Raw genomic sequence first — 230,686 nt, forward strand, 5'->3', positions numbered from 1 at the left:
GGCGGTATCCCGGGTTCGATTCCCGGACGGGTCACCACATGGACGATTAGCTCAGCTGGGAGAGCGCCTGCCTTACAAGCAGGATGTCGGCAGTTCGATTCTGTCATCGTCCACCAGACCAAAGGAGCAAGCATACTGCTTGCTTCTTTTTTTTGTATATGTGATATAATAGTACCAGTTGTTTTGTTTGTAATTTTAAATTGTGATTTTAAAAGAGTTTTATTAAGAGGAGGAATTATGTTTCGTAACTTCGGACTCTGTAAACGTCCCCTACTTGCAGTACTAGGTGTACTACTTGCATCTACATTAGCATCAGCTAATGCTGCTACAATTGATATGAGTCAATTAACTTCTAACGGAGCTAAACCTGTCGTAATTAGTTCTACGGCAGCCAACCAAAATAGTGCTGCACCTATCGTAAATATCGAAACCAATACTCAGCCAACTACAAAGGTGGCAAATACACCTGTATCTACACCAATTTCTGTCACTCCAGAAAAGGCGACTATTAATCCGTCTAACGCTAATTATGATGGCCATTTAGAGAACTTCCCTAGCCGTAAAGTAACGATCGTTGTACCAGCTAAATTACGCAATGAAAATACAGCGCAATTTGGTCATTATATGACAGATCGCTTGTCTAATACGCTTAAATATCCGTATTATGATACGGCTATTGTAAGTACTAATACACCAACTGCACAAATCAGAGCTGTTGACCTTGCTCAAATTGCAGCGGCACAAAATTCTGAAATTGTTATTATGCCAGTACCATTACAAGACATCTATGTACAAGTTAATGGTATTAATAGTCCATATGCATATAACGATGAAGATCGTGAAATCTACATTACTGCAAAAGTGAATGCATTATTGTACTACTACGATGTAAACGACAAGGTTGTTCACACTGTTCGTACAGGCTTCAACCAAACTGATGATTCTTTGACTATGCCAACACATAAGGCTGTTTGGAACAAAGTTATGACAGTATTACTTGATAAATTGCCATATAAACGCATTCCGACAGACCGTGACCGTTACCAAGCACCTGGTATTAACTCTGAAACACCAGTTGTACTTGATTTCCAAGTAGAACAACCTAGAAATACAGCGTACTCCTTAAAAGGCGTTAGCGTATTATAATGAACAAATAATTTAATAACACCTAAATACGCACTAACACGTAAAATACGTACAAGAAAAGGCTAGCCCCTCGGCTAGCCTTTTGTCTTATAGTTGTTTAGTTACATGCAAACGCAATAAAGCACGTTGCAATGCCGCTTCTGCTCGCTCTACATCAATATCAGGTGTAGGATTAGCCAAACGGCCTTCAGCACGCTCTTTGGCACGCTGAGCACGATCCACATCAATAGATTCTGGATCTTGGCAATCTGGTGTTACAATACTCACCTTATTATGTTCGATTTCACAGAAACCACCAAATACAGCAAGTTCACGAGATGTTCCATCTGGTTGATCAATGCGTAAAGGCGCTAAGTCTAATGCAATAATCATAGGTGCATGATTTGGCAAGATACCAAAAGCACCGTCGATAGCCTTGCCTACGAAAAAAGTAGACTGACCTTCGAATACGACTGCATCAGGTGTGATGATCTGTAGGGACATAGGTTCCGCCATGGATTATTCCCCCTTCTCTTGCATTTCCTTTGCTTTTTGAACGGCTTCATCAATGGTACCAACCATGTAGAATGCGCCTTCTGGCAAATCATCATGTTTACCATCAAGGATTTCTCTAAAGCCTCTCAATGTTTCGGACAATGGTACGTATTTACCAGGAGAACCAGTAAATACTTCAGCTACGAAGAACGGTTGACTCAAGAAACGTTGAATCTTACGTGCACGAGATACAGTCAATTTATCTTCGTCAGACAATTCTTCCATACCAAGGATTGCGATAATATCTTGAAGATCTTTATATTTTTGCAATACTTCTTGCACGCCACGCGCTACTTCATAGTGTTCTTCACCAAGTACATGTGGGTCCAAAATACGGCTTGTAGAATCTAACGGATCTACCGCTGGATAGATACCAAGTTCCGCAATGGAACGAGACAATACTGTTGTCGCATCCAAGTGAGCAAATGTCGCCGCTGGAGCAGGGTCAGTTAAGTCATCGGCAGGTACGTATACAGCTTGTACAGAAGTAATAGAACCTTCTTTTGTAGATGTAATACGTTCTTGTAATGCCCCTACGTCATTAGCCAATGTAGGTTGGTAACCTACGGCGGATGGCATACGACCTAAGAGGGCAGATACTTCAGAGCCTGCTTGGATAAAGCGGAAAATGTTATCGATGAACAAGAGCACGTCTTGTTTCTTCACATCACGGAAGTATTCAGCCATTGTAAGGCCTGTAAGACCTACGCGCATACGAGCCCCTGGTGGCTCATTCATTTGGCCATATACGAGGGCTGTTTTATTGATAACGCCGGACTCTTTCATTTCGTTCCACAAGTCATTACCTTCACGAGTCCGTTCGCCTACACCGGAGAATACGGAATAACCACCGTGCTCTGTAGCAACATTGTGAATCAATTCCATGATTAATACGGTTTTACCTACACCGGCACCACCGAAAAGACCGATTTTACCACCTTTTACGTATGGAGCAATTAGGTCAACGACCTTAATACCTGTTTCCAAGATTTGTGTATCTGGAGAAAGGTCATCAAATTTAGGTGCTGGACGGTGAATCGGCCATTTTTCATCAGCTGCAACTGGAGCTGGATCATGGTCTACAGTTTCACCAAGTACGTTAAAGATACGGCCCAATACGCCTTCCCCTACAGGGACGGAAATAGGATTGCCAGTATCTTCCGCTTCCATATTACGTGTCATACCGTCAGTAGAGCTCATCGCAACGCAACGAACTGTGTCGTCACCTAAATGTTGCATAACCTCTACTACGATTTTTTGTCTATCGTGTGCTTTATGGTCATGGTAGATGTGGATGGCGTTGTAGATGGCTGGCAAATGACCAGCATCGAAGCGCACGTCTACAACTGGGCCGATGACCTGCACAACTTTACCAATATTATTACTCATCGACAGATGTCTCCTTATTTATTGCAAGGCATTAGCGCCACCAACGATTTCAGAAATTTCGTTTGTAATACTAGATTGACGCAACTTGTTATATTCAAGGCCTAAGGACTCAATGAGTTCCCCTGCATTATCTGTAGCAGATGTCATGGCAGTCATACGAGCACCTAATTCACTAGCTGCAGATTGCAACAATCCATTATAAACAGTAATTTCTAAATATTTTGGTAGCAACGCCTCCAAGACAGATACAGCAGATGGCATGAAATCATACTCTTCGCCCTTTACCTCATCTTGTGGTTGCTCTATCGGCAACAAGCGCTCAGCCTGTGCAATTTGCGTCATAGAATTTACAAAACGTGTATAGATCATGATGACTTCGTCAACTTCATGACGTTCATATAATGAAAGTGCTTCATGCATGATGGCACGAGCATGTTCATAGGAAGGTTTATCGGAGAAGCCCGCATAAGACTTATCGATATGAATACCTCTGGATTTCATACTGTCTCTAGGTTTTCTACCCGCCGTAATTACACGGTATGTACTAGGATCTTTGCCTTTTAATTCTTCCATAGCAAACTTAAGTACATTAGACGAGAATGCCCCAGCAAGACCTTTATCCGCACCAACTACAATATAGCAAGTACGTTCAACAGGTCGAACATCTAAAAGAGGACTTTCAAAGCCTTCTAAATCACTATTAGACATATGACGCAAGATTTGCCCAATCTTTTCTGCGTAAGGACGCGTAGCTTCCGCTTTTGTTTGTGCCCTACGAAGACGAGCAGAGGCTACCATCTTCATCGCTTTAGTAATTTGTTGCGTATTGGTAACACTTTTTATGCGTTTTCGCAAATCTTGTGCACTAGCCATACATTACGCCTCCTTACGAGACACTAATGTATGAGTAGAACCAAATGCTTCTACACATTCTGGGATTGCTTGTTTCAATAGATTTTCAGTTTCGTCCTCGATTTTCTTGGACGTTTCAATATTTGTGATAATTTCAGGATAGTTAGCTTTCACATAACGCAACAATTCCGCTTCGAATGCCAATACATCCTCAACTTGAATGTCTGCTAAATAGCCTTTTGTACCAGCATAGAGGTTAATAACCATTTCAGCTACGCTCATTGGCTCATATTGACCTTGTTTCAACATTTCAGTTAAACGTTGACCACGATCAAGTTGAGCACGTGTAGCCGCATCAAGGTCGGAACCGAACTGAGCAAAGGCAGCCAACTCACGATATTGAGCAAGGTCCAAACGCAATTGGCCCGCTACTTGTTTCATCGCTTTCGTTTGCGCACTACCACCTACACGGGATACGGACAAGCCTACGTCAACAGCTGGACGAATACCAGAGTAGAACATATCTGTACCCAAGAAAATTTGACCATCCGTGATGGAGATTACGTTTGTTGGGATGTATGCAGATACGTCACCCGCTTGTGTTTCGATAATAGGCAACGCTGTAATGGAACCGCCACCAAGTTCAGGTGAAAGTTTCGCAGCGCGCTCTAATAGACGGCTGTGTAAGTAGAATACGTCGCCTGGATACGCTTCACGCCCTGGTGGACGGCGTAACAATAGGGACATAGCACGGTATGCAGCCGCTTGTTTTGTTAAGTCATCATATACGCATAATACGTGTTTGCCTTGGTACATGAAGTATTCACCCATGGCAACACCAGCGTAAGGAGCGATATATTGAAGAGGTGCACCAGTAGATGCACTAGCAGATACTACGATTGTATACTCCATAGCGCCTGCTTCTTCAAGCTTTTGTACTACACGAGCAACAGTAGATTCTTTTTGACCAATGGCTACATAAATACAAATAACATCTTTGCCTTTTTGGTTCAAAATAGTATCTAATGCAATCGCAGTTTTACCAGTACCACGGTCACCAATGATAAGTTCACGTTGACCACGGCCGATTGGTACCATCGCATCAATCGCTTTAAGACCTGTTTGTAAAGGTTCGTTTACAGATTGACGATCCGCAATACCAGGTGCTGGATGTTCCACAGGACGGCGTTCTGTAGCTTGGATAGCACCCTTACCATCAAGAGGTTGCCCAAGAGGGTTTACTACGCGGCCAATCAAGGCATCCCCTGCAGGAACGTCCATAATTTTGCCAGTACGGCGTACTTGGTCGCCTTCTTTAATCAAGAAGTCATCACCTAATAGTACGGCACCAACATTATCTAATTCTAAGTTCAAAACCAAGCCATATACGCCGTGAGGCAATTCTAACAACTCACCTGCCATGGCTCTTTCAAGACCATAAATATGGGCGATGCCATCCCCTACGTCGAGAACAGTACCCACGTCATCGACATTGAGGTCAACATCATAGTCCTGAATCTGCTGTTTGATTATAGCAGTGATTTCTTCAGGCTTCATTTTCATATATACCCATTCACCCCTATCTAATAGAGTTCGTTCTTAATAAAGATTTTTCTAATTCTTCTAAACGGCGAGCTACAGAGCCATCAATGCGTTTATCCCCTACTTGGATAATAATACCACCCATAATGGATGGATCTTGACGCACGGATAAGATGACATCTTTTCCTGTAACCTCTCTTAGTTTAGCTTGTACAGATGCTTCTACATCAGCTGTGATTGGTTCTGCCACAGTTACAGTAGCTTCCAAAATACCACGAGCTTCACGTGATTTTTGAATAAACGCTGCAATAGCTTCCGCTATATAGCGATGACGTCCACGTTTAATCATCACATAGATAAAGTGTAGAGCCACTTTGTCGATACTAGATTCAAAGATTCTACCAACAAGTTTAATCTTCGCATCTTCAGTAACGATTGGATTTTCAAGGAATGAACGAAGTTCAGGCTGTTCTGCCATAACGGAAGCTACATAGCCTAATTGCTCCTCCATGAGTTCCAAATTATTTTGTTCTTGAGCTAATTCAAACATAGCCGAACCATATTTATCTGCTACAATTTCTATGCTCATCGTATCACAACCCTATCGTTTTACTATCAAGTTGACGAATAGCGTCTTCGATCAATTTTGTATTAGTTTCGCTGTTCATATCTTTAGCAACAACTTTACCAGCCATAGCTACAGATAAGGAAACAACTTCATTGCGCAAGCTGTTCATAGCGCGATCGCGTTCAATAGCGATATCTTGACGAGCACGATTTTTTTCTTGTTCAATTTGTTCACGTGCTGTCGCTAATTGTTCGCGTGTTGTATGTTCTGCTTCTTGAACTGCTTTTTCAACAATTTGTTGTGCTTCTTGACGTGCTTTAGCAATTTGAGCAGCATAATCAGCTTTAAAGCCCTCTGCCTCTACACGAGCTTTTTCTGCAGCTTCTAAGTCTTTAGCAATTCGTTCTTTACGTTCTGTCATCATAGCCAATAATGGTTTATATGCAAAACGAGCTAATAGCCAAACTAATATAAAAAAGTTCAACATTTGAGCAAGAATCGTTCCAAGGCTTAAGTCAACCAAGGTTATTCCTCCTCGTTATTATCTGAATAACAAAATAAATGCTACTACTACACCGATGATAGGCATCGCTTCAATCAAACCAATCGCTACGAACATAGTAGACATCAATTGACCACGCAATTCAGGTTGACGCGTAATACCTTCAATTACTTTGCTAGATACAAGACCGTCACCGATACCTGCACCAATGGCACCACAACCTACTGCGATTGCTGCTGCTAATGCGAATAAACCTTGAGCTTCCATAATATACCCTCCGTAAAAAATTAATGTTCCTCACTAAGAGCCATCCCCAAGTAGGAGGCAGTAAGAACGGTAAAAATAAAGGCTTGAATAATGCCGATAAACAAACTAAAAGCAATCCATACCCATGGTACCGGCACAAACCAAGGCAAATTGTACAATACTTCTAAGAGAATTTCACCAGCTACGATATTGCCGAATAGACGGAAAGCAAGTGTAACTGGTTTTGCAATTTCTTCAAAGATATTAAGGATTAACAAAGCCTTATATGGTTGAACAAAATGATTGAAATAGGATAAGCCTTTAACTTTAATCCCCATAACCCATACCACTAATGTGCTACATAGAGCTAATGCAATTGTAGTATTAATATCGGATGTTGGTGATGTTAAAGCCTTAAACGTTGGCATTAAGCCCAGTTCGTTTCCTACAAAAATAAATAAGAAAAACGTAAATAACAAGGAACTCACCATCGGCCAATGACGACCTAAGTTCGGAGCTAATTGCCCCTCTAAGCCTTCCAATATAGATTCAACTATATTTTGCAAGCCTACAGGCACCAATTTTCGTCCCCGGGTGGCTAGTACTGTTATCAGTATTACAATAGCCATAGTAACCCATGTAGCAATTAAAGTATCCAAATTAAATGTCAACCCTAACCACTGCACGACTTCATGGTGTCCCGCATGTAATTCCACGTTCTCAACCCCTTCCATAGACATAATAAAGAACTAATATATTTACAATAAATATAAATATAATATATATGTATCATCATACATCGTTATAGATATATAATCAACAGTTGAAAGGTAAACAATTCTAATTACTCATAAATGTATTGTGTATAATGCATTATTGGAATATATCTATAATTTAACACATCATTAGATTAGAAATGTCGACTAAGCCACCAGTAAACAACATATAATGCGGGCTGAATAAGTGCCACACCAACAAACATGCTAATAGCCTCTATACCGGGAATCTTTAATCCTAAGACTACTAATGAACCTACTAACATAAGACGCCATATCATCTGTCTACGAGCTTTACGAACGGCTTTGTAAGGATCCCCGGATACAATGGATTGACCATGCAAAGCTAAACTTAGCAAGTAGAGTACCATTATAAAAATCCCCCAAAACCATCCCCATAGATACTGTTCTAGGCCACATAAAACTTGTATTATACCGCCTAAAAAGGCAATAAAAAAACAAGTCAGCAGCACACGCACTATGAATTTTACATATTGATTCATATATACCTCACTACTTAACTTGTTTGTATAACATATAAAAACCTGTTATAGCTCCAATAAGACCAAATACAATCATACATAACGGTTCAGTTCTAAACCAACTATCCAGTGTATATCCAATCCAAATGAAACCACCTATACAGAAAGCGAGTGTGAGCCCCGCTGATGTTGCCATAGCGAGGGCTTTCACAAGATCCTTATCCATATTATTTACCAAATCGTTCAGGACGATTAGGATCGCCTAAGAACTCATGGCGCAACGCTTGGATGATGCGTTCAGATGCTTTGCCGTCACCGTAAGGGTTAACGGAGTTAGACATCAATTTATAAGCTGCTGTATTGCTCAACAATTCATGAGCCGCTGCATGTACTGCATCTTTATCAGTACCTACTAGGCGAACTGTACCAGCTTCAACAGCTTCAGGGCGTTCTGTTGTATCGCGCAATACGAGAACCGGTTTACCAAGGGCTGGCGCTTCCTCTTGAATCCCACCAGAATCAGTAAGAATCAAATAAGATTTAGCCATTAAGTTCGCAAATGGTTCATAATCAAGTGGATCGATTAAGGTAACACGTTCTACAGAACCGAGTTCCTCTTGCACCACTTGGCGAACCTTAGGATTCTTATGTACAGGGAACACAACTTGAATATCTTCAAATTCATTAATTAAATCGCGAATAGCTTGATATACGTGGCGCATAGGCTCACCCAAGTTTTCACGGCGATGTGTAGTAACAAGAACTGTACGTTTTTCAGGATCCAGGCCATTAATAGCCGCATCGTCGAATACATAATTATCTTGTACCGTTGTATCAAGTGCATCTATAACAGTATTGCCTGTTACATATAAATGTTCTGTATTGATATTTTCTTTTTTAAGATTGCTTTCAGAGCTAGAAGTCGGTGCAAAATGATAGGTCGCAATAGAACCAGTCAATTTACGGTTCATTTCTTCTGGGAACGGAGAGTAAATATCACCGGTACGAAGGCCCGCTTCTACATGGCCTACAGGAATCTCTTGATAGAAAGACGCCAAAGCACCTGCAAAGGTAGTTGTAGTATCACCATGAACGAGTACTACATCAGGTTTTGCTTCTTCTAGTACATCCTTAAGACCTAACAAGGCACGATTTGTCACATCGTACAAGGTTTGGCCTTGGCTCATAATATTTAAGTCGTAATCTGGGGTAATATTAAACAAGTTTAGTACTTGGTCGAGCATATCGCGATGTTGCGCCGTAACGGTTACAATCGGTTCCATATCTGGTGCTGCTTCTAATGCTTTCACAAGAGGAGCCATCTTGATAGCCTCAGGTCTTGTACCAAAGATTGTCATAACTTTTAACATAGTTGCCTCCAACATAGTAGGATAGAAAAAATGGGGCGCCAAGCGCCCCACATATGGTTATTCCTTATGGGAACCCTCTGATTCCTCTAAAGCTTTTGCCAATTCTTCACGATCAAAGGAAATAGTTTCATCTGAATCGCTGCGTTCAATTGTAGGACGCGGTAGTGGATGTCCAGCCGCATCACTATGAGTAATAACCCCAAGACGACGAGCCACAAAAATACTACCTAAGAAAATAACGAGTACCAATGCGATGCCAATCCATGCATTGACCTCAGCTACGATGACGGATACGCCACCGAAAAGAGCTGTTACAGCATACATCATCAGTACAGCTTGCTTTTGAGTTAAACCTTGCGCTAATAAACGATGATGCACATGGCCTTTATCAGGTTTGAAAATTGGACGACCGCTAATTTTACGGCGTACAATAGCAAATAATGTATCCAGAATTGGTAGACCTAATACGATAGCTGGCACTACTAATGCAATGGTAGCGGCCGTTTTAACGGCGCCCATAACAGAAATAGCCGCCAAGGTATAGCCAAGGAGCATAGAGCCCGTATCACCCATGAAAATTTTCGCTGGGTTAAAGTTATACCGCAAGAACCCTACTGTTGCACCTGCAAGTGCAAGAGATATACATGCTAAGTCAGTTTGGCCAAGTTGTAATGTCATAGCGCAAACAGCAATACAAGCAATGAAGGAAATCCCTGCTGCCAACCCATCAAGGCCATCAATAAGGTTTACGATATTCGTAAAGCCTACAATCCAGAAGATCGTCAATGGAGCTGCCCAATATTTAAGGTATACTACACCACCCCAAGGAAGGTTGATAAAATCTACACGAATATCATAAGCTACCAAAATAGCGGCTGCTATGATTTGGCCCATTAACTTAGTTTTTGGCTCAATCTGTTTAATATCATCCCAAATGCCTACAAGCACCAGAATAACAGTACCAAGTACAAAGCCAAATAGTTTATGATCATGCGGAATAGATCCATTAAAGAGGACCGATCCTACATAACCGAGAAAGATTGCTAACCCACCAAGTCGTGGAATAGCACCATGATGCACCTTTCGGGCATCAGGTTTATCTATTGCCCCTACAGCAACGGCAAAGCGTTTTACCAAAGGGGTTAGTGCAAAGGTTATGATGAGCGCTAGAGCAAAGGCCCATACATAATCGAGCACATAATCACTCATAAGATACCTCCAACAACTAGGTTGAAAAACGAGATTAGTTCGTTAAGCTACGAATAGGTGCAGGAATACGACCACCGCGAGCGATGAACTCAGCTGCACTATACGGACTCACTTCAATAATTGGGGCATAACCTAATAGCCCACCAAACTCAACAACTTCTCCAACAGTTTTACCTGGTACAGGAATTACCCGAACTGCAGTTGTCTTATTATTAATCATACCGATAGCTGATTCATCTGCAATAATGGCAGAAATTGTATCAGCCGTTGTATCGCCAGGAATCGCGATCATATCAAGGCCTACAGAACATACACATGTCATAGCCTCTAATTTATCAAGTGTTAAACTACCACAAGATACGGCATCAATCATGCCCGCATCTTCAGATACAGGGATAAATGCACCACTGAGACCACCAACGTGAGAGGATGCCATAAGGCCGCCCTTTTTCACTGCATCATTCAATAATGCAAGTGCTGCCGTAGTACCGTGACAACCACAAGAGGACAAGCCCATTTCTTCAAGAACATGAGCTACCGAGTCGCCTACAGCTGGCGTTGGAGCCAAAGATAAATCAATAATACCAAATGGTTTATCAAGACGGCGAGATGCCTCTTGTGCTACCAATTGGCCTACACGAGTAATTTTGAAAGCAGTGCGTTTAATAGTTTCTGCTACAACGTCAAAGGATTGACCACGAACGGATTCAAGGGCATGTTTAACAACACCTGGGCCAGATACGCCTACAGAAATGGCGCTATCCCCTTCAGTGACACCGAAGAAGGCACCCGCCATAAATGGATTATCCTCAACAGGATTACAGAAAATAACTAGCTTAGCACAGCCAAGAGCATCATTATCCTTTGTTAGCTCAGCAGTTTTCTTAACGATGATACCCATGTCGCGCACTGCATCCATGTTGATACCAGTTTTAGTTGAACCTACTGCAACAGAGCTACATACGATATCCGTAGTTGCCAATGCTTCAGGAATAGAGTCAATTAAAATCCGGTCAGCTCGTGTAGCTCCCTTTGTTACAAGGGCAGAGAACCCGCCGATAAAGTTAACCCCTACGGCCTTTGCAGCGCGATCCATAGCTTCTGCTACAGGTACATAAGATGTTAAATCACTACCACCAGCCACTAGAGAAATTGGCGTTACAGAAATACGCTTGTTGATGATAGGAATACCGAACTCGCGCTCAATATCTTCACCTGTAGATACAAGGTGTTCTGCTTCTTTTGTAATGCGATCATAAATGCGATCACATAGCTCTTTACCAGAGCTAGATGCGCATTCTAACAAGCTAATCCCCATCGTAATAGTACGAACATCAAGCTTGTTATCATGAATCATCTGATTAGTTTCCAAAATATTGTCGATAGATAACATAGTGCCTCCTATCCTACACGGTGCATGCTCAAGAAAATATCTGCATGCTGTGCACGGATTTCAACACCAAGTTCTTTACCTTGTGCATTCAAAGCCTCTTGGATAGATGTAAGATTTTTCATATCTTCAGACTTTGTTTCACACATCATAATCATATTGAAAACGCCATCAAGAATGGTTTGATTAATAGACATAATATTTACACCGTGGTCAGCAAGTACTGTACTGACCCCAGCTATGATACCAACGCGGTCAACGCCGACAACGGTAACAACTAATTTCATAACATCACCTTTTCTAAGCACTACAAACTATATAGCCAATATAGGGTATTCAATAAACTATATTAATATATTATATCACATTTATTACTTTTAGACGGTGAAATCTTTATGAGGTTACACTTCGTCAGACAATGCGGCTGTAACAATTTCTTCACCCGCCGTTAAGAGTGCGATAAGACCTTTATCCCCTTTATAGCTTTCACCATAAATTTTATATAAGTCTTCAGTGCCAGAAGGACGAGCCACAAACCAACCGGTTTCGGTTTCTACACGAACGCCATCAATAGGCATATCCTTGTACAAGGACGTAGTGCGTACATTCGTAATAGCATCTCCATCGACCTCTGTAGCCGTAATAGAACTTGCATTTAACTGTTTCAACTTAGCCTTAGCTGCCTTCGTACAAGCCGCATCAATACGACCAAAACGAGGGTCTCCACAACCTTCGACAATATTGTTATACAATCTATCTACAGTAGCGCCCATGACAGCGTACATTTCCATGGCCAATAGAGCCATTACCATACCATCTTTATCGGTAGTCCATACGGTTCCGTCTTTTTTGAGGAATGATGCACCAGCAGATTCTTCGCCACCGATTCCAATTTCGCCATCAAATAATAAAGAGCTGAAATATTTAAAACCTACAGGTACTTCATAAACAGGAACATCTTTTACGACCGCCCATTTATCGATCATTGTGGTACAAACAACGGTTTTACCTACCCCTTTATCCTTCCAACCACGCGTTGTAAATAGATAATCTGCCGCAGTTACAAGGAATGCATTTGGAGAGGTAAGACCATCCGCACTAACGATACCATAGCGGTCATAGTCAGGATCATTACCTACGGCTAAATCATAGTTACCGATTTGCTTGATAACGTCGGCCATGGCATATTCAGAGGAGCAATCCATGCGAACCTTGCCATCATGGTCATACGTCATAAAGCTAAAGGTTGGATCGTACTCATCATTGATAATATCCATATTGAGATTATAACGCTCTTTAATAGCGCGCCAATAACCAAGACCACTACCGCCAAGAGCGTTTACAAGAACCTTCGGTTTAGCACATTGAATAGCTTCCATATTGATGATAGAAGATAATTCTTCAACATATAAACCTTTATAATCATATGGAACTTGTCGGTCTGGTTCAATATTATCGATACTAATCCGTTTGAACCCTTCTAATTCATAGTATGCACGCACATACTCATTAGCACGAGTTTCAATCCACTTTGTAACAAGGGTATCCGCAGGACCACCATTCGTCGCATTGTACTTGATGCCACCATTATCTGGAGGATTATGGGATGGTGTAATCACAATGCCATCCGCCTTATGATCGTGGCTTTCATTATAGCGAATAATCGCGCGAGACACAGATGGTGTGGGTACGAAATCCATATCCGCATCAACCATAGCCATCACGCCATTACCAGCGAGCACCTCTAGCACAGTTATTAGGGCAGGCTGAGACAATGCATGTGTATCTTGCCCAACAAAGAGCGGACCAGTAGCGCCAAATTGCCCACGGCCATCACAGATGGCCTGCGTAATAGCCGCTACATGTAAATCTGTGAAAGTACCATTTAAGGATGTACCACGATGGCCAGATGTACCAAAGGATACTAGTTGTGTCGGATCTGTAATATCCGGTGCATTATCAAAATAAGCATCCACAAGGGTTTGCACATCAATAATATCTTGTTCTTGTACAGGCGTACCTGCTAATTTGTGAGCCATAGGAACCTCCTAACCTCATCATGAGAGAATCTCTCTCGAATTATTAATTTTATATTTTTACAATCAGATACGAGTAATCTACAAAATGTATATAACATTCACCAAAACATTATATTTACACATAATTAATATAAGATGACAAAGAACAACAATTTCAATAAAATATTATTTATATTTGTTATTTTTTACTTCTTATAGCTGTTTTATTTATTATCAGTTACAGCAGCAGTAGCATCTTGAGCTATTGTGCCTTGTGCTTTCAACTGATTGGTTACCTCAGTTGGCAAAATAGGACGAGTAAAACCTTGACCGATAACCTCTTGAGCATCGGTAATCAAGATAAATACATTTGGATCTGCTTCTTCAATAACCTCTTTCAATTTGTTAACTTGTAACAGGTTAACCGCTACCATAACAATATTTTTTGGCGTTCGAGTATAGGCCCCAACACCTTCAATGATCGTTGCGCCACGACCTACCTTGTTGATGATACATTCGCAAACATCATCAGTACGATAGGTGATGATGAAAGCAACCTTTCGTTGGTTGAAACCGATTACAACCTTATTGGTAATAATAGTGTATACATACACACTAATAAGTGTTACCGCTACTGCTTCAAGACCGACAACGCCTACAGCAGCTAATAGAATGGCACAGTTGATGGCACTATTAATAGATCCCATTTGAAGGCCATAATATTTTCGAACGATAAGAGCAATTGGATCAAGACCACCTGTATTACCGCCTACACGGTAGACAATACCAAGACCTACACCAGTCGTAATACCGGCCATCATGGAACTCAGCAAGGGATCCTTAATAATCATGTCATACTGCAGGAAATCAAAGAGATCGATCATCCAAGATAACATGAGTGTCCCGTATAGCGTCTTTACTACGACACGCGTTCCAAGCCATTTCCAAGCAGCCCAGAATATAGGAATATTTAAAATCATATTCCAAGAACCCACGGATAATCCCGTTACATAATATAAAATCAAACCGACCCCACTAATACCAGTACTAACTAGTTTATGGGGCAATACAAAAGCATCAATACCGGCACCAAATATGGCACATCCAACGACGACCATAAGGCATTGATACACAACATCTTTATACTTGGCGAACATAGCTCCCTCCAAATTGCCATTTCACTATAAATATTCTATAATGAACTAACTAAACTATACGCTATTTACAATACTGTTAAGAATTGAACAACATGTGTATACAAAATCATCATAAACCACTTAATGGTTATTTTCAATCACTTTATAACAGTATAAAATAAACATATAAACTGCATATATTATGTACATTATGAACGAGGCTATTATGAGTAAAAGTTTTGAGCAACTCGGTTGCAGTAAAATCAACATCGGTCTGGCTATTACAGGTAAGCGTGACGACGGCTACCACGATATCGATTCCATTTTCCAATCCATTCGTCTTAGCGACTCTATTTATTTTGCTAAACACCATTCCGTAGTGTTTTCTGGAGGTGCTCCAGAGTTGCCAGACTATATGCAAAAACTGGTAACCTACGACGAAGACAATTTAGCGCTCAAAGCGTTGCGCGCAGTACAAGCCTATACAGGTTGTAAGGCAGGTGCTGCCATTCATTTATTAAAACGCATTCCTATTCAAGCAGGTCTCGGCGGTGGCAGTGCAGATGCAGCAGCCATGCTATTAGGACTCAATCGCTTCTGGGACTTACGCCTCACTCAAGAGGAGCTGTTAAAAATCGGTGCCACCCTCGGCTCTGACGTACCATTTCTATTGCAAGGTGGTACAGCACGCGGCACAGGTCGCGGCGAAATACTAACCTATAAACAATCGCCAGACCCGCACTGGTTATTACTCGTTAAACCAAAGGTATCTGTTTCTACAGCAGCTGCTTATGGTCGCTTTAACGGTAAATCAGAAGCCACTAAGGAAACAATTGATACTGTATTAAGACACGTTGAAAACAACGACTTGACATCTGCTTTCACTAGTAGCGCCAATACCTTTGAAGAACTATTATTCCCAGATCACGAAGAACTTGTAATCTGTAAAGAGTTCTTTACAAGCCGTGGATACCCAACCATCATGACTGGCAGCGGTCCTACGATGGTAGTATTACTTAATAAACCAATGGAGGCATTGCAGCTCCAAGAGGAAATTAAAGTAGCTGGCCACGATTGGCTTTCCCTCATTACTAAAACATGTACACAGGAGGACTTACCATGACAAAACGTTTACAACCTATACGACTCGATGCGTATAAACCACTGAGAGAAGTTGTAAGTGAAACATTGCGTCAAGCCATCCAAGATGGAATATTAAAGCCTGGTGAACGTCTCATGGAAATCCCTCTCGCTGAAGAGTTGGGCGTGAGCCGCACACCGATTCGCGAAGCCATTCGTAAATTAGAACTAGAAGGCTTTGTCGTTATGATTCCTCGTCGTGGTACTTACGTTGCCAATATTTCTTTAAAAGATATTACCCAAGTATTTGAAATTCGATCAGCCCTCGAAGAATTAGCCGCAGGTCTTGCAGCAGAACGCATCACCGAAGAAGAAATTGAAACCTTGGAAAGAATGCTCGTGGAAATCGGCGACCACATGGAAAATAAAGACATGGATTCCGTCGTAGCTGCGGATGTAGAGTTCCACGAAGTGCTATACCGCGCATCTCGTAACGAACGATTAGCGGACATCGTCCACAACTTACGTGAACAAACCTACCGCTTCCGTAGTTTCTCTATGAACCAACCTGGTCGACTTAGAAAAACTTGGGAAGAACATCGTCAACTCGTAGAGGCTATCGCTTCTCATAATGCTACTCAAGCTCGCAAGTTAGCTAGACTACATATGGAGTATTCAGAACAAACCCTATTACAAGGTATGGAAGAGTCCCAAGAATTCGGCCATTCACAGAAGTAATACACAACTACATACGAAAAAACATAAAATCACAGCTCTTTGGGCTGTGATTTTGTTTTTTGTATTCAGTATTATGCATTTCTCTCATATCCTTTTAATCCTTATGTTAATTGAACTTTTAAAGTTTTCCTGCCTAAGTTATAAATTTTTTTACGAAACCTAGTACTGAATTAGCATAGCTTTTAGTCATAATACCATGTCTTTTTTACATACATTCGTTGTATAATTTATTCTAAAGGCGTGCGATTTATATGGCTTTATTTAGAGAAAGGACTGATACTCAATGCAAGCCCAGTTAAACGCTGCAATATCTATGATCAATGGATATTTGTGGGATTATCTTATTATCTTCATCCTCATCGGTGCAGGTCTTTATTTCACATTTACAACTAAATTCGTACAAATTCGATACTTAGGTGAAATGATTCGACTCATTGCAAGTAGTGCAGGTGAAAAAACCGAAAAAAATCATATTTCTTCATTCCAAGCATTCTGCGTAACGACTGCATCTCGTGTAGGTGTTGGTAACATCGCAGGTATCGCGATTGCCGTAGTAATAGGTGGCCCTGGTGCTATCTTCTGGATGTGGGTTATCGCTCTTCTTGGCGCCTCCACAGGCTTCGTAGAATGTACATTGGCCCAAATCTACAAAAAACCTCTAGCTAATGGTGGTTTCTATGGCGGCCCTGCATACTACATCAAACAAGGTCTTAACAGCCCTGGTTTCTCCGTTTTATTTGCCGTACTTATTACAATTACTTTTGGTTGGATTTACAACTCCGTACAAGCTAATACATTAGCAGCATCCTTGGTAACTCTTGATGTACCTGCTCATATTACTGGCGGTGTAGTAGCTGCTTTAATCTTAGTTATCGTATTCGGTGGCTTAAGCGCAGTTGCAAAAGTTGCAGAAATTCTCGTTCCAGTAATGGCATTTGCTTACATCGGCACAGCATTATACGTTATGATTACTAACATTACACAATTGCCGCATGTATTCTATTCTATCTTCTCTAACGCTTTCACACTTGATGCAGCTGGTGGCGGTCTCTTTGGCACCGTTATGATGACTGGTATCAAACGGGGTCTATTCTCCAACGAAGCTGGTCAAGGTTCCGTTCCTAATGCGGCGGCTACAGCTACTGCAAACCACCCAGTTGAACAAGGTTTAATCCAAGCGTTCGGCGTATACTTAACAACATTCATCATCTGTACAGCATCCGCGTTCATCGTTCTTATTATTGGCGATTACACAACTACAGGTCTTACAGGCGTTGCATTGGTACAATATAACTTAGCTCAAGAGCTTGGTCCATGGGCTCCATATGCAATGGCATTGTTCATCGTTATGTTCTCCTTCAGTTCCCTAGTTGGTAACTACTACTATGGCGAGATCAACATTACTCACCTTACAGATAAAAAGATTTATCTTAACCTCTTCCGTATTGGTGTAGTAGCAATGGCTTACATTGGTTCCGTTGCATCCCTTGAACTTGTATGGAATGCTGCCGATTTATTCATGGCTTTCCTTATTCTTACTAACATAACAGCTATCGTATTGCTTAACAAACAAGCAGTTGCTGCACTTGCTGACTACGTAGATCAAAAACGCCGTGGCATCAAAGTCCCTGTATTCAACAAAAAAGTACTACCTACTCAAGAAGGTTTAGTATGGTGGGGCGATGGCCAAACTACAGACAGCACTGCTGCTGAAAAACATTAATCAATCGATTAATTAAATCATTACACACATAAGGGTCCTTATTCCTCCGAATAAGGGCTCTTATTTTTTTGTGAAAGCTTTTAATTTACATACTAATCTCGGTCAACTAAAAGAAATTTATACACTATGCCAAAACTACTAAAGCAAATTTATACATTAAATCGAAACAACTGAGCAATTTTATACACTAGCCGCAGAAGGCTAAAGCAATTTTTTCTCATTTAATAGCAGTGAGTAAAATCACAGTATTTATCTATATTTTTACTTACTTTTAAAGATTCAAAACTATAGAATATATTTATAAAAACGAAAAGGGTATTATGTATACAACGTCGAATACATAAGTATGTGAAAATTTAGCACAATTAATAAATTTACTCTGATATTCAGGAGGCAATTATGAGCGGTTACAACCCATATGAAAACATGCTAAACACTTTAGACGTAGCAGCTGAGAAACTCGGCTATTCTCGTAGCGATTACGAAGTATTACGTCATCCAGAACGCGAATTAAAGGTAGCAGTACCTCTTCAACTAGACAATGGTGAAGTTCGCGTATACGAAGGCTATCGTTGCCAACACTCCACATTACGCGGCAGTGCTAAAGGTGGTCTTCGCTTCCATCCAGATTCTGATGAAAACGAAGTTCGTGCATTGGCAGCTTGGATGACTATTAAAAACGCGATTGCTAACATCCCTTACGGTGGTGGTAAAGGCGGTATCAAAGTTGATCCTAAAACTTTAAACCCTCGCGAATTAGAACGCTTAACTCGTAACTTCGTACGTCGTATTGCGCCAATCATCGGCGTTAATACTGACGTTCCAGCTCCAGACGTAAATACAAACTCTCAAATCATGAGCTGGATTGCTGATGAATATAGCACATTAAAAGGCGAATGGAGCCCTGGTATCGTTACTGGTAAACCTATCGAAGTAGGCGGTTCCTTAGGTCGTAATGAAGCGACTGGTCGCGGCTGTCTCATCGCATTACAAAGTTACTTAGCTAAGAAAAACTTAGACATCAAAAACCTTACTGTAGCAGTTCAAGGCTTCGGTAACGTAGGTTCCGTAGGTGCTCGTCTTATCGCTCAAGCAGGCGCTAAAGTTGTTGCTATCGGCGACGTAAGCGTTAACATCTACAACCCTAACGGTATTGATGTGGAAAAAGCATACGAATATGCTAACTCCCATGGTCGTTCCCTTGAAGGTTACAGCGAACCAGGTATGACTACAATTGGCGCTCAAGAATTATTGGCTCAACCAGTTGATGTATTGTACATGGCAGCTCTTGAAAACCAATTAAACAAAGACAACATGGAAAACATCCAAGCTAAAATCATCTTGGAAGGTGCTAATGGCCCTACTACTAATGATGCAGATAAATACTTCTATGAAAAAGGTATCGACATCATCCCTGACGTTCTTGCTAACGGCGGCGGCGTAGTTGTATCCTACTATGAATGGGTACAAAACAAAGCAAGCTTCTACTGGACTGAAGAAGAAGTTAACGAAAGATTAACTAAAAACATGCAAAATAGCTTCGAAGCTGTTTGGGAAATGCAACATAAATACAATGTACCACCTCGTCAAGCAGCGTACATGGTTGCTCTTGAACGCCTCGTAGTTGAAACTAGATGGCGCGGTTATAACTGCTAATCCTTTCTACCTCCATAACATTTAGCCATAAAAAAGGCGTAAGCTCATTTGAGCTTACGCCTTTTTATTTGTTTATAAACCTTTTTATTTACCTATTTTACTTGAAAGCGCCTACCAAAGCTGCCACACTAGGACGGCTGATCAATGCTTTCACTAAAATAGAGCCAAGAACGGCTGGGATTGTTTGACCTACGATAAGGTTCAATACTAATGGCCAGTATGGAAGGCCAAGCAACGGGCTGAGCCATAACGGTACGCATAATGCAGGTACAAAGATAATCGGCAATATCGCCCACCAAGCGCTGAGACCAAGCTTACGCATACCTACGATAATACCTGTTGTTAAAATACCAACGCCAAAGCCGCCTACCATATCGAGGATACCAAGACCCCCGAACAGGAAGTTAGAAATGAGGTTGCCAATCCCCATTGGAATTACCAAGAACGGAAAGGCATAAGCAAGTGCATATAATGATGTTGCTATACGAATTTGATACGCCCCGAAGGAAACGCTTTGCGTTACATACAATACAACGATGTACAATGCCACAACCATGGCAGAAATAGTCAATTTACGTGTAGTAATCATAACACTCACCTCCTCAAATAAAAAAAGCATGGCAAAACTACCATGCTAAAATGCTTATGAATTTCCGTAGTTTTGTTTAGAGACAGGATGGTTTCAAACTGTCTTATTTAGTTGTCGCCTTTAGGCAATACTAATATTAGCATATATCTAATATTTTCGCAATCAATTTGGTTGTAGGCGGACTTATATGTAAATCTACTATTAGTGTTAAGTTGGTAAGGACGGGGTGGCGGAAGATACCTTTCCTCATCGCTCCACTGGCTATACGGTCATCGGCCCAGGGCCTCGACCTGCCAAAGTCGCTCTTTGAAAAGGTATCTCCTGCCACTGCGAATTTAGTTAATCAACAAATAAACTAATATTAGCGACGTAGAAGTCCTCCTCAAGGCAAAAATAGTATCTTATCTATTAGTTTATATGCAAAGTAGCCGCCTAAATGGCGGCTACTAATAAAATCCAGTTTTAGTGGATGTAGAGAAGTTCTATTATAGTGCTGGGTCTTCGACGCCGTTGGCTTGGAAGGCGGCTTGTCTGTCGATGCAGGTACCGCAGTGGCCGCATGGTTTGTCGCCGCCTTCGTAGCAGGACCAGGTTAGGTGGTACGGAACGCCTAGGCGTAGGCCTTCTTTTACGATGTCTGCTTTGTTAGCATTGATAAATGGTGCTTCTAGGGAGCATTCTTTACCAGATCCTTCGAAGATGGCGTCGCCCATGGATTTGTAGAAGTGTTCTGTACAGTCTGGATATGCATTACCAGCCGCATCATCGCTATGGGCACCGTAGTAGATATATCCGCAGTCTAGAGATAAGGCTAAGGAAGCCGCCGCAGATAGGAATAGACCATTTCTAAATGGCACATAGGTGCTAACTGTGCCTTCTCCTTCTGCCTCTTGTTGTTCTTTATAGGAACCTTGAGGAATTTCTTCACTAGATTGTGTTAATAGTGAACAGTTACTGAAAGCAAATAGTTTGGTAACGTCCATCGTTTTACCTTCAATACCATAGTGTTCTAAAATAGCTACGGCCGCTTCTAGTTCTTTGCTATGCTTTTGACCGTATTGAATGGATAAAGGTACTACATTGTCTTTGCCAAATCTTTCAATAGCTAGCGCTAAACATGTAGTACTATCTACACCGCCGCTAAATAGAACGATAGCCTTTTGTTTTTGAGCCATAAGGTCTCCTTTCACCTATTACAACAGCCCCATCCTAAGATGAGGCTGTAGATTATACTTTCAATATATTATAAATCGATATCTAATTCTACTGGGCAGTGATCAGAGCCAAAGATTTGTTGGTGAATTTTAGCTTCTTGAATTTTGTCGTCAAGACGTTTAGAGGTGATGAAGTAGTCAATTCTCCATCCTGTATTCCGCTCACGAGCTTTGCCCATGTAGGACCACCAACTATATTGCTCAATTGCATCTGGATAGAGGTGACGGAATGTATCTGTGAAACCAGCACCTAACAGTTCTGTCATTTTTGCACGCTCTTCATCGGAGAAGCCCGCATTTTTACGGTTTGTCTTAGGATTTTTAAGGTCGATTTCTTGATGCGCTACATTGAGGTCACCACAGAGAATGACTGGTTTTTTCTTATCTAATTCAAGCAAATAGTTGCGGAATGCATCTTCCCAAGCCATTCGGTACTCAAGACGAGCCAATTCACGCTGGCTATTCGGTGTATAGCAGCATACTAAATAGAAATTATCATATTCAGCAGTAATAACACGGCCCTCTTGATCGTGTTCTTCAATGCCAATACCATTAGTTACGGACAACGGTTTAATACGCGTAAATACAGCGGTACCACTGTAGCCTTTTTTCACAGCGCTATTCCAATATTGCTCATAGCCTGGCAATTCCAAAGAAATTTGTTCTGGTTGCAATTTCGTTTCTTGCAAACAGAAAATATCTGCATCTAATTCATTAAAGGATTCCATAAACCCCTTTGTGACAGCGGCGCGTAGGCCGTTTACATTCCAAGAAATTAATTTCAATTTTTACTCCTTTGCGATACTTCGCATCAATCTAATGTTATTACCGTATTTAACTTGGTGAAAGTCTCTTTCACATAAAATATAAGCAAAGTTTTTGCTTAATATAAGCTAATCTAAAAATTATATTTTAGCCATATTACTACTTTTTATGTTTTTTTGCATGTCTAGCTTCAGCGCGAGCCTTGCGCGCATTTTCGTTAGCCTTAAGGTCGCTTTCACGTTTCTCACGGAAATAATTAGCCACTGTAGACAAAATAAGAACTACTAACACAGTAACATTAAACATACCTGGGCCAAAGTTATAAATGTGATAACACATATAGGCAAAGGCAACAACCGTTAACAATTGCTTTAAAAGATTCATTTGACCTCCTATGTTAGTTTAATGTTTCTACACCTGTATTAAGTGGGAACCCATCATACGTTACCCAATCACTAGAACTACCAACATATAATGCTGATTCCAAGCCAACTTCGCTCATAGTTAACAATGCATTACAAGCTGTAACACCAGAACCGCAATAGGTTACAACAGGTCTATTTTGATAAATTTCATTGTAATACTCAGCCTCTAAGTCTTTTACAGACTTCGGCCCATCGATTGTATAGCCACTTTCATAGAAATGATTAACAGCACCAGGAATATGTCCTGTCATACCATCCATCGTATCTACTTGTGATCCATCGTAACGGAAAGGCGCACGAGCATCAATGATAACATGGTCACCACTTTCACTAGCCTTAAGTACCTCATCACGACTCATAACCATATGCGTTTGCAATTCATAGTTAAAAACAGACGGTTCATCTGGTAACGGAGTTGGTTCTTTAGTTAGACCATGACCTTCCTTAACCCAACGTTCAACACCACCAGACAATACGCGCACATCCGTTAAGCCCATGTAACGCAACATCCACCAAAGGCGTCCCGCCAAGAAGAGCCAAGAGTCATACACAACAACCTTGGAATCACGAGTGATCCCGTAAGACTCAAATGTATGAGCCAAACGCTCCATATCTGGCAATGGATGACGACCACCATGCTCGCCCAAAGGACCTGTTAAATCCTTGTTTAAATCCACCGCGTAAGAACCTTTAATATGGCCTTTTTTATAATCTTGATAGCCTCGAGCATCTAAAATAATGACCTCATCGAGACAAGCTAACAATTCATTAGGAGTGATAAAATTTGACATAGGTACTCCTTTCATATAATTATATCGAAAAATACAAATCTGATAATATTATTATATACGAGTACAAGAGGATATACAATTTATTTTGGTATAGTGAAAGTTACAATTGCTAAAAGATATACATATAAAAAGAACTATATGGCATATATCAGCCATATAGCTCTTTTTCCCATATACTCTTTTTTATTTTATCTAGGTTACATTTCACAACAACGTCTGTATTGTACTTGTCGTTTGTTATTTTAACTTAATAATCTAATCGGAATTTATTACCACAACGCAAGCAAATATAAGTACGTTCCCAATCTCTTCGCTATTGTGGATAAACCGTTCTATTCCAAACAGTACGACGATGTATAGCATATATTAAAATAGCATACGCCCCAATATAAAGAAGTAGAGACCAATTACTCTTACTTAAACCTGAGACCAAAAGCACAAGTCCAAGACCAAAATAAATTCCCAAGGTCCCCATTATAAAAAGACTTGTTGTAGATTTTTTCTTTGGAGGGGTCGCCATCATAGAAAGTACTGTTTGTTGAGTGCCTACGGTATTCCCAACACCAACACCTACTCGGCCACTCATACCAACACCTACACCAGTAGTAACCCCACTTACATTAGAAAATCCACTTGCGTAAGCAATATTATAGCTTTGAATATTTTCCGATTGACAATATGGACATTCAAACACATTCTCACTCATAAGGCTCTCCTATTTAATCTCAAATTATTGTAATCGGACTGATCCTACTAATCCTTAATGAGATATTAATGAGAGTCACAATAGTTTTTAATTCTATTATAGTTATAAGGCAATATATAAAATAATCTCAATGCCTATTCCCAATTAACACTAATCGTAGTACAATATTCTGATTGGTTTTTATATTAGGAGGCGATTAGCATGGTCAAATTTAATACTAGCAAAAAAGAAATAACATTAGAAGAAATTCAAAATATTACTACGCCACTATTCAAAAAATATGGTTTTAAATCAGCTTATTTATTTGGTTATTATTCCTCTAACACAACAATTATCGATATTGATATAGAATTTATGGTAGAAGACTCTGATAAAACTGAAGAGTTAGATATGTTAGACTGGTATGATATGATTGATGATTTTGAACATAAGCTTCAACTACCTTGTCAAATCACAGATATGGATATTCTAAAATCTGATAATCATAACTACCTAAAGAAAAAATATTACGATAAATCTATTTTAATTTATAAGGAAAATTGAAGTAGCTCAACAAAGGGCCTGTAACAAAAGCTATATCTGGCCCAACTAACTTTTGCAATTTAACAAAATTAGGATGGTATCGTCTAAACTGATCACCATCAATAGTCATTAAATTATTATTTAATCTTTTATTGGCTAACTTTACAAAAACAGATTTACCAGCACCAGGAGTACCACCAGTAATAATTCCTTCTGGATTTGTTACTGGTGTTAAATTCTTGTTAGTAGATAATATATGCTTCCATATTTTTTCTGTTATCCTAACAGAATCAGCTTCTGTAAATTTTTTTAATCTCTCTATTTCCGCTAATTTATCATCCATTTTAAATACCTTCTAATATAGCTTGTTTTTGCTTAATAAATTCGCCTTCTTTTTCGTAATCAATTTCTTCTGGATCCATGCAATACAATTTATGTTTTAATTCTAATAATTCAATAACATCTGGGTTATCAACATCAACATCACGAGCTGTTACAGCAACTACATGACTAATAAACTCAATTAATACATCTTTCTCCATCCAAGTAGCCATAATAATACCTCTTTTCACTAACAAAAACAAATATTATCCACAAAAGTTATATTAGTTACTAATACTTTCTAATATAGCTTTTTTATCTTTAATAAATGCTAGTTCTTTTTCGTAATCTACTTCTTCTGGACTCATTCCATATAATTTATCTTGTAAACGAAGCAACGAAACAAGATCTGAATTATCGACATCAACTGTATATGCAACAGAAGCTACAACATTTCCGATAATTTCAATTAAAGCTTCTTTTTCTACTAATGTAGCCATAATAATACCTCTTTTCACTAACGAAGCAAATATTATCCACAAAAGTTATATTAGTTACTAATACTTTCTAATATAGCTTTTTTATCTTTAATAAATGACAATTCTTCTTTATAGTTTATTTCTTCTGGCTCCATACCATATAATTTATTTCTTAATTCTAGTAACTCTATTCTTGCAGGATGATCTAAATTATTATTATACGCAGTTAATCCTAGTGCAGTTGAAATACACTCAATTAAAACATCTTTTTCCATAAATGTAGCCATAATCAATTACTCCTATTTATTCATTTTATCCATGTAATCACGTAACAACATACGAATTGTTTTAATTGTTTCTCAACATTACCATCAATCATTATTTTAGCCTTTATATGTTTCAATAACTCGTTTAATATATTGACTCATCTCATTAAAGTCCAATTCTTCTGGAGCAGAGCAATATATTTTTTCTTTCAAATCTAATAAAACTTCTCTATCTTTACTATTAGGATTTTTATTAATAACATATCCTAAAGCTTGAAATACACCTTCTAATAAAACATCTTTTTGCATTAAAGTAGCCATATTCTTCCTCCTATATACATTATTTCTATAACTATATTATATAGTATAGTTTTATATAAAAATATTATTTTACATAAAATAGAAGGGGCTGTAATAAAACAGCCCCTTTCATATATACTTATAAGTTTTTACTTATCAATTTTTTGTAGTTCATCACCAATACGTTTTACGATACCGGTTACCAATGCATTCCCCATAAAGAACATACGCATACGATCAGAAACCTCTACTACTTCACCTTTCACATTGCGTTTATAGCGTGTCCAATCATCAGGAAAGTCTTGCAAGCGCTCAGCTTCAATTGGAGTAATGAGACGATATTTACCATTAATTTTCAAAAGATGTGTAGAGCGATTTACACTACCTTCAGAAGTAAGCATTGTACGCCCTGGCAGATCAAGAGAGTCATATTCACTCATACCACCTTCAGAGAAAGTATAAGTATGTCCATTAGCTGCAGTCCGTGTAATTTTCTTAGGCCCCCGAAGATATTTAAACTTCTCTAATTTTTCACCATCAATATAATACTCTTCTGGCACTTGATCAGGTGAAACCACAATCTCTTTCATTGGTATTGGTTCTTCATCACCTTTAGGTTCAGTTTCAATCGTATAATAGTACCCGTTTGTCATGAGTCCAGAGTTCCACATTTTACCATCTGAAAAGTTTGCAGAAACTTCAGCTATATCATCATCAAGCTTATTTGCATTAATACGTTTCTTAACTGCTTCACCTTTAACAGGGAATTGACGAGCAAAAAGCCCATCTTGAAAGATATAAGGTGTATAACAAGCTAAACGAGTATCTAAATCGACATCAGTAGGTAATGTGGCTTCGTATTTAGTATGTAGTCGTTTTCCCCACTTTGTATCATTTCTAAATACAAAGAAGAACACACGACGTCTCCGTTGTGCACGACCATAGTCAGCAGCATTGATAACACGCCACTCCACAGAATAACCTAATTGATTAAAAGCAGCCAACATAATCGCAAAGTCACGACCACGTTGGTTGGAAGGAGCCTTCAATAAACGGTCAACATTTTCTAAAACCAAATACTTAGGTCTAATTACCTCAGTAGCACGGATAATTTCCCAGAAAAGAACGCCTTTTTTCCCTTCAATACCAAGCTCATTCTTTTTGCTACGTGCAACAGAATAGTCTTGGCAAGGAAAGCCTCCAACAATCATATCTACGCCATTAGCTTTCATTTCCTCAAACTTTTCATTTGGAATTAAAGCTACATCGGTTGGAATATGTTCCATATCAGGAAATCTATACAAACCTACTTCATAAGCATCTTGAGTCTTACGAGATGGCTCATACTGGTTAGAATATAGCGTTTGGAAAACTTCTTTAGACGAATTCTCTAACCCTACTATAAACCCACCTACACCATCAAACATGGAGAATATTTTCATTACTTTACCCCTTAATTTATCAACTTCATAGATCCTTATTATAGCAGAAATACTAAAAAAGATCAAGATCAAATTTAGACATTATTTTTTAGATACAGATTTTTTTACCTCTACACCTTCAGGAGTAACAATCCAATAACTGTTAGCCAAGTTGATTAAATCTTCACGTTTAATAACTATATTTAAAGGCTGTTCATAGAGCTTCTCAGGTAAGGTTAAAACCCACTGAGGATATTTTCTTGCAACCAATAAATCAGTATCAAATTGTAAATGTGCCTTATTATAGTCAGGTCTATCGTCTAAAGCATTAATTAAAGAATCCAATTGATGTTCCAATTCTAAACGATATACTCCACGCTCTTTCATTTTTTTACGTAATATATCCGCTTTAGACTCAAATGTTTTAACCTCTTTACTGCCCATAGCACGCATTATAAGTTTATCTCTTGTCTTTACTTTAGGAATTGACAATACTTCGATTTTTAGAATATCCTCACAGACTAAATTATATTTATTAGCATCAGGTTTAATCCAAAGCCAGCAAAGAAAATAAGCATGTGTCTCCTTATACTTTTCATTTGTAAGCCAGCCTCGCTTTAGTTCTCCATCTTTTAAATAAGAAACTTCAAAAGCAAACGTTGATAAAGGCTCAGCCCCCAAATTGTTTCTAGCATAGTGTATAGCTGCCTTTTCATCAATATTAATACATCTTGCTTCTTCTTCAGTCTCATCATTAATTATATACATAATTGTATCAATACCTTTGTGTTGTTGATCCATAGTAGTATTAGAATTAAAAGAATCAATTATCCCATCATCAACTAAATAACTATATAAATACTTTTGTAAAAATTCATTTACTGCTCTTTCACTTTTTAAATCGCCTTTAAAGGTAGATTTTTTCTCTGCCATAACACCCTCATTTTAAATCTTTTACTATTTCCGCTATATACTCTCTATTTAACCAATAACATTGTTTTGTTATCTCTTGACCGTCTGGTAGCATAACCTTATCGTTTCCATCTCTCCCTTTAGGACGTATATGGCAAACACCATTAAATTTAGCACCTGGCAAATTATTAGATATACCATTACATACAGGCTTAAGTTCAACGCCAGTTTCTAAAATTGCTTTTGTAGTTTTCCAAAGGTCTTTTAATTCATGTTCAATGACAACTTCTGGCATATTCCAAAGCATAATACCTTTTAAGTAAGGCTCTCTATCTTTATTTTGTGTCTCTGTTTCATCGTATTGAAATACCACAAATAGATATTTTGTGTACTCAAAATTCTCATAAATTTGAGACTCTTCCCAGTCATCTCTAATCCAACGATTAAAATCAATTTGTTCAAAGGACATATGTTCACGAGGATTTCCATTGGGCTCAAGTCTTATAGTTTTAAATTTAATATTTGCTTTATTAAACTCTCTAAGGGATTCTAACTTAGTTCCTTTTACGCCTAATATAGCACTTATAAGATTCGCATTAAAGGCTTTATTTTTGGTAATGGAAATATCCATAAGTCTAGCAAGCTCAGACACTCTCTTACCAATATATGGAGCAAAGCGTTCTTGTAATAGCTGTAATGTAGTCTTACTCTTAAGTTCATCAATATTAAAGAGTGATGGAATTGACTGCCTTTCAATAACTCGTCGAGCAAACGCAGTCATATAAGAACTTTTAAGAGAAAAGGCACGTTGTTTGGCAGGTATAGCTGAAAAAGGTTGTTTTCTCACTGAATTAGCATTAACACCCTTAGTACATGCAGCTAGATACATCGTGTCACTTTCAGAAATATTATGGGCTTCCCCTTGCTTAATTTTATTTATAATAGTTTGCCAGTCTTGTTTTATGATTTCCAAATCTGCAGGATCAAATTCGTGTAAAACAGATTTAACTATTGGAAACTCCTTTTTATCTAAGTCATCCTTATATAAGTAGAATACAATTAATAGATTCTTATTTTTCTGCCAAAAAGCAGAATTATCAAAAGAAGCCTTATAATCTTCTTCGTAATTGATTATGTTAAGAACTAACCGTTCTTTGGCTGAGAACTCTTTCTTTTTATTCTCCTTAATAGCCGTCACCTTTAGTTCTAATCCCAAATTCACGAAGTCGGCTTCGGCACGACTATTCACCGCAATTTTAAAAAGACCTTCTTCTAAAATCTGACCTATACCACCCTTATTCCCTTTACTTTCTAATCGATTATTTATATCGAATTCGCCTACCGTTTTCCCTTCGGCAGATTGCGCTACATCTAATACATCTTCAATAGAGTTATACACCTTATCTAAATTCATTAGAACCGCCTCCCATCGTATATATATAAATTATATCAAAGGTGTAAAAGAATATACTAATTCAACTTTCACCAGTATTTTTATCTATAAATCGCAATATATAAATATTAATATATGTTCACATCGAATAATTTCATCAATCCCTTATGATTATTACTGGTATACGTCTTTTTTGTCGCTTAGAGTTGTGATATAATGTAACTAATTACTCTTAGGGGCGTAGTGCGCCCAAATGGATCCAAAAGAGTTAGTGTGTTTGCAAGGAGCGTACGCAGTTGAAAAAGGGGTACATCAAGTTAATAGCGGCCATCGTACTCGGTGCGGCTATTATCGGTGGTGGGATTTATGGAGTGTATACACTTCTGTCATCCAATACAACGACAATTTTATATCGATCAACGGTTGACGATAAGATCAACGCAATTCGTCCTTATATTGTTGCATTAGACACATATAACTCGTACAGCGTAGCTTATGCTAACCAATTACAACCAACTCTTGAAGAGTTGCGTAATAGTTCCCATAACACGACGATTACCTTGCCTAAATATAAGGAGCTCAAAACCGCTTTAGAAGCAGCAAAACAAGATAGTTCTACTCCATATGAAGACGTAAATCAAGCAACAAATGACGTACTCGCCGTACTTGATCAAATTATTCCGATTGCAGATCAGTTGCAAGCTTACTATGTAGAACGTCGATTTGAAAAAGATAATTTTAAAGGCAGCGATGAACTAGCTGCACAATATGTACCATTAGCTGAACAATTCTATGCTACGTATAATGCATTAGATTTAGCTTTAGATAATCGTAACAATGAACTCTACACTGAGCGTATGAACGAGTATCAAGGCGAAAAACGCGAAAATGCGGTTAATTTTATTGAATTAAACCTCATGACAGCACAAACTATCGACCTTATTGATCCAGATGGAAATACGGATACGCAAAAGGTTGAAGCTAACTTACAGCAAATTTCACAACGTATTAACAAATTACAACCTGGTACTACTTCAGAAACACAAAATGCTGTGAGAGAGTATCAAGATGCTGTAAAAGAGTTTGTTGCAGAAGCCCGCAACTATATTATTATTAACTCATCTTATGGCGAAGCCTATACGCAATTATTTATTAAGTATAATAAGATGATTAATAAGGCTAATTCTGTAAATATGGCAGACTTAGATGTAACAGAGAAAAATAAAAAATAAAGATATACAAAAAGAGGACCAAATGGTCCTCTTCTATTTTGTCTATTTAAGTTTAAGGTCTTTTGTAATGATGTAGTATTCAGACGGTGTCATCTTAATACCATCAATCTTCTTATTACCTACGATATTGACTTTAGGATAGCCTAAGAATAATGCTACAGCGTTATCTAGCATGAGTTGTTGTGCGTTGATAACAGCATTACGGCGTGCCACAGGATCGTTAGCGCTTTCACCAAGGGCTAACAATTCATCAAAACGTGGATCGGAGAAGCCTGAGCCATTAGTTTCAACGCCTGTACCCCAATATTGTTTCAAGAACCATACTGGTTCACCTGTATTAGCAGTTACTACACTAGAGATAATCATGTCATAATCCCCAGATTGAGATAAGGTGTCAATCACAGCATAGTCAACGATTTTAATTTGTAAATCTACACCGATTTTTTTGTAGTCTGCTTGTAATGCTTCTGCATATAATGGCAATTCAGGACGAGATGTATAAGCATAGAAATCGAGTACTAGGTTTTCACCATCTTTATCTACAATGCCGTCGCCATTCGTATCTTCATAGCCTGCACGTTTAAGTAATTCTTTAGCACGTTCTACATTGTATTTATTAGGATCGCGCAATTGGTCAAAGCCATAATCAATGGATGGTGGCAATGGAGCCTTACCTGCTACAAATGTGTCCTTCATGAGATTCTTCGCATAAGACTCACGGTCGGCTGCAGCAATAAGGGCCGCACGCAAATCAGAATTTTGAAGCTTACCTTTTTGCCCCATACGAACAAATACGTCACGCAAGGAAGCTACTTCATAGATAGTAAAGTTCTTATCATTTTGGAATATACCATATTCGCCAGGACCAATGCTAACGGCCATATCTACATCGCCCGCTTGTAATGCCAAGGCACGTGTGTTGGCATCGTTAATAGATGGAATTTCAACCTTAGCAAAGCCTACCTTACCATCCCAGTAATTATCGTTACGTTTGAGTTCTGCACGCTCTTTTGTGAAAGAGGATACTACATATGGACCCGTACCGATAGGACCTTCCTTAGCAATATCACGACCATCAGCCTCTGCGGTGACATCCATAATTAGGAACAATGGATCTCCAAGCAAGTTTGGCAAGTTATAGTATTCCTTTTCAGTCTTAATCGTAAGCTCCTGCCCCTTAGCGGTGATTTCTGTATAGTTAAAGAACGTTTTTGCTCGTTTACTCTTCGCAAAGGTTCTTTCTAGAGATGCTTTTACAGCCTCTGCTGTCAAACTTTTACCATTTGAGAATTTTACTTTATCGTTGATGGTGAAAGTCCAAGTCAGCTTATCATCACTTTGTTTCCAAGAGGATGCTAACCAGGGTTTAGCATTCATGTGATCATCAAATTTTATTAGTGTTTCCCCTACACCATATCGTACAACAGCCCAGCTAAAATAGTTTTCTGTTGGTTCTAATGTACCTGCAAAGCTAATGGCCCCTACCTTTAATACATCATTAGACGGAGCAGCGTTTTGATTCATACAACCAACAGTGCCTAGCACAGTCATACCTAAGGTCATACCAATTAATAAAGCCTTGCGTAAACCTTTCATTTACACACCTAACCTTTCTACATTCATTAACTATTATGTATGCTCAGACACTCACTATGTTGTGCGTTAACATAACCTAGTAATCCTAACTCAATTTTACAACAGTTAATATAGAGAGAATCTATGTATATCACTTCATATGAGCATATTTTGTTATACCCATAGGGGTATATTTCATATAGTCAACTATACTATATATTCGGTGTTAATACAATAAATATTTACGAAAGATTTCGATATATCTATTTTAGAACGCTTATATCTATATTTCATAAAAAATAGCAGTTAGCTTACAAGCTAACTGCTATTGTAATGTACCTACAGGATTTAAAATTCTATATTTTAAATCTATACACTCAAATTTTAATTTTTAAAATCTATATACGCTTAAATGTATTTCTTATACTATGCTTCTAATGCAGCCTCTTCCAGTGTAAGTGGCTTATGATCTTGGCCAATTTCAAAGATGGAGCTCAATAGAACCTTTGTATAAGGATGCTTCGCATCAGCTAAGTGGAGTGCATCTAGCTCTTCAACGATAGCACCTTTGTACATTACGACCACCTTATGGCACATGGTACGAATGAAAGCAATATCATGAGCAATAAATAGGTATGTTAAATTTTTCTTTTTTTGTAAACGCGCTAATAAATGGGCAATGGAGTCTTGTACGGATACGTCTAGAGCACTAGTAGCCTCGTCTAATACGAGAATTTCAGGCTCTAACACGATAGCACGGGCAATGGCCACACGTTGACGTTGACCACCAGACATTTCATGAGGGTAGCGATGCATAAACTCGCGAGGTAAATCTACCATTTCAAGATAATCACCAGCAATTTGCTCTTCTTTTCCTTTTTCTAGAAGGCCAAAGTTGTATAGTGGCTCAAGGATGATATCCTTTACCTTCATACGCGGATTAAACGCTGCCGATGGATCTTGGAATACCATTTGAATTTTCTTGCGGTATTCTTTTGTTTGCTCAGAGTTCATATGCTGAATCTCTACGCCATCTACGTAAATCTCGCCTTCCGTAATAGGCAGCATCTTCATGATCATACGAACCAATGTTGTTTTACCAGAGCCAGATTCCCCTACAATCCCAAGGGACTGACCTTTTTCTAAGGTAATATTGATATCCTTACATGCTTCGAGCTCACCACCAGTAGGAAGCGGGAATCGTTTATATACATTTTTTAATTCTACAGCGTAGTTAGTCAATGTAACGACCTCCTCCCAATGTTGGTACCGCATTTTTTAATTGTTTCGTATATTCATTAGATGGATTTTCCAAAATATCTTGTGGTGTACCCGCATCGACTACACGGCCTTTTTTCATAACGACGATATAGTCAGACATATAGGCTGCTACACCAAGGTTATGAGTTACCATAACAATAGCAGAATTATGCTGTTTAGATAATTCAAGCATTTGCATTACCACTTGCGATTGTGTCGTAACGTCTAACGCAGAAGTTGGTTCATCACCAATTAGTAAAACTGGATCTAATGCCAAAGCCATAGCAATACCTACGCGTTGGCGTTGACCACCAGATAACTCATGAGGGTAACGACGAAGCATGTCAGCCCCATTTGGTAGAGATACAGATTCTAGCAATTCAATAGCACGACGATCACATTCTTCATTAGAGATTTCAATATGAGACTTAAATAATTCTCTGAACTGCTTACCGATACGTACGATTGGATCTAATGCACTACCACTATCTTGGAAAATCATGGCCATATCTTTGCCGCGCAAAGATCTCCATTCAGATTTAGACAAGTTGCGAAGGTCATGACCATTAAAAATCATGGAACCCTCTGTAACTTCACCACCTACAGGTAGTAAACCCATGAGGGCCCGGATCACGGTAGTTTTACCGGATCCAGACTCTCCTACGATGGTTAACACCTTGCCGCGTTCCAAGGTAAAATTCACATCCATAACAGCAGGCACACCTTGGTACGCGATGTTAAGGTTTTCTACAGTTAGTATGTTTTCTGCCATTATAGCTCCTTACTATTTTGTAATTTTGTTAGTAATCCAGTAGTAGTCACTTGGGTACATTACTGCACCTTTCAAGTAAGAACCAGTAACGATATTAGTTTTAGGGTAACCTAAGAACAATGCAGCACCATCATTCATCAATATTTGTTGAATTTGAATTGCATATTCACGACGTTTTGCAGGATCGAATTCAGTTTCAGCTGCGTCGAGTAATTGGTCAACTTGTGGGTTGGAGTAACCAGAACCGTTTTGAGGGTTGGAACCATCCACATTAGTATGCCAGTAGTTAGCTAAGAACCAGATTGGATCGCCTGTATTAGCAGTTACGATGTTGGAGATAAGCATATCATAGTCGCCATCTTGACCCATTTTATCAATCAAGTTATAGTCAACTGTTTTGATTTTCATGTCGATGCCCACTTTTTTGAGGTCAGCTTGTACTGCTTCTGCATAAAGTGGCAATTCTGCACGAGAGTTATATACTACGAAGTCAAATGTTAATGGTTTACCATCTTTATCTAGGATGCCGTCACCATCAGTATCTTTCCAACCATCTTCAGCTAACAATTGTTTAGAGCGTTCAGGATTATACGCATTAGGATCTTTCAAGTCCTTGAAACCGTAGTCCATGGATGGCGGAATTGGAGCAGAACCAGGAATAAATGTACCTTTTAACAATACATCGGCATAGCTCTTACGGTCTGCTGCAGAAATAACAGCAGCGCGAACCTTGTCGTCACCAAGAATACCTTTTTGGTTAATACGAGCCAACACTACACGAAGAGATGCAATTTCATCTACTTTAAATTTATTGTTGCCTTGGAATAAACCAATTTCACCAGGACCGATGTTAACGGCCATATCTACGTCGCCAGATTGCAAGCTCAATGCACGCGTATTAGGATCATCGATGGAAGGAATCTCAACAGTTTTGAATGGTACTGCACCATCCCAGTATTTTTCGTTCGCTGCCATTTCAGCGCGTTCTTTAGTGAAGGATTTAACTACATATGGGCCTGTACCGATAGGGCCTTCTTTAGCGAAGTTACGACCATCTTTTTCAGATTGTACGTCAACGATGAGGAACAGTGGATCCGCCAAAAGACCTGGCATATTAGGATATTCTTTTGTTGTATGAATAACTAATTGTTGACCATTAGCTTCAATGGAGTCATATTCGAAGAATGTTTTCGCACGGTTAGACTTTTCAAATGCACGTTCAATAGATGCTTTTACAGCAGCTGCATCAACTTTTTTACCATTAGAGAATGTTACTTTATCGTTAATTGTGAAAGTCCACGTTTTATGGTCTGGGGATACTTCCCATTTAGATGCGATCCAAGGTTGCGGTTTCATTTGCTCGTCGAATTTAGCCAATGTTTCGCCTACACCATAGCGCATTACAACCCAAGCGAAGAAGTTTTCCGTAGGTTCTAAAGTAGAAGCGAAGTTAGTTACGCCTACTTTCAATACGTCTTTATTTGCAGAGCCGTTGTTATCGGAGCCACAACCTGCGATGAAGGAACCCATCATTACAATGCTAAGACCTGCTAAGAGGGCTTTTTTCCAAGATTTTTTCATGTAAAATCTCCTTGTACCACTACATACAAAACATAAAAACATTTAACATCATGACTATGACAATCCTACATAATCAGTGATGGAAAAAACATACATTATAATCTATCCACCTAGACACTTTCATAAAAGACAGTTCTAGAAAATGAATACATCTCATAGATTACCCTTGGTTCTTCGGATCCACTACGTCACGTAAAGAGTCAGACCAAAGGTTAAAGATTGCTACTACGATAAGGATAGATATACCAGGGAATGCCATGAGCCAAGGACTCGTCTGCAAGTACTGACGACCTTCATTGAGCATAAGGCCCCATTCTGGTGTTGGCGGCTGAGCACCAAAACCTAGGAAGGATAGACCTGCTACTTCAATCATGATGGCCCCAATATCTAAAGCCCCTGTGGTAATAACGAGAGGCATGATATTAGGAATAATATGACGTCTAAGAATTGTAGATGTATTAGCACCCATCATGACAGCTGCCGTTACATACTCCTCACCACGCACCTTAAGCGTCATAGAACGTACAATACGAGCATATTTTGCCCAACCAACAACAGATAAGGCTAAAATCGTATTCACGATACTACCACCCAAAATACCCGCTATGGCAATTGCCAATACGATACCAGGGAAGGATAGCATAATGTCAGTGATACGCATGAGTACCATTTCAACTTTACCGCCAAAATAGCCTGCTGCTGCACCAATGATAGTGCCTACGCTAACCATAATGACAACAATGGTAACACCCATGAACAAGGATAATTGAGTACCATAAATGATGCGAGACAATACATCACGGCCTAGTTTATCTGTACCAAACCAATGTTGACTACTTGGCGCTTGTAATGCTTGACTCAGATTTGAGGAAAAAGCATCGCCAGGTGCAAGCCAAGGCGCAAAGATAGCAATGAGTACCACAAGAAGCATTAAGGTGCTATAGAAAGAGAACAGTTTATGTTTTTGAATGAATTCTGCCATTATGCTCTCTCCCGTTTCAATCTAGGGTCTAATAGTACATATGACGCATCAATTAATGCATTGATACACATATAGGCTAAGGCAACCCACAATACAAAGCCTTCAATCAATGGATAGTCGCGCATGGTAATAGCGTAAACTGCCATGTTCCCTAGGCCAGGCCAAGAGAATACCATTTCTACAACTGCTACACCACCTAATAGCCAGCCCATGACAACACCAAGAATAGTGATGAGCGGCAAGACGGCATTTGGCAAAATATGACCAAATAAAATCTTCATCTCACTGACACCACGAGCACGAGCACCGATAACGTAATCCTTTTCCATTTCTTCAAGGATAACAAGACGAACTTGGCGCATATACTTAGAACCAATTACGACAGCTAATGTAGCAGCTGGCAAAATTACACCTATTGGCGTTATACGAGATGTAGCAATTGGTACAAGACCTAGTTTAAGACCGAAGATATAAATAAGTACAAGACCTAACCAAAATGATGGCATAGATACGCCTACAAAGGATAAAGATCTCAACACATAGTCTACCCATTTATTACGATTTAAGGCGCTTATAATCCCTGCTGGCAATGCATAAAGCAGAGTAAATACTAAAGCAGTACCTGCTAACATTACTGTCCCTGGTAAAGCCTCCAACATACGATCTACTACTGGCTTTTTAGCAGAGTAACTCATCCCTAAATCACCTTGTGCAGCATTCACAACCCAGTTTGCATATTGCACTATAAACGGTTTATCTAACCCAAGCTGAGCCCGAGTCTCATCGATGAGCTCCTGAGACACGATAGTGTCTGCCGTTTCTAGTAGCATCGTTACTGGATCGCCTGGTGCTAAATAGGTGAGACAAAATGTTAAAAATGTGATGCCAAACAAGGTTACAATAAATTGCCCCAACTGTTTGACAAAGCGTTTGCCCATAGGCGCCTCCTAAACTCTCTAAACACTAACAACAAATCAAACGAACAACTAATGTTACCCTCTGCTTAACGCAGCAGTAATACGCCAAAACAAAGGAAAATAAGTCACCTGAGAAACTCAAAAAGGTTAGTCGCCTGACTAACCTAAATTAAGCACAGTATATGCTACCATGCATTTAGAGCAGGCTTTCTGACTCAGATTCATCGCAACATTTCGGCCTTCCCAGTTTCCCAGTGACCCTATAATGAAACCTTGCTCCTCATTACAGCTATTTGCATAGTATGAGATTTACACCCATTTTCCTCTTTTACGCTCGGTAAATACCGACACTCATTAGTTCATTCATTTTTATCGATTATAAATATACTATATTAATATCCTATTTACAATACGCATACCCCTTATGGGTATATGTACATCGTAGATTTTCAATATAATTTTTATACTAATAAAAATTATCGATTACTGATTAAGTCTCTATTTATGTATAAACCTATACAAATCACTTTATATATGTGACTTTTTACCGTATTAACTGTATGCAACTGTATATATATTAATTATTATTATAATGGTAATTTTCTCATGAATTTTTTTTATACATACCGAAAAAACTTTTAATCACTTTAGCAACTATCAATTATTTATAATTAATAAAACCATAATTAATAAGTTTGATTAATATACCAAAAAGAGGCTGTTACTAAGTAACAGCCTCTTATAAGACGAGAGATATTCAGTTAATCGATACTTTGTTGTAAGCGGTGCGCTCTGCGTGTATCCCACGCTTTACGCAAAACATAGATCACGAAACCGATGCTTACCGCTACTGCACTACCTACCATAGCATCAAAGCCACATGCGTAGATTGCATATAAACAGTAGATAACACCTGCGCCGAATACGTAGTTGGAACGTTTAATGCGGCTTTCAGCTACACCAGCCATACGCATCATTGTAGGTACTGCCAAGATGCACAATACATACGGTACTACGTTAGTTACAACAGCTAAGTTTACTAAGATTTCAAATTGCTCACGCAAGGAGTCGCTTGCAGTGAACAAAGTAAGTAATGTTTCAACAGCGAGTAAAATGAATACGCCACGAACAGGAGCGTCTTTGCTATTTACACGAGCGAATACTTTAGGGAAGTAACCGTGTTCCGCTGCGCTTTTGAATACGCGAGACAATGTGAATTGCCAGCAAAGTAAAGCGCCAAAGCAAGAAATAACCATAGCAGCCATAACGATGTTTGCAATTGTATCATTGAACATGTATACGAATGTCAAACCGAATGGTGCGTTAGAATTTAATAAGTCAACGTTAGGAACGATACCGGCCATAACGTTTGTGGACAAGATGTAAACCACCGCCACTGCTAATGTACCTGCTACAGTTGCAATAGGTACGTTTCTCTTTGGATTCTCAACAGCATCAGCATTAGCCGCTGCGGATTCAAACCCTAGGAAGCCCCATAATGTTAGGGAAATAGATTGTTTTACCGCATCATAAAGCGGAAGATCATTTGGGTTCCATGCCGCCCAATAGATAGACGGATCAAACCAATACCAGCCGATTGTACCGATTAAAAGAACCGGAACGATAGAGCCCCAAATAGTCATGTTGCTGAGTCGACCTGTGAAGCGATTGCCTCGGAAGTTCAAAATCGCTGCAAACCACAAGAGCACAATTGTTACTTGGCTTGTTTGTGTAGCATTAAGGTCAACACCAAAGAAAGCTGCGCCATAACCTACGGCAGAAACCGCGATGGCGATATTAGCAATGATGAGAGATATGCTGTAAGCATAGCTCGCCATAAAATGTCCAGTTTTACCGAAGCGGTGTTCTGCATAACCGCCCATGCCCCCTTTATTTTGGGAGAACATACCCGCTTGAGCAAAAATATACGCTAGTAAAAGCGCACCCACAGCTGTCACGAGCCAAGATAAAACTGAAATAGTACCAACTTGAGCCAAATTAGTTGGTAACATAATGATCCCAGCTCCTAGCATATTGGCTGCTACCATTGTGGTTAGCTGGAATACAGACATTTTTTTAGCGGTCGTTTTCATGTATCAATCCCCTTTCATAAGGTGAATTTTTTCTCGTCCATAATTCACTTAAATATAATATACCGCTAAGTAAATCCAGTTCGTGCTGTGATGGGCTTGAATGTGGATTTACCGTTGTTATTCTTATTACGAATTACATAATAACACCTATGAAACCAAAATGAAAGTACTTTATTGGCGGACAAGCCATATTACACGAATTGAATAAATTATAGTTAATTTATCATCTAAAACGAACAGAACTCATTTTAACAATGACAAGGTATATTTTTACCCTATTTTATTCTGTGTATATATGTAATTTTTCCTATCTATCACGGTTATAGTGTCCTAGTACAAGACTATTATTTTCTCACAGTCCACTGTATACGTACGCAAATTTATATTTTTTTAATAGTACATTATCAATTAGAAAAGCCTTTTTATAGGTATTACCTGGCTTTTAAACGAAAAAAATCGATATACACATGAGCTTTGAGCTCTATATAGAGCTTCTAAAACAGACTTATATGTATATCGATCTTAAGTTTTCAATAGAAAGTTAAAATGTAAAACACTTATTCTTGTGCAGATTCAACAATTGCTTTCCATTCTGCAATTTGTTTTTCTTCTTCGGAGATAAGGGCTTTACCATTGTTACGTTGTCTTTCAACACATTCTGGAGCGGTACCAGAGTAGTTGTTACGACCTGCTACGCAAGCTTCGATGGAGATAGCATCAAGGATATCTGCATCAAAATGATGTGAGATAGCTTTGAAATCCTCAACGGATAAATCAAGCAATACGCAACCTTTTTCAATACAATGATGTACAGCATTACCTACGATTTCGTGAGCTTCACGGAATGGAACGCCTTTTTTCGCAAGGTAATCTGCCATGTCCGTAGCATTAGAGAAGTCATCATCGAGGACAGCTTTCATATGCGCCCCATTGACCTTCATACCGCGAATCATTGCCGCATTGATGGACAAGGCAAAGTGTACTGTATCGATAGCATCAAAAATACCCTCTTTATCCTCTTGCATATCTTTATTGTAGGTAAGTGGCAAGCCTTTTAAGGTAGTTAAAAGACCCAGTAAGTGACCATAGGTGCGACCAGTTTTACCACGAACGAGTTCACATACGTCAGGATTTTTCTTTTGTGGCATAATGCTAGAGCCTGTGCAATGAGCATCATCAAGTTCAATAAAATTAAACTCATTGGTAGACCACAAAATCAATTCTTCACTAAGACGGCTCAAATGCATCATCACAAGAGATGCAAAGGATAAGAACTCAACCACGTAGTCACGATCGGATACAGCATCCATACTATTTTCGTAAATACGAGAGAAGCCGAGTAGCTTTTGTGTATAGGTTTGATCAATACCGTACGTAGAACCAGCTAATGCACCTGCACCAAGTGGCATAATATCTGCATGCTTAAATACCATCAACAAACGATCAAAGTCGCGTTCCAACATAGAGAAGTATGCCATCATATGATGACCAAACAATACAGGTTGTGCCCGTTGTAAATGCGTATAGCCGGGCATGATAACATCGCTGTATTTTTCAGCAGTTTCAATGAGGGCTTTTTGCATATCTACGATGAGCTCGCCCATTTCTACAACGGCTTTACGCACGTACATATGTAAATCTACTGCACATTGGTCATTACGGCTACGACCTGTATGTAATCGGCCACCTGCTTCGCCAATATCATCGGTTAAGCGCTTTTCAATATTCATATGAATATCTTCAAGAGCCACGGAGAATGGGAACTCACCTTTATCGATTTGGTCTTTAATCTTTGTTAAGCCCTCAACTATAGCGTCCCGATCTGCGTCGGAGATAATATTTTGTTTTGCCAGCATTGTTGCATGTGCTTTACTACCTGCAATATCTTCGGCGTACATCCGCGCATCAAAAGCGATAGAGGATGTAAAATCCTCTACCGCTTTATCAGTGCCTTTTGTGAAACGCCCGCCCCACAATTTAGCCATTATTTACCTGCCTTTTCTTTCATCAATGCATTAATTTTGAGAGGTAAACCGAACAAGTTGATGAAACCAGCCGCATCAGCTTGGTTGTATACATCATCTTCTTCGAATGTTACGAAATCTTCGCTGTACAAGGAGTATGGAGATGTAGCACCAGCAGAAATGATGTTGCCTTTGTACAATTTAAGTTTTACATCGCCAGTTACAGTTTTTTGAGTTTCATCAACGAACGCTTGCAAAGCATACATCAATGGTGCAAACCACATGCCATCGTATACGAGTTCAGCATATTTGTTAGCAATAAGTTCTTTGTAGTGGTATGTAGCTCTGTCGAGGCAAAGGTATTCAAGTTCTCTGTGAGCATACATGATGATGGATCCACCTGGGTTTTCATAAACGCCACGGGATTTCATGCCTACTAATCTATTTTCAACGATATCTACAACGCCTACGCCATGGTGTGCACCGATTTCGTTGAGTTTTTCTAACAATTGTAAGGGAGTACCTTCTTGGCCATCTACCGCTACAGGTACGCCATCTTTGAAGGATACAGTTACATAACCAGCTTCATCTGGAGCTTGCTCAGGAGTATGTGTTACCAAGTACACATCATCTTTAGGAGCATTTGCTGGATTTTCAAGATCGCCGCCTTCATGGGACAAATGCCATACGTTTTGATCCATGGAGTACGGATGTTTTTTAGTAGCTACTACTGGAATGTCGTGCTTAGCAGCATACTCCATGCAGTCAGTTCTAGATTTCAAATCCCACTCTCTCCAAGGAGCGATAATTTTCATATTAGGAGCCAATGCTTTGATGGCGAGTTCAAAACGAACTTGGTCATTACCTTTACCTGTCGCACCGTGAGCAATAGCATCAGCACCTTCTTTTTCGGCAATATCTACGAGGATTTTACCAATCAAAGGTCTAGCGAAGGATGTACCTAATAAATATTTACCTTCGTAAACGGCACCCGCTTTTACTGTAGGCCACACATAGTCTTTTACGAACTCTTCTTTAGCATCCACGATGTACGCTTTAGACGCACCAGATTTGATCGCTTTTTTCTCAACTGCATCATAATCCTCAGGTTGGCCCAAGTCTACGCATACGGCGATAACTTCAGAACCATAATTTTCTTTTAACCAAGGAATGATAACGGATGTGTCCAAACCGCCAGAATATGCGAGTACTACTTTATTTGCTTTACCCATGATAACACCTCATAAACTACTATCTATTTATACTCATATAATCAATATTATATCAGATCATTGTGAAAGCACCGTGGTTGTATCTGCTACCAACGGTTACCTTCTCCTTCTGACAAAAAATAGTATACACCTGTATAATTATAAATGCAAGCATTATTTTTATTCAATTTAATTATATTTTTCGGAACGTAATTATTTAAATATAAAATAAGCTATATTATGTATTCGCCTACACAATATAGCTTATTTGGGGATGTTATTTAGGTATGTATTGGTTATATATTATTAAATACTTTAATTATATACCAAGTTTATATTACATTACTCTTCCACAAGCCCTAATTCTTGTTGGTATGCATAGTCTGCCTCGGCTTGTGTAATCATGCCTTGGTCTACCATTTGTTCTAAGACGAGTTTTTGTCTCGCCTTTGCCCCTTTATAGTTCGTATACGGATCCAAGTAGGATGGTGCATTTGGTAATGCTGCGAGGAGTGCACTTTGGGCCAAGGTCAATCGACTCGGGCTCGTTCCAAAATAGCCATGGGATGCCTCATAGATCCCGTAGTAGTTATGACCATAATATACAGTATTCAAATACATCGTTAGGATTTCTTCTTTTGAGTAATAATGTTCCATTTCACTGGCGAGAATGGCCTCTTCCACTTTACGACTCATAATTCGTTTGGATGAAAGGAAGAGATTTTTCACGAGTTGTTGTGTAATGGTACTGCCACCTTCGACGGTTTCACCAGCGATGGTATTCGTATAAAAGGCACGTATAATGCCGAGCACATCAATGGCGCCATGGTTATAATATCGCTTGTCCTCAATGGCAATAAGGGCATTTTTAGTATACTCAGGAATCACGTCACCCTTAACCCAGTGATCTTTTTTAATACGTTGATTCAGTGCTATTTCTACCTTTTCCTTAAAGGTAAATAGGCGGATAATCCGGTCCGTACGACTGAGAGTATCTTCACTTTCCTCTATTCGTTTTTCAACAGTTGTATGAGCGTTACTTTCACGATCTGAACCTTGATAACTATGGTATCCGTCGTATATAAACATAGCCAATATAATGACTACCACAAACACCAGTAAGTTTCGAAGGTAATGAAACACTTTCATTGCTTTCACCTATTTCATAAAGGCCTGTAGCTGAACACATATAATATAGAGATAATTATGTAACAATAGTTCTACAGCGCCTAATACATATACAAACACAATGTGTATTAAAAGTATTGTATCATATCAATCAAGAAGAAGATATGAATCATACTAGGTTTTAATGGGCGCCCATCGTGCAAAATATATTTGATAATTTAGATACTGTATGTAAAAGCCTACCTAAAAATATACGTTCCATACAATCGTAAATCTATATATGTAGATTTAATGCATATTAGGTTTACTTATTAAGTTGTATTACAGTCTTTAGATAGAGTATAATTAATGAGATGATAAAAACATGCCCATTGGAGGAGTAATATGAAACAGTGTATGGATTCAGAAAATCTGCATCGCCGATTGCGTAAAATCTTAGGTCAAGTGCAAGCTATTGATCGAATGATTGAAGAAGACATTCCTTGCGAAGATGTGTTGAGCCAAATTAATGCAGCTAAGTCTGCACTACACAAGGTAGGACAAGTAGTTCTTGAAGGTCACATCAACCACTGCGTACGTGATGGTATCGAGCATGGCGACGTAGACAAAACTATTAGCGACTTTACAAAAGCTGTAGAACGTTTTGCTAATATGGGAAAATAAAGAAGAGGCTAAATCGCCTCTTCTTTTTTGCATAAAAAAAGACTCTACCGTAGTAGAGTCCTTTTTATTTCCCTCACAAATTAGTCGTGATTAGTTGTTAAGAATTCGCTCAATGCAGCGAGTGCGTCGTCTTCGTCAGCACCGTCAGCTGTTAATGTAACGGATGTACCTTTTGTAGCGCCCAAAGTCAATACTGTTAAGATAGATTTAGCATCAGCTGTTTTGCCGTTAGCAGCGATTGTCACTTTGGAAGCGTATTTAGCCGCCAATTGTGTGAAAGCTGTAGCAGGACGAGCGTGTAAACCAGATTCGTTTGTAATTTCTACTGTTAATTCTTTCATGGTAACCTCTTTCTATCTCGATAGGCAGAGCCTATCCCTTACGTTCTAATAGATATATTGTATCAATTATAAGCGTATCAATTCAAGTATATTACATATGATTATGATGAAGCTTTACCAATTATAGTAAGCCTTTTTCTATTAATACGGATTTAGCATACCCTGTAATTTCTTCAGCCGTGTCCATAGTAAGAGCTTTATTGGCCACCTCTTCACATTCTGCTTTAGAAACAGAACGCAAGATATTTTTGATAAGTGGAATAGAAGATGCTGTCATGGAGAACTCGTCTAGGCCTAGACCTAACAAAATCATTGTAGCCACAGGATCGCCAGCAAGCTCACCGCACATGCCTGTAAATTTACCTTGTTCATGGCTCGCATCGATAACATGCTTGATAAGACGTAATACACCTGGATGCAATGGTTGATATAGAGAACCAATAGACTCGTTCATACGGTCTACAGCCAAGGTGTATTGGCATAAATCGTTGGTACCGATACTGAAGAAGTCTACATATTTAGCCAATATTGGAGAAATAACAGCAGCTGCAGGCACTTCGATCATAATACCAACCTTGATATCCTTGTTGAATTCTTTGCCTTCTGCTGTAAGTTCAGCCTTACATTCTTCGAGCATAGCATTCGCTTGTTTTACTTCTTCTACGGAAGCAATCATAGGGTACATGATGTGAATATCGCCAAAGGCACTAGCACGCAATAACGCACGCAATTGTACTTTAAAGATATCCGGACGGTTCAAGGAAATACGAATCGCACGATAACCAAGGAAAGGATTCATTTCACTTGGCAAATCTAGGCATTTCAATTCTTTATCGCCACCGATATCCATGGTACGGATAATAACAGGTTGACCCTGCATATCTTCTGCAACCTTTTTATATTCTTCAAACTGTACATCTTCTGTTGGCAACTCGTCGTTTTCCATGTACAAGAATTCTGTACGATATAAGCCAATACCTTGTGCGCCCATTGTAAGAGCGTGTTTAGCATCTTTAGACTTACCGATGTTACCGAATAATTCTACATGATGACCATCAGTAGTCTTAGCTTCAAGATTGGCAGATTCGCGCAAGCGTTTTAATTCCTCTTGGAACGCCGCAGCTTGGTTTGTGTATTCATCCCAATCCGCATTAGATGGATTCATTTCTACGATACCATCTGTGCCAAGAACCACTGCTTTATTTCCATCTACGAAGCTTTCAATGTCACCAACACCCATAACAGCAGGGATTTCCAAGGTGCGAGCCATGATAGCCGCATGAGAAGTAGGACCACCGGCCGCTGTTACAATGCCTTTTACAACATTTTTATCGAGGGAAGCCGTATCGGATGGTGCCAAATCTTGAGCCACCAAAATAACTTCGCCAGAAATATGAGATAAACCACGAGGGTTCATACCTAACATGTTGCGCATCAAACGATCACCGATGTCTTTAATATCCGCACCGCGTTCGCGCATATATGCATCTTCCATACCGAGGAAGATATTCGCAAAGGTTTCAATAGTTTGAGCTGTAGCCGCTACGACATTAGTATGGCTAGACTCAACGAGGGATTTAATACCATCAGACAAGGATGGGTCTTGTGCGATTTGCATATGCGCCTCAAAAATGGCTGCCTCTTCTGGGCCCATTTCGTCTAACGCTTTTTGACGAATCGTATCTAATTGTTTTAGAGTAGCCGCCATAGCAGCTGCAAACTTGCCAATCTCCTCTTCTACCTTGTCGTCAGCCACGGTGTAATCAGGAATGACAATTTCCTCTTGAATATATCTATATACATTGCCTACTGCAACGCCACGAGATCCAGAAATCCCTTGAATTCGCATATGTGTTCCTCTTTCTATTACGATAAACTACATTACTCTTTATTTTATCATTTCTCCGTTAAACAATAAAGTAATTAGACAACATCTATCAGCCTTAAAGGGCATCCCACATGGGTTGTTTTTGACGCATCAATCAATTTAGCTCGACACTAAAAGAAGGTTAATTTTTCGTCTATTTCGCCATAATTTTATAAGATTTCTTCTCATAATCAAGTATCATTTATGATATAATATAGAATATATAAACATATACATCTGGGACTTTCACGGGCTTCATGGTGAAAGTCTTACTTGTTGATAGGAGACTTTATGAAATTAACTAAAATGCATGGTCTCGGCAATGATTTTATCCTCTTTGCTGACCCAAAAGGAACTGAGAAAGATTACACAGATCTCGCTATTCGCCTTTGCGATCGCCGCACAGGCATTGGCGCCGACGGTCTTGCCATTCTAGTTCCTTCTGAAACATGCGATGTACGCATGCGCATCATCAACTCCGATGGTAGTGAAGCAGAAATGTGCGGCAACGCCATTCGTTGCTTTGCCAAATACGCTTACGAACACGGTGAAACTACGAAAGAGACTTTCACCATTGAAACATTAGCAGGTGTAATGAAACCTACCTTGACCATCGAAAATGGCATCGTAACACAAGTTACAGTAGACATGGGCAAACCATTCTTTAAATCTCAAGACATTCCTATGAATGTAGATATGGATAAGGTTATCGACGTAGACCTCGACGTAAACGGCGAAACCGTAACGGTCAGCTCCGTATTGCTCGGTGTGCCGCACACAGAGGTGTTCATCGACGATATTACAAAAGCACCTGTAACAACACAAGGGCCTATCCTTGAAAAACACGATGCGTTCCCATCCAATACAAATGTTAACTATATCGAAGTAATAAACGACAAGCATATCAAGGTGCGCACTTGGGAACGTGGCGCAGGTGCTACATTAGCATGTGGCACAGGCTCTTGCGCCTCTGCCGTTATGTCCTTCGAAAAAGGCTTAACAGGCCGCGAAGTAGATGTAGAGCTCTATTTAGGAACATTACATATTTCATACTTGGAGGATGGCACGGTGCTCATGACTGGCCCTGCTGAGGAAGTCTTCGAAACAGAACTTCCTATCGATTAAGATGAAGTGGTTACAACTCATATTAAATGCGTTTCTAAAGTATCAACAAGGCCGTTCTCTAATGCCGAAAAATACGGAGTCGCTCATAGGTTTACTCATATCTATCCTCGTCATTATCATCGCCGTAGCTAACGGTATTGCTATTGGTTACGCCTTGATAGTGGTATGGTGCATCATGGCCTATGTATTCTATCGCAAAGGATACCAACCAAAAGAACTGCTAACCCTATCATGGACAGGTGCTAAAACCTCGATTGTGGTAATGCAAATATTCTTGCTTATCGGTTGGCTCATCGCTATGTGGCAAGCAGCAGGCATCATCCCAATGATTATCGCCACCGGCATCGACTTGATTAATCCGTCCCTCTTTATTGCTTGTGCCTTCTTATTAACAGCGATTGTTAGCATGGTATTAGGTACAGCTTTCGGTACTGTAGGCACCATGGGTATCGTGCTCATCACGATGGCAAGGGCTGGTAATATTCCAGAGGATATCGTAGCAGGCGCCATTATAGCAGGTGCGTACTTTGGCGATCGCAATGGTCCTTTATCATCTAGCGCCTCTCTCGTAGCGGCTTTAACACATACAAAGGTACCAACCAATATCCCTATTATGTTTAAGGATGGTCTGCTAGCACTTGTGATTTCCACAGTGCTTTATCTATTACTATCTCAGTGGTTCCCACTCAACTATACTAATAGCTTGCTGCCCGATACAATCCACTTTGTATTCAACATCGATTGGATCTTATGGATTCCAGTGATTATCGTCATCGGTCTATTGCCTTTGAAAGTATCGATTCGATGGCCTATCGGCCTCAGCGCATTAGCCGCAGCCATTCTTGCTTATACTAATCAAGGGGCTACCCTTTCCGAATTGGGATGGTATACCTTAACAGGCTTTGAACTACCACATTATAATCCACTAGCAGATATCATTCACGGCGGTGGGCTGCAAACAATGTTCATTCCTACATTATCCATCTTTATGGCCACTGCCATTTCTGGCATGCTCGAAGGGGTTGGCTTCTGGAATGATGTTAGACAACTATTAGAGCGAGCTAAAACGCGGAGCGATGTATTTGCTGCCAATGTAGGTCTCGCACTCTTAACCGGCGCTGTAGGTTGTAGCCAAGCTATTGCGGTTGTGATGACACATTCTATTATGCGTATAACCTACGCTCAACGGGGTATTCAAGATGAAGATGTGATGCTCGACTTTGAAAACAGCGGCATCGTCATTGCCGCCTTACTACCATGGAACATCGCTGCTTATGTACCTGTAGTTATGATGGGTACTAGCACAGCCGGCTATGTACCATTCGCCTTCTTCCTATATCTCGTACCGCTCCTTTACTGGTTACGACTACGGAAGCAAGATCAACCAATCATAGGCTAATTACAAAATCAACAAATCATAGGCTAATTAATCTTAAAAGGGGAATTTGTATGATTTACACTATTACCTTTAACCCAGCCCTCGATTATATCGTGCGCCTAGATCACCTCAAGACGGGCACCATTAATCGTACAACTCAAGAATACGTTCTTGGTGGTGGCAAGGGTATCAACGTATCTATCGTGCTTAACAACTTGGGCATGGATACAACGGCACTCGGTTTCATCGCCGGCTTTACAGGTGAAGAAATCGTAACACAGCTCAATAGTTTCGGCGTAAAAGAAGATTTTATTCGCCTCCGCGAAGGATTAACCCGCATCAATGTTAAGGTGAAAGCCTCTGATGAGGAAACAGAGATCAACGGCCGTGGACCAATTATCTCGGACGACGAATTAGAAGCACTCTACAAGCAGCTCGATGCATTGACAGAAAAGGATACACTAATCCTTGCAGGCAGTATTCCTTCTAGCTTACCTAGCGATATGTACGAGCTCATTATGGAGCGCTTGCAACATAAAAACATTCGCATCGTCGTAGATGCTACAAAGGATTTACTTACACGAGTATTGCCATATAAACCGTTCTTGATTAAACCTAACAATCATGAACTTAGCGAAATCTTCGGACGCCCTCTTTCTACAAAAGAGGACCTCGTAGAAGCTGCCAAAGCATTGCAAGAGAAAGGCGCACAGCATGTGCTTATCTCTATGGCTGGTGATGGAGCTATCTTGGTCGCAGCTAATGGCACTGTATATACGAGCCCTGCCCCAAAGGGGACGCTCGTAAATTCTGTAGGCGCTGGCGATTCCATGGTAGCAGGCTTTATTACAGGCTTTGAAAAGACAGGGGATCTACAAGAGGCACTTTACTGGGGTATCTCCAGTGGCTCGGCCTCTGCTTACTCTGAAAACCTCGCTACACTACAAGAAGTAGAAGCATTACTTTCACAAGTACGAGTTAACTAGTTTTACATTTTATTTGCATCAAGGAGTACACATATGCAAATCACTGATTTATTAAAACCTCAATCCGTCCTGCTAAATGCAGACCCTGTTACAAAGGCTGACGCTATTTATACCTTAGGCGAGTTAATGGAAAAAGGTGGCAACCTCATCGACAAAGGTGAGTACTTAGCAGCCGTTTTTGCTCGTGAAGAATCTGGCTCTACCGGACTTGGTGACGGCATCGCTACACCACATGCTAAATCCACAGGCGTAAAAGAAGCAGGCCTAGCAGCTATGGTTGTGCCTCACGGCGTAGACTTCGAAGCACTCGACGGTCAACCATCTCGTTTATTCTTCATGATCGCTGCACCAGAAGGCGCAGCTGACACTCATGTAGAGGTATTGAGCCAATTAGCTATGATGGTTATCGACCCTGATTTCAAAGAAGCCCTCATCGCTGCTCCTACTGTAGAACGTTTCTTGGAACTCATAACAGCTAAAGAGCAAGGTAACTTTGATCCATCCGTTGAAGGATATATCAAACAGCCAGAATCTCAAGAGACTCCAAGTATTACCGATGCTATCGAAGCTAAAGCTACGGAAGCTATCGAAAAAGTGGCTCCTAAGATTTCTGTAGATAAACCGCACTACGATGTATTGGCTGTAACTGGTTGCCCTACTGGTATTGCTCATACCTACATGGCTGCTGAATCTTTAGAACGAAAAGCCAAAGAAATGGGCATTTCCTTAAAGGTTGAGAAAAATGGTGCTTCTGGTGTTAAAGATGCTCTTACAGCAGAAGAAATCGCTCATGCTAAATGCATCATCGTCGCTTCTGATCGTCAAGTAGAAATGGCGCGCTTTAACGGCAAACCTATGATTCAAACGAAGGTTGCGAACGGTATCAATAAAGCAGAAGAGCTTTTGACAGAAGCCATGGCCGGCACAGCAGCTGTATACCAAGCATCAGCAGCAGACCGCGAAGCTGCTGAAATCGCTGCTAGCGCATCTGACAGCGTAGGTCGTCAAATCTACAAACACTTGATGAACGGTGTATCTCACATGTTGCCATTCGTTATTGGTGGCGGTATCTTGATTGCCCTTGCATTCCTATTCGATATATTCGATCCTGCAAATCCTAAAAACTTCGGTTCTGGTACACCTTTATCTGCGTTCTTAATGCAAATCGGTGGTGCATCCTTTGGCTTCATGTTGCCAGTATTAGCTGGTTACATTGCTATGAGTATTGCTGACCGCCCAGGTCTTGTAGCTGGTTTCGTTGGTGGCTTATTGGCTAACCAAGGTGGCTCTGGTTTCCTTGGCGCATTGATCGCCGGCTTTGCAGCAGGTTATTTAGTATTATTAGTTAAGAAATTAGTCTCTGGTTTGCCTCAAGCATTGGAAGGTACAAAACCAGTTCTCTTCTATCCTGTACTTGGTGTATTGTTCATAGGTCTTGCCATTACCTTCGTAATCAACCCTCCTGTATCTGCACTTAACCAATGGTTAATGGACTCCTTGCAATCCATGGGCACTACTAGCCGCGTATTGTTAGGCCTCATCTTTGGCGCTATGATGTCCGTTGATATGGGTGGTCCTGTAAATAAGGCGGCTTACGTTATCGGTACAGGTGCTCTTGCGACTGGTGAATATGGTATCATGGCGGCTGTAATGGCAGGCGGTATGGTTCCTCCGTTGGCAATCGCTCTTTGTACTACATTCTTCCCTAGCCGCTTCACAGAAGCAGAACGCAAATCGGGTATTACAAACTATATTATGGGCCTTTCCTTCATCACAGAAGGTGCTATCCCATTTGCAGCGGCTGATCCAGTTCGCGTATTGCCTGCTTGCATCATCGGTGCTGGTACAGCTGGTGCGTTGTCCATGTTCTTCGAATGTACACTACGCGCTCCACACGGCGGTATCTTCGTAGTACCAACAATCGGTAACCCACTTCTATACCTTGCATCCATCGCAATCGGTTCCGTTGTGGCTTGCTTCATCTTGGCACTTGTAAAACCAAGCCTAAAAAAATAATTGTAAAAGCTAGTTTAATACTAGTACATATGACAAAAACGTACATATGCTAAATAAGTACATATAGCAAAAGGACTAGAACAAAATGTTCTAGTCCTTTTCTTATGTAAACTATCGACTTACATCATCATAAAATATGCCAAATACTTTCTTGAAAACTCGATTTGCTACATGATAGCTTTCAAAATCAAAGTCAGTCGGTGTTAAGAAAGTAACATGCTCATACCCTTTATAACCTGGTTGTGTAGGTTTACTTTCCCCATTAAGAGTATAATCCTGTTGCGCCTTAACAGTCCCTACAATACCAGAATCATCCATTTTTATATTCCATATATCATTTAAACTAAAATCAGGAAATCGTTGTGTAAACTCCGGCATTCTTGCTACTAAATTAACAAAGGAATACGTTAGATTATAGTCATACCGAATTGTATATTCCCGAATCAAATCAGAAGACGGTAATACAACGTATATCTTAGTCTCTATACTTTTTGTACGTGCATCGGTAGATATATCTCGAAGTGTGCTCAACTCAATATATTTACCATCTCCACCACCAGTATCACCTTTAGATATAATGTGTTCGAAACGACTTGTATCCTGCAATTCAGCATTCGAAACGGCTTTTACAGAATTAAAAGAACTACACAAAACACATAATAGTGCCATAAAAAATAAGAAACGTTTCATAAGGCACCTCATTTCACCACAATATCATCAAAATGCTGCTTATATGCAACGACAAACATGGCATCTGCTATAGCAAAGAGATTTTGATCGGAACGACTACGATCTAAAGGTCGTAATTGGTGCACTAAAGGAACTGTACTACTAACCTCAGTACCATCCCCATTAAATCGCTTCACCTCTCGTAAGTCAATTTGTATGCCAGAATCATCTTGTGCTGCCTTTATAACCGCATACATAGATGGGGATGGCTGTACTATTTGACTGGCGTGAATTAAAGAACCTAGTGAATAATTAGTATTATATGTGGCCGTTACTTCATATTCAGTAATAAACGTACCACGAGTATATTTATAAACGGTATAAAAAGTACCTTTTAATTTATAATGTGGCGCTGCGTATTCTAGTGCTTCTACAGAGTAAGTGTTTAAATAGTTTATTAGCCTATCCTTTGGATAAGTTCCTTGATAGGAATCGGTTTTTTGATATACATTTTTAAACTGTGGTGATCCATTTAATTCATTAATCGATATAGCCTGTGTCTGTACGGTGAAAGCACTTAGCACCATACAGGCTAATAAGAATTTTCTAAACATATTCTCTCCTTTATCAACAAAACTCAGCTAAATTACCAAAAGCATATCATATTTTATGGAAAGATGTATACATAAGAAAACGCCTATTCTAATTATTAAAGACAAAGTTTAATATTCCATGTACTTTAAAATTAATTATACTTTTCTAATTACATCTTCTTTACATCCATCTATTATTCATCTATATTTTCACAAATTGTACAAATATATCGATTTATGTTAAAATGTATAAATAAATTTTAAAATTATTAATTATTTTTTCAATTCTAGTTCGGAGAGTAATTCATGAAATCATCTAGGAAACGTAAGGTCACTGCCGCATTTTTTGCAGCAGCAGCGTTGGGTGGTGTTGCCCACGCAGCCCCTACCCTCAACATGAATGATTTAGTAGGTTCGAATACTACCACTGAATCAACGACGCAAGCCACTACGAATGTAGCGGCACCAGTCGTACGACCTGTAGTAACCCAACCTACCCCACCAATTACACAAACAACGGTTGTTACTCAACAACAAGCACCCGTAAGACCTACACAGGTACAACAAACTGTGCCAATGCAAACACAACCGGTGATGCAAGCACAAACAGTTAGACAACAAACTGTAACAACGCAAGCGCTGCCAAAGGTAACACCTTTGATTCCTCGTGTACGTCCAGTACCAGTAACAGATACTGCGAAAGCTTTATCTCAACAACATATGGCGGTTTCTCAACCACAATACGTTGTTAATAAACAAACTAACACTGTTATGGAGCCAACATTGGCTATGCATAGCTTGATGAATGTACAACGGAAAACAGAACCTGTTACTGTACAAAAACAAGTGGATGGCAAGCAACAAATTCAAACTACACAAGTACAACGTACGCCTGTAGTTGTACAAGAGCAATCTACTATGCCGTTAACAGTTGCAAATACAACAACTACTAAACCCGTGGTAGCTAAACAAAAATTGACTATCCGCGATATTCAACGTGCTGAACGTGAAAGAATCGCTCAATTAGAAGCAGAAGAAGCAGCTAAACAAAGTGGCGTGGTCCAAGTTGATCAACAAATGGCTGCCCAAAAGCAAGCCGAGGCTCAACGTCAAGCAGCAATTCTCGGTGAGCAACAACGTCAAATGGCGTTGCAAGCTGAGCAACAACGTATTGCCCAACAGCAAGCCGAAGCTCAACGTCAAGCAGCAATTCTTGCTGAACAACAACGTCAAATGGCGTTACAAGCTGAGCAACAACGTATTGCCCAACAGCAAGCCGAGGCTCAACGTCAAACAGCAATTCTTGCTGAACAACAACGTCTTGCGGCTGAGCAAGCTGAAGCGCAACGCCAAGCGGCTCTAAGAGCGGAGCAAGAGCGTATTGCAGCTCAACAAGCAGAGCAAGCACGTATTGCAGAAGCACAGCGTCAAGCGGCTGAACAAGAACGCCTTCGTATCCAAGAAGAGCAACGTCGTATCGCTTTACAACAAGCAGAGCAACAACGTCTTGCGGCTGAGCAAGCTGAGGCACAACGCCAAGCAGCTTTAAAAGCGGAGCAAGAGCGTATTGCAGCTCAACAAGCGGAACAACAACGTATTGCAGCTGAGCAAGCCGAGGCTCAACGCCAAGCAGCTCTAAAAGCTGAACAAGAGCGTATTGCAGCTCAACAAGCAGAGCAACAACGTCTTGCGGCTGAGCAAGCTGAAGCGCAGCGCCAAGCGGCTTTAAAAGCGGAGCAAGAGCGTATTGCAGCTCAACAAGCAGAACAACAACGTATCGCTGTGGAACAAGCTGAGGCTCAACGCCAAGCGGCTTTAAAAGCGGAACAAGAACGTATTGCAGCTCAACAAGCGGAACAACAACGTATCGCGGCCGAGCAAGCTGAGGCTCAACGCCAAGCGGCTTTAAAAGCGGAGCAAGAGCGTATTGCAGCTCAACAAGCAGAACAACAACGTATTGCTGCTGAGCAAGCTGAAGCTCAACGCCAAGCAGCTCTAAAAGCTGAACAAGAGCGTATTGCGGCTCAACAAGCAGAACAACAACGTATTGCTGCTGAGCAAGCTGAGGCTCAACGCCAAGCTGCTTTAAAAGCAGAACGTGAACGTATCCTTGCTCAACAAGCTGAGGAAGAACGTTTAGCTGCTGAAGAAGCTGCGCGTCAACGTGCAGAAGCTGCCGCTAAAGCTGAAGCAGAACGCCAAGCAGCTCTAAAAGTAGAACAAGAACGAATCGCGGCTGAGCAAGCTGAAGCGCAACGCCAAGCGGCCCTAAAAGCAGAACAAGAGCGTATCGCGGCTGAGCAAGCCGAAGCTCAACGCCAAGCAGCTCTAAAAGCAGAACAAGAGCGTATCGCGGCTGAGCAAGCTAAAGCTGAACGTGAAGCTGCTATAAAAGCAGAACAAGAACATATCGCAGCCCAACAAGCAGAAATTGCAAGACAAACTGCGATCAAAGAAGAACAAGAACGTTTAGCTGCTGAGCAATTAGCAAAAGAAGAAGCGGAAGCTGCTGCTAAGGCTCAAGCTGAAGCTGAAGCAAAAGCTAAAGCCGAGGCAGAAGCTAAGGCTAAAGCACAAGCTGAGGCTGAAGCAAAAGCTAAAGCTGAAGCTGAGGCCGCTGCTAAAGCTCAAGCTGAGGCTGAAGCAAAAGCTAAAGCTGAAGCTAATGTTCAGGAAAGCAAATTGCCTCAATCCTATGTAGATGCTCGTAATGAGGCATCCACTAAAGGATCTGTTGTAATAGAAGAGAAAGATATTCTTTCCCAACCAATGGAACCGCCATTGCAAGCCGATGCATCTTCAAAGATTAGTCTTGCCTTCGACGTGAAAAATTACGAATCTATGTCTACAACAGTAGATAATAAGGAAATCAAATATCGCGCCTTCGAATATATCCCTTACGTGGCTAATCCTATCGATATCGATCAACAATACATGAACATTTATGTACCAGAAGAATACTTCAACAACGGTACTGTAAATGGTTACAATACACAAACAGCCCCTATCTTCATGCCAAATGCTGTAGGTGGTTACATGCCAAGCCAAGCTATGACTCCAAAAGTTGAAAATAGCAAACCTAACAGTGTTGTATATGCATTATCCCGTGGTTACGTAGTAGCCTCCCCAGCTACACGTGGCCGTACAAACAAAGCATCCGATGGTAACTTCATCGGTAAAGCACCAGCAGTAATCGTTGACTTACAAGCAGCTACGGCATACTTGCATGCAAATGATTCCACTATGCCAGGTAATGCAAATCGCATTATCACCAATGGTACAAGTGCTGGCGGTGCGGTATCCTTGTTACAAGGCGCTGCAGGCAACAGCTCCGACTTCCAACCATATTTACAAGCATTAGGTGCGGCTACAGCGGCAACGAATGTATATGCAGTTTCTGCGTACGCCCCTATCACTAACCTTGATGCGGCAGATATGGCTTATGAATGGAGCTATAATGGTATTACCTCCTCCAACAAAGTATCCATGAGTCCTGATGATGTGGCTTACTCCAATCTGCTTAACGAACACTTCCCTGATTACGTAAATAACTTACAATTACATGACTCTGTAGGTCGTGTGTTGAAATTAGATAAGAATGGTAACGGTACTTTCAAAAACTATGTGAAAGAATTTATCGTTGCAGCCGCTAACAAGGCACAAGCTAAAGGTAGTGATCTATCTAAACATACATATCTTGTACGTGATAACAAAACCGGTACAATCAAAGATATTAACTGGGAAGCTTATAACCGCTTTGTAAGTCGTTCTAAAGCTCCAGGTGCATTCGATTCCCGTTCTAATGACTCTGGCGAGAACAACTTATTCGGTACAAGTACAATAGATAACAATCACTTTACAATTACTGCAGCTTTACACGATACAACCTCTAATCCAGAGGCATATGTACAAAATGCTAAGGTCGTTACTATGATGAACCCAATGAACTATCTCGGTTCTCCAGCAGCGACAAATGCACAGTTCTATCGTATCCGCTATGGTACAGCTGATAGCAATACATCTGTAGCAATTCCATTGATTGTTGGTACCCGTGCTCAAAACCTTGGGTATAAAGTAGATATGGCTACACCATTTAATGTAGACCATTCTGGTGACTACGATCTAGATGAATTATTCAACTGGATGGACAATATCGTTAAGAACGGTAGATAATTACAATTAAATACATACCATAACATGAAAGGAGCTACCTAGTAGCTCCTTTTTCTTTATGTTAAATTAAATATCCCTAACATAAACTTCCACTATGTTAAGCACGAAAAAGCCCCTCAAAACGAGGGGCCTTGATATATTAGGAAAGCATATTCACTGCTTTCACCAATCATATTCTATTACACTTCAGGGAATAAAGCTGTAGACAAGTAGCGTTCGCCTGTATCAGGAAGAATTACTACGATGTTTTTACCTTTATTTTCAGGGCGTTTTGCCAATTCTTGAGCGGCCCAAAGAGCTGCACCAGAGGAAATGCCTACCAATACGCCTTCTGTATGACCAAATGCTTGAGATGTAGCGAAAGCATCTTCGTTAGTTACTTGGATTACTTCATCGTAAATATTAGTATCCAAAGTATCAGGAATGAAGCCAGCGCCTAAGCCTTGGATTTTATGAGGGCCTGGTTTGCCGTTAGACAATACTGGGGAATCAGTTGGTTCCACAGCTACTACTTTAACATCTGGGTTTTGTTCTTTTAAATAACGACCTGCACCTGTTAGAGTACCACCTGTACCAACACCTGCTACATAGATATCTACTGCACCATCTGTATCTTGCCAGATTTCAGGACCAGTTGTTTTATAGTGAATTGCTGGGTTTGCTTGATTTACGAATTGACCCGCCTCGATGGCACCAGCTGTAGCTGTTACAATTTCTTTAGCCTTTGCAATAGCACCTTTCATACCAAGAGAGCCATCAGTCAATACAAGTTGAGCACCATAGCCAAGCATCAATTTACGACGTTCAATGGACATTGTTTCAGGCATTACGATAACTACTTTATAGCCAAGCGCTGCACCAACAGCAGATAAGCCAATACCTGTGTTACCAGATGTAGCTTCTACGATTGTACCACCTGGTTGTAATTCACCAGACTCAACAGCTGCTTGAATGATCGCTGCTGCAATACGGTCTTTTACAGAACCACCTGGATTAAAGTATTCCAATTTAGCGAAGATATTAGCGTCTGCACCAAATTTAGCACCAAAACGTGTAGCCGCTAATAGCGGTGTTTTACCAATCAATTCAACAAAAGATTTTGCAATTTTAGACATAGTAGTTACTCCTTATTAAATAGAACCATCCCAATTATCATATTTTGTATCAAGTTTAGCGTAAGTTCCGTCAATTACATCTTGAAGAGTTACGTTTTCTAAATAATCATGAATATAGTTTTGTAATCCTGCCCAGAAACCAACAGTGCGTTCGTTGATTACCGTATCAGTACTCACCCCTTCATCAAGGGTGGAAATGATAGCCATAGATTCCTCTGTAGCAAGCAAAATTTCAATAATTGTGTACTCTTTAGGGCTTTTAGACAATCGATAGCCGCCGTATTTACCACGAATGCTATCCACTAGGTTTGCAGCACCCAAACGAGCTACGATACCTTCTAGGTATTTTTCAGAAATGCCTTGTCGCTCTGCCACAGATCGCAAAGATACTGGTTTATCTTGACCTTGCTCTGCTAAATCGATGAGAACCATCAATGCATAACGACCCTTTGTGGAAATCCTCATATATGTTGCCTCTCTTTGTAAAAGTTAGTGCGCTAACACACCCCATGTTATAAAGCACTTGTTATACTATTTTTATAAAACCTTGTATATTACTAGGAATTAATTTCATTATAGACCACTCATGACAAAAAAGCAAGAACTTATTTCCTACTTTTACAAAGGGATATAGATAACACAAAAGGACCAGCCCGAAGGCCAGTCCTTTTGCGTATAGTTTGTAGTTTGTTATATGAGGTTTACCATGATGAATTGGAGAGGGTTCATCTGGTATTGGGACTTACCGTATCGTCAGGAAAACGATGCGCGCCCGTGTTCTTGTCATTTGAGGAGTTGTCTAGATTACTCTAGCACTTAAGTATAGGTTTCTAAATTAGATTTTACCTACAAGATCAAGACCTGGTTTTAAAGTGTCTTTACCTGGTTTCCAACGTGCAGGGCACACTTGGTCACCATGTTTTGCTACGAATTGAGCAGCTTGTACTTTACGAACCAATTCTTCAGCGGAACGACCGATACCCATGTCATGGATTTCAGCTGTACGTACGAAGCCTTCTGGATCTACTACGAAAGTACCACGGTATGCCATAGCGGATTCTTCTTGGAATACATCGAAGAAGTCAGCTAATTCATGTTTTTTGTCAGCTAACATGTAGTACTCGATTTTATTGATAGTTGGAGAAGCATCAGACCATGCTTTGTGAACGAATTCGGAGTCACAAGATACGGAGTAAACTTCGCAACCCAATTCTTTCAACTCTGCATAGGAGTTTTGTACGTCTTCCAATTCAGTAGGGCACACAAATGTGAAATCTGCTGGATAGAATACGAATACAGACCATTTACCCAACACGTCTGCAGTGCTTACTTTTACCAATTCAGGTTTTTTGAAAGCATCAAGTGTAAATTCAGGAAGTTGTTTACCAATAATAGACATGTTATGTCCTCCTTGTGTGAGTTTCAAATTGTAATGATTATATTTGTATTGGTGCACTTAACACCATCGGTATATCTATCTTTGTCTATATAATAACAAATATCATTCAATATTGCAAGTGTTATTTTTAAATTTATCGATATATTTTTTCAATATTTTTCGATGTAAATAAAAAAGAAGAAAGATGCTCATTTCTGAGCATCTTTCTTCTTTTTACGTACTACAATAGATTTACTACTTATAGTAGAATGATCAAAAGCGATTAAACCCGCTATATTAGCAAGCCCTCTCCGTGCTATGTGACCAGTTGTAGATTGTTCTTTTCCCGATTTACCATATACAAACTGCTCTAGTTTGAGTGCAGCTAATATAAATATACCTATAATAGATAAAAGAGATCCCATGGCTCTACTCTATTTTTTTAGTTCTAAGATCGCATCTACTAAACCGCGGAATAATGGATGTGCATTATTTGGACGGGATTTAAGTTCTGGATGCGCTTGTGTACCGATGAAGAATGGATGATTTTTCACTTCTACACTTTCCACAAGTCGACCATCTGGAGATGTACCAGAGATAACAAGACCAGCATCAGTCAATTGTTGACGGTATTCGTTATTGAACTCATAACGGTGACGATGACGTTCATAGATAAGGTCTTCCCCATACACTTCGCGAGTTTTTGTACCCGCTTCTACTTTACATGGGTAAACACCAAGGCGCATTGTGCCACCTTTTTTATCTACATCAACTTGGTCACTCATCAAATCGATCACTTTATATTTAGCGTTTTCATCGAATTCGCTAGAAGTGGCACCTTCCATACCGCATACGTTACGAGCAAATTCCATTACTGCAGTTTGCATGCCAAGGCATAGACCAAGATATGGAATATTGTTTTCACGAGCGTATTGGATTGTGCGGATTTTACCTTCTACACCACGAGAACCAAATCCACCAGGTACGATGATACCTTCAACACCATCAAATATCTCTTTAGGATCTATAGATGTATCATCAAGTTCTTCGGAGTCAATCCAACGAATATTCACTTTAGTACCCGTAGCAATACCAGCATGATCTAGAGCTTCAACTACGGATAAATACGCATCATGTAATGCTACGTATTTACCAACGATAGCCACTGTAATATCTTTGCTTGGATTCAAGATTTTGTGAACCATTTCTTTCCATGCAGTCATATCGCAAGGACGTTCTTCAAGACCTAATTTTTTGATAACGATGTCATCAAGACCTTGGTCTTGCATCATCAATGGTACTTCATAGATGGAGCTGCAAGTTTTGTTTTCAATAACTGCTTCTGGTTCTACGTCGCAGAACAAAGCAAGTTTTTCTTTCATTTCATCAGAAATATGTTTTTCACTACGGCATACCAAGATATCTGGTTGAATACCGATGCTGCGCAATTCTTTTACGCTATGTTGTGTAGGTTTTGTTTTCAACTCGCCTGCTGCATTGATGTATGGTACCAATGTAACGTGAATGTACAGTACGTCGTTACGACCTACTTCTTTTTTTACTTGGCGAATAGCTTCCATGAACGGCAAGCTTTCAATATCGCCTACTGTACCGCCGATTTCAGTGATAACTACATCAGCGTTATCCTCTTTACCTACGCGGTATACATTTTGTTTAATTTCATTTGTAATATGTGGAATTACTTGTACAGTGCTACCCAAGTAGTCACCTTTACGTTCTTTATTAATTACAGACCAGTACACTTTACCAGCTGTAATATTAGAACGTTTACTAAGGTTAATATCGATGAAGCGTTCATAATGGCCTAAATCAAGGTCAGTTTCAGCGCCGTCATCTGTTACGAATACTTCACCATGTTGGTAAGGGCTCATCGTACCAGGGTCAATATTAATGTATGGGTCAAATTTTTGAATCGTTACATTGAAACCGCGGTTTTTAAGCAAGCGACCCAAGGATGCTGCTGTAATCCCTTTACCAAGAGAAGAAACAACGCCGCCAGTTACGAAAATATACTTAGTTGCCATGATGCCTCCCACCTATTACATTTTTTCCGGAGCGGAAATACCTAAAATACCCAAGCCTTGACGAAGTACGAGGGCAATTGCTGTGATTAATCCTAGACGAGCTTGTTGCAACGCTGGATCTACGCCAATGATACGACCTTGACGATAGAAGGAGTGGAACATGCTTGCTAAATCGTATAAGTAACGAGCAATACGATGAGGCGCGCGATGTTCAGCAGATTGAACTACCTCTTCTGGATATTCAGCTAATTTCTTAATTAATTCTAATTCCATTTCGCTTGTAAGCGTTGTGAAATCAGTTTCACTATAATCGCCAAATGCGATGCCAGCTTCACGCACTTGGTTGTAAATGCTGTGAATACGAGCATGAGCATATTGGATATAATACACTGGGTTATCATTGCTACGAGATTTCGCCAAGTTAATATCGAAATCAAGTTGGCTATCTAAGGAACGCATCAAGAAGAAATAACGAGATGCATCTACGCCTACTTCATCAATCAACTCATCTAATGTAACGCTATCGCCACTACGTTTAGATAATTTAACGAGTTCCCCATCGCGGAACAATGCTACCATTTGTAATAACAATACAGTTAATTGGTCTGGGTCATAACCGAAAGCGGCCATAGCAGCTTTTACACGGCACACATAACCATGATGGTCAGCGCCCCAAATATCAATCATTTCTTTGAATCCACGATCATATTTGCTACGGTGGTATGCAATATCTGCCGCCAAGTATGTAGGAACGCCATTATCACGAATAACAACGCGGTCTTTATCGTCACCATAATCAGTGGATTTCAACCACAAAGCGCCGTCTTTTTCGTATACTTTGCCAAGAACCTTCAACGCCTCTATAGAGTGATGAATTTCCTCAGTTTCGTGAACAGTACGCTCAGAGAACCAATTATCAAAAGTAACGCGGAAGTTTCTCAATGTCTCCTCTAGGCGAGCTAGTTTTTCTTTAAGACCTTCCTCTTTGAACAAGGCAATACGATCTGCTTCGTTCATAGCATTCAATTTATCAAAGCCTTCGCGTTCTGCAATAGCTTTTGCAGTCTCGATAATATCAGGACCTCGGTAGCCATTTTCAGGGAACACGAGAGCCCCTTCTGGAATATCGAATTCAGGCATGGAACCATCTTCGTTGCGCTTAGGTGGGAACACTAATGTCGCACCTTGCAACTCTTGGAAACGGTACTCAATGGAGATAGCCATATTATCGATTTGGTTACCCGCATCATTGATATAGTACTCAGACTGTACATTGTAACCTGCTGCACGCAACAAGTTTACAAGTGCACTACCATACGCAGCACCACGACCATGACCTACATGCAACGGACCTGTTGGGTTCGCACTTACGTACTCTACTTGAATCGTATCGCGTGCACGCAATGGTTGAACACCATACTGATCTCCAGCATTTAAAATGGCTTTCAGCGTATCGTACACCATATCAGATTTCAAGAAGAAGTTGATGAAACCTGCACCAGCAACCTCAGCACGTTCGAGCCAATCAAAATTCATATGGCTAATCAAAGCCTCTGCAATAGCACGAGGGTTTTGACGGGCTATACGAGCGGATTGCATAGCAATATTTGTAGAAAAATCACCGAATTCTTTTTGAGGTGGCACTTCGAGAACGATTTCTGGATATTCCCCAGCTGGTAAACCACCGCTGTTAATCGTATCTTGTAATGCCTGTTCAATCCCCGATTTCAGGATTTCCTTCATTTCCATGCTCTGTATCCTCCCGCACGTCTATATCTAACTGATTATAAAATTGCCATTCACCTTCAACGGAAATGTCATATCCTAAATGAACATGACCTACGCCTTCGTGAAAGTCTACTGTTAATTCATGAGTGTTCACGGCCATGTGTAAATCACCATACGGTGTTTCATACACGGACTCGCGCTCTTCACCACGGACGTATTGATGACGCATATTCACAGCCCCTGTTCGGAGCAATACAATAGAGTCATCATGGATTTTAATGGTCGTCTTTACCCCATCTAAGCCAGTCACACTAGATTCTTCGTAACGCACATACTGGGCATTACCCTTTTCATGTGATGTACCTGGGGAAATCAGTTCCACTACGGTATCCTTGCCGTCCATATCTCGTTGTACACTTTTTACGGACACTAGAACCCGCTTCATTTTCAACCTCCATGGTAGTAATCAATCATCATATTATACCATAATTAAGGACTATTTTGCACCCTTAATGAGCCTCAACTTCTTAGTCTTAGTCATCTGTTTAATGGCATATTCCCTACGTTGAGCCTCATGTTTATGGTGAAAGCTTTCAGCATACACCAAGGTCACAGGGCGCCGGCCCCTCGTATACTTGGCACCACCTGGAATATGTCCATTGTGCGCATCAATACGGCGCTCAAGATCTGTAGTCCATCCACAGTACAAGGAATCATCCGCACAACGCACCAAATATATATAGTGCAACTCATCAGATCCCTTCATTTCACCAGTCCCGTCCTGCAAGATTGATTCACAATCCAAGACAGATCCTTGTAAGGCTTGTGGAGATGAACTTTCACAAGAACTAGACCCTTGAGTAGTACTCTTCTTATTTGCCATTTTTCGCATCATCAGTAATTGGTTCCAATGTAATGGTATTAATGATTACTGGTTCTACAGGCTTATCGTTGCGGCCAGTTTTTACTTTGCCGATTTTTTCAACTACATCCATACCTTGTACTACAGTGCCAAAGATAGTGTGTTTATTATCTAGCCAATCTGTAGGACCTAAGGTAATGAAGAATTGGGAGCCCCCAGTGTTCGGACCACGGTTAGCCATGGCAAGAACGCCCATTTTGTTGAAATGCAAGTCATTAGAGAATTCATCAGGAATTGTATAGCCTGGACCGCCAGCACCTGTGCCATCTGGATCCCCGCCTTGAATCATAAAGCCTTCGATAACGCGGTGGAATGTAACACCGTTATAGAAGCCTTTTTTCACTAGGTAATCAAAGTTTTTTACTGTAATAGGTGCTTTAGAGCCTAACAATCGAACTTTGAATTGACCATAATTTGTATCAAAAATAGCGTATTCATCAGCAATTGGCGCGTTAGAGAAGTTAGGCATAGCTACCGTTTCTGCTTTTACAGTATTCCCTTGTGGTTGTTCCCCACTTTTTGTACCACATGCTGCTGTACCAAGCATTGTAATCCCTAACAGTGCGCATAAAGCCAAGCGTTTCCAGTTCATAGTTCCCCCAAAAATGTATCATCTATACTAACATGTATGTAAAATTCACATAGAAAAGCCGCTCAACCCGTGAGCGGCTCTTTTTTAGTATATCATATTACACTCGTATTGAAAGCCAAAATATTCTAAAAAATCATTAAATTTTACTAGAATATTTTGCCCTATACAATATCTCTACCATATAGATTAATAACACGCTTAATTAATAGAGCATTTCAATACATAGCGAAGCAACATACATTCAATATTTATTTAATAAGATTTTTGCGTTCTTTACTACCTTTAGGTTTTACCTTTAACTTGATAGCCTTGCCAGTTTCATCATAAGTAGCTTCAATGATTTTGTCGCTTTCCAAGCCGCCGCCCTCAGAGTCAATTTGATTTACAAAGTAGAGGAATTTTTGGCTTTTCGGCCCCCAACCCATACCGGCTTTTGTAATGAAACCTGTATAAGTATCTTTCAACTCAGGATTGGATTGACCTTCTTTTTTGAAGCTTTCAATAACAGTTGCCATCATATCTGGATTTAGATTGTCGATGGAGTAGAATGTCTGAGCAATATCGTTCTTGCCTGGACCAACTACTTCAACAGGCGCGCCATCAGACCAAGTTTGCTTTTCAAGATCATATTGGTAACGTAACAACTCAGTAGTCCCTGGTTTTACTACGTCAATCTTAAAGGCCTTTTGATCAAAAGTCATGTCCCCAGAGACTTGAATTGGGGCAGTTTTTAATTCGCCTCGTTCTTTCAATTTATTAATAGCAGTTTTCCAAGTATCTGCTTTAGATATTTTATCTGTAAGAGCTACATTATTGGAACGATCCTGTGCCAACGCCTCTTGCTGTGCCTTTTCAAATCTAGCCTGTTTATCCTCTTTAGACTCACCACAGCCAGCTACAACGAATAAACTCATAGATAATACACCGGCCATCAAGCAACGAGACCACAACTTCTTATTCATAATTATCTCCTTAACACACAAAAATAATTGTACTCATAACATACAAATAGATAATAAATAAACTACTTATTTAAACAGCTTATTCACCTAAATACTCTTTATATAATTTAGGATACGCTTCTTTAAATTCCATTGGGCGATAAATTTTCCCAAATACCAATGCATCGGGATTCCCCTTCTCATTAGGATCCCGTTCATTGACATAGACCACTTCCTCAAAAGGCTCATCAAGACCATAACGGAATGGATATTTCCCTCGACGAGCGATATAGATATCAGAATGCGTCGTCATAGGACCTACATATACATCATTCCCAATAGATGTGGTTACTTCACCATGTTGAACATTACCAACCTTGCCTTCCCCATATTGAACATACCAAATAGCATATGTCGTTTCCGTGGGATTCAAAATGGACTTCATATCATATTGAGAAACCGTAAAGGTTTTTGTTTCGCCTTTCGGTGTAACCAATGTATGAGAGCCCTCTTTCAAGTCGATTTCCTTCACGCTATGGGCATCCACAGTATAACTTGTACCATCCAATGTGAAAGTAACACTAGCATCGGTAGGATTATCTACATAGGTAGTGCCTTTATAAATAATTTCATCTAACACGGATTTAAAAGCTTGATATCTACCGCAACCGGTAATGAGCAACAAAGACATTAATAACGTAAAAATACCAAATAATTTTACGAACCGTTTCATTGGCTCTCCTCATATACAAATTAGTTTTTATTTTACAAATCATAATTATGGAGAAGTATGTACTGCCATTAAGCCGTATACTTCATACTATAAAGAGAGTCTCACGTAAAACGAGAGGCTCTCTTATAAAAGCGATATTATTTTTTCTTACCGTCCAAATCATCTGGTTTAGTGCGGTTATAAGAATCAATGTAACTATTATATTGTTGAATCATACGATTAAGGTTACGATCTTGGTATTTATCATTAGGATCAACCATTACTTGACGAATAGCACCAACAGTATCATTGAAGTTACGAACTAAAGATTCTTTATGGGAGTCTTTTGTGTCTATACCATTAAGCAACGCTTGAATTTCGCCAATTTCTTTTTCGATAGCAGCTTTATCAGGGTTAGTGTACGTTGCTTGTACTTTTTCAACTAATTCAGTCAAACGAAGAGTTGCTTCCATAACGGCAGCATAGTTTTTGTAACCATCTTTCTTCATTTGTTCCATTTTCTTTTTATTTTTTTCTTTGTTTGTTGTATTTATAACTTCACCTAGCTTATCATAGGCAGCATTGAATTTCTCTACAGCTGCTACGTATTTAGCTGCTAGCTCATTACCTTTAGCCTTACCATCGTTTAGATATGCTTTAGAATCAGTATAGGATTTAAGTTCTTTATAAACAGGCATTAGTTCATCCAATACAGCTAATACATTGTCGCGCTCAGTATCAACTTCTTTGTATGTATTGCCTATTTCTTTACTTTTCTTCAAACCATTTTGTAAGCTTTCAAATTTAGGTTGAGTATTAATAGCATACTCATCGTAACCAGCTTTCAATTTAGCAAGGTTTTCAGCATGTTGTTGACCCCAAGTTACGTTATTGCCATTAAATTCATTTGTTGTCTTAATCAGTTCATCAAATGCCTTATTTAGTTTTTCGTCAGACTTAGAGTCTGTAACAGAAGATACTGCAGAGGACACTTTATCAGCTGCCTTATCACTGCCGCAACCAGAAACGAATAAACCTGCTGTTAAAGCACCTACACACATTAAGGTGGAAATTAACTTACGTTTAGAGCTCATAATCATTCTCCTATACAAACATAACAGTATAATCATCTTTTATTATACCAACTTATAAAACGTTTTCCCATGAATTAAGGGTGAATTTCATTACATCTCCATGCAAAAAATGCAAATAAACATATTTTTAATATGATAATATTCCAATTTTGCAAATTATATCCAATATACTTGACTGCAACTCTCAAAACAATGTATATAATTCGTTATGTACTTATTTTATGCAGCCACATATGAGAGAGAATACTTTATTATTGTAATCATTATGCTGCTATAGTTATTGTTAAAGGAGAGAAACTATGGACGATATTTTATCACTCTTGACCTTTATTTTTTTCTACACCATTTTTAGTTGTATTTTTACATTCTTCTTAATCTTAATGGTTCGTGCCATTATGCGTCGTTCTCTACGTCGTGAACAAACTACAGAAAAGGTACTACGTAATACATTTAATGCAGTAAAAACAATGTATTTTGTTATTTTCCTACTCTTTAGTGGCATTCCTGGCGCTATTATGTACTGGTTGAAATTCCGTACACCTATGATGGAAGAAGTTCGCCAAAACATGATCCAACGCGGTTACGATGTAAGCGATTTAAAATAGAATTAACAAAAAAACAGAGCTCCCAAAGGAGCTCTGTTTTTTTACCCTTACGCACTCGTTAGCTATTTGATTATTTAGCGTCGAATTGGTCTGGAGTTGTGCTGTTATACGTATCAATATAACCATTGAAACCTTCAATCATGTTGTTAAGGTTGTTGTCGCTTGGATCAGCTAGCACTTGACGTACATCACCGACTACGGAATTGTAACGATCAGCAAGCACTTGACCACGGTCGTTGTTTATGCTCTTAAGCAATGCTTCGATTTCGGAAAGTTCTTTTTCTACAGCTGCTTTATCAGCATTTTGAGGAGCTTTTTCCAATTTATCCACAAGCTCAGTTAAGCGAAGCGTAGATTCCATTGCTGCCGCATAACCTTTTTTACCGTCTTTTTTCAATTTTTCGATTTGTTTTTTGCTTTGTTCCGCATTAACTTTATTTAGAGTTTCGTTGAACTTCGCATAAGCAGCATCGAATTTTTCTACTGCTGCTACGTATTTAGCAGCAAGTTCTTTACCTTTAGCGCCCCCATCGTTCATGTAAGCTTTAGAGTCATCATAAGCAGTCAAATCTTTATATACCGGCACTAATTCATTAAGAATGTTCAATACATTGTCGCGCTCTGCATCAACTTCTTTAAATGTAGAACCTTCTTTTTTAGCTTTTTCTAAATCTGCTTGTAGTCTGTCAAAGTGAGGTTGGTTAGTAATAGCACCTTCTGCAAAACCACCTTTTAATTTAGCCAAACCTTCTGCTTGGAATTGAGCAAATGATGCATTGTCACTGTTGAAGCGGTTAGTTGCATCGATAAGTGTATTAAGCTTTGCAGCAGCTTTTTCATCACCACCATCAACTACGGAGGATACTACGGAACCAATGCCGCCCGCTTTATCGCTACCGCAACCAGATACAAATAAGCCTGCAGTCAAAGCGGCTACACAAAGTACAGTGGAATATAATCTACGTTTGTTGTTCATGACTTCTCTCTCCTATTTACACACAAGTATAGAACTAAATGCATTATACTAATTATGCCACACTAATTTCGTAGCTACAGCTACTTTAATTAAACATTTATGTAAATCTCACTTTAATTAAGGGAATTAACTATACATCAGTCGATCCACTTAAAATGTTTACACGCATTATAAATGCCGTCCTTATCACAGTCTGTAGTAATATAGTCCGCTTTTGCTTTTAATTCAGGGCGCGCATTCCCCATGGCAATATTAAGCCATTCAGGTCTAAACATGGACAAATCATTATAGCCATCGCCAAACACAACAGCTTGATTTGGTTTCATGCCAAAGTGCTCAAGCATATTGCGAATACCTAAGGCCTTTTCCATTGGTTCATACAAAACACAGCCGTCGCCATAGCGAATCAGCTTGTGCGTCATATGTTCAATATCTTTCTCCTCTTCTTCCCCTTCTTTAAAGAATACATAAATCTTATAAAACTCTTCAACACTATGAAAGTCAAAATCAGGATCTACGGTCGTTTTAAATACATCCCAATTTGGATTCCACTCCAAGATTTCCTTGTACGGTGTAATGCGACCTAATTTATTGCGGTCCGTAACAGCCCAAGGAATATTATGAGACTCTAAGTACTCTAAATATTTAATACACGCATCGCGATCCATACCAATCATGGACACCAATTCATTATTGACAGTAATACTATGACCACCATCCGCTACAAAATCAGTAAGTCCTGCTTGCTCCGCAAAGCGTTTAGCATCTACTTGGATGCGTCCCGTCGCTAAGGCTACGCGATGACCACGTCGCTTTAATTCATCCAAGCAGTATTGAGCACTATCAGGAATTTTACCTTCAGGCCATACAGCTAGGGTGTTATCAATATCGAAAAAGAAAAACTTCTGCTCCACAGGCCCTCCTAGTCACGTCCACTCATCAACTTAAACCGCTCTTTTTGCTCTACGTCAGGATATTTTTCCCGATCCACATCGCTAATAAACATCTCTAATGGACGTATGTACATATCGCGATCATCATAGAGCTTTTGATATACTACAAATTTCTCACCCGTTTCCGAATGAGTTGCTACGTCTAATACGTAATAATACATACCCTTAAAATGGCGATACAAACCACCTTTTACAATATCACTCATGAACAACCTCTTTATATCAATCTAAAATAGTAGTTAGTTTTACCAGACTTAATGTATCTATATATCCATTATCAACATATCATTACCTTACAATATAGATAAAATATATCCCCGAATTAATCATAAAACAATGAGTTACAAACTTAAAGGGATATTAAAAACGTAAAATACTCTAACTATTATTATATAACTATTAAAGGGTAAATTCACGATAATCTAGTAATTAACATTCTATAGTTTCCATATAACGAATGGCCTCTGCCAACATGTCAGTAGTAATCTCGTACGGTGATACCACAACATCGCGAACAGATACGGCTTTCTCCACGATTTGTGGTATATAGGATTCATCGAGTCCCATTTGTGAAAGCTTCGTAGGCCAACCGATTTCACGATATATAGGCAACCAGCGGTTTAACTCATCTAATTGTTTATCTACAATAAAGAGAATTAACAAACCATAAGCCACCATTTCACCGTGCAAATGATTCTTTTCTGTTTCTTCATTCGTAGCACAGCCATAGCAAATAGCATGTGCAATGATACTGTTATAATCGCCAGGCATACAGCCAGACACGATACCCGTCGTAAAGATTACGGTCATAACCATCAAATCAAAGGCTTCGCTACGATGTTTCTGCTCATTATCCTTATAGGCCTGTAAGCCATGTTCCAAAATCGGTTCACTACACATAGAGGATAAAACAAGACCTAATTGTGTATTGTACACTTGCTCACGATTACGTGCAGACATCAATGTTTCATAATGCTTGGCGATAGTGTCCCCCATGCCAGCCCATAAGTAACGGCTCGGTGCCTCTACTAAAATATCTGCATCAATAAAGCAATGTACGGGCGGATGATTTACAAAGGCAATGCCATCAAAATTATGATCTGCCGTATATACGGCGGCTGCTTCAGATGTAGCCGCACAAGTAGATGCAATGGTAGGAATGGTAAAGAATGGTTTATCGTCTAGCTCTACAGCTACTACTTTCACCGTATCAATAGCCTTGCCACCACCGACAGCAAAGAGAAAATCTGCATCTTTCACAGAATCCATAGCAGCAATTTCCTTGCCTCGCGCAAAAGTACATTCACCACCAAAGGGAACAACATCTAATACGTTAATCCCCGCCTTATCTAGTACGGGCTGAATATGTGGCATAGCCTTAGATAGTGCTGTTTCACCACCTATGATGGCTACTGTATGGCCGTATAATTTTGTAAAATGTGGAATGGCGTCAAATACATCGTGACCGCCAAAACTATAACTTGGTAAACAATGAGTGTTACGCATAAAAATCTCCTTTATATACTATATATGTATTATAAAAACTCCTACCTATAAAAGCAATTTCATATGACAACTTTTATGCCGCAAAAAAAGGTTCTATACTTTCAAAAAAGATGAAAGCATAGAACCTTTAATATTATTATTTATTTTCGGACACAAGACCTTTATGGATAAGACCTACAACGAAGCCTAATACTGCAAAGCTCACCCAGCCCATGCCAGCAGCCTGGAATGGAATGTATTGAGTAAAGAGCTGTTCCAATGTAGCAGGTGCAATACCTGCCGTTTCAAGACCAGTCATAAGAGCAGAAATCATTGTGAAAGCCATTGTCCATGCGTATACGCAACGACGGCCACCGAACACATTGTGAAAAAGCGCCAACAAGATGATTACAATCGTTAACGGATACAAGAGCATCAACACTGGAATCGCTGCACTGATGATTGTTTTCAAACCGAACATGCTAAGACCAAATGCTGCTACGGAGAAGATTACTACATATAATTTATAGCTAATCTTCGGTGTCAACTTGTGGAAGTATGTACCGCAAGAAGTGATAAGACCGATACTCGTAGACAAGCAAGCTAGAAGAACGATGATAGCCAAGATAATTTGACCGAAATCACCGAACAAGTAGTTAGCACTTACGGACAACACAGGAGCACCTGTATCAAACAAACCAAAGCGTTCAACACTAGTAGCACCAATGTTAGCGATAAATACATAAACAATACCAAGAAGAGCTACTGCAATAGCGCCTACTTCCATTACGGTTTTTGTAATAACCGCACGAGATGTAGCACCGCTAAGACGAACAAAGTCAATTACAAGAATAGCAAATACTACGGAAGCCAACGCATCCATCGTATTATAACCGTCCAAGAAACCTTGCAACACAGCTGTAGGTGCATCACCATAAGTAGGTTGTGGCACTGCATAGCCGCCTAGCGGAGTTATAAAGGATTTGATAATTAACAACAGAATTACAAGTAGTAATGCTGGTGTCAAAATATTACCGATACGATTAACAAGCTTTTGTGGGCTAATGGATAACCACAAAGAAACACCAAAGAATAATGCCAAGAAAATTGGTTCCATATTCATGCTTAAACCTTCTGTGAAAGGTTTAATTGCAATTTCATATGCTACAGTACCAGTACGTGGCGTCGCAAACATTGGACCAATACTCAAGTAAAGAGAAATTGTGTACAACAAGCCATAAATCGGATGAACACGGCTTGCAAGTTCTTCAACGTCTTTACAGGAGGAATAACCCATCGCTGCAACACCTAAAAGTGGAAGGCCTACACCTGTTAATACGAAGCCGAGCAAAGCCCAACCTACATTACTACCAGCTTGTTGACCTAAGGCCGCTGGGAAGATCAAATTCCCTGCCCCAAAGAATAGGGCGAATAACATCATGCCTATGGCCAAATAGGCACGGGTCGACAAATTGTCGTTACCATTCATAAATGTAACCCCCTTTAGGTTATATAAAAATAATGTTACTATTATAATCCAAAGGGGTTTAGGTATGCAAGAAAAATATTCTTACTATTCTATATCGGTATAGTGTCATTCCCATAAGTAAAGAGACTTAACTAGGAAAGTTTTCTTATATCAACTTGTACATCATAAAAAGTACTGCCCCAACCTTGATCTGTAGGGCGATCTGCCATAAGTGCATTGATAGCGACTTCAGTGTCACTAGATTGTGATTGCCACCATACACCAAGAGTGACTAATGTGCCCTGTTGCACCTCATCATCATAATACGCTTTTATTTTTACGCTGCCACGGTTATTATAAATTTCTACTTCATCACCATTAGCAATGTCATATAATTTTGCATCTTCAGGATGGATACGAAGCTTCATCAATTCTGGGTCATCAAAGTCTAACTCGCAAAAGCTTGAATCCAAAATGCGAATATCGTTACCATTGATAAGCCAGAACGGCGCATTATCACCATATGGCAACATATATCGAATGAGGGGCTCTACATCGTGAGGATTATAAAGCTCAATTTTGCCAGATGGTGTTTTAAAGTCCATCTTATAATTTTCAGGCACAACCATCTCTACAGGTTCACCACTAAGAATCGTATCTTGGTCTTCTTTAGATATACGATTAGAGGTGCGCACAATTTGGTCTATCAGTTCTCGCTCGCTAAGATTAAAGAACTCATCTACCAATCCCATTCGCTTCGCTAATTCTGCAATGACTTGCCAATTGGAGCGAGATTCACCGATGGGATCAATCAATTTATAGCCCGTGCCAATCGTATAGTGACCATAAGAATTGTAAATATCATCATGCTCTACAGATGTTGTGGCAGGCAAAATAATATCAGCATACTTACAAGTATCCGTAAAGAAACGCTCATGTACCACAGTGAATAAGTCATCTCGCATTAAGCCTCTACGTACAACATTCTGGTCAGGCGCTGTGATAGCAGGATTTGAAGAGAAGATATATAAACTATGAACTTTAGTTCCTTCAGGATTTATAAGCATTTCACCAAGTTTAATCATCGGCATCAATCGTGTAGCTGGCGCATGGACATGAGCCTGTTGCATCACATCTTTACCGACGAATTTACTACCACTAGCACTTGATAAGAGACCACCACCAAGGTGCTGCCACGCTCCCACAACAGCCGGCAAAGCATTAATAGCACGACAAGTCATAGCGCCATTGCCGTAGCGAGACAACCCGCTACCAAGACGAATAAATGGAGCCTTAGCTTTAGCATAAGCATGAGCAAACTCAGTCATGCGCTTTACAGAAACACCACATATTTCAGACGCTTTCTCTGGCGTGAAGTCAATTAACGTTTGTTCTACCAGCTGATCATACCCTTGTACATGTTGATTAATAAATTCTAAATCTGCTAAGCCATCACGATGAATGATATGAAGCATACCTAATGCTAGCGCCCCATCGCTACCGGGTTTCACAATAAGCTGTTCATGAGCCTGACTAAAGGTATATGTTTTATGGGTATCAATAATCCAAACTTGAGCCCCATTCTTTTTAGCAATATTTACATCATGTAAGATATGAACGTCTGTAGCTGTTGCATTAATGCCCCATAACACAATTAAATCACTATGCTGTGCCTCTTGCGGTTTAACAGCCAACGTATCACCGTAAACAGAGCGAAACCCCGCTTGTTTTGCAGGCGAGCAAATTCCTCTATCTTGATCGGTAGCACCTATACGACGAAAGAAATAATCTGCGGCGGGGCTTTGAATAACACCCATTGTTCCGGCGTAAGAATAACGTAAAATACTTTCACTACCATAAGAATCTATAGTGTGCTTGAAATTATTTACTATTGTATCTAGCGCCTCATCCCAGCTAATACGTACATATTGGTCTTCACCAACACCTTTTTTACCAATGCGCCTCATAGGGTATTCTAAACGCAATGGAGAATGGATAACCTTTTCGTAGTGCACCATTTTAGGACATAATGTGCCACGGGTAAAAGCATGATCCTTATTACCGCGCACAGATACCACCTTATTATTTTCAACACTTACAATTAGCCCACATGCGTCTGGGCAATCATAAGGACAAACAGACTTATATTCTTTCAAGATAAGCACCTCGCTTATAAATTATATAAACTATAGGATAAACTATAGGATGTATATTTATATTATATTACAGTATGACTTGTATATGTGTAACCTTTTGCACACCTTTTAATTTTAAAGAAAACATGAAAGCAAAGGATTTTCTGTATATCAATACATTCAGTTATCACATTCAATTTATGACCTCATCAATTATTTTAATATATAAGCCTTAACATTTCAAGTTTTATCGATGTCTATCCATTATCATTCTTTCTAGAAAGCTGAACAGTTATACTAATAAGGCCTATAAAAATACTATTAATCTATAAAAAAATCATGCAATAATGACTAAAAGTCATAACCATGTAGTTTAAGGTATAATCGGCTTTTTCACTTATACACTATAGAATATGTGATTTAAATCACCCGTACGTATGCGTATTTAGTAATGTCATTCAGAGTGCAAGACTATTCAATCTCACAAATTTCTGTGCTATACTGACATTGTCATTTGAGAGGATATAGAACTACCCTTAGAGTCATATTAATTTCATGATTCTTTTAGAATGTAGTTGCTATATCAGGTACATATTTTCTGAAAAGAGGTTTTAACGATGGCAGACGCAAAAAACACTGTGTTATTCCCTTATGAAACACTAAAAAAATTGAGCATGGACGCTTTCCAAAAATTCGGTTTCTCCGAAAAAGAAGCTGACATCATTCAAGACGTACTTTTGACTTCCGACTTGTTCGGTATTCAAAGCCATGGTATGCAACGTATGGTTCGTTACCATAAAGGTATTACTAATGGCTTGATCAAAATCGACGCAAAACCTGAAATCGTAAAAGAAACTCCAATCTCCGCAGTTATCGACGGTCATGATGGCATGGGCCAAATCTTGGGCCACATGGCTATGGAAATGGCTATCGAAAAAGCTAAAAAATCCGGTGTTGGTATCGTATCCGTACGTAACTCCAACCACTATGGTATCGCTGGTTACTATGCTAAAATGGCATCCGACCAAGGCTTAATCGGTTTCTCTTGTACAAACTCCGAAGCAATCATGGTTCCTACATACGCTCGTCAAGCTATGCTTGGTTCCAACCCTATCGCTTGGACTGTACCTGCTGATCCTGTTGACTTCTTCTTCGATTGCTCCACTACAGTAGTAACTCGTGGTAAACTTGAAATGTACAACAAAATGGGCAAAGCTACTCCAGATGGCTGGGCTGTTAATAAAGACGGCGTTCCTTCCACTGATGCAGCTGAAGTATTGGGCAACATCTCCCGTCATGAAGGCGGCGGTATCCTTCCTTTAGGTGGTGCTACAGAAGTTCTTGGCGGCCACAAAGGTTATGGTAACGGCATGATTGCTGAATTATTCTCCTCCATCTTGTCTCAAGGTGGTACTTCCAACAAATGTATGATTGGTGGTAAATCCAACATCTGCCACGGCTTCATGGCTATCAACCCTGAATTCTTCGGCGACCCAGCTGAAATCAAAAAACACTTCTCCCAATTCTTACAAGAATTACGTGAAGCTCCTAAAGCTGCTGGTCAAGACCGCATCTACACTCATGGTGAAAAAGAACATGAATCCGTTGAAAAAGTTAAAGCTGAAGGCATCCCTGTACTTAACGGTACAATGCTAGAAGTTCAAGATCTTTGCAACGAATTAGGTCTAGACTTCAAATCCTACTTCGGCGATTATGTACCAGAAGCTCCTGCTACAATGTTCAAAGGTAACTACTAATACCTAATACCTAAGACCTTACAAAGGCCCTAACATGGACATGTAGTCGGTAAAGAAGGGGACATAAACACTGTTTATGTCCCCTCTCTTATATTTCTAACCTCATAACTTATGAGGTTAAAAATTTTTAATTACTACATCAATTTTTGCGATAAGTATATCTGTTATTTTATTGTAACTTTACATTTTAACTGAACTTTTACAACTTAATACAATAGCGATTTACTCATCAATTTATTTGATTAAACTACATCGTCCTGTTGAGCATATATTTTTATTTTTCTTGAAAGGATGATCTTAGAAATGAGTGCTATCACCGTTCTATTAGCGCTATCTCCAATCATTTGGTTGATTGTAGCGTTATCCATCTTGAAATTACCAGCATGGCAAGCAACAAGTGTTGCGGCAATCGGTTCTTTCATCATCGCTATTACAGCATTCCAATCTGACCCATTTATTATGGTCACTGGTGCCCTTGAAGGTGCTGCTTTGGCAATCTGGCCAATCCTATTAGTTATTACAGCTGCTATCTTTGTTTATAACTTGGTAGTATACACGAAAGCAATGGAAACGATTAAAACAATGCTTTCTTCTGTAACATCTGATACTCGTGTACTTGCATTGTTACTTGCATGGGGCTTTGGTGCCTTCATGGAAGGTATGGCTGGCTTTGGTACTGCCGTTGCAATTCCAGCTGCTATGATGGTTGCCGTAGGTTTCGACCCACTAAAATCTATCATTGCATGTCTCGTTGCAAACTCCGTACCAACTACATTCGGCTCTATCGGTATTCCAACTACTACATTGGCATCCTTGACAAGCCTAGATCCAAGCCATTTAGGTACATTCATTTCCGTACAATTATTCTTGCTTAACCTTATCGCTCCATTCTTCGTTGTTATGATCATCGGTGGCGGTATTAAAGCGTTAAAAGGTGTATTCCTTGTTACATTACTTTCCGGTTTAGCATTAGCTGTTCCTGAAACTATAATCAACGCAGTAATGGGTCCTGAATTATCCGTAATTTCTGCATCCATTATTATTATGGCAGTTATCATTGGTTGTGCAAAAATCATGCCTCCTAATGATCCTGAATACGCAGTTAAACAAACTGGTGAAGCTCCAAAAGTTTCCGGTGGTGAAGGTCTTGTAGCGGCTATGCCATTCATCTTGATCTTCGTATTATTGTTATTAACTTCTAAATTGTTCCCTGCAATCAATGGTCCTCTTGCGTCCATTAAAACATCTGTACCGATTTATCAAGGTCCTGGTGCAAAACCTTACACATTCGTATGGATTGCAACTCCTGGTATCATGATTTTCATTGCTGGTATTGTTGGTGGTTTCATCCAAAAAGCAAAAGCTGGCGAAATCTTCGGTACATTGGGTAGCACAGTTAAAAACTTGAAGTTCACATACCTTACAATCATCACAGTTGTTATGACAGCTAAATTGATGACATACTCTGGTATGACTGCAGACATTGCGAAAGCAATGGTTGCTGGTACAGGTTCCTTGTACCCACTATTCGCTCCTATCGTAGGTGCGTTGGGTGCCTTCTTGACTGGTTCCGGTACAAACTCCAACGTATTGTTTGGTCCACTTCAAATCGCAGCAGCTCAAGGCTTAGATCCTACAAACTGGGAAGACCTTGGCTTCTGGTTAGCAGCTGTTAACTCCGGTGCAGCTGGTATCGGTAAAATGTTGTCTCCACAATCCATCGCGATTTCTATTGGTGCCGTAGGTCCTGCTTTGAAAGCATACCTCGAAAACCACAAAGAAGTTAGTGCTGATGAAGCTCATAAATTAGAGCATGAAATCGAAGCAAGCGTTATTATGAATACTGCATTCAAATACTTCATCATATTCATCGTAATGCATGGTTGCATCTCCTTCTTCGGTCAACATTTCATCCACCAAATCCATGCTATCTTCTTCTAAGATATTGCTAATAAGGTAAACCAAAAGAACAGCTCAGAAATGAGCTGTTCTTTTTTATGATTTACTTTTCAAATCTTAGTAATGTTTACGTTCTACTTCCCATTTAGTGAAAGTACCAGTATCTGCATCGATTTCAAAGTCATATTCATAACCATTGTAATGAATTTCGCCTTCATACTCTAAACGACCATGATCATAGTCACGATTAAACTCAGTTACATTTGCAATAGTTGCACCTGGAACACGAGCCAATGCGCTTTGCACAGCCTCGTCAGAGCTAATAGCCTCTACAGATGTGAATGTTGCAGTACCAACAACAGATACTGCTGCCAATACTAAAGTTTTTACAAATTTGTTCATACTAAACTCCTATATACGATAAACGATAAATAATAAATTACATTGATATTTTTAGATTTAATCTATGTCTTTATTTTAATCTATAAAATCAGATGTATCAAACCCAAAGTTTTGATATCACATTCTATAGAGATTTGCCTAATTCTATGCAACTACGTTTTCATACACAAAAAAGTTTAATATATAATTTTATAATTCTTGTAAATCACGTTATTAGTTTATACTCTAATTATTAGAAAAAACTTTTACAAAAAAATCTATAGAATTTATATATCAATCGTGTTACAATACTTCTTGTTAAATAGAAAAAATTAAATGCAGTCTGCGAAGTGCGATTCGCAGACTTTTTTATTCCCTATTTTAAGTACAGGAGGTTTCTATGACACAAGAAAGTTCTGCCAAGGTTTCCTTTATCATGGTAGTTTTTCTCGGTCTATTAACGGCAATCACACCGCTCGCAACAGACCTTTATTTGCCAGCATTACCAATTATGCCTGGTGAACTCAATACAACAGCATCTAACATTCAAATGACCATAGGTGTTATGACCTTTGGCGTTGCCTTAGGTCAATTATTTGGTGGTCCTATAAGTGACACAATGGGCCGTAAAATGCCACTTATTGTAGGTAACTTACTATGCGTTATTTCTAGTATTATTTGTGCCTATGCACCTAGCATCGAAATACTATTACTAGGTCGATTTCTACAAGGCTTAACCGGATCTGTAGGGGTAGTTATATCTAAAGCTATCGCTCGAGACTTTGCATCTGGTCAAGAACTAACTAAACTATTTGCTTTGCTCATGATGGTCAATGGCCTCGCACCTGTAATTGCACCTTTAGTAGGCGGCCAACTACTACTCTTCACCACATGGCGCGTTATTTTTATCATCTTAGCCGTATTCTCTGCTATTCTATTGCTAGGTTCTCTTCTTTTCCGTGAAAGCTTACCAAAGGAAAAACGCGTTACTGGCGGCCTTGCTACTGCTACAAAGAACTACTTTACACTGATCAAAGATAAACGTTTCCTAGGACAATCTTTAATTCAATTCTTTGCTTTCGGCGCTTTCTTTGCCTATATCTCAGGTTCATCCTTTGTATACCAAAATATTTTCCAACTTTCAGCTCAGGAATTTAGTTACCTCTTTGGTATCAATAGCTGCGGCATTATCTTAGCCAGTGCTATTAGCGGACGAGTAAGTAATGTCGTAACATCTCGCCAAATACTTACATTCAGTCTATGGCAACTTACAATCGGCTCTTTACTATTCTTAGTAGCCATGATTTTTGAATGGCCTCTTATTCCTGTAACAACAATTTTATTCTTTACTGCATGTACAGTATCTCTATTCGGTTCCGCCTCCTTCTCTATGGCGATGACTAAATACGGCAAAATGGCAGGTAGCGCCTCTGCCATACTAGGCTTTGCAAGCATGTTTGCGGCAGGTATTGTATCACCATTAGTTGGTATAGGAGGGGATCATACGGGCATACCAATGGGGATTACAATGCTAGTATGTGCAGTGCTTTCCTTATTGTTCTTATATGGTTTAGTAGAGAAAGAATAATCTCTTTTAAACATTTGTGTGAGCCCTACAATGGGGCCCAACTACAACAGAATAATATTAGTATATAAATAAGATACCCCTTTCCTTGCTCAGTACGGCGCTACGCTTCGTAAAATCGCTTCGGAAAGGGGTATCTTATTTATATTAACACTACCTGTAGAGGCGTCCCATTGTGGGGCTATACAGCTTAAATTAAAATCTGCTAATTCTTTTTTACAAATACACTATGCACAATAAAGGAAAGCACCTGTCCAACTGATTGTAGGGAGAAAAATAAGTCGTAATGGGGCCCAATTACAATTGAATAAATTTAAGTATAAAAATAGCACCACCTTCTTCTTGCTCAGTACGTCACTTCGTTCCGTAAAATCGCTGCGAAAAAGGTGGTGCTATTTTTATTAACATTTTTTATAAAGGTGTCCCATTACGACATAACAGCATCAACAAAATGTTTAATCATATGTATTCTACATTCTAATATCAACTTGGCACTATTCTTTTATATCCACACCAATATACATAAGCACAATAATGAAAAGCGCCAGCTCAACTGATTGTAGGGAAAAGAACACAGCCCTCTCTGCAGCGATTTTACGGAACGTAGTGACGTACTGAGCCAAGAGAGGGCTGTATTTTTTCTATACTAGTATTATGTAGTTGTATTCGGGGTCCATTATAAAATGTAAAGCACCTTATCACTTATTACTTATTCACTAACTTTCCTCCCATCTCGTCCCCCTATGCACTAGTTATATTTTCAATGGGACATCTTCAAAACGGGTGTATATAGAAAAGAACACAGCCCTCTCTGCAGCGATTTTACGGAACGTAGTGACGTACTGAGCCAAGAGAGGGCTGTGTTTTTTCTATACTAGTGTTATGTAGTTGTCACGGGCCCCATTGAAAATATAACGGAGCACCCTTTTATTCAAACATTGTCGATAGTAATAGTTTCAACCGATTTGCTTGGTTTACTGCACTGGATCCAGGATCGTAGTCGATGGCAGCGATGCGCACTTCTGGGTAGGCCGCAGATAGTGTTTTCACCATGCCTTTACCTGTTACGTGGTTTGGCAAGCAGCCGAATGGTTGCAAGCATACGATTTGTTTTGCCCCTTTTTCAATAAGGTCGATCATATCGCCTGTGAGGAACCAGCCTTCACCGCATTGATTACCAAGGCCGATGAATTGAGCTGCTTCTTTTGCTACTTCTGTCATACGTTGTAGAGGATCAAAGTTTTTAGACGCCGCTACGGCTTTAGCATATGGCAAGCGGTAGAGTTCAAGGGCTTCACGTGCTAGTGTACCGAAGAAACCAGATAACCATGTGCCATCAAGGTGTTTTGCACGGTATGTGCTATCCATTGCACAGTACAAGAAGAAGTCTAATAAACCAGATGTAACGACTTCGCCCCCTTCTTTTTCAATGAGTTCATTGATATGGTTGTTAGCACTTGGGTGGAATTTAACGTAAATTTCCCCTACGACGCCAACGCGAGGTTTTTGTACGTCTTTGTTAACTGGCAAGTTATCAAAGTCATGGATAATCTCTTTGATGTACTTATTGTACTGACGAAGGCTGGCAGATGTAATGTTTTCACGCAGCTTTTTAAGCCAGTAATTACATAATGCATCGGTAGAGCCAGGGTTCTTTTCGTATGGGCGTGTAGCCAACACGCATTGCATGAGAGCATCACCATATACCACGGCTTGGATCATGCGATGTAAGAAGCCTTTAGTCAACTTAAAGCCTGGTTGACGTTCCATATCGCTCGCGTTGAGGGATAGGATTGGTACTTGTTTCATACCTGCGTCAATCAATGCTTTACGCAAGTAACCGATATAGTTCGTCGCACGACAGCCACCACCTGTTTGAGAGATGATAACTGCTGTTTTTTCTACGTCATATTTACCAGACAGTAAGGCCGCCATGAGCTGACCTACAACGATGATTGCTGGATAACATGCATCATTATTAATGTATTTTAGACCCACTTCAATATCATCGCGCGTAGGTGCTGGCAACATTTCAAAGTCATAACCTTCGTTTTTGAGGACTGGCTCTAAGAGGCTAAAATGTAATGGTGACATTTGTGGCACCAAGATTTTATAGGTCTTACGCATTTCCTCAGTGAACACCACACGATTATAATCGTAAGTTGGTAATTCTTCTACCACCACTTCTTCCGGTGCCTCTGGGTTATTATGACGACGCAAGCTACGTTCCATTACAGATTGTAAGGAGCGAAGACGAATCGTAACGGCCCCAAGATTTGTACCTTCATCAATTTTGAGTAAGGTATGGATTTTGTGGTTTGCTGAAAGTATATCTTTTACCTGATCCGCTACGATAGAGTCGAGACCACAACCAAAGGAGTTAAGCTCTACAATTTGGAAGCCTTCTGTTCTGCTTACGAATTCAGCAGCACGGTATAAACGACTATGGTAGGACCATTGGTCTACAACGCGCAAATGCTTGATATCATTACCGAGAGGTGCTACACCATCTTCAGTAAGAACAGCCATACCAAGGGATGTAATGAGCTCAGGAATACCATGATTTATACCAGAGTCTAAATGATATGGACGACCAGCTAAAACGATGGTTGGAATTTGTTCTGCCACAAGGCGAGAAACAGTTTTCTTCGTCGTTTCACGGTAAGAGGCTTTACAATTTTCTTGCTCTTCCCAAGCGAGGTCTACGGCCTTAGCAATATCTTTCTTCTTGATATCCAAGAAGTCCAATGCTTTCACAAGGGCAGGAACAAGAGATTTTTTATCAGCCAACGGCAAGAATGGCGCATGGAATGGAGTATCCCCTAGCACATCTTGCATGTTATTTTTGATTAATTCTGGATAGGAAATAACCATTGGACAATGGTAGTTGTTGTCACGGCTAAATTCCTTAGGACCATGTTGCACACAAGGATACCAAATAAAGTCTACCTGTGCATTCGCCAAATCCCGAATATGACCATGCACGGCCTTTGCAGGATAACAAGCCGTATCGGATGGAATCGTATCAATAGCCTTATTGTATTGATCCTTTGTCGTATATTCTGAAAGGATAACTTCATAGCCCAAGGTATTGAAGAATGTAAACCAGAATGGGAAATCCTCATACATATTGAGGACGCGCGGAATACCTACGCGCATTTTACCTTCGAACTCTGGAATATTTTTCTTCAAGTAATAATCAAAGTATCGGCGTAATTTTACATCCACCAAGTTAGGAACTGCTTTGCGTTCCTCTTGAATCATACCGCCCGCACCGCGGTCACAACGGTTGCCCGTCACGTACGTACGACCATCGGAGAATGCGTTGATTGTCAGCATACAGTTGTTGGAGCAAAGTCCGCAATTGCGCATTGTCGTAGCAACTTGTAAGGAATTGAGCCCTTCGCTATCTAACAATGTACTATTACCCTTTTGCAACTCTTCAGCTGTTTCAGCAGCAAGAAGAGCCATACCGTATGCACCCATCAAGCCGGATACGTCAGGACGAATTACTTCTACGCCCATCAATTTTTCGAAGGCGCGCAAAACGGATTCATTATAGAATGTACCGCCTTGTACAACGATATGATCGCCCAATTCTTTAGGATCTTTTACCTTAAGAACCTTGTAAAGGGCATTTTTAATTACAGAATAAGCAAGGCCTGCTGCGATATCTTGTACCGTAGCCCCTTCTTTTTGGGCTTGCTTAACCTTAGAATTCATGAATACGGTACAACGAGAGCCTAAGTCAATTGGCAAGGTTGCCAACAAACCTTCCTTCGCGAATTGGTCGATAGGAATACGCAAGCCAGATGCGAAGGTATCGATGAAGGAACCGCAACCAGAGGAGCAAGCTTCATTCAATACGATATCTTCGATGTAGCCATCGCGAACCTTACAACATTTCATATCTTGACCGCCGATATCCAAGATAAAGGATACATCAGGGCAGAAGAAGCGGGCCGCACGATAGTGAGCCATCGTTTCTACTTCACCGATATCGATGCCAAGGGCGCGTTTAAGAAAGGCTTCGCCGTAGCCAGTTACACCAGAGTGTGCAATATATGCACCTTTAGGCAATAATGTGTAAATTTGCTCGATAATTTCACGAGATTTTTCTAATGGTTTACCATGGTTAGGACCATAGTGAGAGAAGATAATTTCCTTATTGCTGTTGATGAGCACTACTTTTAAAGTAGTGGAACCAGCATCGATACCAAGGTAACAAGGACCTTGAGCATCCTCAATATTCGCCTTTGGCGTTACCGCCTTAGCATGACGAGCTCGGAATTCTTCTAATTCTTGTTCATTTTTAAATAGCGGATCTACACGGTCTGTAGCTTCCATAGGAATACCGATAAGAGCACCGATTTCCTTTGTCAATTGACCAACTGTAATCTCACGGCATTCATCTTTCATCAATGCCGCCCCTAAAGCGATAAACAATTCACCATTCTCAGGGATGATGCGTTGAGATTCTTCCAGCTCTAATGTGTCACAAAAACATTGGCGCAATTCGGACAGGAATGTCAACGGACCGCCAAGGAATGCCACATTACCTTCGATTTTATGGCCGCATGCGAGGCCTGCAATCGTTTGGTTTACAATAGCTTGGAATACAGATTTAGCAATGTTTTCATGGGATGCCCCTTGATTTAACAAGGCTTGAACGTCAGTTTTTGCAAACACGCCACAACGTGCCGCAATTGGGTAAATTGTATCAGAATTCATAGCCAATTGGTTGAGACCAGATGCATCAGTTTGCAATAAGGTCGCCATTTGGTCTATGAAAGCACCTGTACCACCAGCACAGGAACCATTCATACGGTGTTCTGCAGTTTGGCCTAAGTAAGTAACCTTCGCATCCTCACCACCAAGTTCGATGATAACATCTGTTTCTGGATAGAGCGCTTTTACAGCTCGCGTTTCAGCAATAACCTCTTGTACGAATGGAATGCGCACCTTTTCGGCCATCGCCATACCACCAGAACCAGTAATACATACGTGAACTAGATCATCTTCATGGCCCACTTGAGCCTCTTGAAGCAAGGTATATACTGTGTCCAAAATATTCGCATAATGGCGTACGTACTTCTTATACAAATAATTATCGTGTTCGTCCAATAGTACAACTTTAACCGTTGTAGACCCCACGTCAATACCCATGCGTAGCATGTGCTGCATAAATACCTCTCTTTTTAACAACCGTATGACCACCTAAGCGATCATACTCGTTTTTGTGAAAGTAGCACATCATAAAATACCATATACGATGTACTAAACACCTAACTTGTAAAACTAAAAATTAGATGAGGATATTATACTTTCACTAAAATATCTAAATTTTTAAATATCCTACCTATATTATACAACAAAAGCAGTTAAAAGCTAAGTTTTCTTATATTCCAAAGAGTTATAAAGAATATAACTAATTTTGAATTGCAACGTCATATTTCCTATAGGATATAAAGAATATTATAACACTTTAACATAAAAAAAGATGTATCTACCAGTACTTAAATAAACTGATAACAGTCATATAAAAATCAGAAAAGAGACTTCAATGAAATCATTAAAGTCTCTTTTCAAAACATTATGTTAATATCGGTTTTATATGGATTTACAGCACTTTTTTATACAAGCCAACTAGATCCTCATGGTTAGCAGGATATGGATTAAATCTATAGCACATATCTTCTAACGCTCTATCTGCCATAAGATCAAGCTTTGATTCTGATGTAGATCTATCTACACCAAAGGCCGTAAGGTTCATTGGACAGTCTAATGTATGTTGCAATGTAACTATAGCCTCTATAAGAGCAGCTAATTTATCAGCCTCTGATACATTATGGGCTGCAAAGCCAAGTTTAGCAGATAAACGGGCATACTTCTCCGCTACCGCTGGATTACGAGAGCAGTTAAAGCCAATTACATATGGCAAAAGCATACTATTAGCTAGACCATGAGGTACATGAAATTGCCCACCCAACTGATGTGCCATGGCATGAACGATACCCACGCCGGCCTTGTTAAAGGAAAGTCCTGCAAGGCATGATGCTTCGTGCATTGACATGCGATCTTGGTCTGTGGCTGTTGGCTTATAACATTTTGGTAGGTATTCAAAGACAAGCTCAATTGCTTGCTGTGCCAACGCATCAGTAAAATTATTTGCCGCCGTTGCCACATAGGCTTCAAGCGCATGAACAAGCACATCCATACCGCTAAAAGCAGTAACATTGGGAGGCGATGTTTTTACAAATAATGGCGTTAATAAAGCTTCATCTGGTAATACCGCATCATCTGCAATAGGATATTTAATCTGTGTTTCGCTATCTGTAAGAACAGCAAAGGATGTTACTTCAGAGCCTGTTCCACTTGTAGTAGGAATGGCGATGAAGGATTTGATATCCATATGCTTTATCTTACGACCAAAATAGGCTATCCCTTTACTCATATCGATACAGGACCCTCCACCTATGGCGATGATAACAGTTGGTTTAATACCTTCCATAAACTCAATGCCTTTTACTACGTGAGTTATGGGCGGATCAGGTACTACGTCTGTATAGATAGTTACCTTATTTCTACTGTCCATTAAGTTCATCACATACGTAAGGTTTGGTGAGTCCTTCAAAAATGGATCGCATATGATGAGGATAGATTCGTTATTAAATTCTGTAAGACGTTGTAATGAATCTTCCCCTGCATAAATTTTGGTTGGGAATGTCCATTGATTCATATGCTCACCACCTATCGAATATTAAAGCCCGTTGTTAAGCAACATCTACGGCGACGAGCAAAGCATCGAGCAGATGTAGTAGATTCCCCTGTTGGTGTAGCAATAGTAAAAGTCGTTGTTCCTTCTCCACTAAAACCAAGACCAGCATAAGATGGACCATTCTTAACAAAAATAGACGTTTTCATTTTACGTGCCATCTGATTGAGGCGTTCCATATTTAAGGAATGCATCGTTGCCGTATGATGTAAGCCAGCTTCTAACATCAAACATACATCAAGACCTTCGTCAAAGCTATCTACTGTAACAACAGGTAAAATAGGCATTAACATTTCAATTACTGCAAAGGGATGATTTTTTGGAGCCCGCATGATAATTAACCGTGGATCACCGTTGTACGGAATGTGAGCCGCATCAAGGATAACACTGGCATTTTTACCTACAAACTGTTTGTTTGGCGTCCCATTTGGCAAGACTGTTAAGTCCACCAACCGTTGAATATCTTGTTGATTATCAACGAGGACACATCCTACTTTCACCATTTCTTGAACGAGTTGTGGCTCAATTTGACGCATGGCCACGACGCTCTTTTCAGCGATACATAGAATATTATTATCTAGGCTAGCACCGAGAACGATATCTTGGGCTGCCTTTTTAATATCGGCTGTTTCATCTACAAAAGCTGGCGGATTACCAGCACCAGCACCGATAACCTTTTTACCACTTTGAAGCGCTTGTTTTACTACTCCAGGGCCACCAGTAACAACTAATAAGCTTACATCTGGATGTAACATCATCTCTTGAGCAGACTCAATAGACGGCTCCCGAAGTGTAACAATAAGGTTTTCAATGCCAATCGATTTAGCAATAACTTGATTGAGCTCACTAACAAGCTCTCGACTCAAATTCTTGGCGCCTGGATGAACACTAAAGAATATAGCATTTCCGGCCGCCAGCATACCGATGGAATTACATATTAATGTTTCTGCTGGATTCGTACTTGGCGTTATCGCACCGATGACACCATAAGGTGATAATTCATATAATGTCATACCATTATCACCAGTTTCACACTCTGTAACAAGGTCTTCTACACCTGGTGTTTTATCTAGTGTAAGGTTTAATTTTAGTACTTTATCCGCAACGCGGCCCATTCCTGTTTCTTCAACAGTTTTTTGAGCCAACTCTTGTACTCGTGGGCGCATAGCAGCACGAATATCTGCGATTACCTTCTCACGAGTTGCCAAGGTGCAATCTTCAAAACGCAATTGCGCTTCTTTTGCTGCTCGAATAGCCTCATCTACCGTATCAAACACACCGGGTTCTTGACCGCGAGATACTTGTTTAACCGATTGCGATGAGGCTGTTTCTTGCTTTTGCCCCTGTAATACATCTATAACCATGGAGCGGATCATTTCTTTCAACTGTGTATTGTTTTCCATCATGAACCTCCATATAGGTTGCATTGCTGATGCAATGTCCATGTCGACTTAAGGTGTACACAATCAGTGATACATTCATGATGTGACACAATAACTAGGTTTAACTCTGGCACCAGCTAATTCCTATACAATTATTTTTCAAAACTATCAACAATTCCCACAATAGCACAATCTACTGCGGTGCCTTTATCATTTTCGAAAATATGCCGTGCCGATGAGCCTCGAGTTAAAAGCACATATTCACCAACACCGGCACATACTGTATCGACGGCGATTTCTATGCGCCCCGTCAACCCTTGTTCTCCATCGAGAATATCCACCATCATCAGCTTCATTCCCTTTAGAGATTCATGCTTTTGAGTAGATACGATACTACCCACTACTTTACCGACTTGCATATTTCTCGTTCCCTTCAATTATTGTGATACCTAGGCGTTCAATCTCTTCACGAGCAGCCATGGTAAACCGTTGTCCCCTATATATGACGATAACAGACTGACTTTCACAAGATTTAACAAAAGACGCTGTTATCCAGCCTTGTGAAAAAGCATATACAGGATGTCCAAATTTATCTAGAAATTTGATGGGCCAGTCAAGAATGACTGATGGATTCATCAACGAGGTTACAGGAACTGCCAGGCGTATTGTCACCTCGCAGTCATAGGCCAATGCACGGTGCAAACAGGCTACCCAAGGCACCAATGTATCGCTCATTAACTCTCGTATATGACCATAATCTATACCAGCGAAAGAAATGAGTTGGTTCTGCAACAATATATGCTCATCAAAGCTAGTATTTTCCATGACCATAAAGGTTGCAGTGGATGACATACGCTTTTCTAGGCGTTCTAGCACCAGTTTAACTAATGCATCCATATTAAAGCTCACTTCCCATGGCAATTCCTAAGGGCGTTACAAACTCTGGATATAGTGGCTTATGAACAGGTAGCCCTATATATTGACTGAAAGTCTTTGTGAACTCCTCAAAGTTAGAGGCACCGCCCACAACTACTATAGGTGTTCCTTTTTCATAGCCGCCCTCATGTAACGCACGCTTAGAAATAGCTGCCATTTTTTCAACTACAGGCCGTATTGTTGCATATACATCACGTTTATTCGCTTCATTCCGTTTATAAGCTTCCGCTTCAGGAATAGAGATGCCATAGGCCCCGCTAATAACGAGGTTCATATGGGTGCCTCCTGTTGGCTCATCCACGGTATATACAACTCGGCCATCCTTTAAAATACTTATGCCTGTAGTACCACCACCGACGTCAATAACAGCGCCATCAGTGATTCCTAGCACGTTAGCAGCTGCTGTAGGTTCATCTAAGATACAAGTTACTTCAAAACCTGCACTTTCTAGTACATGACCGACTACATCTTTATTCTTTCCTATCGTCCCAGGTGGTACAGCTGCCGCAGCATATACAAGTTCTGTGCCCAAAGCTGCTTCTGCCTTAGCTTTTAAAGCACGCGTTATTGTAACAGCACCCACATAGTCAACAACTAGTCCATCTCGAATGGATTCATTATATTCAAAGGCACCATATATAGGTTTTCCTTTGTCGTTTACTACGGATAGGACAATAGATGATGTGCCAAGGTCAATACCTACGCGCAAATTCTTTCGATTATGAGAGCTCACTTGTTTAGACTCAACAAGATCGGAGAACTCTTGCAAGGTATTATTTGCCTTTTTCAAACCTTTCATCATATCACCTACTTTACTGTACAATTCTCGCCATCACTGTACCTTGTACATTGGCAGCATTAGCCTCATCTGTATCAATATGAAGTTCTAGAACAAACCCTGGTACAGCTCGAACGATGACATCACTAAATACAGTAGTGCGCTCAGGTGTTTGCAATTCTACGCTTACACTATCGCCATCATTTACATGAAGCCGTTTTGCATCTTCAGGCGACATATGAATATGTCGCTTCGCAACAATGCAAATAGATTTAGAAACTTCACCATTTTCGGTGCATAGAGTAATATCTACGGCCGATTCCAAATGACCAGATAGCACAATAGGAGGTTTTATACCCAATGTACGAGCATCAGTCAAAGATACCTCCACTTGTGACTGTTTTCTAAGAGGCCCCAAAACGCGCACATTTTGGATTGCCCCTTTCGGTCCCACTAAGGTAACAGTTTGTTCGGAAGCAAACTCTCCCGTTTGCTTTAAGTCACTTTTCTTAGTGATAGACTGATTAGGGAATAATATATTCCAGTCCTCCTGACATAGATGGACATGTTTATTGCTAACACCTACGGGAATGGACGATTCAAACATGGCTTCGATTACTTCTCGTACGATAGCACGAATCTGTTCCCGATCCATAAGCTATTATCCTTTCTTAGGTAGGATTAATTCTACGTCGCTATGAGGGCGTGGAATTACATGAGTAGATACTACTTCACCAACTTTTTGAGCTGCTGCACAGCCTGCATCAACTGCTGCTTTTACAGCGCCAACATCACCGCGAACCATTACAGTTACAAGACCAGAACCGATTTTTTCAGTGCCTTCTAATGTAACGTTAGCTGCCTTTACCATTGCGTCAGCCGCTTCAATTGCACCTACTAAACCTTTTGTTTCTACCATGCCTAATGCGTTATTCATGATAATCTCCTTTATTTCTTCTTACTTTAAAACACTTTTTTAACTTATTTCTTTTTAGCGCTTTTTTTGGATGGTGCTTTTTTCGTTACTACCTTCTTGGAATCCTTTGGATCAATAATGGTGGAAACGATTTCATTCAACACTTTTACAGCTTTTTCATCTAGAGAAGACTTCTTCTCTTCAGCACCTTCAGCTTTGCTGTTTTCTTTTGAACCATCTTTAGCATCATCTTTAACTACTTTTGTAGATTCTTCTTTAACTACTGCTTTTACTGGTTCTATTTCAACAGATACTTTAGCCGACTGTTCCTTAAAGTCTTCATTGAAAGCTTCTACAAGACCTTCTGCTGGACGAGGAATTACCTTATGAGCTACATATAGATTCATTCCCTTTGTTATAGCAATTCCTGTTTGAACGGCTGCGTCAACCGCGGCTACATCACCAGCGACTTTAACAGTCATCCACCCAAAACCTTTAGCCTTTTCAATGCCTACTATCCTTACATTGGCGGCTTTAACCATTGCATCTGATGCGCTAATAGCTCCCAATAATCCAGCCACCTCAAGTAGTCCTAGTGACTCTTTCACCATGCCACCTCCCGTCTAATACTTGGATGATTCGCTCTTTGGATTCAAGCATTCCTATAATGCTAGTTACGTTGCATATCTACCAACATTTGACGAATCAAATCTTTTAACTCTGGCTCTTGAGGCTCTGCTTTAAGTTCTTCTTTGGGTTGAACTTGAACAGGTTCCTCTTTGAGCATCCCCACTTCATCCATTATGTCCATAATGATAGCCCGTAACATTTGTTCATTTAGTTCTGCCATTATGAATCCTCCTATTCACATTGTGAAAGTATCATCTATTTAATCATGACGATTAGAGTTATTTAAAGTTTATAATCCAATGATCAACACATTAGATTATGTAGGACTCACCTGTATTTTTAGGCTCACTACCCATTGTGCCAAGCAATGTAATTCCTACTTCTCTAGCTACCTTAACGGCTTGTTTAACAGCCCCTGAATCACCACAAATTTGTAAAATTACTTCGTTAGACATAGATGAGCTCGATGGTGATTGATAACCTACCACGTCTACATTAGCTGATTTAACAGCTGCATCAGCCATAACTACACCGATAGCGGCTGGTGCACCGACAATTAAGCCAAAAGCTTTACCTTCTGGAGTTCCAAAGGCAGTTACTAAAGCATCGCCTGCACGAGCTGTATATTGAATTTCCACATGACCTGCTTCATTCATATATACTTCGCCAAAGGTCCGTTCTAATTCACGTAATGCTACCTCTACAGAACGTCTTACATCGGATACGTCATCGCCTCCGAATATAATGAGGGAACCAGAGCCAGCGCCACCTTTCATGTCTCTAGCAAGTTCAATGCTTACAATCTCTGTATTTGTTGCTTTTACAGCTTCATCAGCGGCCATAATTTGTGGCCCTGCACCAGTACGTGAGCCTAAGATACCGATAGATCGATATGACTTAGTGAGCTTCATAGCTTCTAATACTTGACTGTCTACATTGGCAATAACGAGACCTACTGTATCACCGGTTGTCGTACTACCTACGTGTTCAGTAATCATAGAAGTTTGTAGTTGACTTACAGCAGGTGAACTTACAGGTGCTGAAGCACATGATGCATTACTAGTCGCGCCTGAAGTTTTGCTTAAATCAGCACTATCGATACGCATCAATACGCGCTTTAAAATCTCATCTACCATACTTTTAGTATCGGCCATAATTATTCACCCTTTGTTGGTAAAATACCTTCTACATCTTTATGTGGTCTTGGAATTACATGAGTAGAGATAACAACACCTACGCGTTCCGCAGCAGCTGCACCTGCATCTACGGCAGCTTTTACAGCCCCTACATCACCGCGAACCATAACAGTAACGAGACCAGAGCCAATTTTTTCATTGCCCACTAGTTCCACATTAGCTGCTTTAAGCATTGCATCAGCTGCTTCAATAGCTCCTACTAAGCCCTTAGTTTCCACCATACCTAATGCTTCTTGTGTCATCTGTTTTCTCTCCTTTTACAAAACATAATACAAAGAATACCAATTTATTTTTCTAATAGTTCCACCATAGTGCCTATGTTCATAAAGGCAAAATGTGCAGTTTTAAGTAGTTGTACCATCAGTACAGCTCCTGTACCTTCACCCAATGCCATTTGACCATGGATGGGAACCTCATCAAGACGTATGTTTGCATACGCTAATGCTGCGGCCATTCCTACTTCACGAGAGTAGTGAGATGGAATACCATACAATGGCGCTTCACCATTCATTTGAGTGGCACAAGCCATTGCCACCGCTGTAATATACCCATCGATAACGAATGGGATATGTAAATCTGTACAAGCTACCATCGCACCTGTAATTGCGGCTATATCAAAACCACCAACGCGACTAATAACATCCTTTGGCGTATTGAGATGCCCTTTATGATGCGCTAAGGCAGTCCGTACAAACTCACGTTTTTGATTCATATACGCTTCGTCATCGGGACCAGAGCCAGGTCCTACAGTTATCCGTGGGTCTAATTTTGTAAGCCCGCTTAACACGGCTGCCGATGTGGTAGTATTACCAACGCCCATTTCACCAAAGGAAAATAGATTAATTCCCGATTCCGCATAGTATATAACGCGGTTGTAACCAGCTTGGTATGCTAAATCAAATTCTTCGCCGCTCATAGCGGCACCATGTAAAATATTTTTTGTACCTTGACTAACTTTTCGATCTATCCCGATACCTTTAGGGCACGCAATACCAACGTCTACTACTTCGTAAGGAATATGGTTAAAGATACAGTAATTGGCAACTGCGCTTTTACCATCAATCATATTCTGAGATTGTTTACGAGTAATTTCGTAGTTATAACCGATCAGTCCGTCTACGGAGATTCCGTTATCTGCAGAAAAGATAATATGTTGTGCATGAATCTCAGGCCGGATTTCTTGCCAAGCAAGACACATCTTTTTGAAATATCGTTCCCATAGACCTAAGCTTTTTGGAATGATCGCCTTATTTAAAATAAATTGATTAAGTTGTTCTTCAAAACCTCTGTCCATGGAAAAACCTTCTTTCAACTAACTGTATATGTAGTCACATAAACGATCTAGCGATTCTTGATCGTGAACGGATATTTCAAAAATCTTAGTAGCTCCCGCTAGCTTGAGATTGCGGCGAGGCGCCTCCACATCTTTTCCCGTATCAACTTTTGACACAACACCGATAACTTCTCGATTTAAAGAGTTCCCAAAACTAGGTGGGAAAATTGTTGTTTCATCACCTGCAGGAATCATAAAAATCACTATATCCGCATCATAGGCATGCAAGATAATTCCTCGATAGTAATTAGGGTTTTCCATATATTCCCCAGGGGTATCAATAAAATTACCCACTCGAGTTATGGCTTGTGTTTTGTGATACGTTGCAGAGCCATGAGTAATCGTATCTGCCAATGTGGTCTTACCACATCCGCTGCGCCCTACGAGAAGGATGCGTTTTTCTTTCTTTTCGGTACTCATAATTACCCTTTCATTAGGATCTTGTTAAATCCGTTGGGAAGAATCCTAATATGCGTTGCAAGCCTTCAATAACGCTCTGCAATGCGGATTCAACAGCAGATACATCTCCCGTTATGAGAAGTGCTCCCGAAAATCTGTCGATGAAACCAATTTCAATGTCACCAGACTTACTTGCTATATCGGCTGCAATAATGGTCCCTTCGCCAGGTGTGATTGTAAGAATTCCAATGGCATTCCGTCCTTTTTCTTCAAGCCCCATTTTTCTAAACAAATCGGGCTTAGGATTAGCAATAACATGGGCTATAGTAACCTGCTTTCCGGGTACAAATTCTTGGATGATGCGTTGTTTAGCATCAATTACCTCTTGAAAGGCCATATAATCTCCTCCTAATACAAAATGTATAGTTCATATAGTGACACGGACCATACATACGAGTCTTTCAATATAGATTTCCCTTAAGGTGCCACTAATTTAAAAAATACTACTGCTAAACCAGCCCCAATCAATGGACCAATAAATGGAACCCATGCATATTGCCAATTCGCCGTTCCCTTATTAGGAATAGGCAAAATAGTATATGCCAGGCGAGGACCGAAGTCACGAGCTGGATTTAACGCATAACCTGTAGTTGCACCAAAGGACATACCGATGGATGCAATGAGGATACCGATAACCACTGGAGCTAAGCCATCTGCCATCTTGCCCAAGCAAAGGATTGCTAGAATGAGCATAAAGGTAGCAATGATTTCAGACATCAAATTGCAAGGTTTATGGTCAATAGCTGGACCAGTCGCGAAGATACCTACGCAGTTACCTTCATCAGGGCCTGTTTCCTTGAAGTGCGGATAATAGAATACTGCTGCAATAGTAGCACCTACAAAAGCGCCGGCAATTTGAGCGATAGACATCGGAATTACTTGTTCCCATGGAAAGATACCTGCTACTGCAAGAGCAAAGGTAACGGCAGGGTTCAAATGACCAGGTCCACCTAGTGTAATTCCTATATACACAGCGAAGGTTACTGCAAAGGCCCATCCAAAAATAATGTGTAACCAGTTAGTACCAAAGATACCAACGATGGTTTTCTTTAACAAAATCGATGCATTTGTACTATTACCAAATGCGAGTAAAACGGCAGTACCAACAAACTCACTAATATACATTTGCGTTACGTCCATTGTCTTCACCTCATCGAGTTAACAAAGATTGTAATGCATGAGATGCAATGTCCATATCTTCTGCCACGGTACCACCGCTAATACCAAACCCACCGACAATTTCGCCATCGATGATGATTGGGTAACCTCCACCAAAGGTACAGATTTTACGATTTACCATGGATTCAATGTTGAATAGATCGCCATCAGGCTGTGCACTCTGATGTACTTCATGAGTTGCCGCTTTGAGAGCCACTGCTGTGTACGCCTTTGCCTGTGCGATATCGTTGCTGATGAGCAATGCATCTGACATACGATGGAAATACATTAATACACCTTTTGCATCCACAATAGATACAACAATAGGTACGCCTATGGACTGAGCATAGTCCAAGGCGGTTTGTGAAAGTTTCGTCATAATTTGTTCTAGCTTTGTTCTAGTTGCCATATAACTAACTCCATTTTCAGTAGTATGCTCCATATCCCATAGGCTCCGATTCGTTTCTGCCAGTACTTCTGCATGATTGTTCTTAACACGTTCTGCTACGCGTTCTACAATTGTTTCTACAAATTGCACATAGTCTTCCATGCGAGCCATGATATAAAGAGCATCAGATAATCGATTAATAAATTTTCGAACCTCATCGCGAATTGGTTCTACCTCACCTAAACTAATGAGTAATCGTTCCCCTCGACGACATATAGTGCGCGCTACATGAAGCTCTGCGGCAGATAAGTAATTACCGCTTAATATAAAGCTATGTTGCTGTGGCAAACGCTTCGTATAGTCATCGATCATGTATTCCAATTCGCTTATATCTTGTTGTGAAATCAAATTACTACTTTCACTAAGATGTTCAACATGAGGTGTTGCTACCTCCGCACATAAGCGGAATAGCTGATGTTGTAATGTGTGAAGCACATGTTTATTGTCCTGTGAGACAACTAATTTCTCGCAGACACTAACCTGTGCATTTAATTCATCAAAGGTTCCATATGTGTCCACACGAAGTGAATTCTTAGGTACTCTAGTGCCATCAAAGAGAGCCGTTGTACCTGCATCACCGGTTTTCGTATAAATAGCCATATGCACCACCTCTCAAGTTCATTGTATTTAAAAGGCTACTTCCAATCGTTCATCAGAAGCGAATGGATTACCTTTTACAAGGCGAGCTGCATTTACACCTAATGTGCGCAAGCTATCTGGATATTGAGCATAGCCCGTAAGTCGATAAATAAATTGATGAGCTGGTATGTTTTTATAGGTCAACACAATCGCCTCATCATCAACGCCTATCCCAACAGATAAAGCCGAATTACGAGATGCTAGGTCGGCCAATGTCATATGCGTACCACTATGGGACTCGATTACCACGGGCAGTCCTTCCTCCTCAATGCCATATAAAACAGGCTTTAATACATCCTCACCGATATACGGTGTAGTATAGAGCAAGATGGTTGGCTTACTGATGATGCTTTGATCCATCATAGGCCTCCCTTCCGTGAATAGGAAAGGACAAGTCCTGTTGCAACAGCATTACGTGCCCCTTCAACACCTCGAATATTGCCTCGCCCCGCTACTAATGCATATTGTGAAAGTGCATCGGTTACGAGTTGAGGAATTTCAAAGTCTAATGCAGAGCCACCTACAATAACTACGAATGGTATATCTCGCACATTATGAGTAGGACTGACAGATGCTAAGGCACGGAGTGAATTTGTAACAAATACTCGTTTCTTTGCAGTTTGGCGGACACGTTTAATCGTTTCTAGCGGAATATCTCGCTCTACAGGAACAAGTCCATCAGGAGTAACGATAACAACGCGGCCAAACAATGCTGCCGAAAGTGGTTCATTAAAGAACTGCACCGTTCCATCTTCATGACGAATGTGATATACGCTAAGTACCTGAGCTAATGGATCTCTCTTAATGGCCTCAGCAATATGCATATCCTCTAACCCAAGTTCAGAATTGATGAGCATAGTTACCATATTTCCCGCTCCAGCAAGATGAATGGCTTTAATTTTTCCTTCTTGGTTAATGATGGATGCATCAGTTGAACCTGCCCCTAAATCGAGTATGGCCATTGGTTTTGCTGTCCCCGGTGTAGTCAAAGCCCCTAAAATAGCCGATTCAGCCTCTTCACCACCGATTTCAACAGGTATACCTAATTCCTTTTCCACCTGTTTAGCGATGATTTCCATTTGTAGATGGTCCGATTTAACCATGGAGGCAATACCTACTGCTTGTTCCATTGAGAACTCACCTGCAAGGCCACCCTTTACATTGATAGGAACAGCTACATCTACGGCTAGCAAGTCTTGGATGAATACATCTTGCGGGGATTTATTCGTCAATTGAGCCATTGTAAGGCGAACCTTTTCAAGCATGCCCCCTACGTTCGTTCCAGCTTCACCACTAACATCATCGATAGGATGAACAGATCCAAGAGTTTCCATAATTCTCTCTGCCCCAGCAGATACATCAACGGATACGGTTCTGCCGTTTCCTATCACAATGATGGACCCCGCTGGTATTACCCGCTCTTTAACGTCCCCTGCAGGTGTTTTAATAACGACTGCAGATCGGTTGCCAATAAGGGCTCGAGCGATAGGCACAATATTCTTTGTTTCCTCTGGTGAAAGCTCAAATACAGTGGCAATCCCATAAGGATTAGATAATTGTGATACCACTTGTCCTGGTTCTACTACCTCTACGGCGGAGAGCATACCCATTGGAATTTTGTCGATATACGCAACCTCGTCTACGATAGGAATTTTGTTATCTAATCGATTGTTAACGAGTACACCATCATCGGCTTGAAGGATAGCAGCCCGAATATCATAACCTCGCTTACAGTACGCATTAATCAGCTGTGCTACCAATTCAAAATCGATAATCTTTGGAGCAACCACGATGTATGGCTGACCTTGTGGCTTATCGATTAGTTGCTCAATAGGAACGGTATACCCTACACCAAGACCTAAACCACCTGGTGTTTTAGGGTTGTGCCCTATCATGGTAGATTCTGTAATTATGGTTTCTGTAATCGTTTCCATGGCTACATCACCGATAACTGGTGTAGCCTCATTAATGCGAACTAAGTCAATATCTCGTAGTGTAAGATTAGCAGACCTGATTAGCGACTTGAGGGCATCCATGAGACCTACGATATTTTCGCGTGTCCCTTTAATACCAGTGGTACTAGCGATGGCAGAAGATAAGAACTTTACCTCACCATTGCTATGCACTTCGGCCAAGGCCGCTTCTGTTGTCGAGTTTCCTATATCGATGCCAACAATTCGTTTCATAATGACATCTCCTATAGGTTAATTATCACCTTTTAATTTTTTACGACGCTCATAGTTTTCTGCGGCTTCACGTACAAAGTTTGCACAAATAGGAGCACCTAGGCCATCAAGTTCGCTAGCAATATCTAATAGTTCTTGTTTCGAAGAACGATACGGACGAAGTGCATTGTACATTTCAAGTAAACGTTTATCACTTACCTTCGTCATTTCTGCAGCGCGAGAGAAGTTGAGTTCAATTTGATCTCGGCCCCCAGCCTTAGCAATTTGACCTTGAGCTTTCAAAATGGATGGAGAAATTTTTAAATCGTCCATTGTAATATGTCCGGCCATTACGTTATCCATCGTAATATGACTTAAGTCTCGACCTTGACCAAGATCAATCCATTCTGGATGTTTTTTAGCAATCGGATAATCCTCGATGGTAACCACCCTATCTACAACTGTTGTATTAGGTGTAGATGATGTATGAGGCGCAGAGTATTGTGTGGTATTTCCCTTTGCCCCTTCTATTTCAGATACGATCTGCCGAATTAAGGCTTCTAATTCGTTAGCCATAGTAAACCTCCTTATACAGTGACACGAACTTCATCAGCTGGCTTACCTTTTACTACATGCTTAGTTTCCTTGATATGAAGCAATGCAGATAATGCTTGGTATTTTGGACGAGCCATTTGATCGTTCAATGTTGGTACTGGTGTTGGGGATTCGCCCTTAGCATATTTAGCAGCATTTTTACCGATAGCACGGTATGTTTCAGCTGTTAATAGAGGTGCTTGAGGGAATAATTCCAAATTTGAAAGTGGTTGTAAATCGCGTTGGTGAATCAAGGTTGTACCTTTAGATTGAATACCGATGCATACACCAGATCCAGAAATAGAATCGCCTTCAACGGCTACGGCCGCTACGTCAGAGGAACGATATACGCGAATTACACGAGCTTTTAAACCTTCTTCTTCGATACCAGCTACTAATTGGCGAATTACCTCTTGATGCGGTACACCAACGATAGTTTGTCGTTGACTACGGCCAAAGGCAGGGCCAACAGCAATAACCACTTCATCTGCGCTTGTACCAGGTTGTGCAGGGCCACCAGTTTGGAGCCAGCTATCGTCACCAGTTGGATCTTCATGTCTAGGAGCTGCACTTGGTGTTGTGCTTTTACCAGCACTAGCCTTGAATTGTGGTGCTTCATGAACACCACCCATTTCTTGTAAAACGTCTAGGATAATAGAACGTAATACATCTCTGTTAATTTCAGCCATCATGACACCTCCTTATATATCCCGTGGATCAATGGCGTTTGGAATATCTTTAATGCGTTCCCAATCTTCACCTTCCACACGATAACCTGTGCCAACACCTTGATAGTCATTTCTATTGTTAATCGCGGAGATAACATTGAAATCACGGTCAAAGATGGCCGATGTTTGTAAGTAATCGCCGGAGATTTTTTGTTTTAATAGATTCAAAATACTTTGTGCTACATCAGGATGACCTTCTTTAGCTAAACCTTTTACAAAGTCAATACCTGTAACACCGCGATTCAACAAATCTTGAGCCGCTTTAATATCTGCAACCTTGTCACGAGGAGGCATATCTTTAGAGCCATTTGCATAGGTAGCAGCCTCTACCTCTTGATCTGTAATTGGAGGCAAGCCCAATGCTTTGAACAAGGCTTGAAGTGCACGAGCCGCTTTATTACGAACCGCTACTACTTCTTCTTCACGAGCAGGAATAAGACCGCCATTTACTTTTAGGTCACGTTGGATAACTGTCCAGTCATCATAGTCTTCTGCATCCCAGTTAGAACCAGCAAACATATTGTCATAGTTTGGTGTAGAGCTATAACCAGAGCAAATGAAGTCAGTACCAGGTGCAAATTGCATCAATGTACGAGCTGTTCTACGCAAATCAGAATGACTGAAAGTTTGGTCATTACTAGATGCACATTCAAGGTCGAGCATAGCTGCTACAAGGTTTTCTGCTAATACAGCGCGGATACCAGAAGGTACAGCGGCTGGAATACCGATACAGCTTACAGAACCATTTTGGATACCTTGTACGCCAGCGCCTTTTGTGATGTATAGGCAACGGATTTCAAGGTATAACATAGATTTACCTTCTGCTTGGCCCATTTGTACTTCAGAACCTGTACCAGAGGTGAAGCGCATTTTAAGACCACGAGATGCATAAGCAGATGCGAGGAATCCTTTAGACCAAGGTGTATCATCACCATCGGTAAATACGTCTTCTGTACCATATACGGAAATTGTTTCTGCATAGGCTGTGAAGCCACGCATGCCAAGTTCCAATTCTGTCGCTTCTTCCAAGGAGCATTGTGTCAATACACCTGGTCGACCACATTGAGAGCCTACGAGTAAGCTAATCGCATTAAGTGGTGCGTAACGAGCAACGGCTACTGTTGTTTCTTCTTCTGCAAACCCACGAAGTGCACCTTCCGCAGCATCGGCTGCGATTTGCACTGGATTATCGTTTACGTTCGTTACATGGGCTTGGTTAGCCATTGTACGACGAGCACGCATTTTTTGCATACATTGCATCATTTCAACAACGTTCATAGAAGAAACAACTTCCAACATTTTCGCTGGAGTAATAGATTTACAAATCTTAACGATTTCTTCACGAGGTACTGATGGTGTAAGCATCATATTAGCAATCTCTTTTGAATCCTTTGCCATTGCTTCTTGAGCACCATCGAGAACAATACCGTAGTTTGCAATAAATGTATCGATAAGATCAAAGTCTTCGCGGCGTTTGCCATCAAGTTCAACGATGCGACCGCCTTCGATTTTAAGGCTAGGCTTTGGATCTTGAGGAGATTCCATGGCTATAAAACCTTCCTCTACCCATTCCTTTACATAACCATCCTGATTGACAGGACGTTGGCTTAAAACTTCGAAACGTTTTGATTTCATAGGGCATACCATCCTTTCAGATTAGATATAGGAAGGGGCTCCGTTCACTGGTTCGTCACCCATCGTACCTAGCAATTTTTTACCTACTTCACGAGCAGAGATAACTGCTTGTCGTACAGCCCCTGAATCACCAGAAATCTGTAAAATAACTTCGTTAGAATTGCTTGTGCCTGCAGAAGGAGATGCATAACCAATTACATCTACATTAGCAGATTTAACAGCTACATCGGCCATGACTACACCAATAGCTGCTGGAGCACCTACAATAAGGCCAAAGGCTTTACCTTCAGGAGCACCAAATGCTGCATTTACTGCATGGCTAGCGCGTGCGGTATATTGTAATTCAAGATGACCAGCATCGTTTGCGTATACATCGCCAAAGGTGCGTTCCACTTCAGCTAATGCCACTTCAATAGCGCGTTTAACATCGGATACATCATCACCACCAAAGATGATAAGAGAACCGTGACCTGCGCCACCTTTAGTATCGCGAGGTAATTCAATGCTAACGATTTCAGTATTTGTCGCTTTTACTGCTTCGTCAGCTGCCATAATATGAGGACCTGCACCAGTACGAGCCCCTAAAATACCGATAGAACGATATTTTTTCTTCAATTGCATTGCATCTAATACTTGTTGATCTACATTAGCAATTACGAGACCTATAGTATCACCAGTTTTACTAGTCCCTACAAATTCAGTTAATCCACATGTTGTCACCATAATACCCTCCATACGTGTAATGAAAGTATCTTTGTACAGGAATATATGTTGCTGTATGTTATGCCATTCTCCTGTTATTGTTTCAAGTCGCCTTATATCGCTTTTTATCGTTTCATTTATTTTTCATATATATACAGCAATATCCCCTGTACACCATATAATTTTATAGAGCATGCCTCGCTATTCAATCACTGTCCATTGGGCTCAATCCTTTCTAAATATATGTAATATAAGGGTTTTTCTACCTTTATTATAAAAATTCTGTCATACAACTTTTTTATGTGTATTCGTAAAATGCGATTTTTCTATTACAAAAATGCCACAATCCTGTTATACTCATACATATATAGGAGAATATATATGAGTAATAACGCAGAGTTATAAGTATATGAATTTCAAGTGGTATATCACTTTTTTCTTTTCTTAGGTTTATGAGCAAGCCCACAAAATGGAGAGCAATTAAGGCGATTATAGCGGTGAGCTTACTAGACCTCTTAGCACATTTGTGATTGGAGGTTCCACTATGATTTGTACTCGGGAAGATACTAAACTTATCAACGAAATCATGCGAGATTTCACAAACATAACAAAAATTGCGGCTATCTTTGTCAATAATCGCGGAAAAGTGTTATCTCAAGAATATAACTTTTCCCCCTTCTGTAAGGTAGTAAGGCGTAATCCAGCTTATGCCAAGCGATGTAATCAATGTGATTTATATGGCGGACTCGATGCTACAAAAGAACTATCATCGTGTCCTTATCGTTGTCACATGGGACTCATAGATTTCTCTGTTCCCGTTATGAAAGAGGGAGCTATTTTAGGCTTTATCATGGCAGGGCAAACTAAAACAGAGGATACTACAATCAAGCCGATTTTACCTACCCAGACAGATTGGCACGAAGACACTAAGCTTCGTGCACTATATCAGGCATTACCAGTGCTTACAGCAGAACAAATTTACAGTGCTACAAAGGTGTTACGGATCTTGGTAGAGCATTACTTCCCATTCAATGATTTAGTAGCAGAAGAACTACCATATGAGCAATTACCAGACTTTGTCGAGTCTGAGCAGCCTATTAATCGTCCTGAAATCAGAAAAGCTATCTTGTACATAGAAAAAAACCTGAGCAAACGAGTGTCTCTTAGACGGATTTCGGAACATATTCATTTAAGCGAGTCCTATTTCTCCAAGATTTTTAAAGATGATACAGGACTTTCAGTAGTGCAATATATAACACTACTCCGTATACAGGAAGCAAAAAAATTGTTGGTCTATTCCCAATTAACAGTCAATCAAATCAGTAAAACCTTGGGATATAACAGAACGAGTTACTTCTGCAAGATTTTTAAAATGGCTACTACGGAAACACCGCATTCGTACAGAAAAAAATATGCTAAACCTATTGATGCATAATCCAAAACAAAGCTATAGCTAGCAATGATAAAGGGCTCTATATTGAAAATAGAGCCCTTTATCAATGTATAAATCAATTTCTACGTAGCAGATAAAATAACAAAAAGACGTAACACCAAATGGTGTTACGCCTTTTTTGTATTAGAGAGTTAATCTGAGGAGATGTTTTGTGAAATACACTATGTTATTAACGATTCAATTGATTAGAACGCTGGAATAATTGCACCTTTGTAGTGTTCTTCAATGAATTTCTTAACTTCTGGAGATTGTAATGCTTTAGCTAATTTTTGGATAGCTGGTTTGTTTTCATCACCAGGGTTAACGGATAGAAGATTTGCATATGGAGAGTCAGCTTTCTCTACGAATAAGCCATCTTTTGTAGGATTAAGGCCGGCTGGCAATGCATAGTTGGCATTGATTACAGCTGCGTCCAAATCTTGGATGGAACGAGGAATTTGAGCTGCTTCTAACTCAGTAATTTGGATGTTTTTAGGGTTGCTAGTCACATCAAATGGTGTGTTAGTCAAACCAGTTGGATCTTTCAAAGTTACAAGACCTGCACTTTGCAACAAGAGAAGTGCACGAGCACTGTTTGTTGGATCAGATGGAATTGCTACTTTTGCGCCATTTGGCAAGTCTTTCAAATCTTTAATTTTTTGAGAGTAGATAGCCAGTGGTTCAATGTGAACTGGTGCGAAGCTTACGAAGTTTGTACCATGATCTTTATTGAAGTTATTTTGGTAAGGTACGTTTGCAAAAAAGTTTGCATCTACTTCTTTACTAGACAATGCCATATTTGGTTGGATGTAATCTGTAAACTCAATAACTTGAAGATCTACACCTTCTTTAGCCAATAAAGGCTTAATTTGATTCAAAATTTCCGCATGAGGTACAGGGTTTGCTGCTACTTTTAATACCTCTGCTTTAGAGCTGCTAGCACCACTAGAGCTTGCGTTATTTGTGGAAGACCCACAACCACTAATCAATAAGGACGCACCCAGTACGGCCGTCGCTGCTAATGCTAACCATTTTTTCATGTAATCCTCCTATCTACGATGAAAACCTACATCTCTGACGAGGACTCATACGTATACAACATTCGTAGACATTGTAATAAATCTATTCTTCTTATCTTGTATCTACATTTAATTATTTAATAATTTCGATGTAGTAAGTATAGCAATTTAATTCCTACTCGTATAATAGATTTTACATGTATAATAATATAACTTTAATCTATAGCAAGATAAGAGTAATTACATTTAGCTATGCCAAGTACATAAAAACGGTACTAAGATGATTCCCCGTACTACTAGGTAATATACCTAATAGCTAAAATCAAACTTAGTACCGTTATAAATGTCACCCTATATAATAAACAATATAATCAAAATCCAAAAATCAACTTATAGAGTTGACGTTGTTTGCTCGATAGAAATAGTTACAGGTGCTGATAATTTAGCCTCTAACCAAGCTTTTATTCGTTCCAAATCTGCATCAGATATAGCGGATGTAGTATGGATGATCACCATATAGCGACTCGCTTTAGGCTCTTCTAGATTATCTATCAAAGGCATGCCTTCTACTTTGCTTACAAACGGGAATAACGCCTTTGCTTCAGCTTCTGTCGTTTTCATAGTATTTATAGTTTCACTTACTAGTTCATAAGTCGGCTGGTACAGATTACTCAAGTTTTTATATGTTTCAAGATTCTCTGAAGATTTATTCGAGTTCACCTTATCCGTAGTAGATTTTTTCTCATCTACGCTAGTAACAAATCGTAATGTATAAGGCTGCAAGTACTCATCCTTCTGTAATTTGTCATCCAACTGGGCTCGCTCCTCTGAAGTCACAGGAGCGCCTATAGCTACTATGTCTACTAGCTTATTCGTCCGATCCAATGAATAATCAATCACTTGTCGACGTCCCTCTTGATTAATATCATTCTTAATAAACTGCTCTAGATGATTTGACTCGGAATACTTGATGGTCATATCATAGCCTGCATAAATACTTGGTATAGCCATAATAAGACCAATCACAAGAAATATTAGCTGATTACGACGAATACGCTCTTCGGCTTGTTCATGGAATGGCAAACGATATACACCCTTTAAAACAATAAAAGCTGCAAAGAAGATAAAGAATGCATTTATAAAGAATAAATAGCTAGCCCCAAAGAAATAGGTCCAATTTCCACTAGCAAGTCCATATCCTGCCGTACATAGTGGTGGCATAAGTGCAGTTGCAATCGCAACCCCTGGTATAACATTATCTAAGGTCTTACGCGTTTGCCCAATAATCCCAGCTAACCCACCAAATATAGCAATGAATACATCAAAAATATTCGGTTCTGTACGCGCTAATAGTTCAGATGTAGCCGTCTGAACGGGGGAAATATAAAAATATAAAGCAGATGCCAAAACAGCAATCGTAATCTGTACGGACAATCTTAAAATACCACTCTTCGCAACTGTAAAATTAAGCGTAGCGAAGCCAAAGCCAATTGCTAAAATAGGTCCCATCAACGGCGATATAAGCATAGCACCAATAACAACTGCCGTACTATTCATATTCAACCCAATAGAGGCAATAAATATGGAGAAGATCAGGATAAGCAACGCAGGTCCCTTAATCTTAGCCCCACCTATCAACCTTTTAGAAATAGTTGCATCATCAGCGCGCTCAAAATGTATATTAAAGTATTTATTTATTTCCATTCTTCCTCCTTATAATTTCATCAAATCTGCAAAGGTCCCTACGTTTACAAACATATGCTGTGTAGTTTTGAGCATTTGTACCATCAATATGGCCCCCGTGCCTTCCCCCATCGACATGTAGGCTTGAATAGGAACCATGTTTTGTGTAATATCTACCTCTGCTAAAGCTAGCTCTGTGCCTTTTTCTCGAGAGTTATGAGATGGCAATGCATAATCCTTAACACGATCATTCATATGTACTGCACAAGCTGCTGCTACAGCTGTAATAAAGCCATCAATGACAAAGGGCTTTTTAAACTCAACACAAGCGAGCATAGCCCCAAGAATAGCAGCAATATCAAAGCCCCCTACATGGGCTACGATTTTACGAACTCTTTCAGCTTCACTGTCAGAAACAATACTAGCCTTATGCTTATCTAATACAGCGCGCACAAAATCAATTTTACGCTTCATCAAATCTGGTTTATTAGGCCAAGAACCAGGACCTACCGTTTCAGTGGGATCCGCTCCAGTTAAGGCAGACAACACACAGGCAGAAGTCGTCGTATTACCGAGTCCCATTTCACCAAAGGAAAAAAGATTTATCCCTTGCTTTACATAATGTTCAACTCGTTCATAGCCAGCTTGAAAGGCACGATTAAATTCATCCTCAGTCATAGCAGGGTGGTTTAAAATATTCTTTGTCCCCTTTGCGACCTTGCGATCCACTCCGATGCCATCATCTGAGGCAATTCCTACATCCACAACTTCATAAGGAATGTTGTTAAAGTCACAAAATTGTGTGGCCGACGAACGCCCCAAGAGCATATTACGCGACTGCTTTTGCGTTACCTCATAGTTATAACCTACATAGCCTTCCATATTACAACCATTATCGGCGGAAAATATGATATGCTGAGGTCGAATTTCACCACTAATCTCGCCCCAAGCTGTACAAATCTTACGGAAATATATTTCCCACAAGCCAAGTCCTCCTGGAATTAAGCATTTAGCTTGGAGAAATTTATTCAGTTGTTGCTCTATGGCTGTGCTTGGCTTATCTTTCATTCTATTATCTAGACGATACTTAATGCATCGACTAGCCTTCTATTAATTCGATATTATTCTATATGAAAGTATAACACAAACCTCATATCTAATGATATGAGGTTTGTTAGCTTTTAATATATTAAGGCATCAAAAAAGGTTATCCCATTAGAGGATAACCTTTTATTTGAACTATATTAGGACATAGATATATCTTTTGTTAATTATCTTAAACCAGTGAAATTAAGCACCTTGGAATTGTGGCATATCGTCGCCACTAGAGTCATCTAGTGTACCTTGAAGGTCATGGTCAACCATAGCGCATACGGATGCATCAGACCACACGTTTTCAGCAGTTTCGATCATGTCAATAATCGTATAGATTGGCAAGATGATACCAAGCAAACCGATTGGTGCACCGATGGAGCTCATCAAGGACAATGTTAAGAAGTAACAACCCATTGGAACGCCAGCATTACCAATAGCAGCAAGAACAGCAATGAATAACCAAGCAATCATTGTGCCCATCGTCAATTCAATACCTGCGTTTTGCATTACGAATAAGGATTGTTCCAAATTTTATATACAAACTCTGCCCAACTCTAATGATACATATCTATATCTACAGTAATCATTCGCGTTCGTTCCGGATTAAACATAAAGTAAATCACTCTTGGCTGATCATGATCAAAGTTATGGTAAACAACATATACTACATATTTCTCAGCTGATACTCGAGTACTATAATAAAAATCTTCATTAGGATCATCACCGACGCTCTGGCTGCCATCAATTAACCATGGAAATAATTTCCAGTTTTGTCGTTGAATAGTGATAATCTCATAATAATTGTCTATGTCACTAACCAATACATTTTTATCTTTTGTATATGTAAACGAATTAAGTACTTCAACTGTAGTATCCTTGTCCCTGCCATTTATAAACGAATACCAAGAATTAGATTTAACAGTTTCCTCATACCTTGAAATCGTAGATTCATCACCATCTAATACCAAGCAACTATAATTTCCACCCAATCCAATTACCTCAGCAGAAGAAACCACTTTCAAACTCTCTAGTAAAGACTTAGGTGCTTGTAATGGAGATGGAATATACCCCGCCTTAGATGAGGGCCAAGTAGAGTGCCAACGTTGTATATCATAATGGGATATTCCTACAGCAGAAAACACTAAGGTAACAGCTAATGTAGGAAGCATACATAGAAAAAAGATTACATAAAAATATGTTAAAAATCTTTTTCGTATAGCGTTCTCACTATCGATTATTCCACATTTCTCAAACAACAGTACAATCGTAGCTACTAACAAAATCAGATAGTATAATCCAGAATATGATATCTCATCCGAGAATAAAAAAGTTAATATCCAAAGAGTTATAAAGAACCATATACTCTTTCTATAAGGATTAGAAAAAAACAATTTCTTTAAGTAAATTAAACACTGTTGCATTTACGATCTCCACAACAATACCTACTCAAATTACTTAGATTGATAAAGCACCGCCCGTGTCCCATCATTACTAATTAGCAATTCTACAAAATGAGGTCTTTTTGTATTCCCATCATCTACAAACACATATAATCTATGATTTCGAGTAGAGTTATATGTATCTTTAACTACAGTTTTTGTCTCTTTTCGAGGTGCAAAGCGTAACCACTCTATAAAATTTCGTTGTGGTAAGTTTAGAGGTTCTTCCTCGATGCTCTCTATAACGTTATAGCTATTGGGATGAGATATAAAACGCTTTTTCTCCCCCGTATCTAAATCACGCAATACACCATCCGCATCAATTTGCGCTGTATAGGTAGCATTTTGCTTAGCTATCATTTCATACTGTGAGATTACTTTAGGGTCTCCCTCTAATACAGTATATCTCGTAGGATATGCATTTGCCCAAACTAAGCTATCACCAGATGCAGAAGCTCTGAGAACCCCTTCTGGAAGCTCCTTTGGACGCTTTAAGCCTTCCGGTAATTCATCATTATTAGGCCAGCCCCGTTTCCAATCCATTGTGCTAAACTCAAAACCATCCATTTGATCATGAGTCGTTTGAGTATCATACTTAACCCAATCAGCTACGAGCCAAGATATACTAAGAGTTATGATAACAAACAAAACACAAGCCATTCTGCTATGTCTTCTTTCAGATATAGCTTGTTTCTTAAAACGCCTATATTGCAGTAACAAACTCAATACTATAGCTATACCAAAAACAATGTATGTAATAGGCGCTAAATTAAATAAGATTGCTACAATTGCAAACAACACGCATAGCATAACCGTTAATAGGCCATAAAATCCTTGGAACAAAACTCTCTCCTATAATGACAACACTTAGAACATTTTCTTATACAACTCTTCAATATCTTCACGGTTTATTTCTGCCACTGTATTAGCAATATTGCCTGTAGCTACAACATATACATTATCTACAAGCCAAGGAATGTCTTTTTTCGCAAAGCCTAGTTCTGTAAGGTTTGTAGTAAGGTCTAGGTCATGTACGATAAAGCGTAAAGCTTCACCTAGTTCGGAGCCATCGCCGTGGTTAAAGATACGAGCTAAAGCACCGAATTTATCTGGGTTAGCACTCCAAGTGTATTCCACTACCACAGGTTCAATAACGGCAAGGCCCACACCGTGTGTAATATCTTTAAGGCCACTGGCAGGGTGTTCCATACCGTGGGCTAGTGTAACACCCGCCGTATTGATTACCATACCGCCAATGGTGCTAGCAAGGGTTACCGATTCCCAAGCTTTTGTGAGTTGTTTTTCGTTCAGTACTTCAGGTTTACCGTTAGCAACGGCTTTCACATGTTTATATAGAGGTACGAGGTATTGTGCTAATAATGTTACTGCATAATAAGATAATGCATCAGTAAAAGGTTGTGCCGTTTTAGAGGTATAAGCTTCGATATTATGACATAATGCATCAAAGCCAACCGACGCCAACACATGAGGTGGCATGGTGCCCATCACAGCAGGATCTACAATAGATACCTTCGGCACGATTGCATTACAACGCAAAGATTTCTTATCCCCCGTTTCAGGATTGGTAAGTACACCAAAGCCATTGCCTTCAGAGCCGGTACCACATGTTGTAGGAATGACAATGAGTGGTAATGCGGTATCGCTCGTTTTACGATTAAAGATATAATCGTTAATATCCCCTTCGTTTACGGCCATAAAGGCAATGCCCTTTGCACAGTCCATGATCGAACCACCGCCGATAGCAATAACCATATCGCAGCTTTCAGATTTAGCTAAAGCAGCGCCCTCTAAAGCAGTCGTTGTTAATGGATTAGCATCAACTTGATCAAACAACACATAGTCAATATGAGCAGTCTCTAATTTTGCTACTACACGGTCATATAAACCAGATTTCTTCGCACTAGTGCGACCTGTTACGATGAGGGCTTTCTTGCCATAAGATGCAACATAATCAGCAACACTGTCTACTTTATTCCAACCAAATTGGATGTTTACAGGTAAAAAATAAGAGAATTCCATGTGACAACCTCGTTTCTCTGAAAACTACTTCTTAGTGCTATTGTAATGTATATTTAAGGGCATGTAAAACCTCATAGGACTTTCACTAGAAAACAGGTATACTAATAATAAGAGGGGATATTTATATTTATAGAGGGAGAGACATCTATGAAATTTGCCATTAAACATTTATGGTCTTCGCTGCGGGACCTAGCAACGCAGTCGCCTATATTACTGGCATTAATTGCCATATTTTCATGTACACCGTTGTATATTGAACAAGATTGGTTTGCCGAAATCGACATTAAGCTATACTCACTGTATTTCTTTATCGTTATATTACAAAGCTATATAACGAGAGCCCGAAAGTTTTCCATAGTATATACCTTAGTAAGTATCGGAATCAGCGTTGGTCTTTATATGATTCACGAAACGTACGGGTATGTGCGGGGCATTGAGCTAGCTACGGAAAATATATCGTACCTATGGCTATACTCCATGATTGCCTTGTATTTCACCTCATCTGGTGAACATTACATCGGTGAAATCATCAACCGCATCAAACGGATTGGCATCACCCTTGTTACGTCTACGTTATACAACATTGTTATCATCATGAGTTTATGGTTCTTCTTCATCATCATTGACCAGCCATTCGACGTTGAAGAAACCATTTTTAAGGTGCTCGCATCCATTAATATATTCATTTGTCTATCTATGGTATGTTCTTACAAAGAAGATCCAGAGGGCCCCGCAGAACCAAGTAAATTCTTTACCGTTGTGTTCGGCATTATCTTGCCAAAGGCGTCCATTATTACAGGTATTCTAGCTAACATCTATTTAGTCTTAATCCTGTTAGGGCTTCGAGAGGATACGCGTTTCTTCTACACCTACTATCCGTATGTAGCCATTTTCTACCTATTCTACTTGGCTAGCTTTAGATCTAGTGAAAGTAGCAAGACTCAGCAAATCTTGTGCTTCTTGTTCATTACGTTAACTACATTGTGCTTAGCCCTAATCGGTAAGCGTGTTATTAATGAACCAATTCTCTGGCTCAATACAATTTATGTGAGTGCATTCAATTTAATCTTCTTAGTACACAATATTTATTCTCTTGTGAAAGGTTTAAAACCTTCTGTACACACAACAGTTATGGCTCTAGCCTTAGGTGCTGTTCTCTTGACACCATTCATAGGCTATACAACGTATCGTGAATTTGTTACGTATACTAAAGTTGATGGAGAATGGCATGCAAGCCTACCAATAGCAGCCACTTTTGATCCTAACTTCACAGACTACGGCACACCATATGTACCTGTGGACGATTTAAAACTGCCAGATACCAACCCAGCAAACGGCAGACGCGTCGAGTATATCAATTTTGATGCTTTGTCTGCACCAAAGGTTATCTCTATTGCAGGCTACGATAAATACATTGAAAACATCGAATTAATAGTCTACGAAAGAGACCTTAAGGAATACGAAGTAGAATCCGCCAACTTCGACTCCATCTCCTTCAAGTTCCTCAATAAAGGCCTTGATTTAGAGGTATCTCTACCAAATGGAGTAACAGAGGTTCATCATATTTATGATAAGTTCCTTACCGTCGATAAAACAACCATCGATCCTGTCATTATAGAAGGCACTGGATACAAACTATTGATTACGTCGTACTTCATAAACCAATTCGATACACGTAAACTTAAATTTAATGTACTTTATAATTAAGCATATAATACAATATAGTAATAATTACAACATCATATATAATATGACAAAAGCAGTACCTCACAGGGGGTACTGCTTTTATTCGTTAGCTCAGCTTTATAAGAATATCTTTAGCAAAATCTTGGGCCGCTTTAAAATCGTCTTCATTTGGGTGTACGGCAGCTTGTTTGTGACGTGCATCGCGATCAGCAGATTGACCATGGCTATGCCCTTTGGGGAACATCTTATACATCATTTCGATGACCTTAGGGTCTACCTTGCCTTGGCAGATGAAAGTCCCTACAGGCTCTACGCCATCTGGTAAACAGTTTGCTGCATTGATTAAACTTTCCTTTGCATGTGCCATTTGAGGTGGTACGCCTGCTGTTGCAAACAGAGCAATGTGAGAGTTATGTAATGTGCCTAGTACATCACGGGCCTCTTTATTAGCTGTCCCTTTATCCACCCAGAATCCTGCAAACACAAGATCGTAAGATGATACATCGGGCGGCAATTCTTGCATAGATACACATGGTGTACCTGCTGGCAATACGCTAGTAATAGCCTCTGCCACTTGTTTAGTATTTCCCGTAAGGGAAGAATATATAACAATAGACTTCATGTCTTACCTCCTATTTACTATATATCTATTATAGGCCATGTATCACATGCTTTTAATAAAATAAATCACAATAGTATATAGAACGATATAAAACGGAATTTTATATACTGCCGCGTACTATTTTACTATTCACAAAAGAGATATAGCATTCAAAATCATCATATATGCATCCCATATAGCATTTTCTAGCATTTATAACTATATCGATAAATTTAAGCATACTATATTTATAAATTTCTAAATGTCAATATTGAATGTATAGAATTTTTTAGCTATAATCGTAACATAATGTATAAGCTCAATAGGAAAACTACAACATATAGTAGTTTTCTTATTTTTCTGATTAGACTTAACTTAAAGATATTTTATACTTTTCAGTCTAATCTTATATATGCTTAGATTAACAGTTTTATTACTTTTAAGACTCAAGGGGAACAGTAATGGAGATTATGATCAAGAAACGGGATGGCCATTTCGAGCCTTTATCCGTTGAAAAAACGAAACGTATGATTGCCTTCGCATGTTTGGGGTTAGATTCTTGTGATCCACTAGAATTGGAGTTGGATGCGAAGTTACAATTCGTTGATGGCATGACTACTAAAGAGATTCAAAAAACTTTAGTACAAACTGCTATCGAAAAGGTTATCTCTAAAAAAGACGATGGCTTCGGTAACCAAGTTAACAAAATGAACCAAGATTGGCAATTCGTAGCGGCTCGTCTATTCTTGTTCGACCTCTATAAAGAAGCTGCTATCACGCGCCGCTATAAAGCGTTTGGTTATGGCAACTTCCCAAATCTTGTACACATGCTTGTAGAAGAGAAAAAATACGCTGACTTCTTCGTTACAGAATATACAGCTGATGAATTGCAAGAGTTAGGCGATTACATTAAACCAAAACGAGACTATCTCTTCAACTATGAAGGCCTTAAATTATTAGCTGACCGTTACTTAGTAAAAGGCTTCAACAAAGAAATCTACGAGTTACCACAAGAACGTTTCATGGCTATCGCTATGCACTTGGCATTAGTAGAAGGCGAAAACAAAGTAGAATACGCTAAAAAATTCTACGACTTGATGAGCCAATTAAAAATGACAACAGCTACACCTACATTGGCAAATGCTGGTACACCATTTCATCAATTGTCCTCTTGCTTCATCTCTGGCGTAGATGACAACTTATGGTCCATTTACGACGTAAACAGCAAATTCTCCCGCGTATCTAAACACGGTGGCGCTCTTGGTATCTACCTTGGTAAAGTTCGCGCATTGAACTCCGACATTCGCGGTTTCAAAAACTCCTCTGGTGGCGTTATTCCTTGGATTCGTTTGTACAACGATACAGCTGTTGCAGTAGACCAATTGGGTAAACGTAAAGGCGGCGCCACAGTAACACTTGATATTTGGCACAAAGACTTCTACGAGTTCGTAGAGCTTCGCACTAACAATGGTGACGACCGTCGTAAAGCACATGATATCTTCCCTGCTATCTCTGTTCCAAACATCTTTATGGAACGTATGTTAGCTCGTGAAAACTTTACTTTATTCGACCCTCATGAAATCTTAGCTGTAAAAGGCTATGCCTTAGAGGACTACTTCGATACAGAAGACGAAAAAGAGTTTACAAAACGCTATATCGAATGTGAACAAGATGCTAACTTGCATGGTATCGAAGTACCTGCCCTAGACATGATGAAAAAAATCATGCGCTCTGCTGTTGAAACTGGTACACCATTCATCTTCTTCCGCGATACTGTAAACTCTGCAAACCCTAACAAACATGCAGGTATGATTTACGCATCCAATTTGTGCCACGAAATCGCACAAAACGTTGGCTTCACAAACCTTGCTGAAGAAATTATCAACGAAGACGGTACTATCACTACAAAAACAAATACAGGCGACATGGTTACATGTAACTTGAATTCCATCAGCCTTGGCCGTATTACTGACGAAGAATTAGAAGAAAACATTGCCCTTCAAATTCGCATGCTAGACAATGTTATTTCCATTAACCAAGCGCCAGTACCAGAGTCTCGCATGACATCTGATAAATACCGCGCTATTGGTCTTGGTACTTCTGGTTACCACCACTACCTCGTAAACCACGATATCCAATGGGAATCTGATGAGCACATTGAAGTAGCGGACAAATTGTTCGAAAATATCGCTTACTATTCCATCAAAGCCTCCATGGAATTGGCTAAAGAAAAAGGTGCGTACCCTGCATTCAAAGGTTCCGAATGGGAAACTGGTGCATACTTCACACGTCGTGGCTACACATCTGATCGTTGGAAACAATTGGCGGCAGATGTTGCTAAATACGGTATCCGCAATGGTTACTTGATGGCGGTAGCGCCTACTGGTTCTACTTCCAACATTGCGAACACAACGGCTGGTATCGACCCGATCTTCAAAAAATTCTTCATCGAAGAAAAGAAAGGTTCTTTCACACCAAAAACAGCTCCAGATTTGAACAACAAAACATTCTGGCTCTACAAAGAGGCACATACAATCGACCAACAATGGTCCATCAAAGCTTGTGGCGTGCGTCAACGTCATATTGACCAAGCACAATCTTTCAACTTGTATATCACACCTCAAATGAAAGCGAAAGAAATCTTAGACCTTTACGTTGAGGCCTACAAACAAGGGGTTAAAACAATCTACTACATCCGTAACCAATCCCTTGAAATGGATGAATGCACAAGCTGCTCCTCCTAATACGAGATGTGTTTATAAATCTGATGACGACCTATAGCAGTATAGGTCGCATCGTTGTATAAAGGAGTCCTACTATGGATAAAAAACTAATTTTCAACGAACATGGTGACCGTGGCACGCAATCTATGATTGGTGGTAATACCACAAACCTTCGCGAATGGAACCGTATCAAGTACGATTGGGCGAACCAAATGTACCGTACGATGCTCAACAACTTCTGGATTCCTGAAGAGATTTCTTTGAACGAAGACGTTAAGCAATTCCCATACTTAACAGACTACGAACGCCGTGCATTTGATAAAATCATTGCATTCTTGAACTTCCTTGATTCTATTCAGTCTGAAAACTTGCCTAACTTGAGCCGCTATATTACAGCATCTGAAGTGGCATCTTTATTGAATATCCAAACATTCCAAGAGGAAATTCACGCTCAAAGTTATTCCTACATTTTGGACACTGTAACAAACCCTATTACACGTGACAAAATCTATGACGAATGGCGTACAGATAAGACATTGCTTGCTCGTAACCGCTTTATCGCTGATGCATACCAACGTTTCAGCGACGATCCTAGCGAAGCAAACCTTATTCATACAATCATTGCTAACTATATCTTAGAAGGTATCTACTTCTACTCTGGTTTTAGCTTCTTCTACACTTTGGCACGCCAAGGTAAAATGACAGCTACATCCACTATTTTCAAATATATCAACCGCGACGAAGTAACTCACCTTGTATTGTTCCAAAACATCATCCGCGAGTTACGCCGTGAACGCCCTGATTTATTCACACCAGAACTAGAAGAAAAAATCACTGATATGATTCGCCAAGGTACAGAGAATGAAATCGCTTGGGGTCAATACATCACTGATGATAAAATCCTCGGTCTTAACAACGTTCTTATCGAACGCTATATCAAATACCTTGCAAATATCCGCTTAGAAGCAATCGGCTTACCTCATCTATATCCTGAAATCAAGGATAATCCAATGGAATGGATCGAAAGCTTCTCCAACTTGAATAGCACAAAAACTGACTTCTTCGAAGCAAAAGTTACAAACTATACAAAAGCAGCAGCATTTGATTTCGATGATTTAGAATAATAACAAAATAGATAAAAGAAAAAGTGATTCTCACGGTAGGAGAATCACTTTTTTCATTATAAAGGTTATTCAGTTAATAACGGTTAGCCAGCTGTATATGGGCTGAATCGACCAGCAAATAGGTAGGAACCCATTTTACCAAGTTTAGCAGCAAAGATAGAAGCTACGATACCTAAAATAATCATAATCCATGCATTATCTGCATTTACACCATCAGCAATAGCAATATAGGCTTGTACACAGGACAAGATGAAGTAAATAATTGTTAAGTAAATTTTTGCTTTTGGAATCTTAGACTTTCCTGTTTTGTAACGTAATATACTACCGATATAGCCAGAGATACCACCAATAATAACTAGAAGTGGTAGAATCATTGCTACTAATGTAATGGCAGAGAATAATACATTTGCAATAGATGGAATCAACAATGCAATAACAGGTACTATGAAAGAAGCTGCTGTTGCTGCGATTGGGAAATGTACCGCAATTGGATGTAAATGAAGATCTAGCAATTTTTCGCGTGTTGGATTAATACGACGTGGCTTGTAATCCATCCAAACTGTTGGAGGGAAACCACATGTTGGACACGGTTGATCCCTGTACTTAGCTTCCTCAATATATCCACATACACGGCAAATTATCCATTCCGTACCTTGTTCAGGTGTTGGTTTAGCTGCGGTAGAACTTGTTGCTGCCGTAGCTGCTTTTTGTTCTGCTGTCATTATGAAATCTCCTTACTTAAGAAATTCTATATAATTAAATAATGGTTATTATTTAATTATATTATAACATAATTCACTAAGTAAAAGTAAAATTTATATGCTTATCAAAAAATTAAATGTATTATGGTGCTAACGTACCTATAATCAAAGGTAGCGGTATTTGATTTCGATAAATTAGAATAATAAGAAAAAAGATACCCAATCCAGATCTTTGGATTGGGTATCTTTTTATCGTTTATATTTAGGAATAGTCCCCAACGCCACCCTCGTTTGTACAGTTGACACATGGTAATACATTATAAATTGTATCAATACATTTGTGCGCAAATAGGCCTACACTGTAGATTTTCATTCGCCCCATAAATGTATTCATAAAACGCTTGGTAAAAGCAAAAGTTTTGTGTCCACCCTGTTTCAAACTACCAACTATATTAGCTTTCAATCAATTCAGTTGTCCAGTTAGCAGACTGCAATAGATTGTCTAATAAACGAACTTGTTTTGCTATATTGTCAGCTTCTTTTTGGATATCTTTGACATTAACGGTCGGTATTAATTTAATCTCAGACCCTCTCGCACGGAAATTGATACTACCTGCACTATTCGCCAATGTTCGATATGCACTTAGACGCAATGCAGCGCTATCTTTTTCGGCAATGATTTCAGTAATAGAACGGCCTTCTACAATAGTTTTACAATTCGTTAAATTAATATGTGCAATTAATTTTTGAAGTCTCGTTACACATTGATCTAATTCTTTCAAGAGCTCTTCAGGGCTCTCATTCGGTACTTCCCCTTCTTGTACTAAGCTATTTGAAGTTAAACGAAGCTCTAAATCGCTGATTTTATAATTTAAATCAGCACGTTCTTGTAATGCTTCTGCTAGTTTCATAAACTCTCACCTCATATTTTAAAATATATAGATATTAATATACTGACTGAACTAATACAAACTATTATATTTAGTATCTAGTTTCTTATAATACTTTCCGCATCATCACATGTGGACAGCCTTCATCAAGATATTCTTCCCCTTCTGCTTTATAGCCAAGAGACTTGTAAAATGGTTTTGCCTGTACTTGCGCTGATAAGGAGCAGGTCTTAAATCCATCGCGACGAATGCCATTTTCTGCGGCCATCATAATCTTAGTTCCTAGATGCTGTCCACGATATAACTTACGCACCGCCATACGGCCAATATGGGCATCACCTTCTTCATTGCTTGGGAAATAGCGACATGTACCTGCTGGCTTGCCATCGATATATAAAAGGACAAATTTTGCTATTTCATCTATTTCATCAAACTCGTCTTCAAAACCCTGTTCTTTCATAAACACATCAATACGTATTTGTTTTATTTCATCAGTAATATGATCTAAAATTTGAATAACCATATCGCCTCCACTGCTACTCATATATCGCTATTTGCGTAAAATTATTTTTGTTATACTGTACCTAAGAGAGTCAATTGACGTGAGTTAGGTTCATCACAAAAGGTGGTGATACTATGACAAAACATGAAATTACATATGTAGTTATCATAATTTTGTTATCCGTAGTTACTATCATTGCCTTAGTTAAGTAAGGTAATGAAAACGCCTAACGTAATGAGGTGGCTAGACCTCTAACACGTTAGGCGCATCATTTTTACCCAAATTTTAGATGAGCCTAACGCTACCGACACGTTGATTGGCTCTCTTTATAAACTTATTATACTACAATTTAGTCATGAATAGCAAAAATCATTTTTATACAAAAAGCCTTATTATATCTACATTCCAAATAATTTATTAAGCACATTATTTTTAAAACTTCTATGAAATTTAATTTTAAGTATTGCATAATCTTATCATTTGGGTTTATACTATACCCAACATTTTAGAAAGGAGCAACCAAAGATGACTAACCAAATTAGCCTCGCTACAAAACAATACTTTTATTGGTTCTTTATCCAACGTACGGGTAAGGAACTATTTGTGGTGCGCTAATTAAGACTTAGTTATTATTAGTTGCTTAGAATAGTAAAAGGGCTACCCGTATTAGATTACGGGTGGCCCTTTTTTGTTTGCTATCCCGTATGGTAAGCCCAGCTATTCACTGTAGTTACAAGGAGGAATTATCATGATTATTACATTGAAACAAAACGCAGCACAAACAGAGGTATCTCGTTTACGCAGTGAATTAGAGGCTCAAGGGTTCGTTATTCATCCTGTAGAAGGCACACGCTACAATATTTTAGGTCTTATCGGCGACACAGCATCCCTGGATGCTCGCCAAATTGAATCTCTTGATTTCGTAGATAAAGTAACTCGTATTCAAGAGCCATACAAAAAAGCAAACCGTAAATTCCATCCAGATGATTCTGTAATCAATGTAGGTGGTGTATTGATTGGTGGTGGTCACTTCGCAGTAATGGCTGGCCCTTGCTCCGTGGAAACACCTGAACAAGTAATTGAAACCGCAAAAGCTTGTAAAGAAGCAGGCGCTACTATCCTTCGTGGCGGCGCTTTCAAACCTCGTACATCCCCATACTCCTTCCAAGGCATGGGCCCAGAAGGTTTGGAATTGTTAGAGCTTGCTAAAAAAGAAACAGGCCTACCGATCGTTTCTGAAGTTATGGATATTTCCCAATTACAATACTTCGATAACGTAGATATGCTTCAAATCGGTGCTCGTAACATGCAAAACTTCACACTTTTAAAAGAAGTGGGTAAATTAAACAAACCAGTTCTTTTAAAACGTGGTTTGTCATCTACATACGAAGAATGGTTGATGGCTGCTGAATACATCATGTCCGAAGGCAATGAACAAGTTGTTTTATGCGAACGTGGTATCCGCACATTCGAAACTAAAACTCGCAATACCTTAGATGTAACAGCAATCCCTATGATGCATGAATTATCTCACTTGCCAATCATCATGGACCCTAGCCACGCAGCAGGCATGAGCCGCATGGTTCGTCCACTTTCTCTTGCATCTGTAGGCGGCGGTGCAGACGGCCTTATGATCGAAGTTCACAACGATCCATCCAAAGCATTATGCGATGGCCCTCAAGCATTACGTCCAGACCAATTCACTAGCCTTATGAAAGAAGTTATCGCATTGCGCCAAGCATTGGTAGAATGCACTAAATAATCTCACATACCACACAAATGAGCTAGTATCCGTTATAATAGATACTAGCTTATTCTTTTAAGAAAGGAACTGTCATGACTCGCATCCATATTAACGCGTCCACACCGTATGACGTTGTCATCGAGGAAGGCGCTTTACAACGCATCACCGATTATATTAAACCGTTAAAACCAAATTGTCGTGTTATTATCGTCAGCGATAGCAATGTGGCACCGCACTATTTGGACTCTGTGAAAGCAAATATGGAACATGCCGGTTATACTGTTTGTGATTATGTATTCCCTGCTGGTGAAAGCTCAAAAAATGCTCATCAACTCATCGATTTAGTGGAATACATGGCGGCCCAATCATTAACTCGTAAAGACCTGCTCATTGCCCTTGGGGGCGGCGTAGTAGGTGATATGGCAGGCTTTGCAGCTGCTACATACTTACGAGGTATCGACTATGTACAGGTTCCTACCTCTCTTTTAGCCGCTGTAGATTCCTCTGTAGGCGGTAAAACAGCAGTTAATCTAGATGCAGGTAAGAACTTATGGGGCGCTTTTAAACAACCTATCCTCGTCCTCTGCGATCCAACTACACTAAATACATTGCCAGACATGGAATGGAAAAATGGTTGTGGAGAAATTATCAAATACGGATTCCTCGATGTACCAGGTCTTTTAACCCAATTAGAGAATAGACCAGTAATTAAACATCGCGGTAGCGTTAGTGGCGTAATTGCCCGTTGCGTACAAGCTAAAGCAGATATCGTAGAGCAAGATGAGCGCGAATCCGGTGTTCGTGCCCTCTTAAACCTCGGTCATACCTTTGGTCATGGCATCGAAAAGGCGAGTCACTTTGAAGTGCACCATGGTTATGCCGTAGCAATTGGCATGGTCCTCATGGCGCAAGGTGCTGTAAAACATGGAGAATTAGATGCAGAGGCGTTAGAAAAATTAAAGGCTCTCATCGAAGCACACGATTTGCCAACCACAACGACTATACCAAAAGAAGAAATTTTAGCAGCTGCTAAACACGATAAAAAAAGCGAAGGGGCTACCATTAAAATTGTTGTTCCTACTAGCTATGGCCACAGCGAACTCAAGGTAGTATCACACGAAGAGCTTGCAACCTATTTAGATTAAGGAGACTTATATGCATTCTGTAACGAACGCCATCCCTACGGGGACTATCGCGTCCATCCCCGCAAAGGCACATGCACACCGCGCACTGATTTGTGCCGCTCTCGGTAGCTCGCCATCTACGATATTGCTGAGCCGCACCTCTAAAGACATCGATGCTACTATGGACTCCTTACGAGGCTTAGGCGCACACGTTGTATATGAAAATAAAGTTGTCACTATTACACCAGGCCCTGCACCAGCAAAAGGCAAGGTAGTTCCTCACGAATCAGGCACTACATTACGTCTCTTATTACCTGTAGCTGCATCCATCTGTAACGATGTAGATGTAGATGCGAAAGGTCGTTTACCAAATCGCCCACTCGAACCTATGCTAAGCGAAATGAAAGCGCACGGCGTAACATTCTCTCAAGATAAACCACCATTTACTATGACGGGTCGTCTTCAAGGGGGCAATTTCTCCATGGTAGGCGATGTAAGTAGTCAATTCTTCTCTGGTTTATTGTTGGCAGCCCCTCAAATTGGCTTATCTACTATTACCTCTACTACGCCACTACAATCTAGCGATTATGTAACACTAACTACTGAAACAATGCGAGATTTTGGTGTCGAAGTAGAACACACTTTACCAGACACAAATATCAATGAGGCTTTCACAGTACCATTTGGTGCGTCCTTCATCGGCCGTGATAATTACCAAATCGAAGGCGATTGGTCTAATACAGCGATTTGGATGGTCGCTGCCGCTATGACAGGCAAACCAATTACGATTACAGGCATGAACAAAAATTCTGTACAAGCTGACCGACGCATCATGCAAGTTATGATTGATGCAGGTTGTGATGTTGTATGGGATGGTATGAATATAACGGTCACAGGTCGTGCTTCCAAGCCAATCCATGCAGATCTAGAGCAAATGCCGGATATGTTGCCTGTTATGGCAGCCCTTGCTTGCTCTATTTCTGGTGAAAGCTCTTTTATTAAGGGTGCTCGCCTACGCTTAAAAGAATCCGATCGTCTCATAGCTGTTGCTAATCTCGTAAGAGATCTAGGTGGTACGGTGCGCGAAGATGGTGATGACCTATATATCATCGGTAGTGGTATACTTAAAGGTGGCCAAGGTGATTGCGTAAATGACCATCGCCTCGTTATGGCAGGTACATTGATGGCCCTCATCAGTGAAAGTCCTGTAACACTAAAAGATAGCGAAGCTATCACAAAATCCTATCCAGACTTCTTTGAGGACTGGAACTTACTAGGTGGTAATGCACAACCGGTATAGATTTTTAATCTTAACTGGTGTGATTCGATACATAATAACAATAATAGTCATAAGGACTATATAGTAGGAGTTAATATAATGGCATCTAATTTCGGTAAAACCATACAAGTATCTACCTTTGGCGCCTCTCACGGCTATGCCATTGGCGGTATCGTAGAAGGCCTACCTTGTGGACACACCATCGATATCGATGAACTAAAAGCCTTCTTAAAGCGCCGTGCGCCAGGTCAAAATCAACTACAAACGCAACGTAAGGAAGCCGATGTGCCTGAATTTTTAGCAGGTATGGTGGACGGCATGCTCAGTGGTTCCCCATTGGCATTTATGATTCGCAATACATCGCAACACTCTAGCGATTACAATAACTTACGCGACATTCCTCGCCCATCTCATGCGGACTTTACAGCTCGTATGCGCTACGGTGACAAGGTAGATATGCGAGGCGGCGGCCACTTCTCAGCACGCCTTACAGCACCTCTATGCGTAGCCGGTGGCATTGCTATCCAACTATTACGCGAAAAAGGCATTGAAATTCACGGCCATTTGAAACAGGTTGGTACAATCCAAGATGCTCCTATCGATATGGTTCATCCAGATATGAAAGCACTTAGTAACATCGCGACCGAGCCAATTGCTATGCTCGATGCAGATAAACGCAGTGAAGTAGAAAAACTTGTAATGCAACTAAAAAAAGACGGCGACTCCACCGGTGGTATCGTTGAAGTCGTGGCTACAGGTCTACCAATTGGATTAGGCAATCCAAACTTTGATGGTATTGAAAACCGATTAGCTCGCGTTATCTTTGGCGTACCAGCCATTAAAGGCATATCCTTTGGCGGTGGCTTTGATATATGCACTCGCCTAGGATCCAAAGTAAACGATGCTTTCACCATGGATGGTGACAAGATTACAACCACAACTAACAATAGCGGTGGTATTCAAGGCGGTATAACTAACGGCTTGCCCCTCGTAATGCAAGTAGGCATCAAACCAACACCATCCATTTATAAAGAGCAACATTCTGTATCACTTTCACAACAAGAGGACACATTGCTCACCATTAAAGGTCGTCACGACCCATGCGTAGCGCTTCGTGCAGTTCCTGTTATCGAAGCTGTTACGGCCCTTGTTATTCTTGATTTCTTAGGAGATATTGACCATGAACTTAGATGAAGTACGCGTTAAAATTAACGATATAAACGACCAAATGCTCGCCCTCTTCAAAGAGCGCATGGAACTCTCCAAGGACGTTGCGGCGGCAAAGAAAGAAATGAATAAGGCCATTTACGATGCCAAACGAGAACGGGATATTCTCGACAAAGTAACGAGAGATGCAGGCCCGGATCTCGATCTATATGCACGCCGTTTCTTCGAAGCATTATTTAGCTTGAGTCGTACCTATCAGTCTGAACAATTATTCCAAGATAATGAGTTCACAATAAAAATGAAAAAAGCCATTGAGCAGTCCCCTACCTTGCCACCGCAACGCGGCAGCGTAGCTTGTGCCGGCGTATTTGGCAGCAATGCTCAAATGGCGTGTGATAAATTATTGCCCCTCAGCCAAATTCACTACGTAACGGGTTTCCGTGCTGTATTTGATGCGGTAGAATCCGGCGAATGTCAATTTGGTGTATTGCCTATCGAAAACAGCTCCAATGGTTCTGTAAAAGAAGTATACGACCTCTTAGAAGAGCGTAAATGCTATATCGTACGCGGTACACGCCTTTGGATTTCTCACGACTTACTCGTAAAAAAAGGCACAAAACTAGAAGATATTCATACGATCATCTCCCACCCTCAAGCGTTGGGCCAATGTAGTCACTTCCTAGATACATTAGAAGGCGTAGAGTTACGTTCCTTCGATAACACGGCTCGTGCAGCACAAATGGTGGCAGCCAGTGATGATCCAGGCATAGCAGCTATTGCAGCACCGCAATGTGCAGACTTGTATAATTTGTCTCCATTGATGCGCAATATCCAAAATAGCGATAACAACTATACGCGCTTTATCTGTATCAGCAAGGACTTCCATGTATACCCAGGGGCTAATAAAATCTCTGTGGTAACCACGGCAAGCCATGCTCCAGGAGGGCTCGGTACATTACTTACCAAGTTTGCTAATATCGGTGTAAACCTTACAAAACTCGAATCTCGCCCTATCGTAGGCCATAACTTTGAGTTTTTATTCTACCTCGATCTAGAAGCATCCTTAGCAGATCCAAAGGTATTATCCGTGTTAGCAGAGCTTCATACATCGCAAGATAAGTTCCGCTTGCTCGGTAATTATCCTGAAAACTAATATATTCATCCGTACTAGTCCCTATCAGGGCATATATAGTACAATGAATATAGTTATAAAACTCCAATGGCTAATAGGTACCAGCCTATTAGCCATTCTATGTATATTGACCTAGGAGGTCCTATGAAATTTGGTTTACTTGGCCGTACGTTAGGCCATAGCTTTTCTCCTCACATTCATAGTGTGTTAGGAAATACTAATTACGAATTATTTGAAAGAGAACCAAGCCAATTGCAAGAGTTCTTTGATGATCCTGAACTACAAGGCATCAATATTACCTTCCCTTACAAGGTAAATGCCCTTGAGGCTTGTGATGTGGTTGACCCTCGTGCAGAACGCATCGGCTGTGTGAACACAATGGTTCGCAAAGACGGTAAATGGCACGGTTACAATACAGACTATGATGGCTTTGTATTTACACTACAACACGCTGGTATCGATGTATCTGGCAAGGAATGTATCATCCTTGGCGATGGCGCTTCCTCTGCTACTGTTCACGTAGCACTTGAGGACTTAGGTGCAAAGAGTATCACGCATTTATCTCGTAAAACGGCTCCGTTCTACAACGATGCCCCTAATTACTATGAAACAGCGCAGATTATTATTAACTGTACACCTATCGGTATGTATCCTCACAATCCGGCTAGCCTCATCGATCTTATGCAGTTTTCCAAGCTAGAAGGTGTTATCGACCTCATCTACAATCCACGCCGCACGATTCTACTACTCCAAGCGGAAATGATGGATGTTCCTCACTGTGATGGCCTGCCATTCCTCGTGGCACAAGGCGTTGAGGCGGCTAATCATTTTCAAGGTGAAAGCTTTGGTACAAAGGAGATCGAACAAATCTTACGAGATATGCGCCGTGAAAAGGAAAATATCATCCTCATCGGTATGCCTGGTGTAGGTAAAACAACTGTTGGTAAAGCCCTTGGAGAAGAAATGGGCCGCACTTGCATAGATGTAGATGAAGAACTAGAAAAAGAAATTGGAGATATTTCTACCTATATTACGGAACAAGGGGAACCAGCCTTCCGAGAAAAAGAAGCGGAAATGATTGCAAAATTCGGTACAGAAACGGGCCTCATTATCTCCACTGGCGGTGGTTGTGTAACAGTGCCTAAAAACTACGCGCACCTACGCCAAAATGGTCGCATTTACCAATTAACACAACCAGTAGAAAACCTATCTACCTCCGGTCGTGTCCTTTCTAGCGGCGGCATCGAGCGCTTACGCGAACTTGAAGAAACTCGTACACCAATGTATGAAAGCTTTGCTCAATGCATCGTAGAACATAATCGCAATGCTCCAGAAACAGTGGCAGTAATCCTAGAAGACTTTGAAGCAAACTTATTGTAAGAGCTTGTATAGCAAAAGTGTAAAATTGTTTACATCTGTATTTCTAGATAAAACTAAAATGCATATCATAACATTAATGATATAAACTAAACAGCAGTAGCTATCCTTAGGATAACTACTGCTGTTTTTATGTTCCCTATGTCTTATAGATATTTGTGGAAAACCATATTTGCAATTACAATGTAATTACAAATAAAATTCAAAAACTAACATGCGCTTACTATAAAATTAATACAATACTCGACGCACTACAGTCACAATAATAAAGAATCATAGGAGGATATTATGAAAACCGTAAACCTACAGGTCCGCATTAACGAAGAGCTAAAACAAGAAGTATCTAGTATATTAAAAGCACAAGGCCTATCCTATACATCCATGCTTGATGCACTATTTCGTCAAATCATTAAAGAACGTCGCATTCCGTTTGCCATTGCATTACCGACGGCACCTACAGACGAAACACCTACACAAAGCACGCTCAACAACGGCACCTACGAACAACCACAAACTACATTAAAAGCATCAGATACTATAAATACGTACGGAATACCAACAACAAAGGAAATAGAAATATCCTTTGATAAAATTGATAAAACAGGCATACTCAATATCCGTATAAACCCTAAAGTTAGGACACTAACAACAGCTATCCTAAAAGAAATGGGATTAACTATATCATTATTGATTACACTAATCTCCAAACAAATACAATTTTCAAAAGCAATTCCTAAGTCAGTAAACAAGCCTATTGCTTGTGACTCTATGAATGCAGACTTTCTTACTGACGAAGAAATCGACCAGCTACTGGAAATGGCATATATAGATATGGAACAAGGTAACTTAATTTCAGCTGAAGAACTTTTTGAGCAACTAAAGAGAGAAGGTCTTCTTTTATGAGCTATAAAGTTTTATTTAGTAAGCTTGCTGAAAAAGAAGTTAAAAATATCATTATAAATTTAAAAGAATTTACTCAAGATTTGAATCTGATTCAACAAAGACAAGCCGAAATTCGAAATGCAGTCTTTTCACTTGATATTTTCCCAGAACGATATCCTATATATAAGACTAATAATGAAATATATTATTTTCGAAAAATGGTCACTAAACATTATATTGTCTTATACTCTATAAAAAATAAAACTGTAATAATTAAAAAAGTACTAACGCAAGGTATGAATATATAAAAAAGTCGGCTTTCGCCGACTTTTTTTAATGCACTTTTATGCGTTTATGTTGTTGTTCATTGAAGACGCCATCTATGTCGAGGGTATCGAGGATGCGCTTTAGTTCATGCACATCGATTTGACCCGGTGCCGACGCTTTGCCAGCGGAGGCAAAGGTCATAGCATTACCAAATAATGCACCTGCTGCGCGTGTAACAGCCCCCAATGGTCCCATGGCCATCGTGATGATTGGGTCAGATGGATACAAGGCTTTAACTTCAGCCGTTGCCTCAAGGAGGGTTAATACATCCCCTGTTGTATGAGGCATAACAGCCATCTTTGGTACATCCGCCAAGAATTTTTTCATTTGAATGAGACGATTTACAATAACCTCGTGGCTTGGTGTACCATGGAAATCATGATTACTCATAACTATCGTTACACCATGCACCTTGGCAAACTCTATCGTTTTAAGCATTCTATCTTGATCGAAGAATAACTCAATATCGATAGCATCTACTAATCCAGTCGGAATAAGACGCTCTAGCATTGTGAAATAATCTTTGGTAGAAATAGACTTCTCACCGCCCTCACCTTTTGTGCGCCATGTAAATAGCAAGGCACGGCCTTTCAACTGAGGCTTAATGAGCATTAACAGTTCAATAATAGAGTCAATGGAGTGGGCCCGCTCGTAATAGTCAATGCGCAGCTCCACAACGTGACACGGCGTATTACATGCAACCGCAGTAGCATCTAAAATTTCTTTCATGGTTGTGCCCACAATAGGCACGCATATTTTTGTACCCTTATCACCGAGTACAGTATGACCGATACGGACCATAATAACTCCTTTCCGTCCCACACGGTGAGACAAATGACTTACCTTAAACTTAACTATATACCAATATTTTTGTAAAAGCAATCAATCAGCCTATATTGGATTGCTATTCACAAAAAACGTATGAAAGCCTGTTATTATGCACTAAAACAGTATTCTTAGATTAACGATTAACATCATTTTTAATTATATCCTACTCTTTAGGCGTTATATAAATCAGTCATATTATTCAGCTTTCATAAACCGAGATTTATTATAAAAAAAAGATACCTTATCATCAACTGCTAACGCAATTGGCAAGGTATCTTTCAAATCACCGTCAAAATATATTAATCATGTTGTACAGACATTTTCCGAGCTTGGAATCCCATATAGAGTAATAGCAAGCCTGTAATGCTAAATACATAGGATATGCCAATGTAGGTGGATACTATACTTGCAAATACAGGGCCTACCATAGACCCAAATTGTTGCGCCGTCGTTGTCATACCAAACATGCGCCCCCTAAAGCTTGGATCTGTATTCAGTGTGACAGCAGCACTCAAGGATGGGTTGATACCTACGATACAAGAGCCTATCAGTACTTGTAGGACGCCAAACCACCAAATTCCTACTGGCAAGCTTTGGAGTAAGAGAACGACACCACTACCAAGCATACAATAGGAAATCGTTCTAAAGTAGCCACGACGCTCACCAAGGCGCACCCATAAGTTAGTCGTCAAGGAACCTGCTAGTCCACCGATACTGAGGATGGTACCAGAAATAATCGCAGCCCCCTCCATTGTGCCTTGCATATCCCCTACATAAAGCGCCAAAATAGGCTGTAGCATCATAATGGCACATTGCATAAAGAAGAAAATCCACAATAGCCGTACTAATACAGGCTGTTGTTGGACTGCTTTAAAGTCCTCACGCAAGGATGTAGATTTTATAGGGTGAGTAGCTTGCTCTTTTTCATCAGCACCTACAGTATGTAATTTTGGTTCTTTTACAAAGAATAATACCGCTAAGGTAGCGATAAGTACAGCAACACCAGACACATAAAATACAGGACGCATGCCTACGATACTTTCAATGGCACCACCTAAAAATGGACCAACCACATTGCCTAAAATTAAGCCCGTTTGGAAAATACCAAGAGCGCGGCCTACCTGTTTCTCATCGACGCTGAGGGACACCATGGTCATAGCTGCAGGATAAAACCCATTGGCAAAGCCCACAAAGGCACGGCCTAGCAATAGTTCATACTCATTACTAACCATGCCAATAAGAACATAGGAAACGGCAATAGCAAAACCAGCTCGTAAGGCCATCCGTTTCTTGCCCTTATTATCCGCAATTTTACCCCATATGGGCGCCATAATACCGGCAATGAGGAAGGTAATACCAAAGACAAGGCCAGACCAAAGGGCTACATCATCCTTTGGTACACCTAATTCCAATAGATAGATTGGTAAGAAAGGAATAATCATGGTGTAGCATATAGCAAGCACAGTCATACTAGCCGTAATAATCCATACATTGCGCATGCCACCTCGAGCATTATATTCAGTTGTACTCATATTGACCTCCTCCCCATATAATCGTATAGCTTATATAGCTTGTTTAGCTCATCAAAGGTATCAAGCTCATCAAGTAACTGATCTTATTTACTCAAAAATTAATACAGATATAAAGAAGAGCCGCATACGAAACGCGACTCTTTCCATATATTACCTAACAGATAGCCATATTAATAGGTACTAACTAGTACTAATACTAATAATACTAGTGCTTATACTGAAACCTCTAGATTAGACTATCATTTATTCCGTTGGGAATTTGTGATCCATTACGTCTTGCAAGGAAACGCGTTCCATTACATGACGGAATTCATCTTGCAAATACTGCCACAACGGAGCAGTCAAGCAATCGTTAAACATAGGACATGGTTCTACATCATCTTCTAAACAAGATACGAGAGCAATAGAGTCCTCTGCAGCATATAAAATTTCATATACATTGTATTCAGATGGAGCTTTTACCAAGCGATATCCACCGTATTTGCCACGGCCACTTTTAACGAGGCCTGCTGAGGATAGACGAGATACAATCCCCTCTAAGTATTTATCGGAAAATCCTTGGCGTTCTGCAATCTCACGAATTGGTACATTTTTTTCTACACCATATTCTGCAATATCCGCCAATATCCGTAAGGCATAACGCCCTTTTGTAGATATTTTCATAAGTTAACCTCTAAGTCATTTCATAATATATTTATAGTATATCACAAATTCATACAAAAAATGGTGGGAAATATGATACACTATACATATATCGAAATATTTTATTTGGGTATTTTTTTAATTTCATATGGGAGGATGTTATCTAATGTTAGATAAACTATTTCAACTCAGTGAACGCGGTACAACTGTTAAAACCGAAATTTTAGCTGGTATTACTACGTTTATCACGATGGCGTACATCCTATTCTTGGCGCCAAACATTCTTAGTCTTGCAGGCATGGATAAAGATGCAGTCCTCATCGCAACAGCTTTAGGCGCTGGGCTCGTAACGATTTCCATGGGGTTATTCGTTAACTATCCAATTGCTCTCGCTCCTGGGGTTGGTCTCTTAGCCTTTTATTCCTTTACCGTAGTTCTCGGCATGGGCGTAACTTGGCAAACGGCATTGGGTGCGGTATTCATTTCAGGTCTCGTATTCCTCGTATTAACACTTACATCGATACGACAAATGATTGTTGAAGGCATCCCCGCCTCTATGAAGGTTGCCATTACCGTTGGTATCGGCCTCTTCATCGCTATCATCGGCTTAAAGTTATCCGGCTTGATGGCTATCTCCATTAGTTTGTCTCCAAACTCCTTAGGTCAAGTTGTGCAAACGCACGGTAATTTAGTGCCCCCTGCGTCCGAATCGCTCTTAACGCTTGGTAATTTGCACAGTGGCGAAACATTGTTAGCACTATTCAGCCTCATCTTTACAGCTCTATTGATGGCTCGTAAAATTCAAGGTTCTCTCTTGATTGGTGTGGCAGTAACAACAATTCTTTCCTACGCTACTGGCCTTTCCACAATGCCTGAGAACTTCACTGTATTGGCAGTGCCTGATTTCTCTAAAGCAGCATTCCTTCAATTAGATATTCCTGGTGCGCTCCACATGGGCTTAATCACGATTATCTTCTCCTTCACCTTCGTAGAATTGTTCGACTCCATGGGTACTTTGATTGGTACTGCTACAGAGGCGAAAATTGCAGATCCTAAATCTGGTAAATTCCCAGGTCTTGGTAAAGCGATGACTGTCGATGCTATCGGCGTTAGTGCTGGCGCATTGCTCGGTACTTCTACGATTACTGCCTTTGTTGAAAGTGCAGCAGGTGTAGGTGCTGGTGGCCGTACAGGCTTAACGGCGGTCACAACAGGCGTATTATTCTTAATTTGCTTGTTCTTGGCTCCTATCGTATCCTTGGTGCCAAATGCAGCAACATCACCTGTTCTTATCATCGTTGGTGCCCTCATGTTAGGTGCTATCAGAAATATCGACTTCGATGATTGGACAGAAGGCTTCCCCGCATACCTTGTTATCGTTTTGATGCCTTTCACATATAGCATCGCTAACGGTATCTCTGCAGGTCTCGTTGCATACCCTCTACTCAAGATCATTTCTGGTCGTGCCAAAGAGGTTAACTGGATTATGTACGTATTGGCGGTACTCGTTATCATCCGTTACGTATTCTTCTAATTAACGTATGCTCATAATTAAGCTATTGTGAAAGCTAACATTCGGTTGTTATCATCACTAATACGCTAAGAACAAAATATATTTAAAATGCCAAAAGCATAATATATGTAAATTACATATACTAAGAGAACCTATCTCCGAAGATATTAGTAAATATCTAGGAGATAGGTTCTTCTTATTATGTACTGATTTTGCTAAATGCTAATGCTCTATGATAGCAAAAATCGTACTATACATTCTTATTACGGTTTACCATTAACGAGTCGTTTTTACACCAATTAAGTCTGTACGACTTGGATCGATATCTTTTAACGGCACTACATGATCTCTATAAAAATCTGCTTCAGATGCTTTTACAGGCACTTGGAAGAACAAGAAATACGCCATATTATCCTTGTACCACGTAACACTGCGTACTAAGCCCTTATCTACATCCCCTGTATAGTGAACCTCCCCTATTGGAGTAGAGTCGCTCCAATGTACGTCATGATACTCCATTGGGATATATTCTTCAGGCCGTACAGTATCCATAGAGTAGCTCATGCGGAAGACCATCGTATGAGTTACCCAACGGCCACTGCGTTCTTGATACTCTTTACCTTGCTTCCAATATACAGTTTCTAATACATCATTGTCATAAAAATGTGTAGCATAGTATGTATAGCCAAGCGGTAAATAACTTGGTACAGATACGTCATAGGACACCTTATGAGATGCATTAATTACACCGCTAGGTAGACCGATGGTTTTGCTGGTAAGTATAGGCCACACAGAATTCGTATGTGTACGCAATGGCAACCCAATCGTTTCATAAGGAGGCCAATCTATTTCAACCTTTTGTTTAACAGGTTCTTCAATATGTTGCTCATCATTGCGGTCACCACGTAGTCGAGTATCATCAACGGCTACGTTACTCACAGGACCTACAGAGTCTACAATTTTGCTTACAAAGCTTTGGTTTCTTGAAGAAGCAAAGTAGAGCATATACACTTTGTTATCTTTTTCCCAGTAAGCAATTTGAATAGAGTCTTTTCTAGAACCTAACGTATATACAGAAATTCCATTAGGGGTAGTAAAGCTAACTGCATCCTTAGCGTTGTAATTTGTCTTTTCTAATATAGGCGTTACCACTGTATCGATAGCCCAACCCATGCGATATACAATATCTGTATTAGAGAAGGTTAATTTCGGACCAAATTCTCCATCACGGCCCGTTTCTGTATAAACGATTTCTAATACGTCATGGTCCTTGGCCTTTACATCACGTACTGCATAATCTTTAGGCATATAAGACGGAACTTGTATAGGATAGCCAAATTCCTGCGCGGTACTCTCAATATTAGTTTTAACTAAATCATAATCATCAACTTGATCATACCAACGATAACGATCAGCGAGTTTTTTATTATCATCGATGAGCTCTTTATTATCTATATCTCGTTCAACAGGAACGGTATTACCATTTTTATCTATTAACGGGTATGTAGCACTAACTGGCTGTACGCCAAAGGTGCTTACTGCAGTAGCCATCGCGGCACATAAAACAGCAGATGTTATTAGTTTCTTCATATTCTCTCCTCTTTGAGCGGTTACACACATTTTCGCTTTATTCCAAATAAATTGCTACATGAGCTATCTATTTTTTACAGGCGCCACATGTTCCTTATAGAATTCAGCATCAACTGATTTTACAGATTCTAGGAACAGTAAGGAATATGCCATACCGTCTTTTGTCCACGTAATGCTGCGAATTAGTTGTGCTGCTGGATCCCCGGTGTAAAAGACTTCGCCAGATTCACCTTGTTCAGACCATTCAAAGTCCTTATACTCAGCAGGAACATACGGTACATCTTTTACATCTTCCACTGAATAGCCCATTCTATAAACAAAAATACTACCAGAGTTTCTCTTCCCAACTCGATATGTTTGGGAATTTTTTATAAAATATACAACCTCTAATACATCATTTTTGTCTTGCCGCACTGTATAGATTTCATAACCATAAGGGATATAGCTAGGTGCCTCAACCTCATATGGAAGCTTCTGAACTGCCTCTTTTAGTTGTCCCTTAAAAGTATGAGCCTTTTGTGTATTCTCTATAGGCCAATCATGAAAGTGCCACTGTAGGGTATCCATTCTAGGCTCAACATTTTTAAAGTTATGTCCGAGCTTAAGCGTTTTAGTGGATCCAGCCTGATCTGTAGTATCAGGAGTATCTAGCGTTTCTGCTGTGGCCATTCCTACAGATAATAACCCAGCAGCAATAACAGCTAAAACCGACTTATACATTGTTTTTCTCATATTTTTTCCTCTTTACAAGCGATTACAAATTCTACCGCTATTACACAATATATTGTTCTAGATACAATTTGTATAACATCAGTTTATCCGCTAAGGAATCATTCGTTCTTTATTATATTCATCAATTGTTTTGTCTGAAATCTTCGTAACCGGATAGTTTCCTAATAATTCATGACGTGAGCTATCTATATTTTTTACAGGTACCACATGTTCCTTATAGAATTCAGCATCAACTGCTTTCACAGGTTCTAAGAAGAATAAGGAGTACGCCATTCCACCTTCCGTCCACGTAATGCTACGGATCAATTGTACTCCTGGCTTACCTGTATAATACACCTTGCCAGATTCACCTTGCTCAGACCACTCATAGTCCTTATACTCTGCAGGAATATACGCTGTATCTCTTACGGTATCCACGGAATAGCCCATTCGATAGGCCATAGCATTAGTAATAAATTTTTCCCCAGCCTGATAGATAGGTGCATTTCTTTTGTAATATACAACCTCTAGCACATCATTTCGATCAAGACGTGCTGTATAAAGCTGATATCCAAAAGGTATATAACTAGGTGCCTCAGCCTCATACGGTAATTTCTGAGTAACCTCTGCTATCCCCTTAAAGTTACGAGCACTGTCTTGAGTCATTATAGGCCAGCCTACTAATTGCATTCTTGGTATTTGTATAATTAGAGAAGCATTATTCATGTTTGGCGTAACATTTTTAGACTTAGCTGCGGCCTCAGAATTATTAATCGATACAGACTGATCAACAGTATCTGCGGATACATAGCTTATAGATACTAAACCAACAGCTATAGCAGCTAAAATGGATTTACATATTAATTTTTTCATATTCTCTCCTCATTAAGCGATTATACGCTTTATATAATGATATATTTCTTTATATATATCAGAAATCCCATTATTATTCTGTTGCTCGTGCTACTTCATAAAACCTTTATAAAATCTATCCTGTAAGTAAGTTCTCCTAATAAGAGAGCTATATTATATTTTTTGCAAAAAAATCCTACTGAACGCTATATCATAATAGAGTTCAATAGGATTGTTGTATCATTATTTAGTTAATGGCGGCATAATAGCATCTTGTTCAAGTTGTCTTCGTCTTTTAGCCGAATAATCAACAACTTTAATTCGAACTACGCCTACAGAGTTTACCATGGCTTCTGTAAAAGTAAACTCACGACCTGTCTGATGTTTCATCAATACTTGTAAGCCATGAGACTTTTCATCAATAGCCTCTAAATAGGTAGCCTCTCCACGACCCATCACACTAGAGTATACCGAGCTATATTTACATGGTATATCTCCACCTGAAACGAGGGCTTCATCGCTACCATCAATTTCAATAAATACATGTGGATTCGCTTGAATCAAACTAAACTTCTTCCCCTCATAATGGCCATGTACATAGATATAAAGTACCTCATCTATAAATTCATATCCAAAATGTAAGGGCACCACGTAAGGGTAATCACCATCCATCAGACCTAGATGAATGATACGAGTGCTACTTAAAATACCTTTAATTTCATCTATATTGGTAACCATGCGATCTTGTCGTCTCATAATAGCCTCCACCGTTTTACGTAAAATATAATCTATGTATTATTATAGCAAATTTTAGAAACCTTTTAAGGCTAAGTATTCTCTTAAAAATATGAATAATTTCTCTTTTATTCGTATATTAATAATACTATTTTTCCTATATGTCCACTGTATAAATACATTTGACTTTTTGCAATAGATACTGTATTATAAGAAAATAGTTTTATATATTCTATAGATTATAAAGGCTATGGGTATCCATGGCTTTTTTATATTTGTAGATAGTTTGTAGAAAAGAGGTCTTTACTATGTCTGATACGCATCAGTTAAAACGGGGTCTTAAGAACCGGCACGTACAATTGCTCGCCATTGGCGGTGCCATTGGTACAGGCTTATTCTTAGGCTCCGGTCGTGCCATTCACTTGGCCGGTCCATCCATTATTTTCGCCTACCTTATTACAGGTATTATCTGCTTCTTCATCATGAGAGCATTAGGCGAACTGTTATTATCCAACTTGAATCACCACTCCTTTATCGACTTCGTGGAGGATTATTTAGGTGATCGAGCTGCCTTTATCACAGGATGGACATACTGGTTCTGTTGGCTTTCACTAGCCATGGCAGACTTGACGGCCGTAGGCCTCTATATGCAGTACTGGATACCGTGGCTGCCACAGTGGATACCAGCCTTGATTGTCCTTGTCGCCTTGCTATTAATGAATTTAACAGCTGTAAGATATTTCGGCGAAATGGAGTTTTGGTTTGCCTTGATTAAGGTAATTGCCATTATCTCCCTCATTATTATCGGCATCATCATGATTTTCACGGGCTTTACTACTGATGCGGGTGTCGCCGCCTTTAGTAATATGTGGAACTATGGAGGATGGTTCCCAAATGGAACGATGGGCTTTATCTTATCATTCCAAATGGTTGTATTTGCTTTTACAGGTATCGAACTCGTAGGTCTGACAGCAGGCGAAACGGAAGATCCTGAAAAGGTTATTCCTATGGCCATCAACAACATTCCATTGCGTATTATTTTATTCTATGTGGGCTCCTTGGCTATCATCATGAGTATTTATCCTTGGACGGCCGTTAACCCATCTGCTAGCCCATTTGTAGCCGTATTTACCGCTGTTGGTATCGCAGCTGCTGCAGGCATTGTAAACTTCGTGGTACTCACCTCTGCTGCGTCTGCTACAAACTCTGGTATCTTTAGTACAGGCCGTATGATTTATGCCCTTGCTAAACGCGGTCACGCACCTAGCTCAATGCGTCGCTTAACGCATAGCAGCGTACCGTACCAAGCAACGATTTTCTCTGCAGCCGTATTATTGATTACAGTTGTACTTAACTACGTAATGCCTGAAGCAGTATTCGTTATGATTACATCTATCTCTACCTTCTGCTTCATCTTTATTTGGGCCATGATGGTTATTTGTCACCTTAAATATCGCAAGAAAAATCCTGAGTTAGCGGCACAATCTAAATTCAAAATGCCACTATACCCAGTAATGAATTATGTAATTCTCGGCTTCTTCGTTTTCGTTCTAGCTATTCTAGCGCTAAACGAAGATACGCGAATCGCCCTCTTGTTCACACCAATTTGGTTCGTTATCCTTTGGGCCTTCTACTCCATGCTTAACACGGACGATGAAGATGCTCTTGGAGAAGAACTTATCGAGATGGCTGGCGTAAAAGAAATTTACAAAAAACCGAAAAAAGACGACTCCGATGACTACGTAATCTAGTAAAAGGCGATTACATAAGTTAATAAAAGATGTCTACGTAACTTAACAAAGAGCCCGTGCATAGCACGGGCTCTTATTTTACTTCATAGTAGGGAAGTTTTGTTGTTCATATTGTTGTTGATACGCTGGAAGATTACTTGTATCTTCATCGTAGTTAAAGATTGTTTTGCTGCGATATCCACCTTGCGTAATGATGATATCGATAGAGGACGGCACCTCTTGACCAGTACGCTCTAAATGGTTAACTAGTTCTTGTAAAGCTTCAGCTTGACGCAAAGAACCAGTCATGTATTTACCTTTAGATAAACCTGTATTTCTAATCACTTGACCATTATGTACTTGGCCTCTAGTATCTACATAATAGAAACGTACAGCTGCCTTATCTCCCGTAGGCACTGCTTTAACATAAATAGTTTTCCAGTTCTTTTTAACCATAGCTTTAGTAGCGTCTGCTAATTTATTAGACAAACGTTGTGTTTCTTTATTAGTGGCTTTGGATACACCGTTTACCTGTTGAATTTCATCATTCATAGGCATTTCGATAGGTGATACCACTGGGTCTTGTTGTACCTTTTTTGCATCTGCAGGCTGAACTGCCAATACACCAACAGCTGCCATTACAGCTAACGTTGTAAGAGCAATTTTTTTCATTATATCTCTCCTTAGTCAGGTTACACTAAAACAAATTATATTTTATACAACAAATTACATTATATGTATTATATCACTTTATATCAAGTCATTCTTCTTTTCAAAACTAGTACTCTTGATTATTTGATTCCATCGCAATATAGAGTCACCTCGCTTATGTATAGTATAACTAAATCTCTAATCTAATAAAAGAAAAGGCTTCAACCAATGCTCGACAAAACGTATTCTGTCGATGATGGATTGAAGCCTTTATTTTATACTATTAGTTACTAAAGTCTGTATCCACAATAGCAAATTGTGTATATTCAGGGCAGCGTTTTTGCATTTCTGCTTTAATTTTTTCTAATGTACCCTGCGGATCTTCTTCGTCAAAGTCAAAGATAATATCATAGTAAATAACTTTCTTTTCTTCTTGTACGTAGAACGCATGTACTTGTACTACATGTGTATATAGACTTACAACTTGGTCGAGAGCTTGTCTTACTTCAAGCACTTCTAAACTTGGTTGGTTTTCAGCATATACGCCAACGGTCATAGCAATACCAAATTTTTTATAAAGATGAACGGCGATACTTTTTGTTAGTGGATGAATATCTGCCATAGTCATCGTATCTGGCACTGTAATATGAACGGATCCAATTGTTTCACCAGGACCGTAGCTATTTAATACTAAATCATATACACCACCCACATTTGGATGTTGAGCGATAGTTTCTTTAATTTCACGAACTAAGTTATCATCTGCACGAACGCCAAGCAAGTGATTATACATTTCTTTTAAAATGTCATAAGCAGCCTTCAAAATTAAAACAGAGATAGCCGCACCTACATAACCTTGAATATCAAAGTCAAAGAAGAATACTAACGCTGCAGATACTAATGTAGCAAAGGTGATCACCGCATCAAAGAGCGCATCTATACCAGATGCTACAAGGGCATCAGATTTGTATTTCTCACCTTGTGCCTTAATATAACGGCCCATCACTACTTTCACCACAATAGCAACGGCGATAATCGCCAAGCTTGGAATATCAAAGGTAGATACCTCAGGGTGAAGAATTTTTTCAATAGATTCCTTGAGGGATCCAATGCCTGCACCAAGAATGATGAAAGCAATGGCCATCGTAGTCATATACTCTATACGACCGTGACCAAATGGATGCTCCTTATCGGCACCCTTAGCTGCTAATTTTGTACCAACGATGGTCAATACAGAGGACAAAACATCTGTTAAGTTGTTTACCGCATCAAGGATGATGGCGATAGAGTTAGACGCAAGGCCTACAATCATTTTAAAGATAACTAGAACGACGTTACCTATAATACCTTTTATACTAGCAAGCGTAATCCCCCGATTACGTGCTGCACTATTATCTTGCAAAATCATATTGAACTACACCTCTTATATTCAATTCACTAAGCTATAAATCGAAGCCTATCGATTTATTTACATTTCTATTATAGCTTATCGATTATCATTTGTCATTATATTTTTTGAAAAATTTCTATAAAATCATTGATTTTACTAAGTTATCAATAATTCTCATTTCTCAATTAGAACATTTGATGTATTGTGACTTCACAATCTATAGTGTAGATCTATTGTTAATAAACTACTATCTAATTATTAATATGTACTATATATTACGCACTTTTTAATACTTACCTAGTGATAACTATTGAAGTAATTAGAGGTAATTATGCGGTAACCGTAATACGCTCGCCTGTGCGCATGTGTGTAAATACAACCTTTTGAGCACGCAATTGGAACGGCTGCCCCGTTGGCTGTGCGCCATATAAGGTATCCCCTACAAGAGGGTGACCTATATGGCTGAAAGCCACACGAATTTGATGTGTTTTTCCTGTGTACAAACGAACTAAAACCTCTGTATATCCACATTCTTGGGAGTTATACACAGATTTGTCCACATTTTGATCACTTTTATCCACATCTGGTAGTTCTATATCCACATTTTTTGATGCTATATCCACAGAATTTTTGGACTTATTCACAGACTTATCCACAGGCTGTGATTGATGTCTACATAGGACGGAATAATCTGTACGAGTCTCTTTTCCCTTAGGATTTACTTCGTAATGAATCCCATCAACACTGCGTTCCATAGATAATACCAAGGAATCCTCATCAGCTTCTATGATGCCTTCCACAGTAGCCATATACCACTTTTCAAAGGTATTATCATCCATTTGCTGTTGATAAAGACTTTGGGCTAATCCACTTTTAGCTATCACAATACAGCCCGTTGTATCTCTATCTAAGCGATTCAAGAAACGTACCTTCCGCTTAATACCATGTTCTTTAAAGTAATACGCCACACCATTGGCAAGGGATACTTGGTCTTTAGAATTTACTGTCACACCAGCCGGCTTATCCACAATGAGGAGATCATCATCTTCATATAAGATATGTAGATTCATTTCAATTGGTTCGTGATCTATTTTTTCCTTCGCCATGGCAATCCAAATCTCGTCACCTTCGGAGATAACATCCTTTGGCGTTGCTTTATGGCCGTTGATGTGGATTAGTTTTTCCTCAAATAACTTTACTAAAGACTTACGAGGATATTTTGAATCTAATACTTCACCTAATGTAACATCCTGTTTTTCACTACGTGCAGCGTCTATATCTGCAGCGGTTACGGTCCACAAAATATCATCGGGACGATGTGTTTTTCTCGCCATTAGTATCTCCTTTCTACGAGCTCATTGTCTCGTGGCATATAGTTCAGTAGCGGGCTTGGTTGAACCGCTCGGCCACGTATATTTGTTTGTTCAAAGGTAATAGTCAACTCTTGCTTAGGGCGCGTTATGGCCACATAGAACAAGCGCTTTTCTTCGTCTTCACGCCCTTCTGCAATGGCAAACGGGCTTGGGAAGGTACCTTCGTTGAGGCCTGCTAGGAATACATGGTCAAACTCGCTCCCCTTTGCTTGGTGAATGGTAATGATAGGAATGCGATCTTCATTTCGTACCTGTTGAGCTGGCTCACCTGCGGTAAGGGCCGCCATCTGCAAGATTTGATTTAATCGAGCTAACCCAGCCGGGCCCTCATAGGTAGCATCAAGTTTTTCCATAATGCGATATAGATCCCGTATATGCTCTACCTTTGCCGCTTCCCCATGGGATTTATAGTATTCTAGAACCCCCATTTGATTCATAATGTACGCCAATAACTTCGTTGGCAATTCCGTATAGGCCTTTCTACGCAACGTCGCCATTTGGGACGCAATATTGGTGAAAGCAGCCTTATACTTATTGATTGCCACCATACGACCAGTCGTTGTAGGCACGATATTTTCTTTCACTGCATAAATTAAAAGCTGTGCAGTGGCCAAGATATCGTCCATCGCATTGTGCGTAGGCTCATGATTGATAGGAAACTCTGATGCTAGGAAGCCCAGTTTATGATTTGGCAAATTAGGATAGAAACGACGGTAAATATCGAGTGTATCGTAGATAGCCTTGAATTCTGGATTACCTAAATTATGGCGTGCCAATTCATTAGTAAAGATGGTCACATCGTAGTTTACATTGTGGCCTACGATAATAGCATTCTTGGAGAATTCCTTAAAGGCTTGTAGCACTATGGCTGGTTCTTCGCCGTGTTCTTGTAAATACGCATCGGAAAAGCCGTGTACCTCTTCGGATTGTCCCACAGGTACGCCTGGGTTGATAAAGCGTTCAAAGGTTTCTAGGACCTGCCCATTTTCATCGATGCGGATGGCCGCAATTTGAATGATACGATCCTGAGACGTATCGGTGCCTGTACTTTCTACATCATACACCACAACCTCATGATTTTCTAAACCACTGACGAGCTTCGCATAAGGCTCGGCTTCAAAGATAGGCATATCCATAAAGTCCGTCAATTTTAAGCCCACTTGCCGCGTCTCAGGGCTTTCAATAGCGGCTATACGCGCGTCACCGATACCAGCAACATAGCGTTTTATAATGCGCTTAGCGCTGACGGAGTCATTCGGGTTCATAAGCAGTTTAAAGTAAGCCATAACGTCTTTAATTTCTTGACGTCTAAAGAATTTAAACTCATCAATGATCATAAAATGACGACGTTCGTCTTCAGGTTTTTCATTGTTGAGGCGTTCAAAAGAGTCGCTCAGTCGTTGCGCCTTTTTATTATCCCGTACTAAAACGCCAATATTGGCATCCTTTGGCAAGGCGCAGATAGCTTCATAGATATATCTGCCCTCAAGATAGCTATTTTTACAGCCTTTTATGAGAACAGGCTTACCCTTTCTTTCACTATTGGCGCGAGGCAATTCAGTATAGATAGAGCCTACAAGATCAGGGAACATATTCTGCAATGTTTTAAACGCCATCGTAAAGAGCGTCCAATTAGAGCGGTAATTTTCGTAAAAAATGATTTTTAAAGGCTTAAAGTCCGCATCAAACTGCTTGAGCAAACGGAATGGATCAGACCCACGCCATTCGTATATGGTTTGGAAATAATCACCACATAATAGGACGTGATTACCTTCCCAAAGCATTTCTAATACCTTGTACTCTAGTACGCCCGTATCTTGCATTTCATCTACAGAAATATAGCTGTAACGACTGCGCCAACGCTCCCGAACGACAGGGTCTTGAAATAGACGATGAACACCACAAATAAGATCCGTAAAATCTAGGCCATGTACGGAGGCTAAGCTTTCATCATAGGCGGCAATCCATTCGTGACCATGGTTCAAGAAGTCATGGAGTTCACTATAAAGAACATTCCCAAAACTAGAGAACTGTTGCTCAATAGCAGGACGCTGTTCCTTTTGCAAACGATCAATAGTCCGTTTATAATCGCCTACGAGATCATCAGAATAAAAGCCATATAAGGAACGATATTCTTTTACCATACCGATGATGTTGGCAAAGGACATTTCTCGCAACTTACCTGGACGATACGGTTCAGACAATTCCTTGCAATCCTCTTCATCAAAGATCGTTACATCCGTATACAAGGTTTCATTGCGCTTACCCTCTTGTTGAAGTACGAAAAAGCAAAAGCTGTGGAATGTACTAACCTCCACAGCCTTTGCAGGACTGCCTACGAGCGATTGAATGCGGTCTTTCATCTCCTTTGCCGCCTTGTTCGTAAAGGTCATGCACAAGATATTCTCCGCCTTCGCATAGCCGCCCTCGATGAGGTGAGCCACTCGATAAGCAAGTGTATTCGTTTTTCCCGTCCCAGCGGACGCTAACAAGAGGATATTCTGTTCAACTTCATCAATAACGCGTTGTTGTTCACGATTGATAAGCATGAGGTCCTCCTATTTTAAAAAGCCGTACCATCCGGCTGCAATGAGCATTGGAATAGGGCCTAGAATTGCTGTTAAAGCCCATACGCCCAAACCAATATCCATAGGAATATTGAGGATATGAACGCATACTAAATACGTCAAAATACCAGTTACTGCATTCATTGCCACTCGTTTAATGGTGAAAAATGCTACTTTGAAAGCAATGTAGGCTACAGCAACGGATACAACCGCCGATATAATCGGTGATGCTAATAAAGCTCCCATATTATCCTTTCATTTCTTGGCGGTTTACTACGGCACCGCCTAATGTTAATTCATCAGCATATTCGATATCGCCACCCACAGGAACACCGCGGGCAATACGCGTTACCTTAATGCCACTTGGGCTTAACAAGCGCGCCAAATAGAGAGCTGTCGCTTCCCCTTCTACGTCTGGGTCAGTAGCGAGGATAACCTCTTGTACGACACCATCACGAAGGCGAGCAATCAATTCTTTTACGCGAATATCGTCAGCACCGATCCCCTCCATAGGGGACAAAGCACCTTCTAATACGTGATATAAGCCCTTATAGTCACCACTGCGCTCGATAGCAATAACATCGCGAGATGTTTCAACGACCATAATCGTCGTTTGATCCCGGTTTGGATTGCTACAGAATTCACAAGGGTCTTGAGCTGATAAGTTAAAGCAAATAGAACAGTGACGCGTAGCCCCCTTCGCTTCTACGATGGTTTCCACGAGACGGTCTACCTCTTCCTTCGGCATTTCTACCAAATGATAGGCCAAGCGTCTAGCCGACTTGGAGCCTATACCCGGCAAGCGGCGCAACTGCTCTACGAGCCGTTCTAAAGCGTTTGTCATTTAGAATAAACCTGTTGGCAAATTAAGACCACCAGTTACTTTGCCCATTTCTTGAGCCAAAAGGTCATCTACTTTTTTGCTAGCTTCGTTGACAGCAGCCATTACTAAATCTTCTAACATTTCCACGTCTTCAGGATCTACTGCAGATGGGTTCAATTTCAAGGACTCGATGATTTTTTCACCGTTCATTACAACTGTTACAGCACCGCCACCAACGGAAGCCTCTACTGTACGAGTTTTTAATTCTTCTTGCATTTTCTTCATATCTGCTTGCATTTTTTGAACTTTTTTCATCATGCCAGCCATATTGCCCATACCTTTACCAAACATTGTAATTCCTCCTTTTAGGATCTACGTCCTATACTAATATTCTAATTGATTTATTCTTCGATGACCTCAACGATGATGTCGTGATCTTCAGATAGTTTCTCTAATGTTTCTGCCAAAAGAGGATTATTTCGCTCCTCTTCCGTCATATTTGCTGGGTTCCATGCATATTCACGAGCAACCGTCACACTATCGATAGGTGCGAGCACTATAGGTGCTTGTGAAAGCATAGCATTACTATCACTGTGTGGGGTTCCCTGTTGCTGTTCGCCCCCATTAGACTTTGGGACAGCTTCTACCTCGATATGTGCACCGCTATCCATAGGGCGTTCTAAGACTTCCCCATCTTCACTGATAACAGTGACGCTGTCTAATGGGTGTGGTGGTATATCATCTAAAGATGATACGTAAGATTCCTCCATATCCTCTACAGGCACATCATCAAAGGAATGAACTGGAATATCAGCACCAGTTGTGGCACTTACAGCAACATCACCCGTCTTCTTCGCTAAGAAGGCTAATGCTGCGGCCTTTGCCGCATCTACCGCTGCGGAATCAGGCTTACTTGGTTGCTCATCAGTTGTAGAGCCAACTTGAGCACTCTTTTCGTTTGCCTCTTGTGCATAGCTAGCGACTTGCGAAGAGGACGAATTTGTTAAGTCCATCTGTGTCGGTTGTGCCCCAGATGTTGTATGTACATCCACCATTGGCTCTTGCGGTCGTTGCGGCGCTTTTACTTGACGCTGCGTCGTACTACCAGAGGCCTTTTTATAGTCTTTGTAAACTTGTGTGAGGGCATCAACGATTTCTACATGTACCGGATAGCCCAGTGTATAGGTGAAAGCATCTGCCGCTTCTGCTAAGTTTACTTCGTTGGTCATTACATTGAGATGCAATGTATTTTTAAAGGCCATAACAGCCTTGCTTTGATCTACGTATACAAGCTGACCTTGTCCAATTACAGTAGAGGTCATATTGCGATTGCTGTCCTTCAAGTATTTAATGACATTGGACTGTACATTGCGATACTCTTGAGCCGACAAGATTTGATCACTAATGATAGCTTGCGTACTAATACCTTTTTTACCACGACCTTTGGCTTGATTTCTAGCAGGTCGTTCTGGTGCACTGCTTGTACTTGGTGGCGTCATACCAATACCGCCCATTGGAGGCGGAGCCATACCCACTCCATTCATAGGAGGTGGTGTGCTACCAGGCGCTCCCAGCGGTGGAGGTGTCATGCCTACATTAGTAGGTGGTGGTGTCACGCCTACGCCACTTGGAGGTGGCACTGTACCAACCGTAGCATTTTGACTATAACTTGATGGAGCATCTGATACAACAGCCACATTATCAACAGGAACAAAGTTATTAGCATAACCACCAGGCGGGCCAAAGGCATTGGCACCGTAAGCAGGTGCAGTTGCGACAGCTGGACCGCGTTGCTCTAATTGAGCCATGCGGTTCAATAAATCGTTGCGTTCAGATCGTTCTGAAGACTCTAATGCATACACACGGTCTTCTAAGCTTTCATCAACAGAGCCTAATTTAGCACAAAGTACTAAAAGGCCCATTTCAATGATAGTTCGTGGATTATCCACCTGTTTTGCATCATTCATGATGGATTGAGCACTGCGCACATATTGATTAAGCTCATTAAAATCGATGCTTTCAGCTTGAGCTAGAAACTCAGCCTTAAAGGCATCATATACCTTGAGCTCGTCCGCATCAGGTGCGACCTTACCAACTAGCAAGGCCCGTACGTGCTGAATGAGGGCTTCCATAATCTGCGTCGCATCACGACCTTCTGCTAAGGCATCGTGGATATAGGACAACAATTTGGGCCCATCCCCGTTGCGCAACGCATCAAGGAAATGAATAATCCATTCCTTACTAACAAGACCGATGAGTTCTTCTACTACTTGCGGCGTAATAGTACCTGTTGCCATACCGGCACATTGGTCTAAGATACTCAACGCATCGCGCAAACCGCCGTCTGCATGAACAGCGATGAGCTGTGCTGCTGCAGGATCTAATCCAAAGCCTTCCTTTTCCGCTACATAGGATAAACGCTGTGCGATATCATCAGACGTAATTCGTCTGAAGGTATAGCGCTGACAACGAGACACAATAGTAACAGGCAATTTTTCAATTTCTGTGGTAGCAAAGATAAACATAACGTGAGCCGGTGGCTCTTCGATAGTTTTTAAAAGCGCATTCCACGCCTCAGTTGTGAGCATGTGGGCTTCGTCGATGATGAACACCTTTTTACGGCCTTCAACAGGCATGAATTTGACGCTTTCACGAAGGGCACGCACCTCATCGATACCACGATTGGATGCGGCGTCAATTTCAAGAACGTCCATGGACTGACCGCTCAAAATCGATTTACAAGCACTACACTCGTTACACGGATGATCCGTTGGCCCATGCTCGCAGTTGATAGCGCGCGCGAAAATCTTGGCCATACTCGTCTTACCAGTCCCTCGCGGACCAGCAAACAAATACGCATGAGCCACCTTATCCTCGCGGATAGCACGCATCAATGTATCCGATACCTGATGCTGACCAACCACATCGGTAAACGTCTGTGGACGATACTTACGATATAACGCAATATATGCCATTGGAACACCCCCTTTTTCCGAAAATTACAATACTTTATTATACCATATTCAGGAAAATCTGACTTCCTTAATAAAGTGCCATGTATTCTAAATTAGACATAAAAAAAGCGGCCCCTCAGGCCGCCTTGCAATATTCGATCACGACAGCCCCCGGGTTCCCCGTGGCACATGAAGGTTACCGCTTAGTGCTGCTACCTCTCAGTCCTGACACGATTCACAGGCCCCCATTGCACGGGCCCGAGAACTGCCATGATCCAATATTGCAATACAAATATTATACACGAAAATGCCTCTATAGTCAAAGCTATAGAGGCATTTCATATGTCTTATCTAAAGGATATTCAGTTAGATTAGAAATTATTTTGCATATTTTTCTTTGAATGCAGCTAATTGTGCTTCTTCCAAGGATAAACCTTGTTCTTTATAGCGTTCAATAGCAGCATGCATTTCTTCATATGCTACAGGTACAACTTTTGTAAATCTATTTACAAAGTTATTCCAGTTTTCAAGGATGTGACGGCCTTTAGCGGAATTAGTGTGCAATACGTGTTGTTCTACTAATTCTTTAATGCGTTTAAGGTCATCATTATTAGCAGGACGTAATTCTACGAGGCCTGTATTTACATAGCGTTCATCACAATCGAGGATATACGCATAGCCACCGGACATACCTGCCGCGAAGTTACGACCAATTTTACCGAGTACAAGAACTTCGCCACCTGTCATGTATTCACAACCATGATCGCCTACACCTTCAACAACAGCAGTAATACCACTATTACGAACGGCGAAACGTTCACCGGCTACACCGTTGATGTAAGATGTACCAGAAGTAGCGCCATAGAAGGCAACGTTACCGATAAGGATATTTTCGTCAGCTTCAAAGATAGAATCTTTAGGAGGATATACAGTGATAGTACCACCGGACAAACCTTTACCGAGGTAATCGTTCGCATCCCCTTCGAGTTCTAATGTCATGCCTTTAGGAATGAAAGCACCGAAGGATTGGCCTGCAGAGCCTTCAAAATTCAACTTGATTGTGTTATCTGGCAAGCCGCTTTCACCATAACGACGAGTCACCTCAGAGCCAACCAAAGTACCTACAACACGGTTAATGTTTGTAATAGCCAATTTAGCGCGAATAGGTTTTTGATCCTCAATAGCAGGACGACACATACGCAAGAGTTTGGACATATCCAATGTGCGTTCCAATTCGTGATCTTGGTCAACAGTGTGCATGTGACCTACAGAGGAGTCGATGTATGGACGGAACAAAACGCGTTTAAGGTCAACGCGAGACAATTTGAAGTTATCGTCTTGAGATTTTTGACGAACGAGGTCGATACGGCCAACGAGTTCAGCTACAGAGCGAATACCTAAGCGAGCCATGATTTCGCGCAACTCACGAGCGATGAAGATCATCAAATTTTCTACATACTCAGGTTTACCTGTAAAGCGGGCACGCAATTTTTCATCTTGTGTAGCTACGCCATAAGGACACGTGTTAAGGTTACATACACGAGCCATTTTACAGCCTACTGCAACGAGTGGCAATGTACCGAAGCCGAACAGCTCAGCACCTAGCATAGCTGCTACTGCTACGTCGAAACCGGTCATCAACTTGGAGTCTACTTCTAATTGAACGCGGTCACGCAATCTGTTGAGCATCAATGTTTGATGCGTTTCGGACAAACCTAATTCCCAAGGCACCCCAGCGTGTTTTACAGACGTACGGCCTGCCGCACCTGTACCACCGTCGTAACCAGAGATCAAGATATTGTCTGCTTTTGCTTTCGCAACGCCAGCAGCGATAGTACCAACGCCAGCTTCAGAGGTTAATTTAACGGAAATACGTGCATCTTTATTGACGCATTTCAAATCGTAAATCAACTCAGCCAAATCTTCGATGGAGTAAATATCGTGATGAGGTGGTGGAGATACGAGCTCAACCCCTGGAGTAGAGTGACGTGCTTTGGCGATTTCAGGGTACACCTTTTTACCTGGCAATTGACCACCTTCACCTGGTTTAGCACCTTGAGCACATTTAATTTGCAATTCTTTTGCGTGGATGAGGTAGTTCGCAGTTACACCAAAACGACCAGAGGCGATCTGTTTTACTTCGGAGTTTAGGCTATCGCCGTTTGGCAATGGTTTGAAGCGAGCTACATCTTCGCCGCCTTCACCAGAGTTAGATGTAGAGCCGAGGCGGTTCATAGCGATAGCAATCGCTTCATGCGCCTCTTTACTGATGGCACCATAACTCATAGCACCCGCTTTAAAGCGTTTTACGATAGATTCTTCAGATTCAACCTCTTCAATAGGAATGCCGCCACCTACTGGGTAGTTCAATTCCATCAAGGAACGCAATGTAACGTGGTAATCATTGCGAATAGCTTTAGAATACTCTTTATATTTAGCATAGTCGCCATTGATAAGGGATTCTTGTAACAAATCAATCGTCTTAGGGTTAAACAAATGCTCTTCCCCGTCTTTTACAGGACCATACCAACCGCCTGGTTCGAGTACAGTTTCGTCGGATTTGAAAGCACGTTCATAACGAGCTAATGCTTCGTGTGCTACACCACCAAGACCGATACCACCGATACGTGTTGGCGTATTTACGAAGAACTTGTTGATGAAGTTAGTATTCAAGCCCAAAGCTTCAAAGATTTGTGCGCCATGGTAGGAGCGAACTGTGGAAATCCCCATTTTGGACATAACCTTCATGATGCCGCCTACAGCTGCTTTGATGTAGTTCTTTTCTGCTTCTTCAACCGTAATATCGCCCAGGCGTTTACGAGCTTGTAAATCGCGTACTGTTTCAAGTGCTAAGTATGGGTTGATAGCTGTTACACCATAACCAATTAATGTACAGAAGTGATGAACTTCGCGTGGCTCACCAGATTCGAGAATAAGACCGATTTCTGTGCGCAGCACTTTATTGATCAAGTGATTATGAACAGCCGCTACAGCCAACAATGCTGGAATTGGTGCATGATTTTCATCGACGCCACGGTCGGATAAAATCAATACATTTTGTTCTGTACGTGCTGCCTCTTCTGCTTTTTCACATAATTCATTTAATGCATCACGCAAGCCTTCAGCGCCCTTACTTGGATCGAAGAGGATTGGCAATGTAACGGATTTCATGCGACGGCAGTCAAGAGCCTTGATAGATGCCAACTCTTGGTTTGTAAGAATTGGTGTACGCATGGATAACGCATAAGTACCGGCTTTGTTTGGATCTGTTAAGTTACCAGAGTTACCAAGCATAACGCGCGTAGATGTAACCATTTCCTCCCGAATGGAGTCGATTGGAGGATTTGTTACTTGGGCGAACATTTGCTTGAAGTAGCTATATAACAACTGTGGTTTATCGGACAAGATAGCAAGTGGAGCATCGGCACCCATAGCGCCTACAGGATCTTTACCATCCTTTGCCATAGGTACGATCATACGCACAAGATCTTCTTGAGTATAACCAAAGGCTTGTTGCTTTTTGAACAAATCTTCTACTTTTGGAATATCGCTTTCATCAGCTTGCGTAATTTCAGACAAGTGGATAACATGTTCTTTTACCCATTCATCATATGGCAAATCAGTGGCAACGCGTTGCTTGATTTCCTCGTCAGAGATAATACGTTGTTCCTCTGTATCGATGAGTAGCATTTTGCCTGGTTCTAGACGACCTTTAGCGCGAATATTTTCAGCATTTTCGTTTACTACACCCACCTCAGAGGCCATGATAACGCGGTCATCAGTCGTTACATAATAACGAGCAGGACGCAAACCATTACGGTCAAGTACGCCACCGATAACAGTACCATCAGTGAAGCCCATAGCCGCAGGCCCATCCCATGGTTCCATCATGAAGCTATTGAACTCATAGAAGTCATGTTTTTCTTGACTCATGAGATTATTGCGCTCCCAAGGTTCAGGAATCATCATCATAATCGCATGAGGCAAGGAACGACCTGTCATGTGCAAGAATTCCAAAGTGTTGTCGAACATAGCGGAGTCAGAACCGCTGTCATCTACTACAGGGAATACTTTTTTAATATCTGGGAATAATGGAGATTCTGCTTTACCTTCACGAGCATTGATCCAGTTTACGTTACCGCGGATAGTGTTGATTTCACCATTATGCACTAAGAAACGGTTAGGATGCGCCCGAGCCCAACTTGGGAATGTATTCGTACTGAAACGGGAATGAACCATAGCCAATGCAGATGTAAAATCAAGGTCGCTCAAATCAAGGTAGAAGTCACGCAATTGACCAGGTGTTAACATACCTTTATATACGATTGTTTTAGATGACAAAGATGCGATATAAAAATCGCTAGATAATTCCTTGCTCAACGGAATGATGCGTTTTTCCGCCAATTTACGGATGATGTACAATTTACGTTCGAATTCTTTATTATTCGTTACATCTGGACCTTTACCGATGAGGATTTGAATCATCCAAGGGCGAATGGCAGCCGCCTCTTGACCAACCTTTGTACCATCAACTGGTACTTCACGCCAGCCGAGAACAACTTGGCCTTCTTCGCGAACAACCTCTTCAAAAATGCGTTTTTGCTCGTTACGGAGACTTTCATATTTATGGGCAAAGACCATACCTACACCGTAATCACCAACGGAAGGCAAGTTAATGCCAAGCACTTCGCATTCGCGCTTAAAGAACTCATGTGGAATTTGTACCAAAATACCGGCACCATCCCCTGTGTCCTTATCGGCGCCTGCACCACCACGGTGCTCAAGACGCTCTAAAATACGCAAACCGTCATCGATAATATCATGGGATTTTTTACCTTTAATATTAACGACAAAGCCCATGCCGCACGCATCCTTTTCAAATTGGCTACTGTACATACCATTGGCTTCGAGTCTAGCTTGATCTAGACGTTGTTGCTCGATTGTGCTCTGATTCATATCCATAACATGCACTCCTTCATATCACTTGATCATCCCAAGCGCTGCGGCATCGTTCCGTTCGGGCTTGGTGAAAGTATAACTAACAAACTATTTCATAATAAAATCATAAACTTTATAGTCTATAGAATTTTATGTCTACGCATAGTATACACCTGTCCTCTGTGAATTGAAAATATAAAAAAAACATAGTCTATGCTTTTGATGCATAGACTATGCATTTTTATCACTATTGTTTTTTGTATACACGGATACAGCCAAAATTAACAGTCCTTATTCTCGACCAAAGTTCTCTCCTGCTTCACAAGTGACCGTAATCGCTTCGTCCATTCCATAAGGCACAAAGGTTAATTCCGATGCATGCAAGCATTGACGTGTATAAGGTTTGTTACGTGTGCCATACATAGCGTCGCCAACGATAGGATATCCAATGTGCTCCATGTGTACACGAATTTGATGAGTTCGACCTGTGAGCAATTTAAATCGCAGTAAAGTATGATCCCCATCATGACGAAGAACGGTATATTCCGTTTGTGCCGGTTGACCAAATTCATCGATGACACGGCGATTATCAAATACTGGATCAACACCAATAGGTTCATCAACTACGCCATCTTCGTTAATACAGCCTTCTACTAAGCCTGTGTAGATACGGTCGATACGACCAGCTTGTAATTCATCAGTGTAATATTGCTGAGCTTCCTTTGTTTTACCAAAGAGAATACAACCAGATGTGTCGCGGTCAAGGCGATGCACAGGGCGCACCTTATGAACTACGCCCTTTTTCGCATAATAACCTGCCACATAGTTGCTCAATGTACAAGACTTTGTTTGGCCTGCTGGATGAACGAGCATAAAAGGATCCTTATTAACCACCAAGGTATGAGCATCTTCGTAGAGAACGGTAATAGGCCCCTTTTCTACATCTACGCCATAATCCTTATCTTGTGGCAGTTCCAATGTTAAGATATCACCTTTTTTGAGGGAACGCTGAGAATGGGCTACACGGCTATTTACTTTTACCCGTTTCTTACGGAACATCATTTGAATATCCCGAGAGGATAGAGAAAACCGTTCCTTTACATATTTAGAGACCGTTAATTCTGTCGGTTCTTTTACCGTATACGTTTTCCAGCTCATATTACCACCACTCGTTAATATATGTTTTTTGTTCAGGATAGAGGATATCGAAATAATCTAACCATTCTTCCCCGACTGAAAGTTTACCTTCAAAGGCAAGATCCCGTGCTGTTAATGTGCCCATCAAAAGTTGGCTCAAAGCGCCCACTTCAACAGTAAGATCTACTTCACCTTCAAGCGTATCAGATACTTTCTTAACAGTTGGCGTCAATGCACCGCCATATTGTACTTCGTAGCGACCTTCATTCCATGCACAAAGGCTATCTTTAACGCCAAAGGTCAAAGTAATAGGCATCATCAACGCCTCTGGATTTACAGGAATCGCTTCAAGAGCCGCTTTCACATCGACAATACGACTCATCATATACGGCATAGTGGCATGTCCACTTCTACCATCTGGATAGAAACGATAGTATGTATCGTGAAGACCTTCATTCCAACGGATAGAAGTGCCTTGGGAGCGATGATTATAGAAGTAATTGAGCAATGCCCGTTGTGCACGGCGTGTAGTATACACCAATTCAGAAACAGGGATTTCAGGTTGGCCTAAACGATATACAGCATACCCTTCGATAATACTTTCATCATTGCGCACAACAGCGATGTTTACACCTTCTGCAAAGAAGCTGCCAAGCAAGCGTTTCCATTCTTTTTCACCGCGCTCTGCATAACCAGATAAACGCGCTGTATACGCTTTATATACTGGATCTAGCAATGTCCATTGGTCTACGCTATTAAGCAAGCCAAAGCTCAAAGATTTATCCGTCATAGGGCGCAAGTCTTCAAGAGACATGGTGTTCACCCATTGATGAGCATAGAGTTCCCAACCATATTGTTGGTAAAAAGCCGCTTTAGAGGGCATCAAAATCGTCATGGCTTGACCGCGCTTACGAAGTTCCTCTAATGTAGCAGTCAACAACGCACCACCTACACCACCACGGCGTGCTGCCGGATGTGTAGCAACACCTACCATATAACTTGTAGGCAGTACGGCACCGCGTACATTAAGATTATATTGACGCAAATGAACTGTACTTAACAACTGGTCTTGTTCTAGACCAACCATTGTATGTTCTGGTTCATAGCAATTTGTAAAATAATATTGGAAGAATGGATCTTCCTTAGGTTCAAAGCAGTACGCCCATAGATTTTCCACATGTGGCGTATCTTGAGCCGTTGCAATTCTAAATTCCATAATTATGTCCTCGTTATATCATAAAGGCCTCTATCTATCGCATCGCATCGCATCGCATCGCATCGCATCGCATCGCCATGATGATACGCAATTTACATACAAATAGATAGGCTAACACTTCTATTATAACAAAATGAGCTATGAAGCACATCGACTTCATAGCTCAAATTTTTATTTACCGCCTGTCGCATTATCTGCTTCGTTAGCATATACTGCGTCATATTTTTCAGCAAAGTGATCTGGGTTGTAAGATTCCTTTGCTTGACGAAGGCCAGGTAATCCCATATCTTCTTCACGGTTGATGAATTCGACTTCGCTAAATTCATGACGAATGAATTCATTATTAATCGCTTGGTACAAACCGCGAATATCTGGATTTGCTTTTTCAATATGAATCAAAGCAATTCTATCATTTAAGATTTCACCAATACTGAAAGCTTCCACACGGCCAAACAATTTAATGGCGCCGCCTTTAAGGCCTAGTGCGTCCCAGTTATCGAACAACAAATTGATTGCTACTAATTCGTCTTCGATACCTTCTTCGTGGTGAGTCTCAACCCAAGATGCTGCTGTTTCGCGACATAATGGAATGATATCTTCCGTAATTGGCAAGTACTCATAATTGGAATATTGCATGCGGAATTGGTTCAAATGGTTTTTCTTTTGACGGAATTTCTTACCGGACAAATTGATAAGATCTTCAGACTTGTAAATGTATTCGTAGTTATCGCGGTCAGGGGTGAACTCATAGCGACCAGGACAAAGGTCTTCCATACGCTCTTTAACAGCTTTGCTAACACCTTTAAAACGGAATGGCAATTTATTTTCTACGAACCATTCTTTAGCGCGCAATAAACCATCAAGGAATTTTGCATCTTTACCAGCAAACGGAGGCAATAGGAATGGTTCACGCTTACCGCCACCTTGAATGTACAACACGCCATTTTCTTCAGCCCAACGGATACCGTACGGATCTTGCCACATGAACAATGTAGTGAAACAGTTATCAGATGCTTCATAATGATGTTGTTCAAAATACCTATCGATTAATGGTTTGTCTCTTAATTCAAAACGTTTAAATTCTAAAATAATAATCCCTCCTATCAGATTCCTCTTACGAGGTTGCTTTCACAGTGTGTGAAAGTTTTCTTGCCATCATGCATTAAACATATATTAAAACTTTAATATAGAACCTTACGGTTCGTAATTACAATTTTACAGATTCGCCTAACACAAAGGTTCCATCAGTTGTGATAACCTTGTCACCTGCGTTTAGACCAGAAATAATAGCTACTTCATCACCTTCTGTGATGCCTACCTCTACGACGCGTACGTCCACTGTATTATTTTCAGTCAATACATAGACATATTTGCCGTCAGAATTTTCACGAACCGCCTTAGACGGTACGGTCAACATTTTTGCTTTCACGTTAGATTCTATAACGAGTGTATAGAATTCGCCAGCCTTAATGAGGCCTTTGTCATTGTTGAAAGTTGCTTTCACCAATACGCTAGGCACAGTTTCAGGTTGCGTAATATCTACATAAGTTAATTCACCTGGTAATTCTTGTTCAGCCACCTTGAGGAGCACTTTCATGCCATTTTTTGCCTCCGGTGTGCCGAGTTTCATCGCCGCATCACGAGGGATGCTGAGAGATGCTACCATCGGTGTGGTTTGTTGTATCATCATAAACGGACGATCTGCAATCGCCATTTGACGGTCTTCGTTATAAATAGCCGTCACCGTACCTGCTATAGGAGCTACAATTGTGGATGCAGCCATTTGTGCCGATACTTGAGCGATTTGTGCTTCGATGGCTGCTACATTAGCGCCACCGCCACCACCGCCAGTTGTTACTGTCGTAGTTTGAGGTTGAGATCGTTCCACAATGCGATCATATTCTTTTTGTGTAATCATGCCCGCTTCGCGCATTTTCTGTGCCTGTGCTAATTGAGCACTATCTACGGACGGCGCCGTCGTAGTCGTCACAGATGTCGCATATGATTGCGATTGAGCTTGCGCTAACTGACCTTGTAAGGATGCCAGCTGTTGTTGTAAAGCCGCTGTATCTACAGTTGCCAAGGTTTGGCCTTGCTGTACTTGGTCGCCTACTTTCACAGCATATACGACCTGCCCTGTTAAGGTCGGCGTTACTGTCGCCTTGTTAAGGGCTGTTACATTGGCATCATTATGTATCTGCAACGGCATATCCTTGTATGTTACGTCAGTAACGGATACGATTTTTGTACCGCAACCGGCAATGGCCAGCACCATTATCATAACACTAAGCATAGCAATTACAGAACATAAACGATTGATTTTCATTCTGTCACTTCCTATCATATTGATTTTTATCAATACCTTAGTATATCATAAAATCAATTAGAATTGTATGAAAGCTAATTTCTTTAATTTATGGATATAACGGAGGTTCTCATGGAAGAACGGATGGACTTTAGAATATTAAACAACGGCAGCTTTATTCCTTCTATCGGTTATGGCACTTATAAAACAGGCTCCGAAGGAGAAACGGAGCAAGCCGTTGCTAATGCGCTTGGCGTAGGTTACCGCTTGCTCGATACAGCCGCTTACTACGGCAATGAAGAAGCAGTTGGTCGAGGTATCAAAGCATCTGGCGTTAATCGTACAGATATCATTATTACTACAAAAATTTGGCACACCGATGCAGGCTATGATAATACGATGCGCGCTGTTGAAAGCTCTCTAAAAAAATTAGACACTAATTATATCGACATCATGCTCGTACACCAACCTTTGGGCGATTACTACGGCTCATGGCGTGCTATGGAGGAGTTATACGACCAAAACGTATTGCGTGGTCTAGGTCTCTCTAACTTTTACGAAGATCGCCTCATCGACTTGCTATACCACTGTAATGTAAAACCTGTGGTGAACCAAATCGAGTGCCACCCGTTTAACCAACGTCAGTCCTTATTACAATTAATGCGTAAACATCAAGTAGTAGGCATGGCGTGGTCTCCATTTACTCGTGATCGCCAACCGATTTTCGACCACCCGATCATTAAAAGCTTGGCTGAAAAATACGGTGTCACAAAACACCAAATCATCTTACGTTGGCATATCCAACGAGGCATCATTCCATTGCCAAAGGCAAATACCGTAAGCCATATGGAAGCTAACTTTGATGTATTCGACTTCAAGCTTACTAACATCGACATGGACGTTATGGAATTATTAGATCAACAAGACTTCTTGGAAGATCACCACACCGCACCAGGTCTAGAAAGATTATTACAACTAAGATAAAAAAGAAAACCACTTATATCTCTGCCTAAAAAGGTTAGATATAAGTGGTTTATTTTATTGTAATTTATTTAGTCACATTAAAGACGGCTTGTATAAGTATCATATACACTACAGTGCCTGCCCCAATAGACATGAACATATTTCGCTTCCATAGGTGCATGCCAACGGTTACTAATAAAGCAATAAGTTCTGGAATGCCATAAGGATAGGAAAGCACAATTGTATCTTTAAAGGTATATACAACAAGCATACCCATAACAGCTGCAGGCAATGCCTTACCTAAATACTGTACAAAATCTGGTGCCTTTTTACCAGGTGGAAAAATAAGAAAAGCGGAGAAACGTGTAAGTAATGTAGCTGCTACGACAATAGCTACGGTAATGACCATTTCAAAACTAGTCAAGATGTACACCTCCCCACTTATACGCAATATAACATACTATGAGCATACACCCCATAGAGGCAAGCATAAACAAGGATTTTCCCGTCAACAGAAGCATGGCTAGGGCTACAACTGCTCCAACAGCACCAAAGCCTCGAATATTATTACTCTTAGCATTAAATAACATTTCAAGGAATATAACAATAAATAAGCCAGGTAATACAAAACCAATACCACGCAAATCTACAGATGCTAATAAATCACCAAACAATCCCCCTACAAAGGTACTCACCACCCAAAAGGTATAATTAAGCCACGATACATGGAAGTAGAACCATTTTTCATCCACATCATCGGGCAACTTCGTAGATACATTAATTGCAAAGCTTTCGTCACACATCCAGGCAACGGTAGGAAACCATTTCCACCCCATATTCACATATCTCTGTAATGCAGATAAACCATAGAAAAAATGGCGTCCATTAACAAATAAAGTCAGCATAAAAGCATTTACAGGATCAAAGCCTGCCATCAGTAGCCCAATAGTTACGAACTCCATAGAGCCTGCAAAAATTGTACTAGCCAAAACAGGGGCTGTCCACCAAGGCAATCCCTGACTGGTAGCATACAAGCCAAAACCTAATCCAAGGAAGAAGAAGCTGAGCCCCATAGGAATCATAATAGGAAGCGCAAAAGAAAAGGCACTTCGATGTTTTATTTCACTCAAAGGATTTTCTCCTTTCGAAATCATACATTATATATTATGTAAACGATAGTCAAAACTAATCTTAGTCCTCTTCTAGACGATAAAACTAATTTGAACAACAATAAAAGACACCATATGGTGTCTTTTATGTAAGCTATTATATTATACATTGTATATAATTAGTGTCAAATTTTGATGGCTTTAATCAAATATATTATAAAGCGCGCGTTAAAATTTCACGAGCTACTTCTGGTGTTACATCGCCTTTTTCACCAAGTCGAGTCATACCATGGTCTTCTAATTGTTTCACAATTTTATCAACTGCTTCTTCGCCAAGACCATAGTCTTTCAAATGCGTAGATACGCCAAGGGACTCGAAGAATTCACGCGTTTTAGCGATAGCCTTATCTGCTTTTTCTTCTGTTGTACCTTCTGTAATATGCCATACACGTGTAGCATATTGTGCCAATTTTTCAAGCTTGTCTGCTTTTTTCACTTCTAACAATGCAGGCAATACGATAGCTAATGTAATTCCATGGTCAAGATGGTACGCCGCAGTTAACTCATGACCGATAAGATGTGTTGCCCAGTCTTGTGGCACACCTGCACCAATCAACCCGTTTAATGCCAAGGTAGAAGCCAACACGTGATTAGCACGAATATCGTAGTTTTCTGGATTTTCTACCGTTTCTTTGCCGATTTCAATCATAGTTTTTAAAATACCTTCACTGAAGCGGTCTTGAATACGGCCCTCTACAGGATATGTTAAATATTGCTCTGTGGTATGCACAAAGGTATCAATAACGCCATTCTTAACTTGTTTTTCAGGCAATGTGAAAGTCAATGTTGGATCAAGCATGGAAAACTTAGGGAATACTAAGCTACTGAATACAGGGAATTTTCCGTCACCATAAGTAATAACTGCACCATTGTTCATTTCAGAACCTGTGGCAGGTAGAGTCATCACTGTACCAAATGGTAATGGATTTGGCACCATTTCCACTGGAACCGCTGGTACACCAGCTTTCATAACTTCAATGACAGGACCATCATAAGTAGCGCCCATAACGATAAGTTTTGTAGCATCTACTACAGAACCGCCGCCTACAGCGAGAACGAAATCTACACCATGTTCTTTAATGAAAACTACCGCACGTTCACACGTTTCAAGAGATGGGTTTGGCTCAATACCGCCAAATTGTTCTACCTTGCGGTTGCCAAGGACTTTCACAATACGATCAATAAGGCCACTACGCACTGCAGAGCCTCCACCATAGGTAATAAGCACCTTTGCATCCTTTGGTACCAATGTATCTAATTCATCTAAACGGTCTTTACCGAATACGATATGGGTTGGATTATAAAAATCAAAGTTAAACATGGTAGCCTCCTATATAGACCTAGATCCACAGTTAAATTAATTGTAATACTTATATTAAATTGTAATTGTAATTGTAATTGTAATACTAAATTATAATGTATATATTAAACTGTAACATTTAAATTAAGTTGTATAAAACTTATTGATTATATTATACCATTTTTCGATATTTTTAGATATGCTAAAAACTATTATTATAATTACATATTTATATTTAGCAAGCTATAAGTATCGGTATCATAATTTATGTGTTAATTACATAATTTATGTGTTAATTACATAATTTACGTGCTAATTACATGCTAAGATATATAACTTTAATCTATAGCTAACTCATATGTATTTCTCTATATACAAAATCCAACTCACATGATAGGATATTTACATTACATATGTTGTAGAAAGGGATGTTATTATGAAATTAAAAAAATTTATTGCCCCTCTCCTCGTTGGTGTACTTGCATTCGCCATCGCTGGTTGCGGCAACAATACTAATCAAGCAGGCCAAACGCCTAAAGAAGTAAAAATCGGTGCTACTGCAGGACCTCATGCTCAAGTAGCTGAAGCAGTTGCCAAAGAGGCTAAAAAACAAGGTATCGACCTTAAAGTAGTAGAGTTCTCCGATTATGTAACACCAGATAAAGCTCTCGCTGATGGTGACATTCAATTAAATGCGTATCAACACGTACCATTCATGGAAAACTTTAACAAACAAAACGGTTCCAAATTAGTAGCTATTGGCAAAACTATTTTGATGCCAATGGGTTTATACAGTAACTCTGTACGCAGTGCGGCTGACGTTCCAGAAGGCTCCATCGTAGCGATTCCTAATGACCCAACTAATGGTGGTCGTGGTCTTGCACTACTTGCTAAAGCAGGTCTTATTACTTTGAAAGATGGCGTTGGCTTCAAAGCAACTGTAGCAGATATTACATCTAACCCTAAAAATCTTCAAATCCAAGAGTTAGAAGCAGCTCAATTGCCTCGTAGCCTAGATGACGTTGTAGTAGCAGCGATTCCTATGAACTACGTTCAAAGCGCTGGTCTTAACGTAGAGAAACAAGGTTTCTTCTTAGAACCTAAAGATGAGCCTTTAGCGGTTATGATCCTTGCTGTTCGTGAACAAGACAAAGACAACGAAACATACAAAAAAATTGCAGACATCTACAAATCTGATGCCATCAAACAATTCATCAATGATACTTTCAAAGGTACCATTACATCTGCAAACTAAATAAACAAGAACCGATCTCTATCAAACTAGAGGTCGGTTCTTTTATTTATAATGCCAAAAAGCGATACCCTAATCAATTTAGAGTATCGCTTTTATTTTATTCTTCCGTATCGAAGGTAACATCTAGTGGTTGACGTTCCACGATATTGCGATAACGAACGCGTGGATAGCCCATCAAGATGGCACCAGCGATAATCTTATCCTCTGGTACACCTAAAAGCTCCAACAATGGTTCGTATTCTGCTTCGCCTGCATGTTCAAAGAAGCCTGCCCAACAAGTACCAAGACCTAAAGTTGGTGCATAAAGCTCTGCATAAGACAAGCAAGAGTGCCCGCTATCATGAGTGCGATGAATATCTTTTTTAGAACCGATTGCAACTACGAGAGCTGGCGCATCGCGCAAGATGTATTCCTTGCCTTTATCTACTTCCGCTTGAGCAGCACGAGCATACAGACGCATGATAGGTGCTGTTTTTGCAGCTAAGTGCATCCACTCAAGAACGAGATCAGCAATGCGACGCAATTTTTGTTTGTCACGTACTACGATATACGAAATACCTTGTGTATTAGTTGCTGTTGGCGCCATTCTTGCAACGTTTAACACTTTGCGAATGAGCTCAGCAGGAACTGGTTTATTTTGATAGTTACGAATAGAGCGACGACTGCGTAAAAACAACTCAGCTTGCTCTGGCGTTAACTTAGGCTCCTGTGTAATATCGATTTGCTCCTTACGCGGTGTCAAGTCGCTGTCGAGAGCAAGTGTGGGACATACGGAAATACAATGCCCACAAGAGATACAACCTCCCTTGCCAGTTATAGGCCCATCATCGGACATCACCAGCAATCCTGTCGGACAGTCAGCTACGCAAAGGCCGCATCGTGTACAGACTTCTGTATTGACGGTAAATAACATCTGATAAATCCTCCAAAAACTACTATAAAGGTTATTATAACACACAAAATCATATGATATCTAGTTTTAACCAATTAGTCTAATTGTAATGGAGCTAATCCCTGTTTCTACATTTGCCTTTTGGATGGGGCCCCGTTTCGTTAGTACAACTTGGTAAAAAAAGTAAGTATACACTTGCTTGCTCCGTTCTTCGCAATGTCGCTGCACAAGTGTATACTTACTTTTTTATCACGTTACTTATAAAGGTGTCCCATCCCAAAGGCCAGTATAATCTATCTATAAAACTAGCCTAGCTCCATTACAATTAATCACTAAAATAAAACTCGGAAAACACCATGGTTTTACACATCATAATAAACTTTATAGTAGTGGCGCCACGCCCTCCATTTGGGAGAAACTAGCCTGCGGCTAGTCCGCAGGTTAGTTTTAAGGCTAATTTAGTCAAAACTACTTAGCGTTCTTTCCCGCGCCCCACAAAAGCATATTAAGTAAATGTCAGATGTAGCTTGTGATGGGACTAGTTAATAGCAGGCGCTCAAATAATAAAAAGAGTTCCCTATGCAGCGACTTTGCGAAGAACGGAGCAAGGAGATACCTAGTTTTCTAAAAGCTTCCCCCGCCCCACCAAAAGCAGATTGAGTAAATATCAGATGTAGCTTGTGATGGGGGAATCAGCAATATATGGTGGGCTATTAGTCGCTTGCTATGGGACTGGTTAACAGCAGGTGTTATAAAAATAAAACTAGGTATTTCTGCAGCGACTTTACGAAGGACGGAGCAAGGAGATACCTAGTTTTATTTTTAATTGAGTTGTCGTGATGAAACGGGGCCCCATAGCAAACGACTTAACTACAGCTTATATGGTGGGGCCCCATCACAAGCGGAGAAAGCATTTACTCAAATGCTTTTATAAGTTCCATGTATTCCCCTTTGTGTGTCAGTCTCCAGGTCCCAAAGTCAGGTTCTGGGGCTTCGTTTAGTTTATTGGCTAGTGCTTCCATAAATTCAGGGATTTTTGTAGCCACGATATGCCCTGCCATTTTGCCAAAGTTTTCAGATCCCATGTGTTCGGATCCGCCATCAACTAGCATAAAGGATGTAGTAGGCTTTTTATCTACTAGTTTAACAGAGCCGTGGAATCCAATTTCACCAATTTGGTGTGTACCACAAGAGTGCGGACATCCAGAGATGTGTAAACGAGGGAGTTTTCTGGTATCTACACCCTTCGCTTCAAGGTGTGTAAAGATTGCTTTTAATAGACCATTGGAGTCTTGAATCCCGATTTGGCATACCGTAGAACCTACACAGGATACGGAACGACGGAATTCATTGATAGCACTATCATCTGTCAAGTCTGCGATCTTACGTGCTTCATCAGCGGTGAGATTGATGAAATACAGTGATTGATCAGGTGCAATACGAGCTTCAACTTGGTCTAATGTCACTGCATAATCAAGAGCAGATAAGAGATGTTCAACGTTTGCATCACCACCGACTGGATGGTATTCCACATAGTAAAGGCCTTCTTGTTTTTGACGATAAATACGATGGTTCACCACAGAGTCGTCGCGTTTACCCGTTTTTGTAATTTCATAGGCGTAATCAGCAGGATTTATCCTTAGCTGTTCTACCTCTTTTACCATAGCCAAGGTTTCTTCATAGGTTTTGATGAAAGCTTCGGCTCCACCCATTTCAGCCGGCATGTAACGTGTACGAGCTTTACCACGGTTCTTGAAATTACCGTGATTAGCAAATACCATAAGCATAGCTTTCACATAATACAATACATCCTCAGGTTGCACATCGTGAGCCACAGGAATACCCATGCGAGGGTTTGGTCCTAGTCCACCGCAAGCATAGACATCAAAGGTATTATGTTTAGTTAAATTAAACCCAAGATCTTTAAACGTAGTGTGCGGCGTACTGTCAAAACCATTGTCGATAGCCATTTTAAATTTACGTGGAAGCTTGATATAAAATATTTGCTCCATAAGGAACTCGCTAATAGCCGCCGCATAAGGTGTAATATCTAGGGTTTCTCGAGGATCAATGCCCCTTAGAATACTGGCCACCACATTAGGGTTATCACCACCAGCACCACGATTATAAATACCATGTTCATGACACTCTTTAAAAAGATTTAGTATTGTATCACCATCAAGACCATGCATTTGTAAACATTGACCAGTCGTAAAGTGCACATGCTGTAAATTGTATTTACGAATTGATTCCGCCAAAAACTGCATATGCTCACGCGTCATGCGGCCTCCATTAAAACGCCAACGGCTCATACTAGAGTTAGCACCCCGTTCCGCGTAGCTACCAAACGCACCAGATTCACCTTTATAATCTGCGATAGACATTTCTTTTTTATAAAACTTATGCGTCATATCTTCAAACTTTGGATAATCTGCAATTAATCGATCTTTCAACTCTTGTGTAATCATATTATTACCCTCTTGGCTTATATCTATTAAGCATAATTCATAACTTTGTAATGGTTAGTATACCATACACGAATAGGTATGTTTATAGCTAAGCTCACAAATTTAAATGCCAAATACTAATACTATAATTTACAATCTGTAATAATTATTACTTTTAAAATCATTATCTCTAGAACATTAAAGACAAAAAAGAACAGCCCGAAAGCTGTTCTCTTATGTTAAGTTCTGAAATTATAGTAACGGTACTAGATTAACTAGTTCAGGTCATATCCTACACTTGAGGATTATACGCGACCTTCGTTAGGGTTATTATAAGCCTCTTTATCGATAGTACCCATGATTTTATCTACTACGAGAGCATTTGTTAAGGAACCGGATACGTTCAAGCATGTACGGCCCATGTCGATCAATGGATCGATAGCAAGGATCGGACTGATAGATGTGAAGTACGCACCAAGGCCTGTACCACTAAGAGATACGGATGCAGCCATTGTAGCAGTACCAGGAACGCCTGCGATACCAACGGAACCGATTGCGATAACGATAACACTCATGATGTACATAGTCATATCGAATGGAATATTCGCTACGTTAGAAATGTACACTACAACAAGTGCTGGGAATACGCCGGCACAACCTTGCATGCCTGCAGTAGTACCGAAGGATGCTACTGTATTAGCAGTTGTTGCATTTACGCCAAGACGTTTTGTCAATGTTTCAACAGTTAACGGCAATACGCCCATAGAGGAACGGGATGTGAAAGCCAACAATAATGGAGCTTTCGCTTTCTTGAAGTATGTAATCGGGTTGTAACCAAAGCTAGCAATCAAGATAGCTTGAACAACGAACATAATCAAGATACCAACGTAAAGTAATACTACGAATAAGCCCATATCAAGGATAGCTTGTAGGCCACGAGTTGCCAATGTAGAAGCTAACAATGCAACTACACCGTATGGCATAAGGCCAATGATGAAGTCTGCTACCCAAGAGATCAATTGGTGAAGCTCATCAAACAGTTTAGTAAAAATCTCCATGGAGTTTGTGCCAGTTTGTTTTAATAGACGAGCTACGCTACCTAAGATAATAGCGAACACCACGATACCGATAACATTTGTTTCAGCAGCCGCTTGAATTGGGTTGCTTGGAATCAAAGCACGGAATGTATCAACCATCGGTTTAATTTCACGAATCTTTTTACCGGATTCGACGATATCAAAGCCTTGACCCAAACCAAAGGCGTTACCTAAGATAAGGCCAACCACAGCAGCAACTGCTACCATGCCAAGGTTTGTAGAAACCATTGCCACTACTAACTTCTTAAGATTAGCACCTGCTTCCATGTGCAAAATAACGTGTACAATGGAGATAAAAACGATAGGAATAACAAGCATGCGGATTAAGTCGATGAAGCCACCACCTACTAGGGAGAACCACTTCGTACTTTCCTTGATATAAACAACTTTAGATGGATCATCAGGGAAGCCTGCAATAACTTGAATTGCTACACCAAGTATAGCACCGACAATAGTACCAATAATAACGAGATTACCGAAGGATGTGCCCTTGCGTTGCAATACAAAAATACCAATTAACGCAAGTACAAACACTGCGATAATACCAATACTTAGTGGATTGCTTAACATGAGGTAATCTGTAAAGAATGGAATATTCATAATACACCTCTTTAATTCATATCACAATAATAGGTTATGAATTTAGTATAGCATATATCGAAAAAAATACAAGTACAATATTCGTGATTTTATAATAAAATATATTTTTATTTTGCAATATACAGACATATAAAAGGCGACCTTCCAAGGAAGATCGCCTTTATTGTATCTAGTTATTATATTATCTATTAACTAAGATATATGTAACGCGGATAGGACCATGAGCACCATCTACAGTTACGAGCTCGATATCAGCCGTACGAGACGGACCAGAAATCAAGCAGATATTTGTAGGGAATTTGGATGGATCGTTGTGGTAACGTTCAGCCAAGTTTTCCATTGTTTGTGTCATGCGTGGGTTGATTGTATCAGTATATAATACAGCAACATGAGTTTCTGGCAACAAGCTGATTGCACGACCAGACTCTTCACCAGATGCTTGTACTACAGTAGCTGTTTCAGCAATACCGCAGTATGGGAATGTAATACCGATATCTGCATTGGCAGTGTTGGAGATACATTCTTCACGACCTTTAGCTGGGTCCCATTGGAAGTATGTACGAACACCACCATTAGAAGCTGCGTCTTTTTCGAATAATTCTTTTAATTTATATTCTTCAACCTCAGAAGTGCTTGGGAAGATTACCTTACCATTACCACGTTCTTCGATAACAGCCATAATAGTTTCACCCAATTTATCAGGTGTAGTATCTACGAATTTTGTACCTACTCGTTCACATTGCTCTTTGAACATAGTGATAACTTGTTCACGAGATAATTCTTTGAACATATTTTCTTGAGGACCATGGCTATAATCAAAAGCCGGTACAAATGTAGGCACTTGATCACGGCCTAATGCACGAGATAAACGTGCAACAAATTGATTACGTTTAACTTCATCCATTATTTTTTCTCCTTTTTCTTGTTCTTTTCATGTTCAGCATATAAATCACGGAATTTCTTGAACTTCAATGTACCCATTTCTTTGGATTTAGTCCAGCCATTCATTACTGGAACAGCTTGAGTCCATGTAGGCATATTGCCTTCTTTGTTACTAATTAAGTTCATGCCGATAGCGCCAGCTTTTGTACCAAGATCGAACAATGTGGAGTTGCCGAACATCTTAGCAGCTGCAGTGAAGATAGCTTCTTCAGCTTTTGGACGAGTTTTTTCGATGTCAGCCATAATGTGACGGTGTTCCATCAACAACTCATGCAATGGAATAGCTACTGGACAGTTTTCTGTACATGCGCCGCACAATGTGGAAGCGTATGGAAGATCGCCTGCTACATCGTAACCTTTGAACAATGGAGTCAATACAGCACCCATTGGGCCTGGATATACGGAGCCATAACCGTGACCAGAAATGTGGCGGTATACAGGGCAGATATTCATACATGCACCACAACGGATACAACGAAGCATTTCTTGGAATGTACCACCCAAGATACCGGAACGACCGTTGTCGATGATAATGATATGAGTTTCTTCAGGGCCATCAGCTTCACCAGCGCGAGCAGGACCAGTCATCATGGAGAAGTAGTTGGAAATTTTAGCACCTACTGCAGAGCGGTTCAACATTTCCATCATAACGTCAAGAGCTTTGAAGTTAGGAACGATACGCTCAGTACCTAAGAAGATTAATTGAGTCTTAGGAATGGAACTTGCCATACGACCGTTACCTTCATTGGAAACGATAGTACAAGTACCGGACTCAGCTACCGCAAAGTTACAACCGTTAACGCCTACGTCAGCTTTCAAGAAGCGCTCACGTACATAACCACGTACGAAGTGAGTCATTTCTGTAGGGTTTTCAGTACCTGTGTAACCTAATTTTTCAGCGAAGATTTCGCGGATTTTGTTACGTTCAAAGTGAAGACCTGGTACTACGATGTGAGATGGAGGACTTACTGCAGTTTGCAAAATAAATTCAGCCAAGTCAGTTTCGTTTACTTCGATACCAGCTTCTTCTAATACTTCGTTCAAACCAATTTCTTCAGTTAAGATAGTTTTGGATTTTACGATCATTTTTGCTTCGCGTTGACGAAGGATATCTAAAGCGATTTGAGTCGCTTCTTTATCGTCGAATGCAAAGTGAACTTTAGAACCAGCTTTTTCAGCGTTTTCAGCAAATTGATTTACATAGTAATCCAAATGATTAAGTACGTGATCGCGAATTTCAGCTGCTTCAGCGCGGAAATCTAACCATTCAGGAACATCCGCAACTACTGTATTACGTTTATCATAAAACACGTCTTGTGCTTTTTTGATGGCTGCTACTTTGAAATCGTCAGCCAAACATTCTTGTATACGTGTTTTATAGGGGCGATTGTCATATATAAGTGCCATGTCGTCTCCTCCTTAACGGCAGTTTAAGATTTCAGCAATATGCATTACTTTGATACGGCGATCGATTACGCCTTCTTTATGAAGACGATCAAGCATACCAGCGATGTTCATCAAGCACGCTTGGTCAGAACCAGAAATAACGTTAGCACCTGTGCTAGCAATTTCCAATGCTTTTTCGCGTGTCATAACTTCACTAATTTCAGGGTTTTTAACGGAGAAAGTACCGCCGAAACCGCAGCAACGGTCTGCACGTGGTAATTCGATCAAGTTGATATCTTTAACGTTTTTAAGGAGTTTGAAAGGAGGCTCTTTAATGCCCATCAAACGAGTTACGTGGCAAGATGTGTGGTATGTAACGGAGTCGTTGAAACGAGCACCTACATCTTCTACACCTAATACGTCAGTAATGAATTGAGTGAACTCGTAAATTTTGCCGCTCAATCGTTCTGCACGTGCCAACCACTCAGGTTGATCTTTCAAGAAATGATGATATTCATCACGGATTGCAAATGCGCAAGAGCCGGACATGCTGACTACATATTCAGCGTTCTCGAAGCATTCGATTGTGTTCTTAATAGCGTCCATAGCCGCTTCATTGTAACCAGAGTTAGTGAACATTTGTCCACAACATACTTGTTTCTTAGGAACTACGAGCTCGCAACCTAATCTTTCAAGTACTTCTACACCAGCCATGCCCACATGTGGGTAGAACATGTCAATCAAACACTGTTGGAAAAGATGAATTTTCATATTATCGTCCTCGTCTTTTCTAGTACTTAACCTAATAAAAAATTTTGATATGTATGCGTTATGGCAAGAATTCTAATGAAATTTTTCAATAATTTTCTGCCCGAAACATTACTTATGCTTTCAAATAAATATTCAAAAGCTTTATCGATATAATTATAAATTAATCCTATAGAAAATGTCCAAAGGATTGCTATATTCGTATGTACCCTTTTAATTCTTATATCGTTATGACTTTTTGTAATAATAAACATTGTTTTTTATCACATCCATTATTTTATTTATCAATTTTTCTTGTAAAAGCTATATAAAACCTAGATTTTGCGAATGTTTATCATTTTGCATTTTCAAAGGTCAAAAAACCTTGTTTTTACCGTAATTCATCGTATTTTTACATAAATAGCAGTAGAATCTCAAATTCATGTAAATTTTATCCTTATATATTACATTTTCTTATAGTAGTGTATAAATTTAAAAAGTGTTATAATTTATTTTATATAAGTATAGTTTGAAAGGAGCCTTTTTCAATGAAACTAAATAAATTATCTTTGTCCTTGGCAATCACATTGGCCCTTGGTTCCACATTCGGCATGGCTCACGCTGAAACAACCGCGGCACATACAAAAGCAAAAACAACAACAGTAACAAATACACAAGCTAAAGCAACACCTGCGAAAGCTACAACTGCTAAAACAACTGCAAAAGCAGATACTAAAGCTACAGAAGCTAAACCAGCTACAGCTGAAAAAGCTACTGAAGCAAAAGCGGAAGCTAAACCAGCGGCAAAAACAACAGAAGCTAAAACAACAACTAAAGCTAAAGAAACATTGCCAGCAGGCGTGTACACAGACACTAAAGACAACTGGGCACGCGATGCGATCCAAGCGATGTCTCAAGCTGGTTACCTTTCCGGTTACTCTGACAATACTTTCAAACCTAGCGCTCAAATCACACGTGAACAAGCAGCTGCTATTTATGGTAAAGTGTTGCAACATAACTTAAACGAACAAGAATTAGCTGATATCGTAACTAAAGAATCCGCTACTTCCTACTCTGACGTAGAAGCAGATCGTTGGTCTAACTCCGCTATCAAATTGGTAAGCGCTGCAGGCGTTATGCAAGGCACATCTAAAACAGCTTTCACACCTAGCAAAACTATGAACCGTGAAGAGTTTGTTGCCTCTGCTGCTAGCTTAGCCAAAAAATTAAACATTACAACTCCTGTGAAAACAGAAAAAATAAGATTTAAAGATGAAGATAGCATTTCTTTAGATTATGTGGCAGATATTAACTACATGGCAGAACGTGGCATTGTAGCGTCTGGCACAACAGAAAACTTTAACCCTAAACAACCTGTAACAAGAGCACAAGCGGCTACAATTTTGAACCGCATGCTTAACGGTGCTGGCCTTGCTACACCAAAACACGCTGCACCTGAAGCTAAAGCTGAAACAGCTGTAAAAGAAGATGCTAAAAAAGTAGAAAAAGCAGTTGAAAAAGATGCATCTAAAGTAAGTAAAGATGCAAAAAAAGATGTAGCTAAACTAGATAAAGACGCTAAAAAAGATGCTGCAAAAGCTGATAAAGCGGTAAAAGAAGATGCTAAGAAAGCGGAAAAAGCTGCTAAAGCTGATGCTAAAAAAGTAGAAAAAGACGTAAAACACAATAAAAATGAAGCAGTAGCTCAAAAAACTGAACCTACGCGCACAGTTCGCCCTGTTCGTCGCAGTACTTTAAAAGCACTTGATCAAAAACAACAATCCTCCTTGGAAGATAAAGTATTCGTAGAGTTAAATAAAACTTACAAAACACCAGAAGCTTTCCAAGATTATGGTGTAATGTACTGGCGTGACAACCAATTACACGTAGCGTTGAAATCAGATAGCGATATTTCCACAGTAAAAGCTAACCTTGCTTCTCGTGGCGATTCCACTGTTAATAACTACGTTGTAGTTGAACCATCCCAATACAGCCAAACTGAATACGATGCAATCGATGCGAACTTCCGCAACTACTACAGCAAAAACGAAAAAGCTGGCACAATCTTAGCTACATTCCCTGATGTAGAAAACAACCAACTTTACGCTGTAGTATCCACTGCATCTAAAGACACTCAACAAGGAATCTCTAAATTATTCGGTTCCAAAGTAAAAATGACAGTAAAACGCTAATCGGCGTTACACTTAACCAGCCAAGGCAGCGTATACTCGATAGTATTACGCTGCTTTGTTGTATATCACTATACATGCCCCTATTGACTATATTACGACGAATATAGATTTTTATGCTGGTGAAAGTTTATATTCTACGGCTATCGAGCGTTAGCCTTTACCAAGATTAGGAAGGATTTTTATGTACAAGAATACCTCTTACACATTACGTGCCCTTGTTTTAGGCACATTATTAGCTGCCACAGGCCTTGGTTTTGCCTCTGCCAATACAACAACTACGACTAATGCTCCTACAACTACAATTGAATCTACTAAAGCTGAATCTACTTTACAAGCCCCTACAGTTGGCTCCGCTAAAGCAGCTCCATCTAATGTGAACGTTGCTAAAGCAGAAGCCTCTACAAAGGCAACACCTGTAGTTGTAAACAAATCTATTGGTACTCCGCAAGATATCCAAAAGATTCGCGCCCACATCTTCACAGATGTACCTAGCGATTTTTGGGCTGCAAACTCCATTAGTACTGTAACCAAAGCAAATCTAATGAAAGGTTACTCTGACGGCACATTCCGACCTAATCAACCTATGACACGTGAAGAAGTAGCAGCACTCTTCAACAACATTACTGATGATGGGACTGCAGCATTCTTATCTAGCAAATTTAAAGATATTACATCTGACCGTTGGTCTGCTCTTGCCATCGAGTCCGTAGCTCGCAAAAATATCATTAGCGGCTATGGCGACGAAACATATAAACCTGAAAAATATATGTCTCGTCAAGAATTTGCTGTAGTAGCAGATAACTACCTTCACTACTTAGGGTATACTACAGAGGATCCAACAGCCCTCGATAATATTGCTTACGGAGACCAAAAATTCGTAGCCCCTTGGGCTCAAGATGCAGTTCGTGAACTTGCATCCCTTGGCTTCACACTCTACACGCCAGGCACATTATTCAATCCTGAAAAATACATAACACGTGCAGAGGCTGCTGAGATTGCGTATCGCATGACACAAACGGAACAATCCCTTGCATTCCACAACACCTTGTTCAAACAACAAGTGGAAAATAAAACAGCTAAGATCATCAGCAAAGCTTTAAACTATGACAACGACTTCACAAAATTCCGTCAAGATGGGGCCCTCTTCTGGGAAGCAGGTCAATTACATGCATCCTTAACAGATCAAAAGAAAGCTGACCTCGTTACTAACGCTATCGCACAAGCTCATGATCCACAATTAGATAGAGCTGTAGTTGTATCAAAAGGTAAATTGACACAAGAACAACTAGAGGATTATCAATCCGATGCGATTTCCCTGTACCAAGAGAAGGAACCGCAAGGAAAAATTCTTTCCATCACACCAAATACTGATACAAGTGCCCTTCTTATTACAGTTGATTCCATTCAAAAACCAACGCTAAAAGCATTCAAAAAGAAATTTGGTGAGAAAGTGTTCCTACAACTACCACCAGAGCCACTTACAAACACAAATGGAGCAATTCAATTCCCATTGCCTCCACGGGTAAATTATTACAACGACAAACAGTAAATAAGGGAAACCTAAAAAGAACCGCCCCATTGGGAGCGGTTCTTTTCACAATTAAACAGCTGTTACTATACACACAATCGAATTCACACGGTTCGATTATTATTTTGTTACATCATTTTGGCGGTCACGTAAGTTACCAACTGGTATGTATACAGTGCCTGCACTGTGGATTGTATCCACATCTTGTTGCAAGATCATTACAACGGAATAATCATCAGCTGTGTAGAACTCAGTCGGCATTTTGTCGATATTTACATCGCCGCCTAGTTTCTCTTTCACTTCTTGATTATTATTAATAGCATTCACTAACTCTTTTTTGTTAAGACCACCGAGGTCATACAAGGATAATTGACGACCTGTTGTAGTATTAAACGTGAAGCCTTTTACATAGTTCACACCATTTGCATCGCGATCACGCATTGTGTATGTGTGAATCAATACGCTGAGAATGCCATTTTTATCTGTTTTAACATCGTAGTACATCACTACATTTGTTTTATCAGCTTCTTTAGCATTTAATTTCTCTACGTCATTTTGTACTTTAGCAACATATTTTTTAATAGTTGTATTGATTGCTTTTTCTACAGTTGGGCTAACGGATTTAACCTCTGGGAATACTAAGTCTAAATGATCTGTAGTGGATTCCACAGGAGATACTGCTACCTCTTTGCGGTCCATATAACGGTCCGCATTAGGTGATACCACCTCAACTGCATTGCGGTCAACTTTAGATACTACAGAGCGCAACACACGATTTTGCTCTGGAGTCGCAGTGCTAGAGATACGGTGTGTTAAATCATTACGGCTTACTTTATTCGTATCAGCTTGAGCCGCTTGCACTGTTGCAGTATCTTTAGTTACAGGAATTGCTTCGCTTGCTGCGAAGGATACTACTGGCAATGCAGCAGCCATCATGATGAGTACAGACTGTTTTAATTTCATTGTTTAACCTCTTATTGTTCTTGTTCAGCTTTCATAGCTAAAGCTTCTTCTTTATTGAATTTGTGTGTTACAACACGACGAACAAGGTAGAGACCAGAGAATGCAAATGCAAGCAATCCTAACCATTGTGCTGTGCTTTCAAAATCAGGACCTACTAATTCAAGTGGAGATTCACCGCCACCAGTTGTAACAGACAATACAATAATAACAGCTATGATTACACCAATCAAGCTTTCACCAACAATCAAACCAGAAGCGAAGAGAACGCCACGGCGGTTAGATTGTTCAACATCGTACTCAGCGAGTTCGCCAGCACGCATTTTAGCACGAGCTACTAGGTAACGGCCTACAAAGTAGCTAATGAAGGAACCTACGATGAGAGGCACTTCCAATGTTGGTGGTAAGTAGATACCCATACCAACTGCCAATGGAGGCAATGTTAAGGAAGCTGTTGTGCCTTTAAGAATTAAGTTAACGATGATTGCTACTACGCCAACACCAACGCCGATCAAGATATAATCCCATTCCATGCTGGAGTTGAAGATACCTTGAGCGATTGTAGTCATCAAAGTTGCTTGAGGTGCGGATAATGCAGCATTAGGATCCATTTCAGCACGTGGTAACGCACCTGTGAAGCCGTATGCTTGGTAAAGCAAGTTAAGAACTGGAGCAATTGCAACTGCACCGGCTACGGAACCAAGTAACAACGCAATTTGTTGACGCCAAGGTGTTGCACCAACGAGTTGACCAGTTTTCAAGTCTTGCAAGTTATCGTTAGAAATAGATGCAATTGCGATAACTACGGATGTCATGAAGATAGCCATAGCTGTAGCGAATTGAACACCTGCTTGTGTAGCGAACAAGTTATTTTCAGAAGCGATGAAGTACACCACTAAGGAAGAAATAATAGTCGCCAAGATACCAATACCGGAAATTGGAGATGCAGATGTACCGATAAGACCTGCCATGTAACCACAAGCTGCAGCTACGAAGAAGCCGATTAATAAAGCTACTAAGATGCCTACTACAACAAGAGTCCACATTAAGCCAGCACTAATAGGTACTGCAGAAACGAATTCCCAGAATGTGAATACTAAACCAATAAGAATAACTGCGAATACGCCTAAAACAGATTTTGTGCTCATATCTGTATCCATGCGATGCAATTCGCGGTCACTAGAACTGCTGTTCATGGATTGTACAGAAATTTTCATACCTTCGATGATAGGTTTGATCAAAGTAATCAAAGTCCAAATCGCTGCGATACCGATAGCACCAGCACCGATGAAACGAACTTTAGATTTCCAGATGCCCATTGCGAACTTAGCAGTAGCGCCACCATCTGGAGCAAACACGTTAGTGAAGTAAGGTACGAAGCCAGCCCACGCGATGAGTACACCAACGAGGATAGCGATACCAGAAGCGATACCGATAAGGTAACCAGCACCTAACAATGCTGTAGAGAAGCCCAATGGAATTTGAGTAATACCTTTGCTACCTACAGGAAGCCAGAAGCTCATGCTGTCGCCAAGTACTTTAAAACCATTTGCACAAAGACTGATAAGACCAGCTACAAAACCACCGGATACGATATCGCCCATACCGGAGCTAGATTGCGGGCCTGCGCCAGCATTGTGAGAGCCAACTTTCAAGATTTCTGCTGCTGCACGGCCTTCTGGATATGGTAGATCACTATTTACTACCATGGCACGACGCAATGGAATAGTGAATAACACACCTAGAGAACCACCGCATGCGCAGAGCAAGAATGTTTGCCAGAATGGGAAGCCGTTCCAATACCCAAGCATGAGTAGACCTGGCAAGATAAAGATAATTGCGGACAAAGTACCGGCTGCAGAAGCCTGTGTTTGTACCATGTTGTTTTCAAGAACGTTAGAATCCTTGAAGAAACGTAAAATTGCCATTGAAATAATGGCTGCCGGAATGGATGACGAGAATGTCAAACCAACCTTCAAACCGAGATATACGTTAGATGCTGTAAAAATAACAGTAATTAATGCACCAAGTAGCATCCCACGTACCGTCAGTTCCGGCAGATGAAGGTCATGGCTCATAAAGTCATGTTTCATAAGTACTTACCTCCTCTGTGAAACTAGAGCTTAAAACAATATAATAAGCTACTTCCATTTTAACGTGTTAAAGCGATGATTTCAATATATATGCGATATTTATAATGTATACATGTAAATAGATATAAATTATGCCCCTTATATGCATAAATCGCATATATAACTCCTTTCTATATGAAAATAGAAATCATTCTCTTTTATTCTGTACAAATATACAGGATTTTATATAATTAAATTACCGACAGTAAGGTCGGCATGACTTTTAAGGAGGTTGTAATTATGGAAACAAGAATTGAATACGATTCAATGGGACCAGTCGAAGTCGACGCTAGACGAATTTACGGACCTCAAACGCAACGCTCGTTCAATAACTTTAAGATCGGTGATCACCGCATCCCTATTGAACAAATCAAAGCGCTTGCGCTTGTAAAAAAAGCATGTGCTTTAACAAATGCTAAGTGTGGCGCAGTAACAGAGGAAAAAGCAAAGCTCATCGCTCAAGTAGTAGATGAGATCGTAGACGGAAAATGGGATGATGAGTTCCCATTAACTGTATTCCAAACAGGTTCTGGCACACAGACTAATATGAATGTGAACGAGGTAATCGCTCACCGGGCTAAACAGTTAGATGAAAGCAACCCTCTCCATCCTAACGACGATGTAAACCGCGGCCAAAGTACAAATGATACATTCCCTACGGCAATGCATATCTGCGGATACTTTGAAATTACAAAACGCGTCATCCCTGCTTTGGACGGCCTTATCGCATCCTTCGAAAAATTGCAAGAAAAGGGGAAAGGCTTACAAAAAGTTGGTCGTACTCACCTACAAGATGCGACTTTCATCATGGTGGACCAAGAAATCAGTGCCTTTGTGGACGGCTTAAAAACTGCCAAAACGATGCTCGTTCAAAACGCTGACTACCTGCTCGACGTAGCCCTTGGCGGCACTGCGGTTGGTACAGGTGTAAACACACCTAAAGGCTATCTAGACGTTATGGAAACTGTATTGCCAGAGGTAACAGGTGCTCAATTCCGCGTGAAAAATAATAAATTCCAAGGACTCGCTCTTAAAGATGCGTTCATGATGGCTCACGGTGCACTTAACACATTGGCGACTACCCTATTCAAAATCGCTAACGACGTCCGTTTCTTAGGCTCTGGCCCTCGTTGCGGTTACGGCGAATGGCATCTACCTGAAAACGAACCGGGCTCCTCCATCATGCCAGGCAAGGTAAATCCTACACAATGCGAAGCCTTGACCATGGTATGTGCCCAAGTATTCGGTCATAATACGACTATGACCATCTGTGCAGGCAGCGGTGCGTTCCAATTGAACGTGTACATGCCTATCATGATCTATGACTTTGTTGAAAGCTGTCGCCTCCTTGCAGATGCGATGAATTCTTTCACAACACACTGTATAGACGGCGTAGAATTTGTACCAGAAAAACTCAACTTCTTTGTAGAACAATCCCTCATGATCGCTACATCCCTAACACCATACATCGGCTATGATAAGAGTGCTAAGGTAGTAAAAGAAGCGTACAAACGCGGTTGCTCTATTAAAGAAATTATCTTGGAAGAAAAACTCATGACCGAAGACGAATTTGCCGAAGCAGTTCGCATGAAATAAAATCTCTCTCATCTCTATGACATATATGTAACATCCTCTCATACCTCAAATGAACGTGTAAAAAGGACTGTAAGTAAAATGCTAATATAAAGCATTTGCTTACAGTCCCTTTTTTAGTTAAAACGCAAAGTTATAAAAATATTTAAAAGATTCTAATTTTAATATCTATACTTCTTTTGAATAGATTACATTAAAAGTTTTTACAGCAATTTTTACATTAAAAGTAAGCCACAATCTCTTGCCTCTATAATATCTTTCAAACTTCTACCATTTATTAATGGATTTTCTAATAAAGGTAAAAAATCATTACATTCAGCCAAAAGCTCTTTATCTTTCCAAAGTTGCCATGATTCCCCATAAGTAACAATCCCATACGTAAAATCATCATAATATATTTCTAATTCCCTATTATACGTCAAGCCTTCAACAACTTCATCATATAAAGAAATATCCAAGTTACTCATTTATATTACTCTTTCCTAAATTTTCTAGCCAAACTAAATCACTAAATTTACTAAATTCATATAACAAACCCTACTAGGATAATATCCTAGCAGGGTTTTATTAGTTATAAAGGATAATAAAAGATTGAATTACTTGCCTGATCATATACTGCTGAAGTTTTATTATATAACAAGTATAGTACATATATATTAACGAATGGTACAAATAAGAAAATAAGCCAGAAAATGCTACTATTAGTATCCATCAAACGTCTACATATCATTGTAATTACAGTATATATAAGATAAATGTATAACGCATATCTTAAAATGGAAGTTTCAATCGTATAAGTTACAACAAAATTATACATAATAAATGCTAAGAACACATTAAACATATGCCACTGACGGACAGTACTACGTCCATAAAACCATAAACTATCTATCAAAATACTTTTATAGATATCAACCCAAAACGGATAGTTATCTTGACTACTGTAATGCAGCTTTAAAGTCTTGATTTGCCCATCGGTTAAATCATTTCTATTTCCCCACCACACATCAATAACTTTATTATCAAAAATAATCCCATTAGTTTCAATAACATTAGGGTTAGACCATAATTTATCAATTCCAAATGCAAAAAGCAGAAGAGTCACAAACAAAAAAGGAAAGAACAGCTCAGGGGTATCTACGCTCCACAGCACTTTATTCCCCATTATATAATCAGTAGTGCTGCTAAACCTAAAATTAGAACTAGAAATAGTAATACTTTTACCCAAAAGTAAAACCATTACTAAGGAAATCATTATAAAGACATTAATCCAATTAAGAGAATCCTTTTTATAATAATTCAACCGCATATAATTTGTAATACAGACAAACAAAATATACAGAGTATGCCCTACATAAAATAACATATTGAAGCATTCTTGATGATATGTTTTATCAAAAAGAATAGAAAACATAAATATATTTGCTTCTATACCTAATAAAACTAAAATATTTATTGAAAGATAAGTTTGTATATTCATCGTAAGTATTTTAAATTTCTTTACGTATTGAATTAGCTCTTTTACTTCAACCTTAAATTTAATGAAATCTGCTTGTATAAAAGTATTCATTTCTTCTCATCCAATCAGAAAAAGCAGCCCAATTATCAACCCGTGTAGGAAAATTAAAATATAATCCGAAATAAAACCAGAACTTATCTTCTGTTGTTATATCTTTACAATCAAGCTCTAAGACAGAATCATAGTTATTACGTAGATTATCCATTTCTATAAATCCATCATAAGAGCAGTATGTTAATTTATTTATATGTTTCACTAGTTTATAAACCTCTTACCGCTTTTGAACTAATATAATTAATATTTAAGCGATGTAAAATGTATCAATATATTAACAAATCAAGATTAAATGTCAAAACTATCAGTACCCACATAAGCAACAAATAAATAGCTTGTCTAAAATATTGTTTCCTCACCTCAATGTATTCACTGCGTTTCATCATTCCAACAGTATATGATCTGTATTCTAATAAATGGTTATGTATATTAAAAGCTAATAAAGCATCTAATAATATAACCCCTGACAAAACTCTTTCTATAATCGTAAACGTAGAATAAGTATTATCTAAAACAAAGACTAGTAAAACAAAACCTAACGAGATCCATATATTAAAAAGACTCAACAAATTATACCAAGTATAATCACGCCCGAATTCAATAGACACAAGACCGCATTTTCTTAATATTACTATTAATGCCTTTATAATAGTATATGTAAAAAATATTAATATTATTAAAGTCAGTATAGGTACTTTAAGAATTATATTCTCAATATCCGTTAATAAAAACATTTGTTATACAGACACCTCTCTATTAAGTTTTATATCAGCTTATTAACTTTCAACACAATTAGAGCAGCCATTAGGTAAGAAAAAACAATAAGAACTACATACATTTGTTTTTTTCTAGCCCATTCATAATAGCTACTACGAGGTGGCTGTTTTAATAATACTGCTGCCACAAAAATATGCAGCAAGAACCAAGCCATAACAATTGGTATCGCTATGTAATCTAAGAAATAAAACATGCTAAACAGCATGAAGGGGTATGTAATAATTGCCGCCCAGGAGATAACTTTCATAAAACCATAATTAGAATTAACGATTAAAGATACTAATAATGGTGAAAGCTTTTTTCTTAAGAGTATTTTATATATAATCCAATAGAGCGCTATTACCGAGTAGAAGATAACTACGAAAACTAAGGGTAAATGAATATGCACAAAACTACCCCCTTCTACGTCTTAAGTAGTTATAAATATAGTTCCATACCACATAGCTCAAAAGGATTACAATATACGTAGTAACAAAAAAATAGAAATCGACTTCATCCTCAATCATTTCAGGATTTGTAACAACAGTAAAGGGGATAATTATAAGAAAGAAAAGTACAACGCCCCTCACAAAATAATTATAGATTTTTAAAAACATATGCCTACTCCCACAATAAAAACTATATTTTCACAACACAATCAAAAGTTCAACTCTAATATATCACAAATTTTATATAAGTTCATATTATAAAAAGAGGTATTGTATTTTCATATACAACACCTCTTTTTATTTGTACCTTATGGTTTTCTAATATTTTATAAGGTTTATAGTCATTAGCAAAATCAAAGATATGATGAAAACCATATCTTTCGTATTTAATAGTTCATAGGTCTCGTTAAATGTATCATTCTTGAATGCTTGTATTATCAGTTCTTCTTGTTTACTGAGTTCCAAGTATATATCTAAATGGCATCCAATTGCCACTAGTATTGCTATTTTGAGATATCCCTTATATATATCCGCTGTCATAGCGTAGATCAGAGAGATATCAAATAGAACAAGTAGAATGATACATATAAGAAATTTATGGATAAAGGATTTACTATACATGATTGTATCCCTATAGTGAGATTGCCGTTTACACTAAGCTACTCCATCAAAGAATGTAATGACTGTAATTTCTCGTGGGCAGTTGATACGGATTGGGAACCAGTGGCCTGTACCGTTATTGACGTAGCACACGCTTTGTTCTTCTACGTAGCGCCCTTTTGTATATGGAGTGCCCGTTGGCACTACAGGAACACCCATAAATACAATTTGACCACCATGGGTATGACCAGAAAGGGTCAACGGAATCTTGTGTTCAATGGCTTCTTCAAAGAATTCAGGGTGATGAGCCAATAGTATAACAAAGGCATAGTCTGGAATACCAGATAAGGCTTTAGAGATCATCGCTTCTCGGCTATCTTTTTGACGGCTATTATCGTATGTAACGCCTGCAATATATACAGGTTGTTTGCCCCCCATAATTTGAATATTACTATTCAAGAGGATATTCATCGGTGTATTTCGCTTGAAAGAATCAATCACTTTAGTTACATCGTGATGGTACTCGTGATTACCTAAGATGAAATCTACACCGTCAGGAATTTGTTTTGCAAAGGTTGTTAGTCTTTCACAGACCTCAGGCAACCATGCCAATTTATCGATGAGATCCCCTGTGATAACGACGCGATTAGGTTTTTGTAAAAGCGCCAATTTTAGGATTTCATCAAAGTCGTCTAAGTCGATGCTAGCCCCTATGTGAACGTCACTAAGTTGCACGATTTTATAGTCTTTTAGCCCAGGAGGCAAGTTCGTATAACCAAATTTTTCATTCGTAACCACTATCTCTTGTTGACCGGCAAAGGCAGCGTAGCTAGAACCACCAATAGTTGCCAAGGGAACTACGGTTGCAGCAGTTCTAAAGAAGGCACGGCGGCCAGTTCTGTTTTCCTCTGGCGTTTTGCTCCAAATCTTATTAACCGCCCAGTATAACAAGCTGAAGACGATAAAGACAGGAATAGCCAAGAATAAGCCAAAGAGGAAACCGTAGCTTTCAGTACGGAACATATTCATCAGCGGATAGTATAACGTGCCGTATAGATCTACTTGGTGTAACAAGTAGTATCGGATGGATGCAAACCACGCGCTGATTAAGATGATATAGCCTACCCAAGCAGGCCATTTCTTTTTAGGCTTCCACAAGTTGAGGAATAGAGCCCAAAAGCCCACCAAACCTAATACTAGGATGGTGCCAAAAATTATATTAAATAGCATTCTCATTCATTGCTCCTACAAATTATTTTGCCATCTCCGTCAATTTACCATGAGGACCTGCCCAAGCATAGTCGGCGAACTCGTCGCGCTTGATAAGCATCCAGTCCTTTGGCAATTGCTTTTGGATAGCTCCGATTGTTATATTTTTAGCACTCCCTGCGTACGTCAAATCGCCGCGGAATGCTTTCATAAACCATTTTCTATGAGAGAAAATATGTGTTATTTCTTTTACCAATACAGGTTGTAAAAATAGTTCAAAACCTAGGTCCTTAACTAATTCTTCAAGGCCTCGTTCACCTTCGTCAAAGGTAGATACCATTTCCACCGAAGGGAATTCCCACATGGACCGTAACAACCCACGATTCGGGCGTTTATGCAATAGATAGTAGTCTTCGTATTGCAAGATACCTACAAATAGGGGCACCTCTACAACCTTCGTTTTCTTGATGCGCACAGGTAATTTGTCCGTATCCTTATGTTGGTATGCTTCGCACATGTTTACAATAGGACATTCCCCACAGCGCGGAGTTTTTGGAATGCACACAGCAGAGCCAAAATCCATCAAGGCTTGGTTAAAATCACCCGGCCGATCGTGAGGTAATGTTTCCTCTACAATAGCAGTTATGGCCTTCTTACCTTTAGTGCTCAAAATATCATCAAAGATGTGATATAAACGAGCGTAAATGCGCAGCACATTGCCATCTACAGCTACCTCTGGTTCGTTGTACGCCATGGATAGCACAGCTCCAGCTGTATAAGAGCCTACGCCCTTCAAGGACTCCATAGTCTTGCGGTCACGGGGCACAATACCACCGTAGTTTTCCACGACGTCCTTTACGCCAAGGCGCAAGTTGCGAGCACGGCTATAGTAACCAAGCCCTTGCCAAGCGTGAACCACCTCATCCTCAGTAGCCTTTGCTAGGTCCTCCAAGGTTGGGAATAAACGCATCCAATTGTCATAATAGGGCTTCATCGCCTCAATGCGCGTCTGTTGGCTCATCACCTCAGACACCCAAATCTTATAAGGGTCTCCACAATCGCGCCACGGCAATTCCCGTTTATGCACATCATACCACGCCAACAGCTGTGGCACCCACTTAGGGTTCTTTTTATCAGTCATATTACCTCAAAATATTATAAACTTAGGACTCTAGTACCACTTTCATGACTATAGGCATATTACAAGTATATTGCATATATGTTGCAGCCCATAAGGTGCAGATTATCCATTAATATACAGATCAATGCGCGCCAAGTGTTCGCTTTCAAGAACGGTATCTACAGTGGTCAGATCCATCTTATCTACCGTACTGTTGTCTCGGCCAAATACGATAGGCCCTTTTAACTTCTTGCCTTCTAGCAGCATTGGTAGCCATTGACGGTCACCATCCCACATGTGCTCGTAAGGAATTTCGTCTACTGTTAGCCAATGAGGTTCCATTTCGTCTGTTTCCTCTACATTGCCTGTAAAAGCACGCAAAAAGTACACATAACCTACATGGGTTAAGCTTTCATCAAAAGGAAATTGAAAATCAAAGGCAGCCACACATTCTAAATCTTCCGGGCGACCATGAAGTCCAGATTCCTCAAATAATTCGCGAATAGCACAGTCTCTGAAGCTTTCACCAGCCTCGAGTTTACCGCCAAACCCATTATATTTATCAGCCCCGAAACCACGTTTCTTACGACCTAGCAATATTCGATTTTGTTCATCAATGGGAAATACGAGCGTCGTCGGTTTCATAAGGCCTCCTAAATCGTTAAAATAATACCCTATTATTATACCATTATTTCATGTACGAATGGGCTAATTATGGTATGATTAAGAGTATAGATTTTCTTACACGGAAGGAGGCACATGATGAATAAACCACTACGATTTAACATCGCACTAGGGCGCACAAAGCCTGTTAATATTCGCAACGAAGAAGTGCGCTGCCCCTTCTGTGATCGTTCAAAATTAACGGATATTCTAGATACATCAGGTCATATCATATGGCTCATGAATAAATATCCTGTATTAGATAAAACATGGCCAACGGTTATTATTGAAACAGAAACGGACGAAGGCGAATTTTCTACATTGCCTGCCGATGAAGCGGCTCGTATTCTCCAATTTGGCCTTGATAAATGGCGTGAAACACGAGGACGGAAAGAGTTTAAATCGGTGCTCTTCTTCAAAAATCACGGATACATGTCTGGCGGTTCCATCCGCCACCCTCACAGCCAAATTATAGGCCTTGAGGATTACGATTACCACGAAGATATTACGGCTCAAAATATGGAAGGCTGGCTCTTGTACGAAGATCAAGATGTGCGCATCACCTTATCTACACAACCTATAATTGGATTCTTTGAATACAATATTCGCTTCAAGCCAGATGCACCGGTTCGCTCCGTTGCATTGCGTTTACAACAGATATTGCGGTATGTATTGCGCAGCATCGCCAATTACAGCCAGTCCTATAACTATTTTGTATATAATCTTGAAGACGGCTACGACTATATCAAGGTGGTGGCTCGTTATGTAACGACACCTCTTTACGTGGGCTACAAAATTCCACAAACCTGTGACGAAGAACGGGCTGCTAAAATCATGCGCGATATTGCGCCTTATTTACAGGCTACTAAATAGTTCTCATATACATATATTTTGAACATGCATATAGTTAATTACATAAATTTTGACCATCTATGATAATTACATAAGGTTTGAACATCTATGATTTTGACCATAGATAATTGAAAGGATTTTTATGAAAGTATTTGCCATCGGCGACCTCCATCTATCTGGCAATCCTCCTACAAAGCCGATGGATATTTTTGGTCCCCACTGGGATAATCACTGGGCCCGTATCAAAGAGCATTGGGCTAATAATGTAACAGATGATGATATTGTCTTTCTCGTAGGAGATATGAGTTGGGCGCTACGCCTCGACGAAGCGGCTTGCGATTTACAAGAAATCGCATCCATGCCTGGCAAGAAATATATGATTCGCGGCAACCATGACTACTGGTGGTCATCATCAAACAAGATGCGCAACCTCATGGGTGATGCTATCACCTTTTTACAAGGTCATGGCACAGCAGAGCTCATTCAAACAGAAGAAGGCCCTCGCATCATCACTTTTGGTGGAACTCGTGCCTATCTCTGCCCTGGTGACTCTCATTTCTCACCAGAAACAGACCAGTCTATTTATGAAAGAGAATTAATGCGCACCGAATCAGCATTACAAGAAATGGATGGGGCTGTGGAAACACTCCTAGAACAGCTCACAGCTGAAACAAACATGGAAACAACAGGTTCTGAAACATCAGAGCCATTAACAATAGATATACACACCATACCAGTAACAAAACTGCTATTGTTACACTATCCTCCATTCAACGAGTCCAACGCCCCTTCGGGCTTTACGGACCTTATGGAGCAATACAAAGTAGATACTTGTATCTTTGGGCATTTACACGATCAAATTTCCTTTAAGCGCATTCCAAAGGAATTTGGCGCCACAAAACTAGAGCTAGTATCTGCAGACTATCTAGACTTTACACTAAAACAAATCATGTAAGGAGAGACTATGAGTCGCATTCATAAAGAGCATTTACAAGCGGGCTATATCTTTGGCGATACTATCAACCAAGAATATATTTACTTGCCCTCTGGTGAAGTAGGCACAGAGCACCCTTTGGCGGTCCTCGAAACACCGACTAAGCGCGAAGATATCACCTTGGACGAAGCTGTCCACATGATTGATACGCTAACATTAAAACGCTGTAGCCATCCTACACTGGGGAAAAAATCATTTTAATGATACACTAACGCTAAAACGTTGTAGCCATCCTACACTAGGAAAAATCATTTTAATAAAACATAGCTGCTTGAACATCAAAAAGCGGGTAGAGTAGATCTACCCGCTTTTTTTGTGCTACAAAGATTATCCTAAGAAACCACCATGACCCATGCGAATGCAGTCTTCTTTAGTGATTTCATCATCTGCTACGAGGCGTGGCAAAATTTCATCAAATGCCGTTGGTTTGCTAAACAATACGCCACCTGGAACGCCGAGAATCGGTGTATCATCAGCACAGTACGCAATACAAACCATAGAACCTGGCAATACAGGTAATCCGTATGTCACTACGCGATCGGCATAGCGTTTAATGGCGCCTGGTGTTAAATCATCAGGATCAACGCTCATGCCGCCTGTACAGAAAATAATGTCGGCGCCAGCTGCTTTTACCTTGTCGATAGCCGCCACGATATCATCCGTATTATCCGTTACGATTTCATGAGCCACTTTTGTGACCCCAAATTCTGCGCATCGTTCTTCAATAATAGGGGTGAAAGCATCTTTAATACGACCTTCAAATACTTCGGAGCCAGTAGTAACGATGCCCATTGTTTTGCGCACGAATGGTTTTACATGAAGTAAAGGATCCCCATTAGCAATTTTCTTAGCATCCTCTACTTGTTGTTCCTCTAATAATAAAGGAATACAACGCATGCCTGCTAATTTTTCGCCTGCTTTCACAGGTGTATTATTAAATCTCGTTACAATAGTAAGCTCACCAATGCTGTTGATAGCATGTAATCGTTCTACATCGACCTTGAATAAGCCATCTACGTCTGCAATGGCTTCAATTTTACCTTGTGCCATTGGGCCTTCGTGCATATTTTCGCCGCCGGCCATACGATACAAAGCGCGAGCTACGTCCTCTTCATGCAAGAAGCCTTCATCTTCAGGTTCCATAACGAAAATATGCTCTTTGCCGAGGTCTAATAATTTAGGAATATCCTCTTCTGTAATAACATGACCACGGCGGAACGGCGTATCTTTCACCTCGCCGATAACGATGCGAACTAAATCGTGTAATAATGCATGCCCTACGGCATCTTGTGTTCTAATAGATTTCATAATCTCTTCCTCTATAATTTCTATAATCTGCTATTCTATCTAAATCTCTTACTAAATAATCATATAAAAATCGATGTATTTACGCTGTAACTCAAGTCACCTTATTCGCTTGGATTAGATAGCCCAGAGTATGCGCGCCAATAATACACCAAACCAGCAAAGAATTAACCCGCCTACAACTTGTACAAAGCCATAGAATAAGGCTTGTACATAGGACTCAGCCATCATGAGTTGTAGCATTTCAAAGGCAAAGGTAGAAAAGGTGGTGAAAGCACCAAGACCGCCTACAACAAGGAAGAATCTAGCCCATTGTGGTAAATCTGGCTTTTGCATGTAGAGGCCTAACACGAGGCCGATGATGAGGCAACCGATAAGGTTAACTACGACCGTACCATACGGAAAGGAGCTCACCTTTGTCATCACCCATTCACCAAGAGCCATGCGGCATAATGCACCTACAGCTCCACCGAGGGCAACAGCTATATATTTTTCCATAAGGCCTCCTCTATTTACAACAACATATTAGCTGCTTTGGTCACAGTACCAAAGTATATAGTTAGTAAGACTTTCACAATTCGTGTAATTATCTGTAATAACCGATAATTATCTAGTTTTCTATATTAGTCAATCGCTAACAGTCTCAGTATACTATATTTAGAGAGTCGGGAAAAGGAAGGAGTCCCTATGAACCCCTCAACGGCACCATTGACCGAACTGCGGATTAATACGTACGAAGATCCAATTTTACAACATCAATACGTATGTTTAGGCCATAAAATCGCCAATATCCGCGTATCTCTTAATATGTCCCAACATGAGTTAGCCCGCCACGTCGGCATCAGCCGCAGTTATTTAAGCAAACTAGAGTGTGGCACGGGCATTTCAGGCATGTCCTTAGAGATTTTGTTTAAAATCGCTCAAGCCTTTCAAATCGACGTAGGTCAACTAGTGCGGCTGCGCATCGTTGACTATAAAAACTGCAATGCGCACCTAACATCACATTATAAGCGGCTAGAGTTTCTAAACCATACCAAAAACCAAACCGTTAACAACTTACACAAAAAAACTCATGTTAATTAGTTATCTTAAATTAACTAGATTAGCTAGATTAGCTAAATAAACTAGATTAACTAGATAAACTAGTTTATCAGCCAAAAAAGCTCCGCCATGGGCGGAGCCTTTTGTGTCGTTATGCCTATGGGCACGTTAGACATTATACTTCATTAAGTTTTTTGTGTTGCACTTCAGCATTTGCTTTTTTGAAGATAAATGCATTGTTGATGTGCTGACGCATAGCTGTTTCTGCAGCTACTTCGTCATGACGTTCGATAGCGTCTACGATTTGATCATGTTCATCATCGCAATCATGTGTACGAACTGCATTGAAGGAGCTGATGTACATGTCTCGATTAACGCGTTCACGGAAGCTTGCTAAGTAGTCTACGATACGTTCATTACCAGAGTAATGAGCAATCATTGTATGGAAACGACTGTTAATCTCAACGCGTTCTGTAGCATCTTCGATTTTATGCATTTCTTTACAAATATCTCGCAATTCTTTAATTTGTTCTTCTGTAGCATGACGTGCACACAGTCTTGCACCAAGACCTTCCATTACTTCGCGCACTTGATATAATGCAATAATTTCCTCTGGAGTGTCTGCTTTTACAGTAACACCTTTCCAAGGAACGATAACTACGAGGTTATCTTTAGCCAATTTACGGAATGCTTCACGTACAGGTGTAGCACTCACTTGTAACTGTTCTGCAATCTTTACTTCGTTTAGCTTTTCTTGAGGCATCAATTCGCCTGTTAAAATCGCTGTTTTTAATGTTAAATATACTTGTTCGCTAAGTGGCAATCGTTCAATAGAGTCCACTGCGGACAAATTATATCTATCTTTAGAATCTTGTCTTCCCATTTAAATCCCCTAAACCTTAATACTCATCCTATCTTTCACACTTTCAAAGAACGGTTAAAATGAGTATAATATATTATACAAAACATTTTTATAAAATATGTTGCACACAATATCTAATACAGTGTATACAATATAATTATAAAACTCATATCTAAAACTGTCAATCTAGCAATCTAACAATAGATACTAGCTATATCTCATTTTTGAAAGTAAGGAAGTACACTATGAGCCGTTGTTTAGTTATCATCAATCCTGTATCAGGGGGCGGAGCGGCACGCCGGTATGCCCTCGACTTACAATGGAAATTGAGTACCTTATTCGAAACGATTGAGGTCAAATTCACCACCGGAGAAGGCGATGCAACACGTTTTGCTAAAGACGCTTGCGAACGCGGGTTCGATGCAGTATTTTGCATGGGTGGTGATGGTACTGTTAACGAAACTGTTAATGGCATTGCTCAAGGGGGATTCAAATCTACCTTTGGCTTTATCCCTGTTGGAACTGTTAACGATATGTCTCGTGCTCTCGGGATTCACCAAAATCCAGCACAAGCGATCAAACGCATCGACATCAATGAAACAAGAACAATTGATATCGGACGCTGCAACGACAAATATTTCTGCAACAACATCGCAGCTGGCGTTATCCCTAAGGTAGTAGAAGAGGTTACGCCAAAGGAAAAAAGCATACTCGGCCCTCTCGCCTACTTCTTGCGCGCAGGCCAAGCGTTATTTACAACTAAAGACTATACATACCGCATCAAAACAGAGAACGACGACTTTATCTGTAAATCCCCTCTCGTTTTAGCATTGCTTACCAATGTAGTATCTAGTTTTGAACGGTTTATGCCTGAAGCCTCCGTCGATGACGGCTACATGCGTATCATCATCTTCAAAGAATACTTTATTCTCGATATTCTCAGCGTAATACCGCTCATCATTAGTGGTGCCATCTATAACTCTCGTTATACAACTACATTAACTGTGAATAAAGCATCCATCGAGCTCTTATCTAATATTGATGATTTAGCAACCAATATGGATGGCGATCCAGGCCCATCTATGCCAGTAGATATCGAAGTATTGCCACGGGTATTAAAAGTATTTGCCCCATCAAAACACAAAAAGAAAAAGGCTTTGAATTTACCTAAACTACCGCACATTTAAGAACTTGTAGAAAAATCTATAAGACGAAACTATATAGCAACCTATAACACAAAAGCTCTCTATCCAAGGATAGAGAGCTTTTTATATTTGCTAGACTATAGGCTACCTCTGTATAGATTTATACACTACGCATAAATACAGCCTTATGCCAATCATAGAATTTTTATAGGCTAATCTATAATAATTGCATCGTGCAAGCGGAAGCTATAGATATAACATGCTTTTACAGGCATCCCCGTCAATCGCTGCAAAGCCTCTTTGTAGAGGTCCATTTGTATTTTGTAGCGCTTGATGAGGTCTTCCCCAGATTTGACGCGGTCTGTCTTGTAATCTACGAGAACCCACTCACCGTCCTCTTCAAAGGCAGTATCGATAATACCTTGGAGGAATAGATCTTCCCCATCCTCTAAGGTATCATATACGCGTTTCCCTTCAAAAAGCATACTGAACGGCAATTCACGTTCTATGCGCTTCGCATTGATAAGACGCTTCCCAAGGTCAGAACTAAAGAATTTATAGAGGCTTGTATCACTCAATAGATTTCGTTCTTCCTCTGTGAAAGTCCCTTTCGTTACGAGTGCATCAAGCTCTTTCGTTAAAGAAGCTTGGGTATACTGCGCAAGAGGTAACCATTGCATCGCCTCATGCATCAAGGTACCCCATTGAGCCCCCGTCAACACATCCTCTTCGGACTGCAGTACTTGCGGCTTGCGACCGAATACGGAATTAGCTAAATCATCAGCAGGAACTATAAGAGTTGATACAGCAACATTACTTGTAACATCACTATTAGCTTTACTTGTATCATTGCTATCAGCATTACTTGTAGCATCACTATCAACATTACTTGTGGTATCGCAATCAACATTACGAATATCTAGCTTAATAGCTTGACCTAAGATTGCATCTGAAACGACTCGTTTACCCCCTGCATCTACCGTTACAATCGGTTCATTTAGGGTATCAATAGTGCCTGCTTCAAGTTCCCGTTCTTGGAATCGTCGTTTCAATTCACTGACGGAAATCTTAGCTGTGCGCCGCGTAGCATCGCTGTACGGATAGGTATAGTTAAAGCGGTCTAAGATTTCCGGTAGCAATTCCACCGCATTAACAGCTTGTAATTCTCGTACCTTATTGATGGTAGTTTCATCAATATCTGCCTTGTAATCGAGATCACCGTAGAGAGAGCCATCGTGGATTTCGACCTTGATGCGACATTTTTTATCTGGTAAATCAAAATAGGTCGGTCCTTCGTACTCAATGGCTACGCGCAATGGGTTACCACCATCCAAATGACGGGTAAAGCCCATAATTAACCATTCTAGATACGTATTAGCTTGAGTGATAATATCCGTCGGCAACTGTTGTCCTTCTACAGCGGCAACATTGTTAATGAGCTCACCTAAACTAGATAGTTTACCTGCAGAATTCTTGAACCCCTTCACAAAACCCGTTAGGAACAATTTATCTCGAGCCCGTGTCAAGGCTACATAGAGAATACGCTGTTCCTCTGCTTTGAGGGCTGCTTCTTTGACGTCTTTCACGTAGAACCACGGCATAGTTGGGAAAGACACTCGAATATCCGGGAAGTACCCCTTTAGACCAAGTCCTGCATTTTTATCGATGAGGAGCTCTGAACGAAGATCCATCATATTGAACCGTTTTTGAACGCCAGATAAGAACACCACAGGGAATTCAAGGCCCTTACTCTTATGGATGGTCATGAGGCGCACTACATTGTCCGCTTCGCTCACCACATTAGCTAGAGGCATATCTTGGTTGCTATCGCGCAAGCTTTCCACAAAGCGCAAGAACCTAAAGAGACCACGGAAGCCAGATGCCTCATAGCCCTTAGCTCGGTCATACAGAGCGAGTACATTCGCACGTCGCACGAGACCATTCGGCATGGCACCTACATAGTTTACATAATCTTGAGATTCGTAAATATCCCATAGCAAATCTGTTACACCGTGACGGCGCGACAAGGTACGCCAACGCTCCATATGGTCAATAAACGCTAATAAACGCTCATCTTGAGCCTCTTCAGCATAGGCTGGCATGAGAGACCACAGAGAACCATCTCCAGATAGGCGCAGTGCGCCTAGTTCGTTTGCATCAAGACCTACGAGACCAGAGTGTAATACCGCCGCCATCGGCAAGTCTTGTTCAGGATTGTCTATGATGGATAGCAACGCTAACAATAGTTGTATTTCTTGTGCTTCAAAGTAGCCATCTCGTTCGTTTACTACCGCAGGGATACCCGCTTGGCGCATGGCCTCTACGGCACGAGTGCCCCAACCAGCCAAGGATCTGCGCAAAATAGCAAAGTCACGCCACTCGATTTGATGGAACGTACCATCTGGATTTTGCACCTTCTTCTTGGCACCGTGGATTTCCTTAATCTTTTGGATGATGAAATCTAGCTCACGCTCGTTATTTTCAGGGTCATCACCTTCGTCTTCGTCGCTTTCACTAGCACTGAGGGTATCCTTGCTCACATCTAAGAGCTGCAATTCTACATCGCCTCCAACCCAGTCCTCCGGTGCATCCTCAACGATGCGGCCCGGAATGAGGGATTCTGCCTCAGTATAATTTAGCTCCGCCGCCTCTTCCGTCATGATTTGATAGAACAAGAAGTTCGTAGCGGCCAAGATATTTTCGTGAGATCGGAAGTTCTTTGCTAGGTCGATACGACGCTCTACCGCATCAGTGTCGCCGTAGGTATTGTATTTCTCCATAAACAGAGAGCTGTCAGCCATACGGAAGCTATAAATCGCTTGCTTCACGTCCCCTACGTAGAACCGGTTATCGACGCGAGAAATCAAGTTGATAATCGTCTCTTGCACGCCGTTCGTATCTTGGTATTCATCGACCATGATTTCTTTGAAAGTATCTTGCAGTTCCTTCGCTACATCAGACGGCTGAGGGTCATCCTCTGTGCCCGGCTCAACAAGAAGAGCTAAACATAGATGCTCCAAGTCACTAAAGTCCATGATACCTTGTTCTTGTTTCATATCTCGATACGCCTTATGAAACGCAATCGTGAGCTCTACTAAACCTTCGATGATTGGATATTGAGCCTTGAACTGGTCTTGCAAGGTAGCTTCTGGCACAGTAAACACAGCCCCTTGCATCGCTTTAAGGTCATCTTTATTTTGGGAACCTAAGGATTTAAACTCTGCTACCAATATAGGATCAAAGGCTTGCGCCTCTTTTGACCCCATGCGGAACTGGTCCTTAATGAAGGTATCCGTATGCTTACAAGCTTCACCCATATCATCCCAAGTTTGAGCTGATGAAAGCATGCCTAATGCAGCTAGTTGATTATCATATATGTTTTGCCATTTATGAGGCCCTACTGGATCCAATAGAATTTGTTCCATCCGCTCTAAGCGCTCGCGAATGCGATCGATAACAGCTACATGGTTATCCCACATATATTGGCCCCATAGTGTATCACTAGGGTTTATAATCATAGCCTCTTTATAAGGCTCTAAGGCTTTTCGTAACCACCCATCAGGATTGGCAAGGGACATGGCGTAGTTATATAGCAACATAATCTTTGCTGTTAATCCCGCATCCGATTTATCATCGCTAAAGAAATCCGCCAATTCATAGATATTATAAAGGCCCTCTTCATAGGATTTAGTTAATAAATCGGCTAGCACCTCTTGTTGTAACAATGCCATTTCTGCTTCGTTACCGATGCGAGCAGTAGGATTAATATCGAGCTTGTAAAAGTAAGAGCGAATCACCCATTGGCAGAAGGAGTGCAACGTAGAAATATGAGCAGACGGCAACAGGTTGAGCTGTCGCTCAAGGCGCTCTTGCATGGCTGCATCCTCGGTGGATTCCATGGCTTTAGCCAAAGCAAGACCAATACGAGCGCTCATCTCTTGAGCAGCCGCCTTTGTAAAGGTTACAACCATGAGCTCTTGAACAGATAAAGGGTTATCTATGTCTTTTAAACGGGTAATAATACGCTCTACGAGAACTGCCGTTTTACCAGAACCGGCTGCTGCCGCTACTAGTAAGGTTTGATTATCTAAGGACGAATCCTTAGGCGCTATGATGGCAGACTCCTGCTCCGGCGTCCACTTAACACCCATGGTCTTCACCTCCTTCGTTACTATTACTTCTGTCGTTACTGTTGTTTCCGTTACTACTATTTCGGCCGTTGTTGCGATACTCGTTGTTATCGCTATTTTCGTCGTTTAGAACCTCTTTCATCCGTTCTAACGCATCATCTTCAGATAAGCCGGACAGATAATTATATTTATTACGGCTAGAGTCAAAACGGCATACAGTATTGTAATCACAGTATGTACAAGGTCTATTCTTATTTAACTGGTAAGGCTGAATTGGGAATTGACCGTCCCCGATATGGCGACCGATGTCAGCCATTACGTGGTTTGTATAACGGCACATTACATCAAATTCGCCAGAATTCTTAACCTTACGCAAGTCTCTACTAGAAATAGTTTGGTCCTTTTTCGTAGCGATTGGTACATATGGTCCTCGTTTAGATCCATAAGACAAAAATTTATTATCGATATGCGTCAACAACTCGATATCATCAGAGAAGTATCCACTGTTTTGCCATGCATCGCTTTCCTTAGCCAAAGATACTGCATCTTCATAAGAGATAGGCGCATCGGCAGGAATTTTAGGATTTTTCACATAGGAATACACCACAGCCGCCGGTGACATGGTGCCACCATGCGTTTTGCCATAAGCAGATTCTAAGGCTAGTAGATAGGTCATAAGCTGCAATTTAAGGCCATAGTATACATCTTGGGCCGTCACATGAGCACCACCCGATTTGTAATCGATAACCATGCCATAGGTTTGACCATCTCGGGTATATTCATCGATGCGGTCAATTTGACCGATGAGGCGTAAATAACGGTCTTCCCCAAGCGGTACGCGGATAGGGTCCCAGCCTCCTTGACGGCCAAAATCTTGCTCCAAGTATTTTGTATCAAAATCACTGCGCTTCGACCACTCTACAAGGCGGTCTACCGTCACATGTAATGTTCGTTGTACACGCTGCTCGATTGCCTTTTGGTAGGCATCACTCGTTTCCTCGCCGCCCTGATTTTCTTGTAAAATTTCTTCCGCCACGGAGTGGCACAAATTTTGTTGATCCTCTTCGTTAAGGTCACGCCATTGTTTATTGTTATCTAATAGATAATTACCTAAACGCTCTAAATTAGCATGAAGGAATGTACCAATTTCAGGAGCACCAAAGGAGCGCACCCGACGCGGTTCCAGTTTCAAACCATATTGGGCATAGAACTTGAACGGACATTGCTGATATCTCTCCAGACGCGTCACAGAACCAGACATATAGCCTTTAGATAGGAATAATCCATTCACTAAATCCTTTGTAATGACCGGTACATCATTATTATCTCGAATACCACGAGACACCTCACCTAAACGAGGACGGTAGGTGTCGCTTTCACGAGCCCAGTTATAGAGGCCCCACCACAATGGATTGACCTCATGCCCACTAAAGAGGGCGCCCCATCGCTCAGACAATAGGGACAAACTCTGTAAAGGTCTCCATACATAATCCGACTCAGTATCAGGTGCAATGGAAAGAGGAATCTCTACCGCCTTATCTACATAACCAAGGGATTCTAATCGTTTCACCACGAGAGATGGCTCAAGGCCTGTTCCATCTTCGCCAGAACTTGCATAGGACAGCGTCAAGGAATCGGATGCTCGCGTCATAGCTAGGTATAATAGGAAATTCTCGTTGAAAGCCTTCGGCAAAGCACCTTCAGCAAGGGTAATACCTGCATCGGCTAACTCTTGGCGTTCCTTATCCTTAATAAGGCCTTCATCGCCCATGCTTTGTGGGAATATGCCTTGATTGAGGCCCATGACGAATACCTTAGGCCACCATTGGCTATAACCACGTTCAATGGTGGTAATCACTACATGGTCCAAGGACGGAGGAATCATAGAATAATTCACATCACTCAAGCCTTCTTCGAGGAGCAACATCATCTCATCTAGGGTCAACACTTCATCCTTCATGACCATAGAGATTTCATCTATGAAAGAAATAACCGCATTGTACATCTGTTCATGGCTGGCTTTCGACTCTTGATCTCCCACCGTTTCTGCGTCTTGTGCCCATTCATAGAGACGCTGTGGTACTTGTAAGGTTTCTAAGAGACCATACAGCTGCGCCCCCCACTCAGCGCCCGTATGACCTTCACTATGAGCGGCAAAGTCAAACCATGGGGATAAGATCTCCATAATGGTTTGCCTTGCTTTATTAACACGCGCTCTACGAGGTGCATCAGCGTGACCTTCTTCATCTTGTCCTTCATGAAAGCCTCGTAAATAGGGCCAGCTTTCACGTTCCCATTTATAATGGTCGATACCAAACTCGAGTACGTAGTTTTCTAGTTCATCTACGGCCTCACGGGTAAGAGGCATCAAGTCTGTTTTAAGCAATAAGAACATGCTGTCTCGACTGTAGCTATGGCGCACGATATCAAAGAGGGCTGTCAACAATTCGCCTAATGGATGGTTTTTCATAGGCCGCTGACGGTCGATAAAGTGCGGAATACCATAACGACCGAAGACCTTTTCTAAGGTATCCCCGTACGTTTCAGACTCGCGAAGCATAATACATACATCGCGGTAACGTGCCTCTGGAGAGGATTCTACGTAGGCTAAAATACGGCGAGCCACCGCATCAGCTTCTCGTTCTCGGTTATATCCACGAATGAGTGGAATAGTAGTATCAGTAGAATTTTGCTTACTAGGGCTAGTAAAGTAATTCGCTTCTAATTCTTGTACGATGTGAGGGCCCCGTTTCCCGTCAAAACCAACCCAATTAATACTAGAACCATAACGAGCCAATAAGGTATCGTATATTTCTAAAGGACGGCTAAAGAGGTGTTCCCCTCGACGTGCTAGGTTTAATGCCTTTGGAGCCATTGGCAAGTCGATAGTAATAACTGCTTCCTTCGCCAAATCAAACAAGGTATAGATCAACTCGTAGTGTGTGGGTGTAAACCAATGAAAGCCATCTATAAAGACATGGCTATTTTCCATCAGTGGGGATTGAGGCAACGCCTCAACGATTTCCATGATAGGATCGATGTCACGCTCACCATGACGACTAATTTCCTCTTCATAGGCTGCCATACAAATGGCAAGTTCGCGCAATTTCTTTTGTAATACTTTATTTTTTACGGAATCAGCTCCACGTTCAAGGTCATTAGGACCGACGCGGAATGCGCGAAACTCAGAGAAGAGCTGTTGCAATACAGAAGAAAACTCAGGACGTTTAGTAGCCTGTTCTAATAGGCCTAGCTCCTTTTGTTTCCGCTTCATAACAAGGCGCAACAACATAGACCGGCCAAAGCTAGATAAGCTTGATTGACCGGCCCCTTTGGAGCCTATGGATTGATATACTTGGTACCCCAAACGACCAAAGCCTACGACACGAACCGTAGTAAAGCCTTTTTCAGGCATAAATTCAGCAAGTTCCCTCTCTACCCGATAGGTCGCTGGCTCAGGAACGAGTAAGAATATGGGTTCCCCTGGACAATCGGTCATCACTTGACGTATCCGTTCATATACGGCACGCGTCTTGCCTGATCCTGCTCGTCCATAATAGACGCTAATATTCATGAGACCTCCCTAGTGAAACTTTCACCATCTCAGTTTATATAATTTATATAATTCGCAAATTTCATCTTATTTATATATTTTTTGTTCTTAGGTCTAGCCTAAAACTATTTTTTTCGATATAATATGTTACTGTACTAAGTATTATTATATAGTAAATATGACATTCTGTGCTTAATTCTGGGGTAATTTTAAGCTAATTGTACAATATTTGACTCATCTGATTATATTTGTTTATAATTAAGAAAAAAATTTATATTTTATTTACAATTAACAGAATTTCATATATAATACATGTTAGTATTTGTGTTATTTGTAAAAATCATGTATTTAGGAGTGAATTATTATGAACAAAAAACATTTAGCAGCTGCTTTCGCAGTATTCGCAGCTACAACTATGTCCTTCTCCGCTTTCGCTGCATCCATCGATGCTAATGCACGCGCTTACGAACGCGCTGCAGCAGAGCAATATACTTACGCAGCACCTCAAGCGGCTACACCAGCTTACCAATCTGGATATGTAACAAGTGCACCACGCCCTGGTTACAAACCATTGCCAGCGGTTCCTTACACAGCAGGTGACATGGCTCAACAAATGCCTGTATCTAAAGAATTGGGCGATCCAATCTTCGTAGCACCACAAACAACTGCTGTAGGTCTTCAAATCATGGACCCTATCGCACCTAGCTACCAACCTGTATACCAAGAAACTGTAAACTCCGTAACAGCTAATGGCAACGGCAGTGCATACGTTTCTCGTTACAAAACTAACCAATTGAACGCTTTCGACTTATTGTTGAACGGCAAAACTTACACTTATGACTTGCCTGCATACACTAATGGCTACCAAGTGAAAACTGCTAGCACTTACAACCGTGCTGGTGACGGTGTAGCGAATGTATTCTCTACAAACGTAATCACTGAAGCAGTTGTAAACAACAACTCCTTACGTATCACTGTTAACATGACTCAACCAACAGCTGTAGCAGCTGCGAAATTGCGTTCCATGCAACAAACTGGTCAAGTAGCAGGTGGTGAAGTAGCTGCATTGTTCGCTTACAATGAAAGCTATGACGGTGTAAAACAAGCTGCTCATTACGATATCTTCAACAACAGCGGCCGTTACATCATCGTTAAATCCGGCGCTGTAACTGTACCAAATGGTGCACAACACCCTTACGCAACTGCATTGTTCGCAGTAACTGAAGACACTGTAGCTGCTGTAACAGTATCTGGCAACAGTGCTGATGCTTACGACTTAGTAAAAGGCACTGCATACGCAATCGCTCAATCCGCTAAGGTTGGCAACGCACGTCGCTAATTCTAACTACTAATTCGTTACGAATTTAATTATACTTGTGAAAGCTACTAGTTTTCACACAAAAAGACTATAAATCACTAAATCCCCTAATGAAGTAGCTCATTAGGGGACTTTTTTATAATCTTATGAAGACTTCAAAATCATCTAAAGATCTTTAGGCCTTGTAAAAAGTCTATAATCTTGTAAAAATTTCTAGTGCTTTGTAAGCCATCAGACGATAGCCTAGCTCGTTAGGATGTACCTCTCCGGCAAAGACGATTTGTCCGATTTGATCTGCTTCAAATAAGGTAGTATAGAAATCTATAACCTTAATATCATGAGCCTCTGCATATGCTTTTAGCTGTTCATTAACCTCTCGCACGACGAGGTCTAGGCCATCCATATCGCTGTCGATTTGTGTTTCTAAACCGATTATGACCGTCCCCTTTGTGCTAGCTAATTCAATGGCTTTCACCAAAGTCTTGAACACATACGCACTATCTCGACCTTGTAGGATATCGTTGGTACCACACATCAAAAAGATGTGGCGCGTTGGATCAGATACAGCAGTAGCCGCCCAGTTTTCAATATTGTAAACCATGGCTTGTACTGAGCAACCATCTACCCCATAATTCGTAAAGTTTACACCCTCAATAGAGGCATCGCAAATTTCAACCCACCCACGTCCATAAGGCACATCGTAGCCACGCGTAATGCTGTCGCCAAAACAGATGATCTCCATATTCATCCCTCCTGTAACTATGCATTAATCATATAATAAAAGCATGTTATACACAATATACATATTATAGAATTTTATATGCATTCTTCATGGAATTACACCTACGACTATGGTATACTATTTCCACATAAGAGAGGTCAATGATGAGAAAACTATATCCCTTTTTAGTGATTGCTCTGGCTAGTCTTCAAACAGCTAGTGCTATTTCACAATACGAATTAGAAAACAAACCTACCCAATTCCAAGTTGCTTATAATAGCCCTACTGAGACTGTGTATATCGACTTGAGCACCATCAATCTAGCACAAGCAGGACTGACGTATAATACATTACACGCTCGTACTATTAGTCTATATAAGCAACAAAACATTATTGCAGACTATATGACTAATTATACATACCATCGTGGTAAAACGTCTAAAGACATTTACCTCATGGACTGGCATGTGGCTCCTGCTAAATTTTACCAAGTAAATGGTGCTCCTATTGGAATGGCAGACAATCACCGCTCCGTTTTATCTACAGGTGCTCGCGTAGCGCCAAAAGGTTCGGCCGTCGCTGAAATAGGTCAGTTTATCTTGCACAATGCGTTAGAAATGGAGCGAATCACATATACCTTTACAAACCCCTATGTGCCACCACGCCCATATAAACCGATGAATACCCCTGCCCCTACAGCAGAGAAACCATTATTTGGGGTTCAACCACCTGAAGGTGTATATAAACCACTGAACCAACTAGAATCGCCTTATGCGTATCATCAACCGCGATTAGAACCATCTAAGTTGGGTGTATATGGACCAGTGCCGCCACCACCGCCAACAGGACCACGCCCTGATTGGGCTCTTGATATACAAAATCAAGATTTACCAGATCCGAACACACCTATGAGTCAATGGGGCCCACAACCAGATTATAATGCGCCACCTAGACCATAGGAAATATCAATAGAATACAAGACTACAAAAAAGGACCCGTATGAACTGCACCCCAAAAATTGGACACAATTTTTGGAGGTGCAGTTTTTTATGTCAAAATATTCAAAAGAAGTAAAAGAAAAGGCTATTTATCTTTCTAAAAAAGGATGGGGACGCTTAAGAATTGCTAAAGAGCTTGAAGTTCCAGAAAGTACTGTAAGAAATTGGCTATACAAGTTTAAGCTTAGTCATAATTTGACCCATAAAATTGGTAAACAAGTATTTTCAGCAGATTTTAAACGTAAAGTTCTTGAAACTAGGTGGAAGAATAAGTTATCCTTTAATGAAACAGCAGAATTATTTAATTTAGATAACTCTAGTCTAATTGCCATATGGCAAAAGCGGTATTTAGATGAAGGAATTTTGGGGTTGCAACCCAAGCCTAAAGGTAGACCACCTATGAAGACTAAGAAAGAAATTAAAATAGAAGTAGATTCAAGCCAAAAATCAGATAAGGAACGTATTAAAGAACTGGAAGCTGAAAATGCTCGATTAAAGTATGAAATATCTTTTTATGACGACTTTATGAAAGAAATGCGTGAAATAGCTAAACCCAATAGAGCTGTAAAAAAAAAGCACAAACAATTGCCATCGAAAGATTAAGAAAAATATACCCTCTTCAGTTTATGCTCAAATACTTTGGTATTAGTCGAAGTACGTATTATGCACGCCTAGCCAGCATTAATAAAGGGGATAAATATATAGAGGAACGAGAAGCTATTCGTACCCTTGTATCGATGAACAAGGGTCGTTATGGATATCGACGAATCACAATAGCATTACACAAATTAGGCTTCAATATAAATCATAAAGTTGTGATGCGTATTATGAAGGAAGAAAACTTAACCTGTAAAGTCCGTCTAAAGAAGTACCGTTCATATAGGGGAAACGAAGGAAAAATTGCTCCTAACATTATTAATCGAAACTTTATTGCAACAAAGCCAGATCAAAAATGGACAACAGATATTACCGAATTCCACTTGTTTGGGCGTAAGGTTTACTTATCACCAATCTTAGATATGTATAATGGTGAAATTGTATCCTATGAAATATCAGAACGACCTGTACTAACACAGGTGTTATCTATGCTGGATAAAGCCTTTAAAAACAGGCCACATAGCAAAGGGTGCATCTTACACTCAGATCAAGGATGGCAGTACCAGCATAGCAGTTATCAAGAAACATTAAAAAATCACGCTATCATCCAAAGTATGTCTCGAAAAGGAAACTGTTTGGATAATAGCGTGATGGAAAACTTCTTTGGCTTACTAAAATCAGAGTTGTTATATTTAGAGAAGTTTACTTCCTATGAAGATTTTATTAACAAATTAAGAGATTATATTGATTATTACAATACAAAACGTATTAAGCTCAAATTAAAAGGAATGAGTCCGGTAGAATACCGAACTCATTCCCAAAAAGTAGCTTAATTATATCTGTCCAAGAAAATGGGTGCAGATCAGTACAGGTCCTTTTTTGTTATAGTATTTATACTTTTATGTACCTATATATCCTAATTAGATGCTTTCACATTATTTAAGACGAATGAAGAACAATGCACATGCACCGATTACAGGCGCAATCGCGATGGACATCAAGGACATTTGGTAGCTGCCCGTCATAACGAGGACATTGCCCAAGAGAAGTGGCGCTAGGAGAGCACCAATTTGGTTGAATAAGTTTACGAAGCCCGCTGTGGTACCGCGCAAATGAGGTGCTGCGGATTGAACTACGAGAGCATTAGTCAAGGCACTGTGCATGAAAGCACCAATACCGAGGATTGGGCCTGTAATGAAGAGCATATTCGGATTGGATGTACTAGCAAATAAGATCAAAGCCGGACCAAATAGGAACATAACAAGCGCGGCTAAATGGTTTTTCTTGATTGGTAAAATATCGGACAAAATACCTATGGTTGGTTTTGCAATAAGTGCTGCCGTACCGAACACACTCATAACTTGACCTGCGTAGATAGCAGTTACACCTAATTGTTTAACCATGTACAAGTTTGCCCATTGCGTTACGCCCCAAGTTGTACCTGTTGCAAAGAAACCAGCGATGGCTAAACAACGAATATTGCGGTTTGAAAGAATATGCTTTAAGTTCTCTTTCAAGGACGTTTGACCTACGCCAAGCTTAGCCGCCGCTTCGGAAGCCTCTGCTTCGCGTTGTGCAATGATTTCAGCACTTGGCTTACGTACTGTGAAGTAACATAATACGAGTACTGCCAACGGCAAGATAGCTGTAGCAAGGAACGCTGTTTGCCAACCGTAATGTGTAGCTACATAGGGTGCGTAAAGATTTACAGTAGTAATACCAAAAGAAGTACAGCTCATGAAGATACCTACAGCCGCACCACGTTGGTTAGGGCCGAAGTGATCGCCAATAGCACTCAAGCAAGAAGCTTGTACAGGACCAGACATAACGCCTAGCAAGAAGCGCAAGCCCCAAGCCATGTTGTAGTCTGTAATGGTACTCATAAGAGCCGTTACAGCAGCCATACCAATTAAGCTAAATAAGATAGTTCGTCTATAACCAATTTTGTCGGCTAAGATACCACCTGGCAATACTGTTAAGGCATAACCAAAGTAAAAGGCCGAAATATGCTGTGCCCCCATCTTTGCAGTAAAGTGCAAAGCCTCGTTGAGGATAGGCATAACAGAAGACCAAGATAAACGCATTACAAAACTCAACAAGAACGTGAGCCATACGCTAAGGAGAATTAAAATCTGAGTTCGCGAGAAACTAAGTCGATTCATACGAGCTCCTTTCTACAGAATAAAAACATATAAAGTAATCATACTATAAATAGAAAGAGTTTTTCAAATACAAAGCCTGACGGATAACATAAAAAAGAACCCTCTACCGATTAGATAAAGGGTTCTCTCTAGTATTATACAAGGCACGGGCTCCAATTGCCTTACCAAGTATATTAATAAATCAAAAGAAACGGGCAACAGGCAACAAATGGCCCAACCGGTCTTTAAAGATTTATATTATACGAATAATATAGCACAAGTACGAGATTAAAGCTATATATAAAGCCCTCTAGGCATAACCTAAAGGACTTTCTAAGTCGTGGCGGAAATAGTAGCTATTTCGCATTGGTTGCATTCTCCGTCTTCTTTGCTCCGGTTAAATCCTTTTTAGTTTTGTTTAAGTCGTTTGTACGAAGAATAATCCACCAGATAGATCTCGATTTATAAAAATATATCCTATGTTCTCAGTTAGATAAAAAATTTCATTTACTTCTTCAGGTAGATTCATTCCTAAGATTTGACCTATGAAAATATATTTTTCTAGAAAATCATCACTCTCTTGCTGTAAATATTCAGGTTGTCCTCCTAGAAAACTCATTTCATCTAAATTCTCAATAGGATTAATTGGATAAAATTTATCTAGATTAAACTTGAACTGATTTTTATCTCCGATGATAACTCTCGTATATCCTTGAATAGCATCGTCAATTTCAGTAATGTAGTCAAGAAAATAATCTTCTTTATCATAATAAGAAAAAACGTAAATTGCTTTATCTTTATATTCCATATCCTGAAAATCTGTTTTAAATTGAGGTGCAATAGTTAATAGATTTTCAATTGGTATAAAAGCAACCAATGCTAACTCATGACCATCTGGCGCTATCACTTTATTTGAATAGTCTAAATCTAGCCCAACTAATATATTATTTATATTTGGTTTGCTATCTAAAAAGTTAAAATTAACGTATCCATTTTTTTCCATTTAAATTCTCCTAAAAATTTAAGGGCATTTCTCACCTACTTTTTTCAATTTTCTAAGAAATTTCTTAGCTTCTTTTCTTAATCCTCCTCCAGAAGTTTTGGATTTGTAACGATAATCCGCTAAATCTTATTAATTAATTGATATTTATCAATATTTTTAATTCGTCTGGTAGTTTGGCACCATTTCTATATGCCTTTTTAGCCCAAAATATGGCTTTTTCTTTATTGCCTTGTGTGAAAAATAAATCGGCTAAATTGGATTGGGCAATTGGATGACCATTTTTTTGCCGCTATCTCTAGCCATTTAAATTCCGAATCTTGATCTAAAGATACAAACATATGGTATTGATATAATTTGAATGCTGAGTTTTTATCTCCATTAGTGGCGTTCTTTTCGAGAATTTGAATTTCTTCATCTGAAATCCAATAAGTACTACCTGTTGATATAAAGTTAGTCATTTTAAATTTCTTTCCGAATGTTGTTTACATGATATTAAAGGGGTGTACCTGTGCGTACCGCACATGCCCTACGTCAGGATTGGAAGTTTCATGCGGGCTACAACTTACTTATTCATCTTCATAAGCATCACCATAGCTTTGAAAAGAAGAATCTAACCAAAACCATTCTTTTTCATTGGAAACCAATTTCTCCAGTAGTTCTGTAAATGACTTAGCAATAATGGGAGACTCATCAGGTGTAGCATGAGTTTCTATAAAACTATCATAACAAAAACCAAATCTTTTTTTGTTTAAGTCTATACTGATATATTGACTTAGCTCTTGCGAAGATGCAATCATGAACCAATCATTACTAATATCATCTGCCAACTCCTCCCAAATAACATCATCAGCTGGATATAGAATTTGGTTTGTTGGTTGCAATTCTGAAAGTGAACTGATTCTTATCTCACAAGAAGTATTAATATTAAGAATAGCATATTCATAATTTTCATAAAAGAATTTTAAATCTTGTGGCAAAGGAAAAGCAAATTCTGGTTTTGATACTGCTTTCAAAAATTGATGGCTACTTTTTTGTTCTAATTTTTCAATTAATTCTTTGATTTTCATAAAATACTCCTTAGGACTGAGAGTTTTTGTTCAGGCTACAGCTTGCTAATTATTGATAATAGATTTTTTAGCTATATGTATTAGATCTTTATAATTCTCCATAAAAGGTTCTTCTAATGTGGACTCTAATAAGCATTCTAAGTCATATAATATTTTTTGCTCAGCTTCATCAATAATTTCATTATTTTCAACGAACTTAACAAGCCATTCAAAAAAAACTAAGACTTCATGGTTGTTAAATTTAATAATATAGTCGTTAGACTCTTTTTTAATTTCCATAATATTATAATGCTCCTCGAGAAACTACATTTTGTAAATGACTGGTAATGAGATTCTTAAAGAACCAATATTTCAGACAACCTTAAAGAGGATAGTGAGGTCGTCGTAGTAGTAACTTGTGCCGTTGTAGGTTTTCAGGCGGTTATCTTGAACGGTAGCGATAACGAGTTATTTAATCAAATTTATTTTCAAATCGCATAAAAAAACATCCTTTATACCTATTCAATAAAAGAATATTATCATTATTTTCAATAATACATATTTTTTCATATAGAAAATTTGGAAAATCAGCCAATACATCTGTAACAGCACTATCTATTGCTTCATACTCATCATCTGTCAGTGGCGAATCAATATATACATAAAGAGTAAATAATTCTTCAGTCATATCAAATGCAATAAGTCTGACTTTATTACAAATTGCTCCAAGAAAAGCCATTTGCATACTTAAAATAATTTCTTGTTTTCTCATAATTAATTTCTCAAATAAAATATGGAATTTATGTTATATCAGGCAATGCGGGAACAATATGGACTCCTTTTTTGGATGAATGAATTATTCCCCATTCAGTCGGAGTCTCATCTCCTGTATCCTTATCAACACAACTTCCAATAAATCCTGAGGATTTGCAGTTAAAATGCTCCGATCAGGGATAAAGTTATTATGCTCCGCAATATGTTTCCCCTTTTTTCCCATATAAATGACTGTTGAAATAGATAGCCCCAATGGGTTACCCCACCCCGCATCAGGCTCGTAATACCTGAAGAAGTTGTAATGCAGTCCGGTTTCACAGTCGGCATACTGGTTTGCAGACGGAAGGGCTGGTATACGCTATCCGTTACCTTGCTTTCCTCTTTCAGACGCCCCCAGGCGGTGTATTCCCCGTACCACAACAGATTGCCGTCCTTATCGGTCATCTCTCTCGGGATGCCGATTTTGTCGCAGTGGAAGTAGTGGGTTTGCTGGCGGCTTTCACCGTCTTCGGTTATCCAATCGCGGACTTGGGCCAAGAGGGCGTAGCCGTCAGAATCGGTGTAGATATAGGTATATCTGCCGTCCCAAACGAATCCGGTTTCCTCTTCGAGGTCGTCTGAAAAACAGAAACCGCGTGCATGCCACATACACCTTACGTCAGAATTGAAGATTTTGTGTGGGCTACGGCTTGTTACAAGGACTAATTATTGCATAATTTGTTGTTTTAGTTTTTGGTCAAAAGAATTTTCCAGGAAGATCAAATCATGCTTACTAAACAATCCATTATCATTTTCTAATACTTTTTTATCAAACAATAAAATATTCTGTATTAAAGGATCATTTAGTGGTAATTCATTCTTATTTATAATAAAAATAGCGGTTAATGCTTTAAAACGAAAAGCCTCTGGATAAAGTGCTAAATATTTTAAAACTTCTTTGCTACCGGAATGGAAGGCCATAATGATTGGAATATGATCTTGCTGCAAATGCTTTAATACATCTGGATAGATGTTTTTTGCATCATTCTCAGATTCAGGTAATTTAATGGTATCTCCATAAGGAAATGAGGTAATAGGGGGAGCTTTAAAAAAATGCGCCTGCGAGATAGATGGTTGTACAAATACTAAATCATATGGATTTGACGACTTATCATAAGGTGGAACATTTTGGGAGAAAAAATTTCCCATTTCAGAATTGTATGCATATAGGTGAAGTATGACCCCCTCGAAAGTACGAGAATTGCTAAAGGATATTTCACCATAAACATATTTTCCTTTTTTAAATTTAATCCTATCTTTTAGAAAATTAGCATCAGGAATATTTAAATTATCTTTTAAATATTCAATAAGACCTTGAATAAATTCTTTACTTTTCATAATTATCGTCCTTAAAATCAATCTTTGAATACTAAAGCCATAAAGCGAGCAACACCTTTGGATGAACCCACATCCATTTGCTTATCCTTATTTTTTGTTGAAACCATATATGCAACCCCGTCTCACGGTCAGCGTACTGGTTTTGAAGACGAAAGCAGATTTGTGGTTGAGGCATACGTCAAGAAACTATTTAAATTCTTCCAATAATTTTTTTCTTAATTCCGCAAATTCATCCGATAAATTATTTTTAAGTTCAGTATAAATTTCATCATCGATTTTACTTTGAGTGAATAGTGTCTTTTCAATATAAGGGATAACTTTTTTAGAACTAATTGAAATTAAAAATGCAATAATTTCATTGTAAATATAAGATTTTTCATTAAGTTGGCTTAGTTTATCTATTAGTAAATTTTCAATTGATTCTGATTTATAATGTTTTCCTTTTAATCCATACAATACCCATGAAATAATTTTGTGATGCTTGCTGTTTAAATGTTTTATAAGATATTCTTTTATATAATTTCTTTTTGGGAAATATGCAGAACTAAATGCAATAGAAATAATTATAGAATATCTATTTATATTCCAAATAGAACTAATATTATTTTCTATAGTGCGAAACTCTTCTTCTCCTAAATTATATTTTTTGAATAGATGTCCTAAAGAAGATATTGCAGATGATTTTACTTTAATACTTTTGTCACTTTGAATAGAGTAAATTAATATAGAGAAAATTTCTTTCAATTCCGTAGTGCCAAGTTCTTCTTGTATTTGTCCCAAGATAAAATTTGCAATTTCTCTATGTTTACTATATCGACTAGTTAAGAGGATATTTCTGATTATATCAATAATCTCTTTATACTGAAAAAATTGTAGTCTTTTTGCTGCTTCATATTGAATAATAGTATTAGAATGTAGTAGTTTTTCTAATAAGTCATTGATTGATAGATCTTTACATTCTAAAAAAGCGTCAAAACTTGAAATTCTATCATTTACCATATTATTTTTTCCGTGCTTTGAAAATACTCATTTATTTTTTCATAAACTTGATTAGCAACCCCAGTATCTACTTGATTACCATTTGCTGCCATCATTACTGTATCAAGAGCTTTTTTCCCTTTTTCATAAATAATACCTATACCTAAAGTTACAAGAGCAGCTTTACTTAATGCAATCAATTCAGGGCCAATAAGAGGTATTGCAAAAACTACCAAGCCTTTAGAGTCGATCCATCTTTATCGGTCATCTCCCCAGCCCTCTCCCACGAGAGAGGGAGTAGATGTTGGGATGGAAAAAAGTTCATCCAACACTTCTTTGATTTATATTAATCCCAATAAGAGTCTAAATTATTTAATTCCTTCCACTCTTCCAAAGAATAAAGAAAAGGCAAAGAAAATTTTTCCAATAATTTACCCTTTAAATTTTCTGATACCATGAATGCTCCTGAATAATTGTGATTGGAAGACAATAAAATATCCTTATCTGAATGAGTATATGCCTCCAGTGAAAAATCATCTTCATCTAATGCTAAATCTGGGTAAACAATTTCATCCTCAATTTCCCAACCAACTATTCTTACTAAATAATAGACTTCGTTCGTCAATAACTCACCTTTTGTATTGACAATAATTGCTTTACTTATTCCAAAATCATGATCAAACCCGTATTTTTTAATAAATTCCAAAAAACGCGCTGACATGATAAAGAAATCATTATATGGAAGAAAATCAAAAGTAACATCTCGGGCTTTTTTCAAGCATACATACACTTGTTCAGGCATTGGAGAAATTTCTTGCCCCTTTACGAACCAACTCCAAGGAAAGTCAAAATCAGGATGTGTTTTTTTAGGGTTGAACACCTCCGATATACCTAAGACTCCACTACTTACTCGTGGTAATCCCATTTTTTCTGCTTTATCCATACTTTGTAGAGCATATCCCCACACTAATAACTTTTTCATAATACCCTCCTAAGATTATGGCTTGTTACACTTACTATATATACACGACGCTACGCCAGTTTATTAATCATCAGGATTTTCTTCCAAACAATTTAAAAACTCATCAAATGATTTCGCAATAATAATTGAATTTTTTTTAAAATTAGCTTCTCTTGATATATTTTCATTCCATACGTCCCTTACATAATAAATAATTTGCCAACTATTTTTTTCTAAACAGAGGTAATTCCCTCCCCAATCAAAAGCAAAAGGAATCAGATTTTTAGGTAACTCATTAAGTTTCCATTCATTTATTGCTCTTCCTTCCAATGTAAAATCTGGATCATCCTCAAATTGCTTAGAATATTTCATTGGAATGAAGTCACGAATTTCAATATAGTCATAATTGATATTATCATTGACAAAACAAGAAAGGTTGGGATCACCTCCATTCCATTTGAAATAATGTGACTTAAATGAAGATGGAAAAGATACTTCTAATTTTTTCTCAACATCATTGAAATCAATTTCAGATAAATTTTTATCGCAATCATAAAAGCTAAGCATAACAACCTCCTTTAACAGTAATCCATTACTTTTTACTTGCTCCAATTTTAAACCTAATTTTTTTATAAAGCCCTCTTAGGATGTGCGTTCTTATTTACGTCGGGATTGGAGGTTTCATACGGGCTACGGCTTGCTTTGAAATCTATTTTTGAACGTAAGAAATTTATCATATGAATTTAGTTGTTCAGCAGAATAATTTTCCATAATTTCAGCATTATCACTATCTACAATAGAAACAAAAAATATGACATTATTTGTTTTTTTCTTATCTATATTTTCTATCGCTTTTTTAAATCCTTCTATAATTGAATCATATACTTCCGCCTGATATTGCTCAAAATTATCTTCTGATATTAATGTATTTGTATCATTAAGAATATTTTGTATCTCATTATTGAATATACTATCTATTTTCTCAGGAACCTCTCCAAGTCCTATTGCAAATTGAGGGTAATACCATTTAATAAAAGGCTGATCTTCTTTTGGGTAGTTTACTTTTTCTATTTCGTAGTGAGAAATAGTGTTAGCAGCCCACCCCAGATATGAACAATAGTCATCAATATATAATGTATAGGCAAAAACTTCATTAGAATTATATCTTTCTAATACAAATTTAAATGTCTCTGTAACTCCTTTAGATACATTCTGGATTAAATCTTGAATTATATAATTACTTAAAATACTCATTTTAATTTCCTTTTATAAGTTTTTGTTATCAATCAGTTTCTATGCACATTTACTACGTGATCCGTATTTTCCAAAAACCTTACCACCAATTCTAGTTAATTGCTTACTCATGTATCTATCTGTTTGAGCTTTGTTATACTTATCCAATACTTTTGAATAAATTCTTTAAATTTAATTAATATGAAAGTCCTTTGGCTATGATGTTTATAGCATATCCTTGAGTTATATTTGTTCATATAAAGTTAAATTCTTTTCTGTGCTTTTATACATATCTGTATAGAAATAAATTCTATTATCTTTTATCTCTTTCAGATAAACCAAGTCTTCGATGCCACCAATATACTCAATTGATAAATCATCTAAATTTAATATTGCAAGCCTAAATCCAACAACGCAAAATCGTCTAATGAAAACTGGAATATATATTTTTCTATTGAAATACAACAAAGGTCCTCCAAAACCCTGTTCTTTAATAATAAATTGACCGTTAATGGATAGACTTCCAACTAAAGGAGAACCTTGATTTACTTCCATCAAATCAAGGTAACTGACTTCCCATTCATCAAAAAAAAATTTTTCTTGAAAGTCTAAAGGAGTTTCATTCAAAATTTTTAACTTAGACATTTTTATATTTTTTCTTGTCAAAGAATTGAAATCTTCTTCTAATTCTACAAGGAGTTTACCAACTTCATTATTAAATGGCCAAGAATCAATTACTATCCGAGACAATAAAAATTCTTTTCCTTTATTTTGTTGAAAAATACTTTCTGAATTTAGATAATTAATCATGTCATATAGTTCATTTTTTATAGAAATCAACTGCTGTTTATTTGTATAACTATATTCATCACAATTATTAATCATTTTATCAATTTCGACTAAAACTATATTGATCTTTTTTATAAATTGCTCCTGATTCATTGTCTTATTGATCTTTCTAAGTCATTAATATATTTTGTATTTGTCCACCAGGCAACCCCAAACCTAGAGGTGCAGCTTTACCTTCAATAATAGTTGTTTCTGATTTCACTTTAAATTGAGCAATATTAGTCATGAGGTTCCATTTTGGTTTGACTGCAAGGCTACTTTTGATAGCAGGGAATGTTTCAAATAAATAACGACTTTTAGCTTGAGCATTTACTTAAACCAAGAGGATCAACCCAGTCCGGAGCATTCGGCGCAAACTGATAAACGTAAAAGCCTTCTTCCAACCCAATCGGATCCTGATTCATAAACCGACCCGCATCAGGACAAAAAGGTTTTAGGGTGGAGTCTTTTGCTGAACTTGCCGTTCATATGGAACATATCGCCGATACGCACGATATAGCGTTTGCGGTTTTTAACCGAGGAAGAATGGCGCATCGGCCAGGCAGGTTTGATGGCGGTGCGGCTCTTTACCCCTTTACGGGCGATTTTATTAAATGCCATGACGGCTTGCTCCTGTTGGGGGATGGGGTCGTCTGAAAGATGGATGAGTGAGGATTTAGGGTTTCAGACGATCCTGTAGGTTATTGCTTACCAAAAATATATTTTTCCTCTAGTTTAGCTTTATCATGCTCAAGAAAAAAAATGTTTCTATATTCAGATAAACTATTATGATTGACCGCTGAATATTGTTCTTCATTACTGCCATCATCTTCCCAATGGCAAATGGGGCAAACATCATAGTTTGATTTACTAGACAAGGTATAAAAATGACAACATGGACATTTTACTTTCTGATTTATCTCGTCTCCATAGACGTTTATTTCTTTGGAGAGAAGAAGACTAAGTTTTTTAGCTAGAAATTTATTACTTAAAATTGAATTTTTATATGTTAATCCTAAGGTAACTACAGGATTAAAAAAATCATCATAAAATTCTATGTCATCAAAATCATGTGTACTTAAGTAGCTTATAAGTTCTTTATTTAAATGTTCTGGTTCAGATTTATAGGAATACCAAAAATCTAATAGGATATTCATCTTTTCAGAATTAGATATTGAATTAGTCTGATACTCAGAAAAAATTTTAATGGCTTCTGTTCTAGTCATGATAAATCCTTATTAAATGTATTGCATTTTGTTTTGGCTAAATCTACAGCATCTTCAAATGGTGTATCTGTACGATTATCACTTATATAATATGTCCTTATTTCTCTACTTTTAATATGTCCAATAAAAGTTTTTCTTGTCTGAGGGTTAAATTTCACTATAAGGTTATCTACCACTTATTCTTTAATATCAGGTGAGTCATTTGCTGCGAAGTTTTTAGCACGTTTTAAATATTCGGATTGTGAAATTTGTTCTTCAAATTCGCATCCATTAACGACATGTTTTTCATAGTGAGGAGCTAATTTACCCTTAGAAAAACCTTTCCATTTGATCTCAGATGCTTTAATTAGCCCTAAGGGATCAATCCAGCTAACAATATTGAGACTAAAGGCATATAGATTTTCCCCACCCCATAATCTAATCGGATCCTGATTCACAAACCGCCCCGCCTCAGGCTCGTAATACCTGAAGAAATTGTAATGCAGCCCCGTCTCACGGTCGCAATACTGGTTTTGCAGGCAGAAGGGCTGGTATGCGCTATCCGTTACCTTGGTTTCCTCTTTCAGACGACCCCAGCCGGTGTAGTTGTCGAACCAAACCAGATTGCCGTCTTTATCGGTCATCTCGCATGGGATGGAGATTTGGTCGCAATGGAGGTAGTGGGTTCGCTAGTGGCTTTCGCCCACTGCGGTTGTTAAGTCACAGACTTGTGCCAGTGGCTCGTAGGAATCCGGATCGATGTAGATATAGGTATATCTGCCATCTGAAAAGCAGAAACCACATGCGTGCAATCGCACATACCCTACGTCGGAATTGGAGGTTTCATGCGGGCTACGGCTTGCTATCTAAGTTCATTGAGTATTAATCATAGTCATAAAGGATAGCGGAACAATCATCTAAATTAATTACATTCTTTGTACTTAATATTAAATTATTGTTTCTAATAACCCCATATTGATATCCTTTTTTCTCAAAATGATTTTTAATCTTTTGAAGAATTAATTCTTTATTTGAGTTACTTTTGAAAGATATTCCACAAAATTTTTCTCCATTAGGTAAAGTGATTTCACAGTTGGATGAAATCAAACAAAAATCCTCCGATTCCAATTCAGGAATACTAAAAATTTCATCAAATGAATCTTCAAAACTTTGTACATCATAATTAATATATAAAAACACTCTATCAGGATTTTGGTTGGGATGATTACCAACTATATCAACAGTGTTTTCTATTTGCTTTATTACATTAATTTTATGGCTCACTTTTTTCATTTAACAATTCCTATGCTTTCGTAATTATAAAAATAATATTTGTTAAATCTTCTTTTGCAAAAACTTTTGAGTAATGATCAATAAATTCCTTACTATTTGTATGATATATAACTTGGTCAAAGCATTTTGTATATCTTTTTGCTTGATCTATAAGTCTTTCTTCTTCTGTTCCATCTTTTTTAATACATTTAGAAAAGAAATTTTCCGGATTGTATGCAGAATTTTTCCATTTATTTATATGATGAATTGCAATAAGTAATGCGACAAAATTAAATCAATTTTCTAATCTCATGTTTAAACATGTCAAATGGTGTTTTAAACCCAAGGCATTTTCTAGGTCGATTATTAATCAGCACTAGTGCTTCTGTTAGTTTATCTAGTGTTACTTTAGCTAAATCAGTTTTCTTAGGAAAAAACTCTCGAAGTAAACCATTACTATTTTCATTAGAGCCACGTTGCCATGCGGCATAGGCGTCAGCAAAATATCGGTATCCCAAACTCGGTTTCAACCTGTTCAAAGCACGCAAATTCTTTACCACGGTCCACTGTAAAGGTTTTAAGTAATTTACTTGTTAATGTGTTATATAGGGAACTAATAGCTAAAAACATAGAATCCTTAGTTCGGTCATCCATCTTTAATATCAAGTAATAAATTCAAAAATAGCTCTTGAAAATCATCTATTTTATTATTATTTAAATCAGTTATATCAGGATACAAAAAACAAACTGTTATGCGTTGTATATATTTATCTATACCATTTAGCACATCATATCTAGACCAAACATCTATTGCTATTCATATATTCGTGAGGCATTCAAAAGGCTTTCCAAAAAGTACGAAGCATTTTACTTTCAGGATAAGCTTTGAGTTGGAATAGATCATTTGTTCTTATAGATGAGATTTTCAGGTTTTTTGTCGGGAGAAATAAGAAGTTTATCAAGGTATTCGGGGTCATGCCAGTCATCCCAAGGTGCTAGACTAAAATAAGCTTTAATAAAATCATCAATAATAGCTGAACCTTCGGTATTAATACCAATAATATTTCCTTGTTCAATTAAATCAATATTAGGAAAATATTGTTTCAGTATATTTTTATTTACTATACCTTGTTGAATAATTGGCCAGAATCCTTTATCTAACGCTTCTTCAGTAATAAACATAGCAGCAATAACATCGTTTTTATCTATTTGTATATCTTCATATAAAGGAAGGTTTTTTGAGGAAATTTTCATTTTGGTAATTAAGCAGGCTACACCTATCCAATCATATTTTCCAAGAATCTGTCCAACAGCTAAAAAATCGTCTTCTATGGGAATGCCAAAATAATCGCCTACCTGCCATTTCTGTTTTTTTCTTGCCATTTTTTAAAGTTTCTTTCTGTAATTCAATAAGGCATGGGAATTTTTCCACCTAAAAGGCGGCCCGGATGCCTTATTCAACATTGTCATAAATTATGTTTTATTTGTAGAAAATATATTATCTTCTATATGACAGTTTTGAAAAGAGCAGTTAGATATTAAATTATCTTGTATATGCGTTGATCTGAATACACAATTAATAAATGTACAATTAGTAAATTTTGTATTACAAACTATTGCCGTGATAAAAGAACAATTAATAAAATTACAATTAGTAAAGGAACTATAGCTTATGAAAGCACCACGAAATGAACAGAAAGAAAATTTGAGACTTTCAATTTTCCTATGGGATATTTCGTATCTGTGAAAATCAATATTATCTATATGGGTTAACTGTCTAGAAATTAAAGCATCTAACTCTTTTGTTTCGATTTTAATTAGAGACTTTGTAATATTTTTAAGTAATTCTTGAATGTCATTTGATATCATTTTTATTACCACCAATATATAGGGTCTGGTTGTATATCTTTCAAAGGTATTCTTGGACACCCGTTACGTTGGTTTCGCTCTTCAGTTTGCCCCAACCATAATAATCCCCAAACCAGATTGCCGTCCTTATTGGCAATCTCGCGTGGGATGTCGATTTGGTCGCAGTGGAAGTAGTGGGTTTGTTGGCAGTTTTCGCCGTCTTCGTTGATGTGGTTTTGATAGGCAAAACCACGTACGTGCGTACTGTACACACCCTACGTCAGGACTAAAGATTTTGTGTGGGCTACGGTTTGCTATGGCTTACTTGTGATTACCAGCTAGTAATAGGTCTATGCAAATTTGCCCAAAACTTTAATAATGATTGTTCAAAAAAACGAAATTCGGACAGATCCTTGTCCACAACTAGACCTAATTCTTTGAAAAGATATTTAGATTTCGTTCTCTCAATAACATCATATTGACTTAATAGCTCAGCAAACCCTTTTTTTGATGATATATCCATTTCATTATAGTATATTGAAAGCTCTACTTTCTTATCATTGAAAATTGTAACCTCAGTTAATTTTTCATTATCAAACCTTAGTATAAAATTGTTTATCTCTATAATATTTTTTACCTTCGGGATAACATTGTTTGATATGTTATATTTTCTTATAACATCTGATAGAGAACAATTTAATTCAAAATCACCTATGCTCTTATAAGGAATAAATATTAATTTATCATGATTTAAAGTTGGATTTCTAAGTTTACTTTTTTGAAAGTCTGAGTACTTTTTACCCTTATTATCATATAAATCTCTTATACTCTCATCGTAAATTAATATCTGCAGAAACAAATTATCCTTATAGTCAACATATAAAACTAAATTATATTTTGGAAAAATATAAAAATAATTTTCTTCATCAGAAACTTCTATTAGAGGATCCTCCTCTTCTAAAAATTTTTCAAGATTTGAAAAGTTAATAACTTTTCCATTTAAGCAAAATTCATCACAATTCCTCAAGGAGGATACCGTAATCAATTCTGAATCAGATTGTATTTTGTGTTTTCTATCAAACTCTAATGAATAATTAGGATTATTTAAAATAACATCATTAAAGTCAGCATTTTTTTGACCCAATACAATTCCATCCAAAGAATTATTTAATATTTTCAACATAATACATATCCTTTCCTGTATTTGTCTATGTCAATTAGCTTCTCAGCCATCAGGAAAAATGACCTCTAGATAGAATGCCATTGTTAATGGTAATGAGATTGTTAAAGAACAAATATTTCAGACGACCTCGAAAAAGAATTGAGGTCATCTGAAAGGCAGAAACAGCATGATTACCGCTCCCATGCTACGGCGGAATTGAAGGTTTCATGTAGGCTACGGCTTGCTTATAAGATTTATAAGAATAATATTATATATCAAGAAATGGCATTAATTGTTCTGGCTTTAAAGTTAGTAGTGCGATTGTTCTTCCTTTAGTATCGCAGAATTCAACCTCATATGCTTCATAAGGATTTGAATACACTTCTACAATAGCACCGATGTCTCCCTTTTGTAAATTAAAACCAGGAAGAGCTTGTTGCAATTTGACTACTTCTAAAAGTGAATATTTCACTATAAACTCCTTAATAATTAACTATAAAACATATGTAGTTGCCAATCGTGGAATTGATTGTCCGCTATCGATTATCCAACCAGTTCTAACTGTGGCGGTCTGTCCAATTGGACCAGTCATTGGAATATCAACAGTATAGCGTTGCCCATGTTCATCACATTTACCTGGAGTTGCTGGATTTTCACAAACACCTTGTTGATTTTTTTAATCAACTTATCTACATTTGATTGATTAAATCCTAATGCAGATTGAAAAACCTTTGCTTTTTCCACCTACAGGGTGTTCTGTATTTAAGGCATATCCCGTGATTTTTCTGGGGTCAATGATAGCCTTATCTGCATTAGGTAATTTCGAATTAGAGCAAAGACCTAATAGATCAAGCCAATCTTGAGTATTTGGTGCAAACGCATCCCCCCACCAGTCGAATCGGGTCCTGATTAACAAACCGCCCCGCATCCGGCTTATAATACCTGAAGAAGTTGTAATGCAGCCCCGTCTCAAGGTCGGCATACTGATTCTGCAGGCGAAAGGGGTGGTATCGCTATCCTTTACCTTGCTTTCCTCCGGGCTACGATTTGCTAATCAAATCTTGAAATATATAATTCAGTTTATATATTACATATATATCTTTAGGCATATAATATTTCAAACAATTATTCTTTTTCTAAGACCATACGATTAAAACAGTCATACAAATTTTCTCCGACTAAATACATATTTTGCATCTTTACTTCTTCAGGCATAGTTTTTCCAAAATCATCAAAATAATCATCTTCATCCCATTCGTTTTCATGGTACCAATAAAAAATTTGTCCTATTTTTTCCCCTTTTATACAAAGGCATATCCTATCTCCGCAGTTATTCTCAGCAATAGGTAAAAAATTCGTAGGAATCCTATTTTCCATTTTTTTTATAGCATTGCTCAATGAATAGCCAGTTTGATACGATTCTCCTTCCCCATAGAAACAACCAAATTCCCCTTTCTTTATTACAACATTTTCTATTGGTGAATCAGAGGGATAACAATAGCTTGGTAGTCCATTGTTATACATGGTTAATTTATAAAATACTTCATTTAGATATGTCTCTCCTCCAAAACACGTCAAATAATCTAAATAATCAGAAAATTCTTTTCTATCAACATCTAGAAATTTTGACATTATTTTTCGTGATACAGGATCGAAAGGCTTTGCTCCGACCCTTACAACTCCACCCATTTTCTCAACTAAACTCTTAATTTTCATTTTCATTACTCCTTCCAGTTATAATTTTGTCAAATAATCAGCATTTCTTCTTAGGTTGTTTATTACGCATAGTACATGTATGTATTCCACATATACGTTACATTAAAACTGAAAATTTCATGTAGACTAAGAATTGCTTAAATCAGGGAGGATAATAGGTTTGTAACTAAGTACTTTATCAGCTATTTCCTCGGAGCTCATGTTTGTCCAATATATATAATCTGATATATTTGGATCTGTGACCAAATTTTCTAATTTTTCAAAGAGTACAGCTTCATCCTCTTCTGAACCTTCAAAACTCCTCAACTGATCAATCAATTTGATTAAATATAATCTATCTAACATAATGCTATCCTCTTCCAAAATAGTATTTCGGTTCTAGTATCTCTTTATGAAATGCGGCTATTGGACACAGTACGACAAAGGTCGTCTGAAAGACAGAAACCGCATACGTGCAAACCGCACACCCCCTACGTCAGGACTGAAAGTTTTGTCCAGGCTACGTCTTGCTGTTAATCTGATTATTAAAGGCCGTCTGAAAGCCTTGCGTTGGATTCAATGCTTTATCTAGATGACGATTATCATGTTTTTTATTTAAGCATAGTTTAATTTAAAAACGACAAGCTTCCCCTCAGGATATTTACCTTCCCAACCACAAGGCCAAAACCCTTTAAAATAAGCATCTTCTATCATATTCCAAATAGGATGATTTTTCTTATATTTGTTGTTTAAATAACAATTAAATAAATCGGCATCTATATCACTAAATAAACTATCTTTTAATCCCTCCTCTAAGTGCAATGAATTCAATTTTTTTTCAATTGCAGGAATAGCATATTCATCCCAAAAATTGTCATCTTCATCTGTAGATAGCTTTAAAATTAGTGAGTTTGATTCACGTAAATCCGCCCAAACAGACTCTAAATCATACTGCTGATATGCATATCTTTGTGCTACTGAAATATCTTGAATAATTTTCCATTGGCTATTTTGATAATTACCTGATACTTCTAATAAATTATTTTTTATAAACCCTAATATTATATTCATAATGTTATTCCTTATTATGTTAAGTAATTAATTCAATCTTGTTTTGTTGTTGGTTTATATAAAGACATACTTCCTGACTTAAGTGCCTTATGAATTTTGGATTGTAATGATTGAATTTTTCTAGGCGTTGTAACAGTGGAGAATTATTGTTGGCGGCTTTCGCCGTCTTCGTTGGTCCAATTATGTACCTGTGCCAAAGGTTCGTAGCTGTCAGGATCGGTGTAGAGATAGGTGTAGCAGCCTTTGTAGGTGTACTCCTGAAGTAATCGTGTTCCGTCCCAGACGAAGTGGTTGCGTCTCGTTCGCACCCTACAAAGGAATTGTAGGTTTCATTGGCTACGGCTTGCTAGAAAATTACTTTTTCGCGGCACGAATTTTTTTCAACCCGTTCTCTAAAATAGTAACTTTCTCGGGAGGAGTTCCCTTATCCAAAGCATTCCACCAATTATTTACTGGTTTAACAAATAATTGGAATCCTTCATCAGTTACATTCGACTTTCTAATGATTATATCTTCTTTAATAGAACCGTCTTGATTAAAAGGATCAACATCTATGAGTAAATTATTTTTTTAAGGAAACTCATTAATGAAATTGTTGATTTCATTATACTTTCTCGGTATGCAGTATCTTTACTTCTATTTAATAATAACTGGTAATCAAATAATACAAAATCCATGATAATCTCCTAAGGTAATCGAATAATTTCGGATATTCCGTCAACATGAACTAAGCTTTTACCATCTCTGACATATACGCCACCTGCATCTCTACTCCTTTCTTCTTTTGCAAGTTGACTCCTTTTTGAAGCAGTCTTGCTAGTAATTTCTTGAGCATGTCCACCACCGTTTTTACCAGCTCCCTTTATAACAAAATCAAGCTTACGAGATTCACCCGTTAAGGGGTCATGGACAGGTACAGCATGTCGTACTGTGCATCGCGCCAGTCGGTGTCGGGCAATCCGTTTCGGGTATTTTCTTCTTTGGATGGCACCTTCCATGTAGTCAAAGCAGATAAAGCTCACTTATAGGGAAAGGTCGTCTGAAAACGCTGTACGGCGGTTTCAGACGACCTTTGGCATTTGTTGGGTCTTGACCTAGCCTACGCTTGCTGAATAAGGAACTCTTCAAACAGAGTTGGCAAAGAGGAATGAATATCATGTAAATCAATAATTATAATTGAAATTAAGTCATCAATATCTCCTCCTTCTTTTGCAATTTCTTCCTTTTCGTAATCATACATAGTATAGATAATAAGATTTAAAAAAAATCTAAAACCTTCTGAGCTTGAATCAAATAATTTCCATGCTTGGATACGTTTACTTATTAATGAATTTAATGATATAGAGCTGTTATAATAATTTTCACTTGCTAATAAAAAACTTAATGATATATCAGTATTTTTATTATTTAAAAATATTTTTTCTTTAATGTTAATCTGTGAATTATTTTCATAAAATTTTTTTAGGAAATCTCTTAGCTTATTAATTAAAAAATTTTCATTTTTTTGGTTTTTTTCTAAAAACTCGGAAATATTATTCATAATTTCATTTATATCATACATGACTATTTTTTACCTTTCATTCTTAAGAATTTTAATACCCATGCATAACTACTACACGATACTTTAAGTGTACCATCAGTAAGATCATAAGCTTCTTGTACGACAGGATGTATTTTTCCTCTTTTACCTTTTACTTTTGTGCTAAATCCTTCAGCAATACTTCCAGATATTGTTTTTATAATAGCCTTAACCCCTTTTTTTGATAGTCCTAATGGATCAATCTCTCCCAACGCATTCATCGCAAACTGATAAAAGTTTGTCCCTCCCATCAATCCAATCGGATCTTGGTTAATAAATCTTCCACATTCTGGCTCATAATACCTGAAGAAGTTGTAATGCAGCCCCGTTTCACGGTCACAATGCTGGTTTTGCAGGCGGAAGGGCTGAAGGTTATGTCCGGGCTACGGCTTGCTAAGTTGAAACTGAAGGTTTCATGTTAATTATTAAGTATTTTGAATAAAGAAAATACCTGCTTGACTTCCAGATAGAAGTTTTTTCTTAATATTTTGGTCATAATAAAAATAACCAATGCCATTCTGAAAAATATGTAACTTTTTATCTATATCTTCATCTAATAATTGCAAGCAAAAACTAAACTTAGGAGAAGGATATATTATATCTTGTTCAAAATAAGGATTGCCAAAAATTTTGGATACATCCAATCCCATCCCATTATCTTCAAAGAATAAATGTTCATCTTCATTGTATTTTGCATCAGCTTCTTTATCAACTTCATCAAGCCTTTCAAAAAATTTTCTTTCTAAAGAAATATTTCCTAAATCTTGCTTGTTGATAGCTTGTTCACTTTCATAAAGGACAGCACAACTAAAACCATCATTTAGTAAAATTAAATCATCCTGACAATTAACAGTATATTTAGATGAAATAGAGTCTTTTACTCCTCCCAGTACATGCTCCTCTATAGAAATAAAAACAGAGATATAATAATTTCTACGAGGGAATACATTGTCAGGTAAAAAGTCAGAATAAAGAGTAAATAGATGCGTTTGATAGGCATCAGAATTTGGAACTTTAGGCCATAATTCTAACGGAATATGTTCAGCTCCTCCTCCAATATAACCAATACTATGTGGCGTTTTAGAAGAAGTAAAAAGTAATTTTGACATTTAAGTTTCCTTTTTATTATAATTTATCAAATCCAATAATTTCATAATCATTTTGCTCCTTCCATTCCTTCAAAGTATAAAGAAAAGGTAAGGAGAACATTTCTAATATTTTTTCTTTTAAATTTTCTGACACCATAAATGCTTCCATATACTTATATTTGGAAGACAGCAAAATATCCTTATCCGAATTAGTATATGCCTCCAGCGAAAAACCTTTTTCATCTCTTCCTAAATCCGGGTAAACAATTTCATCCTCAATTTCCCAGCTAACTATTCTTACCAAATAATAGACTTCATTTGTCAATAGCTCGCCTTTTGTATTGACAATAATAACCTTACTCATACCAAAATCATGATCAAACCCATATTTTTTTATAAATTCCAAAAAACGCGCTGACATGATAAAGAAGTTGTAGCCATAAGGTAGAAAATCAAAAGTAACACCTCTTGCTTTCTTTAAGCAGACATAAACCTTTTCAGGCATTGGAGGAATTTCTTGCCCCTTTACGAACCAACTCCATGGAAAGTCAAAATCAGGATGCGTTTTTTTAGGGTTGAATTCCTCTGATATCCCTACTTCCCCTAAGGAAACCTTAGGCACTTTTCTTTTCGCTAACTCATCTAAACTTTGTGTGCTATATCCCCACACCATTAATTTCTTCATAATTTCCTCCTAATCTAATCGTTTGGGTGAGTTGGTAGATGAACATCCTCCAACAGATATGGACTTACTCAACCGTTTTTTCAAACTTTCTTGTAAATCTTGTACACGCTGTCGCGCTTGTGTCTGTAATCGCCCATGACGTGGTTGCGGTAGGCGAAACCGTGCAGTTTTTTACCGTCCCGTCCGTAAACGGCGGTAAAATCGCCGTAGCCGTCGTAGTCGTAGCGCACCAGTTCCTTACCATTGAAGGTGACGGAAGTGAGGCGGTGCGCCGCCGTCGAGAGAGGCGATTTAGTAGAGGTCGTCCTTACACAATTTAGATTCTAAATAGGGTTATCTTGTAGAAAGGTGTACCACATATCATCTATATCAGCACCATCAAATATATATTTATATCTACTTCCAAACATATATTCCTCAATAAATGAAGAGAAAGGAATACTTTTTCTACTATTAACATTAAATGTTACTTGATCATTGAGCCTATTTAAAAAAATTAGTTCATATAAAACTTGTCCTATTTCATAAGTATAATCTTGTAAATTTTTTGGTACTCTATATTGTCTATCCAATATCTCTTCTGTACTCCATAATTCTATATCTCCAAAAGAACCCCCATTACATAATAATAAAAATTGTTTATGTTCAGGTGCCAAAAATTGCTCTAGTTGTTCACTTATCCTATCCGCACCTTGAGGAATATTTCCGTATAAAGGAGCATCAGGCAAGTCAGACAAACAATTTCTATAATGTTTAATTATTTTAGATAAATTCATAACAATCTCCAATTATAAATGTGATTAATATCCTATAGAATACGGATTTTTATAGGAGTACCTACAGGTAAATTCCTTATTTGAGGCCAAATTTGTTGTGTGCCGATATGCCAGTTTGTAAAGGTATCAAGCATTTTTAAGTTAGATCGTGTATCAGGGCCTCCTAATCGTAATTCCCATACATGATCAGGTTGATTACACCGCCTCTTTGGTCGGCACTTTGAATCAGGTTGCCGACTTTGTCGTAGGCGTAGCAGCGGTTGAATACGGTACAACAAAGGTCGTCTAAAAGTTAGTTTCCAGACGACCTTGATGCTGACTAGTGATGAGGTTGTAAAGAGCAAACATTTCAGATGACCTCAAAGAAGGATTACAGTAAGTCTATTATAGGTAATTCAAGAATATCTTTCGTTGTTAACTCTCCAATTTTCTTTTCAGTAAAAGACAACTTCCTATTTTTCACTAATTTGTCATCATGGAACGCATATTCGTAGATTTTTCCATTTGTTTTATTATAGACATATCCATAATAATCATCCTGACCATCCTCATCTTCAACAAAATTCATAAAGAATACTTCATCGTCTTGCTTTAATCTCTCTATTACTGCACTGTATAAGTTTGGCACCTCATTTACTACAAAATCTGTACATTCTAAAACACTTTCCAGCAAAATTTCAGAAGTTAATTCCTGTGACTCCATCAACTCAACTCCTATCTTTCTAAACAGTCTACTTAGGCTTGCATCCATTTATCTATATTTCTTAATATCCTGTAAGGTAATTATACTATTTCTTAAATCATCTAAAAATAACAATTGAATTTCATATTCACGTTTTAAATTTTCGTCCTCTATTTTGCCATCTTCGGAGTATGGGAAATTCACTAAAGCATCTTTCCAGTTAATTACGTTTTCAGCACATGCAGCAAAGTAATAACTATCAGATGATTTTTGTTGTATACCTAGTAACATATTTCGAATCGAAGCTAATAATTCTATAGTTCCTTGTGTTTCTACCATATCATTTAATGGATCATCATCATTCCAATTTATATCTTCTATAGCTTTTTGAGAGATTCCAATATTTATTTGGGAGAAATCATACCAACCAGCTTTAATGATAGCATCACAGAGTTGGTAGTTCACATTTGAATTAGTTATTTTAGTCATATTTTCATTTATTTTTTTCTCAATGATCAGTGCATTACAGCACCAAGCTGCAAATTTACATTTCTTTTGTAGATCCATTTGATCTAAAATAGATTGTACTCTTTCAATATGCAATTCTATATTCATAATTTATTCTTTCATTATTCATATACACCGCGAGCATTGTCAACACTTGGTCATCGAAGTACTGGTTCTGTAATCTGAACGGTTGATGTACATTCCGATAGACGCGCTCATCCTTTTTCAGACGACCCCAGCCGGTATAGTTGCCGAACCACAGCAAATTACCATCTCTGTCTGTCATCTCGCGCGGGATACCGATTTGGTCGGTGTGGAAGTAGTGAGATTGTTGTCGGTTTTCTCCGTCTTCGTTGATGTGGTTTTGATAGGCGAAACCGCGTACGTACCGCACGTACCCTACGTCAGGAATGAAGGTTTTGTGTGGGCTACGGCTTGCTTGGGCTACTTTACAGTTGATAATTAAATTTAGAAAATTATGTCTAATACTCTATTTTTTAAAATAAATTCTTTTTTTAAATGTTCTAAAATATTATCTAACTCTTCCTTGCTTAAAATTTGGTTGGTCTTAGTAAATTTTGCTGTTTTCGCATATAGGGAAAAGTGAAACTCATTATTTGGAAAGAACATTTCTCCTTCAAATGAAATTTCATGTCCATTTAAAGAAACAATTAACATACCTCTTGAAATTTTTTCAATTACGAAATCATCCATAGTAATTACCTTTGAAATATAACAGTTGAAATCTTTGTTTTAGGAGCTATTATTACTATTTTTGTTATATTAGGATTGTTCTTCAAAGCGGGTAATTCTCTATTTTCCCATATATTTCCTGGTCGCAGATCTTTGCCAATAACGCCTGTTACAGTACCAGAAGCGCATGTTGCATACTCTGATGAAATATCTTCCCATGCTTTAATGCTTGCTTGGTTATTTTGATCCCACGTAGGCATGATAATTTTTCTAGCTTCAATTAACATTTCTAATGTTGTTCCTCCAT

At 39.5% G+C, this 230,686-nt stretch carries 217 protein-coding genes, 1 tRNA gene, 1 other RNA gene, 2 pseudogenes and 1 riboswitch (1 of these 222 cut by a window edge); of the genes and pseudogenes, 47 read left to right on the forward strand and 174 right to left on the reverse strand.

The genetic code is table 11. The features are described from left to right. Positions 1-40 precede the first annotated feature (40 nt). Positions 41-116, forward strand: a tRNA-Val gene (locus KH364_RS01175). A gap of 121 nt (positions 117-237) precedes the next feature. After that, positions 238-1,146, forward strand: coding sequence for a hypothetical protein (locus tag KH364_RS01180; protein WP_009352323.1), 909 nt, complete (start codon positions 238-240; stop codon positions 1,144-1,146). Positions 1,147-1,233: 87 nt separating this feature from the next. On the opposite strand, the gene atpC is transcribed toward KH364_RS01180, so the two are convergent. The 16 genes from atpC to KH364_RS01260 form a co-directional block, all read right to left on the reverse strand. Next, the gene (gene atpC, locus KH364_RS01185) at positions 1,234-1,641 is read right to left on the reverse strand and encodes an ATP synthase F1 subunit epsilon (RefSeq protein WP_273298064.1); all 408 of its coding nucleotides are present in this window, start codon (positions 1,639-1,641) and stop codon (positions 1,234-1,236) included. A gap of 3 nt (positions 1,642-1,644) precedes the next feature. Then, positions 1,645-3,069 (reverse strand): F0F1 ATP synthase subunit beta, encoded by a 1,425-nt coding sequence (gene atpD / locus KH364_RS01190; RefSeq protein WP_009352372.1) that lies wholly within the window; start codon positions 3,067-3,069, stop codon positions 1,645-1,647. 18 nt (positions 3,070-3,087) lie between these two features. Next, entirely contained in the window at positions 3,088-3,942 is an 855-nt protein-coding gene (atpG, locus tag KH364_RS01195; RefSeq protein ID WP_009352465.1) for an ATP synthase F1 subunit gamma, read from the reverse strand. Between the two features lie 3 nt (positions 3,943-3,945). Next, the gene (atpA, locus tag KH364_RS01200) at positions 3,946-5,484 is read right to left on the reverse strand and encodes a F0F1 ATP synthase subunit alpha (protein ID WP_273298065.1); all 1,539 of its coding nucleotides are present in this window, start codon (positions 5,482-5,484) and stop codon (positions 3,946-3,948) included. A gap of 16 nt (positions 5,485-5,500) precedes the next feature. Further along, entirely contained in the window at positions 5,501-6,052 is a 552-nt protein-coding gene (gene atpH / locus KH364_RS01205) for an ATP synthase F1 subunit delta (protein ID WP_009352269.1), read from the reverse strand. Positions 6,053-6,056: 4 nt separating this feature from the next. Beyond that, a complete protein-coding gene (atpF, locus tag KH364_RS01210) occupies positions 6,057-6,554 on the reverse strand; it encodes a F0F1 ATP synthase subunit B (protein ID WP_009352521.1) in 498 nt (165 codons plus the stop codon). An 18-nt stretch (positions 6,555-6,572) separates the two neighbouring features. Beyond that, complete coding sequence (gene atpE / locus KH364_RS01215; RefSeq protein ID WP_004695064.1) at positions 6,573-6,800, reverse strand: F0F1 ATP synthase subunit C; 228 nt, start codon at positions 6,798-6,800, stop codon at positions 6,573-6,575. Positions 6,801-6,820: 20 nt separating this feature from the next. Next, positions 6,821-7,519: a F0F1 ATP synthase subunit A gene (gene atpB / locus KH364_RS01220; RefSeq protein WP_105081613.1), complete on the reverse strand. Its 699-nt coding sequence runs from the start codon at positions 7,517-7,519 to the stop codon at positions 6,821-6,823. A gap of 170 nt (positions 7,520-7,689) precedes the next feature. Then, positions 7,690-7,926, reverse strand: a complete 237-nt coding sequence (locus KH364_RS01225; protein WP_009352291.1) for a hypothetical protein — start codon at positions 7,924-7,926, stop codon at positions 7,690-7,692. 142 nt (positions 7,927-8,068) lie between these two features. Continuing rightward, positions 8,069-8,263: an AtpZ/AtpI family protein gene (locus KH364_RS01230; RefSeq protein ID WP_287521462.1), complete on the reverse strand. Its 195-nt coding sequence runs from the start codon at positions 8,261-8,263 to the stop codon at positions 8,069-8,071. Between the two features lies 1 nt (position 8,264). Continuing rightward, complete coding sequence (wecB, locus tag KH364_RS01235; RefSeq protein WP_273298075.1) at positions 8,265-9,407, reverse strand: UDP-N-acetylglucosamine 2-epimerase (non-hydrolyzing); 1,143 nt, start codon at positions 9,405-9,407, stop codon at positions 8,265-8,267. A 57-nt stretch (positions 9,408-9,464) separates the two neighbouring features. Next, entirely contained in the window at positions 9,465-10,616 is a 1,152-nt protein-coding gene (locus tag KH364_RS01240) for an MraY family glycosyltransferase (protein WP_273298076.1), read from the reverse strand. A gap of 34 nt (positions 10,617-10,650) precedes the next feature. Beyond that, the gene (locus KH364_RS01245; RefSeq protein WP_273298077.1) at positions 10,651-12,009 is read right to left on the reverse strand and encodes a PFL family protein; all 1,359 of its coding nucleotides are present in this window, start codon (positions 12,007-12,009) and stop codon (positions 10,651-10,653) included. 8 nt (positions 12,010-12,017) lie between these two features. Then, positions 12,018-12,293, reverse strand: coding sequence for an ACT domain-containing protein (locus tag KH364_RS01250; protein ID WP_009352316.1), 276 nt, complete (start codon positions 12,291-12,293; stop codon positions 12,018-12,020). Positions 12,294-12,407: 114 nt separating this feature from the next. After that, a complete protein-coding gene (locus KH364_RS01255) occupies positions 12,408-14,045 on the reverse strand; it encodes a phosphoglucomutase (protein ID WP_273298079.1) in 1,638 nt (545 codons plus the stop codon). A 203-nt stretch (positions 14,046-14,248) separates the two neighbouring features. After that, positions 14,249-15,181, reverse strand: coding sequence for a YitT family protein (locus tag KH364_RS01260; RefSeq protein ID WP_273298080.1), 933 nt, complete (start codon positions 15,179-15,181; stop codon positions 14,249-14,251). A 205-nt stretch (positions 15,182-15,386) separates the two neighbouring features. Here KH364_RS01260 and ispE point away from each other — a divergent pair, with 205 nt between their 5' ends. The 4 genes from ispE (at position 15,387) to KH364_RS01280 (ending at position 20,357) form a co-directional block, all read left to right on the forward strand. Next, positions 15,387-16,283, forward strand: coding sequence for a 4-(cytidine 5'-diphospho)-2-C-methyl-D-erythritol kinase (gene ispE / locus KH364_RS01265; protein WP_273298081.1), 897 nt, complete (start codon positions 15,387-15,389; stop codon positions 16,281-16,283). Further along, entirely contained in the window at positions 16,280-16,978 is a 699-nt protein-coding gene (locus KH364_RS01270; protein ID WP_265137795.1) for a GntR family transcriptional regulator, read from the forward strand. Before ispE ends, KH364_RS01270 begins: the two co-directional genes overlap by 4 nt. A gap of 283 nt (positions 16,979-17,261) precedes the next feature. Beyond that, on the forward strand, positions 17,262-18,701 hold the full coding sequence (locus KH364_RS01275; protein WP_273298083.1) for an alanine/glycine:cation symporter family protein: 1,440 nt from the start codon (positions 17,262-17,264) through the stop codon (positions 18,699-18,701). Positions 18,702-19,100: 399 nt separating this feature from the next. Beyond that, positions 19,101-20,357 (forward strand): Glu/Leu/Phe/Val dehydrogenase, encoded by a 1,257-nt coding sequence (locus KH364_RS01280; protein WP_009352522.1) that lies wholly within the window; start codon positions 19,101-19,103, stop codon positions 20,355-20,357. A 97-nt stretch (positions 20,358-20,454) separates the two neighbouring features. Here KH364_RS01280 and KH364_RS01285 read toward each other — a convergent pair whose 3' ends face one another. From KH364_RS01285 to KH364_RS01310, 6 genes are all read right to left on the reverse strand, one after another. Then, positions 20,455-20,946, reverse strand: coding sequence for a QueT transporter family protein (locus KH364_RS01285; protein ID WP_273298084.1), 492 nt, complete (start codon positions 20,944-20,946; stop codon positions 20,455-20,457). Positions 20,947-21,431: 485 nt separating this feature from the next. After that, positions 21,432-22,121, reverse strand: coding sequence for a 7-cyano-7-deazaguanine synthase QueC (queC, locus tag KH364_RS01290; RefSeq protein WP_273298085.1), 690 nt, complete (start codon positions 22,119-22,121; stop codon positions 21,432-21,434). A 68-nt stretch (positions 22,122-22,189) separates the two neighbouring features. Further along, positions 22,190-22,945, reverse strand: coding sequence for an exodeoxyribonuclease III (locus KH364_RS01295; protein ID WP_009352464.1), 756 nt, complete (start codon positions 22,943-22,945; stop codon positions 22,190-22,192). A 139-nt stretch (positions 22,946-23,084) separates the two neighbouring features. After that, positions 23,085-23,309, reverse strand: a complete 225-nt coding sequence (locus KH364_RS01300) for a hypothetical protein (RefSeq protein WP_105098065.1) — start codon at positions 23,307-23,309, stop codon at positions 23,085-23,087. A gap of 13 nt (positions 23,310-23,322) precedes the next feature. Further along, the gene (locus KH364_RS01305; protein ID WP_273298086.1) at positions 23,323-24,141 is read right to left on the reverse strand and encodes a sulfurtransferase; all 819 of its coding nucleotides are present in this window, start codon (positions 24,139-24,141) and stop codon (positions 23,323-23,325) included. 313 nt (positions 24,142-24,454) lie between these two features. Next, a complete protein-coding gene (locus KH364_RS01310) occupies positions 24,455-24,847 on the reverse strand; it encodes a hypothetical protein (protein WP_273298088.1) in 393 nt (130 codons plus the stop codon). Between the two features lie 201 nt (positions 24,848-25,048). Here KH364_RS01310 and KH364_RS01315 point away from each other — a divergent pair, with 201 nt between their 5' ends. After that, on the forward strand, positions 25,049-25,390 hold the full coding sequence (locus KH364_RS01315; RefSeq protein WP_273298089.1) for a hypothetical protein: 342 nt from the start codon (positions 25,049-25,051) through the stop codon (positions 25,388-25,390). On the opposite strand, the gene KH364_RS01320 is transcribed toward KH364_RS01315, so the two are convergent. The 8 genes from KH364_RS01320 to KH364_RS01355 all read right to left on the reverse strand — a co-directional run bounded on the left by KH364_RS01320 (position 25,365) and on the right by KH364_RS01355 (position 30,482). Then, on the reverse strand, positions 25,365-25,712 hold the full coding sequence (locus KH364_RS01320) for a zeta toxin family protein (protein ID WP_273298090.1): 348 nt from the start codon (positions 25,710-25,712) through the stop codon (positions 25,365-25,367). The genes KH364_RS01315 and KH364_RS01320 overlap by 26 nt on opposite strands. 1 nt (position 25,713) lies before the next feature. Next, the gene (locus tag KH364_RS01325) at positions 25,714-25,923 is read right to left on the reverse strand and encodes a hypothetical protein (RefSeq protein WP_273298091.1); all 210 of its coding nucleotides are present in this window, start codon (positions 25,921-25,923) and stop codon (positions 25,714-25,716) included. 51 nt (positions 25,924-25,974) lie between these two features. Beyond that, positions 25,975-26,190: a hypothetical protein gene (locus tag KH364_RS01330; protein WP_273298092.1), complete on the reverse strand. Its 216-nt coding sequence runs from the start codon at positions 26,188-26,190 to the stop codon at positions 25,975-25,977. Between the two features lie 50 nt (positions 26,191-26,240). Further along, positions 26,241-26,456, reverse strand: coding sequence for a hypothetical protein (locus tag KH364_RS01335; RefSeq protein ID WP_005385393.1), 216 nt, complete (start codon positions 26,454-26,456; stop codon positions 26,241-26,243). A gap of 96 nt (positions 26,457-26,552) precedes the next feature. Next, positions 26,553-26,756 (reverse strand): hypothetical protein, encoded by a 204-nt coding sequence (locus tag KH364_RS01340; RefSeq protein WP_273298093.1) that lies wholly within the window; start codon positions 26,754-26,756, stop codon positions 26,553-26,555. Positions 26,757-26,884: 128 nt separating this feature from the next. Then, positions 26,885-28,177, reverse strand: a complete 1,293-nt coding sequence (gene dcm / locus KH364_RS01345; protein ID WP_273298094.1) for a DNA (cytosine-5-)-methyltransferase — start codon at positions 28,175-28,177, stop codon at positions 26,885-26,887. Between the two features lie 81 nt (positions 28,178-28,258). Continuing rightward, entirely contained in the window at positions 28,259-29,089 is an 831-nt protein-coding gene (locus KH364_RS01350; protein WP_273298096.1) for a hypothetical protein, read from the reverse strand. A gap of 7 nt (positions 29,090-29,096) precedes the next feature. Next, positions 29,097-30,482, reverse strand: coding sequence for a Sau3AI family type II restriction endonuclease (locus KH364_RS01355; RefSeq protein WP_273298097.1), 1,386 nt, complete (start codon positions 30,480-30,482; stop codon positions 29,097-29,099). A gap of 275 nt (positions 30,483-30,757) precedes the next feature. On the opposite strand from KH364_RS01355, the gene KH364_RS01360 reads away from it, so the two are divergent. Further along, positions 30,758-31,693, forward strand: a complete 936-nt coding sequence (locus tag KH364_RS01360; protein ID WP_273298099.1) for a DUF3829 domain-containing protein — start codon at positions 30,758-30,760, stop codon at positions 31,691-31,693. 42 nt (positions 31,694-31,735) lie between these two features. Here the strand turns inward: KH364_RS01360 and KH364_RS01365 are convergent, their stop codons facing one another. The 10 genes from KH364_RS01365 to KH364_RS01410 form a co-directional block, all read right to left on the reverse strand. Then, positions 31,736-33,289, reverse strand: a complete 1,554-nt coding sequence (locus tag KH364_RS01365) for an ABC transporter substrate-binding protein (protein WP_273298100.1) — start codon at positions 33,287-33,289, stop codon at positions 31,736-31,738. A 405-nt stretch (positions 33,290-33,694) separates the two neighbouring features. Then, positions 33,695-34,510 carry a dipeptide/oligopeptide/nickel ABC transporter ATP-binding protein gene (locus KH364_RS01370; protein ID WP_265137817.1) on the reverse strand — a complete coding sequence of 272 codons (816 nt, stop codon included), beginning with the start codon at positions 34,508-34,510 and terminating at the stop codon, positions 33,695-33,697. Next, positions 34,503-35,300: an ABC transporter ATP-binding protein gene (locus KH364_RS01375; protein ID WP_265137818.1), complete on the reverse strand. Its 798-nt coding sequence runs from the start codon at positions 35,298-35,300 to the stop codon at positions 34,503-34,505. The genes KH364_RS01370 and KH364_RS01375 overlap by 8 nt, the downstream gene beginning before the upstream one ends. 12 nt (positions 35,301-35,312) lie before the next feature. Beyond that, entirely contained in the window at positions 35,313-36,881 is a 1,569-nt protein-coding gene (locus KH364_RS01380) for an ABC transporter substrate-binding protein (RefSeq protein ID WP_265137819.1), read from the reverse strand. Between the two features lie 160 nt (positions 36,882-37,041). Next, the gene (nikC, locus tag KH364_RS01385; protein WP_054748248.1) at positions 37,042-37,863 is read right to left on the reverse strand and encodes a nickel transporter permease; all 822 of its coding nucleotides are present in this window, start codon (positions 37,861-37,863) and stop codon (positions 37,042-37,044) included. After that, positions 37,863-38,801 carry a nickel ABC transporter permease gene (nikB, locus tag KH364_RS01390; RefSeq protein WP_105081627.1) on the reverse strand — a complete coding sequence of 313 codons (939 nt, stop codon included), beginning with the start codon at positions 38,799-38,801 and terminating at the stop codon, positions 37,863-37,865. The genes nikC and nikB overlap by 1 nt, the downstream gene beginning before the upstream one ends. Positions 38,802-38,962: 161 nt before the next feature. Continuing rightward, positions 38,963-39,150, reverse strand: a riboswitch (cobalamin riboswitch). Positions 39,151-39,541: 391 nt separating this feature from the next. Further along, on the reverse strand, positions 39,542-40,873 hold the full coding sequence (potE, locus tag KH364_RS01395; protein WP_105081628.1) for a putrescine-ornithine antiporter: 1,332 nt from the start codon (positions 40,871-40,873) through the stop codon (positions 39,542-39,544). Positions 40,874-41,430: 557 nt separating this feature from the next. Continuing rightward, positions 41,431-42,858, reverse strand: a complete 1,428-nt coding sequence (gene argH, locus KH364_RS01400) for an argininosuccinate lyase (RefSeq protein WP_105081629.1) — start codon at positions 42,856-42,858, stop codon at positions 41,431-41,433. Further along, a complete protein-coding gene (locus KH364_RS01405) occupies positions 42,858-44,069 on the reverse strand; it encodes an argininosuccinate synthase (protein ID WP_054748244.1) in 1,212 nt (403 codons plus the stop codon). Before KH364_RS01405 ends, argH begins: the two co-directional genes overlap by 1 nt. A 321-nt stretch (positions 44,070-44,390) precedes the next feature. After that, on the reverse strand, positions 44,391-45,197 hold the full coding sequence (locus KH364_RS01410; protein WP_273298105.1) for a biosynthetic peptidoglycan transglycosylase: 807 nt from the start codon (positions 45,195-45,197) through the stop codon (positions 44,391-44,393). 363 nt (positions 45,198-45,560) lie between these two features. Here KH364_RS01410 and KH364_RS01415 point away from each other — a divergent pair, with 363 nt between their 5' ends. After that, complete coding sequence (locus KH364_RS01415; protein WP_009352282.1) at positions 45,561-45,839, forward strand: metal-sensing transcriptional repressor; 279 nt, start codon at positions 45,561-45,563, stop codon at positions 45,837-45,839. 80 nt (positions 45,840-45,919) lie between these two features. On the opposite strand, the gene KH364_RS01420 is transcribed toward KH364_RS01415, so the two are convergent. Both KH364_RS01420 and ptsP read right to left on the reverse strand, forming a co-directional pair. Further along, positions 45,920-46,180 carry an HPr family phosphocarrier protein gene (locus tag KH364_RS01420; protein ID WP_009352491.1) on the reverse strand — a complete coding sequence of 87 codons (261 nt, stop codon included), beginning with the start codon at positions 46,178-46,180 and terminating at the stop codon, positions 45,920-45,922. Between the two features lie 121 nt (positions 46,181-46,301). Then, complete coding sequence (gene ptsP / locus KH364_RS01425) at positions 46,302-48,029, reverse strand: phosphoenolpyruvate--protein phosphotransferase (protein ID WP_273298108.1); 1,728 nt, start codon at positions 48,027-48,029, stop codon at positions 46,302-46,304. A 309-nt stretch (positions 48,030-48,338) separates the two neighbouring features. On the opposite strand from ptsP, the gene dapF reads away from it, so the two are divergent. From dapF to KH364_RS01445, 4 genes are all read left to right on the forward strand, one after another. Further along, positions 48,339-49,172, forward strand: a complete 834-nt coding sequence (gene dapF, locus KH364_RS01430; RefSeq protein WP_009352415.1) for a diaminopimelate epimerase — start codon at positions 48,339-48,341, stop codon at positions 49,170-49,172. 61 nt (positions 49,173-49,233) lie between these two features. Then, positions 49,234-50,571, forward strand: coding sequence for a Na+/H+ antiporter NhaC family protein (locus KH364_RS01435; protein ID WP_273298110.1), 1,338 nt, complete (start codon positions 49,234-49,236; stop codon positions 50,569-50,571). 50 nt (positions 50,572-50,621) lie between these two features. Then, the gene (gene pfkB, locus KH364_RS01440; RefSeq protein ID WP_273298112.1) at positions 50,622-51,536 is read left to right on the forward strand and encodes a 1-phosphofructokinase; all 915 of its coding nucleotides are present in this window, start codon (positions 50,622-50,624) and stop codon (positions 51,534-51,536) included. A gap of 33 nt (positions 51,537-51,569) precedes the next feature. Next, positions 51,570-53,552: a fructose-specific PTS transporter subunit EIIC gene (locus KH364_RS01445; RefSeq protein WP_273298114.1), complete on the forward strand. Its 1,983-nt coding sequence runs from the start codon at positions 51,570-51,572 to the stop codon at positions 53,550-53,552. A gap of 111 nt (positions 53,553-53,663) precedes the next feature. On the opposite strand, the gene KH364_RS01450 is transcribed toward KH364_RS01445, so the two are convergent. Together KH364_RS01450 and KH364_RS01455 are read right to left on the reverse strand one after the other, a co-directional pair. Then, positions 53,664-54,242, reverse strand: coding sequence for a hypothetical protein (locus KH364_RS01450; RefSeq protein ID WP_009352446.1), 579 nt, complete (start codon positions 54,240-54,242; stop codon positions 53,664-53,666). 8 nt (positions 54,243-54,250) lie between these two features. Further along, positions 54,251-54,835: a hypothetical protein gene (locus KH364_RS01455; protein WP_009352230.1), complete on the reverse strand. Its 585-nt coding sequence runs from the start codon at positions 54,833-54,835 to the stop codon at positions 54,251-54,253. A gap of 285 nt (positions 54,836-55,120) precedes the next feature. Here KH364_RS01455 and KH364_RS01460 point away from each other — a divergent pair, with 285 nt between their 5' ends. After that, positions 55,121-58,987 (forward strand): subtype B tannase, encoded by a 3,867-nt coding sequence (locus KH364_RS01460; protein WP_273298116.1) that lies wholly within the window; start codon positions 55,121-55,123, stop codon positions 58,985-58,987. A gap of 179 nt (positions 58,988-59,166) precedes the next feature. Here KH364_RS01460 and cysK read toward each other — a convergent pair whose 3' ends face one another. The 12 genes from cysK to KH364_RS01520 all read right to left on the reverse strand — a co-directional run bounded on the left by cysK (position 59,167) and on the right by KH364_RS01520 (position 69,514). Continuing rightward, the gene (cysK, locus tag KH364_RS01465) at positions 59,167-60,102 is read right to left on the reverse strand and encodes a cysteine synthase A (RefSeq protein WP_273298118.1); all 936 of its coding nucleotides are present in this window, start codon (positions 60,100-60,102) and stop codon (positions 59,167-59,169) included. Between the two features lie 15 nt (positions 60,103-60,117). After that, positions 60,118-60,567, reverse strand: a complete 450-nt coding sequence (locus KH364_RS01470; protein ID WP_004698292.1) for an Rrf2 family transcriptional regulator — start codon at positions 60,565-60,567, stop codon at positions 60,118-60,120. Between the two features lie 370 nt (positions 60,568-60,937). Then, complete coding sequence (gene ahpC / locus KH364_RS01475; RefSeq protein WP_009352518.1) at positions 60,938-61,501, reverse strand: alkyl hydroperoxide reductase subunit C; 564 nt, start codon at positions 61,499-61,501, stop codon at positions 60,938-60,940. A gap of 188 nt (positions 61,502-61,689) precedes the next feature. Further along, the gene (locus tag KH364_RS01480; RefSeq protein WP_105098084.1) at positions 61,690-61,905 is read right to left on the reverse strand and encodes a hypothetical protein; all 216 of its coding nucleotides are present in this window, start codon (positions 61,903-61,905) and stop codon (positions 61,690-61,692) included. A gap of 9 nt (positions 61,906-61,914) precedes the next feature. After that, the gene (locus KH364_RS01485; RefSeq protein ID WP_273298124.1) at positions 61,915-63,525 is read right to left on the reverse strand and encodes a CTP synthase; all 1,611 of its coding nucleotides are present in this window, start codon (positions 63,523-63,525) and stop codon (positions 61,915-61,917) included. A gap of 15 nt (positions 63,526-63,540) precedes the next feature. Next, entirely contained in the window at positions 63,541-65,274 is a 1,734-nt protein-coding gene (gene argS, locus KH364_RS01490; RefSeq protein WP_273298126.1) for an arginine--tRNA ligase, read from the reverse strand. Beyond that, the gene (locus KH364_RS01495; RefSeq protein ID WP_005385333.1) at positions 65,240-65,698 is read right to left on the reverse strand and encodes a DUF1934 domain-containing protein; all 459 of its coding nucleotides are present in this window, start codon (positions 65,696-65,698) and stop codon (positions 65,240-65,242) included. The genes argS and KH364_RS01495 overlap by 35 nt, the downstream gene beginning before the upstream one ends. A 51-nt stretch (positions 65,699-65,749) precedes the next feature. Then, on the reverse strand, positions 65,750-66,019 hold the full coding sequence (locus KH364_RS01500; protein WP_273298377.1) for a GIY-YIG nuclease family protein: 270 nt from the start codon (positions 66,017-66,019) through the stop codon (positions 65,750-65,752). 106 nt (positions 66,020-66,125) lie between these two features. Beyond that, positions 66,126-66,767, reverse strand: coding sequence for a peptidylprolyl isomerase (locus tag KH364_RS01505; protein ID WP_009352363.1), 642 nt, complete (start codon positions 66,765-66,767; stop codon positions 66,126-66,128). Between the two features lie 248 nt (positions 66,768-67,015). Next, positions 67,016-67,729: a hypothetical protein gene (locus KH364_RS01510; RefSeq protein WP_273298129.1), complete on the reverse strand. Its 714-nt coding sequence runs from the start codon at positions 67,727-67,729 to the stop codon at positions 67,016-67,018. A gap of 79 nt (positions 67,730-67,808) precedes the next feature. Then, entirely contained in the window at positions 67,809-68,441 is a 633-nt protein-coding gene (locus KH364_RS01515) for a hypothetical protein (protein ID WP_273298131.1), read from the reverse strand. Positions 68,442-68,578: 137 nt separating this feature from the next. Beyond that, on the reverse strand, positions 68,579-69,514 hold the full coding sequence (locus KH364_RS01520; protein WP_273298132.1) for a DUF3829 domain-containing protein: 936 nt from the start codon (positions 69,512-69,514) through the stop codon (positions 68,579-68,581). A 299-nt stretch (positions 69,515-69,813) separates the two neighbouring features. On the opposite strand from KH364_RS01520, the gene KH364_RS01525 reads away from it, so the two are divergent. Next, a complete protein-coding gene (locus KH364_RS01525) occupies positions 69,814-70,119 on the forward strand; it encodes a hypothetical protein (RefSeq protein ID WP_009352284.1) in 306 nt (101 codons plus the stop codon). 70 nt (positions 70,120-70,189) lie between these two features. Here the strand turns inward: KH364_RS01525 and KH364_RS01530 are convergent, their stop codons facing one another. The 6 genes from KH364_RS01530 to KH364_RS01555 all read right to left on the reverse strand — a co-directional run bounded on the left by KH364_RS01530 (position 70,190) and on the right by KH364_RS01555 (position 77,157). After that, positions 70,190-71,095: a DUF3829 domain-containing protein gene (locus tag KH364_RS01530; RefSeq protein WP_273298134.1), complete on the reverse strand. Its 906-nt coding sequence runs from the start codon at positions 71,093-71,095 to the stop codon at positions 70,190-70,192. Positions 71,096-71,232: 137 nt separating this feature from the next. Then, the gene (locus tag KH364_RS01535) at positions 71,233-72,009 is read right to left on the reverse strand and encodes an HAD family hydrolase (RefSeq protein ID WP_009352357.1); all 777 of its coding nucleotides are present in this window, start codon (positions 72,007-72,009) and stop codon (positions 71,233-71,235) included. Between the two features lie 8 nt (positions 72,010-72,017). Then, entirely contained in the window at positions 72,018-72,254 is a 237-nt protein-coding gene (locus KH364_RS01540; protein ID WP_273298137.1) for a DUF1653 domain-containing protein, read from the reverse strand. 223 nt (positions 72,255-72,477) lie between these two features. Continuing rightward, entirely contained in the window at positions 72,478-73,554 is a 1,077-nt protein-coding gene (locus KH364_RS01545; protein WP_273298138.1) for an iron-containing alcohol dehydrogenase family protein, read from the reverse strand. 136 nt (positions 73,555-73,690) lie between these two features. Continuing rightward, entirely contained in the window at positions 73,691-75,022 is a 1,332-nt protein-coding gene (brnQ, locus tag KH364_RS01550; protein ID WP_009352462.1) for a branched-chain amino acid transport system II carrier protein, read from the reverse strand. A 131-nt stretch (positions 75,023-75,153) separates the two neighbouring features. Beyond that, positions 75,154-77,157, reverse strand: coding sequence for a molybdopterin-dependent oxidoreductase (locus KH364_RS01555; RefSeq protein ID WP_273298141.1), 2,004 nt, complete (start codon positions 77,155-77,157; stop codon positions 75,154-75,156). A 596-nt stretch (positions 77,158-77,753) separates the two neighbouring features. Here KH364_RS01555 and KH364_RS01560 point away from each other — a divergent pair. Then, a complete protein-coding gene (locus KH364_RS01560; RefSeq protein WP_265137845.1) occupies positions 77,754-78,893 on the forward strand; it encodes an Ldh family oxidoreductase in 1,140 nt (379 codons plus the stop codon). Between the two features lie 303 nt (positions 78,894-79,196). After that, a complete protein-coding gene (locus tag KH364_RS01565; protein ID WP_273298143.1) occupies positions 79,197-80,834 on the forward strand; it encodes an L-lactate permease in 1,638 nt (545 codons plus the stop codon). Between the two features lie 75 nt (positions 80,835-80,909). Here KH364_RS01565 and KH364_RS01570 read toward each other — a convergent pair whose 3' ends face one another. Then, positions 80,910-81,194 (reverse strand): PepSY domain-containing protein, encoded by a 285-nt coding sequence (locus KH364_RS01570; RefSeq protein WP_273298145.1) that lies wholly within the window; start codon positions 81,192-81,194, stop codon positions 80,910-80,912. A gap of 379 nt (positions 81,195-81,573) precedes the next feature. Between KH364_RS01570 and KH364_RS01575 the strand changes: the two genes are divergently transcribed. Next, a complete protein-coding gene (locus KH364_RS01575; RefSeq protein WP_273298148.1) occupies positions 81,574-82,761 on the forward strand; it encodes a multidrug effflux MFS transporter in 1,188 nt (395 codons plus the stop codon). A 924-nt stretch (positions 82,762-83,685) separates the two neighbouring features. Here KH364_RS01575 and KH364_RS01580 read toward each other — a convergent pair. The 23 genes from KH364_RS01580 to pduB (KH364_RS01690) all read right to left on the reverse strand — a co-directional run bounded on the left by KH364_RS01580 (position 83,686) and on the right by pduB (KH364_RS01690) (position 105,265). Further along, a complete protein-coding gene (locus KH364_RS01580) occupies positions 83,686-87,942 on the reverse strand; it encodes an acyl-CoA dehydratase activase-related protein (RefSeq protein ID WP_273298150.1) in 4,257 nt (1,418 codons plus the stop codon). Positions 87,943-88,378: 436 nt separating this feature from the next. After that, the gene (locus tag KH364_RS01585; RefSeq protein WP_273298152.1) at positions 88,379-89,497 is read right to left on the reverse strand and encodes a 1-propanol dehydrogenase PduQ; all 1,119 of its coding nucleotides are present in this window, start codon (positions 89,495-89,497) and stop codon (positions 88,379-88,381) included. Between the two features lie 11 nt (positions 89,498-89,508). Further along, complete coding sequence (locus KH364_RS01590) at positions 89,509-90,939, reverse strand: aldehyde dehydrogenase family protein (protein WP_273298154.1); 1,431 nt, start codon at positions 90,937-90,939, stop codon at positions 89,509-89,511. A 128-nt stretch (positions 90,940-91,067) separates the two neighbouring features. Continuing rightward, positions 91,068-91,334 carry a EutN/CcmL family microcompartment protein gene (locus tag KH364_RS01595; protein WP_009352229.1) on the reverse strand — a complete coding sequence of 89 codons (267 nt, stop codon included), beginning with the start codon at positions 91,332-91,334 and terminating at the stop codon, positions 91,068-91,070. Then, positions 91,321-91,812 (reverse strand): PduM family microcompartment protein, encoded by a 492-nt coding sequence (pduM, locus tag KH364_RS01600; protein ID WP_273298156.1) that lies wholly within the window; start codon positions 91,810-91,812, stop codon positions 91,321-91,323. Before pduM ends, KH364_RS01595 begins: the two co-directional genes overlap by 14 nt. Before the next feature lies 1 nt (position 91,813). Then, positions 91,814-92,653: an ethanolamine utilization protein EutJ gene (gene eutJ / locus KH364_RS01605; RefSeq protein WP_245875997.1), complete on the reverse strand. Its 840-nt coding sequence runs from the start codon at positions 92,651-92,653 to the stop codon at positions 91,814-91,816. Positions 92,654-92,663: 10 nt separating this feature from the next. Next, on the reverse strand, positions 92,664-93,284 hold the full coding sequence (gene pduL / locus KH364_RS01610; protein WP_273298158.1) for a phosphate propanoyltransferase: 621 nt from the start codon (positions 93,282-93,284) through the stop codon (positions 92,664-92,666). Positions 93,285-93,290: 6 nt separating this feature from the next. Continuing rightward, positions 93,291-93,566, reverse strand: coding sequence for a propanediol utilization microcompartment protein PduA (gene pduA, locus KH364_RS01615; protein ID WP_005385294.1), 276 nt, complete (start codon positions 93,564-93,566; stop codon positions 93,291-93,293). 44 nt (positions 93,567-93,610) lie between these two features. Beyond that, positions 93,611-94,156 (reverse strand): BMC domain-containing protein, encoded by a 546-nt coding sequence (locus KH364_RS01620; RefSeq protein ID WP_273298164.1) that lies wholly within the window; start codon positions 94,154-94,156, stop codon positions 93,611-93,613. Between the two features lie 59 nt (positions 94,157-94,215). Beyond that, positions 94,216-94,395, reverse strand: coding sequence for a hypothetical protein (locus KH364_RS01625; protein WP_009352401.1), 180 nt, complete (start codon positions 94,393-94,395; stop codon positions 94,216-94,218). A gap of 91 nt (positions 94,396-94,486) precedes the next feature. Beyond that, complete coding sequence (pduB, locus tag KH364_RS01630; protein WP_273298166.1) at positions 94,487-95,329, reverse strand: propanediol utilization microcompartment protein PduB; 843 nt, start codon at positions 95,327-95,329, stop codon at positions 94,487-94,489. A 2-nt stretch (positions 95,330-95,331) separates the two neighbouring features. After that, on the reverse strand, positions 95,332-95,613 hold the full coding sequence (pduA, locus tag KH364_RS01635; RefSeq protein ID WP_008602344.1) for a propanediol utilization microcompartment protein PduA: 282 nt from the start codon (positions 95,611-95,613) through the stop codon (positions 95,332-95,334). A gap of 44 nt (positions 95,614-95,657) precedes the next feature. Then, positions 95,658-96,665 carry a nicotinate-nucleotide--dimethylbenzimidazole phosphoribosyltransferase gene (locus tag KH364_RS01640; protein ID WP_009352310.1) on the reverse strand — a complete coding sequence of 336 codons (1,008 nt, stop codon included), beginning with the start codon at positions 96,663-96,665 and terminating at the stop codon, positions 95,658-95,660. 18 nt (positions 96,666-96,683) lie between these two features. Then, a complete protein-coding gene (eutP, locus tag KH364_RS01645) occupies positions 96,684-97,124 on the reverse strand; it encodes a EutP/PduV family microcompartment system protein (protein WP_024066327.1) in 441 nt (146 codons plus the stop codon). 13 nt (positions 97,125-97,137) lie between these two features. Next, a complete protein-coding gene (locus KH364_RS01650; RefSeq protein ID WP_008602338.1) occupies positions 97,138-97,500 on the reverse strand; it encodes a BMC domain-containing protein in 363 nt (120 codons plus the stop codon). 80 nt (positions 97,501-97,580) lie between these two features. Further along, positions 97,581-98,303 carry an MIP/aquaporin family protein gene (locus KH364_RS01655; RefSeq protein ID WP_060924420.1) on the reverse strand — a complete coding sequence of 241 codons (723 nt, stop codon included), beginning with the start codon at positions 98,301-98,303 and terminating at the stop codon, positions 97,581-97,583. A 10-nt stretch (positions 98,304-98,313) separates the two neighbouring features. Beyond that, positions 98,314-99,369 carry a cob(I)yrinic acid a,c-diamide adenosyltransferase gene (locus KH364_RS01660; protein ID WP_273298172.1) on the reverse strand — a complete coding sequence of 352 codons (1,056 nt, stop codon included), beginning with the start codon at positions 99,367-99,369 and terminating at the stop codon, positions 98,314-98,316. Positions 99,370-99,396: 27 nt separating this feature from the next. Then, positions 99,397-99,771 carry a glycerol dehydratase reactivase beta/small subunit family protein gene (locus tag KH364_RS01665; protein WP_273298174.1) on the reverse strand — a complete coding sequence of 125 codons (375 nt, stop codon included), beginning with the start codon at positions 99,769-99,771 and terminating at the stop codon, positions 99,397-99,399. Next, on the reverse strand, positions 99,768-101,594 hold the full coding sequence (locus tag KH364_RS01670; protein WP_273298176.1) for a diol dehydratase reactivase subunit alpha: 1,827 nt from the start codon (positions 101,592-101,594) through the stop codon (positions 99,768-99,770). Before KH364_RS01670 ends, KH364_RS01665 begins: the two co-directional genes overlap by 4 nt. An 18-nt stretch (positions 101,595-101,612) precedes the next feature. Beyond that, complete coding sequence (locus tag KH364_RS01675) at positions 101,613-102,149, reverse strand: diol dehydratase small subunit (RefSeq protein WP_119208958.1); 537 nt, start codon at positions 102,147-102,149, stop codon at positions 101,613-101,615. An 11-nt stretch (positions 102,150-102,160) separates the two neighbouring features. Next, on the reverse strand, positions 102,161-102,859 hold the full coding sequence (locus tag KH364_RS01680; protein ID WP_009352508.1) for a propanediol/glycerol family dehydratase medium subunit: 699 nt from the start codon (positions 102,857-102,859) through the stop codon (positions 102,161-102,163). Positions 102,860-102,868: 9 nt separating this feature from the next. Continuing rightward, positions 102,869-104,530 (reverse strand): propanediol/glycerol family dehydratase large subunit, encoded by a 1,662-nt coding sequence (locus KH364_RS01685; protein WP_119208959.1) that lies wholly within the window; start codon positions 104,528-104,530, stop codon positions 102,869-102,871. 21 nt (positions 104,531-104,551) lie between these two features. Next, positions 104,552-105,265, reverse strand: coding sequence for a propanediol utilization microcompartment protein PduB (pduB, locus tag KH364_RS01690; protein ID WP_252306417.1), 714 nt, complete (start codon positions 105,263-105,265; stop codon positions 104,552-104,554). A 511-nt stretch (positions 105,266-105,776) separates the two neighbouring features. Between pduB (KH364_RS01690) and KH364_RS01695 the strand changes: the two genes are divergently transcribed. Next, positions 105,777-106,667, forward strand: coding sequence for a PocR ligand-binding domain-containing protein (locus KH364_RS01695; RefSeq protein WP_273298180.1), 891 nt, complete (start codon positions 105,777-105,779; stop codon positions 106,665-106,667). 203 nt (positions 106,668-106,870) lie between these two features. Here KH364_RS01695 and KH364_RS01700 read toward each other — a convergent pair whose 3' ends face one another. From KH364_RS01700 to KH364_RS01730, 7 genes and pseudogenes are all read right to left on the reverse strand, one after another. Continuing rightward, positions 106,871-107,704, reverse strand: a complete 834-nt coding sequence (locus tag KH364_RS01700) for a MetQ/NlpA family ABC transporter substrate-binding protein (RefSeq protein ID WP_009352271.1) — start codon at positions 107,702-107,704, stop codon at positions 106,871-106,873. A gap of 369 nt (positions 107,705-108,073) precedes the next feature. Further along, a complete protein-coding gene (locus tag KH364_RS01705) occupies positions 108,074-109,387 on the reverse strand; it encodes a DUF389 domain-containing protein (protein ID WP_273298182.1) in 1,314 nt (437 codons plus the stop codon). A gap of 9 nt (positions 109,388-109,396) precedes the next feature. Further along, on the reverse strand, positions 109,397-110,434 hold the full coding sequence (locus tag KH364_RS01710) for a nicotinate-nucleotide--dimethylbenzimidazole phosphoribosyltransferase (RefSeq protein ID WP_273298184.1): 1,038 nt from the start codon (positions 110,432-110,434) through the stop codon (positions 109,397-109,399). Between the two features lie 222 nt (positions 110,435-110,656). Further along, a pseudogene (locus KH364_RS01715) lies at positions 110,657-110,980 on the reverse strand (cation:dicarboxylase symporter family transporter); the annotation flags it as partial. 35 nt (positions 110,981-111,015) lie between these two features. After that, positions 111,016-111,882, reverse strand: coding sequence for a hypothetical protein (locus KH364_RS01720; RefSeq protein ID WP_273298186.1), 867 nt, complete (start codon positions 111,880-111,882; stop codon positions 111,016-111,018). Positions 111,883-111,912: 30 nt separating this feature from the next. Continuing rightward, a complete protein-coding gene (locus tag KH364_RS01725; protein ID WP_273298188.1) occupies positions 111,913-112,560 on the reverse strand; it encodes a hypothetical protein in 648 nt (215 codons plus the stop codon). Between the two features lie 207 nt (positions 112,561-112,767). Further along, the gene (locus KH364_RS01730; protein ID WP_273298189.1) at positions 112,768-113,940 is read right to left on the reverse strand and encodes an iron-containing alcohol dehydrogenase; all 1,173 of its coding nucleotides are present in this window, start codon (positions 113,938-113,940) and stop codon (positions 112,768-112,770) included. A gap of 147 nt (positions 113,941-114,087) precedes the next feature. On the opposite strand from KH364_RS01730, the gene KH364_RS01735 reads away from it, so the two are divergent. Then, a complete protein-coding gene (locus tag KH364_RS01735; RefSeq protein WP_273298190.1) occupies positions 114,088-115,647 on the forward strand; it encodes a hypothetical protein in 1,560 nt (519 codons plus the stop codon). Positions 115,648-115,732: 85 nt separating this feature from the next. Here KH364_RS01735 and KH364_RS01740 read toward each other — a convergent pair whose 3' ends face one another. Next, positions 115,733-116,248: a flavodoxin family protein gene (locus KH364_RS01740; protein WP_273298192.1), complete on the reverse strand. Its 516-nt coding sequence runs from the start codon at positions 116,246-116,248 to the stop codon at positions 115,733-115,735. Positions 116,249-116,688: 440 nt separating this feature from the next. Here KH364_RS01740 and KH364_RS01745 point away from each other — a divergent pair, with 440 nt between their 5' ends. Both KH364_RS01745 and KH364_RS01750 read left to right on the forward strand, forming a co-directional pair. Then, positions 116,689-118,971 (forward strand): ribonucleoside-diphosphate reductase subunit alpha, encoded by a 2,283-nt coding sequence (locus tag KH364_RS01745; protein WP_273298193.1) that lies wholly within the window; start codon positions 116,689-116,691, stop codon positions 118,969-118,971. A 74-nt stretch (positions 118,972-119,045) separates the two neighbouring features. Beyond that, entirely contained in the window at positions 119,046-120,074 is a 1,029-nt protein-coding gene (locus KH364_RS01750) for a ribonucleotide-diphosphate reductase subunit beta (protein WP_009352283.1), read from the forward strand. Positions 120,075-120,157: 83 nt separating this feature from the next. Here the strand turns inward: KH364_RS01750 and KH364_RS01755 are convergent, their stop codons facing one another. The 3 genes from KH364_RS01755 to KH364_RS01765 all read right to left on the reverse strand — a co-directional run bounded on the left by KH364_RS01755 (position 120,158) and on the right by KH364_RS01765 (position 122,188). Further along, positions 120,158-120,796, reverse strand: a complete 639-nt coding sequence (locus KH364_RS01755) for a hypothetical protein (protein ID WP_273298194.1) — start codon at positions 120,794-120,796, stop codon at positions 120,158-120,160. Positions 120,797-121,227: 431 nt separating this feature from the next. Continuing rightward, positions 121,228-121,686 carry a DIP1984 family protein gene (locus tag KH364_RS01760; protein WP_273298196.1) on the reverse strand — a complete coding sequence of 153 codons (459 nt, stop codon included), beginning with the start codon at positions 121,684-121,686 and terminating at the stop codon, positions 121,228-121,230. A gap of 85 nt (positions 121,687-121,771) precedes the next feature. Beyond that, the gene (locus tag KH364_RS01765; RefSeq protein WP_273298198.1) at positions 121,772-122,188 is read right to left on the reverse strand and encodes a GNAT family N-acetyltransferase; all 417 of its coding nucleotides are present in this window, start codon (positions 122,186-122,188) and stop codon (positions 121,772-121,774) included. A 727-nt stretch (positions 122,189-122,915) separates the two neighbouring features. Here KH364_RS01765 and aroF point away from each other — a divergent pair. The 8 genes from aroF (at position 122,916) to KH364_RS01805 (ending at position 131,180) form a co-directional block, all read left to right on the forward strand. Continuing rightward, complete coding sequence (gene aroF, locus KH364_RS01770; protein WP_273298200.1) at positions 122,916-123,929, forward strand: 3-deoxy-7-phosphoheptulonate synthase; 1,014 nt, start codon at positions 122,916-122,918, stop codon at positions 123,927-123,929. Positions 123,930-124,003: 74 nt separating this feature from the next. Then, a complete protein-coding gene (gene aroB, locus KH364_RS01775; protein WP_273298202.1) occupies positions 124,004-125,056 on the forward strand; it encodes a 3-dehydroquinate synthase in 1,053 nt (350 codons plus the stop codon). A 10-nt stretch (positions 125,057-125,066) separates the two neighbouring features. After that, positions 125,067-126,335 carry a 3-phosphoshikimate 1-carboxyvinyltransferase gene (gene aroA / locus KH364_RS01780; RefSeq protein WP_273298203.1) on the forward strand — a complete coding sequence of 423 codons (1,269 nt, stop codon included), beginning with the start codon at positions 125,067-125,069 and terminating at the stop codon, positions 126,333-126,335. Between the two features lie 78 nt (positions 126,336-126,413). Then, positions 126,414-127,508, forward strand: a complete 1,095-nt coding sequence (gene aroC, locus KH364_RS01785) for a chorismate synthase (protein WP_273298205.1) — start codon at positions 126,414-126,416, stop codon at positions 127,506-127,508. Beyond that, a complete protein-coding gene (locus KH364_RS01790) occupies positions 127,495-128,634 on the forward strand; it encodes a bifunctional chorismate mutase/prephenate dehydratase (protein WP_273298208.1) in 1,140 nt (379 codons plus the stop codon). The genes aroC and KH364_RS01790 overlap by 14 nt, the downstream gene beginning before the upstream one ends. 123 nt (positions 128,635-128,757) lie before the next feature. Then, positions 128,758-129,993, forward strand: a complete 1,236-nt coding sequence (locus KH364_RS01795) for a shikimate kinase (protein ID WP_273298209.1) — start codon at positions 128,758-128,760, stop codon at positions 129,991-129,993. A 285-nt stretch (positions 129,994-130,278) separates the two neighbouring features. Next, positions 130,279-130,893, forward strand: coding sequence for a type II toxin-antitoxin system RelB/DinJ family antitoxin (locus KH364_RS01800; protein ID WP_273298211.1), 615 nt, complete (start codon positions 130,279-130,281; stop codon positions 130,891-130,893). Beyond that, positions 130,890-131,180 (forward strand): type II toxin-antitoxin system RelE/ParE family toxin, encoded by a 291-nt coding sequence (locus KH364_RS01805; protein ID WP_273298214.1) that lies wholly within the window; start codon positions 130,890-130,892, stop codon positions 131,178-131,180. Before KH364_RS01800 ends, KH364_RS01805 begins: the two co-directional genes overlap by 4 nt. A 25-nt stretch (positions 131,181-131,205) precedes the next feature. On the opposite strand, the gene aroD is transcribed toward KH364_RS01805, so the two are convergent. From aroD to KH364_RS01820, 3 genes are all read right to left on the reverse strand, one after another. Next, the gene (gene aroD, locus KH364_RS01810) at positions 131,206-132,000 is read right to left on the reverse strand and encodes a type I 3-dehydroquinate dehydratase (protein WP_273298215.1); all 795 of its coding nucleotides are present in this window, start codon (positions 131,998-132,000) and stop codon (positions 131,206-131,208) included. A gap of 326 nt (positions 132,001-132,326) precedes the next feature. After that, entirely contained in the window at positions 132,327-133,559 is a 1,233-nt protein-coding gene (locus KH364_RS01815) for an MFS transporter (protein WP_273298218.1), read from the reverse strand. A 243-nt stretch (positions 133,560-133,802) separates the two neighbouring features. After that, positions 133,803-134,222: an Rrf2 family transcriptional regulator gene (locus KH364_RS01820; protein ID WP_265137892.1), complete on the reverse strand. Its 420-nt coding sequence runs from the start codon at positions 134,220-134,222 to the stop codon at positions 133,803-133,805. Positions 134,223-134,367: 145 nt separating this feature from the next. Here KH364_RS01820 and KH364_RS01825 point away from each other — a divergent pair, with 145 nt between their 5' ends. After that, positions 134,368-135,735 carry an NCS2 family permease gene (locus KH364_RS01825; protein ID WP_009352228.1) on the forward strand — a complete coding sequence of 456 codons (1,368 nt, stop codon included), beginning with the start codon at positions 134,368-134,370 and terminating at the stop codon, positions 135,733-135,735. A gap of 255 nt (positions 135,736-135,990) precedes the next feature. Here KH364_RS01825 and KH364_RS01830 read toward each other — a convergent pair whose 3' ends face one another. From KH364_RS01830 to KH364_RS01845, 4 genes are all read right to left on the reverse strand, one after another. After that, positions 135,991-137,304, reverse strand: a complete 1,314-nt coding sequence (locus KH364_RS01830; RefSeq protein WP_273298222.1) for a hypothetical protein — start codon at positions 137,302-137,304, stop codon at positions 135,991-135,993. 63 nt (positions 137,305-137,367) lie between these two features. Then, positions 137,368-138,036: a hypothetical protein gene (locus KH364_RS01835; RefSeq protein WP_273298224.1), complete on the reverse strand. Its 669-nt coding sequence runs from the start codon at positions 138,034-138,036 to the stop codon at positions 137,368-137,370. A 90-nt stretch (positions 138,037-138,126) separates the two neighbouring features. Then, positions 138,127-138,888 carry a hypothetical protein gene (locus KH364_RS01840; RefSeq protein WP_273298225.1) on the reverse strand — a complete coding sequence of 254 codons (762 nt, stop codon included), beginning with the start codon at positions 138,886-138,888 and terminating at the stop codon, positions 138,127-138,129. 222 nt (positions 138,889-139,110) lie between these two features. Then, entirely contained in the window at positions 139,111-139,623 is a 513-nt protein-coding gene (locus KH364_RS01845; protein ID WP_265137897.1) for a pyridoxamine 5'-phosphate oxidase family protein, read from the reverse strand. A gap of 287 nt (positions 139,624-139,910) precedes the next feature. On the opposite strand from KH364_RS01845, the gene KH364_RS01850 reads away from it, so the two are divergent. Then, on the forward strand, positions 139,911-141,353 hold the full coding sequence (locus KH364_RS01850) for an amino acid permease (protein ID WP_273298228.1): 1,443 nt from the start codon (positions 139,911-139,913) through the stop codon (positions 141,351-141,353). Positions 141,354-141,431: 78 nt separating this feature from the next. Here the strand turns inward: KH364_RS01850 and KH364_RS01855 are convergent, their stop codons facing one another. From KH364_RS01855 to KH364_RS01920, 14 genes are all read right to left on the reverse strand, one after another. Next, entirely contained in the window at positions 141,432-142,004 is a 573-nt protein-coding gene (locus KH364_RS01855) for an immunity protein YezG family protein (RefSeq protein ID WP_273298230.1), read from the reverse strand. A 262-nt stretch (positions 142,005-142,266) separates the two neighbouring features. Continuing rightward, positions 142,267-143,391 (reverse strand): cation diffusion facilitator family transporter, encoded by a 1,125-nt coding sequence (locus KH364_RS01860; protein ID WP_273298232.1) that lies wholly within the window; start codon positions 143,389-143,391, stop codon positions 142,267-142,269. A gap of 311 nt (positions 143,392-143,702) precedes the next feature. Beyond that, a complete protein-coding gene (locus tag KH364_RS01865; RefSeq protein WP_273298234.1) occupies positions 143,703-144,707 on the reverse strand; it encodes an RluA family pseudouridine synthase in 1,005 nt (334 codons plus the stop codon). After that, positions 144,707-147,295, reverse strand: coding sequence for a 3'-5' exonuclease (locus KH364_RS01870; protein WP_273298236.1), 2,589 nt, complete (start codon positions 147,293-147,295; stop codon positions 144,707-144,709). Before KH364_RS01870 ends, KH364_RS01865 begins: the two co-directional genes overlap by 1 nt. Positions 147,296-147,304: 9 nt before the next feature. Next, positions 147,305-147,559, reverse strand: coding sequence for a hypothetical protein (locus KH364_RS01875; protein WP_005385224.1), 255 nt, complete (start codon positions 147,557-147,559; stop codon positions 147,305-147,307). 1 nt (position 147,560) lies between these two features. Next, positions 147,561-148,157, reverse strand: a complete 597-nt coding sequence (gene recR / locus KH364_RS01880; protein WP_004694915.1) for a recombination mediator RecR — start codon at positions 148,155-148,157, stop codon at positions 147,561-147,563. Continuing rightward, a complete protein-coding gene (locus KH364_RS01885; RefSeq protein ID WP_005385221.1) occupies positions 148,158-148,487 on the reverse strand; it encodes a YbaB/EbfC family nucleoid-associated protein in 330 nt (109 codons plus the stop codon). Positions 148,488-148,537: 50 nt separating this feature from the next. Then, positions 148,538-151,111: a DNA polymerase III subunit gamma/tau gene (gene dnaX / locus KH364_RS01890; RefSeq protein ID WP_273298242.1), complete on the reverse strand. Its 2,574-nt coding sequence runs from the start codon at positions 151,109-151,111 to the stop codon at positions 148,538-148,540. Positions 151,112-151,255: 144 nt separating this feature from the next. Beyond that, positions 151,256-151,355, reverse strand: an RNA gene (gene ffs, locus KH364_RS01895) — signal recognition particle sRNA small type. A gap of 113 nt (positions 151,356-151,468) precedes the next feature. Next, positions 151,469-156,052 carry a glutamate synthase large subunit gene (gene gltB, locus KH364_RS01900; protein ID WP_273298244.1) on the reverse strand — a complete coding sequence of 1,528 codons (4,584 nt, stop codon included), beginning with the start codon at positions 156,050-156,052 and terminating at the stop codon, positions 151,469-151,471. Between the two features lie 267 nt (positions 156,053-156,319). Next, a complete protein-coding gene (locus KH364_RS01905; RefSeq protein ID WP_273298246.1) occupies positions 156,320-157,186 on the reverse strand; it encodes an RluA family pseudouridine synthase in 867 nt (288 codons plus the stop codon). 1 nt (position 157,187) lies between these two features. Beyond that, positions 157,188-158,381: a GNAT family N-acetyltransferase gene (locus tag KH364_RS01910; protein WP_273298248.1), complete on the reverse strand. Its 1,194-nt coding sequence runs from the start codon at positions 158,379-158,381 to the stop codon at positions 157,188-157,190. A gap of 171 nt (positions 158,382-158,552) precedes the next feature. Continuing rightward, complete coding sequence (locus tag KH364_RS01915; protein ID WP_273298381.1) at positions 158,553-159,488, reverse strand: phosphatidylglycerol lysyltransferase domain-containing protein; 936 nt, start codon at positions 159,486-159,488, stop codon at positions 158,553-158,555. 100 nt (positions 159,489-159,588) lie between these two features. Beyond that, positions 159,589-160,707: an efflux RND transporter periplasmic adaptor subunit gene (locus tag KH364_RS01920; protein ID WP_273298249.1), complete on the reverse strand. Its 1,119-nt coding sequence runs from the start codon at positions 160,705-160,707 to the stop codon at positions 159,589-159,591. A 111-nt stretch (positions 160,708-160,818) separates the two neighbouring features. On the opposite strand from KH364_RS01920, the gene KH364_RS01925 reads away from it, so the two are divergent. Beyond that, positions 160,819-161,670: an aldo/keto reductase gene (locus KH364_RS01925; protein ID WP_105098164.1), complete on the forward strand. Its 852-nt coding sequence runs from the start codon at positions 160,819-160,821 to the stop codon at positions 161,668-161,670. 64 nt (positions 161,671-161,734) lie between these two features. Here KH364_RS01925 and KH364_RS01930 read toward each other — a convergent pair whose 3' ends face one another. The 3 genes from KH364_RS01930 to KH364_RS01940 form a co-directional block, all read right to left on the reverse strand. Then, complete coding sequence (locus tag KH364_RS01930) at positions 161,735-162,073, reverse strand: branched-chain amino acid transporter permease (protein WP_273298252.1); 339 nt, start codon at positions 162,071-162,073, stop codon at positions 161,735-161,737. Continuing rightward, positions 162,066-162,731: an AzlC family ABC transporter permease gene (locus tag KH364_RS01935; RefSeq protein WP_043006232.1), complete on the reverse strand. Its 666-nt coding sequence runs from the start codon at positions 162,729-162,731 to the stop codon at positions 162,066-162,068. Before KH364_RS01935 ends, KH364_RS01930 begins: the two co-directional genes overlap by 8 nt. 241 nt (positions 162,732-162,972) lie before the next feature. Continuing rightward, positions 162,973-164,139 carry an iron-containing alcohol dehydrogenase gene (locus KH364_RS01940; RefSeq protein ID WP_273298254.1) on the reverse strand — a complete coding sequence of 389 codons (1,167 nt, stop codon included), beginning with the start codon at positions 164,137-164,139 and terminating at the stop codon, positions 162,973-162,975. A 415-nt stretch (positions 164,140-164,554) separates the two neighbouring features. On the opposite strand from KH364_RS01940, the gene KH364_RS01945 reads away from it, so the two are divergent. Continuing rightward, positions 164,555-165,373 carry a MetQ/NlpA family ABC transporter substrate-binding protein gene (locus KH364_RS01945; RefSeq protein ID WP_273298255.1) on the forward strand — a complete coding sequence of 273 codons (819 nt, stop codon included), beginning with the start codon at positions 164,555-164,557 and terminating at the stop codon, positions 165,371-165,373. Positions 165,374-165,470: 97 nt separating this feature from the next. Here KH364_RS01945 and KH364_RS01950 read toward each other — a convergent pair whose 3' ends face one another. From KH364_RS01950 to KH364_RS01975, 6 genes are all read right to left on the reverse strand, one after another. Then, complete coding sequence (locus tag KH364_RS01950) at positions 165,471-166,286, reverse strand: nitroreductase family protein (RefSeq protein ID WP_009352294.1); 816 nt, start codon at positions 166,284-166,286, stop codon at positions 165,471-165,473. A gap of 893 nt (positions 166,287-167,179) precedes the next feature. Further along, positions 167,180-168,733, reverse strand: coding sequence for a nitrite/sulfite reductase (locus tag KH364_RS01955; protein ID WP_273298258.1), 1,554 nt, complete (start codon positions 168,731-168,733; stop codon positions 167,180-167,182). A gap of 284 nt (positions 168,734-169,017) precedes the next feature. Next, entirely contained in the window at positions 169,018-170,409 is a 1,392-nt protein-coding gene (locus KH364_RS01960; protein WP_273298260.1) for a cation:dicarboxylase symporter family transporter, read from the reverse strand. 181 nt (positions 170,410-170,590) lie between these two features. Continuing rightward, positions 170,591-171,313, reverse strand: a complete 723-nt coding sequence (locus KH364_RS01965; RefSeq protein WP_273298263.1) for a lactate utilization protein C — start codon at positions 171,311-171,313, stop codon at positions 170,591-170,593. Beyond that, positions 171,313-172,758 (reverse strand): LutB/LldF family L-lactate oxidation iron-sulfur protein, encoded by a 1,446-nt coding sequence (locus tag KH364_RS01970; protein ID WP_105081691.1) that lies wholly within the window; start codon positions 172,756-172,758, stop codon positions 171,313-171,315. Before KH364_RS01970 ends, KH364_RS01965 begins: the two co-directional genes overlap by 1 nt. 12 nt (positions 172,759-172,770) lie before the next feature. After that, positions 172,771-173,508: a (Fe-S)-binding protein gene (locus KH364_RS01975; protein WP_105098171.1), complete on the reverse strand. Its 738-nt coding sequence runs from the start codon at positions 173,506-173,508 to the stop codon at positions 172,771-172,773. A gap of 524 nt (positions 173,509-174,032) precedes the next feature. On the opposite strand from KH364_RS01975, the gene KH364_RS01980 reads away from it, so the two are divergent. Next, positions 174,033-175,676, forward strand: a complete 1,644-nt coding sequence (locus KH364_RS01980) for an S-layer homology domain-containing protein (RefSeq protein ID WP_273298266.1) — start codon at positions 174,033-174,035, stop codon at positions 175,674-175,676. 181 nt (positions 175,677-175,857) lie between these two features. Further along, positions 175,858-177,225 carry an S-layer homology domain-containing protein gene (locus KH364_RS01985; RefSeq protein WP_273298268.1) on the forward strand — a complete coding sequence of 456 codons (1,368 nt, stop codon included), beginning with the start codon at positions 175,858-175,860 and terminating at the stop codon, positions 177,223-177,225. 99 nt (positions 177,226-177,324) lie between these two features. On the opposite strand, the gene KH364_RS01990 is transcribed toward KH364_RS01985, so the two are convergent. Together KH364_RS01990 and KH364_RS01995 are read right to left on the reverse strand one after the other, a co-directional pair. Beyond that, positions 177,325-178,167 (reverse strand): hypothetical protein, encoded by an 843-nt coding sequence (locus KH364_RS01990; RefSeq protein ID WP_273298270.1) that lies wholly within the window; start codon positions 178,165-178,167, stop codon positions 177,325-177,327. Positions 178,168-178,178: 11 nt separating this feature from the next. After that, the gene (locus tag KH364_RS01995; protein ID WP_273298271.1) at positions 178,179-180,257 is read right to left on the reverse strand and encodes an oligopeptide transporter, OPT family; all 2,079 of its coding nucleotides are present in this window, start codon (positions 180,255-180,257) and stop codon (positions 178,179-178,181) included. Between the two features lie 279 nt (positions 180,258-180,536). On the opposite strand from KH364_RS01995, the gene KH364_RS02000 reads away from it, so the two are divergent. Next, on the forward strand, positions 180,537-181,892 hold the full coding sequence (locus tag KH364_RS02000) for a class II fumarate hydratase (RefSeq protein ID WP_273298273.1): 1,356 nt from the start codon (positions 180,537-180,539) through the stop codon (positions 181,890-181,892). 212 nt (positions 181,893-182,104) lie between these two features. Here KH364_RS02000 and KH364_RS02005 read toward each other — a convergent pair whose 3' ends face one another. The 6 genes from KH364_RS02005 to KH364_RS02030 all read right to left on the reverse strand — a co-directional run bounded on the left by KH364_RS02005 (position 182,105) and on the right by KH364_RS02030 (position 188,241). Next, entirely contained in the window at positions 182,105-182,356 is a 252-nt protein-coding gene (locus tag KH364_RS02005; RefSeq protein WP_273298275.1) for a hypothetical protein, read from the reverse strand. Positions 182,357-182,460: 104 nt separating this feature from the next. Continuing rightward, positions 182,461-183,459: a DUF805 domain-containing protein gene (locus KH364_RS02010; protein WP_273298277.1), complete on the reverse strand. Its 999-nt coding sequence runs from the start codon at positions 183,457-183,459 to the stop codon at positions 182,461-182,463. A gap of 766 nt (positions 183,460-184,225) precedes the next feature. Next, entirely contained in the window at positions 184,226-184,627 is a 402-nt protein-coding gene (locus KH364_RS02015; RefSeq protein WP_273298279.1) for a hypothetical protein, read from the reverse strand. Between the two features lie 694 nt (positions 184,628-185,321). Continuing rightward, positions 185,322-186,503, reverse strand: coding sequence for a metallophosphoesterase (locus tag KH364_RS02020; protein ID WP_273298281.1), 1,182 nt, complete (start codon positions 186,501-186,503; stop codon positions 185,322-185,324). A gap of 16 nt (positions 186,504-186,519) precedes the next feature. Next, on the reverse strand, positions 186,520-187,617 hold the full coding sequence (gene mutY / locus KH364_RS02025) for an A/G-specific adenine glycosylase (RefSeq protein ID WP_273298283.1): 1,098 nt from the start codon (positions 187,615-187,617) through the stop codon (positions 186,520-186,522). 102 nt (positions 187,618-187,719) lie between these two features. Further along, positions 187,720-188,241 (reverse strand): 8-oxo-dGTP diphosphatase, encoded by a 522-nt coding sequence (locus KH364_RS02030; RefSeq protein ID WP_273298285.1) that lies wholly within the window; start codon positions 188,239-188,241, stop codon positions 187,720-187,722. A gap of 117 nt (positions 188,242-188,358) precedes the next feature. Here KH364_RS02030 and KH364_RS02035 point away from each other — a divergent pair, with 117 nt between their 5' ends. The 3 genes from KH364_RS02035 to KH364_RS02045 all read left to right on the forward strand — a co-directional run bounded on the left by KH364_RS02035 (position 188,359) and on the right by KH364_RS02045 (position 190,306). Continuing rightward, positions 188,359-189,132 carry a DUF4931 domain-containing protein gene (locus KH364_RS02035; RefSeq protein WP_273298287.1) on the forward strand — a complete coding sequence of 258 codons (774 nt, stop codon included), beginning with the start codon at positions 188,359-188,361 and terminating at the stop codon, positions 189,130-189,132. A 121-nt stretch (positions 189,133-189,253) separates the two neighbouring features. After that, positions 189,254-190,066: a metallophosphoesterase gene (locus KH364_RS02040; RefSeq protein ID WP_273298289.1), complete on the forward strand. Its 813-nt coding sequence runs from the start codon at positions 189,254-189,256 to the stop codon at positions 190,064-190,066. Between the two features lie 9 nt (positions 190,067-190,075). Next, a complete protein-coding gene (locus KH364_RS02045) occupies positions 190,076-190,306 on the forward strand; it encodes a hypothetical protein (RefSeq protein ID WP_273298290.1) in 231 nt (76 codons plus the stop codon). Positions 190,307-190,432: 126 nt separating this feature from the next. On the opposite strand, the gene KH364_RS02050 is transcribed toward KH364_RS02045, so the two are convergent. After that, positions 190,433-191,413: a molybdopterin-binding protein gene (locus tag KH364_RS02050; protein WP_273298291.1), complete on the reverse strand. Its 981-nt coding sequence runs from the start codon at positions 191,411-191,413 to the stop codon at positions 190,433-190,435. A gap of 114 nt (positions 191,414-191,527) precedes the next feature. After that, positions 191,528-191,908: a fluoride efflux transporter CrcB gene (crcB, locus tag KH364_RS02055; RefSeq protein WP_273298292.1), complete on the reverse strand. Its 381-nt coding sequence runs from the start codon at positions 191,906-191,908 to the stop codon at positions 191,528-191,530. 189 nt (positions 191,909-192,097) lie between these two features. Between crcB and KH364_RS02060 the strand changes: the two genes are divergently transcribed. Next, positions 192,098-192,493, forward strand: a complete 396-nt coding sequence (locus KH364_RS02060; protein ID WP_043006169.1) for a helix-turn-helix transcriptional regulator — start codon at positions 192,098-192,100, stop codon at positions 192,491-192,493. Between the two features lie 133 nt (positions 192,494-192,626). Here the strand turns inward: KH364_RS02060 and KH364_RS02065 are convergent, their stop codons facing one another. Next, positions 192,627-193,334: a GntR family transcriptional regulator gene (locus tag KH364_RS02065; protein WP_054746960.1), complete on the reverse strand. Its 708-nt coding sequence runs from the start codon at positions 193,332-193,334 to the stop codon at positions 192,627-192,629. 224 nt (positions 193,335-193,558) lie between these two features. Here KH364_RS02065 and KH364_RS02070 point away from each other — a divergent pair, with 224 nt between their 5' ends. After that, positions 193,559-194,500, forward strand: a complete 942-nt coding sequence (locus KH364_RS02070) for a diacylglycerol kinase family protein (RefSeq protein WP_273298295.1) — start codon at positions 193,559-193,561, stop codon at positions 194,498-194,500. 170 nt (positions 194,501-194,670) lie between these two features. On the opposite strand, the gene addA is transcribed toward KH364_RS02070, so the two are convergent. Further along, entirely contained in the window at positions 194,671-198,609 is a 3,939-nt protein-coding gene (addA, locus tag KH364_RS02075) for a helicase-exonuclease AddAB subunit AddA (RefSeq protein ID WP_273298296.1), read from the reverse strand. Then, positions 198,599-202,162 carry a PD-(D/E)XK nuclease family protein gene (locus tag KH364_RS02080; RefSeq protein ID WP_273298297.1) on the reverse strand — a complete coding sequence of 1,188 codons (3,564 nt, stop codon included), beginning with the start codon at positions 202,160-202,162 and terminating at the stop codon, positions 198,599-198,601. Before KH364_RS02080 ends, addA begins: the two co-directional genes overlap by 11 nt. A 343-nt stretch (positions 202,163-202,505) precedes the next feature. Between KH364_RS02080 and KH364_RS02085 the strand changes: the two genes are divergently transcribed. After that, positions 202,506-203,480 carry a hypothetical protein gene (locus KH364_RS02085; protein WP_273298299.1) on the forward strand — a complete coding sequence of 325 codons (975 nt, stop codon included), beginning with the start codon at positions 202,506-202,508 and terminating at the stop codon, positions 203,478-203,480. 172 nt (positions 203,481-203,652) lie between these two features. Here the strand turns inward: KH364_RS02085 and KH364_RS02090 are convergent, their stop codons facing one another. Next, a complete protein-coding gene (locus KH364_RS02090) occupies positions 203,653-204,201 on the reverse strand; it encodes a GDSL-type esterase/lipase family protein (protein ID WP_273298300.1) in 549 nt (182 codons plus the stop codon). Between the two features lie 140 nt (positions 204,202-204,341). On the opposite strand from KH364_RS02090, the gene KH364_RS02095 reads away from it, so the two are divergent. The 3 genes from KH364_RS02095 (at position 204,342) to KH364_RS02105 (ending at position 206,608) form a co-directional block, all read left to right on the forward strand. Further along, positions 204,342-205,139 (forward strand): hypothetical protein, encoded by a 798-nt coding sequence (locus tag KH364_RS02095; protein ID WP_273298302.1) that lies wholly within the window; start codon positions 204,342-204,344, stop codon positions 205,137-205,139. Positions 205,140-205,229: 90 nt separating this feature from the next. Then, positions 205,230-205,781, forward strand: coding sequence for a helix-turn-helix domain-containing protein (locus tag KH364_RS02100; protein WP_273298304.1), 552 nt, complete (start codon positions 205,230-205,232; stop codon positions 205,779-205,781). Positions 205,782-205,804: 23 nt separating this feature from the next. Continuing rightward, complete coding sequence (locus KH364_RS02105) at positions 205,805-206,608, forward strand: IS3 family transposase (RefSeq protein ID WP_233187870.1); 804 nt, start codon at positions 205,805-205,807, stop codon at positions 206,606-206,608. A gap of 102 nt (positions 206,609-206,710) precedes the next feature. Here the strand turns inward: KH364_RS02105 and KH364_RS02110 are convergent, their stop codons facing one another. From KH364_RS02110 to KH364_RS02245, 28 genes and pseudogenes are all read right to left on the reverse strand, one after another. Further along, entirely contained in the window at positions 206,711-207,937 is a 1,227-nt protein-coding gene (locus KH364_RS02110) for an MFS transporter (RefSeq protein WP_273298305.1), read from the reverse strand. 397 nt (positions 207,938-208,334) lie between these two features. Next, on the reverse strand, positions 208,335-208,919 hold the full coding sequence (locus KH364_RS02115; protein WP_273298307.1) for a hypothetical protein: 585 nt from the start codon (positions 208,917-208,919) through the stop codon (positions 208,335-208,337). Between the two features lie 566 nt (positions 208,920-209,485). Beyond that, entirely contained in the window at positions 209,486-209,986 is a 501-nt protein-coding gene (locus KH364_RS02120; protein ID WP_004694825.1) for an SMI1/KNR4 family protein, read from the reverse strand. A gap of 45 nt (positions 209,987-210,031) precedes the next feature. Then, positions 210,032-210,265: a hypothetical protein gene (locus KH364_RS02125; protein ID WP_004694822.1), complete on the reverse strand. Its 234-nt coding sequence runs from the start codon at positions 210,263-210,265 to the stop codon at positions 210,032-210,034. Between the two features lie 172 nt (positions 210,266-210,437). Continuing rightward, entirely contained in the window at positions 210,438-210,737 is a 300-nt protein-coding gene (locus tag KH364_RS02130) for a hypothetical protein (protein ID WP_273298308.1), read from the reverse strand. 161 nt (positions 210,738-210,898) lie between these two features. Further along, on the reverse strand, positions 210,899-211,387 hold the full coding sequence (locus KH364_RS02135; protein ID WP_273298309.1) for an RHS domain-containing protein: 489 nt from the start codon (positions 211,385-211,387) through the stop codon (positions 210,899-210,901). Between the two features lie 57 nt (positions 211,388-211,444). Then, entirely contained in the window at positions 211,445-212,116 is a 672-nt protein-coding gene (locus KH364_RS02140; RefSeq protein ID WP_273298310.1) for a hypothetical protein, read from the reverse strand. Positions 212,117-212,302: 186 nt separating this feature from the next. Next, positions 212,303-213,115, reverse strand: a complete 813-nt coding sequence (locus KH364_RS02145) for a hypothetical protein (RefSeq protein WP_273298311.1) — start codon at positions 213,113-213,115, stop codon at positions 212,303-212,305. Next, positions 213,109-213,330 (reverse strand): polymorphic toxin type 34 domain-containing protein, encoded by a 222-nt coding sequence (locus KH364_RS02150; RefSeq protein ID WP_273298312.1) that lies wholly within the window; start codon positions 213,328-213,330, stop codon positions 213,109-213,111. Before KH364_RS02150 ends, KH364_RS02145 begins: the two co-directional genes overlap by 7 nt. Positions 213,331-213,440: 110 nt before the next feature. Further along, on the reverse strand, positions 213,441-214,076 hold the full coding sequence (locus tag KH364_RS02155; protein ID WP_273298314.1) for an Imm43 family immunity protein: 636 nt from the start codon (positions 214,074-214,076) through the stop codon (positions 213,441-213,443). Positions 214,077-214,139: 63 nt separating this feature from the next. After that, entirely contained in the window at positions 214,140-214,622 is a 483-nt protein-coding gene (locus KH364_RS02160) for an SMI1/KNR4 family protein (protein ID WP_273298315.1), read from the reverse strand. Between the two features lie 123 nt (positions 214,623-214,745). Beyond that, positions 214,746-215,309, reverse strand: coding sequence for a DUF4303 domain-containing protein (locus KH364_RS02165; protein WP_273298316.1), 564 nt, complete (start codon positions 215,307-215,309; stop codon positions 214,746-214,748). Positions 215,310-215,531: 222 nt separating this feature from the next. After that, positions 215,532-216,230: a hypothetical protein gene (locus tag KH364_RS02170; protein WP_273298318.1), complete on the reverse strand. Its 699-nt coding sequence runs from the start codon at positions 216,228-216,230 to the stop codon at positions 215,532-215,534. Between the two features lie 324 nt (positions 216,231-216,554). Beyond that, the gene (locus KH364_RS02175) at positions 216,555-216,737 is read right to left on the reverse strand and encodes a hypothetical protein (protein WP_273298319.1); all 183 of its coding nucleotides are present in this window, start codon (positions 216,735-216,737) and stop codon (positions 216,555-216,557) included. A gap of 80 nt (positions 216,738-216,817) precedes the next feature. Then, entirely contained in the window at positions 216,818-217,342 is a 525-nt protein-coding gene (locus KH364_RS02180) for a CPCC family cysteine-rich protein (RefSeq protein WP_273298320.1), read from the reverse strand. Between the two features lie 176 nt (positions 217,343-217,518). Continuing rightward, a pseudogene (locus KH364_RS02185) lies at positions 217,519-217,992 on the reverse strand (RHS repeat-associated core domain-containing protein); the annotation flags it as partial. Positions 217,993-218,203: 211 nt separating this feature from the next. Next, complete coding sequence (locus KH364_RS02190) at positions 218,204-218,614, reverse strand: hypothetical protein (RefSeq protein ID WP_273298322.1); 411 nt, start codon at positions 218,612-218,614, stop codon at positions 218,204-218,206. Positions 218,615-218,883: 269 nt separating this feature from the next. After that, the gene (locus KH364_RS02195) at positions 218,884-219,111 is read right to left on the reverse strand and encodes a hypothetical protein (protein WP_273298324.1); all 228 of its coding nucleotides are present in this window, start codon (positions 219,109-219,111) and stop codon (positions 218,884-218,886) included. A 382-nt stretch (positions 219,112-219,493) separates the two neighbouring features. Then, positions 219,494-219,976, reverse strand: a complete 483-nt coding sequence (locus KH364_RS02200) for a hypothetical protein (protein ID WP_273298326.1) — start codon at positions 219,974-219,976, stop codon at positions 219,494-219,496. A 796-nt stretch (positions 219,977-220,772) separates the two neighbouring features. Beyond that, a complete protein-coding gene (locus KH364_RS02205; RefSeq protein WP_273298328.1) occupies positions 220,773-221,624 on the reverse strand; it encodes a hypothetical protein in 852 nt (283 codons plus the stop codon). Between the two features lie 247 nt (positions 221,625-221,871). Next, positions 221,872-222,075: a DUF4926 domain-containing protein gene (locus KH364_RS02210; RefSeq protein ID WP_273298330.1), complete on the reverse strand. Its 204-nt coding sequence runs from the start codon at positions 222,073-222,075 to the stop codon at positions 221,872-221,874. Between the two features lie 653 nt (positions 222,076-222,728). Then, on the reverse strand, positions 222,729-223,319 hold the full coding sequence (locus KH364_RS02215) for an SMI1/KNR4 family protein (protein ID WP_273298332.1): 591 nt from the start codon (positions 223,317-223,319) through the stop codon (positions 222,729-222,731). A gap of 126 nt (positions 223,320-223,445) precedes the next feature. Then, a complete protein-coding gene (locus tag KH364_RS02220; protein ID WP_004694739.1) occupies positions 223,446-223,664 on the reverse strand; it encodes a hypothetical protein in 219 nt (72 codons plus the stop codon). Positions 223,665-223,913: 249 nt separating this feature from the next. After that, positions 223,914-224,369 (reverse strand): hypothetical protein, encoded by a 456-nt coding sequence (locus tag KH364_RS02225; protein WP_273298335.1) that lies wholly within the window; start codon positions 224,367-224,369, stop codon positions 223,914-223,916. Between the two features lie 1,099 nt (positions 224,370-225,468). Continuing rightward, complete coding sequence (locus KH364_RS02230; protein WP_273298337.1) at positions 225,469-225,930, reverse strand: hypothetical protein; 462 nt, start codon at positions 225,928-225,930, stop codon at positions 225,469-225,471. Positions 225,931-225,932: 2 nt separating this feature from the next. Then, on the reverse strand, positions 225,933-226,304 hold the full coding sequence (locus tag KH364_RS02235; RefSeq protein WP_273298384.1) for an RHS repeat-associated core domain-containing protein: 372 nt from the start codon (positions 226,302-226,304) through the stop codon (positions 225,933-225,935). 69 nt (positions 226,305-226,373) lie between these two features. Then, complete coding sequence (locus tag KH364_RS02240; RefSeq protein ID WP_273298339.1) at positions 226,374-227,057, reverse strand: hypothetical protein; 684 nt, start codon at positions 227,055-227,057, stop codon at positions 226,374-226,376. Between the two features lie 16 nt (positions 227,058-227,073). After that, positions 227,074-227,721 carry an Imm43 family immunity protein gene (locus tag KH364_RS02245; protein WP_273298341.1) on the reverse strand — a complete coding sequence of 216 codons (648 nt, stop codon included), beginning with the start codon at positions 227,719-227,721 and terminating at the stop codon, positions 227,074-227,076. 161 nt (positions 227,722-227,882) lie between these two features. On the opposite strand from KH364_RS02245, the gene KH364_RS02250 reads away from it, so the two are divergent. Continuing rightward, positions 227,883-228,041 carry a hypothetical protein gene (locus KH364_RS02250; protein WP_273298343.1) on the forward strand — a complete coding sequence of 53 codons (159 nt, stop codon included), beginning with the start codon at positions 227,883-227,885 and terminating at the stop codon, positions 228,039-228,041. 3 nt (positions 228,042-228,044) lie between these two features. On the opposite strand, the gene KH364_RS02255 is transcribed toward KH364_RS02250, so the two are convergent. The 5 genes from KH364_RS02255 to KH364_RS02275 form a co-directional block, all read right to left on the reverse strand. Then, the gene (locus tag KH364_RS02255; protein WP_273298345.1) at positions 228,045-228,497 is read right to left on the reverse strand and encodes a hypothetical protein; all 453 of its coding nucleotides are present in this window, start codon (positions 228,495-228,497) and stop codon (positions 228,045-228,047) included. A gap of 370 nt (positions 228,498-228,867) precedes the next feature. Continuing rightward, positions 228,868-229,200 carry a hypothetical protein gene (locus KH364_RS02260; protein WP_273298346.1) on the reverse strand — a complete coding sequence of 111 codons (333 nt, stop codon included), beginning with the start codon at positions 229,198-229,200 and terminating at the stop codon, positions 228,868-228,870. A gap of 48 nt (positions 229,201-229,248) precedes the next feature. Continuing rightward, positions 229,249-229,794, reverse strand: coding sequence for a cation:proton antiporter (locus KH364_RS02265; RefSeq protein ID WP_273298348.1), 546 nt, complete (start codon positions 229,792-229,794; stop codon positions 229,249-229,251). Between the two features lie 360 nt (positions 229,795-230,154). Further along, positions 230,155-230,400 carry a hypothetical protein gene (locus tag KH364_RS02270; RefSeq protein WP_004694811.1) on the reverse strand — a complete coding sequence of 82 codons (246 nt, stop codon included), beginning with the start codon at positions 230,398-230,400 and terminating at the stop codon, positions 230,155-230,157. 5 nt (positions 230,401-230,405) lie between these two features. Beyond that, positions 230,406-230,686, reverse strand: the 3' portion of a protein-coding gene (locus KH364_RS02275) for a hypothetical protein (protein ID WP_273298353.1). 244 nt of this gene lie beyond the right edge of the window; 281 of the gene's 525 nt are visible here — the last part of the coding sequence; the start codon falls outside the window, past its right edge; it ends in the stop codon at positions 230,406-230,408.

The organism is Veillonella sp. oral taxon 158, from assembly GCF_018376515.1.
In the GTDB taxonomy this organism is placed as follows: domain Bacteria; phylum Bacillota; class Negativicutes; order Veillonellales; family Veillonellaceae; genus Veillonella; species Veillonella rogosae.

Excerpts from the sequence above, each read along its gene's own strand:
- KH364_RS01180 (WP_009352323.1), top strand. The coding sequence starts at position 238 with ATGTTTCGTAACTTCGGACTCTGTAAACGTCCCCTACTTGCAGTACTA.
- atpC (WP_273298064.1), bottom strand. The coding sequence starts at position 1,641 with ATGGCGGAACCTATGTCCCTACAGATCATCACACCTGATGCAGTCGTA.
- atpD (WP_009352372.1), bottom strand. The coding sequence starts at position 3,069 with ATGAGTAATAATATTGGTAAAGTTGTGCAGGTCATCGGCCCAGTTGTA.
- atpG (WP_009352465.1), bottom strand. The coding sequence starts at position 3,942 with ATGGCTAGTGCACAAGATTTGCGAAAACGCATAAAAAGTGTTACCAAT.
- atpA (WP_273298065.1), bottom strand. The coding sequence starts at position 5,484 with ATGAAAATGAAGCCTGAAGAAATCACTGCTATAATCAAACAGCAGATT.
- atpH (WP_009352269.1), bottom strand. The coding sequence starts at position 6,052 with ATGAGCATAGAAATTGTAGCAGATAAATATGGTTCGGCTATGTTTGAA.
- atpE (WP_004695064.1), bottom strand. The coding sequence starts at position 6,800 with ATGGAAGCTCAAGGTTTATTCGCATTAGCAGCAGCAATCGCAGTAGGT.
- atpB (WP_105081613.1), bottom strand. The coding sequence starts at position 7,519 with ATGTCTATGGAAGGGGTTGAGAACGTGGAATTACATGCGGGACACCAT.
- KH364_RS01225 (WP_009352291.1), bottom strand. The coding sequence starts at position 7,926 with ATGGTACTCTACTTGCTAAGTTTAGCTTTGCATGGTCAATCCATTGTA.
- KH364_RS01230 (WP_287521462.1), bottom strand. The coding sequence starts at position 8,263 with ATGGATAAGGATCTTGTGAAAGCCCTCGCTATGGCAACATCAGCGGGG.
- wecB (WP_273298075.1), bottom strand. The coding sequence starts at position 9,407 with ATGTTAAAAGTTATGACAATCTTTGGTACAAGACCTGAGGCTATCAAG.
- KH364_RS01240 (WP_273298076.1), bottom strand. The coding sequence starts at position 10,616 with ATGAGTGATTATGTGCTCGATTATGTATGGGCCTTTGCTCTAGCGCTC.
- KH364_RS01245 (WP_273298077.1), bottom strand. The coding sequence starts at position 12,009 with ATGTTATCTATCGACAATATTTTGGAAACTAATCAGATGATTCATGAT.
- KH364_RS01250 (WP_009352316.1), bottom strand. The coding sequence starts at position 12,293 with ATGAAATTAGTTGTTACCGTTGTCGGCGTTGACCGCGTTGGTATCATA.
- KH364_RS01255 (WP_273298079.1), bottom strand. The coding sequence starts at position 14,045 with ATGGCTCACAAATTAGCAGGTACGCCTGTACAAGAACAAGATATTATT.
- KH364_RS01260 (WP_273298080.1), bottom strand. The coding sequence starts at position 15,181 with ATGTTCGCCAAGTATAAAGATGTTGTGTATCAATGCCTTATGGTCGTC.
- ispE (WP_273298081.1), top strand. The coding sequence starts at position 15,387 with ATGAGTAAAAGTTTTGAGCAACTCGGTTGCAGTAAAATCAACATCGGT.
- KH364_RS01270 (WP_265137795.1), top strand. The coding sequence starts at position 16,280 with ATGACAAAACGTTTACAACCTATACGACTCGATGCGTATAAACCACTG.
- KH364_RS01275 (WP_273298083.1), top strand. The coding sequence starts at position 17,262 with ATGCAAGCCCAGTTAAACGCTGCAATATCTATGATCAATGGATATTTG.
- KH364_RS01280 (WP_009352522.1), top strand. The coding sequence starts at position 19,101 with ATGAGCGGTTACAACCCATATGAAAACATGCTAAACACTTTAGACGTA.
- KH364_RS01285 (WP_273298084.1), bottom strand. The coding sequence starts at position 20,946 with ATGATTACTACACGTAAATTGACTATTTCTGCCATGGTTGTGGCATTG.
- queC (WP_273298085.1), bottom strand. The coding sequence starts at position 22,121 with ATGGCTCAAAAACAAAAGGCTATCGTTCTATTTAGCGGCGGTGTAGAT.
- KH364_RS01300 (WP_105098065.1), bottom strand. The coding sequence starts at position 23,309 with ATGAATCTTTTAAAGCAATTGTTAACGGTTGTTGCCTTTGCCTATATG.
- KH364_RS01305 (WP_273298086.1), bottom strand. The coding sequence starts at position 24,141 with ATGTCAAATTTTATCACTCCTAATGAATTGTTAGCTTGTCTCGATGAG.
- KH364_RS01310 (WP_273298088.1), bottom strand. The coding sequence starts at position 24,847 with ATGAGTGAGAATGTGTTTGAATGTCCATATTGTCAATCGGAAAATATT.
- KH364_RS01315 (WP_273298089.1), top strand. The coding sequence starts at position 25,049 with ATGGTCAAATTTAATACTAGCAAAAAAGAAATAACATTAGAAGAAATT.
- KH364_RS01320 (WP_273298090.1), bottom strand. The coding sequence starts at position 25,712 with ATGGATGATAAATTAGCGGAAATAGAGAGATTAAAAAAATTTACAGAA.
- KH364_RS01325 (WP_273298091.1), bottom strand. The coding sequence starts at position 25,923 with ATGGCTACTTGGATGGAGAAAGATGTATTAATTGAGTTTATTAGTCAT.
- KH364_RS01330 (WP_273298092.1), bottom strand. The coding sequence starts at position 26,190 with ATGGCTACATTAGTAGAAAAAGAAGCTTTAATTGAAATTATCGGAAAT.
- KH364_RS01335 (WP_005385393.1), bottom strand. The coding sequence starts at position 26,456 with ATGGCTACATTTATGGAAAAAGATGTTTTAATTGAGTGTATTTCAACT.
- KH364_RS01340 (WP_273298093.1), bottom strand. The coding sequence starts at position 26,756 with ATGGCTACTTTAATGCAAAAAGATGTTTTATTAGAAGGTGTATTTCAA.
- dcm (WP_273298094.1), bottom strand. The coding sequence starts at position 28,177 with ATGAAAATATTCTCCATGTTTGATGGTGTAGGTGGGTTTATAGTAGGG.
- KH364_RS01350 (WP_273298096.1), bottom strand. The coding sequence starts at position 29,089 with ATGGCAGAGAAAAAATCTACCTTTAAAGGCGATTTAAAAAGTGAAAGA.
- KH364_RS01355 (WP_273298097.1), bottom strand. The coding sequence starts at position 30,482 with ATGAATTTAGATAAGGTGTATAACTCTATTGAAGATGTATTAGATGTA.
- KH364_RS01365 (WP_273298100.1), bottom strand. The coding sequence starts at position 33,289 with ATGAAAGGTTTACGCAAGGCTTTATTAATTGGTATGACCTTAGGTATG.
- KH364_RS01375 (WP_265137818.1), bottom strand. The coding sequence starts at position 35,300 with ATGGCAGAAAACATACTAACTGTAGAAAACCTTAACATCGCGTACCAA.
- KH364_RS01380 (WP_265137819.1), bottom strand. The coding sequence starts at position 36,881 with ATGAAAAAATCTTGGAAAAAAGCCCTCTTAGCAGGTCTTAGCATTGTA.
- nikC (WP_054748248.1), bottom strand. The coding sequence starts at position 37,863 with ATGGCAGAATTCATTCAAAAACATAAACTGTTCTCTTTCTATAGCACC.
- nikB (WP_105081627.1), bottom strand. The coding sequence starts at position 38,801 with ATGGGCAAACGCTTTGTCAAACAGTTGGGGCAATTTATTGTAACCTTG.
- potE (WP_105081628.1), bottom strand. The coding sequence starts at position 40,873 with ATGAAAACGACCGCTAAAAAAATGTCTGTATTCCAGCTAACCACAATG.
- argH (WP_105081629.1), bottom strand. The coding sequence starts at position 42,858 with ATGGCTAAATTGTGGGGCGGGCGTTTCACAAAAGGCACTGATAAAGCG.
- KH364_RS01405 (WP_054748244.1), bottom strand. The coding sequence starts at position 44,069 with ATGGGTAAAGCAAATAAAGTAGTACTCGCATATTCTGGCGGTTTGGAC.
- KH364_RS01410 (WP_273298105.1), bottom strand. The coding sequence starts at position 45,197 with ATGAAAGTGTTTCATTACCTTCGAAACTTACTGGTGTTTGTGGTAGTC.
- KH364_RS01415 (WP_009352282.1), top strand. The coding sequence starts at position 45,561 with ATGAAACAGTGTATGGATTCAGAAAATCTGCATCGCCGATTGCGTAAA.
- KH364_RS01420 (WP_009352491.1), bottom strand. The coding sequence starts at position 46,180 with ATGAAAGAATTAACAGTAGAAATTACAAACGAATCTGGTTTACACGCT.
- ptsP (WP_273298108.1), bottom strand. The coding sequence starts at position 48,029 with ATGCGAATTCAAGGGATTTCTGGATCTCGTGGCGTTGCAGTAGGCAAT.
- dapF (WP_009352415.1), top strand. The coding sequence starts at position 48,339 with ATGAAATTAACTAAAATGCATGGTCTCGGCAATGATTTTATCCTCTTT.
- KH364_RS01435 (WP_273298110.1), top strand. The coding sequence starts at position 49,234 with ATGCCGAAAAATACGGAGTCGCTCATAGGTTTACTCATATCTATCCTC.
- pfkB (WP_273298112.1), top strand. The coding sequence starts at position 50,622 with ATGATTTACACTATTACCTTTAACCCAGCCCTCGATTATATCGTGCGC.
- KH364_RS01445 (WP_273298114.1), top strand. The coding sequence starts at position 51,570 with ATGCAAATCACTGATTTATTAAAACCTCAATCCGTCCTGCTAAATGCA.
- KH364_RS01450 (WP_009352446.1), bottom strand. The coding sequence starts at position 54,242 with ATGAAACGTTTCTTATTTTTTATGGCACTATTATGTGTTTTGTGTAGT.
- KH364_RS01455 (WP_009352230.1), bottom strand. The coding sequence starts at position 54,835 with ATGTTTAGAAAATTCTTATTAGCCTGTATGGTGCTAAGTGCTTTCACC.
- KH364_RS01460 (WP_273298116.1), top strand. The coding sequence starts at position 55,121 with ATGAAATCATCTAGGAAACGTAAGGTCACTGCCGCATTTTTTGCAGCA.
- cysK (WP_273298118.1), bottom strand. The coding sequence starts at position 60,102 with ATGTCTAAAATTGCAAAATCTTTTGTTGAATTGATTGGTAAAACACCG.
- KH364_RS01470 (WP_004698292.1), bottom strand. The coding sequence starts at position 60,567 with ATGAGGATTTCCACAAAGGGTCGTTATGCATTGATGGTTCTCATCGAT.
- ahpC (WP_009352518.1), bottom strand. The coding sequence starts at position 61,501 with ATGTCTATTATTGGTAAACAACTTCCTGAATTTACACTTGATGCTTTC.
- KH364_RS01480 (WP_105098084.1), bottom strand. The coding sequence starts at position 61,905 with ATGGGATCTCTTTTATCTATTATAGGTATATTTATATTAGCTGCACTC.
- KH364_RS01485 (WP_273298124.1), bottom strand. The coding sequence starts at position 63,525 with ATGGCAACTAAGTATATTTTCGTAACTGGCGGCGTTGTTTCTTCTCTT.
- argS (WP_273298126.1), bottom strand. The coding sequence starts at position 65,274 with ATGGAAATGAAGGAAATCCTGAAATCGGGGATTGAACAGGCATTACAA.
- KH364_RS01495 (WP_005385333.1), bottom strand. The coding sequence starts at position 65,698 with ATGAAGCGGGTTCTAGTGTCCGTAAAAAGTGTACAACGAGATATGGAC.
- KH364_RS01500 (WP_273298377.1), bottom strand. The coding sequence starts at position 66,019 with ATGAAGGGATCTGATGAGTTGCACTATATATATTTGGTGCGTTGTGCG.
- KH364_RS01505 (WP_009352363.1), bottom strand. The coding sequence starts at position 66,767 with ATGAACTGGAAACGCTTGGCTTTATGCGCACTGTTAGGGATTACAATG.
- KH364_RS01510 (WP_273298129.1), bottom strand. The coding sequence starts at position 67,729 with ATGAATAAGAAGTTGTGGTCTCGTTGCTTGATGGCCGGTGTATTATCT.
- KH364_RS01515 (WP_273298131.1), bottom strand. The coding sequence starts at position 68,441 with ATGAAACGGTTCGTAAAATTATTTGGTATTTTTACGTTATTAATGTCT.
- KH364_RS01520 (WP_273298132.1), bottom strand. The coding sequence starts at position 69,514 with ATGAGCTCTAAACGTAAGTTAATTTCCACCTTAATGTGTGTAGGTGCT.
- KH364_RS01525 (WP_009352284.1), top strand. The coding sequence starts at position 69,814 with ATGGACGATATTTTATCACTCTTGACCTTTATTTTTTTCTACACCATT.
- KH364_RS01530 (WP_273298134.1), bottom strand. The coding sequence starts at position 71,095 with ATGAACAACAAACGTAGATTATATTCCACTGTACTTTGTGTAGCCGCT.
- KH364_RS01540 (WP_273298137.1), bottom strand. The coding sequence starts at position 72,254 with ATGAGTGATATTGTAAAAGGTGGTTTGTATCGCCATTTTAAGGGTATG.
- KH364_RS01545 (WP_273298138.1), bottom strand. The coding sequence starts at position 73,554 with ATGCGTAACACTCATTGTTTACCAAGTTATAGTTTTGGCGGTCACGAT.
- brnQ (WP_009352462.1), bottom strand. The coding sequence starts at position 75,022 with ATGAATGGTAACGACAATTTGTCGACCCGTGCCTATTTGGCCATAGGC.
- KH364_RS01560 (WP_265137845.1), top strand. The coding sequence starts at position 77,754 with ATGGCAGACGCAAAAAACACTGTGTTATTCCCTTATGAAACACTAAAA.
- KH364_RS01565 (WP_273298143.1), top strand. The coding sequence starts at position 79,197 with ATGAGTGCTATCACCGTTCTATTAGCGCTATCTCCAATCATTTGGTTG.
- KH364_RS01570 (WP_273298145.1), bottom strand. The coding sequence starts at position 81,194 with ATGAACAAATTTGTAAAAACTTTAGTATTGGCAGCAGTATCTGTTGTT.
- KH364_RS01575 (WP_273298148.1), top strand. The coding sequence starts at position 81,574 with ATGACACAAGAAAGTTCTGCCAAGGTTTCCTTTATCATGGTAGTTTTT.
- KH364_RS01580 (WP_273298150.1), bottom strand. The coding sequence starts at position 87,942 with ATGCAGCACATGCTACGCATGGGTATTGACGTGGGGTCTACAACGGTT.
- KH364_RS01585 (WP_273298152.1), bottom strand. The coding sequence starts at position 89,497 with ATGAATCAATGGACATTCCCAACCAAAATTTATGCAGGGGAAGATTCA.
- KH364_RS01590 (WP_273298154.1), bottom strand. The coding sequence starts at position 90,939 with ATGATGGAAAACAATACACAGTTGAAAGAAATGATCCGCTCCATGGTT.
- KH364_RS01595 (WP_009352229.1), bottom strand. The coding sequence starts at position 91,334 with ATGCAAGTCGGTAAAGTAGTGGGTAGTATCGTATCTACTCAAAAGCAT.
- pduM (WP_273298156.1), bottom strand. The coding sequence starts at position 91,812 with ATGGATGCATTAGTTAAACTGGTGCTAGAACGCCTAGAAAAGCGTATG.
- eutJ (WP_245875997.1), bottom strand. The coding sequence starts at position 92,653 with ATGATGAAAGGTTTGAAAAAGGCAAATAATACCTTGCAAGAGTTCTCC.
- pduL (WP_273298158.1), bottom strand. The coding sequence starts at position 93,284 with ATGGATCGGGAACAGATTCGTGCTATCGTACGAGAAGTAATCGAAGCC.
- pduA (WP_005385294.1), bottom strand. The coding sequence starts at position 93,566 with ATGAATAACGCATTAGGCATGGTAGAAACAAAAGGTTTAGTAGGTGCA.
- KH364_RS01620 (WP_273298164.1), bottom strand. The coding sequence starts at position 94,156 with ATGGTGAAAGAGTCACTAGGACTACTTGAGGTGGCTGGATTATTGGGA.
- KH364_RS01625 (WP_009352401.1), bottom strand. The coding sequence starts at position 94,395 with ATGGCAGAACTAAATGAACAAATGTTACGGGCTATCATTATGGACATA.
- pduB (WP_273298166.1), bottom strand. The coding sequence starts at position 95,329 with ATGGCCGATACTAAAAGTATGGTAGATGAGATTTTAAAGCGCGTATTG.
- pduA (WP_008602344.1), bottom strand. The coding sequence starts at position 95,613 with ATGACACAAGAAGCATTAGGTATGGTGGAAACTAAGGGCTTAGTAGGA.
- KH364_RS01640 (WP_009352310.1), bottom strand. The coding sequence starts at position 96,665 with ATGGACAGAGGTTTTGAAGAACAACTTAATCAATTTATTTTAAATAAG.
- eutP (WP_024066327.1), bottom strand. The coding sequence starts at position 97,124 with ATGAGTACCGAAAAGAAAGAAAAACGCATCCTTCTCGTAGGGCGCAGC.
- KH364_RS01650 (WP_008602338.1), bottom strand. The coding sequence starts at position 97,500 with ATGGCCTTTCAAGAGGTAATTGATGCTAAACAACGCATCATCCAAGAA.
- KH364_RS01655 (WP_060924420.1), bottom strand. The coding sequence starts at position 98,303 with ATGGACGTAACGCAAATGTATATTAGTGAGTTTGTTGGTACTGCCGTT.
- KH364_RS01660 (WP_273298172.1), bottom strand. The coding sequence starts at position 99,369 with ATGGCTATTTATACGAAAACCGGTGATGCAGGTACAACGGCTCTCTTT.
- KH364_RS01665 (WP_273298174.1), bottom strand. The coding sequence starts at position 99,771 with ATGATGGATCAAAGCATCATCAGTAAGCCAACCATCTTGCTCTATACT.
- KH364_RS01670 (WP_273298176.1), bottom strand. The coding sequence starts at position 101,594 with ATGAAACGAATTGTTGGCATCGATATAGGAAACTCGACAACAGAAGCG.
- KH364_RS01675 (WP_119208958.1), bottom strand. The coding sequence starts at position 102,149 with ATGGCTAACGAATTAGAAGCCTTAATTCGGCAGATCGTATCTGAAATA.
- KH364_RS01680 (WP_009352508.1), bottom strand. The coding sequence starts at position 102,859 with ATGATGGCTGAAATTAACAGAGATGTATTACGTTCTATTATCCTAGAC.
- KH364_RS01685 (WP_119208959.1), bottom strand. The coding sequence starts at position 104,530 with ATGAAATCAAAACGTTTCGAAGTTTTAAGCCAACGTCCTGTCAATCAG.
- pduB (WP_252306417.1), bottom strand. The coding sequence starts at position 105,265 with ATGGAGGGTATTATGGTGACAACATGTGGATTAACTGAATTTGTAGGG.
- KH364_RS01695 (WP_273298180.1), top strand. The coding sequence starts at position 105,777 with ATGATTTGTACTCGGGAAGATACTAAACTTATCAACGAAATCATGCGA.
- KH364_RS01700 (WP_009352271.1), bottom strand. The coding sequence starts at position 107,704 with ATGAAAAAATGGTTAGCATTAGCAGCGACGGCCGTACTGGGTGCGTCC.
- KH364_RS01705 (WP_273298182.1), bottom strand. The coding sequence starts at position 109,387 with ATGGAAATAAATAAATACTTTAATATACATTTTGAGCGCGCTGATGAT.
- KH364_RS01710 (WP_273298184.1), bottom strand. The coding sequence starts at position 110,434 with ATGAAAGATAAGCCAAGCACAGCCATAGAGCAACAACTGAATAAATTT.
- KH364_RS01720 (WP_273298186.1), bottom strand. The coding sequence starts at position 111,882 with ATGCAACAGTGTTTAATTTACTTAAAGAAATTGTTTTTTTCTAATCCT.
- KH364_RS01725 (WP_273298188.1), bottom strand. The coding sequence starts at position 112,560 with ATGGCTTGTGTTTTGTTTGTTATCATAACTCTTAGTATATCTTGGCTC.
- KH364_RS01730 (WP_273298189.1), bottom strand. The coding sequence starts at position 113,940 with ATGGAATTCTCTTATTTTTTACCTGTAAACATCCAATTTGGTTGGAAT.
- KH364_RS01735 (WP_273298190.1), top strand. The coding sequence starts at position 114,088 with ATGAAATTTGCCATTAAACATTTATGGTCTTCGCTGCGGGACCTAGCA.
- KH364_RS01740 (WP_273298192.1), bottom strand. The coding sequence starts at position 116,248 with ATGAAGTCTATTGTTATATATTCTTCCCTTACGGGAAATACTAAACAA.
- KH364_RS01745 (WP_273298193.1), top strand. The coding sequence starts at position 116,689 with ATGGAGATTATGATCAAGAAACGGGATGGCCATTTCGAGCCTTTATCC.
- KH364_RS01750 (WP_009352283.1), top strand. The coding sequence starts at position 119,046 with ATGGATAAAAAACTAATTTTCAACGAACATGGTGACCGTGGCACGCAA.
- KH364_RS01755 (WP_273298194.1), bottom strand. The coding sequence starts at position 120,796 with ATGACAGCAGAACAAAAAGCAGCTACGGCAGCAACAAGTTCTACCGCA.
- KH364_RS01760 (WP_273298196.1), bottom strand. The coding sequence starts at position 121,686 with ATGAAACTAGCAGAAGCATTACAAGAACGTGCTGATTTAAATTATAAA.
- KH364_RS01765 (WP_273298198.1), bottom strand. The coding sequence starts at position 122,188 with ATGGTTATTCAAATTTTAGATCATATTACTGATGAAATAAAACAAATA.
- aroF (WP_273298200.1), top strand. The coding sequence starts at position 122,916 with ATGATTATTACATTGAAACAAAACGCAGCACAAACAGAGGTATCTCGT.
- aroB (WP_273298202.1), top strand. The coding sequence starts at position 124,004 with ATGACTCGCATCCATATTAACGCGTCCACACCGTATGACGTTGTCATC.
- aroA (WP_273298203.1), top strand. The coding sequence starts at position 125,067 with ATGCATTCTGTAACGAACGCCATCCCTACGGGGACTATCGCGTCCATC.
- aroC (WP_273298205.1), top strand. The coding sequence starts at position 126,414 with ATGGCATCTAATTTCGGTAAAACCATACAAGTATCTACCTTTGGCGCC.
- KH364_RS01790 (WP_273298208.1), top strand. The coding sequence starts at position 127,495 with ATGAACTTAGATGAAGTACGCGTTAAAATTAACGATATAAACGACCAA.
- KH364_RS01795 (WP_273298209.1), top strand. The coding sequence starts at position 128,758 with ATGAAATTTGGTTTACTTGGCCGTACGTTAGGCCATAGCTTTTCTCCT.
- KH364_RS01800 (WP_273298211.1), top strand. The coding sequence starts at position 130,279 with ATGAAAACCGTAAACCTACAGGTCCGCATTAACGAAGAGCTAAAACAA.
- KH364_RS01805 (WP_273298214.1), top strand. The coding sequence starts at position 130,890 with ATGAGCTATAAAGTTTTATTTAGTAAGCTTGCTGAAAAAGAAGTTAAA.
- aroD (WP_273298215.1), bottom strand. The coding sequence starts at position 132,000 with ATGGTCCGTATCGGTCATACTGTACTCGGTGATAAGGGTACAAAAATA.
- KH364_RS01815 (WP_273298218.1), bottom strand. The coding sequence starts at position 133,559 with ATGAGTACAACTGAATATAATGCTCGAGGTGGCATGCGCAATGTATGG.
- KH364_RS01820 (WP_265137892.1), bottom strand. The coding sequence starts at position 134,222 with ATGAAAATATCTACAAAAGGGCGTTATGCCTTACGGATATTGGCGGAT.
- KH364_RS01825 (WP_009352228.1), top strand. The coding sequence starts at position 134,368 with ATGTTAGATAAACTATTTCAACTCAGTGAACGCGGTACAACTGTTAAA.
- KH364_RS01830 (WP_273298222.1), bottom strand. The coding sequence starts at position 137,304 with ATGAAGAAACTAATAACATCTGCTGTTTTATGTGCCGCGATGGCTACT.
- KH364_RS01835 (WP_273298224.1), bottom strand. The coding sequence starts at position 138,036 with ATGAGAAAAACAATGTATAAGTCGGTTTTAGCTGTTATTGCTGCTGGG.
- KH364_RS01840 (WP_273298225.1), bottom strand. The coding sequence starts at position 138,888 with ATGAAAAAATTAATATGTAAATCCATTTTAGCTGCTATAGCTGTTGGT.
- KH364_RS01845 (WP_265137897.1), bottom strand. The coding sequence starts at position 139,623 with ATGAGACGACAAGATCGCATGGTTACCAATATAGATGAAATTAAAGGT.
- KH364_RS01850 (WP_273298228.1), top strand. The coding sequence starts at position 139,911 with ATGTCTGATACGCATCAGTTAAAACGGGGTCTTAAGAACCGGCACGTA.
- KH364_RS01855 (WP_273298230.1), bottom strand. The coding sequence starts at position 142,004 with ATGAAAAAAATTGCTCTTACAACGTTAGCTGTAATGGCAGCTGTTGGT.
- KH364_RS01860 (WP_273298232.1), bottom strand. The coding sequence starts at position 143,391 with ATGATTTTGCAAGATAATAGTGCAGCACGTAATCGGGGGATTACGCTT.
- KH364_RS01865 (WP_273298234.1), bottom strand. The coding sequence starts at position 144,707 with ATGGCGAGAAAAACACATCGTCCCGATGATATTTTGTGGACCGTAACC.
- KH364_RS01870 (WP_273298236.1), bottom strand. The coding sequence starts at position 147,295 with ATGCTTATCAATCGTGAACAACAACGCGTTATTGATGAAGTTGAACAG.
- KH364_RS01875 (WP_005385224.1), bottom strand. The coding sequence starts at position 147,559 with ATGGGAGCTTTATTAGCATCACCGATTATATCGGCGGTTGTATCCGTT.
- recR (WP_004694915.1), bottom strand. The coding sequence starts at position 148,157 with ATGACAAACGCTTTAGAACGGCTCGTAGAGCAGTTGCGCCGCTTGCCG.
- KH364_RS01885 (WP_005385221.1), bottom strand. The coding sequence starts at position 148,487 with ATGTTTGGTAAAGGTATGGGCAATATGGCTGGCATGATGAAAAAAGTT.
- dnaX (WP_273298242.1), bottom strand. The coding sequence starts at position 151,111 with ATGGCATATATTGCGTTATATCGTAAGTATCGTCCACAGACGTTTACC.
- gltB (WP_273298244.1), bottom strand. The coding sequence starts at position 156,052 with ATGGATATGAATCAGAGCACAATCGAGCAACAACGTCTAGATCAAGCT.
- KH364_RS01905 (WP_273298246.1), bottom strand. The coding sequence starts at position 157,186 with ATGAGCTGGAAAACGTATACGGTAAAAGAACCGACAGAATTAACGGTC.
- KH364_RS01910 (WP_273298248.1), bottom strand. The coding sequence starts at position 158,381 with ATGGAATTTAGAATTGCAACGGCTCAAGATACGCCACATGTGGAAAAT.
- KH364_RS01920 (WP_273298249.1), bottom strand. The coding sequence starts at position 160,707 with ATGAAAATCAATCGTTTATGTTCTGTAATTGCTATGCTTAGTGTTATG.
- KH364_RS01925 (WP_105098164.1), top strand. The coding sequence starts at position 160,819 with ATGGAAGAACGGATGGACTTTAGAATATTAAACAACGGCAGCTTTATT.
- KH364_RS01935 (WP_043006232.1), bottom strand. The coding sequence starts at position 162,731 with ATGATTCCTATGGGGCTCAGCTTCTTCTTCCTTGGATTAGGTTTTGGC.
- KH364_RS01940 (WP_273298254.1), bottom strand. The coding sequence starts at position 164,139 with ATGTTTAACTTTGATTTTTATAATCCAACCCATATCGTATTCGGTAAA.
- KH364_RS01945 (WP_273298255.1), top strand. The coding sequence starts at position 164,555 with ATGAAATTAAAAAAATTTATTGCCCCTCTCCTCGTTGGTGTACTTGCA.
- KH364_RS01950 (WP_009352294.1), bottom strand. The coding sequence starts at position 166,286 with ATGTTATTTACCGTCAATACAGAAGTCTGTACACGATGCGGCCTTTGC.
- KH364_RS01955 (WP_273298258.1), bottom strand. The coding sequence starts at position 168,733 with ATGATTACACAAGAGTTGAAAGATCGATTAATTGCAGATTATCCAAAG.
- KH364_RS01960 (WP_273298260.1), bottom strand. The coding sequence starts at position 170,409 with ATGAATATTCCATTCTTTACAGATTACCTCATGTTAAGCAATCCACTA.
- KH364_RS01965 (WP_273298263.1), bottom strand. The coding sequence starts at position 171,313 with ATGGATGAAGTTAAACGTAATCAATTTGTTGCACGTTTATCTCGTGCA.
- KH364_RS01970 (WP_105081691.1), bottom strand. The coding sequence starts at position 172,758 with ATGGCACTTATATATGACAATCGCCCCTATAAAACACGTATACAAGAA.
- KH364_RS01975 (WP_105098171.1), bottom strand. The coding sequence starts at position 173,508 with ATGAAAATTCATCTTTTCCAACAGTGTTTGATTGACATGTTCTACCCA.
- KH364_RS01980 (WP_273298266.1), top strand. The coding sequence starts at position 174,033 with ATGAAACTAAATAAATTATCTTTGTCCTTGGCAATCACATTGGCCCTT.
- KH364_RS01985 (WP_273298268.1), top strand. The coding sequence starts at position 175,858 with ATGTACAAGAATACCTCTTACACATTACGTGCCCTTGTTTTAGGCACA.
- KH364_RS01990 (WP_273298270.1), bottom strand. The coding sequence starts at position 178,167 with ATGAAATTAAAACAGTCTGTACTCATCATGATGGCTGCTGCATTGCCA.
- KH364_RS01995 (WP_273298271.1), bottom strand. The coding sequence starts at position 180,257 with ATGAAACATGACTTTATGAGCCATGACCTTCATCTGCCGGAACTGACG.
- KH364_RS02000 (WP_273298273.1), top strand. The coding sequence starts at position 180,537 with ATGGAAACAAGAATTGAATACGATTCAATGGGACCAGTCGAAGTCGAC.
- KH364_RS02005 (WP_273298275.1), bottom strand. The coding sequence starts at position 182,356 with ATGAGTAACTTGGATATTTCTTTATATGATGAAGTTGTTGAAGGCTTG.
- KH364_RS02010 (WP_273298277.1), bottom strand. The coding sequence starts at position 183,459 with ATGAATACTTTTATACAAGCAGATTTCATTAAATTTAAGGTTGAAGTA.
- KH364_RS02020 (WP_273298281.1), bottom strand. The coding sequence starts at position 186,503 with ATGAGAATGCTATTTAATATAATTTTTGGCACCATCCTAGTATTAGGT.
- mutY (WP_273298283.1), bottom strand. The coding sequence starts at position 187,617 with ATGACTGATAAAAAGAACCCTAAGTGGGTGCCACAGCTGTTGGCGTGG.
- KH364_RS02030 (WP_273298285.1), bottom strand. The coding sequence starts at position 188,241 with ATGAAACCGACGACGCTCGTATTTCCCATTGATGAACAAAATCGAATA.
- KH364_RS02035 (WP_273298287.1), top strand. The coding sequence starts at position 188,359 with ATGAATAAACCACTACGATTTAACATCGCACTAGGGCGCACAAAGCCT.
- KH364_RS02040 (WP_273298289.1), top strand. The coding sequence starts at position 189,254 with ATGAAAGTATTTGCCATCGGCGACCTCCATCTATCTGGCAATCCTCCT.
- KH364_RS02045 (WP_273298290.1), top strand. The coding sequence starts at position 190,076 with ATGAGTCGCATTCATAAAGAGCATTTACAAGCGGGCTATATCTTTGGC.
- KH364_RS02050 (WP_273298291.1), bottom strand. The coding sequence starts at position 191,413 with ATGAAATCTATTAGAACACAAGATGCCGTAGGGCATGCATTATTACAC.
- crcB (WP_273298292.1), bottom strand. The coding sequence starts at position 191,908 with ATGGAAAAATATATAGCTGTTGCCCTCGGTGGAGCTGTAGGTGCATTA.
- KH364_RS02060 (WP_043006169.1), top strand. The coding sequence starts at position 192,098 with ATGAACCCCTCAACGGCACCATTGACCGAACTGCGGATTAATACGTAC.
- KH364_RS02065 (WP_054746960.1), bottom strand. The coding sequence starts at position 193,334 with ATGGGAAGACAAGATTCTAAAGATAGATATAATTTGTCCGCAGTGGAC.
- KH364_RS02070 (WP_273298295.1), top strand. The coding sequence starts at position 193,559 with ATGAGCCGTTGTTTAGTTATCATCAATCCTGTATCAGGGGGCGGAGCG.
- addA (WP_273298296.1), bottom strand. The coding sequence starts at position 198,609 with ATGGGTGTTAAGTGGACGCCGGAGCAGGAGTCTGCCATCATAGCGCCT.
- KH364_RS02080 (WP_273298297.1), bottom strand. The coding sequence starts at position 202,162 with ATGAATATTAGCGTCTATTATGGACGAGCAGGATCAGGCAAGACGCGT.
- KH364_RS02085 (WP_273298299.1), top strand. The coding sequence starts at position 202,506 with ATGAACAAAAAACATTTAGCAGCTGCTTTCGCAGTATTCGCAGCTACA.
- KH364_RS02090 (WP_273298300.1), bottom strand. The coding sequence starts at position 204,201 with ATGGAGATCATCTGTTTTGGCGACAGCATTACGCGTGGCTACGATGTG.
- KH364_RS02095 (WP_273298302.1), top strand. The coding sequence starts at position 204,342 with ATGATGAGAAAACTATATCCCTTTTTAGTGATTGCTCTGGCTAGTCTT.
- KH364_RS02100 (WP_273298304.1), top strand. The coding sequence starts at position 205,230 with ATGTCAAAATATTCAAAAGAAGTAAAAGAAAAGGCTATTTATCTTTCT.
- KH364_RS02105 (WP_233187870.1), top strand. The coding sequence starts at position 205,805 with ATGCTCAAATACTTTGGTATTAGTCGAAGTACGTATTATGCACGCCTA.
- KH364_RS02110 (WP_273298305.1), bottom strand. The coding sequence starts at position 207,937 with ATGAATCGACTTAGTTTCTCGCGAACTCAGATTTTAATTCTCCTTAGC.
- KH364_RS02115 (WP_273298307.1), bottom strand. The coding sequence starts at position 208,919 with ATGGAAAAAAATGGATACGTTAATTTTAACTTTTTAGATAGCAAACCA.
- KH364_RS02120 (WP_004694825.1), bottom strand. The coding sequence starts at position 209,986 with ATGAAAATCAAAGAATTAATTGAAAAATTAGAACAAAAAAGTAGCCAT.
- KH364_RS02125 (WP_004694822.1), bottom strand. The coding sequence starts at position 210,265 with ATGGAAATTAAAAAAGAGTCTAACGACTATATTATTAAATTTAACAAC.
- KH364_RS02130 (WP_273298308.1), bottom strand. The coding sequence starts at position 210,737 with ATGAGAAAACAAGAAATTATTTTAAGTATGCAAATGGCTTTTCTTGGA.
- KH364_RS02135 (WP_273298309.1), bottom strand. The coding sequence starts at position 211,387 with ATGTGGCATGCACGCGGTTTCTGTTTTTCAGACGACCTCGAAGAGGAA.
- KH364_RS02140 (WP_273298310.1), bottom strand. The coding sequence starts at position 212,116 with ATGAAAAGTAAAGAATTTATTCAAGGTCTTATTGAATATTTAAAAGAT.
- KH364_RS02145 (WP_273298311.1), bottom strand. The coding sequence starts at position 213,115 with ATGGTAAATGATAGAATTTCAAGTTTTGACGCTTTTTTAGAATGTAAA.
- KH364_RS02155 (WP_273298314.1), bottom strand. The coding sequence starts at position 214,076 with ATGAAAAAGTTATTAGTGTGGGGATATGCTCTACAAAGTATGGATAAA.
- KH364_RS02160 (WP_273298315.1), bottom strand. The coding sequence starts at position 214,622 with ATGCTTAGCTTTTATGATTGCGATAAAAATTTATCTGAAATTGATTTC.
- KH364_RS02165 (WP_273298316.1), bottom strand. The coding sequence starts at position 215,309 with ATGAGTATTTTAAGTAATTATATAATTCAAGATTTAATCCAGAATGTA.
- KH364_RS02170 (WP_273298318.1), bottom strand. The coding sequence starts at position 216,230 with ATGAATCAGGAGCAATTTATAAAAAAGATCAATATAGTTTTAGTCGAA.
- KH364_RS02175 (WP_273298319.1), bottom strand. The coding sequence starts at position 216,737 with ATGGCATTTAATAAAATCGCCCGTAAAGGGGTAAAGAGCCGCACCGCC.
- KH364_RS02180 (WP_273298320.1), bottom strand. The coding sequence starts at position 217,342 with ATGACTAGAACAGAAGCCATTAAAATTTTTTCTGAGTATCAGACTAAT.
- KH364_RS02190 (WP_273298322.1), bottom strand. The coding sequence starts at position 218,614 with ATGAAAAAAGTGAGCCATAAAATTAATGTAATAAAGCAAATAGAAAAC.
- KH364_RS02200 (WP_273298326.1), bottom strand. The coding sequence starts at position 219,976 with ATGGCAAGAAAAAAACAGAAATGGCAGGTAGGCGATTATTTTGGCATT.
- KH364_RS02205 (WP_273298328.1), bottom strand. The coding sequence starts at position 221,624 with ATGTTGAAAATATTAAATAATTCTTTGGATGGAATTGTATTGGGTCAA.
- KH364_RS02215 (WP_273298332.1), bottom strand. The coding sequence starts at position 223,319 with ATGAAAATTAAGAGTTTAGTTGAGAAAATGGGTGGAGTTGTAAGGGTC.
- KH364_RS02220 (WP_004694739.1), bottom strand. The coding sequence starts at position 223,664 with ATGTTAGATAGATTATATTTAATCAAATTGATTGATCAGTTGAGGAGT.
- KH364_RS02225 (WP_273298335.1), bottom strand. The coding sequence starts at position 224,369 with ATGAATATAATATTAGGGTTTATAAAAAATAATTTATTAGAAGTATCA.
- KH364_RS02230 (WP_273298337.1), bottom strand. The coding sequence starts at position 225,930 with ATGTATGATATAAATGAAATTATGAATAATATTTCCGAGTTTTTAGAA.
- KH364_RS02240 (WP_273298339.1), bottom strand. The coding sequence starts at position 227,057 with ATGTCAAAATTACTTTTTACTTCTTCTAAAACGCCACATAGTATTGGT.
- KH364_RS02245 (WP_273298341.1), bottom strand. The coding sequence starts at position 227,721 with ATGAAGAAATTAATGGTGTGGGGATATAGCACACAAAGTTTAGATGAG.
- KH364_RS02255 (WP_273298345.1), bottom strand. The coding sequence starts at position 228,497 with ATGAATTTATCTAAAATAATTAAACATTATAGAAATTGTTTGTCTGAC.
- KH364_RS02260 (WP_273298346.1), bottom strand. The coding sequence starts at position 229,200 with ATGGAGTCACAGGAATTAACTTCTGAAATTTTGCTGGAAAGTGTTTTA.
- KH364_RS02265 (WP_273298348.1), bottom strand. The coding sequence starts at position 229,794 with ATGAATATAGAATTGCATATTGAAAGAGTACAATCTATTTTAGATCAA.
- KH364_RS02270 (WP_004694811.1), bottom strand. The coding sequence starts at position 230,400 with ATGGATGATTTCGTAATTGAAAAAATTTCAAGAGGTATGTTAATTGTT.